The following is a 194239-nucleotide window of genomic DNA, read 5'->3' as shown; positions in this document are numbered from 1 at the left end:
TAACACCGTCGCCAAACTCTCCCAAACCATTTCCGAGGTTATTTCGGCAGCGGATCAGCTGGGTAATGCCTCCGAGCAGATCAGTTCCACCTCCCAATCGCTGTCGCAAGCCGCCAGCGAACAAGCGGGCAGTGTCGAGATCACCAGCGCCAGCATCGAGGAAATGGCGGCCAGCATCAACCAGAATGCCGACAATGCCAAAGTCACCGACGGCATGGCCAGCAAAGCCGCTACCGAAGCCAGCCAAGGCGGTGAAGCCGTTAAGCAGACCGTTGACGCCATGCGCGAGATCGCCAAGAAAATCGGCATCATCGACGACATTGCGTATCAGACCAACATGTTGGCACTGAATGCGGCCATCGAAGCGGCGCGGGCCGGCGATCACGGCAAAGGCTTCGCGGTGGTGGCGGCGGAAGTCCGCAAGCTGGCCGAGCGCAGCCAAGTGGCCGCGCAGGAAATCGGCGAATTAGCGGAAACCAGCGTGGAAACAGCCGAATCGGCCGGCAAACTGTTGGATGAAATCGTCCCCAGCATAGCCAGAACCTCCGATTTGGTCCAGGAAATTGCCGCCGCGTCGCAAGAGCAATCGGCCGGTGTCAGCCAAGTCAACAATGCGATGAACCAGATGAACCAGATTACCCAGCAAAATGCTTCGGCCAGCGAACAATTGGCGGCAACTGCGGAAGAAATGACCAGTCAGGCTGAACAGCTGCAATCGTTGATGAGCTTTTTTAGACTCGACAATGGCGGTCGAAGAGCTACGACACCAACTGAAGTCAAAGCGGCAAAAAAGACTATCAAGGTGAAGCCCGTCGCTCAGGCAAGTGCGAATATCGATCATGACTTCGATTTAAACCAGTTCGAACGTTTCTAGGAGCGGGCCATGACAGAACTTGCAACAACTCAGGAAAAATTACCGGCTGCGCAGAGCAAACAGACTGCGCTGGCGGGTCAATACTTAACCTTTACCCTTGGGGGCGAGCTTTACGCACTAGGCATTTTGAGTAGTAAGGAAATCATCGATTACGGCAATCTTACCGAAGTACCTATGATGCCGGTGTTTGTGCGCGGCGTGATTAATCTGCGCGGTAGCGTGGTGCCGGTGGTGGATTTGCTGGCGCGCTTCGGTAAGGGATCGACGCCTGTTGCCAAGCGCACCGGTATCGTTATCGTCGAAACCGCCAGCGAAACTGAGGATGGCGTATCCCAGGATCTGGGGATCATCGTGGATGCAGTCAACGAAGTGGTCGAAATCAGTCAACAGGACATCGAGCCGCCGCCAAGTTTTGGGGCGGGGATTAGACCTGACTTTATTAACGGCATGGCCAAACGGAATGGCCGCTTTGTTATTTTGTTAAACGTCAGCAAGGTACTGTCCGTGGATGAAATGGCTGCGTTAAGTAAAGTGGGCCATGAACGACACGCGCAGTTTGAGTAGCCAGACCGTACGAGCCGAGCTTTTCGATATGTTGTTAGCCCTGCAAGGCCCTGCTAGCCGAGTAGTCTATTTTTTAATTGGCCATTCGCAAAGGACCCGATTTCATGAGAAATAATCAACCGGTTACCCAGCATGAGGTCGAGCTTGGCGACGATGAGCTGATTTTTTCCAAAACCGATTTAAACGGCAATATCGCCCTAATCAATCATACCTTTGTCAAAATCAGTGGCTTTTCAGCAGCAGAGTTGCTTGGCAAGCCGCATAACGTCGTGCGCCATCCGGATATGCCTTCAGAGGCTTATGCCGATCTTTGGGAGAATCTAAAAGCCGGCCGGCCCTGGGCCGGTTTGGTCAAGAATCGTTGTAAAAATGGCGATTACTATTGGGTAGTAGCAAATGCCACGCCCATTTTCGATAACGGCAAAGTCATAACGTACATGTCGATTCGTCACAAACCGACGCGCGAGCAAATCGAAGCCGCCGGGCAGGCTTACCTTTTGTTTCGCGAGGGCAAAGCCAAAGGTTTGCGCATTTATCAAGGTAGAGTCGTCAAAGCCAATTTAACTTGGAGAATAAAAAAACATGTTACTTAAACTCAAAATCGGAACCCGTTTGGCCGGCATGATTGGTCTGGGTGTGTTAGTTGCGGCGATATTGGCAGTGCAGGGCTTGGTAGGATTAAACAGCAGCCAGCAAAGCTTAAAAACTGTCTACGAAAATAGGATGCAGCCATTACAGAATTTGGCGGTCATGAATGAGCTTCTTGGCGACAACGCAAATGAGATAAAGGCAATACTCGACGAAATGTCAAAAAATAAGTCAAGTTCAGAGAGCAACTCTGAAACGTTAAAAACCATTGAAAAAAATAGCGCTGAAATCAAGGATAGATGGAAGAAATACATCACTTCATCCCTAACTCCTGATGAAAAAATACTTGCAGAACGTTTTAACGACACTCATGAAAAATTCAATGCCACTGTCATGACACCTGGGCTTGAAGCCTTGCATACCGGTCGGATGGGCGAGGCAGGAAAGCTGGCCGGGCTTGTTGAAAGTTCCTATCAACCGGTCGACGACCATTTGGAAGCGCTAAAAAATCAACTACTAACCATGACAGAGAGCGAATACAAGGCTGGCGTCAGCCGTTTTGAATCCGCTCAAATTGTTACAGTTGGCTTACTGGCAGGTGCGATAGCTATTCTGATTTGGTTGGGTATCGTGGTCACAAGGTCGATCACCCGGCCGCTGGCACAGGCAATAGCGGTATTTGACAAAATCTCCAATGGGCAATTGAATTCGGTGATTGACGCCGAAGGCGAAGACGAGGCCAGTCAGGTTTTATTGGGATTAAAAGCCATGCAAACCAGGCTGGGTAGTAATGTTGCCGAAATTCGCATGATAGTGGAGGATGCGGTGAATGGCGATTTTAGTACCAAGATGAGTTTGGACAGCAAGCAAGGTAGCGATCTGCAAATTGCCCAGTTATTAAACCAGCTGACCGATACGACCGAAGTTGCATTGCAGGACATTAGCAGGGTGGCCGGTGCGCTGGCGAATGGCGACTTGTCGCAAACCATAATCAAGGCCTATCCTGGTTTGTTCGGCGAAACCAAAGACGGCATAAACGGCACCGTTGAAGCTTTGTCGAAGATAGTCAGCGAAGTGACGTCCTCGGCCGGTGAGTTGTTGAACGCGTCCGAACAAATCAGTTCTACGTCCCAATCCCTCGCGCAGTCGGCGAGTGAGCAAGCCGCAAGTGTCGATGAATCCAGTGCCAGTATCGAAGAAATGGCAGCTAGTGTTAATCAGAATGCCGAAAACGCCAGGATTACAGAAGGCATGGCAAGTCAAGCATCTCGGGAAGCCATCGCAGGTGGCGAGGCAGTTAAGCACACCGTCTCGGCCATGAAACTAATCGCCAGCAAAATCGGCATCATTGACGACATCGCCTATCAAACCAATATGCTGGCCTTAAACGCCGCTATAGAAGCGGCGCGGGCGGGCGACCACGGCAAGGGGTTTGCAGTGGTCGCGGCGGAAGTCCGCAAACTCGCCGAGCGGAGTCAAATAGCCGCGCAGGAAATCGGTGAATTGGCGGAAAACAGCGTAATGACGGCTGAAAGCGCCGGCAAGCTGCTGGATGCGATCGTACCGAGTATCGCCAAAACCTCTGATTTAGTGCAGGAAATCGCCGCCGCGTCTCAGGAGCAATCGGCAGGTGCAGGTCAGATTAACACCGCTATGAGTCAGATGAGTCAGCTGACACAGCAAAATGCCTCTGCAAGCGAAGAATTGGCGGCAACAGCCGAAGAAATGACCGGACAATCCGAACAATTACAACTTTTGATGAGCTTTTTTAGGATGACGGGCGAGCAATCGCCAAGCCAGAGAGTTGCGTACTCGAATCGTCGGCAAACCACGAAAAAAACCCTGTACACAAAAAAACCGAAATTCCACGAAAACAACGAACCGGAATTCGATCTTAATCACTTCGAGCGGTTTTAAGTACAAGCAGCCGTATTATTGGGAGAGTTGATGTGTATACGCTACAAATAGGAGTATAGAGTGTCGTCAATCCATCGTGTCGGCGCGCCGATATTGCATAAGCAAGAGTTTGCCTGGATCAGAGACTATCTTTACAAGCACGCTGGTATTGTCTTAAACGATAGTAAGCAGGCCATGGTGATGGGACGTTTGGAGAAGCGTTTGCGTCATCATGGCATCGATAGCTATGGCGAGTATTTTCGGCAATTCGGTAAGCCGGGATTCGAAAATGAAACGACGATGGCTATCGATTTGCTAACCACCAATGAAACCTATTTTTTCCGCGAATCCAAGCATTTCGATTATGTGGTTGAAAAGATTTTGCCGCAGCACTCCGCGGCCAAGCCGTTTCGGGTTTGGAGCGCGGCCAGCTCTAGCGGCGAGGAAGCTTACACGCTGGCGATGCTATTGGCGGAGTATTTGAGATCCCGGCAATGGGATATTATCGGGACTGATATCTCCACGCGGATTTTAGAAAAAGCCCGGCGGGGTTTGTACCCCAGTAATGCCGCAGAAAAAATCCCCCAAATTTTGCTGAAAAAGTATTGTCTGAAAGGGACGGGGCAATATGACGGTTTTTTGCTGGTGGCGCCTGAGCTACGCAGTCGCGTTAAGTTCGAATATGCCAATTTGATTGGAACGTTGCCAGACCTGGGTAGCTTCGACGTGATCTTTTTACGTAACGTAATGATTTACTTTGATATTGAAACCAAGCAACGCCTGCTGGACAAAATTGTTAAGTACCTGCGTCCAGGCGGCTATTTTTTCATTAGCCATTCTGAGTCGTTAAGTGGTATGAAAACCGAACTGCAAACCATCATGCCGTCGGTGTATCGCAAAGCTTTGGATTAATTGGGTTGCTGCGAGCTCGTCTGGCTTGCGAGTATAACGTTACCTGATCAGCAAGCCGCTTCAAGTGTACGCTGCCCCATCCTTGAAATCGTCATTTTGGCAGCGAATACCGAAATCCAGGCCGCATGGATAGTTCGAAGCTTGCTATCGATGGCCCTGGATGGCGGGCATGGCGGGGTTTCTTGGTTGAGCGGAAGCCTGTTATTGATCAGGAAACTTTATTCTCCACCGCCGACTCGTTCATAATCGCGCTTTTATTTTCTGGGGCGGCAAATATGCGTTATTTACACACCATGGTTCGGGTAAAGAATCTTGCCGAATCGCTGGATTTTTATTGCAATAAATTGGGCTTAATTGAAGTGCGGCGCATGGAAAGCGAAACCGGACGTTTTACCTTGGTGTATCTCGCTGCACCTGGCGACCGGCAAACCGCTGTAGCGGTTGACGCGCCATTACTGGAGCTGACTTACAACTGGGATACGGAGGATTACGGCGGTGGCCGTAATTTCGGGCATTTAGCCTTCGAAGTGGACGATATTTATGCGGTTTGCCAAGACTTAATGGCTAAAGGAGTAGCGATTAACCGGCCGCCGCGTGATGGACATATGGCTTTTCTGCGCTCGCCAGACCAAATCTCTATCGAATTGTTACAAAAAGGCCAAGCTTTGCCGCCGCAAGAGCCGTGGGCCTCCATGCCCAACCTTGGCGTGTGGTAAGGTCTATCGAGTTGTTACCGCTGAGTCTTTATGTCCATTTTCCCTGGTGCATCCAGAAATGCCCGTATTGCGACTTCAATTCCCACGCCGTTAAAAAACCGATTCCAGAACAAGCTTACATCGATGCCTTGCTGACCGACCTGCACGCTGATTTAGAATTGCTGGGTGGGCAACGAAGCATCAACAGTATATTTATGGGGGGTGGCACGCCTAGCTTGTTTTCGCCTGAAGCGTTAGACCGTTTGTTGGCCGGAGTCAGGCAGTCATTACCTGTTGACGAACAGTGCGAAATCACATTGGAAGCCAATCCAGGTACCTTCGAAAGCGCAAAATTTCATGAGTTTCGGGCTTTAGGCATTAATCGCCTATCGATAGGAATTCAAAGCTTTCAGGATCGGCATTTGCAGACATTAGGACGGGTGCATTCCGCCGCCGAAGCCATGGTTGCGGTGGACATCGCCGGTAAAGCCGGGTTTGATAATTTCAATCTGGATTTGATGTTCGGTTTGCCGGATCAGAGCGAGAGCGAGGCCTTGAGCGATGTGGAAATTGCCATTAGCTTGGCTCCAACCCATATTTCCTTTTACCAACTGACGCTGGAACCCAATACGTATTTTTATAAGTTTCCGCCGAAATTGCCGGAAGACGACGTGATATTCGCCGCGCAAAAGCGCTGCCAGCAACTGTTGGCGGAAAACGGTTACCAGCAGTACGAAGTGTCTGCGTATGCAAAACCCGACAAGCAATCCCGACATAATCGCAATTACTGGCAATTTGGCGATTATCTGGGGATAGGCGCCGGCGCGCACGGCAAAATCAGTCGCGCCTTGCCGGATGAGATAATGCGCACGGTTAAGCCGAGAAGCCCGGAACAGTATTTATCGCAACCCGGTCGATCACAATGCGAAGCGATTGAGGTCGCACAATTGCCGTTAGAGTTTCTGATGAACCAATTGCGACTAAAGAAGGGCTTTAGTCTGAAGGATTTTGAACTGACTACCGGATTGGCGGCAGATAGCTTGGAGCCTAATTTATCCCGCTGTCTCGCCCAAGGTCTAATGCACCGGGATGGCTTGGTCTATAGCTGTAGCGAAAAAGGTTGGGATTTTCTGGACATAGTCCTAGAAAAGTTCATCGATTAAACACGCGCGGGTATAATTGCTTTCATTTTAGATTTGTAACACTCCAAAATGCTCGATTACCAAAAACAGTTTATTCAGTACGCTTTGGATTGCGGCGTATTAAAGTTTGGCGAATTTCATTTAAAGTCCGGACGAATCAGTCCTTATTTCTTTAATACCGGCCTATTCAACAGCGGCGCTCAGCTGGATAAATTAGGGCAGTTTTATGCGCAGGCGCTGATTAGCGCCGGTGTCGAGGTCGATGTATTGTACGGGCCGGCTTATAAAGGCATCCCCTTGGTCAGTACCACCTCGATTGCCTATTCCCGCTTGCAGCGCGATATTCCGTTTGCGTTTAACCGCAAAGAAGCCAAGGATCATGGCGAAGGCGGCGTATTGGTCGGCGCGCCCCTGCAAGGCAAAGTCTGGATTCTGGATGATGTGATTACTGCAGGTACGTCGGTGCGCGAATCAGTGGAGATTATCAATGCCGCCGGTGCGACGGTTGCAGGTGTGGTAATTGCGTTGGATCGTCAGGAAAAAGGTCAGAATGAATTGTCGGCCGTCCAGGAAGTGTCGGCGCAATTCGGCATTCCGGTGTTGGCGATAATCTGCTTGGCCGACATCATTGAGTTTATTTCCCAACAGAACGGTTCGGCTGATAAGTTGGCTATTATTCAGGCCTATCGACAGCAGTACGGAATTTGAGTAGTCATGCGTGCCTTAGGCTTTTGCTTATGGATTATTGGTCTACACTTAGCCGTTACAATTTGCCCCTTATATTGAGTACAGTCGGAACAAAGGCGAGCCATGAGAAATCTGGAATTTAAAGAACAGTTGCACGAATACACGCATTGGCGCGAACAACTGATTCAGGGTATCGAATTGTATCGGGACTGGCGCAATCGTTATCGCTTCAGTGATCCACAAAGTACTGATACGTTGTTAAATATATTGCAAGGATTACACAACGATCGAGTCACCTTAGCGTTTGTGGCGGAGTTTTCCAGAGGTAAAACCGAGTTAATCAACGCGCTGTTTTTTGCTGAAACGGGCGTGCGCTTGTTGCCGTCATCGCCGGGACGCACCACGATGTCACCTACCGAGCTGTTCTGGGATGAAAAAGGCGGCAGTTACATTCGATTACTCAATATCGAGAGTCGCCTCGAAGATATTTCCTTGATGGATTACAAACGTAATCCTGACCGGTGGACGCAAATCGAATTGAATTGCGAGTCGCCCACACAAATGCAGGAAGCATTTAGAGAGTTGATTGCCACGAAAAAAGTTTCTCGGGAAATGGCCGATAAGCTTGGCTTGTGGAACGAACGCGAAGCTGCCGAGCAAGGCATTATCAATCCGGAAACGGTGGAAGTGCCGTGTTGGCGGCATGCGATGATCAGTTTTCCACATCCTTTGCTGAAAGAAGGCTTGTGCATTCTGGATACGCCGGGCTTGAACGCCTTGGGTACGGAGCCAGAGTTAACCTTAAGCATGTTGCCCAGCGCTCAAGCGATTATTTTTGTCTTGGCGGCTGATACCGGTGTGACTAAAAGCGACCTGGAGATGTGGAAAAGCCACGTCTGTAGCTCCAGGGGTAACCGGCGTCAGGGTTTGGCTGTGGTGATGAATAAAATCGACTCGATGTGGGACGATTTGGCCGGTGAAACCGGCTATGAAGCCGCGATTCAAAAGCAAATCGATACCTCGGCGATGATCCTGAATCTGGAGAAGGAAGTTATTTTTCCGGTCTCAGCGAAACAGGCGCTATTGGCTAAGGTGAAAGGCGATGATGCCTTGCTGCAAAAAAGTCGTCTGAATCTGCTGGAAAGTTATCTGTCGGACGATATTCTTGATCAACGCCGCGACATTCTGAAAGCTGTGGTTGATAAGGAGATCGGTTTTCTGGTCAGTGAGTCTGTCAAGCTGATGGATTCCAAGATTACCAACGCGCAAAAGCAGCTCGATGAATTCAAACAGGTCGATTTCGAGAATCAGGAGTTGACCGGCAAATTGATGGCCGAGACCCGTGACCGTCAAAACGCTTACATGGCTAATATCGAGAACTTTCAGGCCAGCCGGAAAGTGTTTGCGGTACAAGCCAAGATGTTGATCGATTCGTTTGCCAAAGAAAAAATCGACGACATAATTCGGCGCACTAAAGACGATATGAGCAAAAGCCTGACTACTTACGGCATGAAACAGAACATGCGTAGGTTGTTTGACGAGTTGCGCGATTTGCTCCAGGATTCAGTCGATATGACCGAAGAAACGCGCCGCTTGATCAAGGCTATTCATAAGAAATTTCAGGACGAATACGGTTTTAAGGAAATCGAGCCGCAATTGTTTTCGATTAAACAACACCAGTTTGAGCTGGAGCAGATTTTTGAAGAAGGCGAAGCGTTTCGCAATAGCGCCAAAACCACGATGACCGAGCAAAGCATAGTGGTCAATAAGCTATACGGTACGCTGATTGCGAAGGCGAGAAACATTTTGCAACAAGCCCAGCGCGATGCGGTCACCTGGAGCAATAGTGTGCTGTCCCCGCTGATGCACCAAATCAAAGACCACAAAAAACAAATCGAAAGTCGTTTGATTATGCTTAGAAAAATCAACGAATCCAAAGGCAATGTCAACGAAAGCATTGCCCAGTTAGAGAGCGAATTGGGTCCGCTACAAGTCCAGTATCAAGAGTTACTCGAGATCCTTAAAGCTGTGCATTTGGAAATAAAAGCCGATTAGTTCGGCTTTTTCTGTCCACAGTTTAATAGTTTGTTGCTTGTGTTGCGCGCATCCGCTTATGGTGATGGATTTGCGGCGCAAGAGTCCAGCAACTTGTGAAAGTAGTGCCAATCGAAATATGGTCCAGGGTCAGTTTTTCGGCCCGGGGCGATGTCGCTATGGCCGACAATGCGCCTGCTCGATAATTTCGGATAATCTTCCAGTAATTTTCTACATACATCGGCAAGACGCCGATATTGAATGTCCGTGTAAGCCACGCTGATGGCTCCTTCCAGCTCAATACCAATAGAAAAGTCGTTACAGCGTTCCCGATCTTGGTATTTGGAGACGCCTGCATGCCAGGCCCTGCGGTGGAACGGTACATATTGCCTGATACTGCCATCCCGGCGAATCAGCAAATGCGAGGACACCTTTAGCTGATATATGTCCTGGAAATAAGGATGTGCGCTGGGATCCAGCCTGTTACAAAACAAGTCATCGATGTAGTCGCCCGCGAATTGTTCCGGAGGCAGGCTGATGCAATGGATTACCAACAACGAAATATCGTCGGAGTCCGGCCTGTCGTCGCAGTTCGGCGAAGCGACCTGGCAAGCGCTGCTCAAGTAGTGGCCGCGAATTATCATGGTTTTCAAGCGTTGTAAGTGATGCGGTATTTTATAAGCTTTGCCAGCCATAACCCTACGCTTTTAGTTGCCCTACTTGATTGGCCCGAGTTTGATTCAGCTGTCACCGCATGCGGTTTATAATTACCCACCTTGTTCATCGTCAATTAAACGCCCATGCAACCAAACCCAAAGGAAATCGCGCTTTATCTGGCTGAAGATATCGGTAGCGGCGATATTACCGCCAGCATTGTCTCAGCCGAGACTCAAGCCAACGCCACAGTGTTGACCCGCGAACCCATGGTGCTGTGCGGTACAGCCTGGTTCGATGAGGTGTTTCGACAATTGAGCCCTCAGGTCATCGTCGATTGGCAATGTGCTGAGGGCGATAGCATCTCTGCCAATACCCTGCTATGCCGCTTGCATGGCCCTGCTCGGGCATTGCTGACTGGGGAGCGTACGGCGCTGAATCTACTGCAAACCTTATCCGCGACGGCGACTGTTGCGCGTCACTATGCGGAGGCCGTGGCGGGTACTGGCTGCAAGGTCTTGGATACCCGCAAAACTCTGCCCGGTTTACGTTTGGCGCAAAAATACGCGGTCAAATGCGGAGGTTGTTTCAATCATCGTATCGGTTTATTCGATGCTATCTTGATCAAGGAAAACCACATCCTCGCGGCCGGCTCAATCGCCAATGCGATCAGGCTGGCTAGGGGCTATGCGGATGTGCCAGTCGAGGTAGAGGTGGAAAATCTTGACGAGTTTGCTCAGGCTTTTGCCGCGCAACCGGATCGGATCATGCTGGATAATTTTTCGCTGGTGGATATGCGTACAGCAGTAGAGCTAAATCAGAAACGACTGGAGCTGGAAGCGTCTGGAAATATTACTTTGGATAATATCCGAACTGTTGCCGAGACCGGGGTGGATTTTATCTCGATAGGTGCTTTAACGAAAAACGTAGTTGCGGTCGATCTGTCGATGCGCATTGAGATGCGCATCGATTAATCCCATGCTGATGCGCTCAGTTGACTGCGTTCAGCATCTCGTTTTCATATAAACGCAATTTTTTCCAGTTCGCGAATTTGCTGTCGTCGAACGGCGCATCGTGGTCGATGGCATGCTCGTAGCAACTACGAAATAGTCGGGCAGTCCGAAACGCGTGTAATTCGTCATCGGCGGTTACCGTGTCTACATTACCCACTTGGAAGGTTTTATTCCGGGACTTTCCATCTTTTACCCAAAACACCGTGTAGCAAAGATAGCTTTTATCCTTGCGGTGATCGAACTTGATAGTTCTGGATACGCCGGTCACACCGGTAGTAGTTTTGTTTTTCGGCGGCTTCAAGAAGCGAGTCTTACTGCCTTTCAACACCACCAGCATCTGATCGCGCCAAGTAATCGCGGCTTTCAGCGACTTGGTTTTGCTGCCCCAGAGCTTGTGAGAGAAATAACGGCTGCTCTCCTTGCCGCGCCGAACAATACGAACTTGAAAACCGAAAGTATCGGGTTCTGTAATGTGTTTTACTTTTGCCATTTGTCGTACCCTAAAAAATTCACAAAGGTCTGCATAGTGAATTTAAGCAGCGCGAAGCACGCAGACCGCCTGTTAATTGTGTAAGCTATGGATTACAAATTAGCGCGAAATCGGCTGTCTTGCAAGCGGAATTTGCCGGGATTATTAGGTGAATACCAACTAAATTGGTGTAGAATAGGAATCAGCCTTCTCGCAGAGGCGCAAACATCCTCTTAACCTTTTGTTTTGTAAATAATTTTGGAGAAAATTGATGAGCGTTTTAGTAGGTAAGCAAGCCCCTGACTTTACAGTTCCTGCGGTATTAGGCGACGGTCAAATTGTTGACTCGTACAGTTTCTCGGGTGCGACTAGCGGTAAATATGCAGTACTTTTCTTTTATCCATTAGATTTCACCTTCGTTTGCCCAAGCGAATTGATTGCTTTGGATCATCGTATCGACGAATTCAAAAGCCGCGGCGTTGAAGTGGTAGGCGTTTCTATCGACTCGCACTTTACCCATAACGCTTGGCGTAACACCCCCGTCAACCAAGGCGGCATTGGCCCCGTCCGCTACACACTGGCAGCCGACATGACGCATAGCATCTGCAAAGACTATGATGTTGAATCCGCTGGTGGCGTAGCTTTCCGCGGCAGCTTCTTGATCGACAAAGCAGGTGTCGTCCGCCATCAAGTTGTCAACGACTTACCACTGGGCCGCAACTTTGACGAGATGCTGCGCATGGTTGACGCGCTGCAATTCCACGAAGAGCATGGCGAAGTTTGCCCAGCCGGTTGGAACAAAGGTGACGCAGGTATGAATGCCAACCCTGCCGGTGTAGCTGAATACCTGAGTAAAAATGCTGACAAACTGTAAGCATTAGCTTTACTTTGAGACAAGGCGCATTGTCTAGGCAATGCGCCTTTTTTATTGCCTGAATTTTCTCTGTTTCCCTCTCCCACTCCTGCGAATTTAGTTCTGTACTGATTCTATTATTAACTCAGCCCCGCTTATTACTGCTATGCCGTTCGGCCTGAGTTTGTCTAAGCCCAGGCCGGCGCGCCTTTCGTAGACTCAGGGCGAACGGTATTTAAGGGCCGGGTTGATAATCATCACCCGGCATTATTTATACCCATTACATCTGTGGTTTAAATAGCCCGCTAAACAGGGTTGTTTGAACCAAGTCATTGGCTTTTAGCCCTCCCCCTTGCCTATTGTTACTGAGCGAGTGCGCTTTGTCATATATGGCATGTTTCTCGCTGACGACAAGTTAGCATGGAAAGTTTTTTCCGGTTTAAAACGCCACGCAAAGAGAACGGTTTTACAAAAATGAAGAGCACAAGATGAGATAATATTGATACGATATTATGCCGACAGCAGTTAACCCTCCTTTTCGTTAAGGGGCGTTCTTTTTGAACATCGTGCAACTTTCCGGCTTTGACCGTAAAAATAGCGTTTACATAAAAATAATAATTCATGCACCTCAATTTCATCGTTTCGATACTGGCAGCAACCCTTTTAATCGGTTGTTCCGCTCCACCCGACAAGCACCCGGCAAATCAAAAAGTCTCCAATGCATCTGCTGAGGCAATTAAGGCTACAGCCATTGACCAACATGATGGGCTGATTTCAATTCCAACCGAATCAAAGCCGTATATCAGCGTCGCCACGGTCACGCCGCAAAATTTCTCGGCTATGGTGCAAGCGCCCTCGCATGTCGAATTCAGAACCAAAGCCCTATCAGCGGTAAGCGCGGTGGTGGCTGGACGGCTGAAAAAAATTAATATACAAGTCGGCGACCGCGTCAAAGCAGGCACACCGATTGCCATTCTGGAAAGCGCCGACGCCGCCAAGATGCGAGCCGACGTTGCAGAATCGAAAGCCGCTCTGCAACGTGCCGAAGACCGTATGCGTCGCCAGGAGATGATGCAAAAAAGCGGTGTTGGCCTGGAAGTGGAGCGTGCGGAAGCCGATGTGCAATTGCGCGAAGCGCGGGCCGATTATCAACGCAGCCAGCAAGCTTTGCAGATGATCGGAGATGGCACGGATCAGGCCGTGGTATTGCGCGCTTCCGAAGATGGCGTGGTGTTACAGATTAAATCCTCGATAGGCTCGGCGTTGGCCGCCGGCGACACCATCATCGAAATCGGCGAACCACAATCGTTGTGGATCGTTGCCGATGTATTCGATAACGATTTGCCGCTGATCGAAAAAGGCGCCAAAGCGACATTGCAGATCAGCGCCTTACCCGAGCCTGTAACCGGTCGGGTAGTAGCGGTCAGTGCCGCGATGCAGTCCGATTTACGCCGGGGTGCGGTGTATATCGAATTCGACAATCCCAATTTGGTGTTAAAGCCGGGCATGTTTGCCAAAGGCCTGATCGAAGCTGCCGGTCCTCACCATATCGTCCTGCCTACCACTGCGGTAGTGATTCGAGACAAAAAACATACCATGGTCTACGTGGAAACCAGCGATGGCCGCTTCGAGCCACGGCAGGTACTAATTGGACAGGCACGCGACGGTCAGGTGCCGGTGCTGGACGGGCTTAAAGATGGCGAAAAAGTAGTGGTTTCGGGGGCGTTGCTGCTCGATTCCTCCGCATCTATGCTGCTTTAATCGGGGGTACTGATGCTGCGCCCCTTGATTGAGCATTGCGTTCACCGCCGTCTTTTCGTGATTATCGTGGCGGTGATCATCGCTATTTTCGGTATCCATGCGTTTATGGAAACGCCGATAGAAGCTTATCCGGATGTCACCAACACGCAAGTGACCGTCATTACCCTGATGCCGGGCTATGCGCCTGAAGAAGTGGAGCGGCAGGTAACCGTGCCGCTGGAAAGAGTATTGAACGGCACGCCAAATATGCTGCAAATGCGTAGCCAAAGCTTGTTCGGCTTGTCGCTGGTGACGATTACCTTTGAAGACCATATTGACAGCTTCCATTCCCGCACCGAGATTTCCCAACGTATATCGGGTGCGGAATTACCCAGCAGCGTCACGCCGGTATTGGTGCCGGACTACACGCCGCTGGGCGAAATCTACAAATTCACCCTGACCAGTGACAGGCATTCGCTTTACGAGCTGCGTTCGGAAATGGAATGGAACGTGTCGCGCAAATTGCGCCAGGTGCCGGGGGTTGCTGACGTACTGACTTTCGGCGGTTATTACAAGGAGTTTCATATTCAAATCGATCCGACTCGCGTCGAATCGGTAGGGTTGACGCTTGAAGACATCGGGCTTGCCGTGGAAAAGTCCAATAAAAATGTCGGTGCCGGTTTCCTGAGTTATGGCGATCAGGAAATGGTGGTGCGTGGTGTCGGCAACTTGGTGTCTGCGGACGACATCAAAAAAATCGTCCTGAAAAACCACGAAGGCACACCGGTCACCGTCGGCGACGTTGGCCGCCTAGTGCAATCCTATACGCCACGCCGCGGCACGGTAGGTTTGGACGAACACAAAGACGTGGTGGAAGGTATCGTACTGCTGCGGCGCGGCCAAAACCCGTCGCGGGTGTTGGACGCCTTGCACGAGAAAGTCGCGGAATTAAATGCTGGGATTTTGCCAGCAGGCATGAAGATCTTGCCGTTTCTGGATCGTTCCGAATTGGTCAGCAGCACCTTGCATACCGTATTCGACAACTTGCTGCACGGCTTTGCTTTGGTTGTGGGCGTAGTCTGGTTGTTTCTGCGCAGTATTCGCGGCTCCTTGATTGTGGCGACGGTGATTCCGTTGTCGCTGCTGGTGGCATTTTTAGGTTTGTATCAGCTGGGCATGCCGGCCAATTTGATTTCCATGGGCGCGATCGATTTCGGCATCATTCTCGATGGCGCGGTGGTGCTGATCGAAAACGTCATGCACCAGGCCCAGCATCGCAAACCGCAATCACGACGGGAAATGCTGCATTTAATTGCCGATGCCGCCGTGGATGTTGCGAAGCCGGCGTTTTTTGCGATGTTGATTATCATCGCCGCGTTGATTCCGGTGTTTACGCTGGAGCGCGTCGAAGGCCGGATATTTCGGCCCTTGGCAATGACTTACAGTTTTGCCTTATCCGGCGGCTTGATCTTTGCGTTGCTGCTGGTGCCGGCCTTGTGCGCCACCTTCATTCAACCCAAACATGCCTTGGTAGCCGAGCCTAAGTTTTTGGAACGCTTGCGGAATTGGTATTCCCGCTTATTGGCCCAGGTGCTGGGTAAACGAACCCTGGCTTTGGTCTTTGCCGGCATTTTGTTGCTTGCCGGCGGCTTGGCCGGTGCTGGGCTGGGCACCGAATTTCTACCGGAACTGGATGAAGGCGACATCCATGTATTTGTGGAAATGCCCCCGAGTATTTCGCTGGATAAAGGTCAGGAAATTCTATTGGACATGCGCCAACGCTTGATGAAATTTCCGGAAGTGTTGGGTATTTTGAGCCAGCAAGGTCGTTCCGAGGACGGCACCGACAACGAAGGCGTGAACATGAGCGAAACCTTCGTGCATCTCAAACACCATGAGCAATGGCGGCCTGGCTGGCACAAAGAAAAGCTGGTAGATGCGATGCGGGCTTCGTTGGAAGAAATACCGGGCGTGCGATTCAATTTTTCGCAACCGATCAAGGATAATGTCGAAGAAGCGGTGAGCGGGGTGCGCGGTAAAGTGGTCTTGAAAATCTACGGCCCCGATCTAGAAAAAATGCGTACCACGCTGGAAGACATCAAACTCCTGCTGGCCAAGGTCGATGGCGTGATCGATCTGGATCTTTACCGCGAATCGCGGGTGCCGCAATTACAAATCAAACTGGATCGCGCTGCCCTGGCCCGCAATAGTTTTGACGTGGACAGAGTGCAAGATACCATCGAAATCGGCATGGCCGGCAGGATAGTCTCCGAATTGTGGCAAGGCGAGCGGCCGGTGCCGATACGTTTGATTTTGCCGGAGAACGAACGCGGGGATATTGAGAAAATCAGCAATATGAACGTGGTCAATCCTTCCGGAGCCTATATTCCGTTGCGGGATTTGACCACTATCGATATTGCCCAAGGCCGCACCTCCATCGAACGCGAAGCCAATAGCCGTTACATGGCCTTGAAATTTAACGTGGAAGGCCGCGATTTAGGCTCGGTGGTACATGAAACCATGGAGTTGGTCACTGCCAACATCAAAGTACCGGAAGACCATTTCCTGAGCTGGGGCGGCGAGTTTGAAAATCAGCAGCGGGCGATGGCCCGCTTGGGTGTGGTGGTGCCGATAGCGGTATTGATCGTACTGGGCTTGTTGTATAGTGCTTTGCAATCAGGGCGTAGCGCGGCGGCGATCCTGATTGCCACGCCGTTTGCGATGACCGGCGGTGTGTTTGCGCTGATGTTCACCAATATTCCGCTGTCGGTCAGCGCGGCAATTGGCTTTATCGCCTTGCTCGGCCAAGTATGCCTGATGGGTTTACTGGTACTCAGTGCGACCGAGGAAATGCGCCGCAGCGGCATGGACTTGCTGGCAGCGATCAACGAAGGTGCAACTCAACGCTTGCGCCCCGTATTAATGGCCTCTCTGTTGGCATTGCTGGGGCTATTACCGATGGCTTTATCGACCAGCATCGGTAGCGAAACCCAGCGGCCGTTTGCCGTAGTGATCGTCGGCGGTATGTTGACCACCTTTTTGGTGGCTATGTTTATCCTACCGGTGATTTATTCATTCGTGACTAGCAAACAAATCCTCACGCCCGAAGAAGCCGACGAATTATTGGACAGCCAAGTATGAACCCCAAAGCCAGCCTGATTTTGCTGATTGCCCTGTTAAACAGCCCGCTGGGTTATGCCGAGTCTGACACGGCCAGTTCAGCCTTACCGGAAACGGTGACGATTCGGGATTTACTGCAAATCGTCCGGGAGAAAAGCCCCAGATACGCGTTGGCTCGCAGCCAAATCGAAGCGGCCGAAGCGGAAGTAGTGGCCGCCGATGTGCTGCCCAATCCCAAGGTCAGCTATGGCCGTTTCGATCAGGCTGGCGGACGGAGGAATACTCAATTCGACGGTCCGTCCCAACAAAACATTACTGTTGAAGTACCGATGCTGTTGGCCGGACAGCGCGGCGCGCGCAAGGACAGTGCCGAACGGCAGGTCGATGTTGCAGCGGCCCGGGTCGAGACGGATTACAATCAGTTGATTCGCGAATCCTGGCGGCTGTTTGCGCAATTGCTGGCCAACCAGCAGCGTGTATCTTTACTAGATGAGGCCAGGCTTGAACTGGAGCGCTTGCAAACCATCATCGCCGGCAAACAAAACGCCGGCACCGCCAGCCAATACGATGTGCTGCGTATCACCCAGGAAGTACAAAGTCTGAATACCCGTTTGGAAAATGCGCAAACCAATCTGACTAGCACTATTGGCGAGTTAGCCAGCTTGCTGGGCTTCCCGCACTGGAAGCCGCAAGCCAGCGGCTCGCTGGAGCCGATTGGTGTTTCCACGGACATCGATAAGTTATGGCAACAAGCCGAACACAACAATCCGGATCTAGAAACGGCGCGTCGGGAAATGATCGCAGCGGATTCTGGTTTGACAAAAGCTGAGCGGGAACGCTGGCCGGTGCCTTCGCTGATGTTCGGTACCGCTTTCACCGATAAGCCGTATGGCAACACTACTTTCGCTGGCGTATCGGTCGATCTGCCGATTTTCGATCGCGGCCAAGGCGGCATGGCCCGCGCCGCTGCCGAAGTCCATGCCAGCCAGTTAAAGCGCGAATTGCTGGTGGCGGCCACGCGCCAGGAATTGGAGCGCGCTGTAGACGTACTGGCGCGCCGTCGGGCGACGTTGGCAAAGGCTGAAAAAGAAGTGGTGGCGCCATTGCCAACTTTGAAACAAATGGCCGAGGACGCTTACCGCCTGGGGCAAACCGGTCTGATCGAATTGCTGGATTCATCGCGTACCCGTACCGAAATTAAATTGAATCATTTGGAATTGATTCAAAATGAAATCGAAGCGGAGTTGGATGTAATGAATGCGTCGGGCTTGTTGGCGGTATATTTCGAAAATCCGGCATGACGCTACCGCGTTCGCCAGCTTATCGCGTCCTGTCTAGCTTGCGATAGCCAATGGCTTCGCTGAGGTGGGAGATTTCAATATTCGGCGAATTGGCCAGATCGGCAATTGTTCGCGCCAGTTTCAAAATCCGGTGATAAGCCCGATGCGACAGGCCGAATTTTTCCAGCGCTTGTTCCAGCAACTGATGGCCTGCTTCGGACAAAGTGCAGATGGTCTTTACCTCGGCGGCACTTAGCCCAGCATTAGCCTTGCCTTGGCGTCGATAAGCAATTTCTCGAGCCGCGACGACGCGTTGACGAATGGTTTCGCTGGTTTCTTCACCTGCCACCGAGCCTTTGCGCAATACGTCCAGCGCAACGCGCGGCACTTCCATATGCATGTCTATCCTGTCCAGCAACGGCCCGGAAACGCGCGCCCTGTAGCGGGCCACTTGTTCTGAGGTGCAGCGGCAGCGGCCGGAAGCGTCGCCCAGATACCCGCATGGACAAGGATTCATCGCGGCAATCAATTGAAAGCTGGCTGGAAAATCGGCCTGGCGGTTGGCGCGGGAAATGGTGATGTGGCCGGTTTCCAAAGGTTCGCGCAACACTTCCAAGACCTTTCTGTCGAATTCCGGCAGCTCGTCCAAAAATAATGCGCCATTGTGTGACAAGGAAATTTCGCCGGGTTTAGGATTGCTTCCGCCGCCAACCAATGCCGCAGCTGACGCGGTATGATGCGGCGCTCTATAGGGTGGCTGCCGCCAACGACTGACGTCCAGGCCGTGGTCGCTGATCGAAGCCAGCGCGGCGGTTTCCTGGGCTTGCTGTTCGCTGAGTTCCGGCAAAATGGTCGGCAAACGTGCCGCCAACATCGACTTGCCGGTGCCGGGCGGACCTAGCATCAGTAAATTATGCTTTCCGGCAGCGGCGATTTCCATCGCCCGCTTGACGTGAAACTGGCCATGCACATCGGCAAAGTCCACGGCGTGAACCGCTTGCTCAAAGCTGAGATTAATGTCGGGTGGCGTGATGGCTTGCCGGCCCGCCAAGTGGGCGCAGACCTCCAGCAGAGTCCTGGCCGGCAGCAATTGTGCATCCTTGATTAACGAGGCCTCCGCCGCACAACCTGCCGGCAGGATCAGTTGCCTAAAAGCATTGCGGCAATGAATCGCCACCGGTAGTGCGCCGGGAATCGGTCGCAACTCGCCGCCTAGCGATAGCTCGCCTATGCATTCGTATTCATGCAGCCCGTCTTTGGGGATTTGCCCGGAAGCGGCCAAGATGCCCAGCGCTATCGCCAGGTCGAAACGGCCGCCTTCTTTGGGTAGATCGGCGGGTGCCAGATTGATAGTGATGCGTTGAAACGGAAATTCGAAGTGCGAATTAATGATCGCCCCGCGCACCCGGTCCTTGCTTTCTTTCACTGCGGTCTCGGGCAAGCCAACTATGTTTAGAGCCGGCAAGCCGCTGCTGACATGCACTTCCACCGTCACTTGCGGGGCGTCTATGCCGGAGCGGCCCCGGCTGTAAACGACGGCCAGCGACATGGCGTTTTAGGCTTGCGGAATCCGTTGTTCCAGTTCGGCGACGCGTTTTTCCAGGTCTTCCAAACGGGCGCGGGTTTTCGCCAATACCGCTTTTTGCACTTCAAATTCTTCGCGGCTGACCAGGTCCAGTTTGGACAGACCGCTTTGCAGCAAGGCATGGACGTTTTTTTCCACGTCGTCTTTCAGATTGGTCAAACCGGGAGGGATGGCTCCGGCGATACGCTCGGCAAGGTTGTCTATGGCTTTAGGATCAAACATGGTGGCTACTCTTGGTCTATGAATGAATTGGGAATGGGTAAATGATCGCGGCATATTTTATCAGTATCCTCACGATCCAAGGGTTGTTCGGTTAAGCCGCATTGATAGTGATGCTGTTCCACCGAAAAATAATGGCAGGAACGGCACAAACCAAAACTCTTCGAGTCATTGACTTTCTGCAGCACACCCAACGTGGTTTGCAGTGCTTGGCCTATGGTATCGAATTCCTGGCGACTGACTTTGGATTCGGCTTGCTTGAAAATATCCAGCGGTTTTAACTCGTCGATCAACTTCTTGCCGGCCTCGGTCAGGCTTAGATGCACCACCCGGCCGTCCAAAACGGACGTGGTCTTATCCAGATAGTGCTTACGCTCCAAAATCTGAATAGTCTGCGACACCGTGCCCTTGGTTAAGCCCAAATATTCGGCTACCGCAGCATGGGTGTTGCTGTATTTATTGCACTTGGCCAGATATTCCAACACCTGCCCATGTACCGGTTGCAAACCGATTGCCGCGTATTTTTTGCGTTCTTCCGAGCGGAGTAAGGCGCTAATCCGCTCGATCAGCTTAAATGTGTCTAATTCCTGCATTGCCCCGATTCTAACACATGCCGCAGCGCCTGGCCTTACCCGGCGCCCGCGACGTTGCGCCTAAGCTACAAACGATCCATATTGTCACTCCAATTCAGATTGTCTCTGACGAAATAGCGATATTCCGGAGGCTGTTGAATTTGCAGATTCAATACATACAAGGTACGACCAATACCGCGCCGCCGGTAACCCCCCTTCTCTTTATCGACAACTTGATCGCGCCAGGTGCCGAAGTTAATGTAGGTTAGGTTGTTATAAGAACGGTCCGGAGGGTAATCCATGTCGGCTTCCGCTTCCAGCGGAAGATGCGTGTGGCCTTCGCCGTGCAGATGAAAGCCTTGGGCCAGAAAGGCATCTTGAAACGTTGGAAAGGCTTGCAGATTTTTAAAGCTGGCGCCGTCTTCGCTGTAAACCGATTCGGGTTGGATTTTTTCCAGCATATCTGCAATCAACAACACTGCGCGTACCAAGTGCAATTGGATACGGAACATATTCAAGCGGTCGGTCAGCATTAACCACGCCCTAGCCACTTTTAGCCCAAACCGGCGCCCGGACGGCGAACTCTCTAGCGTAAAATCGTCTCTCAGCCAGAGCTTCAGGGCTTTATACAACTCGGATTCGATGATGTCGCGTAATTCCTCACTGGACTTATTCCGGGTTTCGTCCAAGATTCTGCTGACCGCTGCGGAGGTAGGCCGATACAAATCCAGTTCCGCCAGAATGCGAGTGATACGACTAAAATCCAACTGTGGATCGTTTTTGGTGTTCCGATAAGCTTCCAGCGCCAGCTGGCAGCGGTAAATGAAGGTCGATAAAGCGCCAGCCGCCACCGTGTCGCCGAAACAGGGCTCAGTAAACGGCCGGTAGTTCAGTTGCTGCCAGGCTAGGGCGCGCCAGCCATCCTTGGTCGTCCAGCCGGGTAGTCCGTTTGCTGCGCTAATGCTTAAGCAGTTGTCGCGATCGCGCCAGTGGCCATGGGTGATGAAGGTCCGCAACTCCGCATCGCCCCAATAAAACGGCAACCAGGGTACGCTGTCAGGGGCGGCGAAATGCTGCTCGTCATCAAAATACATCTTGCCGATCCAACTGCGATAAGCCGCCGACAACTGGTTGACCGGTTGGCCTACGCATTCTTCGTAATACATTTTCAACACGTCCGGGTCCGCGAAAATCTCCTTATCGTGATTGCCCAGCAAGGTCAAAACTTCAACGCTGATCCGCTGGTCGTGCAACAGTTTTACGGTTTGCCGCAAACGATGAAAAAATCCGCAAGCACCATCGGGGTCGCTGGGGTCAGGAGCACGGCAATGTATCTTTATGATACTGGCCATAATACGGCGCAAGCAGGGCTTAAACTCCGGATGCTCACGTTGCCACGGGTATACGCCGGCCATGGCCCATTCCGCGCTGCGAATCATATCCACCACGTCGCCGTCCAGGATCAAGGTCAATTCGGTAATCTTCTGCTTATCGCAGACCGTGACAATTTCATCGAAAAAAATCGGCCAAACCGTTTCTTCCGCGCTTTGGCTGCCGACCGTGTCGTCGGTGAAATGCACGTCGCTAATGCAGACGCACAAGCGGGTTTGGCCAGCGCTCGTCGCCCGCGCTGGTTGCAAGGTGGCTAGCGTCAGCTGTAAATCTTCTTGGGTAATTGTCATAGCTGAGCTCCTCAATTACGGTGTTTTTGTAAAAATTCCACGAAACGTGGATAGATGTCCTGGGCGGCATTCTTGCCCATGATCACATCGGCATGACCGTAATCGGGGAACAGATGCAGTTCATGGCGGCCCGGCACAATTTGTTCCAGGCGTTGATGACAAACGATATTGGAATTGCGGAACAAAGCATTGTCCTGGCCGGCGACGAACAGACACGGCGTATCGATCTCGGCGGCATGTTGGAAATAATTGTCCGGCAAGCTCCGGTAGCGCGGTTCGTTAGGCTGATATTTCACGGCGGTGTTATTGGCGTTGACCATTTTCAACACATGCCGGTAGTAATTGACACTACAACCGCCGAACAAATCGCCGCAGCGGCGATGCGTCACATCGTGCAGATTTTCGTGTTTGTACAACACCGGAAAACCCCAGCCCCACATAAAACTGAGCATGTGACATTCCGGCGAATCGCATTCTTTATGAAATGCCGAAATCGCCGTCGCCAGCAATTTACCTGCCCCCCAACCCGGTTCCCGCCGCCAGTAAGGGTTCAGATAATCCACACCCAAAATATAATCGGCGGCCAGCGGCCCCAGATACAGCTTGACCTTGGCTGGCATTGGCACGCACGGTGTCAGCGCCACGCCGTTGGCAATCAAGCTGCGCACGCCGGTCACGGCTTTGCCGAACAAACCCATCGTAAACGCCAAAGCGCCAAAGCAGTGGCTGATGACATGGATGCGAGCAGACGGCCCGACCGCCGCGCGCACGGTGGCGATGGCCGCCGGCATGTCATAGAGTGCAAGATCGTCGACATTGTAATTATGCCGGTGCAGATTGTAGGAATAGCGGTTGCTGATCCGACCGTCCAAACTCCAGACATCGCTAAAACCGTGGTCCAGCAAATAGCTGGTCAGGTTGTAATGTTCCGGCATGATGAACATATCGCTGGCGGCAGTCAGGCCCGGTACCAGAACCACCACGTCGTCGCACGTTGCGCGTTTGAAACGCAATAAGCTCAGGCCCAGTCGGTCGGCGGTGGTGAACGGGTGAGTGCTGATCTCGGCATCTTTGACGCCTTCCAAGGTAAACAACGGAATTTCCCGTTCGAAACCGCCCATCTTCGGTGTCATCGACGGTTTGTAAACCTCCCATAACGCGCCCAAAAAGAAACCGCCAAAGCGTTCCACTGCATGCAAGCGGTCTTTTAAGGTCTCGCCGCTGGCCCGTATCGTGGTCAGTTGCTTGGCAAAGTCCATCACTTCGATATACAGCAATCCGGTGGCGTAGACCTTGGCTTTGGCTTCCTTATCGGCTTCCACATGGCCCTTGAACAAATTGGTAAACAAGGTAGTGGTGTCTGCCCACAAATCCGGGCCGACGTTGTTTTGAATTTGCTTTCTGCCGCTCAAGGTCAAGGCATGGCCGTTGGCGTCGGTAAAAAACAGTCGATAGAGCATTTGCTTACGGTCGGCATCGGCGCTATCGACGAATAGATTGAATACGCCTTTATCGACGTTGCGGCGGCCGCCGATCAGATCGCCCTCCACGTAACCGATTGCCGCCGATTGATGGGCGTCGGATTCCAAAAAGGTATCCAGATCGTCGCTTTGGATGGTCAGATGGAACATGAAGTAATGGTTGTCGGCCTTGCCTTGCTGGTAGCCGTCTTCAAAAGCGGTTTGGCCCAGGCTGAGATAGCCTTTCATTTCTTCGGTGAATTCGAACGAGGTTTTGCTTGAATTTGTCATGTCAGTATTCCTGTGAATTAGTTTATACGCCCAGGCCGGCATCGGGTTTGATGCCGGTGATGCCTTCGGCAATCCATTCGGCTGTCGCGGAAATGGTTGCCACCGGATTGGCGCCGACAGCGCTGGGTAGAATCGAGCCATCTACGACATACAGGCCTTGATAGCCGAACGCCTGGCCGCGCTGCTCGGGATGGCCGCTGACCACGCCCTTATCCGGCGAGTCGGCCAAGATACAGCCGCCCAAGGGATGTACGGTCACGTTGTGGCGGATCGGCAAGTCCCAAGTCGGCAACGGGAAAAACCAGTCGGATTTGACAAACTTTTTGAAGCGCTCTCCGACGGCGAGGATGGCTTGATACAAACTCATGCTGGTATCTTGTGGCCAATCCAGATCGATACGGTCTACCTTGTTCAGAGTCAGTGTGCCGTCGCCATGATCCAGGCCCATGCACAGCATCACCACGGATTTTGAGGACAAATCGTCCTTTAATATCTCGTGCAGCGAGAACCCCAAAGTGCCGTTCCACACGCCGTTGCTCAGGTATTTTTTCAGCCATTCGATCAGGGCTTTCGCGGCGCGGACCAGCTTGCGCAAGGTGCTGGTCGGGAATACGCCTTCGATATACCAGGCCAGTGAAGCCGGATAGGAGGCATCTTCCAATACAAAAGCCTGCTGTCTGTTGAAGCGGTCGAACAGGTTGTAATCGGTGTATTGGGTAATCACCGGCCCGTAGTTGGGATCGGCGTCTTTTTTGCCTTCGATCGCGAACGATAAAAAGTCGCCGTTGCCGGAGAACCAGCGTCCCAGTTGTTCGCTGAGTTTGGGTAGGCTGCGATGCACATCGCGGCAACGCAGCAATAGCTCGTTGCTTCCAAACGTGCCCGCCGATACCACCACGCGGCGGGTTTTCAGGCTTTCCAGCTTTCCCGAGGCGAAATTTTGAAATTCCACCCGATAACCGAATTCCCCGCCAGCGGAGCTGTCGTCATCGCCATGCTGATTGAGAGGAATAATTTTTTCGGCTTGGCAGTCGGTAAATACTTGGCCGCCATGGGTCTGCTGGCCGGCGTGGATATAGTTAAGATCCAGGGTATTTTTGGAGTGGGTATTGCAACCCACATCGCATTCGCCGCAATAGGTACACGAGGTTTGCGTGGCGCCGTAACGGTTTTTTTCTTGCAAACCGATAGGGATGGGTGTGTCTGAACCTTGGTAGTTGTAATCGTTACCAAAGAACACGCAAATGTCGGCCAATTTGCTGGTGCGGTTATCGTGAGCGGCAAACTCTTGAAACAGTTCAGTGCGGACGATTTTTCGGCGGTCTTCGGTTTGCCAGGATGGCACCGGGCGGGCACCCAAGACTTGTTTGGCTATTTTATAATAGGGAGCGAGGGTGGTTTTATCTAAGCCTGTCGGCCAGCCTTGCTCGAATACTTGTTCAGGTGGTTCCAGAAAGACGTTGGCGTAAATCAGCGAACCGCCGCCCAGGCCCGCCGAAATTACCGCATCCATTTTCTTGTAGTTACGGATGTCGAACAGGCCACGCAAATTTTTGTTTTGAATGTGACGCGGTCGGTCTACCGCGTCGCCTTCCACACTCCAGAAACTGTCGGAAATTTGCTTGGGTGAGCGGGCGAAAGAGCCCATCGGATAATGCCTACCGCGTTCCAGTAACAGCACCTTGGAGCCCCACTTTTGCGCCAGTCGGCAAAAGCTGATGGAGCCACCGAAGCCGCTACCGATGACTATCGCTTCGTAATCGAAGTTCTGATTAGCCATGTACACCTCCTCAAGAATGATTTTTTATTATTTTTGGTTCATTGTGCTGCCGGTAAAAAGTTAAAAAAAGCGGTGTTGCCAAGCTAAGCTTATCGCTAAAACCCTGTACAGAACAATGCCTTGCAGCGTCATGCGCCGACGCTGTTTCGGCAGTATAGCCTAGTTCGTGTCGTGATTCGATTAATGCGAAAAGCGTCGTCGCCAGTGGGGAATAAGACGTTAAACATTCCGTGCTTCAGAGGCAGGCAGGCTATACTTGAGGCCATTTTTAGCGATAGGTGAGGAGCGATTATGAAGAAAATATCCGTCAAAAATCCGGTGGTGGAGATCGACGGGGATGAAATGACCCGCATCATCTGGCATTTCATCAAAGACCAATTGATTCTGCCTTACCTGGATCTGCAAATCGATTATTACGACTTAGGCATAGAGCAGCGCGATGCCACTGACGATCAGGTCACCATCGATGCCGCCCACGCTATCCAAAAGCATGGTGTGGGTATCAAGTGCGCCACCATCACTCCAGACGAAGCGCGGGTGGAAGAGTTTGGCCTGAAAAAAATGTACAAATCGCCCAACGGTACGATTCGAAACATCCTCGACGGCACCGTGTTTCGCGAACCAATCATCTGCAAAAACGTACCGCGCCTGGTACCTAATTGGACTCAGCCAATCTGCATCGGCCGGCACGCATTCGGCGATCAATACCGCGCCACCGATTTCGTCACCAAAGGCAAAGGTAAATTAAAAATCAGTTTTACTCCGGACGACGGTAGCCCTGAACAATCTTTCGAGGTGTATCACTTCGAAGGCGACGGGGTAGCCTTGGCGATGTACAACACCGACGAGTCCATCGCCGGCTTTGCCCGGAGTTGTTTCAACGTGGCGCTGGATAGAGGTTGGCCGCTGTATTTATCTACCAAAAATACCATCCTGAAAAAATACGACGGTCGTTTTAAAGATATTTTTGAAGAGATTTATCAAGCCGAATATAAAGACTTGTATGCCGCCAAAGGTATTCTCTACGAACATAAGTTAATCGACGACATGGTGGCCTCTGCCTTGAAATGGAACGGCGCCTTTGTCTGGGCCTGCAAGAACTACGACGGCGACGTGCAATCCGATACCGTCGCGCAAGGCTTCGGCTCGCTGGGTTTGATGACATCTACCTTGGTGACGCCGGACGGCAAAACCATGGAAGCAGAGGCCGCGCACGGCACTGTTACCCGGCATTACCGCATGCATCAACAGGGCAAGAAAACCTCGACCAATCCAATCGCTTCGATCTTTGCCTGGACCCGTGGCTTGGCATTTCGCGGCAAGTTGGACGACAACGCCGAGTTGATCAATTTCTGCGAAACCTTGGAAAAGGTCTGCGTCGATACCGTTGAAGCCGGACAAATGACCAAAGATTTGGCTTTGTGCATCTACGGCGATGATCTAAACGACTCGAACTATTTAACCACCGAGGATTTTCTGGAAGCCCTGCGCGTCAATCTGGAGCAAAGCCTTTCCGCGTGATGCGGTTTTTGCAATTCGCTGGGTTTTAGCCGTAAGCCCAGCGAACTTTTAAGTTGCTTACTCGCTCACAGAACACTACAGAATGATTGCTACAATCCAGGCTAAGTTATTCACTCAGCCCATAGGTACACAACATCATGCGCTTATTATTGGTAGAAGACGATGCCATCCTCGGTGATGGTTTGAAAGCCGGCTTGACCCTGGAAGGTTATGCGGTGGATTGGTTAATCGACGGCGCGCAAGCCGACGAAGCTCTGAAATTGAACCATTATGATCTGGTTGTATTGGATCTGAATTTGCCGCGCATGGACGGTATGAGTGTGTTAAAAAACCTGCGCCGCCGTAAGGACAGTACCCCTGTTTTGGTATTGACCGCTCGCGAAGGCGTCGCCGAACGGGTGGCCGGATTGGATAATGGTGCCGACGATTTTGTCACCAAACCCTTCGACCTAGCGGAAATTTGCGCGCGCTTGCGGGCCTTGGCCCGGCGTCACGATGGTCATAACCTGCCCTTGGTCGAACATAAAGGCGTCACCATAGACCCCGCCGCGCATCAGGTGTACTTCAATGGCAAACCCATTGATTTGGCGCAAAAGGAATTTGAAGTCCTTAGTTACCTAATGGGCCATATCGGCCAGGTTATTTCCCGGGCTCGCCTAGAAGAGTCACTTTACGCCTGGGGTTCGGAAGTGGAAAGTAATGCCGTGGAAGTGCATATCCATCATCTGCGCAAAAAGCTGGATACCAATCTGATCCGCACCATACGCGGGGTCGGTTACATCATCGACGAGAACTAATGGCCAAACGTTTTCGTCTGGCGCCGCGTTCGCTGAAAAAGCAGCTGCTGCTGTCGCTCCTCACCTCGCTGTTGCTGGTTTGGGGCGTTACCGCCTACATCAGTTACAAACAAACCCGCGACGAAATTACCGAACTATTCAACGCCGAATTAGCTCAGTCGGCACGCGTGGTACACGCCTTTGTCGAGAACATGGTCCGGCAACGGGCTCTGACCAAGCTCTGGGAGCGTGACAAAACCCCAGAGTTGTTCGACACGCCCATCCTCGGTCACAAGTACGAACGCAAGATTGCCTTTCAGCTACGTTCAGTGAAAGAGGGGCTGGTGTTGCGCTCGGAAAGCGCACCGGAATTTGCGCTGTCCTTGACTCGAAACGGCTACAGCGAAACCATGCTGGATGGGCAGCTGTGGCACGTATTTAGTTTGAGTACGGAAAACGGCAATTATGTGATTCATGTCGGGCAACGCGACGATATCCGCCGGGAATTGGTGGAAGGCATCGCAGGCCAGCAAGTAATCGGCTTTTTGATCGCATTGCCGATCTTAGGCATGATGATCTGGTGGATCGTCAGTCGTACCTTGTCGCCGGTCAATCAAGTCAAGGAGCAACTGGCCAGCCGCGCCGCCGGCTATCTGCAACCGCTGTCGGTTGATAACTTGCCGGACGAAGTATTGCCGGTAGTCACACAAATCAACAGCTTGTTTGCGATGCTGGAACAGGCTTTTGCGAACGAGCGCAACTTTACCTCCGACGCCTCCCACGAGTTGCGCACGCCTTTGGCCGGTCTGTTGACGCAAATTCAGGTGGCACAAAAAACCACCGATACGCAAATGCGCGACCAAGCCTTGCAAAAAGCCCAGCAAGCGGTATCGCGGATGACACATACGGTGCAGCAACTGCTGACCCTGTCGCGAGTACAGCATCAACAGGCCGGGATTGCCAAGCAGTCTGTTGATGTTAACGAAGCCTTGATCGAAGTGATTTCCGACCTGGACCACGCCGCCCGCGATAAACGTATCGATATCGAACTGCAAGGCGAGCCTGCTCTACTGATCGACGCCAATCCGCAGTTATTTCAAGTGTTGATACGCAACTTGATCGATAACGCCATCAAATATTCACCTATCGAAGGGCACATCAAAGTAGTTTGTCGCCGCGAAAACAAACGCTTGCAGTTGACGGTAGACGACAGCGGCCCCGGCGTCGCTGACGATGATTATCAACGCATCACTCAGCGCTTTTACCGTTGCGTGGAAACCGCCAATAGCGTTGAGGGTAGTGGTTTGGGGCTGTCTATCGTGCAGCGCATTGTGGCTTTACATGCGGCGGATATTGATTTTGCCAAGTCGGGGTTGGGTGGTTTGCAAGCGCGGTTACAAATGGATTTGGCGGTTTCTGCGCCAGTGAAGTAGGGTCGAGTTTATCCGACCTATCCACTGGTTCCCAAGCTCCAGATTGGGAGTCCAACGCTTGGAAGCTCTTGCGTCCTGTGGATTTGGGAAGTCGGGGGGCTTGGAAACTAGGCGAAAAGTACGGCTATACTTTCCAGGCGTTTTGGACTTTTCCAGCCACCTGCAAAACATTGTGCTTATCCATCATCACTCCTCGTATCTTAATCATGCTTAACCGAATTATCCTAAACTGGGTTTATGGGGGCTTCATGGCCGGGCTGCTTTTGCTGTTGCTTACGCCCTTGCTGACAGCATCATGGCCAGCAGCGTTGACGGCTACGTTTCTTCTGTTGCCGGTTTATATGCTTCACCAATATGAAGAGCACGACCATGATCGTTTCCGTCTGTTCTTCAATGCGACGATAGGCAAAGGCCAGGATGTCCTGTCTCCAGTAGCGGTATTTGTCACCAATGTTCCCGGCGTGTGGGGCGTCATCACCTTGTCGTTGTATTTGGCGGCAGCTGGCAATGTCGGCTGGGCGCTAATCGCGGTGTATCTGGTGTTGGTCAATGCGCTAGTCCACGTCATCCATGCCTTCGTCTTTCGCGGCTACAATCCCGGACTGGGTACTGCATTGGCGCTATTCATACCCTTTGGCGCATATGCCTTGCGGCAGGTGCAAATCGCGGGCGACGGAACGCCGACATTTCATGCGTTAGGCCTGGCAATGGCGATTGCTATCCACGCGGCTATTTTGTTACATGTGCGTCGGCAGCTTTAGGCCGGACGAAGGTACGGAATTTAGGGAAAACGAAATAGTATCGATATTCCGCACAACTCACCTGGCTCTCAAGCTCTGGCTTCCCTCATTCTGGAAGCTGGAGCTTCCGAGGCTTGGGTTCCCAAGCTGGAGCTTGGGAACCAGACTACCAGACAATAAGCTGGAACTTGAGAATCGGGCTACTGGCCCCCCCTTAGAACGTCCTCCCAAGTGTATGACGTTTCGCCCCCCTTAAATCTACCGACCAGTAATCAACAATCCCCTGTTCTGCATTACCCTTTAAATATGGTCTAATCTGCGCCATTTCCGTTAAGCACTTGTGACATTTATGCCGAATTTCAAGGCGAATTATTTAGGCTACGTTATGACAGCCAGCCTGGTTTTGTGTGGCTGCGCTGAGCAAGGCACTGAGTCGGTTGCAACCAAGCCATCACTAGGAGTCACTCTGATCAGCCCCATCGACCCACAAGCGCTGGCGATTCAAAACGTGGTCAGTTTCGATGTTTATATCGATCGGCAGACCGTGCATGCAGCCTTCGTCGCGATGCCAACCGGCAGCAAACAACCTTATATCGGCTATCTGCATTCCGAAGACGGCGGCCTGCATTGGTCGCAACCCAGCGCTTTAAGCCCGCAATTTAACCAGCCTGTTGAGGCGAAAATCGGCAACGATATACAAATTGCCGCAGCCGGCGACAAATTGTTGATCGTCTGGCAAACTACCGGCGAATTGCCCGGCATGGGCCCACTATTGACGGCTTATTCCACTGATGCCGGCAAAACTTGGCAACAAGGCGCCAAGCCAACCGGCAGCGACGCGGACCAATCCCATCATGAACTGTTGGCAGACCAGGAAGGCCGCTTTCATGCGGTGTGGCTGGACGATAGAGACGAAAACGGTTACCAGGGCGTGCGCTATGCGCGCAGCAGCGACATCGGCAAAAGCTGGGAGTTGGCACAGACTATCGACGATTCCAGCTGCTCGTGTTGCTGGAACCGCCTGGCTATCGGCGCCGATGGCAAATTGAATGTGCTGTACCGGGATATGAAACCACGCGATATGGCGCTGGCACAAAGCGCTGATGCCGGTGCCAGTTGGCAACGCTTGAGTACGGTAGGTGAGTTCAACTGGATTTTCGACGGCTGTCCGCATAATGGCGGCGGCTTGAGCGTGGCCGGCGATGGTTCCTTGCATAGTCTGGTATGGACCGGCGCGGAAAACCAGGTGGGGTTGTATCATATGCAATCAGCGGACAGCGGCAAAAGTTGGACGCCGCCGCAACGGCTCGGCGATGCCGGCGCGTTTCATGCGGACATCGCGTTCGGCGCCGGGCGCTTAGTCGCGGTGTGGGATGCGCTGGGACCGGAAGGCTCTAAAGTGTTTGTCTCGGAATCCGTCGATAATGGCGAGCAGTGGTCGGCAAGCAAGTTGATATCATCCGCCAACGCTTCGGCGACCTTCCCGCGCATCGTCGCCACGCCGTCTGGTTTGCTGGCGATGTGGTTAGAGCAAACAGCGGCCGGCAAGCAATGGTCGGCGGCAGTTTTACAGTGATTTTTATAATTTAAGAGGTGGTCATGCCCAAGTTAGATATAACAAAAATAATAAAACCCGGCTTGTTGGCGCTCGCGTTATTCAGCCCGGTCTCGGCATTTGCGCACGCTATTCTGGTGAAATCGCAACCGGCCAAAGACGAAGTCGTCACAGAATCGCCCAAGCAAATCGACCTGTGGTTTAACGACGCAGTGCGCAGCGAATACAAAGCCCTGGCCGTCATCGACAGCACCGGCAAACGCGTGGATAACCACGATGTCGCGCAAAGCCTGACCAACGGCGCCAACATTTACGCCACGGTGCCGACGCTGGCGCCCGGCACCTATACCATTCGCTATCGAGTGGTGTCTGAGGATACCCATATCGTCACCGGTAAGTTCGAGTTTACCGTCAAACCCTAGTCTGCATTCTTCCATCGGCTTAAATCTATGACTATTCAGCGACATCCCGCTCTTTTTATAGCCGGGCTTCTGGCCTGCGTCGTTTTACTCAGCGGCTGCGACAAACTCGGCTTCGGTACCAAACAATCCAATGCACTGGGCAACCGCCCGGACCTGGATTGCATCATCGCCAACGATTTTTACGCCGTGCATTTCAGTGCGTATTTGCAGCCGGATAAGAACGATAAAAATCCCGATCCTAAAGCCGCTTTCGTGCCGTTTTGTCAGAAAATCCCCAGAGCCGGCAAGATGTTTTTCACCGCCGATTTGATAGACCGCGATATTCGCGCCACGCCGATTGGCATTAAATTGGTGGAAGTGGAAAAAACCGGCCAGAAAGCCCCGGATGATGTGCGCGAAATTCGCACCGTCACTGAAATCCCTTCCAAGCTTTATCCAAAAGGCGCGGTAGAAGCGCAAGCCGATGTCGATAAAAACGGCGATTATGTGCTGTATCTATTGATCGGCGAAGCGATGGAAGACGATGATAAATTCCGCATTGCGCTGGAAGTGGGGGTTGATCCCAATGGCGCCGATTTACCACTAGTGGCAATTGGCGGCGTCGTGGCCCTGGTGTTGCTGGTGCTGGGATTTTTGGTTTATCTGCACAAACGTAAAAAAGCTGCGCAAATCAATGGTAATGGGGAACAGCCCTAATGACGAGCGGATTGAAAATGCATAGGCTGTTTGCCCGCTGGCAATGCCTGCTGCTGGTTTGTTTGCTGCTGCAATCGGGCTGGGCAGCCGCGCACGATCCTGGTCTGAGTTCGATAGATGTGTCTGTCAAATCCGAGCAAGTTGTAGCTAAATTGACCTTTGCCCTGCAAGACATCGAAGCCTTTGCGCCGATGGACAGCGATCTGGATGCGGAGGTTAGCGCTGCCGAGCGTGAAGCTGCCAAGCCGGACATCGCCAAAATGCTGGCTGCGCAGTTGCGGGTCAATATTGATGGCGCTGATGTGCAAGCCGTGGCGCCAGGGACTGTCGTCTACGATGAACAGAACAATGCTCATGTCGAATTTATTTTTCAATCTGTGCCGCACCAACAGTTGCAGGTGCAATCCAAGTTATTGGCCTGGCTACCTGACGGGCATCAGCAGTATGTCACAGTGCGCGACGCCGCCGGCAAAACACTGAGCGAGAAAATGCTAAGCAGGGCCGACGACAAGTTGCAATTGGTATTGTCCCCTGCGGATCAATCCGTGGCACAAAACGATTCCCGATTTTCCGCGTTTGCGGATTTTTTGAAGCTGGGCATCGAGCACATCCTCACCGGTTACGACCACCTGTTATTCTTGTTTGCCTTGCTGGCCGTCACGCATAGTTTCTGGCCGGCAATCAAGATCGTCACCTTCTTTACCATCGCTCATTCCATCACCTTGGCATTTGCAGGGCTTAATATCATCGAGTTACCCAGCAGCTTTGTCGAACCAGTGATTGCGTTGACTATCATTTACGTGGCGGTAGAAAACATTATACGTGGCGATCACCCGAAAGGCCGGCAGTGGCTGACCTTCGGCTTTGGTTTGATTCACGGCTTTGGCTTTGCGAGTGTGCTGCGGGAAATGAACATTTCCAGCGGCGACACCGGCATCTTGTTGCCCTTGCTATCGTTTAACTTAGGCATAGAAACCGGCCAAATCGCAGTGGCGTCTGTGGTGTTGCCTATTATCTGGTGGCTAAACAACAAGCCGGCTTTTGCCGAGAAATTCTTGAAAGGTTGTTCGGCGATGGTGGCCTTGATGGGGGCTTATTGGCTGTTGGAGCGGACGGTTTTGTAAACCGCCCTTGGCTAGGTTGCCGAGCATCAGAAGAGGCAAACACCCAGTTGACCCAGGATTTTAGCGATCCCGGAACGTTTGAACATCCAACGCCCTTGCCGTCTGCAAAGACGCCTGCCCAGCCCAATGTGACAGCGCAGGCGAGGAGTTTCGCATTGCGCTACCCATCCTCGAAATTTGCCATCCCAGTCCCTTAGGACGGGTAGCGCAACGCGAAACCCATCAATCAAGGCCTCGTTTTTCGTTAAATTGTAAACAATCCCGATCTAAAGCTGTGTTTATTCGCTATTTGCAATAGAATACAAACCATCCCCTTCTCAACAGCTAGCTCTCCGGAGAATTTGACATGACTGATAAAAAAGTGACGTTAAAACAGGAAGACCAAGACCGCGTAATCGAATTACCGGTCACACCCGGCACCATGGGCCCGTCCGTCATCGATATTCGGTCTTTATACGCGCAGACTGGGCATTTTACTTACGACCCTGGTTTTACCTCCACCGCCAGTTGTACTTCAAAAATCACCTTTATCGACGGCGACGCCGGTGTGCTGTTGTATCGGGGCTACCCCATCGAACAACTGGCGGAAAAATGCGATTTTCTCGAAGTCTGTTATCTACTGCTAAACGGCGACCTACCCAACGGCGCGGAGATGAAAGGCTTCGTCACCACGATCAGCCAACACGTCATGGTACACGAACAGCTGATCAAATTTTATAGCGGCTTCCGCCGTGACGCGCACCCGATGGCGGTATTGGTAGGAGTCGTCGGGGCACTGTCGGCGTTCTATCACGAAGTGATGGACATCACCTGCAAGGAAGACCGCTATATTTCCGCCATCCGCCTGATCGCGAAAATGCCGACCATGGTGGCCATGTGCTACAAATACAGCATCGGCATGCCGTTTATCTATCCTAAACGCAAATTAGGCTATGCCGAAAACTTCATGCGCATGATGCATGGCGACCCAGGCGAAGATTACCTGGCCAACCCGGTTCTGGTTAGAGCGCTGGATAGAATCCTGATCCTGCACGCCGACCACGAACAAAATGCTTCCACCTCTACAGTACGACTAGCCGGCTCCAGCGGCGCCAACCCTTACGCCTGCGTCGCGGCCGGCATCGCCTGCTTGTGGGGCGCGGCACACGGCGGCGCCAACGAAGCGGTGCTGAACATGCTGGAAGAAATCGGCGATGTGTCGAAAATCGGCGAATATGTCGCCAGAGCCAAGGATAAAAACGATCCGTTCCGCTTGATGGGTTTTGGTCACCGGGTTTACAAAAACTACGACCCGCGCGCCAAGCTGATGCGGCAAACCTGCCACGAAGTGTTGGACGAATTGAATCTGAACGACGACCGCCTGTTCAAACTGGCGATGGAACTGGAGCGCATTGCGCTCGAAGACCCGTACTTCGTGGAGAAAAAACTCTACCCCAACGTGGATTTCTATTCCGGCATCGTGCTGCGCGCGCTAGGCATCCCGACCGAAATGTTCACTGCGATCTTTGCTTTGGCCCGCTCGGTGGGTTGGATCGCGCAATGGGACGAAATGATCTCCGATCCCGAATTGAAAATCGGCCGGCCGCGGCAGTTGTATAAAGGTGTGACGACTAGGGATGTAAAATCGATTTCTAATCGGTGATAAAACAAATAGTTAAGTCCCCTATCCTTCTGGACAACTGCACATAACTTAAAGACGGGCAGCCCCTTCTCCCTCAGGGAGAAGGCTGGGATGAGGGGATCAATAAAGTTCTTTGCCTTATTTATTCTCCTCACCCCAACCCTCTCCAGCAGGAGAGGGGGCTTAACTTAACGGTATTAACTCTAGCTCTCTCCCTTAGTAAGGGGGATTTTTTGGAGGTTATTTAGCGCATTGGTTGATGACCTTCAAGAAGTAACCGCCGAGCGCTTCAACACTCTAATCTGCAAAAAATCCCAGGCAAAACGTAGTAGAAACACCGGGTTGGTGGAAAAATAACGCTTAACCAGCCGCCTATCCTTAGCCATCCGATAGCACCATTCCAAACCGCTTTTTTGCATCCACAGCGGCGCCCGCTTGATGTGTCCGGAGTGAAAATCAAAAGCCGCGCCCACCCCCAATTGCACCGGCACATGCACTCTATCCAGGTGCGCCGCAATCCATTTTTCCTGCTTGGGCGCGCCTAAGCCCACCCAGAGAAAATCCGGCCTGGCGGCGTTGATCAAATCGACCAATTGTTGATCTTCTTCTGTGGACAAGGGCCGAAACGGCGGAGAATGCCAGCCCACAAGCTCTGCTTGCGGATAACGCTTGCGGATGTTGGCGACCAAATCCGCCAAGACCTCGTCTTTACCGCCGAGAAAAAAATGCCGCCAGCCCAACTGCTGCCCGTGATCCAGGCATTTCAACATCAAGTCCGGCCCGCAAACTCGGGTTTTAATCGGCGCTTGATGCACCAGCTTGGCGTACCAAACCAAAGGCAGGCCATCCATGGTGGACAAGGCGTTGTTGGAAATATCACGCAACTCATGATCGGTGAGACAGGCCACGGTGGTATGCACATTGGAGATACAGACCTGATGGGCTTGGCCGCTGGCGATCCACTCCTGAAATAGTTGTAACGTAAGCTCGTAATCCAGGATAGGGAAGCGTATTCCGAAAATATCTACTGACTTGATTGCTTGCATTCCGTGCTCCATCGGGCGGTTAATTGAAAAGTGATGTTTTTAATTTTGTCACCCTAGCATCGCTATATTTGCCTCCGGAGTCAATTCAGAGCAGACCAATTCGACTAAATCAACGGGGTATCAATCAAGTACGCCTGTATTCCGCCTGCGGACAATGCCATTAACTTAAGTTGAACCATAATAGATCCCTCTCCCTATGGGAGAGGGCTAGGGTGAGGGGGTAAATAATGATTTTACCCCCTCATCCCAACTTTCTCCTTTGTGCCCTGCTGATAAGAGATTTTTAAATTTTTAGCAGTCTCCTATAAGTTTAAGGAACGCAGCCATAGCTCAAACTATCCAGAAACCAACGCCATCAAGGCGCACAATTAACCACCAGTTCGTCGCTATATTGACCAACCTCGGCGTCTTTCAAGATATAAACCGCTGTATAGCGGCGCAATTCCGGCTTGCCGGCAACCAGTAAAGGCCGGTTATCGATATAAGGCGGTATCGTATCCCTGGCTAAAAACACAAACTCCGGCTCCCCCTCGCGCTGACAATAGATATTGATACCGTCGCTCTTGGATTTAACAAAATTGAGAACCACCACGCCGCCCGTTTGATCTACACCGGTCAAAACCGGTTTAGCGTCGGTAAGCTTGGTTGTATCTTCCGAGCCTATGATACCGAGCAAATTACCCAAAGCATCGGAATAAGCCGGATGCGCCTTGATGCGTCTGACTAGGGCTCTCACTCGGCTTTCGATATTATTGCGACTGGCAGTTTTAGCTGCGGTGGCATGCCTTGCCGCCGCAGAAGCGGCATTTACTTCGCTGATCTTGGTATGTAACTCCTGATTATCGCTATCGACACTAGCAATATCCTCGGCGGATAAACCAAATTCCGCCTGACGCGCGGCGAGATTGACCTTAAAACGATCATGCCAAATCAATAAATCGCTATCAGGGTGCGGAAAATAATCGGATTTAGCCATTTTGAATTCTCCATATTGTTATCAGAGGAAACCTCAAAAAATTAAGGAACCACCTTCTCTCTCTGGGGTATGTCGTAAAAAATCGAATTAGCCCCTTCTACCCAAAGGAGAAGGTTAGGATGAGGGTATATAAAGCACTAGTTTATTGCCTTCTCACCCTAGCCCGCGCCGTTATGCCCAGTGGGAGCGGGAGGAGACGGGATTTTTAGACGCTTAAAAAACGCAATACCGCACAGACATCGACGCGGCAGACTTCACCGTAGAGCTAACCAAAATCGACGGCATAACTCTAACGGCTTTATTAATTCTATATACATTATAAGAAGCTCTACAAGCTTTTGGTGGTGCGGCTAAATGTCGCGTCCGCACCCACGACTAGCTCATGGTTGCCGACAAACTAATTGGCGGCAACCATAGAAAGTTCATCGGCACCCACAAAACACCTGGAGGTACCCACAGAAGGCTCATCGGCGCCAACAACGCTCCTGGCGGTAATCCCAGACACTTCATCGGTGCCTACAAAGCCTCCGGCGTTGCCAATCAAGGCCTGTAGCGTGCCTCCTAGCCCTCTGTGAATACTCCCAAGTCGTCCAGATCAGACCAGAAAGCAGGCTTCGGCACACCATTAAGATTTAATTAAAATAAAAAAATGGCTTGGTTATCAAGCCATTATGTTTTAGGCTGTACCTAACCCCCAATATCATCCGCTTATAATTCGACACACCAGGCGAGGCTAGAACAGTTAGCTTGATGCACGCATCAACAACATCACTCTCGCCAAACCTGACGAATGTACTCATTGGTGGCACATAGCTATAGGGAACCTTTAAAATTAAAAAAGCTCCTTCTCCCTCCGGGAGAAGGTTGGGATGAGGGAATTAAATATGAAATATGTTCATCCCTCCCCTCTCCTTTATTCCCTGCGGTTACGTAGGAAAAGGGACTTTTAGAGGCCGCCCATATAAGCTTGGATGGGCACATAAAAAGCCATTATCGACACATGCAATCGAGATAGGCTGTTACCAACACATTTCAACAGCATGTCAGAACGGTGCGCTTTAGTTCAGATGCTAGCCAAGCGCACCAATTTGGCTCGTCAAAATTTATTACGCCCTGACTGCGGTTGAAAAAGCGGTATTCGTGAGGTTACGTATTTCGTTATTGAAAAGAGCTGCTAGTATTGATTTCGTATTGGCGATGCAGACTGAATGGAATAGCCCGCAGTTGACCCAATTCTGAAACAATTCCAAAGTATCTTCGTAACCAAGGACCGGAACACTACCCCTCAAATATTAACTGAATTAGCTGACTGTATTCCGTGGTCTGTCAGGCTATTGGAGCATGAGTTAATAAAAGGAGAAAACTATGTTTATTAAACTTGTCATAACTCTAACCTTCGCAACGTTCTGCTCAACAGTGGCGGCAAAGGATTTCTACGTATCACCCTCAGGCAGCGACAGTCTGAATGGCCTGTCCCCCAGCGTCAATTTCTGGACCAAAACTGGCCCTTTCAAAACCTTAACTCGCGCCCGAAACGCCATTCGGCAATTGAAAGCAGCTGGAAAATTCAATGAGGCTATTACCGTGCATGTGGGTAAAGGAACTTACAGGCTTCAATCAGCTCTTGAACTAGACGACAGAGATTCTGGCTCGCCGGACCAGGAAATTCTTTGGGTTGGTGAAAAAGGAACTAGCGTAATTACTGGTGGTATCCCTATAAATAATTGCCAGCCATATAGCGCTGCAGATACGTTACAAATTTTTAGCTGCCCTCTAAAAGCAGACACCGTAGTCAACATAGCAAGGGAAAACAATAATCGATTTCAAGGCAATGCTCCTGAGTTTGAAGTTTTTGTTAACGAAAATAGAATGCATCTGGCTCGTTGGCCAGATAACTCGTGGGCACACATTAGATTACCTCTGAACGACAAAACCCGTTTTAGTGTATTCGAACAAATGCCTAAACTTTTAGGCGACTTAAGTGATGCCCAAGTCCATATCTTTCCAGGAAATGATATTTATGATCATTATACTGGCGTATCGAAAATTGACTTTATTAATAACTTAATTGCTTTATCTAGTGAAACCACCTATAAACTAGCGAGTGGCAGACGATTTTATTTGGAAAATGTCGAAGAGGCACTTAATTCAACGGAAGAATGGTTTTATGACAAAGCAAATAATAGAATTCTCCTCATACCTCCCACCAATGCAATACCAAATAATATTCTAATATCGGCGGCGAAAAATCTTATTACAATCAATGCATCTCATCATATAGGTTTTCACAATTTAGCTTTACGACATAGCACAGGTGCTGCAATTAGAATTAATCATTCAGACAAAGTGACGCTAGAGAATCTTGAAATAAGCAATAATGGAGACAAAGCTATATCCGCCTTAGAAAATACTAATATCTCTATTTCAAATAATCATATTCATGACACGGGAACTGGCGGAATTATAATTTCTGGCGGAGATAGGCCAACACTAAAAGCATCCGGGAACGTAGTCAATAACAACTATATCCACGATTATGATGTAGGATTATTCAATTACGCTCAGGCTATAGAGACTAGTGGCGTTGCGTCGGTGATATCTCATAATCTTATAAAGAATGGAAATGGCAAAGCAATCCTAATTCACGGTAATGACCACATAATCGAAAAAAATGAAATTTCGAATATCTGTAATCAAACGGGAGACTGTGGTGCTATTTATTCAGGAAGAGACTGGACATACCGTGGCAATATAGTTCGATATAATTATCTTCACGACTTTTCTGGCTATCAATTAAAATTACTTGATATAGAAAAAAACATAATCCAGTATGCTCCTGAAGGTGCGCGCGGTATTTATCTTGACGATGCCGTCAGCGGATTCAATGTGTTTGGCAACATCATGGTCAACGCGGGCACAATTTCATTACAGCTTGGCGGCGGACGTGATAATAGGATAGAAAACAATGTTTTTAAAACGTCTTACTTTGCAATATACAGTGACCGGCGTTATGGCAGTTATAACTGGGATAATAACCGAGACTCATTGAAAACCATGCCTATCACTAGCGCTCTATGGTCACATAAATATCCTGAATTGGGTATCCCTATGGCACATGATACATGGCCAGAAGGTAATAGTATCCAGCGAAACATAATAATTTCGACGAATAATTTAGGCTTTTCGTTACTGTATATGCTACCTTCACAAGGGAATTCAATTGGCAACAATATTGTATGGCACGACAGCAGCAATATACGAGTATTTTATGAAGTTGTTGGCACCATGATAGGCAAGGATCGCGCACTATGGAGCAACTGGATAGATCAAGGAATAGAAACCAAAAGCCTTAATGAAGATCCTTGCCTAAATATATCCGGCAGCATAGTTAGAATAGATTGTACAAATTCTCCGGCAACTAAAATAGGTTTCCAATTAACTCCATCCGACATCGGATTAGTTCAGTAGAATACTCTGAGCTCAGCTGATTGCAATTGAAAACCATTAACCCACTATGCCGGCATTAATTGCCGGCATATAAACTATTACTATCGATTAACTTATCCGAAATAATTCAGCAACCTGAATGGGGTTATGACTGAATACTGTCTACCTTGGCTTTCCGAGCCTTCGGCAAAAGCAAGATGGAATCAGGATTAGCCTCAAGTCTAACTTCATGAATTTAGCGCTGTTAGAAGCTCTTCATAACATATTGTGTAAATTGACTTATATTTAGTGAGTTTTTGCTGAGGCTTGCACGTAGTCAGGTGAGATTATAAATACCGATAGGCTTAAAGTACTGATATAGCTTTTACGTCACACCTAAAAGCATCGAAAACAATAATAGTTAATATACTAGGGATAGAATGAACCCCCTCTGGACAAGGCTAAAATATACATTTGGTATGTGGAGCATAGAATTTAACTTTGCAATAATGCGCAATTAGTTTGAGAAACCCTATGTCATTAAATAAATTTACCCTACTCGCCATAATTTTCTTTTCAACCAACGCGATAGCCCATAATTTTTATATCTCCCCATCTGGAAATGACAGCTCAGACGGATTATCTGGTGTAAAAACAGAAACAAGCGGCCCATTTCAAACGCTAGCACGAGCACAAAAAGCCATCAGAGATTTGAAAACGAATAAGCTTTTCAAAGAATCTGTAACGGTTCATATCCTATCCGGTACTTACCAACTGCATAAAGCTATGGAATTTGATATCAGAGATTCAGGTAACGCTGAAAAAATCGTTCGATGGCAAGGTGAAAACGGACCAGTAATTATTAGCGGTGGTATCTCGTTGCAGAACTGTGGCCATATAGAAGATAAACTTTGGACTTGTCCGACATTAGACCTGCCCTTGGATAAGATCAAATATCCCCAAAATTACCGTAAACGCGGTAATGTACCCGGCTTTGAGCTGTTTATAAATCAAGAACCAATGCATCTTGCTCGCTGGCCGAACTCTGACTGGGCACATATAAAACTCCCCGTTGATGAACGAACCAGTTTCACTAGCATCGAACCCATGCCCTCATTAGAAAGCGATCTTAGCAACGCTCAAGTACACATAATGGCTGGCAATGATTGGCATGATCAATATATAGCCGTATTAAACATAGTTAGAGATGAAAACAAAATAATCCTCGCAAGCAATACTAATTACCCTCTAACTAGTGGTCGTAGATATTACCTGCAAAATATACAATCAGAACTGGATGCACCAGGCGAATGGTTTTATGACAAATCCAACAACAGAATATTATTTATAGCTCCAGATAGCAATCAGCCCAAAACAATAGAAGCCTCTTCCTTACAAAACCTATTCACCTTCATGGGTTCAAAGTTCATTAGCTTTAATAATTTAACATTTCAATATAGTACGGATGTGGCTATAAGCCTAGATAAGACTAGTCACATAGAATTCAATGAAATAAAAGTCATCAATATAGGTGGAAAAGCTATTGAAGTTAAATATAGTGATAATTTCAGATTTTTGAACAGCTTTATTCATAATACTGGCGAAGGCGGCATTGTAATTAGCGGAGGGAATAGAAACTCTTTGACTGCTGCAAACAACCTAATTCATAACAATCATATTAATGATTTTGGCCGAATTGTTATGACCTACACCCCAGCAGTTGAAGCCTCGGGAGTAGGCACCCATATCACGCATAACTTGATAGAACGAAGCCCCGGCACCGGAATTCTTTTATTCGGGAATGACCATTTGGTAGAGAAAAATGAAATACATCATGTATGCGAACAGGCATCAGACTGTGGGGCAATTTATTCGGGGAGGGATTGGACATATCGTGGCAATATTATTCGCTATAACAGCATACATGACTTATCCGGCTATGGCCTTAAAAGCGTAGATATCGTCAATAACAAAGTAACCTATATAAAACCGGATGGCGTGCGGGGAGTTTATCTAGACGACTTAGTAAGTGGCTTTAGCGTAGTAGGCAATATTTTTAATAATGCGGGAGTTATGGCAGTTCAGATTGGAGGAGGAAGGGACAATATAATAGAAAACAATATTATTACCACAAATAATTATGCTATCTGGGTAGATAATCGTATACCTAGTATCGCCTTAAAAAAAGGCTTTTTAGAAGTACCAACTAATAGCCGAACCTGGCTGAATAAATATCCAAAACTTGGACAACCGGTATCTAACGAAAACTGGCCTGAGGGCAATAGTCTGCAACGCAACATCATGATATCTAACAAACCAGACGCCTTGTTATTACGATATACATTGCCTGCCAATAGCAACACAATTGCCCACAATCTCATTTGGAGCGTTACTGGCTCCGTTATCCTAAACTATAACATTCTTGATAAATCCAAAAAAAGAGACAATGCTTCATGGCAAGAATGGATTGCCGAGGGTGTTGAGCAAAACAGCATATTCGCCGATCCTTGCGTCACTTTTGTTGGAAATATTGCGAATATATGCTCAGAATCTCCTATCAATAAAATTGGATTTAAACCTTTACCATCAGATATAGGCTTAATAAGATAGTCGCATATCTAACAAACTTATTCAAGAATATATAACCAGGCCTTACGCTCATATTTAAATATAAAATAACTGCAAATTAAGCGAGATCTATCAAAAAATCTAGTGGTTATTAATCTTACAATTTCGACTTAGCCAAGGTTAACTTATGAACAGATTTATTGTTTTAGATGGGATCAGAGGCATTGCAGCATTATTTGTCATCACAAGACATACAAGAATATTCTGGGGCCATGACTTCTTTAGAAGCTACCTTGCCGTGGATTTATTCTTTATTTTGAGCGGCTTTGTGATTGCATACGCGTATGAAGAAAAACTGAAAAACAAAACCATTTCATTGAAAAATTTTTTGTTAATTAGATTGATACGACTATATCCAGTTTATATTTTTTCATTAATTCTCTCTACGCTAGCATTAATAGCTCCGCTGGTAATTCACCGCGGACTCAACGCGGCCGCTATTTTTGACATTTGTAATTTGACATTCATGGCCGCGCTATTTCTACCGACACAGGTCGCAGGAAATTTAAACTTATTCCCCATCAATCCTGTATATTGGTCTTTATTTTTTGAACTAATAGCCAACCTACTGTATGCCGTAACACGACCATATCTTAGTAACAAGGTATTGCTTTTAGCCGTCATCATCTCCGAGATAATGGTAGTTGCATCCGCAAACTATAATGGGAACCTTGATATAGGCTTCACTTGGGAGACGTGGGCAATACTTGCGGGACTATTTCGCTCAATTTTTGGCTTTTTCCTTGGCATACTATTATATAGATGTAAAGATACAACTCCGAGCCTTCAGAAAAAGTATAAAGAACTTATGCCATACATTACTATACTAATTATATGCATAATACTATCATCACCTTCGGCAGATAAATTAGACTTTATAATTGATATTATTATTGTCACAACAGTTTTTCCTACCTTAGTGATCCTAGCTTCTCAAGGTAAAAGCAAAGTAATTGAACCGTCACTATCAATTCTTGGCTCTGCAAGCTATCCAATTTACCTCATCCACATCCCAATTGGACACATTATCTCAGGAATTTTTAAAGAACATATAGTCGACACTACTCCAATATCAGGCACTATACTTACATTATCCCTAATTAGTTTTTCAGTTTGGCTTGAGAAAGCGTATGATTTACCAATTAGAAGACTCCTATCAAATAAGATTTCCTCTCGAATAAGCAGATAAAAACATATAGCAAATATTTATCTACAGTAAATGCCAAAAACTTCAGGACGTTATGCGCGTAGAAACATCCCTATAGATAGTCATTAATTCCTGATAGTTTTGTTCCTCAGTATATTTACCCAGAAACATGTTCCTAGCATTTATAGAAAGTCTCTGCAGTTCTTGAGGATTGTCAAACAACCATTTAGCTTTATTTGCCAAATCTTCCGCATTACCAGGTTCAAATAATACTCCAGTTTCACCATCGCGAATTACATCTGCCATACTACCTAATTTAGAGGCCAGTACCGGAAGGCCATGCGCAAATGCTTCCACCAATACCAGCGGAAACCCTTCATACCATTCTGATGGCAATACTAGAAAGCTAGCCTCTGCCATTAACTTACTAACAGCTGCTGAGTTTTGCCGACCTAACGCTTCCACATTTTTTTTATTTATGAGCAATGTATCCAAAGGCCCAGTGCCTGCAATTTTAAGCAGCCTCGCATCATCCATTCTATTCCAAGCCTTGAGTAACGTATGAATGCCTTTTTCTAGGCTAATACGCCCTACAAACAACGCAAAAACTGAATCAATGTCCCGAGCACTCTTCAACCCAGGCCAGGGATCAGAAAGAAAGTTAGCTTTGACCGAAACTTTCTCACTAGGAAAACCAGCGGACACAAATTTACTTTTTGCAAAGTCCGTAAGTGCAATAAAGCGGGAGACTTTGTTTAACCAAGTGCCCTGATTCCGATGCTTGGCGACCATATGGGCAACCACAAGACTTCCGAGCCTAGACCCCCTATAACAGCCATATAAAGCCGCTTGGTACGGCGTACCCGAAATACATTGTTCGCAAATCTTACCTTCTCGCATCAACATTGCGCCAGGGCAAATTAGTCGATAATTATGCAAAGTCTGAACAACAGGAACCCCTTCATCCAAACAAGCATCGTATATGGATGGGCTAATTTGCGGGAAAAAGTTATGGACATGAACTACATCTGGTTGAAAAGCTTTGAGCTTTTCCCTTGCAACATTACGAGATAAAACAGAATAACTTGTATTGATAGCGACTTTTACTTTGCCTACAACCCCTCCAGGTAAGTCTTTATTATCGAGGATCCACATCTCTACATGGTGGCCGTGTTGTATCAGTAAATTCGCCTCCGCCATTACAACATTATCTTCCCCCCCAGCTTGTTGGTAACGGTTATGGACAAACAGGATCTTCATAGGTTAAATTTAAAGAATGAAAAATTACAAAAAGTAACAACGCCTAAAATCAAAAGTGGATCATCTTTCGCCACCGATAGAACTGTTGGGAGCAAAAAATGCATATCTACGCTTATCCAACGCTAAAGACCGACTATTTTAAGGCTGAGCTTTTGAACACCTTAATAATACGAGGCACAAAGAACCTAAATAAATGGGCAACATTTGGAAAATAACTATAAATTTTATACCCCTGACTTTTTTGTCCATCACTAACGCCAAAGAATCCAAACTGATTAATAATCAACTGTAGCTTATTTAAATCTTTTAAATCATAGAGCTCAGCCATTTTCCGCTTCTGGAAATGGATATATATATACTCTTTATCTATAATCGCTCCATTTTTACAAATTAATTTACCATTTGACCAAAAAAAATATTGACCCCAACGATTATTGTGAGCTGTCATATATAAAAAAGGGCTCTTTGAGTTAATATCCGCAATCAATTCCTCACGGAATACGGGATAACTCATCAACGCAAATATCTTGTCGATGCCGTTGGTTTCATCGAAATTATAAAATTTTTCAGATGAAAAAATAATTTTGTAGTTAAGCCCACCCAGGACGTTTTTATACGTATTATTTACGTTTGAATTATTTTTATATAAAGTCAAATGACCCCTACGAAAAATCTTAACATGCTGATCATTTTTCACGACTTTGAGGACAGGGGACAGGTCTCCAAAAAGCATATCAAAATCGCAATGCCCCCACCATTCATACCCATTTAGATATTCCGACAGTAACTCACCATAAGCTGGCTGAAAATCAGTAAGCTTATAAGGGGAGTTTAGTGCAATAGGAAAATCAAAAAAAGACTGAAATCGTGTACGTATCGCTTCGAAATCTGTTTTAATGAATCGAACATTATCTGGCAGATGCGCCGGTACTTCAAAATCGACAAAAAATAAGAAATCAATCGTATTGTTTAAACGACAAGAATGGATAAATAAGTCAAAATAAGCGGGTCGCTTGCCAAAGTATAAATTTAAAATAATAACTCTCATCAATCTACCCCGAGCTTAAAATTTACCTGAGCTTCAAAGAACATTTCAATACCATTAAAAAAGTTTTGCGCCATATTCTCAATTGAAAAAAACTTTGCTCCGCTTATCGCATTGTTCCGCAAAAAAACAAGCTTCTCCAAATCATCGAGTGTGTTAACGATTTCTCCAGCATACTCTTCCGGGACCGCATTGGTCATTAGTCCGTTATATCCGCTCTGCAAGTATTCTATCTCGGGACTATGATAAGGTATGTTACAAGTAAACAAAGGCAACCCGGCGACAAAAGCATCTAGGATTGCTAAACCAACCAAACCTGGGCATAAAAATATTTCAGCCGATTTAAATGCTAAGGCCTTTTCTTTATTGAACAACGGACCCAAATATTTAATATACGAATATCGATTAGAATATTTCTCCACTAGACTTCTATCATCACCACTGCCAACTACTAATAATACAAATCCGGGATTTTTATTGTGAATCAACACAGCCGCGTCCAATAAAAAATCAAGCCGCTTTTCCCCATAGAGGCTACCACAAAACAGTCCAATTCTTGCACTAGCATCTATTTGAAAACGAAACTTAAACTCCTCAATGTCATTAGCCGTTACATCTGCCAATAGTTGCTGAAAATAAGAAGTGTCGATACTATTATTTAATGCTGTTATTTGTGATTTTGGATAACCCAAACCACCAATATAACGTGCAACACCTTCAGTATATGCAAACCACCAGTCGCACTTCTTTGATAATAATTTTTTCATTCTTTCTCGCCAACTATCCGGATTACCTTGTCTATTTTGCCCATGCCCCCAATAACCGAATTTTTTTAATCCAAGAACATGAAAAATTATTAGCAAATAATTATGAAAGTGTTTGTTGGCTTGCTCAGTAATCACAAAGTCAGCCCAAAGAATATGAGAAAGCGAATGACGCAAAAAGTGAAGTTTACCATTGAACAACCACAAACTATTTTCCACGAGACAGCAACCTTCACCTATAAGGATATTGTCTCCCTTACTTTGTTCCTGAGGCGGTGGCGATCCGCATACAACTCGGAGTTGATGCCCTTGCCGGCTTAACAAATGTTGTAATTCATTAAATAAAGGCACTCGATATTGTTTAAGCACGGGCTGAAATATAACTATTTTCATTATTAAGCTCTCAACAATTGGACCATTTATAAAAAAAACAATATTCTCTTTTGGAAAAAAGAAAGTTTCCAAGCTTATTTTCCATATCATTGAGAATTAATGACATTAGATATCCAAATATTTTAATCTATTAGCCCATAAATATATTTTCTAACTTTATAGGTATGCTTTTCAGTGATCAAAGACAACAGCCATGCAAAACTAATACAAATTACTACAAATATCAAAGCCGTTAACCATTGATAACCATACCTTGGCACATCATGCCATCCGTATCCAAAATTATCTTTTAACACGGAACACATAAACATCAATAGCGGCACATGCACTGCATACAATGAATATGAAAACCCGCCTAATTTAGCATGCCAACTAGATCTTAAAATAACCCAATTAACTTCTCGGAATCGCAACGAACACAAAACATTTGCAAACAAGATTGCAACTATTATTTCAAATAAAAACCCAAATGCCCCAAAAATTACTTCCGATCTAACTCCCAACCTTATACCAATTAAAACTAATAGAAAAAAAATAAAAGCGGCTAAAGGGGATTTGATTAACACGTTTTCCTTCTTTACAAAAAAAAGCGCACCAAGGCCCCATAAGATGAAGCCAATAAAGTGCCACTTTGATGCGAGCGACATTGATATAAGAAGTGCAAAACCTAATGCGAAGAGGCCATATCCTTTCACGGATTTATTATAAAAGACTGGAGCCAATAACAATGGAAATGTCATGTAATACCAGAATTCATTCGCAAGAGTTTCAAGGGGGCCATTCGTACCTAGCGTATCAAAAAACAAGTTTTGCAAATTTAAAACAGAACCAAATATAGACATATTAAACTGCAGATCAGATTGCCCCATTAGCTTAATCAAATGTTCACTATAAACGACAGATGAAGGAAACAAATCCATACCTAAATAGTCCAGGCCATTTCCTATGATTAATACGGGTATAAGCACCAAATATATTCTTGTTACTCTGGCTACAATATATTTCTTTGAATTGAAGTTACTTTTATTCAAGGCCGCCCTAAGAACTGGACCTCCAACTAAAAATCCACTTAACACAAAAAAAACCACCACTCCCCAGTGAGCAAACCCCGTGACAAATCCCCACAAATAACTCGTAATTGTCCTTTCACTCGAAGGTATTAAGTGTAACGTCACAAACATTCTGTTATTTAAATGGGTTATAAGTACAAAAAACGCAGAAATCCAACGGGCTGCATCTAGAAACGCTGAAAGTCCTGAATTGAATTCTGAGTAACCGTGAACTGTTGGACTGTTTTCGCTTACAGTGTATTTTTCTCTCATCTTAAAAACTCCCGCCAGATAAAAATCTATTCCTTAACTCTATATTCGTCAATTACCTCTTCATAAATCTTTTCCAATTTAGCCGAACAACTTCTTACTTCAAATTGATTAACTACAAAGTTCCTTGCATTGTTAGCCATTAAAACGATAGTCTCTGGACTGGAAAGCAACTTATCCACTTGTAGCGCCAACTCATTAAAATCATTTTCTTCATACATTAAACCCGTCTCATATTCAACCATCGCCTCAGGAATGCCGCCTGAACGAGTTGTAAGTACTGGCAAACCACAGGCTTGTGCTTCAATTAAGGCAATACCGAACGCCTCGGTTTGTCCCTTAGAGTCTTTTCTACTGGCGTGGACATATAACGTTGCTCTATGCAATTCGGCGAGGACTGACTCGTGAGGTAACGCTCCGCACCAAATGATGTTCCGCGAAACGCCTAGTTGCTCAGCTAAATGCAACAATTCTTTTGTTTCTGAACCAGACCCTATCTGTACTAGTTGCAAATCAGGATATTTTTTTATGAGAATCGCCATGGCTCTAAGAATGGTGTCCACTCCCTTCCACTCTACATGCCGGGATACATTCACAATACGGTTTGGTAATTTTGGTTCAAAACCAACATTGAATTTTTCGGTATCAACACCAATATAATGCACTATCAGTTTTTCAGATGGACACCCCCTTTTTATGAGGCATTGCCTTAAATATTCAGATACCGCCAATATTCGAGAAGAATAGCTAAATAACGCCTTTTCTCGAAGAAGATAAAGTAAATTAGATAATTTTTTAGAACGTAATAGTGAGCAGCGGGACTGTTGTGCGTCAAACCCGTGGTAAGTAACTACCAAAGGAAGTTTTTTTCTTTTTGCAAGCGGCAAAATCATTGCAGCGTCTGGGCCAAAATGCGCATGTATCAATTCGGGGAGTTGCTTAATTTGTGCAACACCAAATATAGTAAATAGTATGCGTCGAATAAGACTACTTTTACCAACAACGCAGAACGATTTATCCGCCATGTTCTGCATTAGATCGCCAAATGGGTCTCTAAACCATATATTAAAATCAAATTTATAAATTCCAGACAATTGACTTGGAATAAATGCTTCTGATGGCAATAGAAAGACAGTTCTGTAAATTACTATTAATTTTTTCATTCAACACTTCTAACTAAAAAATATTACTCGCTTGGCAAAAAAGCGACCCTTATCAATATTTGACTTAATTGTAAAAAAAATCTTCTTGATAACGAAGTATAACGCAGGACTTCTTAATAGTAGCATTTCCTTCAAAGAATTCGATTGGTTATACCTATATGTCTTGATCGTCTCTAAAACAATATTTGGCAAATAATTGAAAGAACTTACACACATATCAATTAAAGAAAACAAGGCGCTGTTAATATATTTAGCCCTAATACGCCCAATTTCATAACCTTCGCAAACCTTAACAGAATCCAACACAGCCAAAGCTTCATTAAATGCTTCCAATCTATTAGCCACAAAATCAATATTAATTTTTGACCTTGTCAATGAGCCTGCTCTGACCCTTATAGAATAAAATTTTTCTTTGGTTCTATAGGTAACTTTACTTAGAAGATAAGCCTTCATAGTAAATACATGATCTTCGTGTATCCGCTTAGAAAATTGCAAAGTGTTGTCGATAATAATTTTTCTTTTAAGAATATATGTCCAAACAGCCGCTGTGTAATTTCCTCTATCAATTAGATCGAATGCTGCCGCCAATCCATTTTCTAACCAGTCTGAGTTGTGATGACAAAGCTTATCCTCTTTAATGCCAGACTCATAAAACAGTTCGGCGCTAAAACAAAACATATCCATATTTTCATTTTCAATAAGTTTATTACCGAATTCTTCGAAAAGACCTGGCAGTACGATATCATCCGCATCACAACAAAAAATATAATCTCCAGCACACAAACTAACACCGTAATCCCTCGCCAAGCCCAGTCCTTTATTTTCTTGAGAAAACACCTTGACTATGCTGTCTCCTTTAAATGCTTCTAAAACAACCTTCTCTGTATTATCGGTCGAACCATCATTTATCACTATAATTTCTTTCGGCTTAACACTTTGATTAGTGAGAGAGTATATTGATTCTAAAATATAATTCTCAACATTATAAGCAGGAATGACGACAGATACAGGAACGTTTAATGTATTATTTGACATGAAGTTTATTACAATTCAAGTAATTAAAATTATTTTCAGAACCAACTTAAGAAAACCTACCCAGAAATAAGCAGTTGCGATGTCATCACTACTTATTATTCACACAAAGAACCTTCTAATAAAAGTCTTCATTTCTGGCGTTAGCACCCAAAAACCAATTCCAACTATTGGAAAAGTCAAAATCGATTTTTGAACAGAATACACCAAAAAATTATAATATTTATTATTAAAATCATAAGCAAATATAGGAATCTGCTCAACAATGCAAATTGAGATAAAAGATATAACTAAATATTTAAATATCCTTAAAAAATAAAATCTCAGCTTCTCTGGCATAAATTCTCTATATAAAAAAATAGGCTTCCAAATTCCGACGATAAAAAACATACTAACAAAGGCACCCAATGGCACACCTACTATGCCCATCGTTTTTCCGGCCAATATAGACACACTTACATTAATCAACGCTTCGGTAATTGGCGCCCATACATCTTTAAATAAGCCACATGCGCTTATAAATTCGTCGTTTGTTTTTCTTGTTAACGAAACAAATAAACTTAATAACAGTATTATCTTTATCTCATGTGACAAAATGAAAGCACTACCAAGCCAGACGGATATAAATAAATCTATAATATTGTACGTAACATATACCATTCCTGTAGCAATCCAATATCGTGATACCTGCAATTCCCAGAAAACTTTTAATGTCTTTTTATTGTCTTTCTCGGCAACAAGATTACCCACCGCAGCATTAGTACTATCAAAAATACTACTCAATAGCGTGTAAATTGATGATGTTATAAGGGTATAGTTGGTATACATCGTCACCATAGCAAGGTTTGAAAAAATATATACAAGAATCCCGGAAGCCTGCTGCAACACTACAGCGCTGAACTTATGAAAAAACGCCTGCCTTGCTTTTTGATAGATAAATGAATACTGACCAGTTAATGCTTTGCCAGTCTTTATACTTGTACAAAGATACGGATACAGCCTTTTAATCTGAATATTTAAAAAAACTGAATATAATGACAAGAAGCTAAACTCTAGAAATAGCCAACCGTAGACACCATAATCCACATAAATCAAACATACCATTTGAACTACAATTTTTATTATTTTAACTATATTAAATAGCTTAACCTTTACAAAGTTTTTTTGATCTGCTGCTAACAAAACTTCTTTATAGTTTACGAAATAGCCCAGCAGAGTGGTTAACAAATAAGTTACATAAGTTGTAACTATTATTTCGTATTGGATACCGCTATCGCTAAAAAATCTCGGCAAGAATACCACCGAAATCGAACCACATAGTAAAATAACGTATCCTATTCTATTATAAATATACCCAAAAACAGACAAAACGTCATTTATACCATCATTATCTTTTTCAAAAATAGGCTTATACAAGGCAAATGCTATAACTGAGGAAAACCCCATCTCAGCGAGATTTAAAAAACCCATTATATTCATCATCGCACTTGTCAACCCAACAAAGTCGGTGCCAAGATGCTTAATAAATATGCTTCGCGCTACAAATGTTGATGCGAGCAACAAGAAATAAAATAGCAAACTAATCTTTGCATTTTTAATCGTTTTTTGTACTCGTGATTTACTCATTCTTTGAATTTTTATAAAAAAAAGCACTAAAATAACATTGCAAACTCAGATCGCTTTAACTATTTATGCTCTTTTGAATTTATATTTCCATCCTATACTGTAAAAGTATAAGACTAAAAAAAATAGCCAAAGAACATTGGGGCTTTTAAAAATCGATGCTTCAGTAATATTGTGAACAAGCCAAACACTGACAAAAGACAAGATCACGGCATAACTTTGATTATCGTCTTTTATTAACCCAACCAATCCTCCTAAGACCTGAAGTAACATCCACACAAAAAAGAAAATTGATGCACCCCCCCCCCTCACAAGTAAGTCAAAATATCCATTGTGAAGTTGTCCAAACGCTTGGTGATAATATTTGTGAAATGTTAGAAGATTATCCTCTCCCCATCCAAAGAACGGTTTTTCGTAAAACCCCTTTAAGGCTGTTTCCCATAAACTAGCCCGCCCAGTAAAAGTAGAATCTCTTCCAATAGCCTTAAAAAAATACTCAATACTAAACACTTCTGGCTTTAATATAAACAGTAACCCCAAAACCATCAATACACAAAACATTGTTAATAATAATTTTAAAAACCTTACATTACCTGATGATGATCTAATAAATTTACTCCAGACGATAATAAAAGCTAGCGCAAACGACACAAGTATCGATGTCATACTATCAGCCTTAATAAGACAATACGCAACACTCATCAAAAGCAGAATTGCAGTCCAAAATATTAATTTATTTCTATTATTCATCAAAAATAAACTACACATAGAAACCCAAACCGCATCAACGCAGATAGCCCCTAAAGTGTTGGGATGCAAAGTAAACCCCCTTAACCCTGCTCTATACTCGCCATAGAGAGTTGCGGGCATTTGCGCCAAATCTGGCCTTATCAAGGAAAATAATATTGTCGCAACAAAGTATAAAAACAACATAATTAGCAATGTCTCAAAAAACTTATTTTTGTTTTGTATTAATAAACTAGCTGCAGATACAGCTATGAATCCAGCCCCTACCTTATGAATAACTCCCATCAATAAAAACCTAGGGAAATCAGTCCATAATATGGATAACAATGCCAGAAATAATAACATTAATAAAGGAATTGAGCGCTGGACTATATAAAAGAAAAAATCGCGCTGCTTAAACAACAAAATCAAAAACGCAGATATATACGCCAACGAGTCAACCACTTGATTCACGGCGCTGCTTTCCTGCCCTGGACGTGTATGCAATATACTTAGACCTGCCAACAAGAAAAACACTATAAAGGGAAAAAGATATATTGCTCCAGCGGGCTTGTAAGTGGCAGTTTTCATGAAATTACTTTTTTGATCACGCGAAAAATCCAATTTTGTTATTAAATAAGACTAGCCTATAATTTAATACTGACCATTTTCCTCGAAAATTGAAAGACATCATCTTTTGTATTCTATGCAAAAATTTTATTAATTTTCTGGGCTTTCTGTAGGAGATAAAAAATTAAATTTATCTCACAATCGGATTGTAACTAATATTACACTAGCCTGATTAGTCCTGGAGCACAGCTTGTGGAGCTAAACTTTACAGGGCATGTTTCTTAAATAATCGTTATAAATATGTAATTGTTTACACCATCGCCCAGTTCTATGATTTATCAGTACAACCGAATTCCTTAGCAAAGGATCCTCAATGCATCAGGACATTGTGATGGTCACGCATGTTTTATTCCATTCGCCATGGCGCTCCGTCCAGCACATATCTTAATAAACGTTAAAACTTAGACGTATATCGCCCTGTTCACATAATTTCAACTTAAAGACTTAATGGCATGAGCCTCAAAATCACATGAGATTCTCGAATTTGATTAGCAAAAAACTAATTAATTTAAATTAACTGAAAATAACAACATTGCCGATTCTTTTCGAGAATTCAAACTGTATTTATTTGTTATACCTAAGCACCCGCGAATTCAGCATACTGCTATTGTTAGCACCAATAAAAACAATATTCTTCCAATCTCTTATGCCTTCTAACTAGTTATTCGATCCAATATCGTTGATTTTGATAAAACATGTTTCTTAATAATTATTGGCCCATAAACGCCCACCAACAATAAAACAGGCGCTATTACCCAAAAGTTAGCACCATCCCAAGAAAAATTTGTCAAAATACCACCTTTTACCATACCAATAACTATGGTATTCATGAGGTAGATGCTGTAAGTATACTTACCTAACACCGCCCAAATTGGAATGTTTGAAAACGGCCCAACTCGCATCAAGCCTTGGAGTGCGGGCAATGAAAATAAACCAATAATTGCTTTTGAGACTTCAGCTGATAAATAAATAACTGATAAAAATGAAAAACAGAACAAAATAAAGAAAACATAGAAGAACCTTTCTACCAGGTTTAAATACCCTTCATAATAGTTAACCACCATAACTCCGATAGCGAAAAACATAAAATATTCACAAAACCTGTCCAGCATAAAAGCGCTTGTAACTGGCAAAAACATCAATAAGCCCCCTGTAAATACAGCGACCATCGGCTTTTGACTGAATGCCATAATAAACAATGGGAATACCATATACATTTCCATTAATACATATATAAACCAAAGAGACCCACCAGCACTTTTGGAAGGGATTATGAGTAGATTATATAGCTCGGTATAAAGATTTCCCGGCACGTCATCGACATGTATTAGCTTAGACATATACACCTTGCCAGCATAAATCAGAACACCAAACAACAAATATCCTGGAGCCAAGCGCTTTATCTTTTTAAATACATATAAAATATAACCTTCCATATTTTTTATAACAGGAAATGTATACGCCATTATTATTCCTGAAATAAACATAAAAAATGGCATATGGAACTTATAAATATAAAACTTAAGCACCGCGTACCATTCATTGCCGACTGGCATATCCGTTGCAACAATATGCCCTAACACAACAAGGAAAATAGCAAAGCCTTTAGCTCTATCTATATCAACGAGTCTGCTTTTTTTATCCAAACTTACAATCTCTCCGCTAAATATTAATGAAAAACAGCTTAAACACGAAAAAAAAGTAGCCTGCGATACATACTATTTTGAATAAGTGAATCGGCTACCCAATCTGCTTTTTAAGAAAAACTTACAAAAACATAAAAATACAACAGCACCACTAATATCGGCTGCTAAATCTAATACCTCGAAAGCACGACTAGGATTGGATAACTGATATAACTCATCGGCCACACCAATAACTGTCACAATCAATAATGGCATAAAAAACGCTGGCAAATGCCACCCCAAACCCAAATTAAACGAAGCCCCAAATACTAATATGGCCAGTACGCCAAATGCCAAAAAATGTGCCACTTTATCCAGACCAGAAACTTCACCCATTATTGCAGCCGGCGGCTGTGATGATTCGATGAAAAGTATCGCTATCCATGCGATGCTCAACGCGATAAACACCATTGCTAGATTGCGATTGCTTTCAAAGTGAGCCATTGTCTTGTTTATTTGGGGTTAAAATCCGCGCATTTGCAGCGTCCGCTAAATGCAAAACTGCCTGTGTGAGCGTGGGTATATGTGTCGCGAGATGCTGCAGTTTGGCTATGCCGCATACAATCTAGTCTATGCAGCCAACATTCCTGTAGTGCTGGCCGAAGTTTAAATTCAATGCCTTCTTGTTTACTCATAACGGAATAGCTGTCTGTTTCGCAATACGCTGAATAGGCTTTTGCTATTCCTCTATTGCCGGAGCAAATAATAGGTCGATACGCTGTTCGCCCAGTGCCTTTTTGGCTTTAACCCGAAAGCGCAGTTTGGCAACCAAGGTTTTTTCAAGATTTTGATTAAATCCTTTTACATACAAGGGGACCTCTAAAAATTAAAAAACCACCTTCTCCTTATTTGGGGGAAGACTGGGATGAGGGGATTAAAATCACTTATTTACACCCCCTCACCCTAACCCTCTCCCGGAGGGAGAGGAGATTTTTAGAGGTTCCCACAAATCTATGTCTCCGCCACGTCTATTATCGTCTGTACTAGAGCCAAACAATTTCAAGCTTGCTTGCGCTCCACACACTCAGCGGCAATGCTCTTTAAGATGTCGGCTTGTTGTTGCGTTAATCGCATGGTTTATGTCCGTATGTTGCGGCGCGGTAACTTGGCCTTGGATGTCCTTGATTCATTTTTTGGCCTCACACACCAGCTACCAATTTCTGTTGGGCGTTCTTAATTCTATTTGGTCAGATTAGAAAGTAAGTCCGTCATATCCGCCGGGACGCCAAAAGGTCACAAGAGCTGGTGTCCAGTGCCATGAATGGCGGGCTTCTAACCATCCATGAAGCCTAGGTTCCGGCAATCCATGCCGGAATAACGACCTTCGGCAATGTGATACCCCAAATCTGACAAAGTCGAATTAAAGCTTATGAAAAGGTCCGCTTAAAAATTAAAGAAACCTTTTCTCCCTTCATACTAAATGCCGCTAAGTTAAAACTTGTAGGTGCCAATTTATTCTCGCTATGGGCGCCAAAGGGCGAATAAATTCGACCCTACAGCATATTCAACTCTTAACTTAACTACATTGCCTTAATACATACCCAAAGGGCACAAAATGGAAATTGGGGTTAGGGAATCAAAACGAGTAATTCGCCTTAGCACGCTCTAAACAAGTTGGTTCCGATCAGACTCTCAGAGTACAGGTGGTTCGACAGGCTACCCCGACCGGAATTAATAAAATACTGTTCGTGGTTAGCCTGTCTAAGGACTTAGTCATAGCTTCCTTTTTAATTCCCCTCGCCCCAAGCAAGGAGAGGGGGGCTAAACTTAATAGCTTTCTTTTTTCAAAAGAGAGGAGCTTTTAGTCAGTAAGCCTGCTGCCCCACAAACCCTTTAAAAACAGTCAATACCACAATCTTTAAATCTAAAATGACTGACCACTGGCGAATGTATTCCAGGTCGTGATGAATCCGCCTTTCCATTTTGTCGATGGTTTCGGTTTCGCCTCGGCAACCGCTGATTTGCGCCAAACCGGTGATGCCGGGTTTCATTTTGTGCCGCAGCATGTAGCCCTGGATCTGCTTGCGGTAGTATTCATTGTGCGCCACTGCATGGGGCCTTGGGCCGACCACGGACATAGTGCCGCTCAGTACGTTTAGAAACTGCGGCAATTCATCTAACGAGGTACGCCGCAAAAAGTTGCCTAGCGGCGTCACCCGGCTGTCGTTGGCGGTGGCTTGTTTGATGCTGTCGCCATTTTCACACACCGACATCGACCGAAATTTCCAAACTTCAATCTGCTCACCCTTCACGCCATAACGCATCTGTTTAAAAATGACCGGCCCCGGCGAGGTAAGCTTGATCGCAATGGCGATGATCAGCATCGGGATAGCGATAATCGGCAAAATAATCGCACACAACAACAAGTCTTCAAGCCGTTTGGCCGCGCCGTCCAGCGACGAGTTTAGAGGTGTATCGAAGACGCTGACCACCGGTATCCCTTTTACGCTGCTGAGCTTGGATTGCATCAGGTTAAAGGTAAAAAAATCCGGAACTATGTTTACCGACACCGTACTATCGGCCAGCTCTCGAATCAATTGGTTGATTCGCTTTTCCGCACGCAAGGGCAAGGTGATGTAGATATGATCGATTTCTCCACGCTGCGCTCTTTCCAGTAGCTCTTTAAAGTCGCCAACGATGACGTCGACCATGTCTTCATCCTGCCTGCGCTGTTTGTTCTCGATACGGTCGTCAAAAAAACCAACAAAGCTATAGCCCAGCCAAGGCATTTCAGTCAGCGCGGCATTTAGGCGTTTGCCTAGCGAATTGCCGCCCAAAATCGCGTAGTTACGGGTATTAAGGCCATGCATCCGCAAATAAGACAATGTCGAGCGGCGCAGCGAGTGCAGCATGATGATGCTGAGCGGCGCCAGCGGCAGCCACAATTCCAAGACTTGCCGCGAATATTCAAAGCCAAGGTCAAACACGAAAAAACTGCTGGCAATCAGTGCAAAGGCCACTATCCACGACAATAATATCCGCACGGCATCGTCAAATAGGGGATCACCGCGCCAGCCGTGATAGATCTCTTGATGCTCGGCAAAAATACCGAACAACACGGTACAGACAATAAATAAGCCCAGGTATTCACGGTCGAACGGCTCGCCATAGATGTGTAGCGAGATGTATAGCGTGATAAAAATCAACGCGGTATCCATGGCCCGCTTAATGCTCTGCAATTCGGGCTGCAGCGGCCTGATAAATCCTTTTGGGCGAAATTGATTCATATCAAATATACTGGTTAGCTTAATGAGTTGATCATTTGCCTGCCTGATTATAGGACTTTAAGCCAAAATTATTTCAGCTTAATGAAAGTTTAATGCAACACCGGCGGCGGCATATAAACCGTTCGGCGCATACAAGTTCTTCCTGCATGTCACTTCCTGGCAACATCATGAGCGGGACAATTGACACTCAAAAACCGGCTGAAAAATCAACGTTGCTTGTAAACCACTTTAGCAGGTCTTGCCAAGCTCACCAATAAAAACGCTACTCTTAACCAAGTAAACAGACTATTTCATAATCCTTATGACAGAATCTTTCATATCAAATAAAGCCATTCCCGTCCGCGAACGCCTGATCATGGCTCTGGATGTTTCCAGCATCGCAGAAGCGCAAGCCTTGGTCGAAGAACTGGGGGAAGCTGTGATTTTCTACAAAGTGGGCATGGAGCTGTTCATGTCGGGCGATTATTTCGGGTTTATCGAATGGCTAAAGGCCCGCGACAAAAAAGTGTTTGTCGATCTTAAATTCTTCGACATTCCGGCCACAGTGGGCAGGGCAATTAAAGCGCTAAGTAACAAAGGCGTGGATCTGGCCACTATCCACGGCAACGATTCCATTATGGAAGCAGCGGCAGCGGCGAAAGGCGACTTAAAGGTGTTGGCCGTCACCGCATTAACCAGCCTGGATCGCGGCGATTTGGATGACTTGGGCTTTCAATGCGATGTGCGCGACTTGGTGTTGTCACGCGCAAAAAGGGCCTTACAAATAGGCTGCGACGGCATTGTTTCATCGGGCTTGGAAGTGGCAATGATTCGGGAGCAGTTGGGCGAAAAGCTGTTGGTGATTACTCCCGGTATCCGGCCGGTGGATAACCGCGAAGACGATGATCAAAAACGCGCGGTCAGTGTCGAGCAAGCGATTCAAAACGGCGCGGATTATATAGTAGTAGGCAGACCCATCCGCGACGCGGCTGACCGCAAAGCGATGGCGGAAAAAATCCAGGGGCAGATTGCGGCGCAGTTTGGTTGAGTATTTGCGCTAAAGCTTTCTGGAATTTTATTCTCGGTATTGTTTGCTTGAAGGGCAAAAAATTAAATTTGCCGGGGCTTTTAACTCCCCTCACCCCAGCCCTCTCCCAAGGGGAGAAGGGGGAATACCGGTATTTTCGTTAGCTAGACTAAATTAGGATCGCCCCATCTAGATCGGAAAGATAACTCCCTCTCCCCCCGGGAGAGGGCAGGGGTGAGGGAATCCAAAAAAGGCTTTTGCAATGAAAGAATTGGCCCGTTCACTACGCAAAAATCAAACCAACGCAGAACAAGTGATTTGGCAACAGATCAGGAATCGGCAATTGTTGGGCTATAAATTTCGTAGACAGCAGGTTATCGGCCCATTCATCGTTGATTTTGTTTGCTTGGAACCCAAGTTGGTGATTGAAATTGATGGCGGACAACACGCTGATCAAAAGCAATACGATCAAGACAGAAGCCATTATTTACAACAGCTGGGATATAGAGTACTTAGATTTTGGAATCATGAGGTTTTACAAGATACGCCTGCCGTAATGGAAGCCATTCATCTGACTGTGCTTGAGTTAAGAGAATCGGTAAAAGCCGAGGAAACCCCTTCTCCCTTGGAGAGAGGGAATACTCCAAACTTAATAGCATTAGCCTATGAAAGTAAAGAGCCGTTAATTTGACTCCCTCCCTGCAGGACGACTGCATGGGTGCACGAGGCAGGGCAATGTCAGGAGTAGTTGACCAATAAACTCCCTCTCCTGATGGAGAGGGCTGGGGTGAGGAGAATTAAATAAGGTGAATTTCCTATTTTTATGTTCCTCACCCCCTCCTTCTCCCTCAGGGAGAAGGGGACTTGTGTAATTTTTATAGCCCCTCAAAAGCTGACGCCAGACATCTAAAATTTAACTCCCTGCAAAAAGTGGGCATAATGCTTCGGTTTTTAATGCGCGCAACCAGCCAATGCAATGAAACCAGCGGCAAACATCTACTTGATCGGCCTGATGGGTGTGGGTAAAACCACGATAGGCAAACAGCTTGCTAAAGCCTTGCAATGGCCGTTCTACGACAGCGATAGAGTCATCGAGGAGTGCACCGGTGTCGATATTCCGACTATCTTCTCCTACGAGGGCGAGGAGGGTTTTCGGATGCGCGAGCAGACTGTGATCCGACATTTATCGGCGTTGCAAGGGATAGTGATGGCCACCGGCGGCGGCGCGGTTTTAATGCCGGAGAATCGGGCGGCAATCAAGGAAAACGGCTTCGTCGTCTATTTGCACTGTTCGATAGATAAAATCCTGCACCGCACCAAACACGATACGCAACGCCCGCTATTGCGCACCGACAACCCCAGGCAACGCCTGCAAACCTTGCTGGCGCAACGCGACCCGCTGTATACGGAATGCGCCGATTTTAAAATCGACTCCGGCGTCCTGCCCACTAAAACCGTGGTTAAAACCATTTTGCAGCAATATCAGGCTGCCTTAGAAGATCATGAAAGAATTGCAAGTTGCACTAAATAACGACAGAAGTTACCCGATTTACATTGGCGCCGGCTTACTGGCCCAAGCGGAACTGCTAACCAAGCATATTCGCTCCAAGCAGGTATTGATCGTTACCAACGAGACTATCGCCCCGCTTTATCTAGCCAAATTGCAGAAGGCATTGGGCGACTATCAAGTCGAAACGGTGATCCTGCCGGACGGCGAGCAATACAAAACGCTCCAATATTTGGAAAAAGTCTTCGATCAATTGCTCGCCAAAAAATTTAGCCGCAACGCCACTTTGATTGCCTTGGGCGGTGGCGTGATCGGCGACATGGGCGGCTTTGCGGCGGCTTGCTATCAACGCGGCATCGCCTTTATCCAGATCCCCACCACTTTGTTGGCCCAGGTCGATTCCTCGGTGGGTGGCAAAACCGGCGTGAACCATCCGCTGGGTAAAAACATGATAGGCGCGTTTTATCAACCGCAATGCGTCATCGCCGACGCAGACGTGCTGGATACTCTTGACGACAGGCAGTTATCGGCTGGCCTGGCGGAAGTCATTAAATATGGCCTGATTCGCGACCCCGGCTTTTTAGAATGGCTAGAAGCGAATATGCCGAAATTGCTGGCGCGCGATAAGGACGCCTTGGCTTATGCGATTGAGCGATCCTGCATCAATAAAGCCGAAGTGGTCGGCGAAGACGAGTTCGAATCCGGCGTGCGCGCTACGCTAAATCTCGGTCACACCTTCGGCCACGCCATCGAAACCGGCAGCGGCTACGGTCATTATCTGCACGGCGAGGCGGTGGCTATCGGCACTTGTTTTGCCGCCGATTTATCGCGGCGCCTGGGCTGGCTGAACGATGCCGACGTCAAGCGGATTATCGCCATGTTCCGGGCCACCAATTTGCCTGTCACTCCGCCTAAGGAGATGACGACCGAGCAATATGTGGATTTGATGGCCGTGGATAAGAAAAATGTCGACGGCAAAATTCGGGTGATTTTGCTGGAAGCGGTCGGCAAAGCCTCTCTTCCCGTCAACGTCGATCTGGCGCAATTGCAGGCAACCTTGAATGGCTATGCTGGATAACGACGACCTGACCTACAGCTACCAAAAGCGCTCGGTGGTCAACAGCACCGAGCGGGCCTTGATTACGTTGGAGCGCTCGCAAAAACTGGACTTGTTGTTGCACTTGCTGGCCAATTTGCAGCAATCGCTGATCGTCTGCGGCCCGGAAGGCATCGGTAAAACCACGTTATTGGAAGCTGTTAAGCAAAGCCGTAAGGATATGTGGGAGGTGGTGTTACTGCCGGCTTCACCAGACTCCAGCTTCGAAAGCCTGATCAACGATTTATTACGTAGCCTGAATATCGCCAAAGGCTCCGCTTTCGATCTGAGCGCGTTGCGCGACAAATGCGCCAAACAAAAAGTAGTGCTGCTGGTCGATGATGCCGGCAACTTGGTGCCCGGCCTGATCACGATGCTGATCGAGTTTGCCGATTCGCTGCCGGGCTTGCGCCTGGTGTTTGCGATGAATCACGATCAATTCCACATCAAGAGCGGTACCGACAAACTGGTGGAGGAATGTCATTTCATCGAACTGCCGCCGCTCAGTAAAAAACAATGCGGCGAATATTTGCAAAACCTGTCGGCGCAGCCGGGCGCGGTGGTGTCGTTCAATGCCATCAGCGACAGCCTGATCGAGGATTTATACCGCAGCAGCAACGGCATCCCCGGCAAGATTCTCGGGCAATTGCCTAAATTGGCTAATTCCCAAAGCCATAAACGCAGCAAACTGGGCTTATGGTTGGCGATCTCCGGCGTGCTAGTCGGCACTGGCTACGCGGTAAACTCGTTAATACCGCTTGACCAGCTTATTGAGCAAACAACCGGCAATTCGCCGATTAGCGGCCAAAACGACAGCACCAACAAACTTGCGATCGAAAGTCTGCCCGTGCCGGCGATGCCGGAATCAATAAAGCCATCGGCGTCAATACTGACCAACGAGGTAGCAATCGCGCCACCTCCTGCTCCAGCCTTGCCCGAACCCAAAGTCCCCGAGCCGGAACCAGCGCCAACCAATGTTGTGGTCCCCGTTGTTCCCGTTCCCGATAAGCCCAAGCCGGTCGCCCCTGTTCCAAATGACCCGGCAAAACAACCGGTAGGCCAACCCGTTGCCAGCGAAATTATCAGTACACCAGTCGTCGCCAACCCGGTGCCAGCCAAACCCGAGCCGCCGATTGAAAAACCCGCGACACCTGCCGCAGACGCAACACCTGCTGTGGAGCCGCCGCCCGTCCAAGCTGTGGCTAAGCCTATCGAACGCAAACCTGCTAAACCAGTATTCGAAGGCAGCGATCAAGATTGGATCATGGCGCAACCGGCTGGCAACTTCACGCTGCAAGTCATGGTACTGTCCAGTAAAGATGCGGCGCTGCGTTTCCAAAAAAAATACGCCGATTACCGCGACGGCCTGAAGTTCTATCCCATCAAACAAGGCGAGCAGGAAAAATACGTGGTAATTTACGGCTCTTTCCAAACCGCCGCCGAAGCGATCCAGCTTAAAGCCGTCATGCCCGGCGAATTTAAGCAGGCCATGGAAAAGCGCTTCCGGGCCGTACAAAAAGAAAGCCGCCGCTGATTCTCATCCCCAATCAAAACGAATGACCAACTTACAAAACGACTTATTCTTAAAAGCCCTGTTAAGACAGCCCGTCGACCGCACCCCCGTCTGGATGATGCGCCAAGCCGGACGTTATTTACCCGAGTATCGGGAAGTGCGCGCCAAGGCCGGCAGCTTCATGCAGCTCTGCACCAATCCGGAACTGGCCTGCGAAGTAACGCTGCAACCGCTGGAGCGTTTTAATTTCGATGCGGCCATCTTGTTTTCCGACATTTTGACCATCCCCGACGCGATGGGCTTAGGGCTATCGTTTGCCGAAGGCGAAGGCCCGCAGTTTGCCAACCCGGTCAGAACAGCTGCCGACATCGCCAAACTGCCGATTCCCGACCCGGAAACCGAATTGCGCTATGTGATTGACGCAGTGCGCTTGATCAAAACCAATTTGCACGGTCGGGTACCCTTGATCGGCTTCTCAGGCAGTCCGTGGACGCTGGCCACCTACATGGTGGAAGGCAAAAGCAGCAAAAGCTTTCAGAAAGTGAAAAGCCTGATGTTCGAACAGCCGCAACTCATGCATCAAATGCTGGATAAGCTGGCACAATCGGTTGCCTCATATCTTAATGCGCAAATTGCCGCCGGAGCCGATGCGGTGATGGTGTTCGATACCTGGGGCGGCATGCTCAGCCATGACGATTATCTGGAGTTTTCGTTGCGCTATGCGCGCCAGGTTCGCGAGTTGTTAAACACCCGTCAGGACGGCAAGCAAATCCCCACCATTTTGTTTACCAAAGGCGGCGGTCTGTGGCTGGAAGCGATGGCCGATACCGGCTACGACGCCCTAGGCCTGGACTGGCAAACCGACATTGGCCAAGCCCGCACCCGAGTTGGCGACCGGGTCGCTTTGCAGGGCAACATGGACCCTATCACTTTGTACGCGCAACCGGAAGTGATCCGCGAAAAAGTCGGCAAAGTGCTGGAAGGTTTCGGTAACGGCTCAGGACATGTATTCAATCTGGGGCACGGCATTTTGCCGGACATTAATCCGGAACACGTCAAGGCCATGGTCGATGCGGTGCGGGAATTGAGTCCACAATATCATCGCTAAATAAGGGCGTTTATACTTGAGGGGAATGCCGCTAAGTTACGCCTCCCTCTCCCTCCGGGAGAGGGCTCGGGTGAGGGGTGTAAATAATTGATTTTAATCTCCCTCATCCTAACCTTCTCCCGGAGGGAGAAGGAATTATCTACCTCAACTTTGCGGTATTGCTCCGGGATTAGAGGACTAATTGCGGAGTTTTACGATTCGCTGAATAATTTGCAGCCATCCAAATTTCCAGCATTTATCAATTTTTAACATTCTCGCCATGTGGATTCAAAAACGCATCCAGCTTGCCGCCAAACCGCGCGGTTTTCATTTGATCACCCGGGAAATAGTCGGCCAGCTGGCCGAACTGGATAAAATTGAAATCGGCTTGGCGCATGTGTTTTTGCAACATACCTCGGCATCGCTGGCAATCAACGAAAACGCGGATGCGGACGTACGCCGGGACCTGGAAAGTTATTTCTCCCGAGCGGTTGCTGAAAATGAACCATACTACCGCCACACGCTCGAAGGGCCGGACGATATGCCCGCACATATTAAAACCGTTATTTTAGGCAGCTCGCTAAGCATTCCGATCAGCGATGGCCAATTGGCCTTGGGGATATGGCAAGGCATTTATCTATGCGAGCATCGCAATCATGCCGGCAATCGCACTATCATCGTTACACTACACGGCGAATAAAGAGGTATTTATGAGAGCATCAAAACTAATGGTTTTATTACTGGCGGCTTGCAGCCAAAGCCCGTCTGCTGAAGAAGCCGGAAAGCCGCTGGAAATGACTGTCTATCGCAGCCCCACTTGCGGTTGCTGCGGCAAATGGCTGGAACATGCCAAGCAAAGCGGCTTTAAAATCAACGACGTGGTTAGCGACGACATGGAGACCATCAAATCCCGTTTCGGCGTGCCTGAAAAGCTGGCGTCCTGTCATACTGCCATCGTGGACGGCCACGTGATCGAAGGCCATGTGCCTGCTGCCGATATTCAGAAGCTCTTACAAAGCAAATCCAACATCGCCGGTATCGCCGCGCCGGGCATGCCGATGGGCAGCCCCGGCATGGAAATGGGCGGGCAGCAAGACGCTTACAAGGTGATATCCTTTGATAAGGAAGGTAAGTATGAAGTATTTGCAGAACATGGCAGCAAGCAATAACTCAACTTACGTACTCTCAGCCGCCGCTTAATTCGCTGCCAATTATTATGTCTTTTTGGCAACATCTAGCATGACTAAGGCCCTCGTCACCGGCGCCAGCGGTTTTATTGGCCAGCACCTATGCCAAGCCTTAAAAAATCAAGGTTATGTGGTAAGAACTTGCAGTCGCGCCGGGCATGACCCGGACAACATAGCCTTGGATTTGGCTGAACCGGGAGCTTGCCCCCCTGAGTTGTGCGCCGGCATAGACGTCATATTTCATCTGGCCGGCAAAGCCCACGCCTTGGCGGAAAGTCGGCAAGATGCGGCCGAATACCGGCAAGTCAACACCGAAGGAACCCGTAAACTGCTGAAAGCGGCGCAACAGGCCGGGGTAAAAAGCTTTGTGTTCTTCAGCAGCGTCAAAGCGGTCGGCCAGAGCAGTCAACAACCCATGGATGAAACGATTAACGACCCGGCCAGAGATCCCTATGGCTTATCCAAATACGATGCCGAGCAATTGGTGTTGCACGGTGGTTATGTACCGCACCCCGTGGTGTTACGACTCAGTATGGTCTACGGCGACACCGGCAAAGGCAATCTGCCGCGCATGATCCGCGCCATCCACCGGGGCATATTCCCGCCGCTACCGAAATCGGAAAACCACCGCTCCATGGTGCATGTAAAGGACGTCATTGCATCGGCATTGTTGGCGGCCGAGAAACCCGAAGCAGCCGGACAAATTTATATCGTCACCGATCAACAAAACTATTCCACCCGGCAGATTTACGACGCGATCAGAGCCGCTCTCGGCAAGCCGCCTGTTGCCTGGTCTATACCGATGCCGTTGCTAACCAGCTTAGCCAAATTGGGTGATGGCTATGGCCGACTAACGGGGCGACGCTTTCCTATCGATAGCGATAGTCTGGAAAAATTAACCGGTTCTGCGTGGTATTCGTCTGCTAAAATCGGCCGCGAATTGGGTTTTCAACCTCGCCATACTCTCTGGAAAGCCCTGCCCGATATTATTCGCCATCTAAGTTAAATCCTGAGTGCTACTGCTTTTTACTGTTACCTTGCTGCTCGCCGCCGTATTGACCGGCCTGATTCGCCGCTACGCCTTAACTTACAAGGTGCTGGATATTCCCAACCAACGCAGCTCACACAGCGTGCCAACCCCACGCGGCGGCGGCTTGGCAGTCGTACTGGCATTCTTTACGGCAGCTCTCTGGCTGTTTTTTGCTGATCAATTAACAGGAAGTTTCTTGGCCTTGCTGAGCTCCACGCTATTGGTAGCCGTTATCGGCTTTTGTGACGATCACGGCGAAGTGGCCGCGCGCTGGCGATTTTTGACGCATTTATTGGCAGCCGTCATCGCCTTGGAATTATTGAATGGTCTACCTGTGATATTGATCCCCGCGCCATTCGACGCCATCTTCGGGCGATTGAGCTTTAATCCTGGCTGGCTGGGCTATCCCTTGGGGGCACTGTTTTTGGTATGGACTCTCAATCTGTTCAATTTCATGGACGGTACCGACGGCATTGCCGCGTCGGAAGCGCTGTTCGTATCCTCGGCATTGGCCGGCTATCTGTTTTTTACCGATCAAAACCTGTGCGCGGTAGCCTTGAGTTTGGCGGCAGCTTGCGGCGGTTTTTTGCTGTGGAATTGGCCGAAAGCGAAAATCTTCATGGGCGATGTCGGTAGCGGCTTTATCGGCCTATTACTGGGTTTATTGATTTTACTGGCCGCACAACAGGCCGCCGTGCTGCTGTATTGCGGGCTGGTTTTATTCGGCGTGTTTATCGTGGATGCCAGCTATACCTTGGCGGTTAGAATGTTCAGCGGACAAAAATGGTATGCGGCGCACTGCTCGCATACTTATCAACACGCTGCCAAACGTTACGGGCATTTGCCTGTGTTATTGGCAAGCTGGGTAATCAATTGCGGCTGGCTGTTGCCTATCTCTCTATGGATATTTAAGCATCCCAGCCACGCTTTGGCCGGGATCGCCTTGGCTTATCTGCCCTTAATCTATCTGGCTTACCGTTTTAAGGCCGGCCAAACCGAGTTGGTTATTTCGTGACCTTAAGATTCCGCTCCCGCACCACCATTTTTTTGCACGACCTGGCCATGATCCCTCTGGCCTGGTTCGGCGCTTACTGGCTGCGCTTTAATCTGCAAGACATCCCTGACGAATTTTTTTATTCAGCATTATTATTCCTGCCTTGGGTCATCGCCATCCAGGTCAGTTTATTCTGGGTGTATGGTTTGTACCGCGGCGTTTGGCGGTTTTCCTCGCTGCCCGACCTGATCCGCATCGGCAAAGCCGTGTTGACCGGGATTTTTTTTATTGCCTCCGCCTTGTTTTTATACGACCGCCTGCACGGTGTACCGCGTTCGGTCGTACCGTTGTATGTGCTGATCCTGTTTTCCTTGCTCAGCATTCCGCGTCTGGTTTATCGCTTTTGGAAGGAACAGACGTTTGCGGAGCGCGTGGGTAAGCGCGCACTGATCGTCGGTGCCGGTTCCGCCGGCGAAATGCTGGTGAGGGATTTATTGGCCAATGTCGATAGCGATTATGTGCCGATAGTGTTCGTCGACGACAACCATGGCAAATACAAGCGCGAAATTCGCGGCATCCGCGTTGCCGGCACGGTCGAGCAAATTCCCGAGTTAATCGAGCGCTGGAATATCGAAACGGTGCTGATTGCCGTGCCGTCGGCCAGCGATCAGCAAATGCGCCGTATCGTGGAAATCTGCGAAAACTGCTCGGTGGATTTTCAGACCCTACCCTCGGTTAAAGAATTGCTAAGCGGCGCGGTCACCACCGCCAATCTGCGTAGCGTTTCCATCGAAGATATTCTGGGCCGCACACCGGTCAAGCTGGATTGGCCCGGCATAAAAAATCATCTGCGCGACAAAGTTATTTTAGTCACGGGCGGTGGTGGCTCCATAGGCTCCGAACTTTGCAAGCAACTGGCCAGAGCCCAACCGCGCAAGCTGATAGTATTTGATCAGTGCGAATTTAATTTGTACAAAATCAATGCTGACTTGAGCCGACTGTTTCCGGAGTTATCGCATCAAGCAGTACTGGGCGATGTCGCTGATCCGATTGCGGTGCAACAGTTAATCGCCACGCAGCAGCCGGAAATCGTGTTTCACGCCGCCGCTTATAAACATGTGCCCTTGCTGGAAAACCAAATCCGCGAGGCGGTGCATAACAATCTGATCGGCACGAAGATACTGGCGGAAGCCGCTATTTCCGCTGGCGTGGCGCGCTTTGTATTAATTTCCACCGACAAGGCCGTCAATCCCACTAACGTGATGGGCGCAACCAAGCGGGCGGCGGAAATCCTGTGTCAAAACCTGAATCAGACCGGCAACACCCGCTTCACCACGGTGCGGTTCGGTAACGTGCTCGATTCGGCCGGCAGCGTGGTGCCGCTGTTCAGGGAACAAATCAAGGCCGGTGGCCCTATCACGGTAACGCATCCGGATATTACCCGCTACTTCATGACGATTCCGGAGGCCTGCCAGCTGATCATGCAAGCGGAAACCATAGGCCAGGGCGGGGAGGTATTCGTGCTGGATATGGGCGAGCCGGTAAAAATTACCTACCTGGCCGAACAAATGATCCGCCTGAGCGGCAAAGTCCCGAATAAGGACATAGCGATTAAGATTGTCGGCTTGCGGCCCGGCGAAAAACTCTACGAAGAGCTATTCCACGATCAGGAACAATTACTGGCAACCAGCCATGCGAAATTGCGCCTGGCCAAAGCGCGACTCTACGACTCCGTGGAATGGGCTAAACAGATTGAAGATTTGCAGAAGGTGTGCCGGAACTACGATAACCGGCAACTGTTGGCCGGCTTGAAAAAGTTGGTCCCCGAGTTTACGAGTACGCCGGCGCCTAAATAACAGCGCTAAAATTCACACTCTCTCCAGGCAATGTCGTTGGACTAAGCTCCCTCTCCTGCTGAAGAAGGTTGGGGGGTTTTAACTTACCAGGGATCGTCTATAACCGGCCTATCCGATAGCAATACAGCTTGGTTTTCCGACTATCGTTCAGTTCGAGTACCGACTCGGGGCGGCTATTCGGTATCGGAAAAGACGACGAGACAAACAAGCATCCGGCCCGCATTTCCCGCCGAATTTTTTCGCCTATTTTGGCCATCACCAGCGGCGACAAGAAGGCGAACACCACATCGAACTCGCGTAAATCCTGCTCCCAGAAACTGGATCCCCCGACCCGGACATTGGCCAGATGGCGGCAACGCCATGTTGCCAGAAGCCAGGGTAGCGGCGCTCGCTCCAAGGCCACCACAGCCATGTCCGGCCGGGCTTTTGCAAGCGGCACGACAACGGTAGCCAGACCGGCGCCAATATCGATAAACGCTTGCGCCCGTTCCCGGCTTACTATTTCGATCAGCGCCTCGCTGACGGCGGAAGACGATAAGAACAACGGCACATCGCCTTTCACTGTCCCCCAAAATAATAGGGTTAGCAGCAGCAATATCAGCAGATACAGCCAAGCAGGCACTTGCCAGCTCAGCCCCAGTAATACGGTCGGTATAAATAGCAAATGAATTGGTAGCCACCAGGCTGGCTGACGAAAACCGCGAGAGAACAGTGCGGCCAAGCCGGCCTGAATAGCGACAGCTTGCCAAACGCTAACGGACAGGGGGAATGTGGTGCGTAGACCCAGCACTACGACGCAGGCTAGTAGCTGGCTGAACAGCGCCTTGAATAACTGCATCAGTCCTTACCGAGCTGTCAGCCGATTATTGACCGAGTCAGGCTAATGCGCAGCGCCGTCCGCCCCGGTAATTTTGGTATTTTGCTGAATCGTTGGCGATATGGCCGGCAGACCGGGAACCGAGGTATCGCTGCTTCCGGGCTTATCTTCGGCGCCATCGTGCAACACCTGATTTTCGGTCTTTTTGTTCATTACCACGATGGAAATCCGCCGGTTCATCGGATCGTTGGGGACGTCTCCCTTGTAAGGAATACTGGACGCCAGACCGACTACGCGTAGCACCTTATCTTCGCTGAGTCCCCCTTGGTTCAGTTCGCGGCGCGCCACGTTGGCCCGGTCGCTGGATAACTCCCAGTTGGAATAGCCGGTGCGATTGCTGGGAAACGGCAACGCGTCGGTATGACCGTTGATGGTGACTTTATTCGGTAATTCGTTGATAACCGGCGCCAATTCGCGCAGGATGGCTTGCGCATAGGTTTCTATACCTGAACTGGCCAACTTGAACATCGGCCGGTTTTGCGCATCGATAATCTGGATTTTCAAGCCTTCCGGCGTGGTTTCCAGCTTGATCTGATCCTTATATTCCGCCAACTTGTCATTGGCTTTCAGCATGTCCTCGATTTTTTCCTGCAACTTTTCCAGCTTGAGCTTTTCCTGCTCTTCCGCCAGTTTTTCAATATCCTCGGGGGTTGGTTCGGCCGGGGTATTTTCCCCCTGATGCACTTGCCCCTCCTCTTGCGACTTCAGATCCTGACCGCCAGCCTGAATGATACTAGTCCGATCACCCGTACCCTCGCCGCTACTATTGGTAATCGCGACGCCGAAGGGATTCTGGAAGTATTCGGAAATACCTTTTTTGGTTTTTTCATCGGTGGATCCGAGCAGCCACATCAACAAAAAGAAAGCCATCATCGCCGTCACGAAGTCGGCATAGGCAATTTTCCAGGCGCCGCCGTGATGACCACCGTGACCGGCCTTCTTGATTTTTTTGATGATTATGGGTTGTTCGGCCATCACTATTTACCCTATTTACCGGCTTTTAATTGTTCTTCCAGCTCGGTAAAGCTCGGTCTGGCATTATGCGGAATGGCAGTGCGCATGAACTCCACGGTCATCGCCGGCGAAGTACCTTTTGCGCAGTTCAGCAGGCCTTTTTGGGTACATTTATAGGCATTGCTTTCTTCTTCCAGCCGGGCTTCCATCACCGACGCCACCGGGCCAATAAAACCGTAAGACACCAAAATACCCAGGAAGGTACCGACCAGCGCCGCAGCGATCAGTTTGCCCAGTTCCGCCGGCGGAATCCCCACCGATTCCATCGTATGCACCACCCCCATTACCGCCGCGACGATACCGAAAGCGGGCATACCGTCACCGACTTTTTGCACGGCCTTGATCGGCTCGTTGCCTTCGGCATGGTGCACTTCAATTTCTGCATCCATGATGTCTTCGAGTTGATTGACATCAACCCCGGTCAGGATCAGCCTGAGCTTGTCGCATATGAATTCCATCAGATGGTGGTCGTGGACGATTTTTTCCCCAAAAATCGAGCTGCCTTCCGGATCGTCCACCACTTTTTCCAGGGACAATAAACCTTCCTTGCGGGCCTTCTGACTGAGCGCGTTAAAGCTCATCAGCAGCTCCATATAATATTCCTTGGTGTAGGTACTGCCTTTCAATGTGGCGGTACCGCCAGCCATCGCCGCCTTGCTGTTGGCCAAAGAGTTACTGGCCAAAAAGGAACCAAAGGCGGCGCCGACGATGATCAGCACCTCCACCGGCTGCCAAAGTACCCCCAAGTGGCCGCCAGCCATCATGAAGCCGCCCAATACGCAGCCCAAAATGATCACATAACCAATGATTACAAACATGGTTGCCTCTAAAAACTAAAAGTTAATTATAAAATTCAAACTTACCCTGGATTCTCTCGCTTTACCGGCCGCCATGTAAGCTGCCGGATAAGTCTAGGCTATGCTTTTCAAACTCTCAGGCTAAATGCTCAGTTTTTTTTAAAACCAGCTTGCTGATAGCCGGCAACACCACAAAGGTACAAGTCATGATCCAGAAAATGCCGATAGTGATCACCAGCCCCATGCTGGAGATGCCTTGGTGCGGCGAAAATGCCAGACCGACAAAACTGGAAATGGTGGTCAACGCGCCGTAAAACATGCCGCGCGCGGTACTGGATTGATAAATATTCTGATCCTCGGATAGGGAGTGATGCAGTTTTTCAACCATATGGATACCGTTATCGACACCCAGACCCATTAATAAAGGCAAAGCAATAATATTGGCAAAGTTGATCGGTGTACCGGTAAACACGGTAGTCGCCATCGTGAATAAGCCGGCCAATACTAAAGGCGTCATCACCAATAGAGTATCGACCAAGCTGCGGCGTATGAACATCAATAGCAAGGCAATCGCTACCAACGCGATGATGATGGCTTCCTGGAAAGCGCCGATCACGGCTTTCATGGACTCCCAATACATCACCGGCAAATCGGTGGCATTGGGCGCCACGGCCTGCACGTCGGTAATGAAGGTCTGCAAGTTACCGAGATCGTTCAAATCTTCCTTGGGAAAAATCTGAATACGGTATAAGCCATCTTTACTCAACCAGCGTTCCTTGATTTCCGCCGGGATACTGGTCGGTACAATTTCCTCGGCATGGAAACCGATCAGAAGCTGGTTCATTACAGTGGGCAAAGTGCCGAGCAACGAGGTTTGAATCTTCTCGATAAACACGCCACGGTCAGGCTGAAACCTGGCTTCCAATTCAACCATCACGTCTTGCAACTGTTGTTTAAAGGTTTGCAGCGATTTGATGTCGGCGGGATTGGTTTTTTTCGGCAGATTATTGTCAATCGCGGCGATCATGCGTTTGATCGCTGGTAACGGATCGGTACCGGTTTTCAGTTGCGGAAAAAACTGACTTTGCGGGCCCAGCGTCAGCACCATGTCGTCGATGATACCCAATTTGCTTTCTTGATCGTCAGGCACAAAATCGAACAAGCTGACGGTTTTATCGACGGTTTTCAGGCTCTCCAGTTTTTTCTGTGTTGCCCTGGCTTCGTCTTCGTTTTTTACCAAAACGGTCAACGTCATCGGTGAAGTATCGCGCTCCTTCATCAAGTCCTTGAAGGCAATCACCGATTCGGTGTGCGGATCGCGCAGATTTAACGGATTGAAATCGGTTTGCACCTGAAATACGAAGTACACGGCAACCACTGCGCCAAGCAAAGTCAGCAAGGAAATCGGTTTGGCATAGTGCAAGGTAAAGTGCGCCAGCAGATGGGTAAATTTCGATTCGCCGGGTTGTTCGCCATGCAATTGATGCACGGGCGGATTCGGCAACACCTTAAGCAGTACCGGCAACACGGTCAGCGTAATGAATAGGCAAATAAACAAACTGGTACCGGCCAGCAAACCCAACTCGGAAATGCCTTGGTAATCGGTGGGAATAAAGGCATACAAACCGATGGAGGTAGTACCGGCGCAGAGAATCAAGGACGGACTGGTCGCCAATAAAGCCGAACGAATCGCCTTGCCTTTGTCGCTACCGTATAAATCCAGATTATCACGATAACGCAGGCAAAAATGGATCGCATATTCCACGCCCAAACCGATATTCGACACCGCGAAGGCCACCGAAATCAGATTCAGCTGTTTCACCGCCACGGAGGCGAACAAACCGCAAAACACCATACCCAAGGCCAATGTCAGCAAGGTAGCCAGCATCAACAGCCAGGAGCGGTACGCAACCAATAAAATGCCGCAGACCAGCACGATAGAAAAAATGCTGGCGGTGAAGGTACCGTCACTCATCCCGGCCATTTCGTCGTGCTCCAAACCGACTTCGCCGGTCACCCAAACTTTGACAGCCGGCATATTGGGGTCTTGAATTTTGTCGGCCGCTTGACGGATAACCTTGATCGCCGGCTCCACTGGCAAAATCTGGCTGTAGTCGAATTTTGGCGTGACGAAGATAAACGCCTTGTCCGATTGCTCTTCGCTGATCTTGTTTTCGGCGATCAGTTTTTGCCAGGACAATAAATCGGTTTCGCCGTTCAGAGTTTTATGCAGGGAATTGCTGACCTTGTCGATCAGCGACATCAGGTCGATGGGCACTTCTTCGGTCTTGGTTTCCGCATTCAGCGCGTCTTCGAAAATCGAGAAAAAACCGTTCAGGCTGGGATCTTGAGAGATCCTGCCGATAAACGGCTGGGCTTGCGCCAGCGTCACCGAAAAATCCTGCAACTTATCGGTATCCAGATATAGCAGGCCATTGCGTTGGAAAAACGCGTTTTCATCCGGCCGATAGACCTTAGTGAAATGTTCGGTATCCGCTCTAAGCTCCCGGCTCAAGCGTTGCGCAGCGGCCTTGGTTAATTCCGGACTGGAGGACTCGATCACCAGCAGCAGCGTATGCACTTCCTGACCGAATTGCTGTTCGAATTTACGCCGGTTTTGCTGAAACGGCGCTTCTGGAGCGATCAGTTCCGCCGTATCGGTGTTGACGGTCAGATGATTGCCGGTGTACTGCACGGCCAGATAAGCCAAGATTATCGAGGCGAGTAACACTAATCCCGGTGAATACAGCAGCCAGTTGCCCCAACGAAAGGCGATATTTCCCAAACGTTTTTCCAAGGACATGCTTAAGCGCTCACGACGGTGTTAATCAAGTACACGGTGTAACTGGCGTAAATAGCTAACAAGATGCCGCCTTCAACCCGATTGATCCGGCCTTGCTCGCCTTTTCTGGCGTATCCCAAAAAGAACAGCGATAACGTTAGCAAGGCCATTAGCGGCCAATCGCGATTAACGATTTCCAGTGGAATCGACATCGGATGAATGACCCCGGCCAATCCGACCACCGCCAGCGTATTGAATAAATTGGAGCCGATGATATTACCCAAGGCCAGATCGTGTTCACCTTTGCGGGCAGCGGCAATCGACGACGCCAACTCGGGCAAAGAGGTGCCGATGGCGACGATGGTTAAGCCGATCACCAAATCGCTGACCCCCAAATCCTGGGCAATCGTTACCGCACCCCAAACCAATAACCTGGAACTGAGCATCAAGAACAGCAGGCCGCCGACCAACCAAATCACAGACTGCGCGAAGGACATCGGATGTTCTTCCATCTCGTCGGCGACTTCTTCGCCCAACACATCAGTTGTCTCGGCCTTTTTGTTCAGACCTTGGCGCACCATCCAGGTCATCACCCCGATAAATACCGCCAGCTCCAGAATCGCATCGGTTCGCGACAACTCGCCGTCGTATAACTGCGCCAGCACGAACAAGGTGACGGCAAACAATACCGGCAGCTCTTTTTTTACAATTTGCGAATGGACGATAATCGGGCTGATCAATGCCACCGTCCCCAGAATCAAGGCGATATTGGTAATATTCGACCCGTAAGCATTACCCAGCGCTATCCCCGGATTACCTTGCCAAGCCGACAAGGCCGATACCGTCAATTCCGGCGCGGAGGTGCCGAAACCGATCACCACCATGCCGATCAATAACGGCGACATCCCCAGAAAACGCGCTATCGCGGCAGCTCCTTCGACAAAAATATCGGCACTCCAAACCAACACAATCAGACCGATGACTATCATCAACAGTGGCAAAGCCATAACCTACCCTTAAATTTTAAAGATCAAAAAAATCGAAATACTGCCCCGCGTAACGCCGGATGTTAATCCACTGTCCACTGCACCAGACCGCTATAGGCGCTGGCTATCACCACCACGCCAAACACGATCCGGTACCAGGCAAAAATAATAAAATCGTGATGACTGATATAACGCAGTAAACCCTTAACCGCCAGCAAGGCGCTAATAAAAGCCGCGATTAAACCGACCGCGAACGACAGAGCGTCGCTTTCGACATGCAACAAGTCGCGGTGTTTGTATAAATCGTAAAGACTGGCGACCACCAAGGTCGGAATCGCCAAAAAGAAAGAAAACTCGGTGGAAGCCTTGCGCGACAGCCCAAACAACAAGCCGCCGATGATGGTGGCACCGGAACGGGAAGTGCCGGGAATCAACGCAAACGCTTGGGCAACACCCAATTTCAATGCATCCAACGGACTGAGATCGTCCACGCTTTCGACGCGAATTTTATGCTCGCGCTTTTCCGCCCAGATAATCACGAACGCACCGATGATGAACGCCAAGGCCACCGGCACCGGTTTGAACAGCGCGGCCTTGATATGCTTGCCAAACAACAAGCCCAGCGTCGCCAACGGCATAAAGGCAATCATCAGGTTTAATACAAACTTTTGCGCTTGCCTGTCGCTGGTCAGACCGCTGAGCACCGAGCCGATCTTGGCCCGATATTCCCAGCAAATCGCCAGGATCGCGCCAACCTGAATCACGATGGTAAACAGTTTGGCCTTGTCGTCGTTAAAATTCAGCAAATCGCCGGCGAGAATCAAATGGCCGGTGCTGGAAATGGGAAGAAATTCGGTTAATCCTTCAACTACGCCGAGTATCAGGGATTTGATGATGAGGGTAATGTCCATTTTTTATCAGGCTCCGTACCAGTCAGGTACCAGGGTCGAAATCAGCATGTCGATGAAGTTGATGTAAACCAGTCGAATTTGGTAAGCCTATGAAAAAGCCATATAAGCGGGGCGGGATTATAGTCGAAATCTCAACCATTACGTAACTTTACCCTGTAAGCCACGGCAAATCCTGGCATTTATGACTTACATGCCCGCCAGTAATTTAGGTTTAGACCTGCTTTGCATAGCACTCGCCGATCTGCCAGAATCGTCAACAATACTGATACTGCCGTTGCGGTGTCAGTCGCGCTCAATCCGCGTAAAGGTGTTTAACCATGGCCAATCCATACCCACCGCTGATAGCCGCGCTTTGCGACCCGGCTTGTTTCCCGCATCCGGTTAAACGGGTCATCGTACTGGAAACCCATATTTCCTGGGTGTTGCTGGCCGGCCGCTACGCTTACAAGATTAAAAAACCGGTCAATATGGGCTTTCTGGATTTCAGCCAACTCAACCAAAGACATTTTTATTGCCAGGAAGAGATTCGCCTTAATAGGCGTCTGGCACCCGGCATTTATTTACAAGTGACAGCCATTGGCGGCAGCCCTGGACAACCCGGAATCAACGCGGAGCCGGCATTTGAATATGCGGTAAAAATGCGCCGATTTGCGGCTGGCAAGTTGCTGGATACGTTGCTGACCTGCGGGGAAGTAAGGCCGGCGCATATTGACAGCTTGGCCGACACTATCGCCCGTTTTCATATGGGATTGGCGCCGGCAACTCCAGATTCGAACTACGGCTCTCCGACCGCTATCGAAGCGCCGGCCCGGCAAAATTTCCAGCAATTGCTTGAGTTGATGAAACCCGAAGATGCCGCATCGATTAAGCTGCTGCAAGAGCGTTGCCGGCAAGCATTTTTGACAACCGAAAACCTGTTTAACTTGCGGCAACAAGCCGGCTTTATTCGCGAATGTCACGGCGATCTGCATCTGGGCAATATCGTGCTGTTAAGAGACAGGCCGGTCGCATTCGACGGTATCGAGTTTTCTCCGGAATTGCGCTGGATCGATACGATCAGCGATGCGGCATTCTTGATCATGGACTTGCTCCATCGCGGCCGCGGCGATCTGGCGTACCGGTTTTTGAACGCCTATTTGCAAATCAGCGGCGATTACGCCGGCCTTGGCGTGCTGCGCTTTTATCTCAGTTATCGAGCTGCCGTGCGCGCGAAAATTGCCGGGTATAGGTTCGCGCAAACCGCTGAGGGATCGGCCAGACAAGAATGTCTAACTTATTTAAACTTGGCCGGTAGCAGCTTATGCCCGCGTAAACCGGCGTTGATTCTAACCCACGGCCTGCCCGGTTGCGGCAAAAGCGTGGTATCGCAAATACTATTGGAAAAACATCAGCTAATCCGCTTGCGTTCGGATGTCGAAAGAAAACGGCTATTTGGCTTAAACGCTCTGCAAAAAAGCGGTTCGGCAATCAATAGCGGCATATACGATCCACAAGCAAGCCAAAAAACCTACCAACATTTATTAGACCTGGCACAAGCCCTACTTGGTTACGGGTTTCCGGTTATTGTCGACGCCGCTTTTTTAAAACACGCACAACGTCGCTCGTTTCAGTTGTTGGCGCAGAATTTGGGAATTCCTTTCGTCATTCTCTCGATACAGGCCAAGGATAAAGTGTTACGACAACGCATTCAGCACCGGCAAGAACAAGGTCGCGACGCGTCGGAAGCCGACTTGGTCGTGCTGGACAAGGCCACAGCCGGCGCCGAAGCATTGCAAGCCGAGGAGCTGCCGTACAACGTAATATTGACTAACAACACTGATGGCCTGGATAGAAACGATCAACAAGCAGCTTGGCGCGAGCTGGAACGAACACTGGAATAATTTACGCTGCTGACTGTCTCGGCCCGGCCTTTGCGGCAAAGGGCGCTATAAAAGCACACGCTTGGACAATATTAAATTCACGGTAAATTAGCCGGCGAGGGTTGGCATTTCCTACAGTCCGCGTTCTTTGCTAGAATCGCGGGTGATCGCTAGATAATTAAACCAATAAAAACCACCATTTGAGCCATGAATAAAAAGAAAATTATATTATTTGCCGTCTGTTTGGCAGCCCTGCTTGCCGTCCAGATTAAGTTCTTCCTGCCGTTTATGTACGACATCGCCGCTTCCGATTTATTTTTGGTGGAAAGCAAGGACGCGGCCAACCCAATGTCCATTAGCACCGACATGACCGCCCTGGCGTTCGCCCACTGCAACACCTACATCAAAAACGAAGCCGACGAAGATCAAAGCCTGTCATTTGCCAGCCAACCTACCAACGCCTGGACTCTCGGCAACTACGAATATATTGTGAATGCCGACGTGGAAATCAGCGGGAAAGACAGCCCCAACGTGATGCGTCACTACGCTTGCCGGATCCAATACGGCAAAGGCGACGACACCTCCGGAGCAAACGATTTCGAAAATTGGTCTATTGAAGGTGTAAGCGGATTGACCGATTAAGCCGCATTCATTTCGCTGACACATCCCCTCCGGCAACCGGAGGGCTTGTCGATTCTCCGCTCCGCACCACGTCACCGCTCTATATCTTTTGCTGTTGCCGGTCTCTTTGGCAACCCGCTGATTTGCAATGCAACCCAGCCTGAATAATCTTTTAGGGTTTCCCGTTCCTACATTAAGCCGCATTCCAGCAAGTAGATGACTTGCGCTCGACACCCTGAATCAAACAACTTATAAACTAGCCTGCCGCGCAACACGCAGAATACCAGTCCTGATTAAGCACATTTATCAAGAATTGAGATAAGCTTATCTCCAGCAGATAAACCGTGCACCCTCACACGCAAAGCCTCGCTGACCGTGACGCAGTTCGTTTCAGATCCAGTTCTTCGGTATAAAAACATGCAAAAAACTCACTTAGCCCTGCTGTTCACCGGCCTTACGCTGACATCGCTTCCGACAGAGGCAGGTCCTGTACAAGACGATTTCAGCACCTGGATCAGCAATACCTACCAAACCGATTTCGGCGGCAGCCCCTATTTGGCTTTTCTGGAACTGGCACCTCGCACCAAAACCGACAATACCTTGTTTAATCAAATTATTGTCCGCCCGCTGCTCGGCTATAAGCTAACTAACAAATTGCAACTCTGGTTGGGCTACACCTGGCAAGGCGAATATAGCGAACAGACCGACTTTGAAATGGCCACTAACGATGCGATGCAGCAGGTGCAGTGGATAGACAACTGGACGCCACAACTGAATTTTCAATACCGGTTTCGTCTCGAGCAACGCTTCTTTGCCCACGAAGGCGACGTCGGCCATCGCATGCGGCACCGATTCCGTTTAGTCTATTCAATACCGGACAGCCAAGCTTATCTAATCGCGCTTGATGAGCTGTTTGTGTACTTCAACTCGATAGACGAGGGACGACTGGCGCGATCAGTGCAAACCGGTATCAACCAAAATCGCAGCTATGTCGGAGTGGGTTACAAAGTGACAAAAAATTTGAATGTCGATACCGGCTATCAATTGCAATACATCCATAACTATGGCTCGCCCGATGTGACCAATCACGTCTGGCTAACCAATATTAATGTCAATTTCTAAGTCAGAAAAAAATGCGGGGATTTTTCGCTAACACCAGCGAGGCTCTGAGACCAAGCTTAGGACTGACTCTATATGCAGCCCGGACGGGCTGCATATAGAATCCTCGGCTCTCAGCTAAAAAAGCTCAACCGATTTTTCACTTCCACAGCTACCAGGGCATCGTAATGACGCCGCAATACCGAGTCGGTAGGACGCGGGAATAAGGTGGCTTCAATTTCGCTTTGCAGTTGCTCCAGAAAACTAGAGGTTGGCTCTGGGCTGTCAATAGCGAGAGATTGGCTGGTCAACGTCGCTGGCGTTTGGCCTTTAGCGGAACGGAATAGTTTGCCGAAAAAGGAAAGTCCGCAACCCTGAGACGAGTATGCGCACGCAGCGACCAGGCCGCTCAGTATGAACAATACAATGGCTTCGAACATATCAACACCTCATGACTAATAAAGAATACCGGCCAAACCAGGCAGCCAAGTCAACCCTGCCTGTACCGGCGACTCTTGCTTAGCAATTAAAATGCCACCACCCAACACACATAAAGCACTGTTAAATAAGTGAAAAATAATTTGCCACCGACTAAAACCCTGCCGTTTTCCAAACAATTTGTCGGTAATACGCCAAGGCGCACTACAGGCGAAGCGAAAAGCCGCGGTGTGGAGGTAGATGTTTCCGGCGAAAGCCGGAATCCATGGTATCAATAGGATTCCCGACTGCACGGAAGCAGCGAGACTCAAAGGCCGAGTTATTAACCCAGCCCTATTTATCACTGGCATTCCGTTCGGGCTGAGCTCGCCGAAGCCCAGGCTGGCTGGCTCTTCGACTGTCTCGAAGGTGCTGCTTGACAAAAAACCATAGAATCTCAGTATCCTCAAGGGCATACAGGCGAACGGTATTTAAGGGCCGGGTTAATAGTAGTTGGCCAACGCGGAGGCAAAACGATGAAAATTTTAGGTTTGAAATATCTCCCAACGTTTGGATTTTGGTTAGCGGCAATCACAGTGATGGTTTTTATCGAGCGCTTCAGTGCGCACTGGAGCCAATGGGATCGCTTTCTGCTGAGTACCGCGCACGGCATTAGAAGTGTCTTGCTTGATCGTTTTTTTGCAGTGATTACTTGGGCTGGTTCGCTGTTTGTTCTGGCCCCGATAACCGCAGTGGTAAGCGGTGTTCTGGCGAGAAATAGCCGAACCAAAGAGGCTTGGCTGATAGTCTTGAGCCTAGCCGGTGTTGCCTTGTTCAGCCGTCTCGCCAAACTTTGGTTCGCCCGGCCACGCCCCGATTTTTTCCCCGTTGTGGGTGAAATCCCCTTGGACGCCTCCTACCCTAGCGCCCACACAGCGCAAATCGTTGCCTTTGCTACGGCCTTATGGTGGATGCTCAAACCCGACAAACTGGGGCTTAACTTTTATGCTTTGACGGGATGTGCTCTTTTGACGGTATCCCTGGTTGCCGCCTCTCGGGTCTATCTGCAAGTTCATTTTCCCTCGGATGTACTAGGTGGCGCCTTGCTGAGCTTGCTGTGGGTGCTGGGTTTAATTAATCTGCTGCAAAACGGCGGTATCTTCATAAGGTGAGTCATGCGAAACAAATTTCTTAATACCGGACAAAGCGGTTATCACCCTTTAAGAAAATTGAAGGTCTGTTTGTCAGGTCTGCGCTACGCGATTGTGTATGATTTTAGTGTGGCCTATAAAGTCGTGCTTTCCGTTTTGATTTTGGCCGTATGCTTTTATTTTCGCCAATGGGTGGATTTCATCTCGGTACTTACCGCCACCGGCCTGATGCTGATATGCGAAATGTTTAACACGACCATAGAAGCCCTCTGCGATTTCGTGGAAACCCGGCAAAATGAAAAAATACGCATCATCAAAGATATTGCCGCAGCCGCAGCCGGCATCAGCATCCTGATTTGGGCAGTGGTAATGCTATCGGAGCTCAGCTACTTAGGGTCATTAGTCGGCTGGTCCTCTTAGAAATCAATCACAAGCAGCGTAATCAATTTGGCCTATGGTATCGGAGCTTGAATGTCGTGGTTTTGCCTACGGCCTACCTACGCTAATAGAGATTTCGCTGGAATAATCGAACACAACTGAGACCGCTTACCTTGTACACATAGAAGCAGACTGTGCAATGTCTTAGCCCGCCTCAAAAGCAAGAACCTGAGCTTGGTCGATTTCACGAGCTTTAGCCCTAGGGCTGAAGACAAGTCGCTCCCACGCTAGATAAGCATGGCGAATGTTAAGATACATAGATTCCTTTATGCCCCTGGGTGCAGAGGGAGAGAGTTTTCTATGATGTTTATAAGTCCCTTATATGGGATTACGGCTGGAGGATAATATGGGACGCATCGTTTTTGTGCTGTGGCTATTGATTGGGCAGGCGTCGTTGCAGACGGCAAGGGCGCTGGACATGCAAGATGTTCCGGAACCGCTAAAGCCCTGGGTCAACTGGGTGTTGGCGGATGAATCCCAGTACCGTTGCCCGTTTTTCTTCGACGATTTTCAACAAAAACGCTGCTCCTGGCCGGGTGCGCTACACCTGAATTTACAAGCCAAGCATGGCAGCTTCGTTGCCGATTGGACCGTGTACCGCAAGGATTGGATTATCTTGCCGGGCGACACGCAACATTGGCCGCAAGCCGTCACCGTCAACAAACAAACTCAGCCGGTCGTGGAAAAAGACGGTAAGCCTGCCCTGCAATTGTCGGCAGGTCGCTACCAGATTAGCGGCGAATTTTTCTGGGAAAATTTACCGGAACAATTAGCCTTGCCCGAGGCCAGCGGCTTGATTCAGCTCAGCGTCGAAGATAAGCCGGTTGCTTATCCGCCCATCAAACAAGGTGCGTTGTGGCTGCATACCGCGAACGCCGACACAGCCGACCGCGAGCTGGATAGGCTAGACCTGCAAGTATTCCGGCAGGTGCTGGACGAGGTGCCGCTGCAAGTCATCACGCGTCTGGATTTGGAAGTATCCGGCAAGGCGCGGGAGATAGAGTTTCCTTATGCCTTGTTGCCTAACTTTATCCCGGTGACCCTGAATAGCCCATTGCCCGCTCGTCTGGACGGTAACGGGCGACTATTGGTGCAAGTGCGGCCGGGGCGCTGGAGTATCGATATTCATGGCCGTCACCCGCAAACCCTGACGCAACTGGATTTGGCCGTAGCAGACCAGAACTGGCCGGCGGAAGAGTTGTGGGCGTTCCAGTCCGTGCCGGCCTTGCGCTTGGTGGAGATCGAGAATTTGACCGCGATAGACGGTAGCCAAACTAATCTGCCCGCCGAATGGCAGCAGCTACCCACTTATCAACTCAAGCAGGGCGAGAGCATGGCGTTTAAAGTGGTTCGTCGAGGCGATCCGGAGCCCGAGCCGAATCAACTCAAACTTAATCGCACGCTGTGGCTGGATTTCGAAGGCGGCGGCTATACCGTCAGCGATAAAATTACCGGTACGATGAGCCGCGAGTGGCGTTTAAATGCGCTGCCCGAACTGGGTCTGGGCCAGGTGCAACTGGACGGTCAGAGCCAATTAATTACCCGACTGGCGGATGGCAGCGAAGGTGTCGAAGTCCGGCGCGGCGCCATCCAACTCAATGCCGACAGCCGAATCGAGGCCGATTTGGGTTCGCTCAATGCCAGCGGCTGGCAGCAGCGCTTTCAACAGGTACAGGCCGAACTCAACATTCCGCCCGGCTGGCGCTTGCTGGCGGTCAGTGGCGTGGATAATGTGCCGAATAGCTGGTTGAACCGCTGGACTTTGCTGGACTTGTTCCTGGTCCTGATCGCCGGATTGGCGGTGGGGCGCATCTGGTCGCCGCGATGGGGCGCATTTGCCTTGTTGAGTTTGACGCTGATTTGGCATGAGGCGGACGCGCCGCGTCTGATCTGGTTGAACGTGCTGGCGGTACTGGCGCTGTTACGGGTATTGCCGGCGGGTGGTTTCGCGCAATGGCTGAGATGGTATCGCAACGCCAGTTGGCTGGCGCTGCTGATGCTGACCATTCCGTTCATGATAGAGCAGGTTCGCATCGGTATTTACCCGCAGCTGGAACTGCCGGGGCAGTCCATTCAGCGCCTGCATTCGGCGGTGGCTGCCGCTGCACCGATGGCGTTGCAGGTAGAACAGATGGCGGATTCGGCGATGGCGCCGGAGCCGGAAATAAGGGAACTTGCCAAAACGGAGCCCGAGTATTCAGCTAAATCCAAGATGTCGAGTTCTTACGGCGGCAGCGCTGCCAGTTTGCAACGCATCGATCCGGAAGCCAATCTGCAAACCGGTCCCGGTCTGCCACACTGGGGTTGGCAGAAGGTGGATTTGAGCTGGAACGGCGCGGTCGATAGTGGGCAACAAATCGGACTCTGGTATTTGTCGCCGTTTACGATGATGTTGCTGCACTTTGCCCAAGCCATGCTGGTGGCGGTTTTGGTTTTGAAAATGCTCGGTGCCATCGCCAGCAACTGGCGCTTGGCTTTGCCGAATTTGACCTGTCTGTTGCTGTTGCCGCTGCTGATGGCGCCCAGCGAAAAGGCCTATGCCGATCTGCCTGACGCGCCAATGCTCGAGCAATTGAAAACCCGCTTGCTGCAAGCACCGCAATGTCTGCCCAACTGCGCGCAGATAGCCGACATGCAATTATCGGTTAAGCCGGAATTGCTGCGCATCGAGCTGCAATTGCACGCACAACAGGATCTGGCGATACCGCTACCGGCTCAGCTTGAGCAATGGTTTCCAGAGCAGGTTACTGTCGATGGCAGTGAGGCGCAAGCCTTGATCAGACAGGACGACGGCAGCTTGTGGTTGATGGTGACGCAAGGCGTGCACAAGGTGGTGATACAAGGCCGTTATGCCGCGCAGGATAAATTCAGTTTACCGTTACCATTGCCGCCGCAACGTGCCAGCGTCAATGCCGACGGTTGGCGGGTGGACGGTTTTTATGAAGACGGCAAGGTGGGTCCGCAACTGGAGTTCAGCCGCTTGCAACTCGATAGCGGGCCCAAAAATAAGCTACAACAAACCGCGTTGCCGGCGTTTGTACGGGTGGAAAGAACGCTGCATTTGGGCTTGGATTGGCGCGTAACCACCCGAGTCGAGCAATTGGCCGGCGCGCTCAGTCCGGTGTTATTGGAGCTACCGTTGTTGCCCGGTGAAGCCGTCACCAGTCCGCAAGTGCGGGTCAAGGACGGGAAAGTATTAGTCAACATGGCGGCCGGCCAGGCGACTATGGAATGGGAGTCCGCATTGGCTAAAACCGAGCAACTGGCATTGCAGGCCGCCGATACGCCGCAATGGCACGAGGTTTGGCGCGCCGATGTTAGCCCTATCTGGCATTTGCAGGCCGACGGCATCGCGGTGGTGCATCATCAGGATGGACTGGGACAATGGCTACCGGAATGGCGGCCCTGGCCGGGCGAGCGGGTCAATCTGACTATCAGCCGTCCGCAAGCGGTGGCCGGGGCGACCTTGACTATCGATAGCAGCGAATTGGCGGTCAAACCCGGGCAACGCAGCGAAACGGTGGAATTGACCTTGAGTATTCGCACCTCCAAAGGCGGACAACACCCCGTGAAACTGCCGGAGCAGGCGGAATTGCAAAGCGTGACGATAGACGGCGTGAGTCAGCCGATTCGTCAGCAAGGCGCTGTGGTGAGTTTGCCGATACATCCCGGCACTCAGCAAATTGTGTTGAATTGGCAGACAGCGCAAGAACCCGGTTTGCTGTTACGCACGCCGCTGGTTGATCTCGGCGTTGCCAGCGTGAACAGCCGCATTCAATTGCTAATGCCGCAAGAGCGTTGGTTGTTGTGGACCTTTGGGCCGAAGTTCGGGCCGGCCGCGTTGATCTGGGGCTTATTGATAGTGTTGGCCTTATTGGCGCTGGGCTTGGGTAAGCTAAGTATCACGCCGCTAAAGCATTGGCAGTGGTTTTTGTTGCTGATCGGCTTGAGCCAGCTGCATATTGCCGCGGCATTTTTGGTGGTGGGCTGGTTGTTTGCTCTGGGTTTCCGCGCCGAGCATGCGCCGGAACGGCCGCGCTGGTTCAATCTGGCGCAAATCTGTTTGGCCGGTTTGACGCTGCTGTCCTTGTTGCTGATAGCAATAGCGGTCGAGCAAGGTTTGTTGGGTAATCCAGATATGCAAATTGCCGGGAATCAATCCTCGGCGACCTTGCTGAATTGGTATCAGGATCGCAATGGTCCGCAGTTGGCCATTGCCACGGTAGTCAGCCTGCCTTTACTGGCCTACCGGATTCTGATGCTGGCTTGGTCGTTGTGGATGGCCGCAGCCTTGTTGAATTGGCTGCGCTGGGGTTGGAACTGTTTTGCCGGCGGCGGGCTTTGGAAAAAATCACCGGTCCAAGCTAGCTTGCCGAAATCAGACGCTTGACATAGCAAATACCCCCGGCACAGCCGGGGGTTTATCACGTGTAATAACCTTCAAGGTTCTCTCTGACCTAATCCCCGAACACGTCAACTAAATGCTTTCGCAACACCTTCTACAAGCTCCGGGGGCGGCGCTTTGCAAAACAGACGCGTCACCAAGCCTCCAAAACCACCACTTTCCACCCCCGATTCTCCGCCGGACGCAAGCTTACCCACGCCGCGATCTGCCGCGAAGGCTCGGATTGACCGGCTGATTGGCTTTGGTAATAGCCCACTCCGGCATCTTGATCGGCGATTTGAGCAGCGAGCTGCCGAAGTTCCGGTATTTGATTGAAGCGCTCCTCACGGAACAAATTAAGGCCAATCTCCTGAGGAGAGGTATCGTAAAGCAGCAGGCCATCATCCTGCACGACCCACACTATGCGTTTTTTGGTGTGATTATCCTCGACTAGCAGACCACCGAGAAAATCGACAGGTTTGATGCGCATGGAAATAAATCCCGGGATGGTTTTACCCTGCTTGATTGGCACCACCATAGTGACGGCGGGGAAGCCTTCCGGGGCTTGATAAATTCTGCTCAGAATCGGCACGCCCCGTTCCAAAGTCATCCGGTTGTGCTCAAGTTGCGAGGTATCGGCACCCAGCGCTTGTCGATATTTGGCCGGAACCACAGCAACAATAGTGCCTGGCGCGCGCGTCGTGGCAAAACTTTCGCTACGCGGATAACGTTGCCGCAAGCTATCCAGTAAGCCGCTGGATGCGGCTAAATCCGCATTAGTACGCAGGGACTCGGCTGCTTGCTGCATACCCATGCGCATCTCGTTTAGGTTACCCAAGATGCTGTCCGCGATTTGGTTAGCGGCCGTGAGGTTCTGGTTGGAAATGCGGGTGACATCGGCCAGCGCACGCTCGACCTGTTGTTTCTCCTGCTTGACGATTTCTCCCTCGGCGACAGCCAAGTTTCGGGCTTTGTGCGCCTCTACCCCAAACTTGAATGCCAGCCCGGCGCCGATCAAAATCGCCAGTAATACCGCCAGACTAGCCGCCAACACGACCTTGTTGCGGTCGATGAAGCGGCGCACCAGCTCGCCGCGTGAATAGGCATAGGCGCTCACCAAACGACCGTCGCGATAGGCGCACAATTCGTCGGCTAGGCTTGCCGCATTGGGAAAGCGTAACGATTTGTCCTTGGCCAAGGCTTTATCGCAAATGGCGATTAATTCGGACGGCGCAGGTAATTTGGGATCGCGAGCCGATGGCATGGGTGCCAGCGAGCTAAGCTGTGCCAATATCTCATCGGCGCTGCCGCGCAGCGGCGGATGGCCGGCCAATAGATAATAGAGAATGCACCCAAGCGCGAACACATCTGAACGCGTATCCACGATGCCGAAATCGGGATTGGCTTGTTCCGGCGCCATATAGGCGGGGGTGCCGAGAATGTCGCCCATCCGGGTCAGATCCCCATCGTCGGCAGCCTGAGTGGATGCAGCATGCAGCAGCGGCGCCAGATCGGCTTCGTTTTCGACCTTGGCCAAACCCCAGTCCAGGACGATGGTTTCGCCGAACGGGCCCAGGACGATATTGCCGGGCTTGAGGTCTCGATGAATCACGCCTTTTGAGTGAGCATAAGCCACGGCTTCGCAAACGTCGATCAGTCTGTCCAGCAAACTCAAGCGCCGCGCCAGAGCATGCTCGGCTAACACTTCGGCATTGCAGGCTTTTAGTGCCTTGGCCAGCGTATCGCCGCGTACCAAGCGCATCACGTAATAGGGCGCGCCGCTTTGTTTCTTGCCCAGATCGTAAACCGGCACAATCCCCGGATGTTCCAGGCGGCCTGTGATGCGGGCCTCGCGTAGAAAACGCGCGTTTAATTCAGCATCTTGATTCGCGGCTTGATCCAGCAATTCCTTGATCGCCACTTCGCGGCCGATACGTTCATCAAAACCCAGCAACACTTGACCGCCGCCGCCCACCCCCACGGCGCCGCGCAAAGAATAATCGTCGTTGAATTTACCGTCCAATGCCGGATTGTCGGCCAATATCTGCGGATAGGGGCGCGGTTTGATCCGGGTCAGATCGTCGTCTTTTGATTTGATGATGGTGGCGTCGTCTTCCGGGAGCATGATCTCGACAGCCTTGGCCCTGTTTAATGTCTGCGCAGCGGGATCAAGACTGCGGCGCGGGCTTGCGATCGGCATGCCCCAGGTCGCGCTCCGGGGCGATTTGGTCGCGGACCAATTGCTTTAACTCGTTAATTTCCGGGAACCGGCCTTGCTGTTTGCGGGACCAGACTAATTCGCCGTTGGCGCGCACTTCGAAAATGCCGCCGGTGTCCGGCTGCAACACCAACTCGTCCATTTCCTGTTCGAACGTGCTCAACAATTCCTGAGCCATCCAGGCCGCGCGCAGCAACCAGCGGCATTGGGTGCAGTAGCGGATTTCGACGCGGTTGCTCATGGCTTACAACTCGTCTCGCAGACGTTTGTAAATGCCGCCGAAACTGCCGTTACTCATCAATAACACGTGGCAGACGCCACCAGCCTGGGCTTTGATGGTGGCGATGATGGTTTCCAGACTGTTGCAAATCTCAATGTTGTTAGCGTATTTCAGTAGCTGGCTCAAATCCCAGCCCAGATTGTCGGGCTGATAAACGATGGCTTGGTCGGCCTGACCCAAGGATTCTGCCAAGGATTGAGTATGCACGCCCAGCCTCATGGTGTTGGAGCGCGGCTCGACGATGGCCAGAATTTTTTCGCTCCCAACTTGTTGACGTAAACCGTCCAGAGTGGTCTTTATCGCGGTCGGGTGGTGCGCGAAGTCGTCGTAGACCGTGACGCCGCTTTTTTTGACGATGACTTCCATCCGCCGTTTCACGCTTTGAAATTGCTGCAAAGCCGCTATCGCGTCTTTTGCCAGAATGCCGATATGCCGAGCAGCGGCGATGGCCGATAAGGCGTTATAGACACTGTGGCGGCCGGTTAAGGTCCAATCAACCGTGCCTTGCTCTTCACCGGCAAAACTGACGCTAAAACGGCTGCCGTCGGCTTTTAACAAGTGCGCTTGCCAATCGCCCTCACCGTCGATCGCAGTTTTCACAACTGGCGTCCAGCAGCCTGTTTCCAGCACTTCGGTAACATGTTGTTCGCAAGCCGGCGCGATGATCAGACCTTGGCTGGGAATGGTGCGCACCAGATGGTGGAATTGTTTTTTGATCGCGTCCAGGTTTTCAAAGATGTCGGCGTGATCGTATTCCAGGTTGTTCAAGATCGCCGTTCTGGGCCGGTAATGCACGAATTTCGAACGTTTGTCGAAAAAGGCGCAATCGTATTCGTCGGCTTCTATGACGAAAAAATCAGACTCACCCAAGCGCGCGGAAATGCCGAAATTCAGCGGAATGCCGCCGATCAGAAAGCCCGGTTTGAAACCGTTGTATTCCAGCACCCAAGCCAACATGCTGCTGGTAGTGGTCTTGCCGTGGGTACCTGCCACTGCCAGCACCCATTTGTGCTGCAACACGTGCTCGGCAAGCCATTGCGGGCCGGAGATATACGGTAAGCCTAAGTTCAATACAGCTTCCACTTCCGGATTACCGCGCGACATGGCATTACCCACCACCACCAAATCGGGTTTGCAATCCAGGTTTTCGGCTTTATAGCCGTTCATCAAGCGGATGCCTTGTTCTTCGAGTTGCGTGCTCATCGGCGGATAGACGTTCTGGTCCGAGCCGCTGACGGTGTAGCCCAATTCGCGAGCGATTAACGCTAGGCCACCCATGAAGGTGCCGCAAATGCCGAGGATGTGAATGTGTAGTGGCTTTTGTGAGTCTGTCATTCTGATAATTTTAACGGGGTTTGAATAGATGCAAATGCGGAAACGCGGTTTGACGTGCTACATCATTTTTTAGGTTCTTCCGGCGGTTTTTCTTCTGCGGGCTTGGGCTCGCCTTCGATTTTTTCTTCTACCTTGGCTTCCGAGCCCTTGGCGCCGGCCGCTTCCAACAGTTTTACGATGTTTTCACGTCCAAGCTTTTTAGCCTTATCGAGTATTTTCACACTCTGGCTATCGGCGGCATTGACGTTGGCGCCGGCGGCGATTAACACGCCAACAATGTCGGCACTGCCGAACATTACCGCATCCGTTAGCGCAGTGGAGCCCAGTTTATCCGCCAGATTAACGTCAGCGCCATAAGCCAGCAGCGCCTTGACAATCCGCAAATTGCCGTTAAAACTGGCCGCCATAAGCGCTGTGCGCTCCGTTTCCAACTTACCATTGACGTCCAGCCCTTGCGCCAACAGGGCCTCGACCCGCTCCAGCCTGCCGGTGGCTGCGGCGGCAAATAAATCCTTATTGTCTTCGGCAAGCGCCTGCACGGACCAGGCGATTAGCCCGGCACTTAGAAATCTGCGGATATTCATCGGATTGCTTGCTTGCGTTTGGGTATGAGTTGGGTTGAAATAAGGCAAATACTGATTTACATCATCTATCAATGAGCGAAAAAAACAAAGTTTTAGTTGAAGCCCAACCTTACTATATCGAGGCCCAATCGTCCCCCGAACAGAACCGCTATGTGTTTGCCTATACCATTACCATCACCAACGTTGGTTCCACCCCGGCCAAATTGCTGACGCGGCACTGGTTGATCACCGATGCCAACGGCAAGGTACAGGAAGTAAACGGCGACGGCGTGGTAGGAGAAAACCCGCACCTCAGCCCCGGCGACTCGTTCCGCTATACCAGTGCGGCGATGATAGAAACTCCGGTCGGTGTGATGCAGGGCAAATATCAAATGCAGTCGGACGCCGGCGAAAATTTTAACGCAGCCATTCCCAAATTCACTTTATCGATACCCAGAACCCTGCACTAATGGCGATTTATGCAATTGGTGACATTCAGGGCTGCTACGACGAGTTCCGCCGCTTACTGGACCATATAAGCTTCGATCCGAATCAGGATCAACTGTGGCTGGCCGGCGACTTGGTCAACCGCGGCCCTAAATCGCTAGAGACGCTAAGATTTGTGAAGGGTTTGGGCTCGGCGGCCGTTACCGTGCTCGGCAATCACGATCTGCATTTGATTGCGACCGTGGTGTCGCTAGGCAAGGCCGGTAAAAAAGACACGCTGGGCGACATTTTAAGAGCCGAGGATTGTGAAGAGCTTATAGACTGGCTGCGCCATCAAAAACTGTTTCATCACAATGATGAATTTTGCATGTTGCACGCTGGCCTGCCGCCGCAGTGGGATTTTGCAACCACGCTGCGCATGGCGCGTGAAACCGAACAGGCCATGCAAAGCCCGGATCACGAACGGTTTTTCCGCTCCATGTACGGTAACAAACCCGTGGTCTGGCGCGACGATTTGCTGAAAACCGAAAAGCTGCGCTTTGCCATCAATTGTTTCAGCCGGCTGCGCTATTGCACCGTAGACGGCGTCATGGATTTTGGGCCGAAAGGCGCGCCCGGCAGCCAGCCCGATCATTTACTACCCTGGTTTGAAGTGCCGGGCCGCAAAAGTATCGATATGCGCATCATCTTCGGTCATTGGTCGACGCTGGGCTATTTCGACGGCTATAACTGTTATTCGATAGACACCGGCTGTTTGTGGGGCGGACAATTAACGGCACTAGAGCTGTCCGAGCCACCCAGACGTTTCAGCATCGACTGCGCGGCCTCACATAATCCCAAGGCTTTTTCAGAGTAGTGAACTTTTGCCGGCGTTCCGGCATCAATTTGCTCGCACATCAAGCACCACACCAACTTAACTCGAGAGTAGCCCATGCGAAAAAACCTGTTCCTCGCCATCTTCCTGGCCTTGCCGTTAACCGCCTTCGCCTATCCAAGCGAAAACGACTACGGCCAGCCGGTAGACCACAAACTAGAACATTTGAACAAACTGCTGCAACTCAGCCCTGAGCAAAAAACCAAACTGGAAGCGATTTTTAAAGAGCAGCACGAAAAATTCCGCGCCATCCACGAAGAGTCGCACAGCCGGATGAAAGAGGTGTTAAGCCCGGAACAAATGCAGAAAATGGACGACTTGCGCAAGCAACACCAGGAACAGATGCGCGAGCAAGCTCCTCGTAAGCCGGCCCCATAAACAAAACAGCCTCAGCAGTAGCTGTTACTGCTGAGGCTGTTGCTTGAGCTAGCGTTTTTTTAAGAGAAATTCCGGCCGTAAAAAATCTCGGCCATTTCTTCCTGTAGCATGCCTTGGATTTCTTCCTGCTCTTCGTCGCTGAAATTACTTTCCTTCTCGAACAAGTAATTTTCCAGTTCGGTTTCTTTCAACATCATCTTGGTGTGGAAGATGTTTTCCTGATACACGTTAACGTCGATCATCTGGTACAGCTCTTTAGTGCTTTCCGCGATGTAATTCTGGATGGAATTAATTTTATGATCGATGTAATGCTTTTGCCCGGATACGTCGCGGGTAAAACCCCGTACCCGGTAGTCCATGATCACGATGTCGGACTCGAAGCTGTGAATCAGATAATTCAAGGCTTTCAGCGGTGAAATTTGCCCACAAGTCGACACGTCGATGTCCGCTCGAAACGTACAAATATCGGTATCCGGATGACTTTCCGGATAGGTATGCACAGTGATGTGGCTTTTATCCAAATGCGCCAGGATCGTGTCGGGCAAGGGGCCTGGCGACTCGGAGTTCATGCCGGCGGGAATCACAGCCCCTTCCGAAATCAACATGGTGACGCTGGCACCTTGCGGGTCGTAATCCTGATGAGCGATGTTCAGAATTTGCGCGCCGATGATATTGGCCACGTCTTTTAAAATCTGCGTCAAACGCTTGGCGTTATAGGCTTCGTCGATGTATTCGATGTAGGCTTTTTCTTGCTCTTTCGGCGCATAGCAAACGTCGTAAATATTAAAACTCAACGATTTGGTCAGGTTATTAAACCCGTGTAACTGTAATTTGCTCAACCGATCAACCCTCTATAACTTCAAAATCATGACTTATTTCCACACCCGCTTTACCCAACATGATGGAAGCCGAGCAATATTTTTCGGCAGATAATTTCACCGCCCGTTCCACTGCCGCAACCGGTAGATTTTTACCGGTTATCTTAAAATGCAAATGAATTTTACTGAATACGGCCGGCACGCTGTCCACCCGCTCCGCAGTCAATTCGGCAATGCAATGCACAATCTCGTGGCGGCCTTTTTGCAGAATATCCACGACGTCGAACGACGAACAGCCACCCACGCCCAACAACAGCATTTCCATGGGGCGCACCCCGAGATTGCGGCCGCCGTGATCCGGCGGTCCATCCATCACCACCGTGTGCCCGCTGCCGGACTCGCCGACGAACAATCTACCGTCGACCCATTTAATCGTTGCCTGCATGACATATCCCAACCAAAATCAAAATTGTCGGGAATTTTACAACGAACCCGTCAAATGTCTTGATTTTTTTGTAAAACTACTGCACCTTGATAGGGTAACCAATCTAGTTCACAGAATTATTACAAATTATGAGCTTCGTTAAACAAAACAAGATTTCACCATCTGCCCTGGACGCCTTTTTACGCTTCTGCCATGTTAGGAGCTATCCAGCCAAAATCACCATCGTTCGCCCTGGCGATGTCGGCGACAAACTATTGTTTGTGGTCGATGGCTCGGTCAGCGTCAGCGTAGAAGACGAGGAAGGCCGCGAATTGATTTTGGCGTATTTGAACAAGCACGATTTCGTCGGCGAGATCGGGGTGTTCAAAAACGCCGAAACTCGTAGCGTACTGGTGAAAACCCGCACCAAATGCCAAATGGCGGAAATTGGTTATGAACGCTTCAAATTGCTGCTAAACGCCGAACTGCGCGATCAGGCCGTGGAGATTCTGACCGTACTCGGTGAACAACTCTCGACCCGTTTGTTGATCACCAGCCGCAAATACCGCGACCTGGCATTTATGGACGTGGAAGGCCGCATCGCCCGCACGCTGTTGGATCTAGCCAAGGAGCCGGATGCGATTACCCATCCGGACGGCATGCAGTTGCATATCACTCGTCAGGAAATCGGCCGCATCGTCGGTTGTTCCCGGGAGATGGCTGGACGCGTATTGAAAGAGCTGGAAGACAAGGGCTTAATCACCGCACACGGTAAAACCATCGTGGTATTCGGCACGCGTTAACGCCGAGTGAAGGGCGAAATCATTCGCCCTTTGAGACACTACCGAAAAACTGTTTTACCAGACTTTGCCGAGCACCATCGACATAGGTAAACACCACCGGCACCACCAGCAGACTTAACAGAGTAGAGCTGATCAAGCCGCCGATCACCGCCACCGCCATCGGCTGACGAAAGCTCGCATCTGCTCCCCAACCCAACGCAATCGGCAACATGCCGGCAATCATTGCCACCGTGGTCATGACAATCGGCCGGGCGCGTTTATGACAGGCATCCAATAAAGCCTCGTGCCGACTTAGGCCGTGTTCACGCATCGCCAGCAAAGCATATTCCACCAACAAGATCGAGTTTTTGGTGACGATGCCCATCAACATGATCAAGCCTATCATCGACGGAATATTCAACTCGCCGCCGGTCAGCAATAAGGCGATAAACGCGCCACCCATCGACAAGGGTATCGCCGACAGGATGGTCAGGGGTTGAAAGAAATCCTTGAATAGCAGCACCAACACGCAAAACACGCACAATAAGCCGGTCAGCATCGCCATACCAAAACTGCTAACCAGTTCTGCCATAATTTCCGCATCGCCGGTACGAATCAATTTAACGCTGGACGGCATATTCGTCACTGCCGGCAAAGTCTTGGCGGCGGCCAGCGCCTCACCCAGGGACATACCCCCCAATTCCGCGTTGACGGTGACATAACGCCGCCGGTCGTACCTGTCCACCTGCGCTGAGCCGCTAGCCAGCGACAACTCAGCCACACTGGATAGCGGCACCAGCTTATCCCCGGCCCTAACCCTTAGATTGGCCAGCACCTGTAAATCCTGCCGCGCGGTATCGGCTATCCTTACCCGAATCGCGAGTTGGCGGTTATCCAGATTCAGCTTGGCCAGTTGGGCATCGAAATCGCCGCTGGTGGCAATGCGCACCGTTTCACCGATCAGTTCGGCCGTCACGCCTAGTTCGGCAGCGCGCTGCCAGTCCGGCCGAATCGCAATCTCCGGCCGTTCCAGGCTCGCGGTGGAGCTGATGCTGCTTAAGGTACCCACGGTACGCAAATCGCGCTCCAATGCCTGCGCACTGGCTTTTAAAGCCGCCGCATTATCGCTGGACAGTATCAAAGACATTTTCTCGCCAGGGCCACCAATGCCAATGGAAAAGCGGGCGCCGGGCACTTCGCGCAATACCGTTCGCACCGCCTGTTCAATCTGCGATTGATGCGGCCGCTGCCCGCGCTCGCTCAAGGTTAAGGTCAGCGCCCCCTTGCGTTGTTCGCCCGGCCTGGTCACGCCGCCACCGACTATTTGACTACTGCCGACCGCGGTAAAAATGTGCTCGACACCTGCCAGCGCTTGCAGAACAGTTCTCGCCGCTTCGGCAATTCGATCGGCATCGTTTATCGAACTGCCCGGCGGCAACTCGAGTTGCACCGTGGTATAGCCGCGATCAGCGGGTGGTACGAAACCGGCCGGGATCAAGGGCAGCAATAAGCCAGCACCGATAAAAAACAGCGTAGAGAGCAGCATCGTGGCCTGGCGATGACGCAATGTCCACTGCACGGCACTCAGATAAATGGGCATCAATCTACCATCGATGCTGGCCGGATGATGAGCTTCGGTGAGTAAATACGCTGCCAACATCGGCGTCAGCAAGCGCGCCACCAGCAAGGACGCCAGCACCGCCACCACGGCCGTCCAACCGAACTGCCGGAAAAACAATCCCGATACCCCGCTCATCAGCGCGGTAGGCATAAACACCACCACCAGCGTCAAGGTGGTGGCGATGACCGCCAGCGCGATTTCATCAACCGCCTCGGCGGCAGCCTGACGGATGCTTTTACCCATCCGCACGTGCCGGGCGATGTTTTCGATTTCCACGATCGCATCGTCCACCAAGATCCCGACCACGATAGCCAAAGCCAGCATGGTCAGCATATTCAAGGAAAACCCCAGCCAATGCATCACCGCAAAGGTGGGCAGAATCGACAAAGGCAGGGCCGAAGCCGACACCAAAGTCGCCCGCCAATCGCGCAAGAACCACCATACCACCAGCACCGCCAACAGCGCCCCTTCGTAGAGCATCATCATCGAGCCTTCATACTGCTCTTGCGAATACGCTACCGAACCGGAAATCAGGGTAAAACTCAGGGACGGATCGGCTTCCCGCATCCGCGCCAAGGCCTGTTCCACATCATTAGCGATGCGGGTTTCGTCAAACCCCTTGGCCCTGTAGATGTTGAAACCGATCAACGGCTTGCCGTCCAAGGCTGCCAATTGCGTACGCTCGGCAACGGTGTCGCGAACGGTGGCGATTTGATCCAATCGCACCTCGCGGCCACCGGCAATTGCCACGGGCAAAGCCGCCAATTCGTCGGCCTGCCGCACCGTGGCCAGCGTGCGCACGGATTGCTCCGCCAAACCCAAATTACCCCGACCGCCGGAAGATTCCTGCTGTACCTGTTTCAAGGCTCGGGAGACATCAGTCGCGGTAACCCCCAGCGACGCCAGCCTCACCGGGTCGACTTCCAATTGTATTTCCCGCTGCACACCGCCCAAGCGTTCGAAGCGACCTACGCCGGCCACGCCCAACATGACCTTGCTGACATTATCGTCCACCCGCCAGGACAAGGCTTCCTCGTCCAGCTTGGTCGAGGCAATCGCATAGGTCAAAATCGGCGCACCGCCCACTGTCACCGCACTGATACTGGGTTGCAGCACGCTGCTCGGCAAATCCGAGCGCACCCGGTCCACCGCGTCCTTGGTTTCTATCAAGGCATCGGAAAGCTTTTTTTCCAGGATAAATTCGACATTAATTTGCACCAAGCCATCGGTAATCGAGGTGCGGATATGTTTCAAACCGGACAATGTGGCAATCGAATCCTCGACTTTGCGCGCCACTTCGGTTTCCAGCTGTGCAGGCGCCGCGCCCGGTTGACTAAGCTTAACGATAACGCTGGGTAAATCCAGATCCGGCAAGCTCTGTATGGATAGCTGTTGTAAACCGCGCAGTCCGGCCAGTGACAGCAAGATAAACAGTAAAATCGATGGAATGGGGTTGCGAATCGACCAAGAGGCAAAACTCATCAATCCACCCTCGCCGGCGCGATGTGCACGAGATCGCCATCGTTGAGAAAACCGGCGCCCTCTACCACCACCCGATCCGTTTCGTTCAAGCCTTGGACAATTTCGATTTCCACGCCCTGCCGCCGGCCGGTAGCGACTGACTGTAAGCTAACCGGCGAGGTATCGGCATCGCTGTGCAGCTTCAGCACATAACTGCGTCCGTCGCGGATAACCACGCCGGCGGCCGGCACCACTAGTGCCGGACGTTGATTTAATTCGATTCGGCCATTGGCATACATCCCGGCCCGCGCCTGGCTGCCTGGCAGGATATCGGCGTACATAACGCCCAGACGCGACTGCTCGTCCATGGCCGGCGCCAGTTGCCGCACCTTGGCTTGGGCAACGCTGCCGTCCGGCAAAATGAGTTGAATCGATTGCCCTGTCTGGATTTGCGCGATTTGCCCGGCAGTCAATTCACCGCGCCATTCCAAACGATTTTGCCGAATTAACCGAAACAATTCCTGCCCGCTGCCGGCCACTGCGCCCAGGGTTGCCATTCGCGCGCTAATCGCGCCGTCGTCCGGCGCCCGCACCTCGGCATAGCTTAGTTGCAACTGCTTAGCTGCCAACTGGGCCTTGATGGCATCGACCTGAATTCGAGAGGTTTCCGCTTCGGTTTCGTAACGCAACACCTCCTGTTGACTGAGCGTTGCAGCATTTTTTAGTTTCAGCACGCGTTGTTTGTTGGTTTCGGCTTGCGCGGCGGTGGCCCGTGCCTGTGCCAGATTGGCCTGCAATTGCGCCAGATCGGCGCGCAGCATATCAGCATCGAAGCGGGCCAGTAGTTGACCGCGTTTTACCTGATCGCCGACATTGACATTGACTTCGATTAACCGTAATCCGGTCTGCTGCGCACCGATGACAGCCTCTTGCCAGGCCGCAATCGCGCCGGAAGCCTCTATGGTTGTCGGCCATTGCCGCCATTGCGGCATTGCCCGCGTCACCGTTAGCGCCGGCACTGCTTTCCCCGGAGCGGAAGCGCCTGGACTTTCCAGCCTTAACAACCAAACTATAAGCATCGCACAGCATGCCAGTACGGTAAAAATCCCGATAAGTAATGAGCCGCGTGCCATACCGCGCTGGGAATGAAGGGTATAAAAGCTAATAGAACGCGTTAGGTGTGTCATCATGACGAAAAATCTCGGCAAACATTACTCAGCTCCAAGTCTATACGACAATTTAAAACTGAACCATCGGGTTTAGAATAAGCCAAACAATGGCCTATCGCTCGAAACTCAGCCGACACGTTTGAATAAGGGAGGTTCCATGAGAAAGAAAAGTGGAGAACGTTGCCAAGCCATTCTGGATGCAGCAAAAATCATGTTTGAAAAAGTCGGTTTCGAACAAGCGACCATGGCAGAAATCGCCGCTACCGCCGGCCACTCCAAGGCCACGCTGTATAACTATTTCAGCTCCAAGGAACAGCTGTTCCTGGAATTGGCGCGGCGTTCCGCAGATCACCACAGTGAGCAATTATTTTCGTTGCTGATGCCGAACAACGGCAGTGCGCCTCTTGATACGCTGCCAGACCAGGTCAACCAGGTCCTGGCGCTATTGCAACCTTCCGACAACTTGACGGCAACTTTGCAACGTTTCGGCGAAGGTGTGATGAGTAATTTTCTGACCTTAAAAAGCTTGGCGGCCCGGCGCATGTTGATCGCCGCAGCCGCCAATCAGCCGGAAGCCGGCCGCCTGTTTTTCGAAAACGGCCCCGCCAAAGGCATGCAATTTACCGCGCAATTTTTCGAACAAGCAATGAATGCCGGCCAGTTGCGGCGTGCCGATCCTAATGTGGCGGCCGCGCATTTTCGCGGCCTACTGGAATCGGAAGTGTACGAATCGGGCTTGTTCAACGCCCGCCGGGAATTGAAAGCCAAAGAAGTTAAAGCGACAGTCGAACGTGCCGTCAGCGTGTTTATCAGAGCCTACGCGCCGACTGCCGGCGATTTGAATCAAGACTAGCTATTGCTTGAAAACTTCGCGAAACAGCTGCTGCATGGCTTCCCAGGATTGTTTATCCGCGTCGGCATTGTAAGCAATAGGTAAATTGTTGGCTTTGCCCAACCTGTCTGCATCGGGATTGCTGAAACCGTGGCGCACGCCGGGATAGTTGACAAAACGATAATCCACACCAGCTTGGGTCATTTCTTTTTCAAAAGCCGTAATGCTATCGGCACTGACGAATTCGTCGGCCGCGCCGTTCAACACCAATACCCGCGCCTTCACCTGCCCGGCCCGCGCCGGGGTTTGCGTTGCCAGATTGCCGTGAAAGCTCACCACCGCCGCCAGATCGGTACCCAGCCGCGCCATATTCAAGACTGTCGCGCCGCCGAAACAATAGCCTATAGCCGCAATCTTGCCCTTCTCGACACTGGCTTGTTTTTGCAAAAAGGCTAAAGCCGCCGTAAAACGCAGTTGCGAAACGCCGGCCCGCTCCACGACGCTGTTCACGAAGGTTGAGGCTTCGGCGGCATGCTCGCTGGATTTGCCGTCGCCGTACATATCGACCGCCAGCGCGGTATAGCCCAGTTCAGCCAACATCTTGGCGCGCTGCCGGGCATAGTCGTTCAAGCCCCACCATTCGTGAACCACCAACACGCCGGGCTGTTTTTCGCCCTTTGCATCGTCCCATACCAGATAGCCCTTCAGCGTGGTATCGCCGGCGGTATAACTGACGGTTTGTTCCTGCAATGCCGCTTGCAAACCGGAACTGAACAATAAAGCCAAAAAGAATAAGCCGCGCATCATGAAAACCTCCCGTTCAAAAAATGGCCTTACGTTTACATCGCTAACGGGCATTGTCAATCTCTCTGACCTTGCGACGATAAAATTCCACCTTTGCAGCGTGTTTTACAGCAAACTAGACGCACTGATTTCCTATAAACGAACGGCAAAATTAAATTCCATGACGCACTCCGGCGCAAAACCCATCTGGCGACAAATCCCCAAAAGCGTTTGGGCATTGGGCTTTGTGAGTATGTTGATGGATATTTCCTCGGAAATGATCCACAGCCTGCTGCCGATATTCATGCTCACCACTTTGCATGCCAGCAGCTTAAGTATCGGTTTGATCGAAGGCGCTGCGGAAGCGACCGCGCTGATCGTAAAGGTATTTTCCGGCGTGCTCAGCGATTATCTGGGCAAGCGCAAAAGCTTGGCTTTGATCGGCTATAGCCTGGGAGCCTTGACCAAGCCTTTGTTTGCGATTGCCGGCAGCAGCGGTATGGTCCTGACGGCGCGCTTGCTGGACCGGGTCGGCAAGGGCATACGCGGCGCCCCGCGCGACGCGCTGGTCGCCGACATTACCCCGCCGGAAATTCGCGGCGCGGCCTTTGGCCTACGGCAATCGCTGGACACGGTAGGGTCATTCCTCGGGCCATTGCTGGCCGTGGCGCTAATGCTGCTGTGGGCTAATGATTTTCGGGCGGTATTTTGGGTGGCGGTTATTCCTGGCCTGTTATCGGTCATGATGTTGCTGTTTGGCGTACGGGAACCCAAGCATATACAGCGTTCGCAACACGGTAATCCGATCAAACGCGCCAATCTGCAACGCTTGCATGCCGGCTATTGGCGGGTAGTGATTATCGGCGCGGTGTTCACGCTGGCGCGTTTCAGCGAGGCATTTTTGGTGCTGCGCGCACAACAAAGCGGTATTCCAATTGCGCTGTTACCCTTGGCAATGGTGGCGATGAATATCGTTTATTCGGCCACGGCCTACCCATTCGGCCGCCTGTCCGACAGCGTATCGCATCGCAAATTGCTGGGCTGGGGACTGGTCGTGCTAATCGCCGCCGACTTGGTGCTGGCTAGTAGCGCCGACTGGCGAATCGTGCTGGCCGGCGTGGGACTTTGGGGGGTACACATGGGCATGACCCAAGGCTTGCTGGCAAAAATGGTCGCCGATACTTCGCCGGCCGACCTGCGCGGCACCGCTTACGGGTTTTTCAATCTGGTCGGCGGTATCGCCATGTTGTTGGCTAGCGTCATGGCGGGTTTGCTGTGGGATAGCTACGGCGCCGAATTTACATTTTATGCCGGAGCCGGATTTTGCTTGATTGCCTTATTCATCCTCGTCACTCAGCGTAGAGGTAAAGCTGATCATTGACCGCCATTTGCATAGCCATAGACTAAAAAAAGGAAAAATTCCCGAAAAATTTTGCAACAAGCTTACAAGCATGTAAGCTTTAGCGTACAAATAATCTCGTAAATGGCCGAGCTTTTCAGCCGAATAAGTACCTAAAGCCTAGTTTGAAATACATCCTTCTCAGCCGTTTACAGCGTATCAATAAATACCAGCTTTGGCTGATTTCGGTGGTTCTGGCGACAGTGCTCACCGAATCGATTGTGGCGATGATGGATTTGCTGCTGAAAGGCGAAATCAGCTTCGATTATCTACTCACCGGCTTGGTCGCATCGCTGCTTGTCGCCTCGTTGATCTGCGCCATGATTATTGTCTTTTTAGATCAACTGAGCAGTTTGAACGACGATAATAGCCAGTTGAGTACTATCGTCACCGCACTGCCCATTCCGCTGGCACTATTCGACGACAAGCGCAATCTGCAAATGCTGAATCCGGAGTTTACCAAGGTCTTCGGCTACGAGCTCCGGGATATTCCTAACCTATCCGCATGGCGACTACAGGCCTTCCCCGATCCTGTTTACCGTGAAACGATCAGCGCGGAATGGCAAAAGCGCTTCGAAAATGACGACCTTGAATTTCAGCCCCTGGAAATCAAAATCCGCTGCAAAAACGGTCTGACCAAACACGTAATGGCCACCGCCACACGTATAGGTGGAGCCGATCATAAAATGCAGTTGGTGTTGCTCTACGATATTTCCAAACGCATCGCAGCAATGAACGCGCTCGCCGAGTCGCGTAGCCTGTTGCAGTCGGTGATCGAAACCATACCCACGCGGGTGTTTTGGAAAGATCCGCAATCGCGCTATCTCGGCTGTAACTCCCAGTTTGCTGGAGATTGCGGCTTGGCCAGGGCTGAAGACATTGTCGGCAAAGTCGATAGCCAATTGTCCTGGCGGGATCAGGCGGAAATCTACCGTGCCGATGACCGCCTCGTAATGCAATCCAATGTGCCTAAGCTGGCGTACGAAGAGCCGCAAACCACTCCCGATGGCCGGGAGATTCTGCTGCGAACCTCCAAAGCGCCACTGCGGAACAGTCTGGGTGAAGCCATCGGGGTATTGGGGGTATACGATGACATCACCGAACTAAAGAAGATCGAAAACGAGTTGTGGCTGACCAAAACCATGGTCGATAAAAGCAAGACCGCTTTCTTCTGTCTTGATCCCAGGGGCATGGTGACGTACGTCAATGATTACGCGTGTCTGTCCTTGGGCTATTCGCGGGACGAATTGGTGGGTATGAGCCCTTGGGAATTCGATCCGGACTTTCCGGCCAGTGCCTGGTCGAGCATTTGGGGGCGTTTGCGCGACTGCGAAATCGTCAGCCACGAAAGTCGGCATCGGCGTAAGGACGGCACGATTTTCCCTGTCGAGCTCACCTGCCACTACATCGCTCACAATGGCTTGGAACTGAGTTTTACCTTCGTGCAAAACATTAGCGAACGTAAACGCCTGGACACCGAACTGCGGATTGCCGCTACGGCTTTCGAATCGCAAGAGGGCATGATGATTACCGATGCCAATGCCGTGATTTTAAAGGTGAATAAATCGTTTACCGAAATTACCGGCTACTCCAGCGCAGAAGCCGTCGGTCAAAAAATGAATTTACTCAATTCCGGCATTCACAACGCGCTGTTTTTTGCAGAGATGTGGCAATCAATCGATAGCAAGGGCGTCTGGCAAGGCGAAATATGGAATCGGCGTAAGAACGGCAATATATTCCCGGAATGGCTCACCATCAGCGCCGTGAAAGGCGCGGATGACAAAATTACTCATTATGTCGGCACGATGATGGACATAACGGCACGTAAAGCCATAGAGCAACACATTCATCATCTGGCCCACTTTGACGCACTAACCGATCTGCCCAATCGCACCTTGCTGATCGACCGTCTACATCAGGCTATCGCTCAGGCCAGACGCGAGCACGGTTTGCTGGCCTTGCTCTATCTGGATCTGGACAAATTCAAGCCGGTCAACGACAGCTTCGGCCACGATGTCGGCGACTTATTGTTGAAGGAAGTGGCGAATCGCCTGGAAGCATGCGTAAAGCGCGAAACGGATACCGTGTCGCGCTTGGGTGGCGACGAGTTTGTGATTTTGCTCAGTCAATTAGACAGACAATCGGCGGCCGGATTGGTAGCGGAAAACATCTTGGCTAGTTTGAATCAGCCATTTGTGATTCAACAACACACCCTGGATATCTCTTCCAGCGTAGGTATTGCCGTTTATCCGGGTGACGGCTTGGAAGCACATACCCTGTTGAAAAACGCCGATAATGCCATGTATCAAGCCAAATGCGCCGGTCGCGGATGTTTCCGGTTTTTTAGGTCCGCAGCAGAAGGCTAATTGCCGTTTACCTGCAAAGGCCCATATAGCCACAGACCAAGCCTTGGCTCCACTGCCAGCCCCTCCGCATCGGCGAATTGAAACGGTACCGAAATCAGCTCCATACCGTGATTAATCTGCACCGCAAAATGCAAATGCGGCCCGGTCGTCAAGCCGGTATTGCCGGAGTAACCGATCAACTGTCCGGTGGCCACCCGCATTCCTGGCGAGACTTGAGCCTTTTCCAACGCCAGATGCGCATAAACGGCCATGGAGCCGTCCTCATGCAAGATCCTGATGCTGTTGGCCTTAGCGGCAAAAGCCTGGCTGGTACCATTGCCGGTGTAATCGTTTTCCACTTCTAATACGATACCGCCGCGAGCCGCGTAAATCGGCGTATCAACCGGCATCATAATGTCTACCGCATAGCGGTTTTGTGAATCGTGATGACTGTATGGTCCATTAAAAGCTTGGGTAATTTGAAACTGCGCGCCGGCGGGCAAGGGTGGCTTATAAAGCGTTTGGCTCACATAGCCCGGTAACGGCCGGCCAACCACATAACTGTATTGCAGATTGACACTATAAAATCCGGCGCTTTCGTTGGGAATAAGCGAAAACAAGCTGCCGGACTGTCCGGATTCAACGACAAAGCGGCGCGGCAAATCCGGATTGGCGCGGACATTTTCCCGCTCTCGCCAATCGACTGCCAACTCTATAGGCCCCGGATAGGCGTTCAGCGCAAAAAAACTCGGCTGCAAGTCATCCGCGGTTTTTTCCAGCCAAACGCGTCTAGGATTGGCGGCTTTTAGTTGTCTGACTTCTACCGGCTGATTAGATGCCGGGGCCTGATCGGTAAAATACCAGTTACCCTGGGCATCCTGATATTTATAAAGCTTTTTCGCTACGCCGCTACCGGACGCCAATAACAGCGAAACCGCTAAAATGCCGCGGGCAAGCACCGGCCACCACGATTATTTGCGGGTAGAACTAAAGGTGTAAGACCGCACTACACCTTGCGCGTCGAAGCGAATCAACAAATCCTGTGAATCGTTACCGCCGAACAAGGCATATTTGTAGATCCCATAAGTCCAGGTAGGCTTACCATCTTCCATGCCGGTGCGCCAAGGCGTGCCGAACATTTCGGTAATATCTTGCTTACGGGTTTGGCCGACCTTGATTTCCGGCACTCTGACGGGGGAAAACTCTTGGCCGACAGTAAAGCAACCGGTCAATTGCGTAGTCGCAAGGCTGGCGACTAATAGAAGTGAACTAAAGCCAAAAGCGCGTGGTCCGCGTTTTGCAAGAAAATTCTTCATTTGTATTCCCTAATTGAAAAGTTGATTGGTATAAACTAGCTGTTAGTGGCTTATCTTAGCCGGTTCCAGCCGCGATTCGAAAATTTTTTAGCCACCGATAAGATGTCATCATGCCTACCGAAAACCACAATTCAGCCCTCGATAATCTGAACTTCGACAATCGTTTTATCCGCGAGTTGCCTGGTGATCCCGAACCGGACAATTTTCGGCGCCAAGTTTATGCAGCTTGCTATTCCAGGGCCAATCCGACACCGGCGCAGCAACCCAGGTTAGTTACTTATTCCAGGGAAGTCGCGGAAGATTTGGGCTTATCCGCCGAGATTTGCGAATCGGAAGATTTTTGCCAAGTATTTGCCGGCAGCCGATTGGCAAAAGGCATGGAAGCTTATGCGATGTGCTATGGCGGCCATCAATTCGGCCACTGGGCCGGTCAGCTCGGCGATGGCCGGGCTATCAACTTGGGCGAGGTCGTTAATCAGCATAACCAACGTTATACCTTACAACTAAAAGGCGCGGGCGTTACACCATATTCCCGCAGCGCCGACGGCTTGGCGGTTCTGCGTTCTTCAATACGCGAGTTTTTGTGCAGCGAAGCCATGCATCATCTCGGTGTGCCGACCACCCGCGCCTTGAGTGTAATCCTGACCGGTAAGCAAGTCGTGCGCGACATGTTTTACGACGGTAATCCGCAAATGGAACCCGGCGCGGTGGTGTGCAGGGTGGCACAGTCGTTTACCCGATTCGGCAGTTTTCAAATATTCACCGCGCGCGATGACATCGATTCGCTGAAAAAACTGGTGGATTACACCATTCGCACCGATTTTCCGGAGCTGGGTGAGCCATCGATTCCCGTCTACCTGGAATGGTTTAAACAAGTGTGCCGCAAGACGGCCGAAATGATCGTGCACTGGCAGCGGGTCGGTTTCGTGCACGGGGTGATGAACACCGACAATATGTCGATACTGGGCTTGACCATCGATTATGGTCCTTACGGCTGGCTGGAAAATTACGATCCGGACTGGACCCCCAACACCACTGATGCGCAAGGCCGCCGCTACCGGTTCGGTAATCAGGCGAAAATTGCGTATTGGAATTTGGTACAACTCGCCAACGCTTTGTACCCCTTGATTATGCGTGCCGAAAGTTTGCAGCAAGCCTTATTGGCCTACACCGAAACCTTCGACGCCGGCTGGCAGGCGATGATGGCCGCCAAATTGGGTCTAACAACGTTCGAACCCAGCGAAGACGATGGCTTGGTTAACGAACTAACGCAGCTAATGCAAGCCGCTGAAACCGATATGACCTTGTTTTATCGGCAGCTGGCCGATGTCGATGTAAGCGCGGAATCCAATTCGCCGGCGCAATTTTTAGCACTATTGCAACGCACCAGCTACGAACCGTTGACCGACGACATCATGGAGCAAGCCACCCGCTGGTTCGCCATTTATCGCCTGCGCAGTCAGCGCGACGCTAGACTACCGCTGGAGCGCAGTTCAGCAATGAATGCGGTCAATCCGAAATACGTATTGCGTAATTACCTGGCGCAATTGGCTATTGACCAGGCGGAACAAGGCGATTTTTCTTTAGTCCGGGAATTGCTCGAAGTGCTTCGACGCCCTTACTCCGAACAAACGGATAAACAGAGTTTTGCCGCCAAACGGCCCGACTGGGCCAAGCAGCGCGCTGGCTGTTCCATGTTGTCGTGCAGTTCCTAACGACTCGTCTAGGCAAATTTCGAACCAAGGTACTATGTCAACTTGTTCAAATTAGCTTATTATTCGGCCACTAAATCACGTTATTTACTTGGAATAATCTCCGGAGCAAAGCATGGCCAAAGAAATCGGCATCGTTAAAATCGCAACCGGCACCGTTACCGCCATTGCCGCCGACGGCAGTAAACGTATTTTGCAGGTGGGCGACCGCGTTTACCCGACCGATCTCTTAACTACTGCCGATGGCAGCACGGTGATGATACAGCTTGCCAACGGCTCCTTCGTTGACATGGGCGGCAATGACAGCATGCAACTGGGTGCCGTATTGCAAGAACTGGGCGACGCAACTCAGACCGCGCAAAACCCGCAACCGGCAGGACTCTCCGCCGAAGAAATTCAAGCCGCCTTACTGGCCGGCGCCGATCCGACGGCAATAGCCGAAGCTACCGCCGCCGGCGGAGCGCCGGGTGCCGGAGGCGCACCGGGAGCAGGTAACGAAGGCCATGTGCCGGTTACTGTCGAATACCTCAACCCCGTGGCACCTGTCACTAACGGTTTCGATACCACGGGGCCTGAGGTGGCGTTTACGCCGATTGTGCCGGAAGTTTTGATATTGAATCCGGACCAGGCCGCTGCCGCTATCCCGATAGTCGGCAGCGCTACTAATGTCATTGTGGACGAAAGCAGTGCCAGCCAGCTACTTTCTCAGTCCGGTACGCTAAGCATTAACGGCCAAACGCCGTTATCAGTAGCTTTGTCGGCAACTGGAGCGACTTGGGATAGTAATACGCAAACCCTGACAGCTAACGACGGCTCTTATCAGGTAGTTGTGAACAATGGCAGTTACACCTTCACCTTGCTAAACGCTTTGACCCACATAAACACGGGCACGCCGGAATCGCCGGCTATTGGCTTTACATTTTCCGCAACGTTAACCGATCAGGACGGTAGGGTCGCAAATACGACGTTTAGCGCGAACGTGTTTGATGACGCACCCTTCGTCAAAAACAGCAACGGGAATTTACAAGATGCCGCAGGTCAAACATTAACAGGCTTGATTGATTACGATCTGGGTTTTGATGGCTTTGGAAGTGCCGGTGGTGTAAATTTGATAAACAATAATGGGGCGTTAACGTCTCGAGCAGACGGTATTTCTTATTTGATTGTCGATAGCAACGGCGACCAGTTACAAGAGCTTTATGCTTTTGTCGATAACGGTGCCCTGACGACCACATTTGCCGACCTCAGTGCTGACCGCATGGTATTTTCGCTGCTGCCGACAGTTAACGGCGCCGTTGATGGTGCGTACAAATTGGAATTACACGATGTTTTGGATTTGCCTGCTGCGCCGAGCACCACGCTAGATTTTGGTAGTGCCGCGCTGGCTTTCGGTGCCGGAAAAGTTGCTGTAGGGAATTCTCTACTTGTTGAGGGCAGCAACCTGTTTATCGACTCAACAAACAATGACGTCGGTGTGGGTGATAGATTTTTGGATACATCGGAAGTAATAACCTACAGATTTGGTACTGTCGGCGGTTTCGATATTACATCCCCGCAATTAGTAAACTCGGTACAACTCAATGAAGCCGATGTTGGTAGTGCTTTGGATGTTTTTACCTGGACAGCTTATAGGGGGCTAACCCAAGTTGATACTGGAACGGTTGTATTTAGCACGCCTGCTGGAGGTGGGCTTACGGACCCGATTGATGTGGTTGGTGGTTATGACAGATTGGAAATCCAGGTTAATTTTGGCAAACTCGCGGTGGGAGGTCTGCAATATAGCAGCGTAGCGCCACAAAACCTGCAATTACAGTTTGGTTTTAGTGCAACAGATGGTGATGGCGATAGCACCGACGTTGGTAGCTTTACCGTCGATACCGGCGCATTGCTCAATACTGGCATCAGCAGTGTGCTGCCTGATTTGCAACACCCCGATAGCGTTATTCATTAATCAAGTGCATTTCGCAACAAAAAGCCGGCATAAGCCGGCTTTTTGTTGCCTGGGAACAAGCTTTAATCTGCTTTGCGCTGTTTTCCGTACCCTACCATACCAATCAGACCAGACAAAAACAGCCATGTTGCAGCCGGCAAAGGTACTGCCGAAGTCGTATACGTGATAGTGGCTTGGACAAAAGGGTTGCTGCCTTGTCCAGCATTCAAGTCCGCGGTCACATCAGGTGATAGTGCCAAGGTGATAAGGATTTTGTTGTCCTGTGTCCAGCTCTGCAATAAAGCACCCGGTAGCGGCGTGCTCCGCGACCACTCGACCAAATCGGCGTTTGTAACCGTGCTGTAATTGTTGGCGTCGACAAAGACAGAACTAGAGTTAACTGGTGGAGCAATAGGGGCGAATTTCAGATTGCTGATAACGCTTTCGAATGTAACAGCGATGTTCTCAGGATTGGCAGTAGATGCGTTGATGGAGTAATCTCCACGCGCATGGATAGTGAAGCTGCCGGTCACTAAATCAGCCAAAGGCGCATTATCAATCGTGAAGGTAAAAAGCTGTCCATCCTGGGTTTGCTGGAACTCAGTCGAGGTAAAACTGACCAGCCCAGCGCTAGCTTCTATGCTTGCCGTAGAAAGAAACAAGGCAACCAAGGGTTTAACTAGTTGATTACGCATAGGGATTTCCTTAAAAATGAGTACTGGCACAAATTTTACGTCATGTCGGCTTGCAAAGCCACCTGTACTTAAGGGCTGAAACGGATTAAACCCAATTCAATTCTAACCATGCAATAGTCTTTTGCCGGTTTGGAAAAACTAATCCGCTGCGGTTTTTGTCCACATCCAGGTTTTACCTGGATTCTAGCCAGATTTGCTGGCAGCGGATTGCTAAAAAAGTATGCTCAAACCAGTCATTTCGGGTATCCTTTTTAAGCTAATCCAACGTTTTCCAAGGTTCCGTAATGACCAACAATACCGATATTGCCGCCAAACACGATATTGATCCTGCTGAAACCCTAGAATGGATGGAGGCACTGCAAGCGGTGATAGAAAAAGAAGGTGGCGACCGCGCCACCTTTTTGATTGAAACTCTGCTCAGTACCGCCAGACAAGCCGGCATGGACATTCCGTTCTCAGCCAACACACCATACATCAACACCATCCCGATAGATCGACAACCTAAATTCCCCGGCAATACCGACATCGAGCGCACCATCCGCTCTTACGTGCGCTGGAACGCAATGATGATGGTATTGCGCGCGAATAAATACACCAACGTTGGTGGCCATATCGCCAGTTTCGCTTCCGCGGTTACCTTGTACGACGTAGGGCAAAATCATTTCTGGAACGCGCCCTCGGACAAACACGGCGGCGACCTGATTTTCTCGCAAGGCCATTCCGCACCAGGCACTTACGCTCATGCCTTCTTGCTCGGCCGTTTGAGCGAAGAACAAATGGACAGCTTTAGGCAGGAAGTCGGCGGCAACGGCTTATCCTCTTATCCGCACCCGTGGTTGATGCCCGACTTCTGGCAATTCCCCACCGTATCGATGGGCTTAGGCCCTATCATGGCCATTTACCAAGCCCGCTTCATGCGTTACATGCAAAATCGCGGCTTTGCCAATACCGACGGTCGTAAAGTATGGGCCTTCTTGGGCGACGGCGAAACTGACGAACCGGAAACCCTAGGCGCGATTGGCATGGCCGGCCGCGAAAAACTGGACAACCTGATTTTCGTCGTCAATTGCAACCTGCAACGTCTGGACGGCCCGGTACGCGGCAACGGCAAGATCATTCAGGAACTGGAAGGCAACTTCCGCGGCGCGAACTGGAACGTGATCAAAGTTATCTGGGGTCGTCGTTGGGATGCTATCTTGTCCCGCGATAAAGATGGCCTGATCGTAAAACGCATGATGGAATGCGTCGATGGTGATTATCAAACCTTCAAATCCAAGGACGGCGCTTACGTCCGGGAAAAATTCTTCAACACCCCGGAATTGCAAGAATTGGTGAAAGACTACACTGACCGCGACATCTGGGAATTGAATCGCGGCGGCCACGACCCAATCAAAGTTTTCGCAGCATTCAATGCTGCTGTCAACCATACCGGCCAACCCACTGTAGTTCTGGCCAAAACCATCAAAGGTTACGGCATGGGCGATTCGGGACAAGCGCAAAACACCAGCCATCAACAGAAGAAGATGAGCATGGAATCGATCAAATACATCCGAGACCGCTATCAATTGCCGGTCAGCGACGAAGAGTTGATCAATCTGCCTTACCTGCGTTTTGCGGAAGACTCTGCCGAACTGAATTATCTGCGTCAACGCCGCGTCGATCTCGGCGGTTTCCTGCCGGCTCGCCGCGCCAAATCTTACCCTCTGGAAATCCCCGCTTTATCGGCGTTCAAAACCCTACTGGACGGCACCGGCGAAGGGCACGAAATTTCCACCACGATGGCCTTTGTGCGCATACTGAACATACTGGTCAAGGACAAGCAAATCGGCAAACGCGTGGTGCCTATCGTACCCGACGAATCGCGCACCTTTGGTATGGAAGGCATGTTCCGTCAGCTGGGTATCTGGTCGCAAGTCGGCCAGCTCTATACCCCGCAAGACGCTGAGCAATTGATGTTTTATAAGGAAGACAAGCACGGCCAAGTGTTGCAGGAAGGCATCAACGAAGCGGGCGGTTTGTGCGACTGGATCGCGGCAGGTACTGCCTATTCGACACATGGCGTGCCGATGATTCCGTTCTTTATCTATTACTCGATGTTCGGTTTCCAACGCGTCGGCGACCTGATCTGGGCTGCAGCCGATCAACGCACGCGCGGCTTCCTGCTGGGCGGCACCGCCGGCAGAACCACCCTGAATGGCGAAGGCTTGCAGCATGAAGACGGCCATAGCCACTTGATGTCAGCTACCGTACCCAACTGCTATTCCTACGACCCCACCTTCGCTTGCGAGTTAGCGGTGATCATTCAGGACGGTTTGCGCCGGATGTATGTCGAACAGGAGGACATTTTTTACTACATCACCTTGATGAACGAAAACTACGACCAGCCGGCCATGCCGGAAGGTGCGGAAGCCGACATCTTGAAAGGGATGTATTTGTTCAAAAAAGGCCCGAACAGCAAAAAACCGCGCGTGCAGTTATTGGGTTCCGGTACCATTTTTATCGAAGTGATCGAAGCCGCCAAATTGCTGCACGACGACTGGGGCGTGGACGCCGATATCTGGAGCTGCCCCAGCTTTACCGAATTGGCTCGCGACGGCCAAACCTGCGAACGCTGGAACCGCTTACATCCGACCGAAAAACCGCGTACCACGCATGTCGCGCATTGCCTGGACAATAGCAAAGGTCCAATTATTGCAGCCACCGATTACATGCGCGCATTTGCCGAACAAATCCGGCCTTGGGTAAAAGCGTCTTACACCGTACTGGGGACCGACGGTTTTGGCCGCTCCGACACTCGCGCCAAACTGCGGAGTTTCTTTGAAGTGGACCGGCACCACGTCACCATCGCCGCATTGCATAGTCTGGCGCAAGCCGGCGAATTCGATGCCGCCAAGGTCGAAGTGGCAATCGCGAAATACAACATCAACCCTGACGCAACCGCTCCTTGGTTGATTTAACGGAAAGCGACATATGAGTTCTGTAATTGAAATAAAGGTCCCCGACGTCGGTAACGTCCCTGAAATCGACATCGTCGAAGTACTGATCAAACCCGGCGATGTGGTCGCTGTTGAACAAACTTTGGCGGTGATGGAAACCGATAAAGCCACTATGGATTTACCTTCCAGCGCGGCCGGCACCATTAAAACCGTACACATTAAACCGGGTGATAAAGTCTCCGAGGGTACGCTGATCGCCACCCTTGAAGCCGGCGAAGCAGTCGCTGCGGCTCCTTCCGAACCGGCGCCGGCAGCCACGCCAGCCCCAGTCGAACCAACCCCTGCTCCGGTTGCGGAAGCACCAAAAGCAGAACCGACCAAGCCTGCCCCAGCACCTGCTGCACCAGTCGCAACAAGTAACGAAGGTTTTAAAGCGCACGCCACGCCTAGCGTCAGACTCTTTGCCCGCGAATTGGGTGTGGACCTGAGCAAGATCCAAACCGGCAGCGGCCGTAAGGGTCGGATCCTGCAAGACGATGTGAAAAACTTCGTCAAGCAAGTCATGGCCTCCGGCGGTTCGACCAGCGGCGGCGCAGGCATACCGGCTATTCCAGCGGTCGATTTCACCCAATTCGGGGAAATCGAAGAAAAACCGCTCAGCAAAATCAAGCGTCTGACTGGTCAAAATCTGACCCGCGTCTGGTTAAACCTGCCGTTGGTGACCTATCACGATGAGGTGGCTATCGATGCGATGGAAGACTTCCGCAAGTCAGTCAACGCCGGCTTGGCGAAGGACGCCGTCAAAGTCACCGGCCTGATCTTCATCATGAAGGCCTTGGTCGCTGCGATGCAGAAATATCCGGCCTTCAACAGCTCGCTATCTCCGGAAGGCGACAAGTTGTATTTCAAAAAATACTTCCACATTGGCATTGCCGTCGATACGCCAAATGGTCTCGTCGTACCGGTCATCCGCGATGTGGATAAGAAAGGTATTTTCCAATTGTCCAATGAGTTGGCCGAGAAAAGCGAACTGGCCAGAACCGGCAAATTGAAACCGGCCGACATGCAAGGTGGCTGCATGACCATCTCCAGCTTGGGCGGCATCGGCGGCACCGCGTTCACGCCTATCGTCAACGCGCCGGAAGTGGCGATTTTGGGCGTCACCCGTTCGAAAATGCAACCGGTCTGGAACGGTTCCGCGTTCGAACCGAAATTGATGTTGCCGCTGGATATTACCTACGACCATCGAGTCATCGACGGTGCCGAAGGCGCACGTTTTATGGAAGCATTGAAATCTTATCTGGGCGACATTCGCCGGCTGTTATTGTAGGAGTAAGGATATGAGCGATTCTGTCACGCATGCTGAAGTTCTGGTACTTGGCGGCGGCCCCGGTGGTTATACCGCCGCGTTCCGCGCTGCCGATTTGGGCAAGCAAGTCGTGTTGGTCGAACGCTACCCAGTATTGGGTGGGGTTTGCTTGAATGTGGGCTGTATCCCGTCCAAAGCTTTGCTGCACACCGCGCAAGTGATACACGAAGCCGATGCCATGGCGGAACACGGCGTTAGTTTCGGTAAGCCTAACATCGATCTGGACCAAATCCGCGCTTGGAAACTAAGCGTCAGCCAAAGCTTGAATCAAGGCCTCGGCAAATTAGCGAAGCAACGCAAGGTCACCGTAATCCATGGCGTGGGTAAATTTGCCACGGCCAACAGTTTGACCGTAACCGGCGAATCCGGCGTGCAAACCATCACTTTCGACAACGCCATCATCGCCGCCGGCTCGCAGCCGACCAAAATCCCCAGCTTTCCGCACGACGACCCGCGTGTTTGGGATTCAACCGATGCGTTGGAATTAAAATCGATACCGGAAAAATTATTGATCGTTGGCGGCGGCATTATTGGGTTAGAAATGGCGACTGTTTACCACGCATTGGGCTCGAAAATCAGCGTCGTGGAATTGATGGATCAGATTATCCCCGGCTGCGACAAAGATTTGGTTACACCGCTGCAACGCAAGATCAAAAAGCAATACGAGAATCTGTGGCTGAAAACCAGCGTCAAAGCCATGGAGCCCACGGATGCCGGCATTAAGGTCACTATGGAAGGCAAGGATGCACCTGAGTCGGAGGTTTTTGATGCGGTATTGGTGGCAGTCGGTCGCCGTCCCAACGGCAAGCTGATCGATGCCGACAAAGCGGGCGTCAATGTTGACGAGCGTGGTTTCATTCCGGTGGACAAGCAAGGTCGCACCAACGTCAGCAATATTTTCGCGATCGGCGACATCGTCGGCAATCCGATGCTGGCCCACAAAGCCACGCACGAGGGTAAAATCGCCGCCGAAGTCATTGCCGGCCATAAAGCCGGTTTCGACGCGCTGACCATTCCGTCCGTAGCATATACCGATCCCGAAGTAGCCTGGATGGGCTTAACCGAAACCCAGGCACAGCAGCAAGGTGTGGAATTCGACAAAGCCGTATTCCCTTGGGCCGCCAGTGGTCGCTCTTTGGCGCTGGGCCGTAGCGAAGGTATTACCAAAATACTGACTGACAAAACCACCGGCCGTATTCTTGGTGCCGGCTTTACCGGGCCTGGTGCGGGCGAATTAGTCGCAGAAGCCGTGCTGGCTTTGGAAATGGGTGCGGATGCGACGGACATTAGTCTGAGCATCCACCCGCATCCAACTTTATCCGAAACCTTTGCGTTTGCGGCGGAAATGATAGAGGGGACGATTACCGACCTGTATGTAAAGAAATAGTCCTTATTTTGCTAAGCGCAAAATTCGTGAGCGGGTTAAAAGTCAGCCTGCAATTTTTTTTCGGTGAGAACGCCGACATCATATAGAAGGAACAGCAGTGGAAAAATTTGTCTTTGGGGCTGGCGAGGATGACAGAAAAAGGTTGCTGAATTTCGTTGATGCTCTGCAGCAATTTTTAGAGAAGGTGATAAATAACGGCGAGTATTTTCAACCGAAATTTCGCGACGATTATAAAAAAGCCTGGATGGAACTTAATCCGAATTTTTCGGCGTTAAAAGACGGCTTGCAACGTGCCGAAACCCACACTTTGTTAGCGCAAGGCTTATTGGGAACCCAGCTAAATCTAAAGCTCGCCGTCATCAATCATTTTTTAGGCGAATTTTTGCTCTACGGAATAGAAATTATCGGCGGCCACAAACTGCTTGAAAAACTTTTAGGCGTTGTCGGCAAATTACTGGCAAACATGGCAAGCGCAGTGGGCACCGGCTTAGCCATTCATAGCTTCGTAGATTTTCTTGTTGCAATGATCAAGGACGACAGCTAGTGATAATGCTCTCTTAGGCAATCCCTAAGAGAGAGAAACCCGAGCTACTAAAACGCTATTCAAGCGGCTTTCTTAACTTCAACGCCTCTAGCCAACAAACCATCTCTACCTTTCTCCGCCAAAGCCATGATTTGATAAGCCAAATCTTCGGAGATATTCAATTGTTTTAAAGAGGCGACCAAATGCTCCATCACTATGTCGTAATGGAAATCGTCAGGACCGAGCTTCATCAAAAAACAATGGGCAGGCGTTAACAACGTGATGCTTCTTATCTCTTGCCCGCCAACGATATCCAGCAGGAAGGCAAAATCGTTACCGGTAACCAAACTCGGTTTGGCGTTAGTGCGGGCAAACGCTGTCGTAAAATACCCGTCCAATGCCTCTAATACTCTCTCATCGGCACTATTGAAGCTATTGAAGTAAGCTTTCAAATAAGCTTTTAGGGCACCGGCCTGCTCAGCAGCCGGGCGGCTGAAGAAGAAGCGGTTAATCCGATAGTCGTCCAGCATTTTTGCATAAAACACATCCACTATTTTACCGATCAGGACATGATCGCCGAGAGTGGCGCGCAAGGCATGAATCTGATTTGCTACAGTTGCGCTCATAACTTTTCTCCGGAGGATAGTTTTTGATATACATCCTGAGCGTTCCAGTCACAGCCATTTTGTCAATGTTTTAACCGCATTAACATTATACAAAAGCCGTACAGATGGCCTTTTAATACTACCAATCTGACAACGCGTCTAAAGCCCACCCGGCACTATTTTTTCGGCACATAGCCTTCCGGCAACTCGAACCCTCCTGCAAATAAAAATTTCTCACGCTCGGCTTCCAATATTTTTTTTGCGGCCGGATCGAAACTGGATAGCCTCTGCTCGTTAATTATCATGGTTTGCATCGCCAGCCAGTCCTTCCAGGCCTGTTTCGATACATGATCGAAAATGCGTTGGCCGTTGGCACCAGGAAACGGCGGCGCATCCAGACCTTCAGCCTCAATGCCCAGTTTTACGCATTTAATCATTCTCGTCATTTTGATCCTCTGTGAAATGTTGTTGCAGCAGACGCTTGATCGGCGCCGGCAAACCTAAAGTAGTAATCTCTGCGGTTTTATACCAAACCGCCCGCTCGCCTTCCATCACATTGTTTATGGGGTTTTCCAATTTCGCCAGGAACGGCGTGTAGTCCAGATGATAATGCGAAAAACTGTGGCGCTGGCCTGGTAAAGCTTGCGAGGCATGGATTCGGTAATTGCGTTGCAGACACCAGTCTTGCAAAGCCTGCGGATCGGCAAATTCCGGCACACTCCATAGTCCGCCCCAAATACCGGTCGGCGGCCGCCTTTCCAGCAATATCCGGTTTTCCTTGTCTAATAACAGCAGGAAATATAATTGTTTGACCGGTACATCCTTGCGAGGCTTGGGGCCTGGCAATTGTTTTATTACACCCATCTGCCTGGCCTGACAGCTATCTGCGATAGGGCAGATGTCGCATAGCGGCTTACTGCGGGTGCAGAGCGTGGCCCCCAAGTCCATCATCGCCTGCGTATAGTCTCCGGTTCTTTGCGTCGGCGTATAGCGCTGACTAATTTGCCAAAGCTGCCCCGCAACCTTGTTGTCGCCTGGCCAGCCATGCACGGCGTGAAACCGCGCCAGTACGCGCTTGACGTTGCCGTCCAATATGGGCTGACTTTGCCCGCAAGCAATGCTGAGTATCGCCCCCGCAGTGGAGCGGCCGATGCCGGGCAAGGCACTGAGTTCTGCGACGGTTTGCGGGAATATGCCGGCATTGTCGGCAACGATTTGTGCCGTTTTGTGTAGGTTTCTGGCACGCGCATAATAGCCAAGCCCGGACCAGTGCTGTAAGACTTCGTCCAGCTCTGCGCTTGCCAGGCTTTGCACCGTTGGAAATCTGGCGACGAAGCGATTGAAATATGCAATCACGCTGACGACTTGCGTTTGCTGTAACATAATCTCCGACACCCAAACTCGATAAGGATTAATGTCCCGTTGCCATGGCAAATCCTTGCGGCCATGATTATCAAACCAGCTAAAGAGTTTTTGTTGGAATTGTTCGGGGGGCATGATGTCGTTTGAGAGAAGGGAAAATCAATTGCGCATTGCCACTGAATAGTACCGTAAAGGATTTAGATAAGGCAAAAAACCGTTTTTCGACTGTGGTCTACGAGCCGTAAATAGCCAGACAGTGTTTGAACTTCTACGGTTTTAGCAGCGAGGGTTATCCGCTTTTTTGTATGTTATTCTCTACCTAAGGAATCACGCTCGTTCAACGAGCTAATGATTGATTCAAATTCGGTCCCCTACAAACAGGAGTTGAAACGCCTATGTTTTCTTTGATTTCCTCATCGAGCAACGCATGGCAGCGGGCCGCCCAGCTATTCATTACGATTGCCAGCATTCTGACAATAGGCAAATTAATTACGCTAGTACCGGTAATGACGGAATTGGAAGTGGCTGGTGTATTCAAGGCTGCGGGCTTAGTCTGGTTTTTCGCCAGGCTGGCGGCATTAATTTTGTTTTATTTTTTTGCCGGCTACGTTATAGAAGCCATTCCCAATAGCGGCGGTGCGTTGTCGTTTGCCAAAGGCATTGCGGAACCGTTAACCGCTCTGTTGATTTTGATTACAGTGCAGGCGTTGTTTTGGGAGTTATTGGCGCCGTTCGTCGATAGCTTAGGTAGAACGATTTACCATAGTAGCGCGATCATTCTGATCGTAAGCGTCAGTATTTGGTTTGTGGTCAGGGCGTATAGCCATGCAACTTACTTGGTCGATACCGTTGCCAAGCTGGTTGAAATGTTATCAAGGTTTCTCCCCCAACAAAAACTGACCTGTCAGCAATGCGGCGCCGACATTACCGCAAATACTCATTTTTGTAATACCTGCGGACACAAAACCCAGTCATCCAATACATGTCCCGCATGCGAAACCACTGTTCCGGTTGATCAACAATATTGCCAGAATTGTGGATCGAAGCTTGGCAAGACAACAGTTACTGACAGTTGAGGAATAGCTGGATTTACAGCGGAAATCGCGACGCTACTTCAATATCTTAGCCACACTGCAAAATTGACGTTGAGTTCACTGGTTTCAAGCCGCAATGGTCAGCAAAATTGCTGACCACCTGTACCAACGTCTTGCATACCCAAAGACGACAACCTTATTAACCAGCCTGCACTAACGGCAAGGCTTGCACTAAATCAATTAAAGCTGTAGCTTTTTGAGTTTAGGCAGCTCACTCGGAAAGACGCTTGGCTACTCGCTGGTAAGCTTCCTTCAACTCCTCTCCAACAATTTTGGCCTTGGCGATATACTCTTCGGAAGTCTCTATCGACTCGTCGGCAATTTCAGCGGCTTTACTTTTAATCTGCAACCACTGTTTTTCCGCTTCTGCAAATTCATCCTTGGCATCCATGGAAGCCAAATGCAGCTTCAGTTGCAGTTCTTCGCGAACCGAATCCAGATTAACGAGCAAACTTTCGAATTCGTTTTTTAACGACATGATTCACCTCTTTGCTTGATTGAAATTTGTAATGGCTATTGGACCATTGCAGACAATTAAAGTTTAGTCTGCTGAATGCTTTGCTAGAAGCTTTTGAAAGCTACCCAGTGTGCTGGAATGAAACGGGGAGAACGAAAGTGGAAACCGCGATTGATTTCCACTTTATCTAACAAAAAAGCCGTAGGTGTCTGTTGGCAACTACGGCTTAATCTTTAAACGATGGTTACTTCTTCGGCTTGAGGGCCTTTAGGGCCGCGGCCCAATTTGAATTGTACGTGTTGACCTTCATCCAGCGTTCTGTAGCTGTTGTTTGGGTTCAAAATGTTTTTGAAATGTACGAAAACGTCAGGGCCTTGTTTTTGTTCGATAAAGCCGAAGCCTTTGTCAGAGTTAAACCATTTTACGACGCCAGTTGTCATTGTAGACATAATAAGTCCTATAAAAATTTAGATAAAGCCTTAGCTAAAGTAAGGCGGGTCACGCTGGTAAATGTGGAAATTACTTAATGAAAAACTAGGACGAAGGACTACTGTAGAGACATCGAGCTGGTAAACAAAGGGTAAATCGTATTTTCTAGCTGGCTTGCATTCTAGGCTGATTCGACTGATTGTCAATTTAAATCGTAAAATCCAGTATTTAGACACTTCTTAGTCTATCTTCGCTATTCGGCAATTTGCGGGATTACCCATGCTCAGCTTAAACCTCCAACTACCAATGAATGCTTCATTAAAACGATGCATCAGGCGGCAATATTTGTTTGATGTTGGTGCGGCTATTTTGTTTTTCGGGGCGCTAACACAGCAAGTTGAATTACGGCAAACCGCAACTGTTGCCGCTAGCGAACTCGCGGCACAGGGCTACAAGATACCTAGCGAGGATGATCCGGTGCGGGTGTTTCCCGCGTTGACTAGCGGGGCATTTAGCGGCAGTCATGCCGGGGGCTGGCGGCCAGGCAGTATTTATCTGCGGCAACAACCACAGGGCGGGATGAGCGAAGCGGTGTATCTGCGTCACGAACTGTTTCACGAAGCCAGTCATCGCAGCTGTGGCGGTCGTCTACCGGCTTGGGCAGAAGAAGCCGGGGCGATGCATTTCAGCGGCGAGTTGGCTGATCTCGAACCCGGACGTTTACCCAGTGAACTTGAGCTACAAAGCATTAAGAATCGGGTTAGGCAGGGCGCCGAATTAGATGGCAATGACCGGGCGGTATTGGCGCGATTGGTGGTTAATGCCGGCTGGCCCCGAGAACTTTGTACCGTGTCGGCAAAATTAACTGAAATACTGGGCGTGGCGTTCGACGATGCCGGAGATAGCTCGTATCTGTTGATGAGCCTACTGTCCGGGCGGATATTGACGAGCAGCGGGGATCAATCCAGTCGTTTACCTCCTGGGTCGCTGTTGAAAATTCCGTATGCTGCGGCATTGGCACAAGCCGATGCTGATTTGCTGGGTGCAGAACTGGCGGCGAGCGAGACTGAAAAGCTATTGCAGCGTCGCGAGCAATTTCAAATCGAGCGCTATCGCCTGTTATTGTCGCCGATTAAAGAGCAAAAACTTCCGGCTCAAGTGGCGCCATCGGATCCGCAAATCTGGCGCTCTTATCTGGGTGAACGCAACGCCGAGGGCGATTTTTCGTTACAAGCTAATTTGCCGGAATTGGCCTTGGCTATGAGGGCGGCTTTGCTATCCAAGCCCGATTATTTTCACGGCCTGAGTCAAAACGGCATTCTGCCCAACTCCACCTTGGCGGGGCAAAACGAGCAAGACAAAAAAATGTTGCGTCAACTTCAAGTTCTGGCAAAAACCGGCACGGTTTCGACTGTTGACGGCCGACCCTTGGCTGGCCATTTACTGCTGGCCTGGCCGGTTGCGCATCCGGTATTTCTGGCGATATTTCGGCAACGCGGCGTCAATGGCGCGGCAATATTAAGTAAAGCCGCAGCTTTGTTAAGAAACTGGCAGCACGACTATCCGGCCCGTTTTGCTGCGGTTAGGGTTAGTTTGTTAACGCCTACCGATCCAGATAGTTGGAGTGCGGAGCCGGACTGTCCGTTAGTGGCTAAACAGCACGGGCGCTTTACGGTTTGCGGGCAAATCAGGATCGTTTCCAGCGCACGTGGCAGCCGATCCGAGCGGGTGGTGAAAGGTGTTCTGCGACAAACAGACGAACATGGGCCAACGGTGCTGGAAACCGATGTCGATAGTTATGTCGATGGCGTGTTGGCTGCCGAGGCCCAAAATCTGGTTGGCAGTGCCCGCGAAGCGATGCGGGCAGTGATTGCCTGGAATGGCAGTCACGGTAACCATAGGCACAATGAATCAAGCTCGCTTTGCGATACCACGCATTGCATGGTCTATCTCGGCGAGTTGCATGAGGACAAACCACGTCGTAGCAGCAGCCATATCGATATTGTGTTAATGCAGCTTTTGGACCAGTTGGCGACCAAATCCGGATTGAACTGGTTGCCGTTTGCTAACGGCGGCGATCAGCGCTGGCAAAGGCAGCTCTCAAGCGAGGAGTTACGCCGGGTGTTTACGGAAAATCAAATTCTGGATATTCGCCGCGAACGGCACAAAGATGGCGAGTTGTTTATCAGATTATTTTATCCGACCAGCGAAGAGCTGCTCAGTTGCGAGATTTTTCGCAATACCCTGAAGCTACCTTCTTGTCCTGATTCGGTAACAGCTGCCGATGACCAGACTTGGCAATTTGTAGGCATAGGCGCCGGGCACGGCCTGGGCTTATCCATCGCCAGAGCTCAAGCTTTGGCGGAGGCAGGTCGTGACGCAGAACAGATTTTGCGCGATGCGTACGGACAGAGCCGTTAGGCTAGGCAGTTAAGCCAGACCTAACGTTTTATTCCGCCGGGATCGATCAAGTGATAACGTCAGGCTCGGTTCTGCCAGTACGTTTTTTGACTTCGCACAACTGCTCGGCAATTGCTATTAATTCAGCAAGCGCAATCTGAGCGTCCTGATCGTGCTTTCTGACGTCGCGCTCGTAGCGTTCCAAATAAATACGCAAAGTCGCGCCTACCGTGCCGGTGCCGGACAGCCGGAACACGATACGCGAGCCATTCACAAAGCCAATACGGATACCCTGGTTGCTGCTGACGCTACCGTCGACCGGATCAGTGTAACTGAATTCGTCGGCAAACTTGACTTCGTAATCGCCCCAACTTTTACCGGGCAAGCTGCTTAACTGGCTACGCAGATGCTCGACAATGCCGTTGGCGATGTCTGAATCGACCGCTTCGTAATCGTGACGGCAGTAAATGTCGCGGCCGTATTTTTGCCAGTGTTCATGAACAATGTCTTCTACCGATTCGCGTTTGCGCGCGATTAAATTCAACCAGAACAACACCGCCCACAAACCGTCTTTTTCACGGACATGATTGGAGCCGGAACCGAAGCTTTCTTCGCCGCAGATGGTAATTTTATCGGCATCCAGCAAGTTACCGAAGAATTTCCAGCCGGTTGGGGTTTCGTAGCAAGGCAGGCTTAGTTTGTCGGCAACCCGATCAACCGCCTGACTGGTCGGCATCGAGCGGGCCACGCCGCTGATACCTTTGGCGTAAGCAGGAATTAGCCTGGCGTTGGCCGCCATAATCGCCAAGCTGTCGCTGGGAGTAACGAATATGTTCGCGCCCATGACCATGTTGCGGTCACCGTCACCGTCCGAGGCAGCGCCGAAAGTGGGTGCGTCGGCGCCGAACATGATGTCACAAAGTTCGTGGGCATGAGCCATATTCGGATCGGGATGGCCGCCGCCGAAGTCTTCCAGCGGCACGGCGTTAAATACCGAGCCAGGTGCTGCGCCCAGCGTATCTTCCAGAATATGCTTGGCGTACGGACCGGTGATGGCATGCATCGCATCGAAACGTAGCGTGATGAAGCCGTTATGGATGCTTTGTTTGAGCAGGTCGAAATCGAATATCTTGGCCATTAATTCAGCGTAATCGGCTACCGAATCGATAATCCGAATTTTCACGCCGCCTTTTTCGACCTCACCGATAACGTCTAAATCTACATCGCCGAAGCGCGCTTTTTTATAGCCGGTGATGGTTTTGGTATTCTCGTACAGTTTGTCGGTGAACTTTTCCGGAGCCGGGCCGCCATTGCTGACATTATATTTAATCCCAAAATCTTCTTCAGGGCCGCCGGGATTGTGACTAGCTGATAGAACAATGCCTCCGAACGCATTGTATTTCCTGATAATATTCGATGCGGCAGGAGTGGACAACAAGCCGCCTTGGCCTATAATGAGCTCACCGAAACCGTTGGCTGCCGCCATTTTTATAATAATCTGGATGGCTTTACGGTTAAAGTAGCGGCCATCGCCGCCAATCACCAAGGTTTTGCCCTGAAAATCCTCAAGACTGTCGAAGATGGATTGGACGAAATTCTCCAGATATTTGGGTTGTTGGAAGACTTTGACTTTTTTGCGTAAGCCCGATGTGCCGGGTTTTTGATCATCGTAGGGAGTCGTTTTGGTGATTGTTGTTGTCATATGCTACCCTTTGTAATACCTCGTTTCGAAAGGGTTAAATTACACCAAAACTTTGATTATTTACAGATTGCCATGATAAAGAAAAAATTATTAGGTGTTTTGATTGTGATGGGCTGTACCGTATCGGCGCGCAGTTTCGCTGGCGAGGATGTTTGGTTGCTGGTCGATACGCAGACGCAAAGCATGGAAGTCAGGAAGGGCGACAAGACGGTTGCCGTGCTGGAAAATATCGCCATTGGCCGCAATGGCGCGGGCGAAAAAAATCATCGCGGCGATGACATCACGCCGCTCGGTAACTATCGGATCGGCTGGATCAACGAAAGAAGCGCCTTCCGTAAGTTCTTCGGCTTGACCTATCCCAATGTAGACAATGCCGATAATGCCTTGAAAAAAGGCAAAATCGATCTCGACACTTACGAAGCTATTGCCAGAGCGCATTCTGCCGGACAAATTCCGCCGCAAAATACCGATCTCGGTGGGCAAATCGGTATTCATGGTTTGGGCAGCGGTAGTCTGTCCATCCACAGATCCATGAATTGGACACACGGATGTATCGCGTTGACTAACGATCAAATCGATCAGTTAAGTCAATGGGTAGAAAAAGGGACACTCGTAACGGTGAAATAATGTTGGTAAAATCCAAAAAAATGTTGGACAATTACCACCGTTTTTCATTTATTATTTTTTGAAACCACAATCAAGGGGAAAACCATGATGAGAGCTATTACATTATCAGCAGTTGTTGCAATTGCAGCTTTGGCAACCGGTTGCGCAAGCACTTCAGACCTGGAAGCTTTGGACGCAAGAGTAGGCACTTTGGAAGGCAAAGTTTCTACTGCATCTGCTGACGCTGCTTCTGCTAAAGCCGCTGCTGCTGAAGCTGCTGCAAAAGCTGCTGCTGCTGAAGCTGCTGCTAACCGTGCTGCCCAATATGCTCAAGATACCAACAGCAAATTGGACCGTATGTTCAAAAAATCACAACACAAATAAGCTTTATTGCTGTTGTTGATTTTAAAAAGCCCGTGAGCCGCAAGGCCACGGGCTTTTTTATTGCCTCTATTTCGCAGGTGCCGCTTGGCTTTGAACCACAGGAGGCGTCTGGGTAGGACGCTCATAAATAGCCACCGGAATACCAGTCGCTTTTTCTACTGCCGCTTTTAAAACAGAACCTTTGATTACCGGCATTTTCCCGCCATTAGCTTGCTCTATCAAATTCAATGCCGTATGCAAGCGCTGCTCATAGGTTGCCGGCGTTTCTTCCAACTCTGGATACACTTCCATGTACAAGGTATCGTGATACCAGCCCACCTTGATCGATTGATTAACAATATTGACCGTGGTGCCCACTTTAACCATTGGAAAAAACTGCTCAATGTCAGCAGGATACATCCGCATGCAACCATGACTCACCCGCATGCCAATGCCATTAACAACATTAGTACTGTGAATCAGATAGCCGGGTATCCCTAACTTAAACGCATACAAACCCAAGGGATTATTCGGACCAGGCGGGTAATAAGGATCCAGCACATCGCCATCAGCCAAATGCTCGGCAATAATGGATGGCGGCGGCGTCCAGGAAGGCTTGTCGGTTTTGCCGGTAATTTTCGTTTTACCCAGCGGCGTTTTCCAGTTATCTTCCCGGCCGATACCGATTGCATAAGTCACAACCCGGCCGGCATCCGCGTAATAGTAAATCCGCATTTCCGGCAAATTAACCACGATCCCTTCTCTTGGTGCATTCGGCAACAAAAAGCTGCTGGGGATGCGCACCTGCGTACCTTCGCGGGGCAACCAGCGGTCCACATAGGGGTTGGCCAATACGATATGATCTTGCCCAAGCCGAAAATTTACCGCGATATCGATCAGAGTGTCTTCATGCTTCGCCGCGACATATTTAACTTCATGCGGCGGATTGCCTATCAGGCTGTCACCCGGCCTATCCGGTGCCGGCAGCGTTAGCGCCGACGCCGCCGTACTGGCTGTCAGCAGCAAACTGAATAACAAACGGGTTTTCATTAGGCGTTACCTTCAGCAGTAAATAATTCAAGCAGACGCGGCAAAAACTGAGCAAGTTCCGCAGTCATAATAGAAAAATCGGCATCAAACTGTTCGACTTCGTCGAATGCCTCGATATCGGCGGCTTGCTCCTGAATAAGATCAAGAAACTTTAGCCGCTTGACAGCCAAGCTCTCGTCCAATACAAACGAAATGCGTTCGGCCCAGCTCATCGCCAACTTAATCACTTGCTTGCCGCTATCCAGATGATTCTTGATTTCCGGCAACGCCAAGTCGTGGCGTTTGCAACGAATAATCGAGCCTTCTTCTTCCGGCGAACGCAGCTCGCACTCGTCTTCGATCAAAATATCTTTCGGCGATGTGTTGTCGATCAACCATTGCGTCATCACGCTAGCCGGCTTGGCGGTGGCGGTGAGCGGCACTATGGGCAGAGACCCCAAGCATTTACGCAACTGGCTGAGCATGTCTTCGGCTTTTTTAGCCGATGCCGCATCCACGACCAGCCAGCTGCCCTGGCTATCGATATAAGCATAGGTTTTCCGTGAAAACGAAAACGCCCGCGGCAACAGTTCAAATATCAATTCGTCCTTGATCCGACTACGCTCTTTCGCTGGTAATTTGCGGGCCTCGCGTTCTTCGATTTCGTTGATGCGTTCTTGCAGCATTTCGTTGATCACCGATGCCGGCACGACCTTTTCTTCCTTCTTGCCGCATAACATCAAGAAACCGTTATTGGCATGCACCAGTGCGTCCGAGGCCCTGCCTAGCGGCGCAGTCCAGCCAAAACTGAACTCATCATGGCTACCACAAGATCGGAACGGCTGTTGTTGCAGTTTTTGCTCCAAAGCAACAGCATCCAAAGTAAATGGCTCGGTAAAACGGTAGACGGCAAGATTTTTAAACCACATGAAATGACTCTTTTTTAAAAACCGGCCATTATCGCAAATTTGCGCAGACCATATAAGCTGACCCGCTTAAAGCCTAGCCAAAAAATGCAGTTTGGCAGCAAATTTGCTTAGCATGTAAACAAGTTATGCACATTAAACTGTTTACGGCAAGACCATAAAACGCTTGACAAAATAACCCGTTGAAATACAAAGCATCATTTGTAAGCTATTGATTATTATCTATTAATCATAGTGACTTAATGCTGTACAATTTGACCGCAGCCCAGTACTACCGGGGAACAGCAAAGGCTTTCGACATTTAATACACAGAGTTATCCACAGCTTCTGTGAATAACTGAATTTACCCAGCCGCAATAATCGCTTAGCGATAAATCCAGAGAAACAACTTTTAATTTGTCGCAGCAAGCAATGCCTTATTGCATGGCAAGGTTTGTTAGAATGACGAGTAGCAAGTCCCTCACTCATAACAAAGCGGTCACATCATGCTGTCAACCTGGGAAAACCTGATACTCGGCGCTCTGGCGCTGCTGCTTTTGTTCTGGATGCAGCCCGGCATCAAAGCCGCAATCGCGCGCAGCAAACAAACACCCTCCGATTGGCCCAGCGTTATTGTGCCCCTGTTGATGGTAGTGATGTTCGTGCTTTTCTTAATAGCAATGGTTTGACATGAACGACGAAGATTACCAAGAAGAATTCGAAGAAGAAGATTATTACGACGAACCCGATGACGACGGCGAAAGCGAAGATGATGAAGGTGATCATTACGCGATACGCCCCAACAAGACCCGCATCAAAAAGGAAATAGCTGAAGTTTTTGCGATGGCTGAAGAAATTTGCGCGCTATCCCCTGCGCACATTGCCGAATTCGAATTACCCGAGAGCATAGAACAAGCCATGCGCGATGCCGGGAAAATGGGACATAACTCCGCCAGAAAGCGCTTGTTGAAATACATCACCGCGCAACTGAGAAAGCTGGATACTGCCGCAATTCATGAAAAATTGGCTAGGATGAAAAATCGCAGCGCCCATGCGGTCAGAGAACATCATCAGGCCGAGCGCTGGCGCGACCAGCTGCTGGCAGCCAATGGCAATCAACAGCTGACCCTATTTATTGAAGAATTTCCTACTGCGGATAGTCAGCACCTACGCCAGTTGCAGCGCAACGCACAGAAAGAAGCCAAGGAAGCCAAACCGCCCAAGTCGGCGCGCTTGTTATACAAGTATCTGAAAGAACTGATTGCCGATGCATCCGGCCTGCCGTCCATTGAAGAAGACGCGCAGGACAATGAAGATGCAGAGAATTAAACACAAGCAACACGAAATCAATTCCCCAAAGCCCGCATCTGACCCAATATCCAGCTCTGGCGTTTATGTAAATAAGCGCTGGGCTGATCGGCTTTTAGCAATATCGGGTTCGGCAACGTAGCGGCCAACAGCGCGGCCTGATTGGCAGATAGTTGCTGGGCGGAAATACCGAAATAACGACGACTTGCGGCTTCTATGCCAAATAAATGGTCGCCGAACTCGGCAATATTCAAATACATTTCCAGAATCCGCGGCTTATCCCAGATCGCCTCGATCAACAACGTAAACCAAATCTCCAAGGCCTTGCGGCCGAAGTTTTTGGCCGGACTTAAAAACAAATTCTTCGCGACTTGCTGGCTGATCGTACTGGCCCCACGCAGTTTACCGCCGCGCAAATATTGGTTAAAAGCCTTGGAGATGGCGTCAACATCGAAGCCGTTATGCTGATAGAACAATTGATCTTCGGATGCGATCACCGCAGCAAAGGCGTGCGGCGAAATATGCCGGCGACTGACCCAGCGTTGATCAATACCCTTATAGCGCCGGCCTTCGGCCAGATCGTCAACATGCTGATGCAGCATGAATGCCGACGTCGGCGCGGGCAGGTACCGCAATACGCCTACCAGCACCAGCGAACTGAGTACAAAAAACAGCGCCGCATAAACCAGTCCGCGCTTGCAACGTTGCGACAAAGAAAGCGCCGCTTTGGGTTGGCGCCAAAATTGGCGATAGCGGGCCGGATGGCGGAAATGCTTCACGGGCGATTCGAGCGTTGTGACTGAGACGTTTATTATCCATGATTGAACCCGGAATTGACCAACTCCGGTTTTTGCGGGAAATGCCGCAAAGCAAGACCTTAATTGCGGCAAATAACATAGAAATTAAGATGACGACCATCGATTCTATCGAAAACCCCTTAAACCATAAGACCTGCAATATTTGGCATAGATATTGTTACATAAACACCGGTGTCAAGGATGTTTAAGTTCTCTCCCCCGTGAACATGGAAAACAAGACGCCAGGGATACCTGGATAAAAGCGCGGAAAAACGCTTTTATCCAGGCAGGGATGATTCGAAGCCCCTTCCAATGAGACCCCCGCTTCTCTCCGGCCCGCGCAAAAACCAATTCGTTATCCTTCCGCCACAGTCCTTTACAGGCCCGATTCGTATTTTAATCTCCCACAACAGCGTCTCGACATAGTCGCGGTTAACCGCGATACGCTACTGGACTGGATTTTGTCAGCGACAAGGCAAGTTTGAAATATCAAGCCGGGCCGAAAAGCCCAACCCGGCTCAACTTCTGAACTTAGTACTCTATTTTGATAGCACCCATAAAAGTACGTGGAGCGCCGTAATAGGTAGGTCCGTAGCTGTAAATGGACGCCGTATAGGTTTTATCGAGCAGATTGTCGACATTCAATTGCGCTGTAATTTTTGACTTGCTAACCTGCCAGGCTTGACTTGCCATCAAATTGACCGTTGCATATCCTGGAGCCTGAGCACTTTCGTTATACCCAATTTCCCGCTGACTAAGAGCTTTCATGCCTGCACCAAATTTCAGACCTTGCAACGCACCGGTTTGTAACTCGTAAGTCGTCCATAAACTACCGTTATGCTTGGGGGCGTTGTTCAAACGTAGCCCGGTGTTTCCGGCGTTAATCCCGACAGCATTAAAATCAGCGTCATATGCCGTAGCCGCATCCTTAGTGGTTTTAGCAAATGGGGTGTAGGCGTAGGCGCCAATCACATTCCATCCCGGCAATATCTCTCCACTAAAATCGAACTCAATGCCTCTACTTTCCGCCGAGCCGATAGCTTTGGTGGTAAGTGGCGAAGTTTGCATCGGTAAATTTTGTTTTTTCAGGTCAAAATAGGCCAGTGTTGCCATAAATCGACCATCGAAGAGCTCAGTCTTAATACCTGTTTCCCACTGTTGAGCGGTTTGCGGTGGTAATGGAATCCCTTGATTCAAAGTGTTTGCAGCACCAAAATTTTCGGTATAGCTGCCATAAACTGATACTTCGGGTATTGGCTGCCATACTACACCCCCTCGAGGTGACACACGGTCTTCACTCGTTGTCGGGCTGTACACAATGGAATCAGGCGTTCCCCCAGAGGTTGAAATTTCGGCGCTGTCATAACGTAAGCCTCCCATCAGGTGAACGTTATGAGGTAATTCGACTTGATCTTGTGCGTACAGTCCAAACCAAGGCAATGTGTAGTTTTGGGTATTTACTTGCTCTGGTGGGACTGTCCAAGCGTTAGCCAAATGAACCGGGTTATAGATATTGGTGGTATCGGTGCTAAAACCGCTAAACCCGTGCATCGTTGCTCTGGCATCGGCACGGTAGTAGTCACCGCCAACCAGCAAAGTATGCTTCAGAACGCCGGTATTGAATTTTCCGGTGAGTTCCAGCGCATTGAAAAAGTTATGTTGATAATCTTTGCCATCCAGGTTTTGCGCCCAGAAGCTGCGCGTTATATCGCCGTTCGCAGCAACGGGTGCCCAGTTGCCATCGGGAAATTGTCCGGACATCGTCAATTGATGGTTGCTGAAGTTGAAACGATGGCGCAACTTCCAGTTGTCATTGAAAGCATGTTCAGTGTTAAACGACAGCATTACATATTCATCTTCCTGAAGATTCCACGAATCGCCAAGATTTCTTGAGCGCGGGATAGGTGCTGGACGATTGCCCATCAAAGGCACTGTTCCGTTACCTGTCTCCTTAATGTCGCTATATTCCAGTTTAAAGGTTGAAACAGTCTTGTCAGAGATATTCCAGCGCAAGCTAGGTGCCACGAATAGGCGCTCGTTGCCGCCGAATTCCTGGAAGGAATGATTGGATTGATAGCCTAAATTAAAACGGTAAGCCAAATCTTTGTTAGCGGTCAGTGGTCCGCTGGCATCAATATTGGTACGGTAATGATCAAACGAACCGAATTGTTGGCGTAGGCTGTAATATGGCGTATCCAGTGGCTGCTTGGTAACAAAGTTGACCAATCCGCCTGGTTCCGAACGTCCGTAGAGTATGGAACCCGGCCCCTTCAATACTTCGACCCGCTCGACGTTGGCCAAGTCTTCGGTGTGAGACCATTGGCTTTGATTCAAAAAGCCATCGCGATAAATATTGTAGTTACCGAAGCCACGTAAAAAAAACGTTCCGGTGCCGCCGGCACCGCTGGTCGCACCACTGACATTACTCAGCGCTTGGTCAACGGTGATGACTTGTTGATCCTTTAAAACCTGTTGTGGAACCACTTTCACCGACATCGGTGTTTGCATCAGCGGGGTGTCGGTTTTGGTGGCCGTTATAGCGTTCGGCCTCATGTAATCGGTGTTGTAGGGGTCTTCGCCGTCAAAGCTACTGCTGGCTTTGCCCACCACATTCACCGCCGGCAACGCCGTAGGGTCCTGTTTGTAATTCAAAGCCGGTCTTTCGATCAAAATATTGCCGTTTTCCGCGATGCGGTAACTCAAACCGCTACCTCCCAGCAGATGTTGCAACGCGGCTTCCGGGGTGTAATTGCCGCTAAGGCCCTTGCTTTGCAAACCCTCAGTGATTGCCGTGTCGTAGACCAGTTGCAAGCCGCCGGATTCCGCCAAGCGATTCAGCGCGGTAGACAGAGAGCCTGCGGGGATACTGAAAGCCCGACTGGCGCTTTCTGCAACTGCGGTGCCGGAAACCGCCAACGCAGCCCCTAAAACCAGTGCCGAAGCATGTCCAAACAGGCCGCCGCTAAATGTTTGTTTCAACGTCATGAATTTCCCTCGCTGTTGTTAAATGATGACTATCGTTGTTTTGACGCACGACAGGCATAAAACAGGAGGTAAGAGATGAAAATTCATTGCAACTAATCGACTGATGCTTACATTGCAGGCGCCGGCTCCTCCAGCGCTTTACTCGGCATTTCGCTAATCCGCAAATCAGTACCCATATTTCACTTTCCGGTATCGGTAACGTACCGGTCACCGTCAAAAATAGGGTATATGCCGCACCAAGTGCGCTATATAGCCCATTCAACACCGGTAAAATTTGTTCGGATAGTGTGAATGCGAGCCGCCAAGTTTGACTCCAGACCAGCAAAGGCAGGATATTCGGCGCCTTGGTCGGCATTTGAATCATTACTGGCACGAATCAGGCATAGGACAGAGCTTCTCAAACGACTAAAGCCCAGCCCCGCCTCATGACCCCGGACATCAGCTCGCTGTATCGACTGCATTGCAAGGAGCTGCTGCACCATTTGCTGCGGATAGTCAAATGCCCGGAAACCGCGGAAGATTTGCTGCAAGAAAGCTATCTGATCTTGGCCCGCACCGCCAACGATACGCCCATAGACCACCCGCGCGGATTTTTATACCGCACCGCCAGCAATCTGGCGATGGATCACCTGCGCCACCATAAAGTCATCGAGCGTCATCAGGAAGCGACGCGGCATCTGGATGAGCTGCAACTGGCCGGAGTGGAAAGCGAATTAGCCGATCAGCAATGGCGCACCCTGTTGCACCAAACCATCTACGAATTGCCGCCGCGCTGCCGCAATGCATTTATCCTGCATAAAATTCATGGATTGAGTTATCGGGAAGTGGCTAGTGTTCTGGATATTTCCGAGAGCGCCGTGGAGAAACACATCGTCAAAGGCTTGATGTATTGCCGCAAACAGCTAGGCAATCATTTTGGCCGCCCCTATCGGACCGACTGAGGTTTTTGCCGCCTTAACCGTCTTACCGTTATTCCAAGGCATACGCCTACCCCAGCGCCGTATAATGCAGCCATGACCGAAAACCAACCGCCCGCAGACTCTGATAACCCCGATGCCATTAGCGAGCAGGCGACGACGTGGTTTGTGCGACTGCGCGCCGAGTCGGTAACGGTGGATGAGCGCAGACAATTTCGAATCTGGCATCAAGCCGACCCGGCTCACCGCGAGGCCTATGCCGAAATCGCTGCATTTTGGGAGGATGCCGATTTCCACGCAACGCTAGACGCCACAACATTGTCGCCGCAAATTTTGCGATGTAATAAACCGGCCAAAAGCCCATGGCGGCGTTTAGTCATCGCCCCCGGTGCCAAACCGTTGTTAGCCGCAGCCGCCAGCCTGGTCATCGCCGCGATTATTTATCGGCCGGCTTTAAGCTGCTGGAAGGCGGACTACTGCACCGCCGTCGGCGAAATAAAAACCGTACAACTCAGCGACGGCAGCCAAGTCACTTTAAATTCCGACACCGCTCTTAACGTTAACATGCGTAATGGTCAGCGCCATGTCCAGCTAGCCCGGGGCGAAGCGTTTTTTGAAGTGCAACACGACCCCCAACATCCTTTTCAGGTGGATGGCGGCTACAGCAACACGCGGGTATTGGGTACGCGTTTCGTGGTTAGAGAAAACGCCGACAGCGACATTGTCAGCGTGGTGAGCGGGGTGGTGGAAGTCAGCCGGGATCGGCAAAATCCGGCCACCTTAAATGCCAATGACAGCATCGCGGTCGACGCTCGTCACCAAGGCGAAGTCAGCCACCAGCCAACCGGCAACGCCACGGCGTGGTTAAAAGGCAGCGCCTCGTTCGACAACGCTCCGCTCAAGGAGGTGATTGCGGAAATTGGCCGCTATCGGCGTGGTAGCCTGATAATCCGCAATCAGGCATTGCAGAACCTGAAAGTCAGCGGCCGTTTCGATATTCGCGATACTGATAAGGCATTGGAGTCTTTACAGCAAACACTGCCGATACGAATTTATCGATTAACGCCATGGCTGGTACTGATCGCTTGAGCGTCGCAAAGCTTATCGCCTAGCCAAAACACCCGACAAAGCCCGCCGTCATTCAGCCTTACCGTGTTTGACTCAAAAAATAGTTTTACCTCAAGCTGAGGGAAAACTCATTTCGCCCGTCTCCATTGCACCCCCAATCGTTCGGGGGATCAATTCATTCGCTTAGGGAGAATCTAATGGCATCTTATCCGTTCCGCAAAGCCCCTTGCATGGGCAAGCCGACCCAATACAACCTTTGGCCTTTGTCTCTGACAATCGCCGCCGCTCTGAGCACCCCGACCGCGATTGCCGCCGAACAAAACATCGCTTTCGACATTCCCGCGCAAAGCTTAAGCAGCGCATTAAATGCATTTGCCGACACCGCCAACGTACAGCTTAGTTATCCGGCGGAAATGACGGCAGGCTTGAAATCGTCCGGTGTCAGCGGCCAATTGACGGCCCGGCAAGCTTTACAAAAACTACTGGCCGGCACCGGCGTGGTAGCCGGTACCACCGGTAACGGCACTATTACGCTACAAAAAGCGCCGGATTCACACAATGACGTTTCAACGTTGTCAGCGGTCACGGTGTCCGGCAATCGCCAGTATGCCAACGCAGCCGACCCTTACAGCCAGGATTACGCAGTAACCAACGCCTTTGCCGCCACCAAGACCGACACCCCGCTGGTAGAAACGCCTATTTCAATTCAGGTCGTACCGAGATCGGTGATGGACGACCAAAAATCGGGCAAGGTTAAAGAGGTGTTGGAAAACGTTAGCGGCGTGCGTCCCCAGCCGTCATTAGGCGGTGGTGTCGGTTTCATTGTGCGCGGTTTTAATACTAATAACATCTATCGGAACGGCCTGTTACAAGACGGGGGCTATTTCGGCGACATGGACTCCGGTAATTTGGAGAACATCGAGGTCATTAAAGGCCCGTCGCAACTCTACGGTCGGACCGAACCGGGCGGCATGATCAACCTGACTACCAAGAAACCCTTGGACCACCCCTATTACTCCTTGGAACAACAGTTTGGCTCCTACGATTTATATCGCACCCAATGGGATGCCAGTGGGCCGATTAATGGCGATAAATCGCTGCTGTACCGCTTTTCCGGCGCGTACCAAAGCAACGGCTCGTTCCGCGACTTTGTATCCGTGGACCGAATGCTGTTCAATCCCAGCATCACCTGGCGCCCCAGCGACACTACCGACATTACCGTCGATATTGAAGGCAGCGAAAAAAACGCACCGGCGGATTTCGGGATTCCCGCGCTAGGCAAACGTCCGGCCAACATCCCGATCAGTCGCAACTTGGGTGATCCGAATACACGGATAGGAGATCAATCCAGCACCAAAGTCGGCAGCGAAATTAACCATCGCTTTAACGATGATTGGGCGATACATAACCGTTTCCTGGCCAGCCTATCCGACAGCACGACTAGCTTCGTCAACCCCGCGCCGGCTTTCGATCCTGGCTTAGCGTTGAATCAAGCCACCGGCATTCTGCAACGCAACATCTTTCGGCAAACTTCAGAGCAAGAACATTACGCGACTAACCTGGATGTTACCGGCAAGTTCGCGATCAGCGAAACCAAACACGACGTATTGTTCGGTTTCGATTTTTACCGCACCTTTAACCGATACGGCACTTCAGGACAATGGGTTGACGCGAATCCGGCCCTGGCAATCGACATCAATAACCCATTTCCCAGTTACGGCATCTCGCCGGCGACATTCGACGCTGCTTACTTGAGCGATTCCGAGCCGGGTTTGAATCGCAGCGTGATATACAACAATTGGTACGGTGCTTATTTCCAAGACCAAATCACGCTTTGGGACAGACTGCATATCATGGGCGGTGGCCGTTACGACTGGGCGGAAACCGGACGCGGCAATGCCGCCAGCTTTGCGGACGCCGACGCACTGGTGAAGCCTAACACCCGCAAAGACGAGGGGTTTAGCCCGCGAGTCGGTATACTCTACGAAGCATTTGATCAATTGAGCGTATACGGCAATTGGATAACTTCGCTCGGCGCCAATAATGCGCCGGCTTCGAACGGAAACCGCTTCGATCCGCAAATCGGCGAGCAATTCGAAGCAGGCATAAAGACCCAATTGTTTGATCAACGCCTGCTGGCAACCTTGGCGTACTACCATTTGACCAAGGATAACATCCTGGTCAACGACCTGAGCACGGCCAATCTCTACGACAAAATTGCCAATCTACAACGCAGCCAAGGAATCGAGTTAGACATGACCGGGTATCTGAGCAATAACTTCAGCCTGATCGGCAGCTACGCCTTTACCGATGCCCGCATCATCAAGGACTACAACGGCGGCACCCAGGGCAACCGCTTGAACAATGTCCCCGAACATTCCGGCAGCCTATGGCTTAAGTACGACATGAACGGCTATGCGGCGCGGGATGGCTTTAGTGTCGGTCTGGGCGGTGTGGCCGCCGGCACGCGCGAAGGCGATAACGCCAATAGCTTCCAAATGCCCGGTTATGTCAGGATGGACGCCTTCGTCGCGTATAAACAAAAAGTCGGCGGCTCGCGAATAAGCGCGCAGTTTAATATTCGTAACCTACTCGACAAGCGCTACTACGAATCCACCGATCCCGATTCCAACGTCGCGCCGGGTTTGGGTGTTTATCCGGGAGCGCCGCTGACCGCTATCGGCTCGATTCGAGTGGAATATTGAGCTCAAACCCGCTAAATTGCTCAGCTATGTCATCGTTGTCGAGAAGCCTGCCATGTCCAAAATCACGCTAATTTTAAAGTCCGTCGCCGGCTTTTTACTGTATTGCGGCATCTGCCAGGGTGTGTCGGCAAAGCCGTTGCCGTTACGCGAGCTGGAGTTGCCGGTGTCGGGCTTTAGCCAGCAGCATCACCTTGAAAAAACGGCGGATGGGCAGTTACTGCTCAGTTGGGTGGAAACCGATGTGGGGACCAGTAAGGCGAAATTTGCCGTGCTGGAAGAACAAGGTTGGAGTATGCCGTTAACCGTGGTCAAAGTCGATGGCAAACTGGCCGACCCGCCGGTAGTGCTGGGCCTGAGCGACGGCAGCCTGGCCGCTGCCTGGATGCCCTATACCCAAGGTGCGGCCAGCCGATACGCGGCGGATATTTATCTGGCGCGCTCGATTGATGGCGGCTTGACGTGGTCGCCGCCGTTAAAGCCGTATGGCGACGAAGCACGTATCTACGATGCGCAAATGTCTTTGGCCGCACTTCCCGATGCACGACTGGCGCTGGTCTGGACCGACATGCGCAACGCCAGCCACGACCCGGCGGCCGATAAGAAAACCAACCGCTACCAACTGATGGCGAGCGTAATCGACAAAAATTGGCGCGCCAGCCCGGAGCTAACGCTGGATGACGATGTTTGCTCCTGCTGCCGCAGTTTTACCGACGCGCTGGGCGAACAATTGGTCACCGTTTATCGCGACCATGCTGTCGGCGAAATTCGCGATATTAGCGCCGTGCGCTGGCAAGCCGGCGGTGATCCGAAAATCGCTAGCGTTCATGCGGACGGCTGGGTGATCGGCGGTTGCCCCAGCAATGGGCCATCCATTGACCTGGCTCCCAACGCAGGCGTGGCCGCTTGGTTCACCGCCGCCGACGGTAAAGGCCGGGTGAAACTGGCCTTCTCCACTGACAACGGCGCGCATTTTAATTCACCTATCGAGCTGGATGCCGACGCCAGCGGCTATACCAACGCCTTACTGCTGGACGACGGTTCAGCCTTGGTCAGCTGGCGCGGCCGCAATGGGCCAGAAGATGAGTTACGAGTCGCCAAAGTGACGACCAACGGCAAAGTCAGCCGGCAAACCACGGTGTATCGCGGCAGCTTCCCGAAATGGCCCAGCAAATACCTGGCGATGGCCCGCGTCGGCAAGCAAGCTTTTGTCGCCTGGACCGATCCGATGCAAAAGAAAGTGCGGCTAGTCTCTTTAACCATCGACTAAGACAAGAGATCGAAGGTAATTATTAACCCAGCCCTTAAATTCCCTGAAGCCGTTAAACCGCGCAGAGAATCCAATATAGCCGCGGGGCTCCCGCCTTCGCGGGAGCGACGATATTTAAGGGCCGGGTTAATGGTCACGATTACTTGTCACCAGCTCACTTAAGGCAAGGACTCTGCCAAAGACTGCGGCATATGCCGCAATTCCCGCTTAAAACAGGTCATATCACGTATCTACTTTGTTTTTAAGCGCCGCCAAAACATTACTACCGACGGCATAGTCGCGCTAACGCGCGGTATCTAATGACAACACGGCTGGCTTGGCTTGGTTATTGCTGAAAAGCATCTTTACTTGCCCCGGCCACGAATGCCTTCAATGTCCAAAGAATCACCAGGATTTCTGCACACGCTGTTTCTGCAACACGCGCACGAAATCGGCAGCTTTTTACGCGGCCGTTGGCCGCGAGAACCCGATATAAACGATATTGTGCAGGAAGCTTTTCTGCGCCTATCGCAATATCCCGAGCCGCAAACCATTCAAAACCCCAGGGCGTTTTTATTTCAGACCGCCGCCAATCTAACGGTTGACCGACATCGCCGCCGCGAAACGCGCGCACGCTTCGATGAACCCGACGCAGACATCGAGCATGTTGCCGACCAGCGCCTTTCGCCCGAGCATTATTGGCAAACTCATCAACAATTGGAGAAATTCTCCATCTGGCTGGACGAATTGCCGGAATTGCGCCGCCATGCCTTTGTGTTATACCGCATAGAAGGCTGCTCGCATGCCGAAATAGCCAAGCGCTTGGGCATTTCAGTACGTTGCTCTGAACGCTATGTGATGCTGGCGATGCAACATATCAGCGCCAAGCTCAGCGCAGAATCGGATCATGATTGGCGGTGATTGCCGCCTGGCCCGCCCATTACAAAGTCCGGTAAACTGTCCCTTTGATAACCACATTTCAATCACTCAGCGTGTCAGACATCGACTCCATTAGCCAAACTGCGCGCGACCAAGCAATAGCTTGGCTACTGCGATTGCGCGATGCGCCCGCGGACGCGCAACTCCAGCGTACTTTCGCGGACTGGTTGGCGGTCGATCCCACTCATCAAGCGGCGTACCGGCAGGTGCAAGCGCACTGGGCTTGGCTGGAGCCGCTTAAAGATCAGGCGTTTCGTGCCCGTGACGAAGCCTTGCGCTATCGACCGCAAACTCACCATTCCACTTGGCGACAATGGCCGGCATACAGCGCAGCGGCGGCACTACTATTCGGCGTCGGCTTGGCAATATTTTCGCCGCAAGGCTGGTACGGCCTGCCGCATAGCTACAACACGGCTAAGGGGCAACGACAGGTGGTGGCCTTATCCGACGGTAGCGAGCTGGAATTGAATACCGATACCGAAGTGCGGGTGCATTTCAATCATGCCCAACGCCGCGTTGAGTTGATACGCGGCGAAGCGTTCTTTAAAGTCATTCACAATGCCGACAGGCCGTTTAGTGTGCAGGCGGGCAATCTTAGCGTGCGCGACATAGGCACGGCTTTTGATGTGTACAAGCAAGCCGACCGGGTTAGTGTCGCGGTGCAAGAAGGTGTGGTGGAAATGTCCGTTCAGAGCGAACATCGCGAATTGCATGCGGGACAACAACTGGCGTATAGCGACGATCATCGCTTCGTGCCGGTCATCGCAAGCGATATTGCCGCCGCGACGGCCTGGCGCCAAGGGCAATTGATTTTTAACGGTCGGCGGTTGGTCGAGGTATTGGCGGAAATCGGCCGTTATCACGACGTGCTGATTCGTCTACCCGATCCGAAACTGGCCGAGCTACGCGTCAACGGCAGTTTCCGCACCGAGCAACTGGACGGGATGTTGAATGCGGTGGCCACGCTACTACCGGTCAACATTAAACGCATCGGTGAGCGTGAGATTGTGTTGGAAGCGATTGCGGGCAAGCATTAAAACGTTCTACCTCCATTCAATTCAATAAATTAATTGAAGTTGCTTGGCGGTTTTTTTTCTCCTCCGCGTCTATGCCCATGAACCCCAAATAAAGGAGACATGGAGTATGACACTGACCATCAAGCGCCTCGGCGTAGCCATCGCGCTGATCTCGGCGCAAGCCTACGCCGACGACAGCAAACACCATTTCGATATTCCGGCCCAACCCCTGGCCGCAGCCCTGCAACAACTATCCGCGCAATCGGGCACGGCGATGCTGTATGCGGAACGATCTACTGCCGGCAAAACCAGTCCGACGTTGCAAGGCGAGTACACTATCGAGGAAGCCGTTCGTAAGCTGTTAAACGGTAGCGGTCTAACTTACAGCATAGATAACGATGGCACCGTAACACTAAAGCCGACATCCTCCAGCAACGATGCGACGATGTTAGGGGCCGTGTTGGTCAAAGGCACGCGCGATCCCAGCGATCCTTACAATAAAGATTACGCAGTCTCCAACGCCGTGACCGGCACCAAAACCGATACGCCTTTGTTCGACACCCCCATTTCCGTGCAAGTGCTACCCAAAGCCATCATCGACGACCAGCAAGCCATCGGGTTGGAAAATGCCCTGAAAAACGTCAGCGGCGTTGCCAAGGGCTGGGGATTTGGTAACGATAAAGACGAGAATCTCTACATTCGCGGCTTCACCAATACCAATAATATTTATCGTGACGGCGTATTAACACCCAATACGCCCATTTCACTGGCTAATGCCGAGCGTATTGAGGTGTTGAAAGGGCCTTCGGCCATGCTCTACGGTCGTGCCCAACCTGGCGGTCTAGTCAATATCGTTACTAAACGACCGCGAACAGATGCCTATTATTCGCTACAACAGCAATTTGGTTCTTTCGATACTTACCGCACTTTGCTGGATGCCACCAATAAAATCACCGAAGACGGTGCATTGGCCTATCGTCTGAATTACGAACATTTGGACAGCGCGACGTTCAGGGATAACCATCCGGTCACTCGCGACTTTGTGGCGCCGAGCCTGACTTGGAACATTAGCGACAAAACCCGATTGGATCTGGATTTTATGTATCAGAACATCAAAGATGTCGCCGATTCCGGGATCCCTTACAGCTTACAACAGTCCGGAGCGATTCCTGGCAAAATTCCATTGCATTTTTCCGGCAACGAACCGACCGACTTTGCAGACAAAGAGGCTTATACCGGCGGCTTAACCCTGACCCACGAGTTTAATCAAGACTGGAAAGTGCGGGCAAAATATTCAACCCATAACCAAACATTTTTAACCGCACAGACTTCTTCGAATGAAAACGTCGATCTTCTGGGTAATTTGGCTAGAGGTTTTATCAAGACCAGCGACGATTTTCAAAATCAATATGGCACCGTGGACATAACCGGTCATTTCGAGACGGGACCGTTGAAACATGCTGTTTTGCTGGGTGCGGATTACTACCATTCCAAGAACAGAAATCTGTTTAGCGCTTATACGACCGCTCCCAATATCAATGTCTTCAACCCACAATACGGATTTACCGAGTTGCTGGACCTGCCGCTGGGAGGACAGAACGATACCGTCAATGAGTGGTATGGCATTTACATTCAGGACCAAATCTCGTTGTGGAATCAATGGCATTTATTGCTGGGCGGGCGGTTCGACAATGCCATGCACAGCAACTATGATGCGCAAGGCGTTTCCACCAATCACACCGACGACGACAACTTTAGTCCCCGCATAGGTTTGTTGTACCACCCCGTGCCGTGGCTAGGTGCCTATGTTAATTATGTTAATGGTTTCAACGCCTTCAATGCAGGACGGCCTATCGACGGCTCCGCCTTCGCCCCGGAAAAATCCAAGGAAATGGAGTTTGGCTTGAAAGGCGAATGGTTGGATGGACAACTGCGCGCCAATCTGGCTTTCTTCGAATTAACCAAAACCAATATTAAATCGCAACTACCGGCCCCTAACAACAGCTTTTACGCCACAATCGGCGCGGCACGCAGTCGAGGCATCGAGTTAGACTTGCAAGGGCAGTTGACCAATTACTGGAACATCATTGGAACTTACACCTACATAGGCGCGGTCGTCACCAGCGGCAACGAGTCGCCGTTCAGCGGCGTGGGCAAAGCAGGCAATCGCCTGGAGAATATCCCCAGAAATACCGCCAGTTTATGGTCCACCTATGATTTTTCAGGTCTGGGGGCACAGGGCTTCAGTGCTGGCGCAGGCGTTTACGTGGTCGACAAGCGCTCGGGGGATGTCGATAACAGCTTCGAAATACCCGGCTATACCCGCCTCGATACGATGTTGAAGTACCAGCACAAAGCCGGACCTTCCCGTATAACTTGGCAATTCAATATAGAAAATCTGTTGAATAAGGAATACATCGCATCCAGCAACGGTTACGGTAATTTTATTTTCCAAACCATGCCCGGTGCACCACGGACTTTCTTGGGCTCGGTTAAGGTGGAGTTTTAGGCTTACACCATCAGGCTCAACGTATGTGTCTCCATCCCGGCAGGGATTGCCGGGATCCGGTTCACAAGGACATGAAGAAACCCCGCCATCCATAGCCGCTGGACTCCGGCCACCCCTAGCGGAGCAACGGCAACTATTAACGCAAACATAGCCTTAATTTAAGACCATCGCAAATGGCTAGATTAGTTTGAATTATCGGTACTGGCCTTAACCCGGCGGCGAGTTACAGGCTTACTCTACGGCTATCGCCATATCTCACGGGATTTTTCCGAATTTCTTCATACTCCCCTACCAAAGAGATCTTCCGGTTTTTGGGCGAAACCTTTTAGTTCGACGCGAATTACATAGTACGGGACCGGCCTAGTGATTCAGCCCATTTTCAAACCCAATTTAGGTGATTTGCCGCATTCGATTCCGTGGCAGTGTTTTCCGCTCATGATTGGCAATCATCACTTTCAAACAACTACAGCCTTGTTTTAAATAGACTTTGTAGCGCACCAGGCTCGTCAGGATGCCTGAATTCGGCCGGATGGAATATTTTTTGCTGACCATTTCGTTCGGTCAACACCGCCAAGCCGAAGTTGGCCTGACTACGCTTGGTACGTTGCTTAACCATTAACTTTTTCGCCATCGGGACTTGTTAGTGCCTAAATCCAAACCATCGCTGTTCGATCGGCTGTTTCAGCGGCATAGCCAGGAGCTCCGGGCCTTTGCCGGCCTGCGCGGCGGCAATGAGTTGGCCGAGGATTTGGTGCAGGAAGCGTATTTGCGCTTGATGCAACATCCCGAGCCGGAATCAATCGACAATGCCAGGGCCTTTCTGTACCGCACGATTGCGAATCTCAGTGTCGATCAACACCGCCGCCAGAGTGTTCGGGAGCGTTTTCATGTCGAAACCGGCGACGACCAGGCACTGCATGACATAACCGCCGCCGAGCCGCTGCCCGAGGATCAATTGGCTTCCGAACAGGAGCTGCAATCCTTGAATCGGATTTTATTGGAACTGCCGGAGACTACCCGCAACGCCTTCGTGCTGTACCGGCTGGAAGGGCTGTCACATAAGGAAATCGGTCGTCGGCTGGGAATTTCCGAACGCAATTCCGTAAGACTAGTCGGCTTCGCCGCGCAGCATGTGCTGCTGCGTTTCGACTCTACGGATGACTAAGCCAGTGGCTGGAGGGTTTTTTTCATCGTTTCTGATACCGGATTTTACCGGGGAGTCGCTATTTTTGCCGAAAGATTTTTTCGAGCTTCCCAGCAGGAAAAAATCGGCAAAAATTACGCGACCGCTTATGCCTGCGGCGCCCCGATTCGTCCGCGTCACCTCGTTTCGACCCAACAAGGGGTCGAAACATAGGCTCTCGCATGACTTAACGCCGTGTCGCGATGCCTTGCAGGTTTTCTCCGCTTCGCTGCGAAAACCCGCCCGGCGCTACGGCTATCGGGGACTAAAAATCTTCACTTCGCTAACGCTCCGTTTCCAAGATTTTCAGCGAATGTCGGGCGGCTAAAGGATAGAATGCCTGTGCTTAGCGCAACCCATCGCCCCCTGTTTAACATGCCCAAAACCGAAGCCTCGCCCGATCTGCAACAGCAAGCCATAGAGTGGATTCTGCGGCTGGATTCGGCTGCCTGCACGCCTGAAGAGCGCCAAGCCTTCCGGGAATGGCTGGCGCAAGGCGAGGACCGGCAACGCATTTACCGGCAATTAGCCGACAAATGGCGCAAGCTGGATCGTTTCAAGGGCGGAGATTTTCCGGTGCGCCGGCAAGCCTTAAGTTACCGCCCCCCGCGCAAGCGTCTGCGCCGTTTTACCGAACTCGCACTGGCCGCTTGTTTGTTGCTGGGTTTGGGCGTGGGTACTTTCTCCGAACAGGGCTGGTACGGTCATCGCAGCCACTATGTCACCGAACGCGGCGACCGCCAGACCGTGCAACTGGCCGATGGCTCGCGCCTGGACCTGAGCGGTGATACCGAGTTGAATCTGCGGGTCAACCGTTGGCGGCGCTCGGTCGAACTGATTAAGGGCGAGGCATTTTTTAGCGTGGCTCACAATCCGCAACAACCCTTCGAAGTCAAAGCCGGCAATGGCACCATTGTCGATATCGGCACACAATTCGACGTAAAGGTGCAAAACCGGCAGGTAGCCGTTGCGGTGTTGGAAGGCGTTGTTAAAGTAGAAACCAACGGCAGCCGGGAAATCAAGGCCAACCAAGTACTCAACTACGATTCACAAGGCAATTTTCAGGACAGCCCGGACAGTTCGGCCAATCTCACTGCCTGGCTGCGCGGCCAACTGGTATTCGAAAACCGCCGCTTGGACGAAGTACTAAACGAACTGGAACGCTTTCACGACACGCGCTTGACCCTGGCCGACCCCAGCCTGGCCAAGCTGAAGGTCAGTGGTACCTTCCATATCGGTAACCTTGATGGCGCGCTGAATGTGATCGCGATGACCCTGCCGGTCAATATTCAACGTCCCGCGCCGGGGCAAGCGCTATTGGTACGACGCTGACCTCCGATAGCACCCCGCTCGTCTTCCCGAATAAATTTTGGCGTCTTTTTCGGCTTGGTGCGTTTCATTCTGAAAACCCACGCAAAAGGAGAAGATGGATGAAGTGTTTAACCCAACCGCTATTGTTCGGCGCCTTGTTGGCTTCAGCCTGCGAAGTGCGGGCAACCGAAACCACCTACAGCTTTGACATCCCGGCCCAGGAATTGGCGGTGGCGCTCCCAAAACTGGCGGCGCAATCCGGCATACAAATTTTTTACGCTCACGATAGCGTGGCTGGTCGCAACGGACCGGCGTTACGAGGCACGATGACACTAAACGAGGCGCTGAGTAAACTGCTGTCGGCCAGCGGCCTGAGTTTTGCGATTGCCGGCGACGGTTCGGTATCGATCAAGGCGGCGAGCAAGGACGCGACGATGTTACAACCGGTGAACGTTATCGGTCAGACGGTTTACGACGCCACCGATCCCTACAATACCGATTACAACCGCCCCAACGCCACGACCGCCACCAAGACCGATACGCCGATCATGGAAACGCCGGTTTCGATTCAGGTGGTACCTAAAGCTGTGCTGGCGGACAAACAGGTGATGACGTTACCGGATGCGGTCAACGGCCATGTCAGCGGCGTGTTGGGCCGCACGGGTGGCGGATTTCTGTATGACAATTTTATCATTCGTGGCTTGGCAGGATCCGGCTTTGGCGATGCCTATCGCAATGGTTTGTTCAATCGTCAGGATATTTACGACATCGCGAACATCGAGCAAGTCGAGATACTAAAAGGCCCAGCCGCAGTGCTGTATGGCAGAATCGAGCCAGGCGGCTTGGTGAACTATGTGACCAAGAAACCGCGCGATACACCGTACTATTCTCTACAGCAACAGTTCGGAAGTTACGATCAATATCGCACCTTGCTTGATGCCACCGGGCCGATTAATGACGACAAGACGCTGCTCTATCGATTCAATGGCTCTTACACGGACAATCAGTCATTCAGGGATTTTGTCGGCAACGAAAGGGTATTTGTCGCGCCGGTTGTTACTTGGCGACCGAATGAAAAGTTCGAGACCAATCTCGAACTGGAATACAAGCATGATAACTTTAACGCCGATTTTGGCATTCCCGCCATTGGCGACCGCCCAGCACCTATTCCAATCACGCGTAGTCTAAAGGACGGTTTTCAGCGCCAAACGGTGGAAAGTACCCTGGTCGGCTTCGACTGGACTTACCACTTTAACGACGATTGGAAAATTACCCAGCGCTACTTGTTTAAAGATTGGTCGCTGAGCGGCCCAGCCATTTTTAATGGTGGCTTACAGGCTAACAACCGCATACTGAATCGTTCGGCCTCGGTGGGTGTACAAGATGTGATGACGCATTCCGGCAATATCGATTTGAACGGCAAATTCGAAATATTGGGCAGCAAGCATAATCTGTTGGTCGGTGTCGACGGCTTCCATGCCACGACCGAGGCCCCGTCCGCAAACGGTTCAGCAGCTTCTATCGATATATACAATCCGGTTTATGGGCGAGTAGATTTTGCCGCCTTGTCCACCTACAACAGATTCTTTTATCGCGAGGAATCCTGGGTGGGCGCGTACGCTCAGGATCAGATAACACTGTTTGATAAGCTGCATATTTTGCTGGGGGGCCGCTACGATAACGTCACCACCGGTGCTATCGCCTCGACGGCCTCCCTGGATGCGGCCAAAGCGGCACGCATAGAACGGGAGGACAATGCTTTTAGTCCGCGAGCAGGTATTCTTTACCAAGTCCAGGATTGGCTGTCGGTTTACGGCAGTTACACCAAGTCTTTCAGTGCCAACAACGGCGTGAGTGTCGGAGGTACGAGTTTTGAGCCGCAGATAGGCAAGCAATACGAAATAGGCCTTAAGACAGAGTCGCATGACAAACGCTTTTCATCGACCCTGGCGTTTTTCCATTTAACTAAAGGTAATCTGCTTACCGACGACCCCAACCAAGCCAATCCCGACTATCAAATTCTGGCTGGAAAGATCAGGAGTAAAGGCATAGAACTGGATCTCGCGGGGCAAATTACCGATCAGCTGCATTTGTTAGGCACTTATGCTTATACGCAAGTTAATTATGTGCAAAGTTTTAGCGGCTTGAAAGGCAATCGTTTGGAGAATGTGCCCGAACATCAAGGCAGCCTCTGGGGAACTTGGCAATTTAACGATGCCTTTAAAGCGGGTTTAGGTGCGGTTGCGGTCGGTAGCCGTCCATGCGATACCGCCAATACCTGCTCCTTGCCCGGGTATGCGCGACTGGATGCGATGGCGGCTTACAGTCCCCGTATCGGGCAGCACAAGCTGACGCTGCAATTGAACATCAACAACCTGTTGGACAAGGACTATTACGCAAATACCTCCGGTGGACGTCACACCAGCATTCCCGGCTCACCTATCAGCGTATTGGGTTCGTTGAAATATGAGTTCTAAAACACGAGCCACGTAGACTGGGTTTGGCGCTAGCGTAACCCTATAGGTCGACATCGATTTGTCGGGTTACGCGCTATCGCACTAACCCGACCTACGTATCATCATTCCCACGCCGACGATGGACTCAAAAACCCCGCATCGCCCGAAAAAACATCGCTGGCCGTTTTCCTGCAATCCACGGACATATCGGGATAAATATAATCCTTGCCCATCCTCACATTGACCTCGACCATCAGGCGTACTTCTTTTGCGCAATATGGCACTGACATTCAAAAAACCAAGCGCATCGGCACCATCTCCGACACCCGAAAGCCCTGTCGCCGGTAAAATTGCTGAGCATGCAGGTTATCGGCATCGGTCAACAAGCTAAGCCGGCGACAACCATTTTGCCGGGCAAACTCCACTGCGTGCTCCAACAACAGGCTACCCACGCCTTGCCCGCGGACATCACTTAACACGACCATGTCTTCCAGCCAGGCCACCCGCTCGCCCAGCGCGGTGGAGACTGTGTAAAGCAGATTAACCATGCCGACAATTTGGCTGTCATGTCGCGCGACAAAAATATGGCCGATGTTCGGGTCGGCTATGATGCGCGTCAATCCCCGACTCTGAGCCACATAATCAGGCTGGAATTCTGCTTCTTGACTGAATAGTTCGCTCAGTAAATGACAAAGCGCCGGGATGTCGGCAGGGCTGGCCAGGCTTATTTCCACTTCTATCTCCCGTGACCGACCAAGGGTTTAAAGCGCACTGTTTGGCAAGTTGGTAAAGAGTTGTTTCCGCATAGCTCAAACCACTTGGCAACTTAGTCCTTAACTGCTTCAACCTGGATAAGTACCTTGACCTCATCGCCCACCGCCGGCACATATTTGTCGATGCCAAACTCCGAGCGTTTTATCGTGCCAAGCGCATCGGCGCCACAGGTGTACTTTAATCTGATGACATTCATCCCGCAGTAAAAGTGTTCAACATTCAGATGCACGGGCTTGCTGATGCCGTGCAAGGTCAAGATGCCGTCCGCTCCGACCAGTTTCTCGCCTTGAAAACTGAGCTTGTCGGATTTGAAGCTCATCACCGGATATTGCGCAGTGTCAAAAAAGTCCTTGCCACGCAGATGCTCTTCCAACTCCGCCAAACCGGTACTGATAGACGCGGTGTTGACGCTGATGTCTATGCTGCCTTTACCCGCCGCGGCATCCAATGTCACTTTGCCTATGGTTTCGTTAAACCGACCCCGCTGCGTGGAAAAACCCAAATGGCTGATTTCGAAGCTGGGAAAGGTGTGATGGCTATCGATGGTATAACTATCGGCGGCCAGCACGCTAAAACTTAACAGACAGGCGGCGGTTGCGGTGCTTAGTTTTCTAATCATGATCATCTCCTTTGTGGGTTAAAACACCAGTGGCACTGCATTATTGCAGAGACTTTGTGATAATAGATCAGCTTTAACTCCATCACTCTGGCCATTTGCCGCTCTCATGCAACGAATCTATTACTATTACGCGGCCTTGATCGGCTTTTTCGGCCTGTTTTTGTTAATGATGGCTTGGCACACGCTATTGTTCCCATCCAACCAGTTACCAACCGCATTGCTATTGTTAATCTCAGTCGGACCGCTATTGCTGCCATTTAAAGGTTTATTGAACCGCGACCTGAAAAGCTGTACTTGGATGACTTATTTAAGCCTGCCGTATTTTGCGCATGGCGTCGCCGAAGCTTATGTCAGTCAAATCGAACGACCTTATGCGCTGCTGGAAGTGTTGTTCAGCCTACTGCTGTGCTTCGGCGCCGGCATGTATGTCTACAAAGCGGAAAAAGCCTGAGCATAATCGGCATGCAAGTCCCCTTACAATTCGAGTTTCAGAACGATCAGACCTTTGCCAGTTTTTTTCCCGGCAATAACACCGAAATCGTCACTCAGTTGCAGGCCTTGGCCACAAACGGCCAGGAGCAACAGATTTTTGTTTGGGGCGATGCCGGTAGCGGTAAGAGCCATTTATTACAGGCCTGTTGTCAGCAAGCCAAGCTGGCGGGGAAAGATCCGTTTTATCTGGCTTTTAACGCTGACAAACTGCCGGCACCGACCTTGCTGGAAGGCTTGGAAGACCTGGAGTTGGTCTGTTTCGACAATATTCAATTGCTTGCCGACCATAGTGATTGGGAGCACGCGCTATTCGCGTTTTACAACACCCATCGGCAAAACAACCATAAACTGCTGCTGGCCGCCGATTGCCCGCCGAAGTTTTTAAGCTTTGCCTTGCCCGACTTGAAAACCCGGATGGCTTGGGGGCTGACCTTAAAAATTCAGCCCTTGCGCGATGATCAGTTAATCGAGGCACTGACTTATAAAGCCCATTTTCTGGGCTTTGACATTCCGCCGACAGTTGGGCGGTTTTTGTTGAATCATTACGTTCACGATTTGGCGGCGCTATGGTTGCTCCTGGAAAAAATCGACCGCGCCACCTTGGCCGCGCAACGCAAATTAACCATTCCGTTTTTAAAGCAGATTCTGGCTGACGAAACATGAACAACAAGGTATTGATCGTCGGCGCCGGCGCCATAGGCGGTTTTTATGGCGGCTTGCTGGCTAAGGCTGGTGCCGATGTCTCGGTGGTGTGCCGCTCCGACTATGCTATTGTCAAACAGCAGGGTTACCGTATCGAAAGCCATGCCTTGGGTAGTTGGCAATTCATGCCAAACCAGGTTTTACGCCAGGCGTCGGAGTATCAAGGTCAACCGGATTACTTGATTCTATGCACCAAGGTCACCCCGGACATTGACCGAGTTGCGCTGATTCGCGATGCAGTAACGCCGCACACGACGATTGTGCTGATTCAGAACGGCGTCGAGATTGAACAAGAAATACAACTGGCGTTTCCGGACAATCTGTTAATCAGCGGCTTGGCGTTTATCTGCTGCAACCGACTGGCTCCCGGTGAGATTAGCCATTTGGCCTACGGCAAACTGATCCTGGGCAATCTGTCGGAGATTGATGAGCCGAAAACGCAGTATTTGCGCGACTTGTTCCTGCGGGCTGGCATCGAATGTTTGGTTAGTGCAGATATTGTCGCCAGCCGCTGGCAAAAGTGCGTCTGGAATGCGCCGTTCAATCCGCTATCGGTATTATCCGGCGGACTGGCAACTCAGGCGATATTGCAGAATCAGGAAAATTTTGTGCGCCGGGTCATGCAGGAAGTCTGTACTATTGCCGAGGCTTGCGGCCATCCGCTACCGGCCAATATTGTCGAAAATCACATTGCCCTGACCCGCGATATGCCGCCGTACAAAACCAGCATGCTGCTGGATTTTGAACGTGGACATACGATGGAAACCGAAGCCATTCTCGGTAACGCGGTGCGCGCCGCCCAGCGGCAAGGTGTAGACTGCCCCTGCCTACAATCGCTTTATGTATTGATGCAACTCCGGGAGCTGCAAATCCGTTCCAATAGCCTTCTTAACTAATTCACACAATTGACATTCTGCTTTTTGTTATTTTTCGGTTAGAATGTGAAGATTTTCATTGACCTTGTCTTTGAAGAAGCCGTGTGAATTTCGCCTCAGACCCTTGCAAAGCGAAGACCGGCCGCATATTTCGCTAGACTAGCAGCTATGTGATCCACAACCAACCGTGGCAATGGTGCTGGGGTTTAAAAGTTTTTATGTCCATTTTTAGAGTATAACCATGACTGATCTATCGCTTTACAGAAACATCGGCATCTTCGCTCACGTCGATGCCGGTAAAACCACTACCACCGAGCGGATTTTGAAGCTGACCGGAAAAATCCACAAAATCGGCGAAGTGCACGATGGCGCGGCGACTACAGACTTCATGGTGCAGGAGCAAGAACGCGGCATCACCATTCAATCGGCTGCCACCACCTGTTTTTGGCCGGGCAGTACCAACCAATTTCAACCGCACCGTTTCAATATCATCGACACCCCTGGGCACGTTGACTTTACTATCGAAGTTTATCGTTCCTTGAAAGTGTTGGACGGCGGCGTCGGTGTATTCTGCGGTTCCGGCGGCGTTGAGCCACAATCCGAAACCAACTGGCGTTATGCGAACGACTCCAAAGTCTCTCGCGTCATCTACGTCAACAAACTGGACAGATTGGGCGCGGACTTCTATCGCGTCGTTAAACAGGTCGAACAAGTATTGGGCGCGAAACCGGTTGTAATGACCCTGCCTATCGGCGAAGAAGAAAACTTTGTCGGCGTGGTCGATTTGCTGACCCGTAAAGCCTGGGTGTGGGATAACTCCGGTGACCCATTGAAATACGAAATTCAAGACGTCCCTGCTGATATGGCAGAGCAAGTCGAAGAATGGCGCGCGAAATTGATCGACCAAGTGGCTGATCAAGACGACGACATCATGGAAAAATATCTGGAAGGTGAAGAGCCAACCATCGAAGAAATCAAACGTTGCATCCGTAAAGGTACCATCGCGATGGATTTCTTCCCGACTTTCTGCGGCTCGTCTTTCAAAAACAAAGGCGTGCAATTGGTGCTGGACGGCGTTATCGAGTATTTGCCGAACCCAACCGAAGTTAATCCACAGCCTGAAACCGACCTGGAAGGCGTCCCAACCGGCGAGCACGCGATCGTCGATGCCGACCGCCCATTGCGCGCACTGGTGTTCAAAATCATGGACGACCGTTTCGGCGCCTTGAACTTTGTCCGTATCTACTCCGGCCGCATCAAAAAAGGCGACACCCTGCTGAACACCTTTACCGGTAAAACCGAGCGTATCGGCCGTATGGTGGAAATGCACGCCGACGACCGCAACGAGATCGAAACCGCGCAAGCCGGCGACATCGTGGCATTGATTGGCCTGAAAAACGTGCAAACCGGCCATACCTTGTGCGACCCGGATCAACCGGCTACGCTGGAACCGATGGTATTCCCAGATCCTGTTATCTCGATTGCCATTTCTCCAAAAGACAAAGGCAGCAACGAGAAAATGGGCATCGCGATCGGCAAAATGGTGCAGGAAGACCCGTCTTTCCGCGTCGAAACCGACCAAGAAAGCGGCGAAACCATCATCAAAGGCATGGGCGAGTTGCATCTTGACATCAAAGTCGACATTTTGCGCCGTACCCATGGTGTAGACGTCAACGTGGGTAAGCCACAAGTTGCTTACCGCGAAACCATTACCCAACGTATCGAAGACAGCTACACCCACAAAAAACAATCGGGTGGTTCAGGTCAATACGCGAAAATCGATTACGTCATCGAGCCAGGCGAGCCAGGCAGCGGTTTTGTTTTCGAATCACAAGTTACCGGCGGTAACGTACCTCGCGAATACTGGCCTGCTGTTGAAAAAGGCTTTAAAGCCAGTATCGACAAAGGTGTGTTGGCAGGCTTCCCTTGCTTGGATTTCAAAGTCATTCTGACTGACGGTGGCTTCCACGCAGTTGACTCCTCGTCCATCGCTTTCGAAATCGCTGCTCGCGCCGCGTATCGTCAATCGATCCCGAAAGGTAATCCGCAATTGCTGGAACCAATCATGAAAGTTGACGTATTCACCCCGGATGCGCACGTCGGTGACGTGATCGGCGACTTGAACCGTCGCCGCGGCATGATCAAATCGCAAGACGCAGGCATTACCGGTGTGCGTATCAAAGCCGATGTACCGCTGAGCGACATGTTCGGTTACATTGGCGATTTGCGTACCATGACCTCAGGTCGCGGTCAATTCTCCATGGAGTTCTCGCACTACACCGCCTGCCCTCGTAACGTCGCGGAAGAAGTGATCAAAGAAGTTAAGGAACGTAACAAAGACAAATAAGCATCATAGGGGCTGCCCTTGTCGGCCCTTTACCCTGCTTAGTATTGCCGATCAGCCACCTGCCGCGTTAAGCGGCAGGTGCATTTTTACCATACAGTATCCGCTATGCACGGACACTTGTTCATTTACCTAACCTTGGAAGAACAATATGGCTTTTGTAATCACCGAAAACTGCATCAAATGCAAATTTACCGACTGTGTTGACGTATGCCCCGTCGATTGCTTTCATGAAGGTCCCAATTTTCTGGTTATAGACCCCGACGAATGTATCGATTGCACCTTGTGCGAACCTGAATGCCCAGCCAACGCCATCCACGCCGAAGACGAGCTGCCGGAAGGTCAAGAGCACTTCGCGGCACTGAACGCGGAACTGGCCAAACAATGGCCTATCATTACGGAAGTGAAAGACTCTTTGCCGGACGCCGACGAGTGGAACGGCAAACCCGGCAAACTTGCGTTGTTGGAAAAGTAAGAACTGTCATTATCTAATGCAATACCGAACCAATGCTCTTCCCAACCAGAAGGGTATTGGTTCAAACCATCGCTAAAGCACCCGCTTAGTAACTAGATTTCACCCTTCTCAACCACCGGCATGATCCAGTAATGGATACCGGAGCCGGCAAATTCGGACTTCAATTTTTCCAGCAAGGCGGAAATAGCCATTTTCTCGGCGTAAATCTGAAAGCGCGCGGTTTGCTGATCGGCATCGTCGGCTTCGGTGAGAAATTTGGTGATTTTATGCTCGCCGGTATCACTATTGAGCAGCTCTTCCTCAAAACTGATCAGGCACTCCATCATCGGCCCCTCCATGACAGGTGGCACGATAAATGAAATGGAGAACTGTTGATGATGCACGGTTCGGAAAAAATCATCTTCACTGTTAAAACGATCAGACGCATTTTTGATTACTTGTAGATACTTACCGCGCCTGCGATCACCCTTGCGCTTTTCGATAATATCGGCAGACACAGGCGTCTGATTTTGGCGAGGGTCGTTGTACCAGCTACGATGGTAATAAGGCCTAACCACCACCATTCTGCCGTTAAACCGGCGATTTTTTAAACCTTTAACAACTCTTTGCACGGAAAGCTCGGAATCCAGCGTTACCACACCGTGATATTCGATAGTACCTATGCGGGTATCCTGTAAGGCCAGAATCTCCACATCGACTATACGGCCGGATTTTCTGAATAAGCCGCTTTTCAAAGCAGGGGCCACAAACTCGGAAATTTCAGTATGCCTGGTATTAGCAGGAATGCGTCGCAAAAAGATGTTCATAGGGCTATGTGTGGCAAGAAAAATAGCTCATTCAAAAATGTTTAACTGCTGTTTGTCCGAACTGTAGCATCCCCAGTCGTTTTCTGCATGCTTTATGCTTAGATGATGCCTTGTTCGATAGCCGGCACCAGCCAATAATGAAGTCCGGAACCGTTAAAATCCGCCTTTAGCTTAGTCAATAATGCGGAAATGTTTTGTCTTTCCACATACATTTGAAAACGAATTTTGCGTTGATGTCCCGCGACCTGTTCTGCCAAGGACAAGCCCTGCTGATTATGGTCGTGAACATTGGCCGGAAAACTGGTAAATCCCTGCCGCCATTCCAATGACAACAGACAATCTACCAGCGCCTCTTCCAGACTCGGCGGCGAATTCACCGTCAATAAAAATGCTTCGTGACTCATTAACAAGCCTCCGGGTTACGGCCATATAATCGATAGAGTATTGGCAACAAGATTAGGGTTAACAAGGTCGAAGACAGCAAACCACCGGTGACCACGATAGCCAGCGGCCGCTGAATTTCCGAGCCGGGTCCCGACGCAAACAGCAGTGGAATCAAACCGAACGCGGCGATACTGGCCGTCATCAACACTGGCCGCAACCGCCGACCGGAGCCAATAATCACCACGCGGGATACCTCCATACCGGTCGCGCAGAGCTGGTTGAAATAACTGACCATCACCACCCCGTTCAATACCGCGATGCCGAGCAGGGCGATGAAACCAACAGACGCCGGTACCGACAAATATTCGCCGGACAGCCACAAGGCAAACACGCCGCCTATCATGGCTAGCGGGATATTGGACAACACTAGCACGGCCTGCCGCACCGAGCCGAATGTCGAAAACAGCAGTAAAAAAATCAACCCCAGCGACAATGGAATCACCAGAGACAACCGCGCCGAAGCGCGTTGTTGATTTTCAAACTGACCGCCGAAAGCCACGTGAAAACCGTTGGGCAATTTGACCCTCTCGCTCACCGCCTTGCGTGCTTCGTCGACAAAACCGACCAGATCGCGGCCTTCCACGTTGCAGCGGATCACCACAAAACGCTGGCCTTTTTCCCGATCTATCGACACCACCCCTTCCACCGCTTGAATCTTTGCGACTGCGGTAATCGGCACATGACCGCCATTAGGCAAACTGATCTGCAAATTATCGAAGTTGGCGGTGTTGCTTTCTCCGCGTAGCAACAATGGGGTGCGCTTAACGCCTTCTTGCACGATACCCTGCTGTACACCTTCAATCTGGGCACGCAACATGTCTTCGATACTATTGCTATCCAACCCAAAACGGCCGGCAGCTTCTCGGTCGATACTCAGCTGCAGGAACTGCATACCCTCATTTTTACGGGTAAACACGTCACTGGCGCCAGGAATGGTCTTCAGCACCGCCTCGATCTGCTCCGCTTTATGATTCAAAGTATCCAGATCCGCACCAAACAATTTGATCGCCACGTCGCCGCGAGTCCCGGTCAACATTTCCGAGACCCTCATTTCGATAGGCTGTGTAAATCCGAATGCAATCCCTGGCGTGTGATCCATAATTTTCCGGATTTCCTCGATCAACTCTTCCTTGGTTTCCATGCGCCATTCCGCTTTGGGCTTCAGAATCAGAAAAGTGTCGGTATCGTTCAAACTCATCGGGTCCAAACCCAACTCGTCGGTGCCAACCCTGGACACCACGGTTTGTACTTCCGGGATATGCTCGAGAATGTTTTTCTGCACTCTACCGTCCAAGGCCACCGAATCCAGCAACGTAATAGACGGCAATTTTTCCAGCTGCACGATAATGTCGCCTTCATCCATGGTCGGCATGAAGGTACTGCCGATCTGGGTGAATACCAATACGCTTGCCACCAGCATGGCGCCGGCGCCGATAAAGACTTTTTTGCTGTTAGCCAAACACCAAACCAGTACAGGCTGATACCACTGCAACAGTTTGCGCGGCAACCAGGGTTCTTCATGGGATACCTGTTTCAGCAACAGCGACGCCAGCACCGGAATAACGGTTAATGACAATATCAAGGATCCGCTTAAGGCAAATACAATAGTCATCGCCACCGGCCCGAACAGCTTGCCTTCCAGACCCTGCAAGGTCAGCAACGGTAAGAACACGATGATGATGATCAAAATGCCCGACGTCACAGGCACCGCCACTTCGCGGGTAGCCCGGTAAATCAGGTGCAGGCGCGGTAAGCGTTCCGCCTTGTGATGATCGGCCAATTGGGTAATCACGTTTTCCACGACCACCACCGCACCGTCCACCAACATCCCGATAGCTATCGCCAGACCGCCCAGACTCATCAGGTTCGCAGACATGCCAAACGCGTGCATCAAGATGAAGGTCACCAAAGCCGCGAGCGGTAAGGCCAATGCCACGGTCAATGCCGCCCGTAGATCGCCGAGAAACAGAATCAGTAATACCACCACCAGCACAATAGCTTCCAGCAAAGCCTTGGACACGGTATTTACCGCTTTTCCGACCAACACGCCACGGTTATAGAACACATTCAAACGCACGCCTTCCGGCAAGCCCGGTTGCAATTCCGCTAACTTACTTTCCAGCTGCTCGATGGTTTGCCGGGCATTGGCACCCCGCAAACTAAGCACGACCGCCGTGACCGCTTCGCCGTTACCGTCCTTGCTGACCGCACCGTAACGAGTCAGCGCACCGATGCGCACTTCGGCAATATCTTCCACGCGGATCGGCAAACCCTCGTGCTGTGCCACAACAATGGCCTTAACGTCCTGTTCATTTTTGATCCTGCCTTCGGCGCGCACTATCAGCGCTTCCTCACCCTCAGTAAGCCGACCGGCTCCGTCATTGCGGTTATTGTTTTGCAAGGCTGCCATCAATTGCTGCATATCGATATTTCGAGACGCCATGCGGACATTGTCTGGCACCACTTCGAAACTACGCACCAAGCCGCCAAGCGCGTTCACATCCGCGACACCGCTTACGGTACGAAGAGCAGGGCGGATGGTCCAATCCAATAGCTCTCGCCGTTGCATCAAAGTGAGATCGCCACCCTCGATGGCGAACATGAACATCTCTCCCAGCGGCGTGGTCATCGGCGCGATGCCGCCTTGCACGCCTTCCGGCAGATTGCCCCACAAGGTGTTTAGCCGTTCGGCGACCTGTTGTCGGGCCCAGTAAATATCGGTGCCTTCTTCAAAATCCAGCGTAATATCGGTAATCGCATATTTAGCCAACGAGCGCAGCATGGTTTGGTGCGGAATGCCCAGCAACTCAACTTCAATCGGCGCGGTAATCCGTGCTTCCACTTCTTCCGGCGTCATGCCGTTGGCTTTAACGATGATCTTGACCTGCGTAGGCGACACCTCGGGAAAGGCATCGATGGGAATATGCTTGACCGCATAATAACCGCCGCCCACCAGCAACAGTACGCCGAGTAAAATCAACAGCCGCTGGGTCAACGCAAAGCGAATTAACCCAGCCATTATTCGCCGCCTCCCAAACCTAACCAATTGGCTTTCAAGGCCACCGCGCCTTTTATGGCGATTTGCTCGTTGCCGGACAAAGGTCCGCTGATCAAGGAATTGGCGTCCTGCTTACCGGTAACCGTCACTTCAGTCACGGCAAATCCGTCTTGATTGCGCACAAATACATAAGCGCGCCCTTCGTTCTGCGCAATGGCGGTATTAGGTACAAGGAAGCCGGTCTCAAAGCTGTTTTGCATGATCTGCGCATTGACGTTCTGTCCCACGCGTAAACCCTCGGCTTTGCCGTCAATCACCGCCCTGGCCAATACCGTTTGGTTATCGCGATCGACACTTTGACCCAGCAAGCTAATTTTGGCAGTGATCTCGCTGCCTTTCAGACGCACCGAATCGCCGAGCCGAATCCCGCTCAAGCGCTCCTGCGGAATATTGATTTCCAGCCACAGTTCAGACAAATCGGCAATCCGATACAGCGGCGCCTGCATATCCAAGCGGGCACCCAAAGTGGTCAGACGCTCCAGCACCACCCCGTCGATGGGCGCCCGAATAGTCAAACGATTGTCCAGCTTGTGGTTTTGACCCAAACTTTTAATCTCGGCGGCCGACATGCCGGCCAACAGTAACAACTGCCGGGCCTCATCGGCCTTGGCCGATTTGCTGCTGTACAGCATTTGGGTTTCCTGCCAGCGCCGCTGCGCAATCACACCTTCCTGCAATAATTTTTGATCGCGGCTGCGCTCTTGGCCGGATAAATTCAGTTCGCTGGCAGCGGTTAAAAATGCTTGTTGTAACCCGACGAGTTCCGGGCTGTTCAACTGTGCCAACAGTTGGCCTTTGCGTACCTTGTCGCCGATATTGACCGGCAATTGGGTGACCAAACCGGGTTGGCTGCTACTGATCAACACCTCCCGGTCTGCCGGAACCACCACTTTGCCCGGCGCGTAAAACAACGGAATCTGTTGACTAGCGCTAAGCTGCGCAACTTTTATATCCAAATTGTCGATCTGCTGCTGAGTAATTTTGATCTGCGTATCTTGAGCAAACACGCTTAACGCCTGCGTCAATAACAGGCCGAAGATTAACCGCCTCATGGCTGTATGCCTACCGCTTGATTGTAGAAAGCGATGTTGCGCTGTAATTTAACCTCCTGCAATTTGGCATTGCGAATCGCTTCCAGACTGCGAGCCTGGATTTTTAAGAGATCCAACAGGTTGATTTCGCCGGCCGAGAAGCTGACTTCGGTCATTTTCAGATGGGTTTCGGCGATTTGTTTCAACTCGTTGGCTATTGCCAGCTCCGCCCGCGTCACTTCCAGAGCATGCTCGGCTTCGTGCAGATTTTTCTCCAACTGCCGGTAAAGATGTTCGCGTTGCGCCTTGGCATTGTTCAGCTCCAGATTCACCTTCGCGATTTCCGGCGCGTTATAGGCCTCTCCGCCGAATAGCATCACCACGCCGACGCCGACACTCTCGATGTCTTGCCCGCTGCGGCCATCCCGTTGGCTTTTCGCGCCTACACTGAGCTTGGGTTGATTGATAGGATCGGTGGTTTTGGTCCATTCAATTTCTGCTTGTTTGCGGTCAATGATGGCATTGATAGCTTCCAACATCGGGTGGTTGCTGGTCACGGAGGTAATATCGCTGAGTTTTTCCTGATAATTGCCCGGCACCCGCGACAACGTAGTCAAACTGGCATAGGCTTTACGGCTATGCATTACCTCCGCCTCAGCTTGGGTTACCAACGCCCGGTTTTGCAGATATTCACCCTTGGCCAGCAACAAATCCGCGCGCGGCAAATCGCCCAGTTCCACCCGGCGTTCGACTTTCTTCATCAATTGCTCGGAAATCGACAAAGCATTTTGCGCCTGTTGCAAACCGATATTGGCGATTTCCATATTCCACAAGGCATCTCTGATCAAGCGTGTGACTTCCAGCTTAACCGCCGCCGATTGCTTTTGCGCGGAAACGCCGGCCCGCTCCGCCACGGCCTGGCCGGCATCGCGCTGCCCCCATTTCCAGGTAGTGATTTCGACTTGGGCCGAGGCCTCACGCGAACCCAGGTCGTCGGCAATTCGATCATCCATGTAATTTAAACCAACAGCCGTGGAGCCGGCCACCCAAGCATCACTGCGTTCGGCCAAGGCGTTGGCTTCCTGGGCCAAGGCTTCGCCAACCAGGCGATCCGGATATTTTTCCAAGGTTATTTCGACTAATTGCGACAAGCTCAGCGATTGATCGGTTTCGATAGGATCCATGTGCTCGACAATCAAATTTTCCGAAAACATTTCGCCGCGAGTCGCCGCCAAGCTCTCTCCGACAGAATTTATTTCGGCAAGGCAAGGCGCCGTAAGCAGCAGTAAAACAGGTAAACCGCATTTCAGATAACGGTATCCATTCATGGAGCACTCCAAAGCAATAATTGAATAGGGCTGAGCAGCCAAAGGCCTAATGGGCATTTGACCATTTTTAGAACGCGGGGCTGTTACGTGTTAAATAAGCGTACTTCAACAGCGAAGCCAACCCCTTTCAGAGCGGCGGCGCGCGGGATGGATTGTGGCTGAGTAAGGGATCCGACGCGAACAGCGGAATATAAGGGAAAAAATTAACGGTATCGATTTGCCGAATAATTGCCAAATCGGGAACTAAGCTAACCAGCAGATAGAAAACCGGCATCAGCCTGTCCAGCCATTGCTGCTGCTTGATAGCGGAGCCCAGATTGACAATACTATTTTGAATTTGCAGGTCGTGATCGACAGCCATCAAGGCGGGGTCGCCATCATGGTCGATATGCAGCGACTCGAATTCGTGCAAATGCAGGCCGCCCTGCATGGCTTCTCTACCGACATGGGCATGCACCAGCGGCGCTGCCACTTGCAAAAGCAGCAAAAACATAACTAGAAATTGACGCAAATATGCAACCATTTATGTTTTCAGAATGTCTGTTGGATGTCGTTAATCAGTAGACGGCGGTTGTATAGGACCATGCGAAAGGCTATTCTACTTGAATTACGCGATTTTACCCCGAATATCGGAATACATTTATTCACTTTAGGCAAACACCTATGAACAGAAAGATCGGTACCTTGGCAACATTATTCATTGCGCTGGCCTTACTGCTAGGCAGTGTCCAGGAAGCGCAGGCGAAACGCATGGGCGGCGGAAAGTCTTTCGGCAGCAAACCGAGCTATAGCACACCGTTTCAACGCTCCACCTCTCCCAGTGGAGCCAGCAGCCAGCCTACCCGCTCGGCTAGCCAGCAACAAGCCGCCGCACAAAATCAAACAGCCAGACAAAATTGGGCCGGTCGCGGCGGCCTGATGGGTATGCTGGGTGGCTTGGCTTTAGGCGGACTATTGGGCTCATTGTTCTTCGGTGGCGCATTCGAAAACATCAATCTGATGGACATGCTGCTGTTTGCCGGCGTCGCCTATCTGCTGTATCGCTTGTTTGCGGCCAGATCACGTCAGCAACCCGCCGCACCGACCGGTTACGGACCAGCTCACTCACAACCAGCGGAATCGCAAAATTATTATCGCGAAACTCAACAACCGGCAGCTGGCGGCTCCGGCTTCGATACCGATGTGCTGTTCAAAAAAGGCAGAACAGCAGGATTAAGCAACAATGAATATCAACAAGCCGCTAGTTTCGATGCAAACAAGCTGCCGGCCGGATTCGATCAGCGCGCCTTTTTGAGCGGCGCAGAAAGTGCGTACCGCTACCTGCAAGCAGCTTGGGATAGTCGCGACTTGGCGGAAATCCGCGGCTTAACCACGGACAAGGTATTTGTGGAAATTCAAGAGCAATTGCAAGCATCCAGCGCCAGCAACAAAACTGAGGTTCTGAAACTCAACGCTGAATTAATTGATGTCCGCGAAGCCGGCTCGGAGTTGGAAGCGGTAGTGTTATTCGACGCATTGATCAGCGAAGATGGCGCGAAAGCCGAACCGATCAAAGAAGTATGGCATTTCGTCAAACCCATAAACAGCAATCAAACCCGCTGGTTCCTGGACGGCATTCAGCAATTTGCAGAATAATCCGGCATGACGGCGGACAGCACTAAAGTCAGACAGCGCTACGATAGGCTTGCGCCTTATTTCGATGGCCTGGAAGGCTTTCTGGAAGGCTTGCTGTTTCGCCGTTTACGTAAAAAGCTCTGGTCGCAGGCTAGCGGCGCCCACATATTGGAAGTCGGGGTCGGAACGGGGAAGAACTTCCCGTTTTACCCTGATGATGGCCGGATCACCGCTATCGACTTCAGCCCGAAAATGCTGGAAATGGCCCGCCGCAAACAACAGCGTAAACAGATTGTTGTCGATCTGGCTTTGATGGATGTGCAGGCTCTGGATTATGCCGATAACAGCTTCGACACGGTCATTGCCAGTTTTGTGTTTTGTTCGGTACCGAAACCCAGAAAAGGCCTGAAAGAGCTCTATCGCGTTTGCAAACCTGGCGGTCAAGTGCTGTTGTTGGAACACGTATTAAGCTCCAACAAAGCTTTGGCGATGATGATGAATTTGTTCAACCCGCTGATTTTGAATACTTTCGGCGCCAATATTAACCGGCAGACGTTAAAAAGCGTGCAAGCTTGCCCGTTCCAAAAAATATTCGTCGATCCCGCCAGCAGCGACATGATCAAACTGATCCGCGCCATCAAATAAATCTTCTTCGCAAAGCCGCTCATTCGGGCGGTTTTTACTATTTAATCGCCTCCGTCTACAATGCACGCGTGCTTAATTGGGCGTAAATGACGGAAATTATGGCAAACAAGTTAAAATTGGCGAGCAAAAATAAGCGTTTGGCGCTTTTCTGTATTGCCCTGCGGACTGCCGCGCCTGCCGGGGCGGACGATACTCTATCCCATTTAAAAACCTTATCTCTCCAAGAGCTGAGTGCGTCCACCGTTTCCATCGCCTCGAAAAACCAACAACCTATCAGCGAAACCCCGTCGGCGGTATTCGTCATCAGCCACGAAGAAATCAGACGCTCCGGGATGCAGTCGATTCCGGAACTGCTGCGCAAGGTGCCAGGCCTGGAAGTCGCGCGGGTGGATGGCAATCAATGGGCGATCAGTAGCCGCGGCTTTAACGGGATAAATGCCAACAAGCTGTTGGTGATGATGGACGGCCGCACCGTTTACGACCCACTGAACTCCGGCGTTTACTGGAACGAGCAGGACTACCCGCTGGAAGACATAGACCGTATCGAAGTGATTCGCGGCCCCGGGGCAACGCTGTGGGGCTCCAACGCCGTCAACGGTGTCATCAATATCATTACGCGTTCCGCTCAGGAATCGCAGGGCGTATTGCTGTCAGGCGGCACCAGCAAGGAAGAGCCCGGATTCGGTACGTTTCGTTACGGAGGCCAACTCAATCCGGACTTCAATTATCGAGTCTACGGTAAGTACAACCATCGCGAGGATTTTCATTTTGGCAACGGCGAAAAAGCCAATGACAGCCTTGACATGGGCCGCGCCGGTTTTCGTAGCGATTGGACCCCGGACGCCCGCAAAAACCTGATTGTGCAGGGCGACTATTTCAATGGCGACATGCAGCAGTCGCTGAATAGCCTCGACCCGGTTTCGCCCATTAGCCCCGACAGCACCAAAAAATATGGCGGCAACCTGCTGTTACGTTGGCAACAAACCCTGGAAAACGATAGCCGCCTACAAATCCGCAGTTATTTCGATCATGCCGTCCGTAACCAAAGCCGACTGGATTATCGGCGCAGCACCTTCGACCTGGATTTACAGCATGATTTCAATTGGCACGCTCATCACGTAACGTGGGGTGCCGGTTATCGCTTCAATAGCGATCAACTTCAGCAAAAACAGGCGTTGTTACACTTCGATCCATCCGAGCGCGATGTGCACTTGTTCAACGTCTTTGCTCAAGACGAATGGCGATTTCTGGCAGACGAACTGCGCTTGATATACGGCAGTAAAGTCGAGCATAACGATTTTACCGGCTTTGAGATCCAGCCTTCCGCCCGGCTGTTGTGGGTGCCCAGTCAACAACACAGCCTGTGGGGCGCGGTATCCAGAGCAGTTCGCGTGCCGGCCAGGGCAGATCACGACGTCAATGTCTTGTTCAACGTAGCCCCCGGAACCACAGCCAACATTATGGGCGACGATAATTTCGACTCGGAGAGCGCAATCGCTTACGAATTGGGCTACCGCTTTTTCCCCAACGACATCTTTAACCTGGATACTACGCTGTTTTATAGCGATTACGGCCGGCTAAGCACCACCGAACCGCAAACGCCGCTTATCAACGGCGACAACATCACTATCCCATTTCTAATTGCCAACAAGGCAAACGGTGAAGCCTACGGCTGGGAAACAGCGCTGAATTGGCGGGTTTCCGAACGCTGGCGATTACAAGGTAGTTACAGCCTGTTTGCGATTGCCTTGCACCAGCGCGACGGTAGCCTGGATAGCGCCGCGACGGTGGCTGAAGGCAATAGCGCCCGCAACCGTTTCAACCTCAGCTCCTACTTCAATCTGCCGTATCAACTGGAATTCGATGCGCATTGGTATTACACCGATCACCTGATCAATCAGGTGCCGGCCTATCATCGTCTGGACTTGCGCTTGGGCTGGCAGCCGAATCTGCATTTTGAATTGGCTGTCGGTGCGCAGAATTTGCTGGACAATAGGCATCTGGAATTCAGCCCTAATATAGATAACGCGGTGATCAGTAGCGAATTCGAACGCAATTATTACCTTAAAGCGACGGTACGCTACTAAATGCGGTATACGAGCCTACACAGGTTCTTGGCAAACACCGGCGCAGTTGCGCGGCGGTGTGTGTTAATGCTGTTGCTAAGCTGTTTACCATCGCCGCAGTCGGGCAGAGCGGACGAGCCGCGCTTTAACGAGACAGAACTTAAAGCAGCGTATTTATACAACTTTGCCTACTTCGTTACTTGGCCGACAGCCAATAAGGCGTTTCAGTTTTGCAGTTACGCCAATTCGCCGGTCACCGGCATACTGGCAAAACTGATCGAAGGCGAGCGGGTAAACGACTTACCGATTCAGCTGATTATCGACCCAATACCCGAACAATTGCACGAATGCCAAGTGATTTATATTCCGGCGCAACAGGAAAGAATTCTCGCCGCGACCCTAGAGTTTGTCAGACCATTTCCGGTGTTGACGGTCAGCGATATCGCCGATTTCGAACACCGAGGCGGCATGATCCGTCTGGCTAACGACGGCCTTCGGGTTCAACCGGTTATACAACTAAAAAATGTGACGCGAACCGGGCTGGCGATTAGTTCCAAGCTATTGCGCAGTTCGCGGATGATTGAGTAGCTGCCGATAAGCAGCAACTCTCTGGATAATTTTGGCCGCGGCTCAAGAAATTAGAGCACTAACCGTAGAGAACGGTTGCGGATTGGTCTGGATCGAGGCCGTCGAATGGGCGTATGATTTTGCAACCAATGGGCGGCACGCCCCAAATATCTGAGCACGTAAATCAGGGTACAGGATTAACCGTTACCCTGAATCAAATTGGCCTTATAACTAGCGAACCGAATTAACGGTACGTTCCAGTTCTTCGCGGCTGAGATGGCGCACATCCTTGCCTTTCACCATGTATATTACCTGCTCGCAGACATTGCAGGAGTGGTCGCCTATCCGCTCCAAAGCCCTGGCTGCCCACAACATATCCAAGGCTCTGGTGATGTTACGCGGGTTTTCCATCATCTGCGTGATCAACTGCCGGGTGATGCTGGTGTATTCCCGGTCTACCTTGGCGTCCTGTTCAGTGATGGCAATCACTTCCTCAACATCGTTTCGGGCATAAGCATCCAATGCGCCGTTCAGCATATCCTTGACCAAATTCAGCAGATGTTCAATTTCGTAATATTTGTCCTGATAATAATCTGCACCTTCCAGACGCATGGTCATTTTGGCGATACGCGCCGCTTCGTCGCCAATCCGCTCCAAGTCGGTGATGATCTTGATCGTCGCGATCAACATCCGTAAATCAAAAGCCGCCGGCTGGCGCTTGGCCATGATTTCGGTGCACTCATGGTCGATGTCTTTTTCCATCTCGTTGACGTACTGGTCTTGCTGCACCACTTTTTCGGCATTCTCCATGTCGTTACTCATGAAAGCCTTGGTCGCCAAATCGACTTGCTGCTCAACCAGGCCGCCCATGGTCAGCACTTTGTTGCGAATATCTTCCATCTCCTCGTTGAATTGACGGGAAATGTGCTGTTTGATTTTGCTGTTATCCATTGTCTACCTCCTAGCCGTACCTGCCGGTAATGTAATCTTCTGTTTGTTTTTTCGCCGGATTGGTAAACAACTCGCTGGTTTCACCAAATTCGATTAATTCGCCCATGTACATAAAAGCGGTGAAATCGGATACCCGCGCCGCCTGCTGCATATTATGGGTGACGATCACTATCGTATATTTTTCTTTCAATTCGTTAATCAATTCTTCGATTTTCAGGGTGGAGATCGGATCCAGCGCCGAGGCTGGTTCGTCCAACAGAATCACTTCCGGCTCAATGGCAATCGCCCGGGCAATCACCAATCTTTGCTGCTGACCGCCGGACATCCCCAAGGCATTGTCGTTCAACCGGTCTTTCATCTCATCCCATAAAGCCGCGCCGCGCAAGGATTTTTCCACCACTTCGTCGAGTATACGTCGGTCATTGATGCCTTGAATCCTTAGGCCGTAGGCGACATTTTCGTAAATGGTTTTCGGAAACGGATTGGGCTTTTGAAACACCATGCCCACTCGCCGGCGCAGAGCCGCGACATTGACCGATTTATCGTAAATATCCTCGCCATCCAGTAGAATCTTGCCTTTGATGGTGACGCCGTCGACCAGATCGTTCATCCGGTTGATACAGCGCAACAGCGTCGATTTCCCGCAGCCGCTGGGACCGATATAGGCAGTCACTTTCTTGTGCGGCATTTCCATATTCACGCTATGCAAAGCCTGCTTCTGGCCGTAGAACAAGTCCAGGTTTTCGACTTTGATGCAGGTTTCTAGCTGTTCGGCGCTTTTTCTGTCTTCCCTTTTCAACGCACTAATGTCAATGGCGTGGGTATTCTTTTGGGCTGTTGTCATGGTATGGGGTCCAGTCTTCCGGATGGATATGCGAATTTAATTTTCCAGGGCGCGGTATTTTTCCCGCAGATTGTTACGTATCGAGATAGCGAACATGTTCAGACCAATAATCACCATCACCAGTAATAATGACGTCGCGTAAACCAAAGGTCTGGCGGCTTCGACATTCGGACTCTGGAAGCCGACGTCGTAAATATGAAACCCTAAATGCATAAACTTTCTATCCAGATGCAAATAAGGAAAATTGCCGTCTAAAGGTAAAGTCGGCGCCAGTTTCACTACGCCGACCAGCATCAAGGGTGCTACTTCGCCGGCTGCACGCGCCACCGCTAAAATCAAGCCGGTCATGATCGCCGGGCTAGCCATCGGCAATACGGTGCGCCATAGGGTTTCGGCTTTGGTGGCGCCCAGCGCCAAACTGCCTTCTCGAATCGATTTGGGAATCCGCGACAAACCTTCCTCGGTAGCCACGATTACCACCGGTAAGGTCATCAAGGCCAGCGTCAACGACGCCCACAGCAAACCGGGCGTACCGAAGACCGGGGCGGGCGCGGCTTCCGGGAAAAACAAGCGGTCGATATTGCCGCCGATGATGTACACGAAAAAACCCAAGCCGAACACACCGTAAACGATAGACGGTACGCCGGCCAGATTATTAACGGCAATTCGGATCACTCGGGTAATAAAGCCCTGCTTGGCGTATTCACGTAGGTAAACCGCAGCGATTACCCCGAACGGCGTGACGACGACCGCCATCAGCATCACCATCAACACAGTACCGAAAATAGCCGGGAAAATACCGCCTTCGGTATTGGCTTCACGCGGTTCGTCGCTCACAAAAGTGGCGAAATTAGCGACATATTCGCCGCATTTGTCCAGCACGCTCATCGTGTTGGGGCGGGTCATTTTCACCACCCGATTCAAGGGCAGACTAATTTCCTTGTTTCCGGCTTCCGCAACCACCAAGCTATAGCGTTTGCTTTCCTTGCTCAGCTTGCCGATTTGTTGCTGGATCACTTGGTATTGTTTTTCATAAGTCTGTTTTTGCGCGGCAAACTCCTGCTTAGCAGCATCGTTCCAGGCATTTTTCAGTTCCAGCCCACGCTGCTTCAAGCGCAGCCGCTCCAGTTCATAGTTGATCGCACCGACTTCGTGATCCTGCAAACTATCGATTTCGTCGTGCTGATTCAGCACGGTTGCCAGTTTCTGTTGCGCCACCTGCCAGGCCTGCTCGCCCTGGGCGATTACCACGCCGTCTTCCTTAACCGCCAGCAATCGGCCATAGAAATTGCCCCACTCGCGGCGTTCGACCATGATCAAATCGTCCGGCGTGGATTGGCTGTGAATGTATTGCTGCTGGATCCAGCGAAAATCGCTACCGAGAATATCGCGGTTACCGGTTTTTACCAGATGCTGCACCAAGTATTCGCCGTTATCCAGCAACTCATGGCCGGCGGCCCTGGCTTGCGCTGCGGGCAGTAACGAAGTCGCCACCGCTTCACCGATGATGGAGCTTTCCGGGCCATCGCGATCTTGATAACGATATTCAATGATGTCGGCCGGCCAGAAATGCCCCAACCCCCGCACCGCAATCAGCAGCAGTAAGCCCACCACCAGTATCAGATTTAAACTGACCGCGCCGGCGGTCATCCATATCCAGGGCGAACCGCTCTTAAACCATGCTTTCATCATAATGAGCTGTATTTTTGTCTTAGATTTTGGCGAATAACTTCAGCCAGGGTATTGACTACGAAAGTAAACATGAACAACACCAGCGCGGCCAGGAACAACACGCGATAGTGGGTACTATTCACTTCCGACTCGGGCATTTCCACCGCAATATTGGCGGATAGGGTACGCAAGCCCTGGAAAATGCTCAAATCCATCACCGCGGTATTGCCGGTAGCCATCAAAACGATCATCGTTTCGCCAACCGCACGACCGAAACCGATCATGATCGCCGAAAAAATACCGGGGCTGGCGGTTAGTAACACGACTTTGGTCATGGTCTGCCAAGGCGTGGCGCCCAGCGCCAACGAGCCGGTAGTCAAATGCTTGGGTACACTGAAAATCGCGTCTTCGGCAATGGAGAAAATCATCGGAATCACGGCAAAACCCATCGCTAAACCAACCACCAGAGTATTGCGTTGATCGTAACCGATGCCGAATTCCTCTCGCATCCAGGTGCGCAAATCGCCGTGAAAACACAAGGCTTCGATGGACGGACTTAACTGAAAAGACAACCAGGCGCCGAATATGACCACCGGGATCAGCACCACCGCATCCCAGCCGTCGGGAATTTTGTGACGGGTTTGTTCCGGTACGAATTGCCAAAAATAAGCAAAAATCATCACCGACAAGGGCACGATCATCAACAACGCAAAAATCCCGGTCAGATTGGCTTCCACGAAAGGCGCCAGCCACAAACCGGCCAAAAAGCCCAGAATCACGGTCGGCAAAGCGCCCATGATTTCCACGCCCGGCTTCACGTACTGGCGCACGCTGGGCGCCATGAAATAGCCAGTATAAATCGCCCCAAACAAAGCCAGCGGCACGCCCATCAACATCGCGTAGAACGAAGCTTTTAAGGTGCCGAACACCAGCGGCGTTAAGCTCATTTTCGGTTCGAAATCGTTACTGGCCGCCGATGATTGCCAGATGTAATCGGGTTTTGGATAACTTTCGTACCAAACCTTGTTCCATAACGAACTCCACGACACTTCCGGATGTTCGTTTTCGATAGTCCAATGATTGATTTTGCCGTCTTCGGTTTGCAGTAACATCGCGTTGGCGCGCGGCGACAAGGTGACGGAAACAGGCTTTCCGCCGGCGATTTTTTCCTTGATCAATTCCCGTGCGGCGGTGGAACTGTATATCCCGATCTCGCCGTTGGCGTCGGCTGCCAACATGCCTTTGCGGCGCTGTTCCGGGTTAATGGTAATAATCGGCGCGTCGGATACTTTAAACGCCCGCAATTTTTCAATGCTGAAATGGTTTTGCTGGTCGCGGACCATGGACCACTGCGCCATCACACCGCTGGTATCGCCTATCAACAGCGAAATATCGCCGTTCAAGAACTCCATGCTGCTGATTTGCACGCCTTGGTGCAGCACATTCAATTTATGTTTGATCTCGGGTTTGCTCTTGTCGAGAATATCGACCACAGTCAAATCCCCGGCACGGCTGGCCAGGTATAGGTTGCGCAGTTCTTTATCCAGCAGGATGAAATCCACTTCATCCGCGGCCATCTCAACCACCGAATCGGTGGCTTCCCAAGTGGCTTCATCGTCGAACAGCGATTCTTTTTTGCCGAGACTGCTCAAGACCATGCGGTTATCAGCGGTTTTTGCCAGCAAAGTGCTGTTTTTATCGCCTAACTTCACCGCCAGCTTGGTTAGCGCCTGGCCTTGCTTATCCACCACCAGCGGTTCGGCGCCTAGCGGATATTGAATAGCCGGGGTAATTGCCCGCTTCCCATTGGGATATGACAATTTGTAATCGTGTTTAACCACCACGGCACGGCCATCCGACAAACCAAAGGCGATGACACCTTTATCGACGCCGCCGTGCGCGTAGCTGGTAATTTGCACTTGCTCGGGAATCGGCAATGCTTCGGAGCGAATTAGCTGGCCGGTGGCGACGCTAAAAAATATCGCTTTGCCGGTATCGGTAAAACGCACGGCCACTTCGTTCTGCTCTTCCATCGACAGAAAAACGGTATTGCCCAACGCCTGCTCGGGTACGTCGTAACGGCCGATCGCTTCCGCATGAGAGGGCAGCAGTATCGGAAAAACCACATACAACAGATAAAAAAAGATTAACACCACCGCCAGGATAATACTCAACCCGCCGGCTACGACGCCGCGAGCCACCATTTTGTCCTTTACTAGCCGCCAACGCTGATAGCGCTCACTAGTCGCCGTCTGAAACAGCGTGGCTTTCGCTTGAGTGGAATGGGCTTCAGTCATAACAAGGTATCGTGGGTTAACAAAAAGCGGCGCCGAACAATCGCAACGCGGTCAGAGACAAAAAAGCCGATAAAACTGGAGAATTATCGGCTTGATATTATACAAGATCATCCGCCATTACTTGGCGAGAGGGGCAATGACATTGTTGGTATTAGCCAATCCCTTGCTGCATCCATGCAGAATTGTCCCTTTATCAGGCATCCTTGGCTGATGTAATTACTGAATCAGAGTCAAAGCTTTTTCGACTGCCTTGGCTGGCAGCGGAATATAGCCGTCCTTGATCACGACTTGTTGGCCGGTTTTGGACAAGACCATTTTGAAAAACTCTTTTTCCATAGGGGCCAGCGGCTCGTTAGGTTTTTTGTTTACGTAAATATACAAGAAACGTGACAGCGGGTACGCACCTGATGTGGCGTTCTCAGGAGAAGCTTCAACAAACGGCTGGCCGTCTTTCAGCGCCAGTGGCACGGCTTTTACACCCGAGGTGGAGTAACCGATACCGGAATAGCCGATGCCGTTTGCAGATGTAGTAACCGATTGCACAACCGAAGCGGAACCAGGTTGCTCGTTGACGTTGCTTTTGAAATCGCCTTTGCACAAGGCTTCATCTTTAAAGAAACCGTAAGTACCGGACACCGAGTTACGGCCATACAACTGAATAGGTTTGCTTGCCCAACCGCCAGTCAGGCCGGCTTGGCCCCAAGTGGTGATATCAGTGGCATAACCACATTTACGGGTTGAGGACAAAATCGCATCCACTTGCGGAATGCTTAAGCCTTTAACCGGGTTATCCTTGTTGACGAAAACCGCCAGCGCATCGATAGCAACCGGAATCGCGGTCGGTTTGTAACCGTATTTGCTTTCGAAATCGTCAATTTCGTTATCTTTCATTTTCCGGCTCATCGGACCCAGATTAGCGGTGCCTTCGGTCAACGCTGGTGGAGCGGTCGAAGAACCGGCTGCTTGAATCTGAATGTTGACGTTGGGGTAAATCTTGCCGAATTCTTCGGCCCACAAGGTCATCAAGTTAGCCAAAGTATCCGAGCCAACGCTGGAGATGTTGCCGGACACGCCGCTGGCTGCCGCATATTCAGGCAAAGCCGGATCCAATGTCGCGGGAGCCGCCACTGCTTCACCGCCGAGCAAAGCAGTCGATGCAAAACCAAATCCTAAAACCAGCGATTTCAGCTTGAATGTATTTTTCATATATTTTCTCGAAATGTTTAAAACTTAAGATTCATATTGCCAACCTAGCATGACAATAGTATGAAGCAAATGTGACAGTTTTATGACAAAAATGCCCAATTCTAACCGACCGCTAAAATCTAGCGCCCGCCAGAACCAACCCGGATGTGTTCCAGCTTTAAAAAACTGTAGCTAAAATCAACGGCTTGATCGTTTTTAACATCGTCCCTGGCAACTTCCCGCCATTGACTGGCATCGATCTCCGGGAAAAAAGTGTCGCCCGCGAAAGTATTGTGGATTTCAGTCAGGTACAAATAATCGGCATACGACAGCATTGCTTCGTATAAGGTGGCGCCGCCAATCACGAATAATTCCGGGCTATCGGCATAGCGTTGCAACACGCTATCGATGTCGCCAAACACCCTGCAACCGGGCTGCTGATAACTCGGATCGCGGCTGATAATGATGTTCTCCCGTCCCGGCAAAGGCCGGCCGATAGCCTCAAACGTTTTACGGCCCATCAATATTGGCGCACCCATAGTGATTTGCTTGAAGCGTTTCAAGTCGGCCGAGAGATGCCAAGGCATTTGGCCGTTCAGGCCAATGGCACGATTACTGGACATCGCCACGATCAGTGATATTTTCATGCGGAGTGTTTAAGATGGGCTTTGTAAGCAAAACATCATACTAGAAACCATCGTTTATGAAGAAAAACATCCTGCTGGTGTTTACGGGCGGCACCATTGGTTCGCAACTCAGCGGCAACACCATCAATACCGACGGCAGCGCCGGTTATAAGTTATTGCAACTCTTTGCAGAACAAGACCCCAAGCCGGGTTCGGTAAGCTTCAAAAGCTTGCAACCCTTGCAGATTCTCAGCGAAAACCTACATCCCAGCCACTGGCCGCAGATCATCGCTTCGATTGAAGCCGAAGATATTAGCCAATTCGACGGCATCATCATCACCCACGGCACCGACAGCCTGGCCTTTAGCGCCGCTGCGCTGAGCCTGTATTTTAATGGTTTGTCGATTCCGCTGCTGCTGGTTTCCAGCGATCTGCCGCTAGACAATCCCCAAGCCAACGGCGTGGCCAACTTTCTGTGTGCGGTGGAATTTATACGCCAACTTGGCCGAGCCGGCGTGTTTGTGCCGTATCGAAATCAGGGACAAGCGATGCTGATTCATCTCGGCTGTCGCCTATCGTCCTGCCTGCCGTTAAGTAGCGATTTCATCAGCGTGCAGTCGCAGGCCTGGATGCGCTTCGAGGACGGGCGGTTCCAGCCTCTGCAAAATTTGGCGCTAGGTACGCGTTCGCCTATTGCGCTTAAACCCGACTTTTCCAAGCGAATATTGGTGATCAGACCTTATCCCGGCCTGGATTACTCTGTCTACAATCTCGATAACGTCGATGCAGTGCTGCACGACCTGTACCATTCCGGGACGGCTTGCGCGTCAAGTGCAGCAGGAGAGCAATACAGCCTGGTGGAGTTCGTCAAACATTGCACCAGACAGGGTGTCAAAATATATCTGACACCGGCGCTATATTCAGAAAGCGCATACGCCTCAACTCGCGAGCTGTTGGATGTGGGCGCGGAAATGATCTGGAATACGTCGTTGGAAGCGGCTTACGCCAAATTACTATTGGCTTACGGCAATTTCGACACAACGCAGGCAATTTCTGGGTTTTTGGCACAGAACTTGGGCCACGAACAGCTGTGATTACGGTTGGATTTATAGTGCGTCGAGCCTGACGGCTTAACTGTAGCGAGGGGCGGATTGCCAAAAGGCAATCCGCTGAATAGTTGGGTACTATGGCTTAACTGGCGCAGGTACTGGCGGTTTTTTAACCAAAACCTTGGCATCCGGCCCCATCGACACAGAATAGTCGGTGGAGGAAATCACGTTCTGACTGGCGATGTCCACAACCCTTAGCGAAACGTAGACGTTGTTGTAGCCTGGCGCAAACGATCCTACGACGACCGCTTTAGCCCCGACGTTATTTAAAGCTTCCTTGGTTTTATCAGGCAGTTGCAGAATGCCGGCTTCGTTTTTAGCAAAAATTTCGGTAGGCAACTCCATACCCATCACCCGGTAACCGGAACGATGAAAGGCCGAGGAAATTTGATCGGAGACAATGCGGCCAAACGCCAGCGTTTGCTCCAGTTCGCCGACATTAACCAGCGAATTGATAACCACCAAACTACCTTTAGGTAAAGGTTCGCGCAAATCGAGAATCAGCTGATCAACCGCCTCGAAGCTTACCTCGACCAAATCGTCATCTTTGACTTCGCTAGCCCGAAACCCTCGGCTGCAACCGTTCAGCATCATCAGCGCCAACAGCATCAGCACCATCGTCTTTTTGTTAACCATAAGACCTCTCCTCTCGTAATTGTTGAAGTTATCAGAGCTTAAAACAGCAAGCCAGTCAATCTAATTTACTACCGCAGTATACACAGCATTGCGCTGGAGAGTTGCTTGAACGATGCCAGGCAAAACCCTGGATTTATTCGAACGCTTATTGACCGCTTTCGGTAACAATCACACCGATGCCGTTTTTCTGCAGCAATTCCTTAATCGTGGAAACGCTGGCGGGATTATCGTAGGGACCGACCTTAACGCGATGCCAGATAACATTGCCGACTTTAGCTTTCTCGACCCGGGACTCTATGCCGAGCGATGCCAGCTTAGCCTTGTGGCGCTCGGCTTCCGAGGCCTCCCGGAAGGAACCCGCCTGCATAATGTATTTGGCCGCCTTGGTTTTACCGACCAGCTGCTCACGTACCCGGGTTTTGATTTCGTAATCGGGCACCACGACTTCCGCCTGTGGCAGTATGGTATAAAAATCGTAACGCGGCTCTTCCGGTTCCGCAGGTTGTGACGGCTCCGCCGGTTTTTCCGGCTCGACGACCGCTTGAGTTTGCGGTTTGACCGGTAATTCCTGCTTTAGCTTTTCCACTATTTGCGGTGTTTCCGCTTCCTGCTTGCCTGCCACCAACTCCGGCACCATTTTGCGGATCATATTCAGAAACACCCCAAAAGCTACAATCAGCGCGATGACCAGCAACCAACGCCAAGGCGCAACCGACGATTTTTTCGGCTTTCTGCGACTGTTGGTGTAACTGGGGCTTTGAACGCGGTGCTTATAGTCTCTGGCCATTACATCGCTTCAGGTGCATTGATTTTCAATAAGGATAGGGCGTTGACCAATACTTGCTTGACGGCACAAATCAAATTAATGCGGGCATTACAAAGTTTGTCGTCGTCTACCAGGAACTGGTGTGCGTTGTAATAACTGTGGAACTGATTGGCCAGCTCACGCAAGTAATGAATCAATTGATGAGGCTCGTAATTCACAGCAGCACGTTCCAAAGCTTCCGGGTATTTGGAAAGTGTAGTCAGTAACGCGGCTTCCTGCTCTTCGGTCAACAGATTCAGATGCTCCATACCCAAATGCGGATTGCGTTGCCGACCTTTTTCGTCGATCTGGCGCAACACGCTACACACCCTGGCATGCGCATACTGCACATAATAAACCGGGTTTTCGTTGCTTCTGGAAGTGGCTAGTTTCAAATCGAAATCCATATGTTGCTCGGATTTACGCATCACGTAAAAGAAGCGGCACGCATCTCTACCCACTTCGTTGCGCAGTTGCCTTAGGGTGACAAACTCGCCGGAGCGGGTCGACATTTGTACTTTTTCGTCGCCGCGATACAAGATCGCAAATTGCACCAGCAATACTTTCAACTTGGATTCGTCGGCGCCCAGGGCTTGCATCGCCGCTTTCACGCGCGGAATATAACCGTGGTGGTCAGCACCCCAGATGTTGACGATTTGATCGAAGCCGCGATCCAGCTTGTTCATGTGATAGGCAATATCGGAAGCAAAATAGGTGGTCTGACCGTTATCACGCACCACCACTCTATCTTTTTCGTCGCCCAGGCGACTGGAGGCAAACCAAGTAGCGCCTTCCTGCTGGTAAAGGTACCCGGCCGCATCCAGACGCTTTAGGGCTTGTTCGACGGAATGATCGTCCATCAGCGAGCGCTCGGAAAACCACTGTTGATAGCTGACGCCGAATTCGGCCAAGTCGTTTTTGATATCGTCCAGAATTTCGTCCAGACCGGCTTGAAATACCTCTTTATAAGCGTCGCCGAGCAAGGCTTTGGCACGGTCGATCAACGCATCGATGTGTTTTTCCTTGTCGCCGCCTTGCGGCTCGTCGGCGGGCAAATCCGCCATCACTAGCGCGGCGGCTCGGCGGTAGGCATCGCCGGCTTTCTTATGCAAATTCGCGGAAATCTCCCGGACATATTCGCCGCGATAACCGTTGCTTGGAAAAGGCAGAACCTCGTCGCAGGCTTCCAGATACCGCAGCCAGACACTGGTAGCCAGAATATCCATCTGCCGGCCGGCATCGTTCACATAGTATTCTCGCTCGACTTGAAACCCGGCTGCCGCCAGCAAATCCGCCACAGCCGAACCGTAAGCCGCGCCGCGACCATGGCCAACATGCAAAGGCCCGGTGGGATTGGCGGAAACGAATTCGACTTGTACGCGTTTGCCCGCACCAATCTTGCTTAAACCGAACTCCGCTCCGGCATCGAGTACCTGTTTGACAATCTGGAACTGGCTGTCGGGATTGATGAAGAAATTGATAAATCCGGGGCCGGCGATATCAACCTTGGTGATCAGCGCATCGCTCGGCAGAGCCTCGACGATTTTTTCGGCCAGTTGTCTAGGATTAAGTTTGGCCGGCTTGGCCAGTAACATCGCCAGGTTGGTGGCGAAGTCGCCGTGTTGCGCATCGCGAGTGCGCTCTAAGTTGATTTGCGCAATAAAATCGTTTTCGAGAATACCTTGAGTTTTAAGGGCTGTAACGGCTTGTTGTAACAGGGATTCCAGCTTTTGTTTCATCGCGTTGAAAAATGGGGATTTATCGGAAAATAGCCGCCATTATCCATTAAAAACAAATTATTGGCTAGGACGCTCGCCGAACAGCGCCGTGCCAATCCGCACCAATGTTGAACCTTCGGCAACCGCCGCCTGCAAATCACCACTCATCCCAAACGAAAAGGTATCGAGATCGTTACGATCAAGTTGCCGCACTGCCTGATAGAGCTGCCGATACGGCAGGCATTGCGCCTGATAATCCTGCTGCGGCTCCGGAATCGCCATCACGCCGCGCAAACGCAAATTCGGCAATTTGCTAACTTGCTCGATCAGCTCCGGCAAATCGGCCAACTCAATCCCGGATTTGCTGGCTTCATCGCTGATATTGATTTGTAAACAGATATTCAGCGGCGGCAAATAGTCCGGACGCTGCTCGCTGAGGCGCTCGGCTACTTTCAGACGATCAACACTGTGCACCCAGGCAAAGTGCTGGGCAATTGCCTTAGTTTTATTGGATTGAAGCGGCCCGATGAAATGCCAGCTAATGTTAAAAGCCGCCAATTCCAGTTGCTTTTTCAGCGCTTCCTGCAAATAGTTTTCGCCGAAATGGCGCTGACCAATCCGGTATGCAGCGGCTATATCAGCCGCTGGCTTGGTCTTGCTGACGGCCAACAGTTGCACACTACCAAGCGGACGTTGTGAATCGATTTCGGCCTGGCGGAGTTGCTTGCTTACATTGGCGAAACGCTGAGCGATACTATTCACGATCCTCAGCCGCCGATTCTTTTTTGACAAATAAGCGCGAAAACAGCAATCCGGATTCAAACAACAGCCACATCGGCACTGCCAACAGGGTTTGCGACAAAGCGTCGGGCGGCGTCAAAAACATCGCGATGACAAACACTCCGACGATGACATACGGCCTCTTTTCAGACAGCGTCTCGGGGGTGATGATGCCGGTCCAGACCAATACGATAGTGAAAATCGGAATTTCGAACGACAATCCGAAGGCAAAAAACATCGCCAAAACAAAATCCAGATAAGTGGCTATATCGGTCATCACCGCCACCCCGGCCGGCGCCGCCGACGTGAGATAGCCGAATACCAACGGGAATACCAGAAAATAGGCGAAGGCCGCGCCACTGTAAAACAACAACGTGCTAGCCAATAGCAACGGCGCCACCATCAGCTTTTCATGACGATATAAGCCAGGCGCCACAAAGCCCCAGAACTGGTAAAGAATGAAGGGAATGGAAATAAACACCGCAACTACGAATGCGAGTTTGAACGGCGTGAAAAACGGCGATGCTACATCGATGGCGATCATCGTGCTGTTTTTCGGCATATGCTGCAACAGCGGCTCGGCCAGATAGGCATAAATCTCGTTGGCGTAGCTTGCGGTACCGACAAACACCAGTAGCACGCATAGCACCACCTTTAACAGACGGTCGCGCAGTTCGACTAAATGGCTAAAAAAAGACTGCTCGTTATCCAGCGGTGCTTGGTTTGTCATCGTCCTGATTGATTTCGGTCGCTGCCTGAGCATTGAAGTTAATATCGTCAAGGGCCGACTGAGTATCCTGCACCACTTTCTGCAATTCGCCGGCTATGGACTGTTGCTGGATTAACTGGCGCATCTCCTCGGCGTGCAATTCCTGTTTAATTTCCGCCTTAGCAGTCGCCAGCACAGTACGGGCCTTTCCTACCCAAAACCCAGCCAAGCGGGCCGCTTTCGGCAATTTTTCCGGGCCTAGCACCAATAGCGCCACCAACCCAACCATCAACAATTCTGAAAAGCCGACATCGAACATATCGCAGACTAAGCCCGATCTTTTTCTTTATTAGTCACTTCGCCTTCCAAAGGCTCTTCTTCCTTACTTGCAATCGCCTTATCTTCGCTACCTTCCTTAACAGCCGAACGGAATCCCCTAATCGCCTCGCCGAGATCGGCGCCAATATTCTTCAGACGCTTGGTGCCAAACACCAAGATCACGATAACTAACACTACTAATAAATGAGGGATGCTTAAACCCATTGTTCACTCCTTAATTTTAACCATCAGGAAACATCGCGCTGCGCTTTTTCCTGTAAACCGGACAATCCGAAGCGCCTTTGCAACTCATTGATCACATGTTCCGGCCCGAGTTCCTGATGCGCCAACATCACCATGCAGTGAAACCAAAGATCGGCGGTTTCATACACTATTTTATCCTTATCGCCGTCTTTGGCGGCAATCACCGTTTCGGTGGCTTCCTCGCCTATTTTTTTCAAAATATGATCCAATCCCTTGGAGTATAAACTGGCTACGTAGGACTGATCGGCAGTTTGCAGCTTACGCTGTTCAAGAACCTGGGCCAATTGCTGTAAAACTTCGCTCATTAGCTTTTGTTTAGATTGAAAATTGCAAAATCATAGCACGTTGCCGAAACAGCCAAAAAAAATCTATCGGCAAAAAAAAGCCTCCCTATGCTTGCGCAGAGGAAGGCAAAAAAACCAGCGGAGTGCTTAGAAGGAGGTTCCGCTCGTTATTACAACACCAGGAGGTAGTTACAAATTCTTGGATCGGCTATTCAGCAGCGCCTTAGTCGACATATTGCTAAATATGGAAGTGGCAGCGAATAACATTGTGGAGATGACGAACAAGCCGGAAATAAAGCTCCAAACACCGACAATAAAAAGAACGCCGATCAAGATGTCTTTTTTAAAGTCGTTCATTGTGCTCAAATTCTCTATTTTTAAATCTTGCGCTTGACAAGACTTCATGCGCTTGCTCTTCAGTTGCAGCGCACTATACAGGATAGAAAAAAGTTTACAATTAGGCTTTTACTAAATAAATTGTATACAATTTAGAAACAATAGAAATGTCAACGCTTTTTGGTGATTTTTTTACTTTCCAGGAGATACCATGGACAAACTAACCAGCATGAATGTCTTTGTCCGCGTCGCCAAAGCGGGCAGCTTTGCCGGAGCCGCCAAGGACCTTGATATTTCCAGGGCTATGGCGACTAAACATATCATGCAGTTGGAAAGCGAACTGAACACGCGCCTGTTCAACCGTACGACCCGCAGCTTAAGCCTGACGGAAGCCGGCGAGGCTTACCTGGAGCGTTGCCAGCAAGTTCTACTGGACGTAGCGGAGATGGAATCGGCGATCACTCACCTACAAACAGAGCCGCGCGGCACCCTAAAAATTCTGGCGCCACCGGTCATCGGCGCCAGCCATATTTCGCCGGGCTTGACCGAATATCTAAAAAACTACCCCGACCTCTCCGTAGAGATGGTGCTGAAAGGCGGACAAGTCGATTTAATCGATGAGGGCGTCGATCTGGCTATTTATTTGGGACAACTCAACGACACTAGCCTGGTAGCCCGAAAGTTGGCCAGTTCCTCGCTGGTCGTTTGCGCGTCCCCGGAATATCTTAAAGCACATGGCACTCCGCAAGACCCGGAAGACCTGGAAGACCATAGCTGCTTGATCAACTGGGCGATCCCGCCGCGGAACAAATGGCGCTTCAAGGGCATTCTCGGGGAGCGCACTGTCACCGTCACGGGCAGGATGCAGGCCAATATGGCCGATCCGATCCGCAACGCCGCGGTGAATGGCTTGGGCCTGATCATGTTGCCGCGCTATATCGTCGGCCGCGACATCGAGCAAGGCCGGCTGCAAGTAGTGATGGAGCAATACGGTATCGCACCGCTGGAAATTTATGCAGTGTACCCGCACCGCAAATATTTGTCGGCCAAAGTACGTTCGTTTTTAGAGTTTATTCAAGCCTGGCTACCGCATCGGATCGGCATGAACCCATGACCGAATTGCAAGACAAGTGGGATACCATTTACCGAAATGCCTGCTCTCCGCCACTCCCTGCCGAGGTGCTGAGCCAACACCAGTACTTGCTACCCAAGCAGGGCAAAGCGCTGGACTTGGCCTGCGGCCTGGGCGGCAACGCCGTCCTCCTGGCCGAGTCCGGCCTTGATGTGGACGCTTGGGATATTTCCTCGGTCGCTTTACAAATATTGCAACAACAAACTACCGAAAAAGGCCTGTCAATCGCCACTCAGCAATGCCATATCAGCGCCGAAACACTGGCGCAACAGGCTTACGATGTGATTGTCATCTGTCGTTTTCTTGACCGAACCCTGTGTAATGCGATAATGGCAGCCTTGAAACCGGGCGGCCTGCTGTTTTATCAAACATTTACCCGCAACAAACTTGACCAACAAGGCCCCAGCAATCCCGAGTATTTACTGGCAAACAACGAATTATTGCGGCTATTCAGCCCCTTAAGTGTGGTTTTTTACCAAGAATACGCAAAACTCGGCGATGTGCGATTCGGCAATAGAAACGAAGCCTGTTTTATCGGGCAAAAATGAAGCGGTAAATTAATGATAGAAAATCTCGACCCCAAACAGTCCTGGGCTGTATTACAAACCAATCCGGCAGCGGTATTGATCGACGTTAGAACAGCCATCGAACACAGCTTTGTCGGCCATCCGCCGCAAGCGATTCATGTCGCTTGGAAAGAATTTCCGGGCATGCAGTTAAACACGGGTTTCGTAGACCAAGTGCGGCAGCACGCCCCGAATAAAGCCACGCCGATTCTGCTGTTGTGCCGCAGCGGACAACGTTCTGTAGACGCTGCCAAAGCCCTGGAAGCTGCGGGCTACGAGCACCTGATCAACATTCTGGAAGGCTTCGAAGGCCCGCTGGATGAAAACAAGCATCGCGGCAATACTGGCGGCTGGCGTTTTCACGGCTTGCCTTGGCAACAAAGTTAATCCCTCAAGCCAATCGGTCCGCGCCAGCGCGGAAACCAAAACTAAATCCCGCTGGGCGGCTTGTCCGTTCGGCCTATCTGTTCCTTAAAAATCATCTAGTAAATTATTGTGATAGAAAAACTTAGAAACATCGCGATCATCGCTCACGTCGACCATGGCAAAACCACCCTCGTCGATCAATTGTTGCAACAGTCCGGCACCTTCGACGCGCACACCAAAGTCGACGAACGGGTGATGGACTCCAACGCGCTGGAAAAAGAACGTGGCATTACCATTCTGGCAAAAAACACCGCGATCGACTGGAACGGCTATCACATCAATATCGTCGACACTCCGGGCCACGCCGACTTCGGTGGCGAAGTCGAACGGGTTTTATCGATGGTGGATTCGGTTTTATTGCTAGTGGATGCCGTTGACGGCCCGATGCCGCAAACCCGCTTTGTCACCAAAAAAGCCTTTGCTTTGGGTTTAAAACCCATCGTCGTCATCAACAAAGTCGATCGCCCGGGCGCCCGCCCTGATTGGGTCGTCGATCAAACTTTTGATTTGTTCGATAACCTCGGCGCCACTGATGAGCAGCTGGATTTCCCGATTGTTTACGCCTCCGCGTTGAACGGTTTTGCCGGTTTGGAAGCCGACGTATCCGGCGGCGATATGACACCGCTGTTTCAAACTATTGTCGATAAAGTAGCGCCGCCGCCGGTTGAAGTGGACGCGCCCTTCCAAATGCAGGTCATCAGCCTGGATTACAACTCCTATGTCGGCGTTATCGGTATCGGTCGCATTCAACACGGCAAAGTAACGCGCAATATGCCGTTAACCATCGTGGATAACGAAGGTAAAAATCGTAGCGGTCGGATGTTGAAATTGTATGGTTTCCATGGATTGGAACGCGTCGAAGTGGAAAGTGCGCAAGCGGGCGACATCATTGCTTTCTGCGGTATTGAAAACCTGAAAATCTCGGAAACCTTGTGCGACCCTAATAACGTAGTTGCCTTGCCGCCGCTATCCGTCGATGAACCAACCGTGAGCATGACCTTCCAGGTCAACAATTCGCCGTTTGCCGGCAGAGAAGGTAAATTCATTACCACCCGCCAGATTTACGATCGTTTACAAAAAGAGTTGCAGCACAACGTGGCTCTGCGTGTTGAAACCACCGATGATCCGGACAAATTTAAAGTATCGGGTCGCGGCGAGTTGCATTTATCGGTGTTGATCGAAAACATGCGCCGCGAAGGCTTCGAGCTGGGCGTATCGCGTCCACAAGTTATCATTCGCGAAATTGATGGCGTTAAATCGGAACCGTTTGAAAACGTCACGATTGAAGTAGAAGAACAACATCAAGGCACCATCATGGAGAAATTGGGCGAGCGTAAAGGCGACCTGAAAGACATGGTGCCCGATGGTAAAGGTCGTATCCGCCTGGAATATGTCGTGCCTTCCCGGGGCTTATTGGGGTTCCAGACCGAGTTCTTGACGGCAACCTCCGGATCCGGCTTGTTCTATCATGTCTTCGACCATTATGGCCCCGTGAAAGAAGGTGCGGTCGGCAGTCGCGTGCGCGGCGTCTTGATCTCCATGGCCAAAGGTAAAGCGGTCGATTACTCGCTATATCCGCTGCAAGCGCGTGGTGAGTTGTTGGTGGTTAATGGTGATGAAATCTACGAAGGACAATTAGTCGGCATCCATTCCCGTAGTAGTGATTTAGTGGTTAACCCAACCAAACCCAAGCCTTTAACCAATATTCGTGCCGCGGGTACTGACGACAGCTTGACCTGCGCCAAAATTCAAAAAATGACGCTGGAACAAGCTTTGGAGTTTATCAGCGATGACGAACTGGTCGAAGTGACGCCTAAATCCATTCGTCTACGTAAAATCTTATTGACTGAAAACGAACGCAAACGCGCACCGAAATAGTCAAACTAAAAAGCCGTTCTCGTTACTAACGAGAACGGCTTTTTCAAACTAAACCATTCATTCCGACTCTACTGCAATACAAACTTAACACCTATCACCAGCAGCAAGGTTGCCAGTACCGGACGCAGAAAATATTCCGGAATCTTGGCACTCAGATGACTGCCGATCCAGATTCCCGGCACCGACCCCAGCAACAAACTGATCAACAAATCCAGGTCGAAATTCCCCAGACTCAAATGCCCCAAACCGGCCACTGCGGTTAAAGGAATCGCATGCGCCAAATCGGTACCGACAATTTTCAACGTGGTCATTCTGGGATATAGAAATAACAAAGCCACAGTTCCTAAAGCGCCGGCGCCAACCGAGGATAAAGTGACCAACACTCCGAGTACCGCACCGGTAAACACCGTCGCAACTTTTTCCCAGCGCGGCGAAAAGCGGCCGCTGTTTTCCTGGTTGCTATGCTCGTCATCGATTGCCCCCGTCTTGGCGGCTTTACGCAACAGAATACTGCGAACCAGCAAAGCCAGAGCCGTCAGCAACAAGGCCACACCCAAAGTAAACGTAATTGCGCCGGTCACTTCCTTGCCGACCTCCATCAGATTTTTCAGCACATACAAAGTGATACCGGCGAAAGGCAAACTACCCAGTGCCAACCAGCCGACGATTTTCCAGTCCACTGAACCATGCTTACCATGATGAACAAACACCCCGGCGGTTTTCGTAATCGACGCATACAGTAAATCCGTGCCTACCGCGACGGCCGGTTTAAAGCCAAACAAAAACACCAGAAGCGGCGTCATCAACGAACCGCCGCCAACACCGGTAACACCGACCAGCATACCCACGACAAATCCGGATGCCGTATACATTAAATTCATAGACAATCACCTTAAACTTCATAATATTCGATAAGTGACCTCATTATGCCAGCGCAGTCACTCAGCTTATTAATGATTAAATTGCATATGTATATTTAATTTTTAGATATTTATCTGCCTGAGCGCAAATTTACTCAACACCTAAATACCTGAGCTCGACGCCATCCTCGAGTAAACTGACTCTTATTCGCTAAAATCCAACTTTAGGAGGATTTATGGTTAGGCATGCAATAGTTTTAGTATTTGGCTGGTTTTTGTCAGGTACGGCCTTCGGTGATCAAGATGACTGGGTCTACACGCCTCGTCAACAGCCGCAGCAACGACAATACCGGCAGCAACCCGAACAGCGGCAATACAATCGCCGAGACTATTACAGCAATGACTATGATGACCAGGATCGTGATCGTGATCGTGATTATCAAGACTATCAAAGAAATCAAGGCAACCACGATTTTCAGGGCTATCGAGGTGGTTATCGGGGCTATATTCCTCAGCCTCCGACCGGCTATCAGGCTCCAGCCGATTATTATGGATTACCGCCAGTAAGGGGGTTCGTCTACCCACCGCAACCGCAGCAAATGCCGGGATTCGAGAATCACCAACGCGGACGCTGGTAGCCGCAAAACGAACTATTGATCCTTAGCATGAAAAAGGGCATCAGGCTTTCGACATTTTTTCACTAAGATTGACCTTGTGATTCTGAGCGTTTTTGTCGGGAATTCGATAAATTGTCGGACAGTTGGCAAGCGTTCCCGAAGATGGGCTTTTTGGCGGGCTTGGGGGTTGCCATGAAAGTGCCGACTTTCTGTTTACAAGGACACGCTGAACACGCTGGTCGCACTAGTGGATCGACAAGCTCACCACGAACGGAATCAATAACATATGGTTCGCCTTGAGCCTGGTGATGAACTTACTCAGAGCCGCGTTAAGTTTTAAAAACAAACAGTTATTTCCGAATTTTGGACCCGGCGGAAGTTGGTCATGATTTTGCTTGGCGGTTAATGCCTGTCCAAATCAAATCGACTAAGGGGAATAAAATGTTTGAACACAAAAATCTTGACGGTACTTGGAACCGCGTTGTTTCAAAAAGCGATGCGTTTCTAAGCGGTGATATTCTGGAAACTCGGGATATGGTCGGCACCGAACCCGAGAAAATCGCCCGTATGCAATTTGCTGTGATCGGCCAGTACTTGGTCGAGCGTTGCCTGCCGCCGGAAGCCTTGAGTGAAACTTGGGCGCAGGATGCCGGCAAACTCCCTTGGTGGGATTCAGTAAAAAACCCGCCGCATATGGGCATTATCGCCGACTTCAACAGCCACAACGGCGGTCTGCATCGTATTCCTTTCGACGCCAATCATAATGTCGTCGGCTTTGCCAGCGATGGTGAGGAAATCGTTCTCGGCAAAGGTGTGTACACAGTCACCCGCAAAAGCGATGGCAAAGAGTTAAGCGCTGCATCGCAGAGTGAGCTGCGTGCGTTGTATTTCGCGTAACCGGTGGATTGATCGGCATAGAACTGGGTTGAGCCAAGCGAAACCCAGTTTTATTAACCCGGCCCTCAAATATCGTCGCTCCCGCGTAAGCGGGAGCCCTGTTTTCACACTGGATTCCCGCTTATGCGGGAATGAGGGTATCAGGGAATTTAAGAGCTTGGTTAATAAAAAGCTTGGAATAACCATGATCTACCTTGAATTCTAATTCTGCCCTTAACTTCGAATAGTTGGTTTCCCTGAAACGCCCGTCCCACTCAGGCGGAGATCCAGATTTTTGATTATCTCTCGGTCTCGGATGCTACGTATCGATATGCAGTTTTCTCACTTCCCGCTCACCGGCATGATGTGTTTTAGGTAATAATCGGCACGTAGCTGAGAATGCTACGAGTTTTTTCGTTGAATGTAGATTATCGGAACAGAACATGGGTATACAGGATCGCGACTACTACCGGGAAAAATATAAACAGGCGTCGCAAGGCAGTAGTCCCGATTTTGTTGTCAATCAGAAGACCCCGCGTCGTCAAGTAAAAACACCTAGCAGTGCGCGTTATCTGTTGTTTCCAGTCTTAACCATTGCCGCACTTTGGTACGGTGCCGATGCCTTTTTGAAGTTCCAGCAGGCCAAAAGGCAGACGGAGATACCGCTACCGGTCGCTATTGCTCCGCAAGCCCAACCACAATCCAATCTCATTTCCCCCAAAGCCGGTGGCGTTGTCTTGAAAACCGACCCGCAAGGCCATTTTCGCGGTACGGTGTTAGTCAATAATGTGCCCATGCCTTTTCTAATCGACACCGGAGCGACCAAAACTGTGATTCCGAGCGGTATGGCAATCCAAGCAGGTCTGCCCTTCGGCGGCGTGGTGCAATCGAATACTGCCGGCGGCAAAGTAGCGGATCGCGCAACTCAAATCACAAGCCTGGTTCTGGGTAGTGCCGTCATCAAAAATCTCGAGGCGCACATCAACGACCATTTGGATGAAGTGTTGATTGGCATGAATACTTTAAAATATTTCCAGATCACGCAAACGGGCAATACGCTGACCTTGGTAGCCAATAACCAAGCCGGCAACAGACCCGCGAATCAGTCCATGACCAGCCTGGAAACTGTGGCCGCCAATCAGCCGGTTAAAAAGCCCACGACCATCAAAAAAACCGTGCACTGCGATGAACATAAGGTCTGCACGACAACCTACAGCGATCATTGATGTCAGCCATTAGCAGCAGTTTTTATGCTTACCTATCGCGCTTGCGTTGGATCAAGCGTTGGGGTTTGAAGCGCAACGCCCATGAGGAAAACGTCATGGAGCATAGCTGGGAAGTAGCGGTGATTGCCCATACCCTGGCGTTGATCAAAAATCGCTATTTCGCCGGTCAAGTCGACGCCAATGCCGTGGCCACCGCCGCGTTGTATCATGATGTAACCGAAGTGATTACCGGCGATTTGCCGACGCCGATCAAATACCACTCGCCGGCGATTCTCGGCGCTTATAAGCAAATCGAACAACAGGCCGAAACTGAGCTGTTGAACCTGTTGCCGGACGCATTGCGCGAGGATTTTCGATCATTTATTCAACACGAAAACCTGCCGGATGCTCATCAGCAAATCATTAAAGCGGCCGACAAGATTTCCGCCTACTTAAAATGCCAAGCCGAACTCAAGGCCGGCAACACCGAGTTTGAAATGGCCGCCGCGCAGTTGGCTAAGAATATTCATGAATTGCAGCAGCCGGAAGTGGTGTTTTTTATGCAGGCTTTTGCGCCCAGTTGTGGCTTAACCCTGGATGGCTTAATGCAAAAAAGCGATTCCGAAACAGGCCGGCACTAAGCTAAAAGATCGGGCGCTATAGTCCGCGCACTAATAGTTTCAACTGATTTTTAAATTCGCTTTTCAGCCGATAAAGCTGCGCCGGCCGATGCGCACCGGCCGATTCGGTTTGCCCGGCGACTGTTTCCAATACCCCTAATTCGTCCATCTTTCGTCGGAAACTGACTTTGTTCAAGGTTTCGCCCAAGCAGGCCTCGTAAATCTTCTGCAATCTTGGCAGGCTGAAGGTTTCACCGGCCAAGTAACAAGGCAAGGAGGAATACTGCGACTTGTTACGAATCCGGTCTACGGCGGCGGCAATAATCTCGTTATGGTCAAACGGTAAGCGCCGCAACGCATCCACTGGACAAATCGTTAGGCCTGGATTGGTTGCGGACAGGATCAAATCGGCATCGACCAAGGCAAAATACACTACCGAGATTGACCAACCGCGCGGATCTCGCGCTGCGCCGGCAAAGGTTTTCAGTTGCTCTAAATAAGGCGGCAGCAAGCCCGTTTTTTGTTGCAGGATGCGTACTGCGGCGTCCAGGCAATCCCTATCAGCTTGGGCGTGGATATAGCCGCCGGGTAAGGCTTCCTGGTTTGCGTAGGGTTCTTTGTCGCGTTTGGACAGCGTGACGCACAAGCGATCTTCTTTGATGATCAGTAAGACGATATCGACGGTTGAAATAATGGGCTCGGGCATAGCAATCTTGAGTTGGGCGATGGGAGGCATCTTACTTAGTAAAGAATTATAACTATACCTTTATAAAAAAGAGCATATGATAAATTTTTGTTAGTTGCATTATGAAACTAACTTAGTTAAGCTAAGCCCATCTCAAATATCGTCGCAGGTTAAAGCCCATGGCCAATTCTCAATTACTGATCATCGATGCGCAAAACGACTTTTGCGATCACGCTACCGAAGGGTATGTTCCGGCCCTACCTGTGCCCGGCGCCTATCAGGATTGCCTGAGACTGGCGCAGCTGATTGAGCAAGTTGGACTTGCCATTAACGGAGTTATCGCTACGCTCGATAGCCATCACATGATCGATCTAGCGCACAACACATCTTGGCTAACTGAACACGGCGCAGCACCGCCGCCATTTTCCGTGGTCACTGCTGCTGATTTTTTAGCTGGCCGTTATCGCTTGGCCGCCACACCGGTGTCACCGGAGCAAAACGATTATGTTCTAAACTACTTGCGACAACTGGAACAGATGCAGCGGCCTTTTATCCTTTGGCCGCCGCATTGTTTAATCGGCACACCGGGACACAATCTTAATGCCGAGTTGGCGCAATCCTTAAGCCATTGGGAAACGCGAACCTGCAAAGCCGTTACGCTCGTGCAAAAAGGCGAAAACATTTGGACGGAAAGCTTCTCGGCGTTAAAGGCCGTCATCCCGGATCCTGCCGATCAGGCCACGCAGCTGAATCAAGCCGTGTTGGGAATACTCGGTCAGGCGGATCGTTTATTGATCGCCGGCCAAGCCAGCAGTCATTGCGTCAAAGAAACGATTTGCGACATCTTGCAGTTCGGTGCCACCGAGCTAAAACACAAGCTGGTAATTCTGACTGACTGCATGAGTCCTGTGAGTGGATTCGAAGCGGCAGTTGAGCAATTTTTTACCGAACTGCACGCACAGGGCATTCGTCTGGCGACCAGCACCGAAATGGCCTTAGAACTCGCCTCCGCAAACCCTAAAGAATAAGGAATGCTCATGACTGCCATCGTCAAAAGCCTGCTAGAAAACGATTTGTACAAATTTCCGATGTGGCAAACCATGCTGCATAAGCGCCCGGAAGCCAGTGCCGAATACGATTTTATCTGTCGGAGTACGCCGGAATATCCACTGGCTGACTTGCTGGGTGATGTCAAACAAGAACTGGATCACCTCTGTTCCCTGCAATTTGCCGATGACGAACTGGCCTATTTAGCCAAGCTGCGTTACTTAAAGCCGGATTTCATCGAATTCCTGTCCTTGTTTCGGTTCAGAAGCAAATACATCAAGGCATTTGCCGAAGGCGACACCCTGAGAATTCAAGCCCAGGGCCCGCAAGTGCATGTGATGAATTTCGAGATATTTTGTTTATACATCGTCTCTGAATTGTATTTTCGTCGCTTCGACCAGGCGGCGCTGCTGGCGGAAGGCAGACGGCGTTTGCAGGAAAAATTGGCCACGCTAAAAGCCTTTGCTGAGCAGCCCGCAAAAACCCACGCCTTCGAGATTTTCGATTTTGGTTTACGCCGGCGCGCCTGGGGTAGTTGGCAAGAAGAAGTCGTGCGCACGTTTCAAGCCGAAGTGCCGAGCTTGTTCAAAGGCACGTCCAACGTCTATCTGGCCAAACAATTCGGCTTAACGCCGATTGGCACCATGGCGCATGAGTATCTGCAATCTTATCAAGCCCATGTCGTGCGGCTGCGCGAGTTTCAACGGATGGCCTTGGAAGATTGGGCGCAGGAGTTTCGCGGCGACTTGGGCGTCGCCTTAACCGACACCATAGGCATGGATGCTTTCCTTCGTGATTTTGATTTGTATTTTGCCAAGTTGTTTGACGGCCTGCGGCACGACTCTGGCGACCCGGTGGTTTGGGGTGAAAAAGCCATCGCCCATTATCAAAAACTACGCATCGATCCGCATAGCAAACGCCTGGTGTTCTCCGATGGTTTGGATATTCCCAAGGCGATTGGCCTGTATGAACACTTTGCGGATCGCATTCAGCTGGGCTTTGGCATCGGCACCCATTTAACTAACGATCTTGGCGGCCCCAAGCCTTTGAATATTGTGATGAAGCTGGTGCGCTGTAACGGCGACCCGGTGGCGAAACTGTCCGACGCCCCCGGCAAGACTTTATGCAACGACCAAACCTTTATTGCCTATTTGCGGCAAATTTTTAATCACTACGCCTAAATTCTGCATAGGAATTTTTTATGTCTACACGTAATGCCTTGACCATCGCCATCGCGCAAATTAATCCGATGGTCGGTGATTTCGCCGGCAATCTTGAGATTGCCCAGGATGCTTTCCGGCAAGCCAGCGAGCAGAAGGCGCAACTGTTGGTATTTCCGGAGCTGTCTTTGTGTGGTTATTACCCCGGCGACCTGTTGAACGAATCGGCTTTTATCCGTAAAGCCTACGAAGCGCTGGCGGACCTGGCCGCTTTCTCGAAACAGTATCCGGGCATCAGCGCCATTGTCGGCATGCCGATAAAGTCGACCGGGCCAGGCAAGCCGCTGTATAACGCGCTGATTGCCATCCATAACGGCGAGATAGTTGCCGAATATCACAAGCAACTGCTGCCCACCTACAATATTTTCGACGAGCGCCGTCACTTCGAGCCCGGCCAGCAAGGTGCAGTCAGCATCGAGATCGGTGGCTACAAGGTCGGATTGATGATTTGCGAAGACGGCTGGAACGATAACGCCGACGATTATCCGGTTAATCCTTACGAAGCACTTGCTGAGATTCGCCCGGACTTGGTGGTCAGCATTAATGCCAGCCCGTCCAATATCGGTAAACGCGCACAGCGGCATCAAGTGATTTGCGGCGCGGCACGCCGACACGCGTTGCCGATACTTTACGTCAATCAAGTCGGCGGACAAGACAGTATCGTGTTTGACGGGGCATCGTTTGCGGTGAATGCCGATGGCGAAATTGCGCGCGAATGGCCGGCTTTCGAAACCGTGATAGACACGTTGCGTTTTGCCGAGGGCGGATTTCAAACCATTGCGCAACCGGCCCAATCCCAAATTGATAACGATCAGGAATTCATTCTGCAACACATACTGTTGGGCTTACGGGACTATGTGCGGCGCTGCGGCTTCAAGCAAGTCGTGGTGGGCTCGTCGGGCGGCATCGATTCGGCATTGACGATTGCCATTGCCGCGGAGGCTTTGGGGCCGGAAAATGTTATCGCCATCACGATGCCATCGGCATTCTCCAGTAGTGGTTCGGTGAGCGACTCGCGACTGCTTTGCGATGCCTTGGGCGTGCAG

169 protein-coding genes (1 of these 169 only partly in view) are annotated in these 194239 nt (G+C 50.5%); 94 read left to right on the top strand and 75 right to left on the bottom strand.

Features of this window, described 5'->3' with window-relative positions; translation table 11 throughout:
* The 9 genes from G006_RS25760 to G006_RS0116695 all read left to right on the top strand — a co-directional run.
* Positions 1-874, top strand: an 874-nt coding sequence (locus tag G006_RS25760) for a methyl-accepting chemotaxis protein (protein ID WP_020484373.1), incomplete at its 5' end; no start/stop codon positions are given.
* A 9-nt stretch (positions 875-883) separates the two neighbouring features.
* A complete protein-coding gene (locus G006_RS0116730; protein ID WP_020484372.1) occupies positions 884-1438 on the top strand; it encodes a chemotaxis protein CheW in 555 nt (184 codons plus the stop codon).
* 104 nt (positions 1439-1542) lie between these two features.
* Positions 1543-2031: a PAS domain-containing protein gene (locus tag G006_RS0116725; RefSeq protein WP_020484371.1), complete on the top strand. Its 489-nt coding sequence runs from the start codon at positions 1543-1545 to the stop codon at positions 2029-2031.
* A complete protein-coding gene (locus G006_RS25755) occupies positions 2021-3943 on the top strand; it encodes a HAMP domain-containing methyl-accepting chemotaxis protein (protein WP_020484370.1) in 1923 nt (640 codons plus the stop codon). The genes G006_RS0116725 and G006_RS25755 overlap by 11 nt, the downstream gene beginning before the upstream one ends.
* Positions 3944-4003: 60 nt before the next feature.
* On the top strand, positions 4004-4834 hold the full coding sequence (locus tag G006_RS0116715; protein WP_020484369.1) for a CheR family methyltransferase: 831 nt from the start codon (positions 4004-4006) through the stop codon (positions 4832-4834).
* 275 nt (positions 4835-5109) lie between these two features.
* A complete protein-coding gene (locus tag G006_RS0116710; protein ID WP_020484368.1) occupies positions 5110-5550 on the top strand; it encodes a VOC family protein in 441 nt (146 codons plus the stop codon).
* Entirely contained in the window at positions 5517-6692 is a 1176-nt protein-coding gene (hemW, locus tag G006_RS0116705) for a radical SAM family heme chaperone HemW (protein WP_235048864.1), read from the top strand. The genes G006_RS0116710 and hemW overlap by 34 nt, the downstream gene beginning before the upstream one ends.
* A 48-nt stretch (positions 6693-6740) precedes the next feature.
* On the top strand, positions 6741-7379 hold the full coding sequence (gene pyrE / locus G006_RS0116700) for an orotate phosphoribosyltransferase (RefSeq protein ID WP_020484366.1): 639 nt from the start codon (positions 6741-6743) through the stop codon (positions 7377-7379).
* Positions 7380-7481: 102 nt separating this feature from the next.
* Entirely contained in the window at positions 7482-9413 is a 1932-nt protein-coding gene (locus tag G006_RS0116695; protein WP_020484365.1) for a dynamin family protein, read from the top strand.
* A 56-nt stretch (positions 9414-9469) separates the two neighbouring features.
* Here G006_RS0116695 and ampD read toward each other — a convergent pair whose 3' ends face one another.
* Positions 9470-10087: a 1,6-anhydro-N-acetylmuramyl-L-alanine amidase AmpD gene (gene ampD, locus G006_RS0116690; RefSeq protein ID WP_020484364.1), complete on the bottom strand. Its 618-nt coding sequence runs from the start codon at positions 10085-10087 to the stop codon at positions 9470-9472.
* 105 nt (positions 10088-10192) lie between these two features.
* Between ampD and nadC the strand changes: the two genes are divergently transcribed.
* The gene (gene nadC, locus G006_RS0116685; RefSeq protein WP_020484363.1) at positions 10193-11020 is read left to right on the top strand and encodes a carboxylating nicotinate-nucleotide diphosphorylase; all 828 of its coding nucleotides are present in this window, start codon (positions 10193-10195) and stop codon (positions 11018-11020) included.
* A 16-nt stretch (positions 11021-11036) separates the two neighbouring features.
* On the opposite strand, the gene G006_RS0116680 is transcribed toward nadC, so the two are convergent.
* On the bottom strand, positions 11037-11549 hold the full coding sequence (locus tag G006_RS0116680) for a hypothetical protein (protein ID WP_020484362.1): 513 nt from the start codon (positions 11547-11549) through the stop codon (positions 11037-11039).
* Between the two features lie 250 nt (positions 11550-11799).
* On the opposite strand from G006_RS0116680, the gene G006_RS0116675 reads away from it, so the two are divergent.
* The 4 genes from G006_RS0116675 to G006_RS0116660 all read left to right on the top strand — a co-directional run bounded on the left by G006_RS0116675 (position 11800) and on the right by G006_RS0116660 (position 18542).
* Complete coding sequence (locus tag G006_RS0116675) at positions 11800-12402, top strand: peroxiredoxin (RefSeq protein ID WP_020484361.1); 603 nt, start codon at positions 11800-11802, stop codon at positions 12400-12402.
* Between the two features lie 600 nt (positions 12403-13002).
* Positions 13003-14142 (top strand): efflux RND transporter periplasmic adaptor subunit, encoded by a 1140-nt coding sequence (locus G006_RS0116670; protein ID WP_020484360.1) that lies wholly within the window; start codon positions 13003-13005, stop codon positions 14140-14142.
* Between the two features lie 12 nt (positions 14143-14154).
* A complete protein-coding gene (locus G006_RS0116665) occupies positions 14155-17262 on the top strand; it encodes an efflux RND transporter permease subunit (protein ID WP_020484359.1) in 3108 nt (1035 codons plus the stop codon).
* Positions 17259-18542 (top strand): TolC family protein, encoded by a 1284-nt coding sequence (locus G006_RS0116660; RefSeq protein ID WP_020484358.1) that lies wholly within the window; start codon positions 17259-17261, stop codon positions 18540-18542. Before G006_RS0116665 ends, G006_RS0116660 begins: the two co-directional genes overlap by 4 nt.
* A gap of 19 nt (positions 18543-18561) precedes the next feature.
* On the opposite strand, the gene G006_RS0116655 is transcribed toward G006_RS0116660, so the two are convergent.
* The 6 genes from G006_RS0116655 to G006_RS0116630 all read right to left on the bottom strand — a co-directional run bounded on the left by G006_RS0116655 (position 18562) and on the right by G006_RS0116630 (position 26110).
* Positions 18562-20070 carry a YifB family Mg chelatase-like AAA ATPase gene (locus tag G006_RS0116655; protein WP_020484357.1) on the bottom strand — a complete coding sequence of 503 codons (1509 nt, stop codon included), beginning with the start codon at positions 20068-20070 and terminating at the stop codon, positions 18562-18564.
* 6 nt (positions 20071-20076) lie between these two features.
* The gene (ubiK, locus tag G006_RS0116650) at positions 20077-20328 is read right to left on the bottom strand and encodes a ubiquinone biosynthesis accessory factor UbiK (RefSeq protein WP_020484356.1); all 252 of its coding nucleotides are present in this window, start codon (positions 20326-20328) and stop codon (positions 20077-20079) included.
* Between the two features lie 5 nt (positions 20329-20333).
* Entirely contained in the window at positions 20334-20918 is a 585-nt protein-coding gene (locus G006_RS0116645; RefSeq protein ID WP_020484355.1) for a MarR family winged helix-turn-helix transcriptional regulator, read from the bottom strand.
* A 65-nt stretch (positions 20919-20983) separates the two neighbouring features.
* Positions 20984-22579: a hypothetical protein gene (locus G006_RS25750; RefSeq protein ID WP_020484354.1), complete on the bottom strand. Its 1596-nt coding sequence runs from the start codon at positions 22577-22579 to the stop codon at positions 20984-20986.
* A gap of 11 nt (positions 22580-22590) precedes the next feature.
* On the bottom strand, positions 22591-24330 hold the full coding sequence (locus tag G006_RS0116635; protein WP_020484353.1) for an alpha/beta fold hydrolase: 1740 nt from the start codon (positions 24328-24330) through the stop codon (positions 22591-22593).
* Positions 24331-24352: 22 nt separating this feature from the next.
* Entirely contained in the window at positions 24353-26110 is a 1758-nt protein-coding gene (locus G006_RS0116630) for a GMC oxidoreductase (protein ID WP_020484352.1), read from the bottom strand.
* Between the two features lie 291 nt (positions 26111-26401).
* Here G006_RS0116630 and G006_RS0116625 point away from each other — a divergent pair, with 291 nt between their 5' ends.
* The 9 genes from G006_RS0116625 (at position 26402) to gltA (ending at position 36019) form a co-directional block, all read left to right on the top strand.
* A complete protein-coding gene (locus G006_RS0116625) occupies positions 26402-27631 on the top strand; it encodes an NADP-dependent isocitrate dehydrogenase (RefSeq protein ID WP_020484351.1) in 1230 nt (409 codons plus the stop codon).
* A 137-nt stretch (positions 27632-27768) separates the two neighbouring features.
* Positions 27769-28428, top strand: coding sequence for a response regulator (locus G006_RS0116620; RefSeq protein WP_020484350.1), 660 nt, complete (start codon positions 27769-27771; stop codon positions 28426-28428).
* Positions 28428-29840, top strand: a complete 1413-nt coding sequence (locus G006_RS0116615; protein ID WP_020484349.1) for an ATP-binding protein — start codon at positions 28428-28430, stop codon at positions 29838-29840. The genes G006_RS0116620 and G006_RS0116615 overlap by 1 nt, the downstream gene beginning before the upstream one ends.
* Positions 29841-30088: 248 nt before the next feature.
* Positions 30089-30601, top strand: a complete 513-nt coding sequence (locus tag G006_RS0116610; RefSeq protein ID WP_020484348.1) for an HXXEE domain-containing protein — start codon at positions 30089-30091, stop codon at positions 30599-30601.
* A 364-nt stretch (positions 30602-30965) separates the two neighbouring features.
* Complete coding sequence (locus G006_RS25745; protein ID WP_020484347.1) at positions 30966-32156, top strand: sialidase family protein; 1191 nt, start codon at positions 30966-30968, stop codon at positions 32154-32156.
* A 23-nt stretch (positions 32157-32179) separates the two neighbouring features.
* Complete coding sequence (locus G006_RS0116600; RefSeq protein WP_020484346.1) at positions 32180-32557, top strand: copper resistance CopC family protein; 378 nt, start codon at positions 32180-32182, stop codon at positions 32555-32557.
* A 27-nt stretch (positions 32558-32584) separates the two neighbouring features.
* Positions 32585-33253, top strand: a complete 669-nt coding sequence (locus G006_RS0116595) for a hypothetical protein (RefSeq protein ID WP_020484345.1) — start codon at positions 32585-32587, stop codon at positions 33251-33253.
* Entirely contained in the window at positions 33253-34377 is a 1125-nt protein-coding gene (locus G006_RS0116590) for a HupE/UreJ family protein (protein WP_020484344.1), read from the top strand. Before G006_RS0116595 ends, G006_RS0116590 begins: the two co-directional genes overlap by 1 nt.
* 346 nt (positions 34378-34723) lie before the next feature.
* Positions 34724-36019: a citrate synthase gene (gene gltA, locus G006_RS0116585; RefSeq protein ID WP_020484343.1), complete on the top strand. Its 1296-nt coding sequence runs from the start codon at positions 34724-34726 to the stop codon at positions 36017-36019.
* Between the two features lie 245 nt (positions 36020-36264).
* Here the strand turns inward: gltA and G006_RS25740 are convergent, their stop codons facing one another.
* The gene (locus tag G006_RS25740; RefSeq protein ID WP_020484342.1) at positions 36265-37044 is read right to left on the bottom strand and encodes a WecB/TagA/CpsF family glycosyltransferase; all 780 of its coding nucleotides are present in this window, start codon (positions 37042-37044) and stop codon (positions 36265-36267) included.
* Positions 37045-37399: 355 nt separating this feature from the next.
* Entirely contained in the window at positions 37400-38020 is a 621-nt protein-coding gene (locus G006_RS0116575) for a hypothetical protein (protein WP_020484341.1), read from the bottom strand.
* 382 nt (positions 38021-38402) lie between these two features.
* Here G006_RS0116575 and G006_RS28660 point away from each other — a divergent pair, with 382 nt between their 5' ends.
* The 4 genes from G006_RS28660 (at position 38403) to G006_RS27180 (ending at position 45263) form a co-directional block, all read left to right on the top strand.
* Positions 38403-38573, top strand: coding sequence for a hypothetical protein (locus tag G006_RS28660; protein ID WP_020484340.1), 171 nt, complete (start codon positions 38403-38405; stop codon positions 38571-38573).
* An 812-nt stretch (positions 38574-39385) separates the two neighbouring features.
* Positions 39386-41488 (top strand): right-handed parallel beta-helix repeat-containing protein, encoded by a 2103-nt coding sequence (locus tag G006_RS0116565; protein ID WP_020484339.1) that lies wholly within the window; start codon positions 39386-39388, stop codon positions 41486-41488.
* A 492-nt stretch (positions 41489-41980) separates the two neighbouring features.
* Entirely contained in the window at positions 41981-44056 is a 2076-nt protein-coding gene (locus tag G006_RS0116560) for a right-handed parallel beta-helix repeat-containing protein (RefSeq protein ID WP_020484338.1), read from the top strand.
* Positions 44057-44201: 145 nt separating this feature from the next.
* On the top strand, positions 44202-45263 hold the full coding sequence (locus G006_RS27180) for an acyltransferase family protein (protein WP_020484337.1): 1062 nt from the start codon (positions 44202-44204) through the stop codon (positions 45261-45263).
* A gap of 42 nt (positions 45264-45305) precedes the next feature.
* On the opposite strand, the gene G006_RS0116550 is transcribed toward G006_RS27180, so the two are convergent.
* The 11 genes from G006_RS0116550 to G006_RS0116495 all read right to left on the bottom strand — a co-directional run bounded on the left by G006_RS0116550 (position 45306) and on the right by G006_RS0116495 (position 60088).
* Positions 45306-46481, bottom strand: a complete 1176-nt coding sequence (locus G006_RS0116550; RefSeq protein WP_026147112.1) for a glycosyltransferase — start codon at positions 46479-46481, stop codon at positions 45306-45308.
* Between the two features lie 133 nt (positions 46482-46614).
* On the bottom strand, positions 46615-47529 hold the full coding sequence (locus G006_RS0116545) for a DUF6625 family protein (RefSeq protein WP_020484335.1): 915 nt from the start codon (positions 47527-47529) through the stop codon (positions 46615-46617).
* Complete coding sequence (locus G006_RS0116540; protein ID WP_160167682.1) at positions 47529-48755, bottom strand: glycosyltransferase family 4 protein; 1227 nt, start codon at positions 48753-48755, stop codon at positions 47529-47531. Before G006_RS0116540 ends, G006_RS0116545 begins: the two co-directional genes overlap by 1 nt.
* 50 nt (positions 48756-48805) lie before the next feature.
* Positions 48806-50005: an acyltransferase family protein gene (locus G006_RS27175; RefSeq protein ID WP_020484333.1), complete on the bottom strand. Its 1200-nt coding sequence runs from the start codon at positions 50003-50005 to the stop codon at positions 48806-48808.
* 26 nt (positions 50006-50031) lie between these two features.
* On the bottom strand, positions 50032-51165 hold the full coding sequence (locus G006_RS25725) for a glycosyltransferase (RefSeq protein ID WP_081607947.1): 1134 nt from the start codon (positions 51163-51165) through the stop codon (positions 50032-50034).
* 9 nt (positions 51166-51174) lie between these two features.
* A complete protein-coding gene (locus tag G006_RS0116525; RefSeq protein WP_020484331.1) occupies positions 51175-52200 on the bottom strand; it encodes a glycosyltransferase family 2 protein in 1026 nt (341 codons plus the stop codon).
* A 99-nt stretch (positions 52201-52299) separates the two neighbouring features.
* On the bottom strand, positions 52300-53823 hold the full coding sequence (locus G006_RS0116520) for a lipopolysaccharide biosynthesis protein (RefSeq protein ID WP_026147111.1): 1524 nt from the start codon (positions 53821-53823) through the stop codon (positions 52300-52302).
* 63 nt (positions 53824-53886) lie between these two features.
* On the bottom strand, positions 53887-55137 hold the full coding sequence (locus G006_RS0116515) for an O-antigen ligase family protein (RefSeq protein ID WP_020484329.1): 1251 nt from the start codon (positions 55135-55137) through the stop codon (positions 53887-53889).
* Between the two features lie 692 nt (positions 55138-55829).
* Positions 55830-56822, bottom strand: coding sequence for an acyltransferase family protein (locus G006_RS0116510; protein WP_020484328.1), 993 nt, complete (start codon positions 56820-56822; stop codon positions 55830-55832).
* Positions 56823-56894: 72 nt separating this feature from the next.
* Entirely contained in the window at positions 56895-57305 is a 411-nt protein-coding gene (locus tag G006_RS0116505) for a VanZ family protein (RefSeq protein WP_020484327.1), read from the bottom strand.
* Positions 57306-58666: 1361 nt separating this feature from the next.
* Complete coding sequence (locus G006_RS0116495) at positions 58667-60088, bottom strand: undecaprenyl-phosphate glucose phosphotransferase (protein ID WP_020484325.1); 1422 nt, start codon at positions 60086-60088, stop codon at positions 58667-58669.
* A 301-nt stretch (positions 60089-60389) separates the two neighbouring features.
* Between G006_RS0116495 and pyrF the strand changes: the two genes are divergently transcribed.
* The 11 genes from pyrF (at position 60390) to G006_RS0116440 (ending at position 71364) form a co-directional block, all read left to right on the top strand.
* Positions 60390-61115, top strand: a complete 726-nt coding sequence (gene pyrF, locus G006_RS0116490) for an orotidine-5'-phosphate decarboxylase (protein ID WP_020484324.1) — start codon at positions 60390-60392, stop codon at positions 61113-61115.
* 241 nt (positions 61116-61356) lie between these two features.
* Entirely contained in the window at positions 61357-61785 is a 429-nt protein-coding gene (locus G006_RS25720) for an endonuclease domain-containing protein (RefSeq protein ID WP_020484323.1), read from the top strand.
* Positions 61786-62070: 285 nt separating this feature from the next.
* Entirely contained in the window at positions 62071-62625 is a 555-nt protein-coding gene (locus G006_RS0116480) for a shikimate kinase (protein ID WP_020484322.1), read from the top strand.
* Entirely contained in the window at positions 62597-63679 is a 1083-nt protein-coding gene (gene aroB, locus G006_RS0116475; RefSeq protein WP_020484321.1) for a 3-dehydroquinate synthase, read from the top strand. Before G006_RS0116480 ends, aroB begins: the two co-directional genes overlap by 29 nt.
* Positions 63663-65231, top strand: a complete 1569-nt coding sequence (locus G006_RS0116470; protein ID WP_020484320.1) for an AAA family ATPase — start codon at positions 63663-63665, stop codon at positions 65229-65231. Before aroB ends, G006_RS0116470 begins: the two co-directional genes overlap by 17 nt.
* Positions 65232-65253: 22 nt before the next feature.
* On the top strand, positions 65254-66318 hold the full coding sequence (gene hemE / locus G006_RS0116465; RefSeq protein ID WP_020484319.1) for a uroporphyrinogen decarboxylase: 1065 nt from the start codon (positions 65254-65256) through the stop codon (positions 66316-66318).
* A gap of 259 nt (positions 66319-66577) precedes the next feature.
* Positions 66578-66997, top strand: coding sequence for a secondary thiamine-phosphate synthase enzyme YjbQ (locus G006_RS0116460; protein ID WP_020484318.1), 420 nt, complete (start codon positions 66578-66580; stop codon positions 66995-66997).
* Between the two features lie 10 nt (positions 66998-67007).
* Entirely contained in the window at positions 67008-67466 is a 459-nt protein-coding gene (locus G006_RS0116455; RefSeq protein WP_026147110.1) for a DUF411 domain-containing protein, read from the top strand.
* 70 nt (positions 67467-67536) lie between these two features.
* A complete protein-coding gene (locus G006_RS0116450) occupies positions 67537-68490 on the top strand; it encodes an NAD-dependent epimerase/dehydratase family protein (RefSeq protein WP_020484316.1) in 954 nt (317 codons plus the stop codon).
* 7 nt (positions 68491-68497) lie between these two features.
* The gene (locus G006_RS0116445; protein ID WP_020484315.1) at positions 68498-69529 is read left to right on the top strand and encodes an MraY family glycosyltransferase; all 1032 of its coding nucleotides are present in this window, start codon (positions 68498-68500) and stop codon (positions 69527-69529) included.
* Positions 69526-71364, top strand: coding sequence for a polysaccharide biosynthesis protein (locus G006_RS0116440; RefSeq protein WP_020484314.1), 1839 nt, complete (start codon positions 69526-69528; stop codon positions 71362-71364). Before G006_RS0116445 ends, G006_RS0116440 begins: the two co-directional genes overlap by 4 nt.
* Positions 71365-71461: 97 nt before the next feature.
* Here the strand turns inward: G006_RS0116440 and G006_RS0116435 are convergent, their stop codons facing one another.
* The 6 genes from G006_RS0116435 to G006_RS0116410 form a co-directional block, all read right to left on the bottom strand.
* Positions 71462-72202, bottom strand: a complete 741-nt coding sequence (locus G006_RS0116435; RefSeq protein WP_020484313.1) for a hypothetical protein — start codon at positions 72200-72202, stop codon at positions 71462-71464.
* A gap of 42 nt (positions 72203-72244) precedes the next feature.
* Positions 72245-73216: a flagellar motor protein MotB gene (gene motB, locus G006_RS0116430; RefSeq protein WP_020484312.1), complete on the bottom strand. Its 972-nt coding sequence runs from the start codon at positions 73214-73216 to the stop codon at positions 72245-72247.
* Positions 73217-73227: 11 nt separating this feature from the next.
* On the bottom strand, positions 73228-74073 hold the full coding sequence (gene motA / locus G006_RS0116425) for a flagellar motor stator protein MotA (protein WP_020484311.1): 846 nt from the start codon (positions 74071-74073) through the stop codon (positions 73228-73230).
* A 115-nt stretch (positions 74074-74188) separates the two neighbouring features.
* Positions 74189-76855, bottom strand: a complete 2667-nt coding sequence (locus G006_RS0116420) for an MMPL family transporter (RefSeq protein WP_020484310.1) — start codon at positions 76853-76855, stop codon at positions 74189-74191.
* 2 nt (positions 76856-76857) lie between these two features.
* Positions 76858-77841 (bottom strand): calcium/sodium antiporter, encoded by a 984-nt coding sequence (locus tag G006_RS0116415; protein WP_020484309.1) that lies wholly within the window; start codon positions 77839-77841, stop codon positions 76858-76860.
* Between the two features lie 62 nt (positions 77842-77903).
* Positions 77904-78731, bottom strand: a complete 828-nt coding sequence (locus G006_RS0116410) for an undecaprenyl-diphosphate phosphatase (RefSeq protein ID WP_020484308.1) — start codon at positions 78729-78731, stop codon at positions 77904-77906.
* Between the two features lie 317 nt (positions 78732-79048).
* Between G006_RS0116410 and G006_RS0116405 the strand changes: the two genes are divergently transcribed.
* The 3 genes from G006_RS0116405 to G006_RS0116395 all read left to right on the top strand — a co-directional run bounded on the left by G006_RS0116405 (position 79049) and on the right by G006_RS0116395 (position 82333).
* Complete coding sequence (locus G006_RS0116405; RefSeq protein ID WP_020484307.1) at positions 79049-80611, top strand: bifunctional aminoglycoside phosphotransferase/ATP-binding protein; 1563 nt, start codon at positions 79049-79051, stop codon at positions 80609-80611.
* Between the two features lie 186 nt (positions 80612-80797).
* Entirely contained in the window at positions 80798-81232 is a 435-nt protein-coding gene (locus G006_RS0116400) for a hypothetical protein (protein WP_020484306.1), read from the top strand.
* Between the two features lie 396 nt (positions 81233-81628).
* Positions 81629-82333, top strand: coding sequence for a DUF2490 domain-containing protein (locus tag G006_RS0116395; protein WP_020484305.1), 705 nt, complete (start codon positions 81629-81631; stop codon positions 82331-82333).
* 110 nt (positions 82334-82443) lie between these two features.
* Here the strand turns inward: G006_RS0116395 and G006_RS0116390 are convergent, their stop codons facing one another.
* Positions 82444-82749 carry a hypothetical protein gene (locus G006_RS0116390; protein ID WP_020484304.1) on the bottom strand — a complete coding sequence of 102 codons (306 nt, stop codon included), beginning with the start codon at positions 82747-82749 and terminating at the stop codon, positions 82444-82446.
* A gap of 513 nt (positions 82750-83262) precedes the next feature.
* Between G006_RS0116390 and G006_RS25715 the strand changes: the two genes are divergently transcribed.
* The 3 genes from G006_RS25715 (at position 83263) to G006_RS0116370 (ending at position 88705) form a co-directional block, all read left to right on the top strand.
* Positions 83263-83898 (top strand): phosphatase PAP2 family protein, encoded by a 636-nt coding sequence (locus G006_RS25715; RefSeq protein WP_020484302.1) that lies wholly within the window; start codon positions 83263-83265, stop codon positions 83896-83898.
* Between the two features lie 3 nt (positions 83899-83901).
* On the top strand, positions 83902-84297 hold the full coding sequence (locus G006_RS0116375; RefSeq protein ID WP_020484301.1) for a diacylglycerol kinase: 396 nt from the start codon (positions 83902-83904) through the stop codon (positions 84295-84297).
* A 364-nt stretch (positions 84298-84661) separates the two neighbouring features.
* Positions 84662-88705, top strand: a complete 4044-nt coding sequence (locus tag G006_RS0116370; RefSeq protein ID WP_020484300.1) for a hypothetical protein — start codon at positions 84662-84664, stop codon at positions 88703-88705.
* A gap of 148 nt (positions 88706-88853) precedes the next feature.
* Here the strand turns inward: G006_RS0116370 and G006_RS25710 are convergent, their stop codons facing one another.
* The 4 genes from G006_RS25710 to G006_RS0116350 all read right to left on the bottom strand — a co-directional run bounded on the left by G006_RS25710 (position 88854) and on the right by G006_RS0116350 (position 93116).
* Positions 88854-90899, bottom strand: a complete 2046-nt coding sequence (locus G006_RS25710; RefSeq protein WP_081607945.1) for a serine/threonine protein kinase — start codon at positions 90897-90899, stop codon at positions 88854-88856.
* A complete protein-coding gene (locus G006_RS0116360; RefSeq protein ID WP_020484298.1) occupies positions 90868-91158 on the bottom strand; it encodes a SelT/SelW/SelH family protein in 291 nt (96 codons plus the stop codon). The genes G006_RS25710 and G006_RS0116360 overlap by 32 nt, the downstream gene beginning before the upstream one ends.
* A 3-nt stretch (positions 91159-91161) precedes the next feature.
* Positions 91162-92532 (bottom strand): UDP-N-acetylmuramate:L-alanyl-gamma-D-glutamyl-meso-diaminopimelate ligase, encoded by a 1371-nt coding sequence (gene mpl, locus G006_RS0116355; protein ID WP_033193940.1) that lies wholly within the window; start codon positions 92530-92532, stop codon positions 91162-91164.
* A 62-nt stretch (positions 92533-92594) separates the two neighbouring features.
* A complete protein-coding gene (locus G006_RS0116350; RefSeq protein ID WP_020484296.1) occupies positions 92595-93116 on the bottom strand; it encodes an ankyrin repeat domain-containing protein in 522 nt (173 codons plus the stop codon).
* Between the two features lie 71 nt (positions 93117-93187).
* Here G006_RS0116350 and apaG point away from each other — a divergent pair, with 71 nt between their 5' ends.
* From apaG to G006_RS0116335, 3 genes are all read left to right on the top strand, one after another.
* Positions 93188-93565 carry a Co2+/Mg2+ efflux protein ApaG gene (gene apaG / locus G006_RS0116345; RefSeq protein ID WP_020484295.1) on the top strand — a complete coding sequence of 126 codons (378 nt, stop codon included), beginning with the start codon at positions 93188-93190 and terminating at the stop codon, positions 93563-93565.
* Positions 93565-94398, top strand: coding sequence for a symmetrical bis(5'-nucleosyl)-tetraphosphatase (locus G006_RS0116340; protein ID WP_020484294.1), 834 nt, complete (start codon positions 93565-93567; stop codon positions 94396-94398). The genes apaG and G006_RS0116340 overlap by 1 nt, the downstream gene beginning before the upstream one ends.
* Positions 94399-94473: 75 nt before the next feature.
* Positions 94474-94794 (top strand): periplasmic heavy metal sensor, encoded by a 321-nt coding sequence (locus G006_RS0116335; protein WP_020484293.1) that lies wholly within the window; start codon positions 94474-94476, stop codon positions 94792-94794.
* A 59-nt stretch (positions 94795-94853) separates the two neighbouring features.
* Here the strand turns inward: G006_RS0116335 and speD are convergent, their stop codons facing one another.
* Both speD and G006_RS0116325 read right to left on the bottom strand, forming a co-directional pair.
* Positions 94854-95633: an adenosylmethionine decarboxylase gene (gene speD / locus G006_RS0116330; protein ID WP_020484292.1), complete on the bottom strand. Its 780-nt coding sequence runs from the start codon at positions 95631-95633 to the stop codon at positions 94854-94856.
* Positions 95634-95637: 4 nt separating this feature from the next.
* Entirely contained in the window at positions 95638-96057 is a 420-nt protein-coding gene (locus G006_RS0116325) for an OsmC family protein (protein ID WP_020484291.1), read from the bottom strand.
* Between the two features lie 128 nt (positions 96058-96185).
* Between G006_RS0116325 and crp the strand changes: the two genes are divergently transcribed.
* Entirely contained in the window at positions 96186-96839 is a 654-nt protein-coding gene (crp, locus tag G006_RS0116320; protein ID WP_020484290.1) for a cAMP-activated global transcriptional regulator CRP, read from the top strand.
* Positions 96840-96858: 19 nt separating this feature from the next.
* Here crp and G006_RS0116315 read toward each other — a convergent pair whose 3' ends face one another.
* Together G006_RS0116315 and G006_RS0116310 are read right to left on the bottom strand one after the other, a co-directional pair.
* Entirely contained in the window at positions 96859-99921 is a 3063-nt protein-coding gene (locus tag G006_RS0116315; RefSeq protein WP_020484289.1) for an efflux RND transporter permease subunit, read from the bottom strand.
* The gene (locus G006_RS0116310; RefSeq protein ID WP_200860439.1) at positions 99921-100979 is read right to left on the bottom strand and encodes an efflux RND transporter periplasmic adaptor subunit; all 1059 of its coding nucleotides are present in this window, start codon (positions 100977-100979) and stop codon (positions 99921-99923) included. Before G006_RS0116310 ends, G006_RS0116315 begins: the two co-directional genes overlap by 1 nt.
* A 247-nt stretch (positions 100980-101226) precedes the next feature.
* Here G006_RS0116310 and G006_RS0116305 point away from each other — a divergent pair, with 247 nt between their 5' ends.
* Positions 101227-101922: a TetR/AcrR family transcriptional regulator gene (locus G006_RS0116305; RefSeq protein ID WP_020484287.1), complete on the top strand. Its 696-nt coding sequence runs from the start codon at positions 101227-101229 to the stop codon at positions 101920-101922.
* Here the strand turns inward: G006_RS0116305 and G006_RS0116300 are convergent, their stop codons facing one another.
* Entirely contained in the window at positions 101923-102708 is a 786-nt protein-coding gene (locus G006_RS0116300; RefSeq protein WP_020484286.1) for a dienelactone hydrolase family protein, read from the bottom strand.
* Between the two features lie 157 nt (positions 102709-102865).
* Here G006_RS0116300 and G006_RS0116295 point away from each other — a divergent pair, with 157 nt between their 5' ends.
* Positions 102866-104065: an MFS transporter gene (locus G006_RS0116295; protein ID WP_020484285.1), complete on the top strand. Its 1200-nt coding sequence runs from the start codon at positions 102866-102868 to the stop codon at positions 104063-104065.
* A gap of 143 nt (positions 104066-104208) precedes the next feature.
* Positions 104209-106449 (top strand): PAS domain S-box protein, encoded by a 2241-nt coding sequence (locus G006_RS27170; RefSeq protein ID WP_020484284.1) that lies wholly within the window; start codon positions 104209-104211, stop codon positions 106447-106449.
* Here G006_RS27170 and G006_RS0116285 read toward each other — a convergent pair.
* Both G006_RS0116285 and bamE read right to left on the bottom strand, forming a co-directional pair.
* Positions 106446-107387 carry a peptidoglycan DD-metalloendopeptidase family protein gene (locus G006_RS0116285; protein ID WP_020484283.1) on the bottom strand — a complete coding sequence of 314 codons (942 nt, stop codon included), beginning with the start codon at positions 107385-107387 and terminating at the stop codon, positions 106446-106448. The genes G006_RS27170 and G006_RS0116285 overlap by 4 nt on opposite strands.
* A 12-nt stretch (positions 107388-107399) precedes the next feature.
* Complete coding sequence (gene bamE, locus G006_RS0116280; RefSeq protein WP_020484282.1) at positions 107400-107744, bottom strand: outer membrane protein assembly factor BamE domain-containing protein; 345 nt, start codon at positions 107742-107744, stop codon at positions 107400-107402.
* Between the two features lie 110 nt (positions 107745-107854).
* Between bamE and G006_RS0116275 the strand changes: the two genes are divergently transcribed.
* Entirely contained in the window at positions 107855-109459 is a 1605-nt protein-coding gene (locus tag G006_RS0116275; RefSeq protein WP_020484281.1) for a protein adenylyltransferase SelO, read from the top strand.
* 112 nt (positions 109460-109571) lie between these two features.
* Entirely contained in the window at positions 109572-111407 is a 1836-nt protein-coding gene (locus G006_RS0116270; RefSeq protein WP_020484280.1) for a retention module-containing protein, read from the top strand.
* Between the two features lie 62 nt (positions 111408-111469).
* Here the strand turns inward: G006_RS0116270 and G006_RS28900 are convergent, their stop codons facing one another.
* Positions 111470-112081: a VPLPA-CTERM sorting domain-containing protein gene (locus tag G006_RS28900; RefSeq protein WP_020484279.1), complete on the bottom strand. Its 612-nt coding sequence runs from the start codon at positions 112079-112081 to the stop codon at positions 111470-111472.
* Between the two features lie 284 nt (positions 112082-112365).
* Here G006_RS28900 and aceE point away from each other — a divergent pair, with 284 nt between their 5' ends.
* From aceE to G006_RS0116245, 4 genes are all read left to right on the top strand, one after another.
* Complete coding sequence (gene aceE / locus G006_RS0116260) at positions 112366-115038, top strand: pyruvate dehydrogenase (acetyl-transferring), homodimeric type (RefSeq protein WP_020484278.1); 2673 nt, start codon at positions 112366-112368, stop codon at positions 115036-115038.
* 13 nt (positions 115039-115051) lie between these two features.
* Positions 115052-116347 (top strand): 2-oxo acid dehydrogenase subunit E2, encoded by a 1296-nt coding sequence (locus G006_RS0116255; RefSeq protein ID WP_020484277.1) that lies wholly within the window; start codon positions 115052-115054, stop codon positions 116345-116347.
* 10 nt (positions 116348-116357) lie between these two features.
* Positions 116358-117773 carry a dihydrolipoyl dehydrogenase gene (lpdA, locus tag G006_RS0116250; RefSeq protein WP_020484276.1) on the top strand — a complete coding sequence of 472 codons (1416 nt, stop codon included), beginning with the start codon at positions 116358-116360 and terminating at the stop codon, positions 117771-117773.
* Between the two features lie 97 nt (positions 117774-117870).
* Positions 117871-118317, top strand: coding sequence for a hypothetical protein (locus tag G006_RS0116245; protein WP_020484275.1), 447 nt, complete (start codon positions 117871-117873; stop codon positions 118315-118317).
* Positions 118318-118376: 59 nt separating this feature from the next.
* On the opposite strand, the gene G006_RS0116240 is transcribed toward G006_RS0116245, so the two are convergent.
* The 3 genes from G006_RS0116240 to mutY form a co-directional block, all read right to left on the bottom strand.
* Positions 118377-118922 (bottom strand): hypothetical protein, encoded by a 546-nt coding sequence (locus G006_RS0116240; RefSeq protein WP_020484274.1) that lies wholly within the window; start codon positions 118920-118922, stop codon positions 118377-118379.
* A gap of 155 nt (positions 118923-119077) precedes the next feature.
* Positions 119078-119347: an oxidative damage protection protein gene (locus tag G006_RS0116235; protein WP_026147105.1), complete on the bottom strand. Its 270-nt coding sequence runs from the start codon at positions 119345-119347 to the stop codon at positions 119078-119080.
* Positions 119331-120398 carry an A/G-specific adenine glycosylase gene (gene mutY / locus G006_RS0116230; RefSeq protein ID WP_020484272.1) on the bottom strand — a complete coding sequence of 356 codons (1068 nt, stop codon included), beginning with the start codon at positions 120396-120398 and terminating at the stop codon, positions 119331-119333. The genes G006_RS0116235 and mutY overlap by 17 nt, the downstream gene beginning before the upstream one ends.
* A 260-nt stretch (positions 120399-120658) precedes the next feature.
* Between mutY and G006_RS0116225 the strand changes: the two genes are divergently transcribed.
* The gene (locus tag G006_RS0116225; RefSeq protein ID WP_020484271.1) at positions 120659-121339 is read left to right on the top strand and encodes a zinc ribbon domain-containing protein; all 681 of its coding nucleotides are present in this window, start codon (positions 120659-120661) and stop codon (positions 121337-121339) included.
* 229 nt (positions 121340-121568) lie between these two features.
* Here G006_RS0116225 and G006_RS0116220 read toward each other — a convergent pair whose 3' ends face one another.
* Positions 121569-121835, bottom strand: a complete 267-nt coding sequence (locus tag G006_RS0116220; RefSeq protein WP_020484270.1) for a hypothetical protein — start codon at positions 121833-121835, stop codon at positions 121569-121571.
* 212 nt (positions 121836-122047) lie between these two features.
* On the bottom strand, positions 122048-122254 hold the full coding sequence (locus G006_RS0116215) for a cold-shock protein (protein WP_020484269.1): 207 nt from the start codon (positions 122252-122254) through the stop codon (positions 122048-122050).
* Positions 122255-122549: 295 nt separating this feature from the next.
* On the opposite strand from G006_RS0116215, the gene G006_RS0116210 reads away from it, so the two are divergent.
* Positions 122550-124664, top strand: coding sequence for a hypothetical protein (locus tag G006_RS0116210; RefSeq protein ID WP_020484268.1), 2115 nt, complete (start codon positions 122550-122552; stop codon positions 124662-124664).
* Positions 124665-124710: 46 nt separating this feature from the next.
* Here G006_RS0116210 and G006_RS0116205 read toward each other — a convergent pair whose 3' ends face one another.
* On the bottom strand, positions 124711-126345 hold the full coding sequence (locus G006_RS0116205) for an alpha-D-glucose phosphate-specific phosphoglucomutase (protein ID WP_020484267.1): 1635 nt from the start codon (positions 126343-126345) through the stop codon (positions 124711-124713).
* Between the two features lie 72 nt (positions 126346-126417).
* Between G006_RS0116205 and G006_RS0116200 the strand changes: the two genes are divergently transcribed.
* Both G006_RS0116200 and G006_RS0116195 read left to right on the top strand, forming a co-directional pair.
* Entirely contained in the window at positions 126418-126972 is a 555-nt protein-coding gene (locus G006_RS0116200) for a L,D-transpeptidase family protein (RefSeq protein WP_026147104.1), read from the top strand.
* Between the two features lie 84 nt (positions 126973-127056).
* Positions 127057-127335 carry an Lpp/OprI family alanine-zipper lipoprotein gene (locus G006_RS0116195; protein ID WP_026147103.1) on the top strand — a complete coding sequence of 93 codons (279 nt, stop codon included), beginning with the start codon at positions 127057-127059 and terminating at the stop codon, positions 127333-127335.
* Positions 127336-127401: 66 nt separating this feature from the next.
* Here the strand turns inward: G006_RS0116195 and G006_RS25700 are convergent, their stop codons facing one another.
* Both G006_RS25700 and rdgC read right to left on the bottom strand, forming a co-directional pair.
* Positions 127402-128364 (bottom strand): L,D-transpeptidase family protein, encoded by a 963-nt coding sequence (locus tag G006_RS25700; protein WP_020484264.1) that lies wholly within the window; start codon positions 128362-128364, stop codon positions 127402-127404.
* Positions 128364-129272, bottom strand: coding sequence for a recombination-associated protein RdgC (rdgC, locus tag G006_RS0116185; protein ID WP_020484263.1), 909 nt, complete (start codon positions 129270-129272; stop codon positions 128364-128366). The genes G006_RS25700 and rdgC overlap by 1 nt, the downstream gene beginning before the upstream one ends.
* Before the next feature lie 482 nt (positions 129273-129754).
* On the opposite strand from rdgC, the gene G006_RS0116180 reads away from it, so the two are divergent.
* Both G006_RS0116180 and yjgA read left to right on the top strand, forming a co-directional pair.
* The gene (locus tag G006_RS0116180; protein WP_020484262.1) at positions 129755-129937 is read left to right on the top strand and encodes a hypothetical protein; all 183 of its coding nucleotides are present in this window, start codon (positions 129755-129757) and stop codon (positions 129935-129937) included.
* A gap of 1 nt (position 129938) precedes the next feature.
* The gene (yjgA, locus tag G006_RS0116175; protein ID WP_020484261.1) at positions 129939-130577 is read left to right on the top strand and encodes a ribosome biogenesis factor YjgA; all 639 of its coding nucleotides are present in this window, start codon (positions 129939-129941) and stop codon (positions 130575-130577) included.
* A gap of 17 nt (positions 130578-130594) precedes the next feature.
* Here yjgA and mtgA read toward each other — a convergent pair whose 3' ends face one another.
* Both mtgA and G006_RS0116160 read right to left on the bottom strand, forming a co-directional pair.
* Entirely contained in the window at positions 130595-131335 is a 741-nt protein-coding gene (mtgA, locus tag G006_RS0116170) for a monofunctional biosynthetic peptidoglycan transglycosylase (protein ID WP_020484260.1), read from the bottom strand.
* 549 nt (positions 131336-131884) lie between these two features.
* Positions 131885-134338: a TonB-dependent siderophore receptor gene (locus tag G006_RS0116160; RefSeq protein WP_020484258.1), complete on the bottom strand. Its 2454-nt coding sequence runs from the start codon at positions 134336-134338 to the stop codon at positions 131885-131887.
* A gap of 425 nt (positions 134339-134763) precedes the next feature.
* Between G006_RS0116160 and G006_RS0116155 the strand changes: the two genes are divergently transcribed.
* The 7 genes from G006_RS0116155 (at position 134764) to G006_RS0116125 (ending at position 144738) form a co-directional block, all read left to right on the top strand.
* A complete protein-coding gene (locus G006_RS0116155) occupies positions 134764-135279 on the top strand; it encodes an RNA polymerase sigma factor (protein WP_020484257.1) in 516 nt (171 codons plus the stop codon).
* A gap of 72 nt (positions 135280-135351) precedes the next feature.
* Positions 135352-136344: a FecR family protein gene (locus G006_RS0116150; RefSeq protein WP_020484256.1), complete on the top strand. Its 993-nt coding sequence runs from the start codon at positions 135352-135354 to the stop codon at positions 136342-136344.
* 176 nt (positions 136345-136520) lie between these two features.
* Complete coding sequence (locus G006_RS0116145) at positions 136521-139028, top strand: TonB-dependent siderophore receptor (protein WP_020484255.1); 2508 nt, start codon at positions 136521-136523, stop codon at positions 139026-139028.
* 52 nt (positions 139029-139080) lie between these two features.
* A complete protein-coding gene (locus tag G006_RS0116140) occupies positions 139081-140295 on the top strand; it encodes a sialidase family protein (RefSeq protein WP_020484254.1) in 1215 nt (404 codons plus the stop codon).
* 372 nt (positions 140296-140667) lie between these two features.
* On the top strand, positions 140668-141195 hold the full coding sequence (locus tag G006_RS0116135) for an RNA polymerase sigma factor (RefSeq protein WP_020484253.1): 528 nt from the start codon (positions 140668-140670) through the stop codon (positions 141193-141195).
* Positions 141196-141266: 71 nt separating this feature from the next.
* On the top strand, positions 141267-142250 hold the full coding sequence (locus G006_RS0116130) for a FecR family protein (protein WP_033194272.1): 984 nt from the start codon (positions 141267-141269) through the stop codon (positions 142248-142250).
* Between the two features lie 106 nt (positions 142251-142356).
* Positions 142357-144738: a TonB-dependent siderophore receptor gene (locus G006_RS0116125; RefSeq protein WP_020484251.1), complete on the top strand. Its 2382-nt coding sequence runs from the start codon at positions 142357-142359 to the stop codon at positions 144736-144738.
* A 463-nt stretch (positions 144739-145201) separates the two neighbouring features.
* Here G006_RS0116125 and G006_RS28655 read toward each other — a convergent pair whose 3' ends face one another.
* Positions 145202-145369 carry a hypothetical protein gene (locus tag G006_RS28655; protein WP_160167681.1) on the bottom strand — a complete coding sequence of 56 codons (168 nt, stop codon included), beginning with the start codon at positions 145367-145369 and terminating at the stop codon, positions 145202-145204.
* A 12-nt stretch (positions 145370-145381) separates the two neighbouring features.
* Between G006_RS28655 and G006_RS0116115 the strand changes: the two genes are divergently transcribed.
* From G006_RS0116115 to G006_RS0116105, 3 genes are all read left to right on the top strand, one after another.
* Positions 145382-145903 (top strand): RNA polymerase sigma factor, encoded by a 522-nt coding sequence (locus G006_RS0116115; RefSeq protein WP_033194271.1) that lies wholly within the window; start codon positions 145382-145384, stop codon positions 145901-145903.
* A 360-nt stretch (positions 145904-146263) separates the two neighbouring features.
* The gene (locus tag G006_RS0116110; RefSeq protein ID WP_160167680.1) at positions 146264-147253 is read left to right on the top strand and encodes a FecR family protein; all 990 of its coding nucleotides are present in this window, start codon (positions 146264-146266) and stop codon (positions 147251-147253) included.
* Between the two features lie 98 nt (positions 147254-147351).
* Positions 147352-149709, top strand: coding sequence for a TonB-dependent siderophore receptor (locus G006_RS0116105; protein WP_020484247.1), 2358 nt, complete (start codon positions 147352-147354; stop codon positions 149707-149709).
* A gap of 269 nt (positions 149710-149978) precedes the next feature.
* Here G006_RS0116105 and G006_RS0116095 read toward each other — a convergent pair whose 3' ends face one another.
* Both G006_RS0116095 and G006_RS0116090 read right to left on the bottom strand, forming a co-directional pair.
* Positions 149979-150428 (bottom strand): GNAT family N-acetyltransferase, encoded by a 450-nt coding sequence (locus tag G006_RS0116095; protein WP_268743575.1) that lies wholly within the window; start codon positions 150426-150428, stop codon positions 149979-149981.
* Between the two features lie 86 nt (positions 150429-150514).
* The gene (locus tag G006_RS0116090) at positions 150515-151081 is read right to left on the bottom strand and encodes a YceI family protein (RefSeq protein ID WP_020484244.1); all 567 of its coding nucleotides are present in this window, start codon (positions 151079-151081) and stop codon (positions 150515-150517) included.
* 106 nt (positions 151082-151187) lie between these two features.
* Here G006_RS0116090 and G006_RS0116085 point away from each other — a divergent pair, with 106 nt between their 5' ends.
* The 5 genes from G006_RS0116085 (at position 151188) to fdxA (ending at position 155969) form a co-directional block, all read left to right on the top strand.
* Entirely contained in the window at positions 151188-151532 is a 345-nt protein-coding gene (locus G006_RS0116085; protein WP_020484243.1) for a DUF2069 domain-containing protein, read from the top strand.
* A gap of 11 nt (positions 151533-151543) precedes the next feature.
* Complete coding sequence (gene hda, locus G006_RS0116080) at positions 151544-152236, top strand: DnaA regulatory inactivator Hda (protein WP_020484242.1); 693 nt, start codon at positions 151544-151546, stop codon at positions 152234-152236.
* On the top strand, positions 152233-153171 hold the full coding sequence (locus tag G006_RS0116075; RefSeq protein ID WP_020484241.1) for a ketopantoate reductase family protein: 939 nt from the start codon (positions 152233-152235) through the stop codon (positions 153169-153171). The genes hda and G006_RS0116075 overlap by 4 nt, the downstream gene beginning before the upstream one ends.
* Positions 153172-153391: 220 nt before the next feature.
* Entirely contained in the window at positions 153392-155497 is a 2106-nt protein-coding gene (gene fusA / locus G006_RS0116070; protein WP_020484240.1) for an elongation factor G, read from the top strand.
* Positions 155498-155645: 148 nt separating this feature from the next.
* Positions 155646-155969 carry a ferredoxin FdxA gene (gene fdxA / locus G006_RS0116065; RefSeq protein WP_020484239.1) on the top strand — a complete coding sequence of 108 codons (324 nt, stop codon included), beginning with the start codon at positions 155646-155648 and terminating at the stop codon, positions 155967-155969.
* A 92-nt stretch (positions 155970-156061) separates the two neighbouring features.
* Here fdxA and G006_RS0116060 read toward each other — a convergent pair whose 3' ends face one another.
* From G006_RS0116060 to G006_RS0116035, 6 genes are all read right to left on the bottom strand, one after another.
* Positions 156062-156775: a DUF3240 family protein gene (locus G006_RS0116060; protein WP_020484238.1), complete on the bottom strand. Its 714-nt coding sequence runs from the start codon at positions 156773-156775 to the stop codon at positions 156062-156064.
* A 98-nt stretch (positions 156776-156873) separates the two neighbouring features.
* A complete protein-coding gene (locus tag G006_RS0116055; RefSeq protein ID WP_020484237.1) occupies positions 156874-157179 on the bottom strand; it encodes a DUF3240 family protein in 306 nt (101 codons plus the stop codon).
* Positions 157179-160238 carry an efflux RND transporter permease subunit gene (locus tag G006_RS0116050; RefSeq protein ID WP_020484236.1) on the bottom strand — a complete coding sequence of 1020 codons (3060 nt, stop codon included), beginning with the start codon at positions 160236-160238 and terminating at the stop codon, positions 157179-157181. The genes G006_RS0116055 and G006_RS0116050 overlap by 1 nt, the downstream gene beginning before the upstream one ends.
* Positions 160238-161329 carry an efflux RND transporter periplasmic adaptor subunit gene (locus tag G006_RS0116045; RefSeq protein WP_020484235.1) on the bottom strand — a complete coding sequence of 364 codons (1092 nt, stop codon included), beginning with the start codon at positions 161327-161329 and terminating at the stop codon, positions 160238-160240. The genes G006_RS0116050 and G006_RS0116045 overlap by 1 nt, the downstream gene beginning before the upstream one ends.
* Positions 161326-162636, bottom strand: a complete 1311-nt coding sequence (locus tag G006_RS0116040; RefSeq protein WP_020484234.1) for a TolC family protein — start codon at positions 162634-162636, stop codon at positions 161326-161328. The genes G006_RS0116045 and G006_RS0116040 overlap by 4 nt, the downstream gene beginning before the upstream one ends.
* 127 nt (positions 162637-162763) lie before the next feature.
* Positions 162764-163159 carry a hypothetical protein gene (locus G006_RS0116035; RefSeq protein ID WP_152428883.1) on the bottom strand — a complete coding sequence of 132 codons (396 nt, stop codon included), beginning with the start codon at positions 163157-163159 and terminating at the stop codon, positions 162764-162766.
* A gap of 140 nt (positions 163160-163299) precedes the next feature.
* On the opposite strand from G006_RS0116035, the gene G006_RS0116030 reads away from it, so the two are divergent.
* The 4 genes from G006_RS0116030 (at position 163300) to G006_RS0116015 (ending at position 167549) form a co-directional block, all read left to right on the top strand.
* Positions 163300-164271, top strand: coding sequence for a Tim44 domain-containing protein (locus G006_RS0116030; protein WP_020484232.1), 972 nt, complete (start codon positions 163300-163302; stop codon positions 164269-164271).
* Positions 164272-164277: 6 nt separating this feature from the next.
* The gene (locus G006_RS0116025) at positions 164278-164895 is read left to right on the top strand and encodes a class I SAM-dependent methyltransferase (RefSeq protein ID WP_020484231.1); all 618 of its coding nucleotides are present in this window, start codon (positions 164278-164280) and stop codon (positions 164893-164895) included.
* Between the two features lie 98 nt (positions 164896-164993).
* On the top strand, positions 164994-166982 hold the full coding sequence (locus G006_RS25695; protein ID WP_160167679.1) for a TonB-dependent receptor plug domain-containing protein: 1989 nt from the start codon (positions 164994-164996) through the stop codon (positions 166980-166982).
* 66 nt (positions 166983-167048) lie between these two features.
* A complete protein-coding gene (locus tag G006_RS0116015; protein WP_020484229.1) occupies positions 167049-167549 on the top strand; it encodes a YfiR family protein in 501 nt (166 codons plus the stop codon).
* 210 nt (positions 167550-167759) lie between these two features.
* On the opposite strand, the gene phoU is transcribed toward G006_RS0116015, so the two are convergent.
* The 6 genes from phoU to G006_RS0115980 all read right to left on the bottom strand — a co-directional run bounded on the left by phoU (position 167760) and on the right by G006_RS0115980 (position 175123).
* Positions 167760-168479, bottom strand: coding sequence for a phosphate signaling complex protein PhoU (gene phoU / locus G006_RS0116010; protein ID WP_020484228.1), 720 nt, complete (start codon positions 168477-168479; stop codon positions 167760-167762).
* Between the two features lie 10 nt (positions 168480-168489).
* Positions 168490-169323, bottom strand: a complete 834-nt coding sequence (gene pstB / locus G006_RS0116005) for a phosphate ABC transporter ATP-binding protein PstB (RefSeq protein WP_020484227.1) — start codon at positions 169321-169323, stop codon at positions 168490-168492.
* A 36-nt stretch (positions 169324-169359) separates the two neighbouring features.
* A complete protein-coding gene (pstA, locus tag G006_RS0116000) occupies positions 169360-171015 on the bottom strand; it encodes a phosphate ABC transporter permease PstA (protein ID WP_026147099.1) in 1656 nt (551 codons plus the stop codon).
* Positions 171012-173291, bottom strand: coding sequence for an ABC transporter permease subunit (locus G006_RS0115995; RefSeq protein ID WP_020484225.1), 2280 nt, complete (start codon positions 173289-173291; stop codon positions 171012-171014). The genes pstA and G006_RS0115995 overlap by 4 nt, the downstream gene beginning before the upstream one ends.
* Before the next feature lie 216 nt (positions 173292-173507).
* Positions 173508-174497 carry a PstS family phosphate ABC transporter substrate-binding protein gene (locus G006_RS0115985; RefSeq protein ID WP_020484223.1) on the bottom strand — a complete coding sequence of 330 codons (990 nt, stop codon included), beginning with the start codon at positions 174495-174497 and terminating at the stop codon, positions 173508-173510.
* Positions 174498-174616: 119 nt separating this feature from the next.
* Entirely contained in the window at positions 174617-175123 is a 507-nt protein-coding gene (locus G006_RS0115980; protein ID WP_020484222.1) for a dihydrofolate reductase, read from the bottom strand.
* A gap of 56 nt (positions 175124-175179) precedes the next feature.
* On the opposite strand from G006_RS0115980, the gene G006_RS0115975 reads away from it, so the two are divergent.
* Positions 175180-176196, top strand: coding sequence for an asparaginase (locus G006_RS0115975; protein ID WP_020484221.1), 1017 nt, complete (start codon positions 175180-175182; stop codon positions 176194-176196).
* Positions 176197-176286: 90 nt separating this feature from the next.
* Here the strand turns inward: G006_RS0115975 and G006_RS0115970 are convergent, their stop codons facing one another.
* From G006_RS0115970 to G006_RS0115935, 8 genes are all read right to left on the bottom strand, one after another.
* Entirely contained in the window at positions 176287-176847 is a 561-nt protein-coding gene (locus G006_RS0115970) for a FlgO family outer membrane protein (protein ID WP_020484220.1), read from the bottom strand.
* Between the two features lie 145 nt (positions 176848-176992).
* Complete coding sequence (locus G006_RS0115965) at positions 176993-177634, bottom strand: SPOR domain-containing protein (protein WP_020484219.1); 642 nt, start codon at positions 177632-177634, stop codon at positions 176993-176995.
* The gene (gene argS / locus G006_RS0115960; protein WP_020484218.1) at positions 177634-179391 is read right to left on the bottom strand and encodes an arginine--tRNA ligase; all 1758 of its coding nucleotides are present in this window, start codon (positions 179389-179391) and stop codon (positions 177634-177636) included. Before argS ends, G006_RS0115965 begins: the two co-directional genes overlap by 1 nt.
* Before the next feature lie 57 nt (positions 179392-179448).
* Positions 179449-180132, bottom strand: a complete 684-nt coding sequence (locus G006_RS0115955) for a YggS family pyridoxal phosphate-dependent enzyme (protein ID WP_020484217.1) — start codon at positions 180130-180132, stop codon at positions 179449-179451.
* Positions 180125-180880 (bottom strand): twin-arginine translocase subunit TatC, encoded by a 756-nt coding sequence (tatC, locus tag G006_RS0115950; RefSeq protein ID WP_020484216.1) that lies wholly within the window; start codon positions 180878-180880, stop codon positions 180125-180127. Before tatC ends, G006_RS0115955 begins: the two co-directional genes overlap by 8 nt.
* The gene (tatB, locus tag G006_RS0115945) at positions 180855-181178 is read right to left on the bottom strand and encodes a Sec-independent protein translocase protein TatB (RefSeq protein ID WP_020484215.1); all 324 of its coding nucleotides are present in this window, start codon (positions 181176-181178) and stop codon (positions 180855-180857) included. Before tatB ends, tatC begins: the two co-directional genes overlap by 26 nt.
* A gap of 8 nt (positions 181179-181186) precedes the next feature.
* Positions 181187-181402, bottom strand: coding sequence for a twin-arginine translocase TatA/TatE family subunit (gene tatA, locus G006_RS0115940; RefSeq protein ID WP_020484214.1), 216 nt, complete (start codon positions 181400-181402; stop codon positions 181187-181189).
* 23 nt (positions 181403-181425) lie between these two features.
* On the bottom strand, positions 181426-181746 hold the full coding sequence (locus tag G006_RS0115935) for a phosphoribosyl-ATP diphosphatase (protein WP_020484213.1): 321 nt from the start codon (positions 181744-181746) through the stop codon (positions 181426-181428).
* A 526-nt stretch (positions 181747-182272) separates the two neighbouring features.
* Between G006_RS0115935 and G006_RS0115925 the strand changes: the two genes are divergently transcribed.
* The 4 genes from G006_RS0115925 to typA all read left to right on the top strand — a co-directional run bounded on the left by G006_RS0115925 (position 182273) and on the right by typA (position 186063).
* Positions 182273-183175, top strand: a complete 903-nt coding sequence (locus G006_RS0115925) for a LysR family transcriptional regulator (protein WP_020484211.1) — start codon at positions 182273-182275, stop codon at positions 183173-183175.
* A complete protein-coding gene (locus tag G006_RS0115920) occupies positions 183172-183741 on the top strand; it encodes a class I SAM-dependent methyltransferase (protein WP_020484210.1) in 570 nt (189 codons plus the stop codon). Before G006_RS0115925 ends, G006_RS0115920 begins: the two co-directional genes overlap by 4 nt.
* A gap of 12 nt (positions 183742-183753) precedes the next feature.
* On the top strand, positions 183754-184146 hold the full coding sequence (locus G006_RS0115915) for a rhodanese-like domain-containing protein (RefSeq protein WP_020484209.1): 393 nt from the start codon (positions 183754-183756) through the stop codon (positions 184144-184146).
* A gap of 108 nt (positions 184147-184254) precedes the next feature.
* Positions 184255-186063 carry a translational GTPase TypA gene (gene typA / locus G006_RS0115910; protein ID WP_020484208.1) on the top strand — a complete coding sequence of 603 codons (1809 nt, stop codon included), beginning with the start codon at positions 184255-184257 and terminating at the stop codon, positions 186061-186063.
* Positions 186064-186131: 68 nt separating this feature from the next.
* Here the strand turns inward: typA and G006_RS0115905 are convergent, their stop codons facing one another.
* Positions 186132-186944, bottom strand: a complete 813-nt coding sequence (locus G006_RS0115905) for a sulfite exporter TauE/SafE family protein (protein ID WP_020484207.1) — start codon at positions 186942-186944, stop codon at positions 186132-186134.
* 215 nt (positions 186945-187159) lie between these two features.
* Between G006_RS0115905 and G006_RS0115900 the strand changes: the two genes are divergently transcribed.
* The 4 genes from G006_RS0115900 (at position 187160) to yfbR (ending at position 190262) form a co-directional block, all read left to right on the top strand.
* Positions 187160-187561, top strand: a complete 402-nt coding sequence (locus tag G006_RS0115900; protein WP_152428882.1) for a hypothetical protein — start codon at positions 187160-187162, stop codon at positions 187559-187561.
* Positions 187562-187981: 420 nt separating this feature from the next.
* Positions 187982-188437, top strand: coding sequence for a hypothetical protein (locus G006_RS0115895; protein WP_020484205.1), 456 nt, complete (start codon positions 187982-187984; stop codon positions 188435-188437).
* Between the two features lie 422 nt (positions 188438-188859).
* Positions 188860-189642: a retropepsin-like aspartic protease family protein gene (locus tag G006_RS0115890; RefSeq protein ID WP_020484204.1), complete on the top strand. Its 783-nt coding sequence runs from the start codon at positions 188860-188862 to the stop codon at positions 189640-189642.
* Positions 189642-190262, top strand: a complete 621-nt coding sequence (gene yfbR, locus G006_RS0115885) for a 5'-deoxynucleotidase (RefSeq protein WP_020484203.1) — start codon at positions 189642-189644, stop codon at positions 190260-190262. Before G006_RS0115890 ends, yfbR begins: the two co-directional genes overlap by 1 nt.
* 16 nt (positions 190263-190278) lie before the next feature.
* On the opposite strand, the gene G006_RS0115880 is transcribed toward yfbR, so the two are convergent.
* Entirely contained in the window at positions 190279-190947 is a 669-nt protein-coding gene (locus G006_RS0115880; protein WP_026147098.1) for an NUDIX hydrolase, read from the bottom strand.
* 158 nt (positions 190948-191105) lie between these two features.
* Here G006_RS0115880 and G006_RS0115875 point away from each other — a divergent pair, with 158 nt between their 5' ends.
* The 3 genes in view from G006_RS0115875 to G006_RS0115865 are tightly spaced (at most 20 nt apart) and all read left to right on the top strand, a layout consistent with a single transcriptional unit that may run on beyond the window.
* Positions 191106-191954: an isochorismatase family protein gene (locus G006_RS0115875; protein ID WP_020484201.1), complete on the top strand. Its 849-nt coding sequence runs from the start codon at positions 191106-191108 to the stop codon at positions 191952-191954.
* Positions 191955-191963: 9 nt separating this feature from the next.
* Positions 191964-193154 (top strand): nicotinate phosphoribosyltransferase, encoded by a 1191-nt coding sequence (gene pncB / locus G006_RS0115870; protein WP_020484200.1) that lies wholly within the window; start codon positions 191964-191966, stop codon positions 193152-193154.
* 20 nt (positions 193155-193174) lie between these two features.
* Positions 193175-194239 carry the 5' portion of an NAD+ synthase gene (locus tag G006_RS0115865; RefSeq protein WP_020484199.1) on the top strand. It continues 636 nt past the right edge of the window, so 1065 of the gene's 1701 nt are visible here — the first part of the coding sequence; its start codon is at positions 193175-193177; the stop codon falls past the right edge of the window.

The organism is Methylomonas sp. MK1 (assembly GCF_000365425.1).
In the GTDB taxonomy this organism is placed as follows: Bacteria; Pseudomonadota; Gammaproteobacteria; order Methylococcales; family Methylomonadaceae; genus Methylomonas.
The sequence above is the reverse complement of the archived record's forward strand: the minus strand, read 5'-3'. Positions and strand labels throughout refer to the sequence as shown.

Excerpts from the sequence above, each read along its gene's own strand:
- G006_RS0116350 (WP_020484296.1), bottom strand. The coding sequence starts at position 93,116 with ATGAATATCCGCAGATTTCTAAGTGCCGGGCTAATCGCCTGGTCCGTG.
- hda (WP_020484242.1), top strand. The coding sequence starts at position 151,544 with ATGCAAGTCCCCTTACAATTCGAGTTTCAGAACGATCAGACCTTTGCC.
- G006_RS0115880 (WP_026147098.1), bottom strand. The coding sequence starts at position 190,947 with ATGCCCGAGCCCATTATTTCAACCGTCGATATCGTCTTACTGATCATC.
- G006_RS0116235 (WP_026147105.1), bottom strand. The coding sequence starts at position 119,347 with ATGACGAGAATGATTAAATGCGTAAAACTGGGCATTGAGGCTGAAGGT.
- G006_RS0116255 (WP_020484277.1), top strand. The coding sequence starts at position 115,052 with ATGAGTTCTGTAATTGAAATAAAGGTCCCCGACGTCGGTAACGTCCCT.
- G006_RS0115920 (WP_020484210.1), top strand. The coding sequence starts at position 183,172 with ATGACCGAATTGCAAGACAAGTGGGATACCATTTACCGAAATGCCTGC.
- G006_RS0116575 (WP_020484341.1), bottom strand. The coding sequence starts at position 38,020 with ATGGCTAAATCCGATTATTTTCCGCACCCTGATAGCGATTTATTGATT.
- G006_RS0116620 (WP_020484350.1), top strand. The coding sequence starts at position 27,769 with ATGCGCTTATTATTGGTAGAAGACGATGCCATCCTCGGTGATGGTTTG.
- G006_RS0116520 (WP_026147111.1), bottom strand. The coding sequence starts at position 53,823 with ATGAGTAAATCACGAGTACAAAAAACGATTAAAAATGCAAAGATTAGT.
- G006_RS0116660 (WP_020484358.1), top strand. The coding sequence starts at position 17,259 with ATGAACCCCAAAGCCAGCCTGATTTTGCTGATTGCCCTGTTAAACAGC.
- G006_RS0116295 (WP_020484285.1), top strand. The coding sequence starts at position 102,866 with ATGACGCACTCCGGCGCAAAACCCATCTGGCGACAAATCCCCAAAAGC.
- G006_RS0116220 (WP_020484270.1), bottom strand. The coding sequence starts at position 121,835 with ATGTCGTTAAAAAACGAATTCGAAAGTTTGCTCGTTAATCTGGATTCG.
- G006_RS25700 (WP_020484264.1), bottom strand. The coding sequence starts at position 128,364 with ATGAAAACCCGTTTGTTATTCAGTTTGCTGCTGACAGCCAGTACGGCG.
- phoU (WP_020484228.1), bottom strand. The coding sequence starts at position 168,479 with ATGGATAACAGCAAAATCAAACAGCACATTTCCCGTCAATTCAACGAG.
- G006_RS0116055 (WP_020484237.1), bottom strand. The coding sequence starts at position 157,179 with ATGAGTCACGAAGCATTTTTATTGACGGTGAATTCGCCGCCGAGTCTG.
- G006_RS0115965 (WP_020484219.1), bottom strand. The coding sequence starts at position 177,634 with ATGGCCAGAGACTATAAGCACCGCGTTCAAAGCCCCAGTTACACCAAC.
- G006_RS0116145 (WP_020484255.1), top strand. The coding sequence starts at position 136,521 with ATGGCATCTTATCCGTTCCGCAAAGCCCCTTGCATGGGCAAGCCGACC.
- G006_RS0116710 (WP_020484368.1), top strand. The coding sequence starts at position 5,110 with ATGCGTTATTTACACACCATGGTTCGGGTAAAGAATCTTGCCGAATCG.
- G006_RS0116275 (WP_020484281.1), top strand. The coding sequence starts at position 107,855 with ATGCCTACCGAAAACCACAATTCAGCCCTCGATAATCTGAACTTCGAC.
- G006_RS0116400 (WP_020484306.1), top strand. The coding sequence starts at position 80,798 with ATGAATAAAAAGAAAATTATATTATTTGCCGTCTGTTTGGCAGCCCTG.
- bamE (WP_020484282.1), bottom strand. The coding sequence starts at position 107,744 with ATGAAGAATTTTCTTGCAAAACGCGGACCACGCGCTTTTGGCTTTAGT.
- G006_RS0116085 (WP_020484243.1), top strand. The coding sequence starts at position 151,188 with ATGCAACGAATCTATTACTATTACGCGGCCTTGATCGGCTTTTTCGGC.
- mutY (WP_020484272.1), bottom strand. The coding sequence starts at position 120,398 with ATGCCCCCCGAACAATTCCAACAAAAACTCTTTAGCTGGTTTGATAAT.
- G006_RS0116050 (WP_020484236.1), bottom strand. The coding sequence starts at position 160,238 with ATGGCTGGGTTAATTCGCTTTGCGTTGACCCAGCGGCTGTTGATTTTA.
- G006_RS0116525 (WP_020484331.1), bottom strand. The coding sequence starts at position 52,200 with ATGTCAAATAATACATTAAACGTTCCTGTATCTGTCGTCATTCCTGCT.
- G006_RS0116315 (WP_020484289.1), bottom strand. The coding sequence starts at position 99,921 with ATGAGTTTTGCCTCTTGGTCGATTCGCAACCCCATTCCATCGATTTTA.
- G006_RS0116225 (WP_020484271.1), top strand. The coding sequence starts at position 120,659 with ATGTTTTCTTTGATTTCCTCATCGAGCAACGCATGGCAGCGGGCCGCC.
- G006_RS0116395 (WP_020484305.1), top strand. The coding sequence starts at position 81,629 with ATGCAAAAAACTCACTTAGCCCTGCTGTTCACCGGCCTTACGCTGACA.
- G006_RS0115905 (WP_020484207.1), bottom strand. The coding sequence starts at position 186,944 with ATGAATTTAATGTATACGGCATCCGGATTTGTCGTGGGTATGCTGGTC.
- G006_RS0116655 (WP_020484357.1), bottom strand. The coding sequence starts at position 20,070 with ATGTCGCTGGCCGTCGTTTACAGCCGGGGCCGCTCCGGCATAGACGCC.
- G006_RS0116090 (WP_020484244.1), bottom strand. The coding sequence starts at position 151,081 with ATGATTAGAAAACTAAGCACCGCAACCGCCGCCTGTCTGTTAAGTTTT.
- G006_RS25755 (WP_020484370.1), top strand. The coding sequence starts at position 2,021 with ATGTTACTTAAACTCAAAATCGGAACCCGTTTGGCCGGCATGATTGGT.
- G006_RS0116595 (WP_020484345.1), top strand. The coding sequence starts at position 32,585 with ATGACTATTCAGCGACATCCCGCTCTTTTTATAGCCGGGCTTCTGGCC.
- G006_RS0116630 (WP_020484352.1), bottom strand. The coding sequence starts at position 26,110 with ATGGCTAATCAGAACTTCGATTACGAAGCGATAGTCATCGGTAGCGGC.
- fusA (WP_020484240.1), top strand. The coding sequence starts at position 153,392 with ATGACTGATCTATCGCTTTACAGAAACATCGGCATCTTCGCTCACGTC.
- G006_RS25740 (WP_020484342.1), bottom strand. The coding sequence starts at position 37,044 with ATGCAAGCAATCAAGTCAGTAGATATTTTCGGAATACGCTTCCCTATC.
- aceE (WP_020484278.1), top strand. The coding sequence starts at position 112,366 with ATGACCAACAATACCGATATTGCCGCCAAACACGATATTGATCCTGCT.
- ubiK (WP_020484356.1), bottom strand. The coding sequence starts at position 20,328 with ATGTTTGATCCTAAAGCCATAGACAACCTTGCCGAGCGTATCGCCGGA.
- G006_RS0116015 (WP_020484229.1), top strand. The coding sequence starts at position 167,049 with ATGCTGTTGCTAAGCTGTTTACCATCGCCGCAGTCGGGCAGAGCGGAC.
- pncB (WP_020484200.1), top strand. The coding sequence starts at position 191,964 with ATGACTGCCATCGTCAAAAGCCTGCTAGAAAACGATTTGTACAAATTT.
- G006_RS0116725 (WP_020484371.1), top strand. The coding sequence starts at position 1,543 with ATGAGAAATAATCAACCGGTTACCCAGCATGAGGTCGAGCTTGGCGAC.
- G006_RS0116335 (WP_020484293.1), top strand. The coding sequence starts at position 94,474 with ATGCGAAAAAACCTGTTCCTCGCCATCTTCCTGGCCTTGCCGTTAACC.
- G006_RS0116695 (WP_020484365.1), top strand. The coding sequence starts at position 7,482 with ATGAGAAATCTGGAATTTAAAGAACAGTTGCACGAATACACGCATTGG.
- G006_RS0116505 (WP_020484327.1), bottom strand. The coding sequence starts at position 57,305 with ATGGCTCACTTTGAAAGCAATCGCAATCTAGCAATGGTGTTTATCGCG.
- G006_RS0116075 (WP_020484241.1), top strand. The coding sequence starts at position 152,233 with ATGAACAACAAGGTATTGATCGTCGGCGCCGGCGCCATAGGCGGTTTT.
- G006_RS0116480 (WP_020484322.1), top strand. The coding sequence starts at position 62,071 with ATGAAACCAGCGGCAAACATCTACTTGATCGGCCTGATGGGTGTGGGT.
- G006_RS0115995 (WP_020484225.1), bottom strand. The coding sequence starts at position 173,291 with ATGACTGAAGCCCATTCCACTCAAGCGAAAGCCACGCTGTTTCAGACG.
- G006_RS0116215 (WP_020484269.1), bottom strand. The coding sequence starts at position 122,254 with ATGACAACTGGCGTCGTAAAATGGTTTAACTCTGACAAAGGCTTCGGC.
- G006_RS0116610 (WP_020484348.1), top strand. The coding sequence starts at position 30,089 with ATGGCCGGGCTGCTTTTGCTGTTGCTTACGCCCTTGCTGACAGCATCA.
- G006_RS0116470 (WP_020484320.1), top strand. The coding sequence starts at position 63,663 with ATGGCTATGCTGGATAACGACGACCTGACCTACAGCTACCAAAAGCGC.
- G006_RS0116410 (WP_020484308.1), bottom strand. The coding sequence starts at position 78,731 with ATGGACATTACCCTCATCATCAAATCCCTGATACTCGGCGTAGTTGAA.
- G006_RS0116195 (WP_026147103.1), top strand. The coding sequence starts at position 127,057 with ATGATGAGAGCTATTACATTATCAGCAGTTGTTGCAATTGCAGCTTTG.
- pstB (WP_020484227.1), bottom strand. The coding sequence starts at position 169,323 with ATGACAACAGCCCAAAAGAATACCCACGCCATTGACATTAGTGCGTTG.
- G006_RS0116025 (WP_020484231.1), top strand. The coding sequence starts at position 164,278 with ATGACGGCGGACAGCACTAAAGTCAGACAGCGCTACGATAGGCTTGCG.
- G006_RS0116155 (WP_020484257.1), top strand. The coding sequence starts at position 134,764 with ATGACCCCGGACATCAGCTCGCTGTATCGACTGCATTGCAAGGAGCTG.
- G006_RS0116670 (WP_020484360.1), top strand. The coding sequence starts at position 13,003 with ATGCACCTCAATTTCATCGTTTCGATACTGGCAGCAACCCTTTTAATC.
- nadC (WP_020484363.1), top strand. The coding sequence starts at position 10,193 with ATGCAACCAAACCCAAAGGAAATCGCGCTTTATCTGGCTGAAGATATC.
- G006_RS0116040 (WP_020484234.1), bottom strand. The coding sequence starts at position 162,636 with ATGAATGGATACCGTTATCTGAAATGCGGTTTACCTGTTTTACTGCTG.
- fdxA (WP_020484239.1), top strand. The coding sequence starts at position 155,646 with ATGGCTTTTGTAATCACCGAAAACTGCATCAAATGCAAATTTACCGAC.
- G006_RS0116405 (WP_020484307.1), top strand. The coding sequence starts at position 79,049 with ATGGCCAATCCATACCCACCGCTGATAGCCGCGCTTTGCGACCCGGCT.
- G006_RS27180 (WP_020484337.1), top strand. The coding sequence starts at position 44,202 with ATGAACAGATTTATTGTTTTAGATGGGATCAGAGGCATTGCAGCATTA.
- tatC (WP_020484216.1), bottom strand. The coding sequence starts at position 180,880 with ATGACAAACCAAGCACCGCTGGATAACGAGCAGTCTTTTTTTAGCCAT.
- G006_RS0116310 (WP_200860439.1), bottom strand. The coding sequence starts at position 100,979 with ATGCTTATAGTTTGGTTGTTAAGGCTGGAAAGTCCAGGCGCTTCCGCT.
- G006_RS0116625 (WP_020484351.1), top strand. The coding sequence starts at position 26,402 with ATGAAGAAAATATCCGTCAAAAATCCGGTGGTGGAGATCGACGGGGAT.
- G006_RS25695 (WP_160167679.1), top strand. The coding sequence starts at position 164,994 with ATGGCAAACAAGTTAAAATTGGCGAGCAAAAATAAGCGTTTGGCGCTT.
- G006_RS0116455 (WP_026147110.1), top strand. The coding sequence starts at position 67,008 with ATGAGAGCATCAAAACTAATGGTTTTATTACTGGCGGCTTGCAGCCAA.
- crp (WP_020484290.1), top strand. The coding sequence starts at position 96,186 with ATGAGCTTCGTTAAACAAAACAAGATTTCACCATCTGCCCTGGACGCC.
- G006_RS28655 (WP_160167681.1), bottom strand. The coding sequence starts at position 145,369 with ATGGCGAAAAAGTTAATGGTTAAGCAACGTACCAAGCGTAGTCAGGCC.
- mpl (WP_033193940.1), bottom strand. The coding sequence starts at position 92,532 with ATGACAGACTCACAAAAGCCACTACACATTCACATCCTCGGCATTTGC.
- G006_RS0115975 (WP_020484221.1), top strand. The coding sequence starts at position 175,180 with ATGAAGAAAAACATCCTGCTGGTGTTTACGGGCGGCACCATTGGTTCG.
- G006_RS0116125 (WP_020484251.1), top strand. The coding sequence starts at position 142,357 with ATGACACTGACCATCAAGCGCCTCGGCGTAGCCATCGCGCTGATCTCG.
- G006_RS0116060 (WP_020484238.1), bottom strand. The coding sequence starts at position 156,775 with ATGAACATCTTTTTGCGACGCATTCCTGCTAATACCAGGCATACTGAA.
- pstA (WP_026147099.1), bottom strand. The coding sequence starts at position 171,015 with ATGATGAAAGCATGGTTTAAGAGCGGTTCGCCCTGGATATGGATGACC.
- lpdA (WP_020484276.1), top strand. The coding sequence starts at position 116,358 with ATGAGCGATTCTGTCACGCATGCTGAAGTTCTGGTACTTGGCGGCGGC.
- G006_RS0116370 (WP_020484300.1), top strand. The coding sequence starts at position 84,662 with ATGGGACGCATCGTTTTTGTGCTGTGGCTATTGATTGGGCAGGCGTCG.
- G006_RS0116515 (WP_020484329.1), bottom strand. The coding sequence starts at position 55,137 with ATGAAAACTGCCACTTACAAGCCCGCTGGAGCAATATATCTTTTTCCC.
- G006_RS0116390 (WP_020484304.1), bottom strand. The coding sequence starts at position 82,749 with ATGTTCGAAGCCATTGTATTGTTCATACTGAGCGGCCTGGTCGCTGCG.
- G006_RS0116105 (WP_020484247.1), top strand. The coding sequence starts at position 147,352 with ATGAAGTGTTTAACCCAACCGCTATTGTTCGGCGCCTTGTTGGCTTCA.
- yjgA (WP_020484261.1), top strand. The coding sequence starts at position 129,939 with ATGAACGACGAAGATTACCAAGAAGAATTCGAAGAAGAAGATTATTAC.
- G006_RS25720 (WP_020484323.1), top strand. The coding sequence starts at position 61,357 with ATGAAAGAATTGGCCCGTTCACTACGCAAAAATCAAACCAACGCAGAA.
- G006_RS0116665 (WP_020484359.1), top strand. The coding sequence starts at position 14,155 with ATGCTGCGCCCCTTGATTGAGCATTGCGTTCACCGCCGTCTTTTCGTG.
- G006_RS0115900 (WP_152428882.1), top strand. The coding sequence starts at position 187,160 with ATGGTTAGGCATGCAATAGTTTTAGTATTTGGCTGGTTTTTGTCAGGT.
- tatA (WP_020484214.1), bottom strand. The coding sequence starts at position 181,402 with ATGGGTTTAAGCATCCCTCATTTATTAGTAGTGTTAGTTATCGTGATC.
- G006_RS0116205 (WP_020484267.1), bottom strand. The coding sequence starts at position 126,345 with ATGACAACAACAATCACCAAAACGACTCCCTACGATGATCAAAAACCC.
- G006_RS0116210 (WP_020484268.1), top strand. The coding sequence starts at position 122,550 with ATGAATGCTTCATTAAAACGATGCATCAGGCGGCAATATTTGTTTGAT.
- G006_RS0116545 (WP_020484335.1), bottom strand. The coding sequence starts at position 47,529 with ATGAGAGTTATTATTTTAAATTTATACTTTGGCAAGCGACCCGCTTAT.
- G006_RS0115925 (WP_020484211.1), top strand. The coding sequence starts at position 182,273 with ATGGACAAACTAACCAGCATGAATGTCTTTGTCCGCGTCGCCAAAGCG.
- G006_RS0115970 (WP_020484220.1), bottom strand. The coding sequence starts at position 176,847 with ATGGTTAACAAAAAGACGATGGTGCTGATGCTGTTGGCGCTGATGATG.
- G006_RS28660 (WP_020484340.1), top strand. The coding sequence starts at position 38,403 with ATGGTTGCCGACAAACTAATTGGCGGCAACCATAGAAAGTTCATCGGC.
- G006_RS0116680 (WP_020484362.1), bottom strand. The coding sequence starts at position 11,549 with ATGGCAAAAGTAAAACACATTACAGAACCCGATACTTTCGGTTTTCAA.
- G006_RS0116420 (WP_020484310.1), bottom strand. The coding sequence starts at position 76,855 with ATGTCCTTGGAAAAACGTTTGGGAAATATCGCCTTTCGTTGGGGCAAC.
- hemE (WP_020484319.1), top strand. The coding sequence starts at position 65,254 with ATGACCAACTTACAAAACGACTTATTCTTAAAAGCCCTGTTAAGACAG.
- aroB (WP_020484321.1), top strand. The coding sequence starts at position 62,597 with ATGAAAGAATTGCAAGTTGCACTAAATAACGACAGAAGTTACCCGATT.
- G006_RS0116550 (WP_026147112.1), bottom strand. The coding sequence starts at position 46,481 with ATGAAGATCCTGTTTGTCCATAACCGTTACCAACAAGCTGGGGGGGAA.
- pyrE (WP_020484366.1), top strand. The coding sequence starts at position 6,741 with ATGCTCGATTACCAAAAACAGTTTATTCAGTACGCTTTGGATTGCGGC.
- G006_RS0116730 (WP_020484372.1), top strand. The coding sequence starts at position 884 with ATGACAGAACTTGCAACAACTCAGGAAAAATTACCGGCTGCGCAGAGC.
- G006_RS0115890 (WP_020484204.1), top strand. The coding sequence starts at position 188,860 with ATGGGTATACAGGATCGCGACTACTACCGGGAAAAATATAAACAGGCG.
- G006_RS25725 (WP_081607947.1), bottom strand. The coding sequence starts at position 51,165 with ATGAAAAAATTAATAGTAATTTACAGAACTGTCTTTCTATTGCCATCA.
- yfbR (WP_020484203.1), top strand. The coding sequence starts at position 189,642 with ATGTCAGCCATTAGCAGCAGTTTTTATGCTTACCTATCGCGCTTGCGT.
- G006_RS0116200 (WP_026147104.1), top strand. The coding sequence starts at position 126,418 with ATGATAAAGAAAAAATTATTAGGTGTTTTGATTGTGATGGGCTGTACC.
- G006_RS0116560 (WP_020484338.1), top strand. The coding sequence starts at position 41,981 with ATGTCATTAAATAAATTTACCCTACTCGCCATAATTTTCTTTTCAACC.
- G006_RS27175 (WP_020484333.1), bottom strand. The coding sequence starts at position 50,005 with ATGAGAGAAAAATACACTGTAAGCGAAAACAGTCCAACAGTTCACGGT.
- G006_RS0116375 (WP_020484301.1), top strand. The coding sequence starts at position 83,902 with ATGCGAAACAAATTTCTTAATACCGGACAAAGCGGTTATCACCCTTTA.
- G006_RS0116495 (WP_020484325.1), bottom strand. The coding sequence starts at position 60,088 with ATGAATCAATTTCGCCCAAAAGGATTTATCAGGCCGCTGCAGCCCGAA.
- gltA (WP_020484343.1), top strand. The coding sequence starts at position 34,724 with ATGACTGATAAAAAAGTGACGTTAAAACAGGAAGACCAAGACCGCGTA.
- rdgC (WP_020484263.1), bottom strand. The coding sequence starts at position 129,272 with ATGTGGTTTAAAAATCTTGCCGTCTACCGTTTTACCGAGCCATTTACT.
- G006_RS0116460 (WP_020484318.1), top strand. The coding sequence starts at position 66,578 with ATGTGGATTCAAAAACGCATCCAGCTTGCCGCCAAACCGCGCGGTTTT.
- G006_RS0116140 (WP_020484254.1), top strand. The coding sequence starts at position 139,081 with ATGTCCAAAATCACGCTAATTTTAAAGTCCGTCGCCGGCTTTTTACTG.
- G006_RS25710 (WP_081607945.1), bottom strand. The coding sequence starts at position 90,899 with ATGCCGATCGCAAGCCCGCGCCGCAGTCTTGATCCCGCTGCGCAGACA.
- motA (WP_020484311.1), bottom strand. The coding sequence starts at position 74,073 with ATGTTTGTAATCATTGGTTATGTGATCATTTTGGGCTGCGTATTGGGC.
- G006_RS0116150 (WP_020484256.1), top strand. The coding sequence starts at position 135,352 with ATGACCGAAAACCAACCGCCCGCAGACTCTGATAACCCCGATGCCATT.
- G006_RS0116270 (WP_020484280.1), top strand. The coding sequence starts at position 109,572 with ATGGCCAAAGAAATCGGCATCGTTAAAATCGCAACCGGCACCGTTACC.
- G006_RS0116435 (WP_020484313.1), bottom strand. The coding sequence starts at position 72,202 with ATGCAGTTATTCAAGGCGCTGTTCAGCCAGCTACTAGCCTGCGTCGTA.
- G006_RS0116645 (WP_020484355.1), bottom strand. The coding sequence starts at position 20,918 with ATGCAGGAATTAGACACATTTAAGCTGATCGAGCGGATTAGCGCCTTA.
- G006_RS0115875 (WP_020484201.1), top strand. The coding sequence starts at position 191,106 with ATGGCCAATTCTCAATTACTGATCATCGATGCGCAAAACGACTTTTGC.
- G006_RS0115980 (WP_020484222.1), bottom strand. The coding sequence starts at position 175,123 with ATGAAAATATCACTGATCGTGGCGATGTCCAGTAATCGTGCCATTGGC.
- G006_RS0115895 (WP_020484205.1), top strand. The coding sequence starts at position 187,982 with ATGTTTGAACACAAAAATCTTGACGGTACTTGGAACCGCGTTGTTTCA.
- ampD (WP_020484364.1), bottom strand. The coding sequence starts at position 10,087 with ATGGCTGGCAAAGCTTATAAAATACCGCATCACTTACAACGCTTGAAA.
- G006_RS0116635 (WP_020484353.1), bottom strand. The coding sequence starts at position 24,330 with ATGACAAATTCAAGCAAAACCTCGTTCGAATTCACCGAAGAAATGAAA.
- G006_RS0116325 (WP_020484291.1), bottom strand. The coding sequence starts at position 96,057 with ATGCAGGCAACGATTAAATGGGTCGACGGTAGATTGTTCGTCGGCGAG.
- G006_RS0115935 (WP_020484213.1), bottom strand. The coding sequence starts at position 181,746 with ATGAGCGAAGTTTTACAGCAATTGGCCCAGGTTCTTGAACAGCGTAAG.
- G006_RS0116305 (WP_020484287.1), top strand. The coding sequence starts at position 101,227 with ATGAGAAAGAAAAGTGGAGAACGTTGCCAAGCCATTCTGGATGCAGCA.
- G006_RS0116360 (WP_020484298.1), bottom strand. The coding sequence starts at position 91,158 with ATGAGCAACCGCGTCGAAATCCGCTACTGCACCCAATGCCGCTGGTTG.
- motB (WP_020484312.1), bottom strand. The coding sequence starts at position 73,216 with ATGGCCGAACAACCCATAATCATCAAAAAAATCAAGAAGGCCGGTCAC.
- G006_RS0116135 (WP_020484253.1), top strand. The coding sequence starts at position 140,668 with ATGTCCAAAGAATCACCAGGATTTCTGCACACGCTGTTTCTGCAACAC.
- pyrF (WP_020484324.1), top strand. The coding sequence starts at position 60,390 with ATGACAGAATCTTTCATATCAAATAAAGCCATTCCCGTCCGCGAACGC.
- G006_RS0116340 (WP_020484294.1), top strand. The coding sequence starts at position 93,565 with ATGGCGATTTATGCAATTGGTGACATTCAGGGCTGCTACGACGAGTTC.
- G006_RS0116160 (WP_020484258.1), bottom strand. The coding sequence starts at position 134,338 with ATGACGTTGAAACAAACATTTAGCGGCGGCCTGTTTGGACATGCTTCG.
- G006_RS25750 (WP_020484354.1), bottom strand. The coding sequence starts at position 22,579 with ATGACAATTACCCAAGAAGATTTACAGCTGACGCTAGCCACCTTGCAA.
- G006_RS0116240 (WP_020484274.1), bottom strand. The coding sequence starts at position 118,922 with ATGAGCGCAACTGTAGCAAATCAGATTCATGCCTTGCGCGCCACTCTC.
- G006_RS0116030 (WP_020484232.1), top strand. The coding sequence starts at position 163,300 with ATGAACAGAAAGATCGGTACCTTGGCAACATTATTCATTGCGCTGGCC.
- G006_RS0115985 (WP_020484223.1), bottom strand. The coding sequence starts at position 174,497 with ATGAAAAATACATTCAAGCTGAAATCGCTGGTTTTAGGATTTGGTTTT.
- G006_RS0116590 (WP_020484344.1), top strand. The coding sequence starts at position 33,253 with ATGACGAGCGGATTGAAAATGCATAGGCTGTTTGCCCGCTGGCAATGC.
- tatB (WP_020484215.1), bottom strand. The coding sequence starts at position 181,178 with ATGTTCGATGTCGGCTTTTCAGAATTGTTGATGGTTGGGTTGGTGGCG.
- G006_RS28900 (WP_020484279.1), bottom strand. The coding sequence starts at position 112,081 with ATGCGTAATCAACTAGTTAAACCCTTGGTTGCCTTGTTTCTTTCTACG.
- G006_RS0116675 (WP_020484361.1), top strand. The coding sequence starts at position 11,800 with ATGAGCGTTTTAGTAGGTAAGCAAGCCCCTGACTTTACAGTTCCTGCG.
- G006_RS0116035 (WP_152428883.1), bottom strand. The coding sequence starts at position 163,159 with ATGGTTGCATATTTGCGTCAATTTCTAGTTATGTTTTTGCTGCTTTTG.
- G006_RS0115915 (WP_020484209.1), top strand. The coding sequence starts at position 183,754 with ATGATAGAAAATCTCGACCCCAAACAGTCCTGGGCTGTATTACAAACC.
- G006_RS0116615 (WP_020484349.1), top strand. The coding sequence starts at position 28,428 with ATGGCCAAACGTTTTCGTCTGGCGCCGCGTTCGCTGAAAAAGCAGCTG.
- G006_RS0116180 (WP_020484262.1), top strand. The coding sequence starts at position 129,755 with ATGCTGTCAACCTGGGAAAACCTGATACTCGGCGCTCTGGCGCTGCTG.
- apaG (WP_020484295.1), top strand. The coding sequence starts at position 93,188 with ATGAGCGAAAAAAACAAAGTTTTAGTTGAAGCCCAACCTTACTATATC.
- G006_RS0116415 (WP_020484309.1), bottom strand. The coding sequence starts at position 77,841 with ATGGCTTTGCCACTGTTGATGATAGTCATCGGTCTGATTGTGTTGGTT.
- argS (WP_020484218.1), bottom strand. The coding sequence starts at position 179,391 with ATGAAACAAAAGCTGGAATCCCTGTTACAACAAGCCGTTACAGCCCTT.
- G006_RS0116565 (WP_020484339.1), top strand. The coding sequence starts at position 39,386 with ATGTTTATTAAACTTGTCATAACTCTAACCTTCGCAACGTTCTGCTCA.
- G006_RS0116450 (WP_020484316.1), top strand. The coding sequence starts at position 67,537 with ATGACTAAGGCCCTCGTCACCGGCGCCAGCGGTTTTATTGGCCAGCAC.
- G006_RS25715 (WP_020484302.1), top strand. The coding sequence starts at position 83,263 with ATGAAAATTTTAGGTTTGAAATATCTCCCAACGTTTGGATTTTGGTTA.
- G006_RS25745 (WP_020484347.1), top strand. The coding sequence starts at position 30,966 with ATGACAGCCAGCCTGGTTTTGTGTGGCTGCGCTGAGCAAGGCACTGAG.
- G006_RS0116300 (WP_020484286.1), bottom strand. The coding sequence starts at position 102,708 with ATGATGCGCGGCTTATTCTTTTTGGCTTTATTGTTCAGTTCCGGTTTG.
- G006_RS0116045 (WP_020484235.1), bottom strand. The coding sequence starts at position 161,329 with ATGAGGCGGTTAATCTTCGGCCTGTTATTGACGCAGGCGTTAAGCGTG.
- G006_RS0116600 (WP_020484346.1), top strand. The coding sequence starts at position 32,180 with ATGCCCAAGTTAGATATAACAAAAATAATAAAACCCGGCTTGTTGGCG.